The following is a 230,686-nucleotide window of genomic DNA, read 5'->3' on the forward strand; positions in this document are numbered from 1 at the left end:
GGAACGACGCCGCCCAGGACCGGCTCGCGCGGCGCGCCCTGGACAAGCTCGAACCCGCGCTGAGTGCGGAGGTCACGCCCGGGCGGGACGTCCAGCCCACCGTGGCGGTCGCGGACCCCGCGTTCGAGCCGCTGCTCTCGGCGGTGCTCGCGCACCGGACGGTGCGCTTCGACTACGTGGACCGCACGGGCGCCTACTCGCGGCGCACCGTGCAGCCGTGGGGAGTGGGCTCGCGCTACGGCGCGTGGTACCTCGCAGGCTGGGACACGGACCGGGGTGCTCAGCGCACATTCCGTCTCTCACGGATCATCTCCGAGGTCGCGGTGACCCGGGAGGGTTTCGAGCCGCCCCGCGACTTCTCGATGGGAGGGCAGCTGGCCCGGATGGTCAGCCAGCCGCCGCAGCTGCGCGTGGTCGTATTCGTGCGGCAGGGCGCGGGTCAGCTGCTGCGCCGGATCGCGACGCCCGCGGCGGCGTCGTGCTGGCGGGCACCCGAGGGCTTCGACGCCGTGGAGCTGGCCGTCCACGACACCGAGTCCGCCGCCGAGCACGTGTGCGCCGCCGGCCCGGACGCGTGGGTTCCGCGCACCTCGTCCGCGCCCGAGGACGCCTCGTGCACCGTGGACGAGGAGACCCAGGCCGTGGTCGCGGAGGCCGTGGCCCGCAGGCTCGAGGACGCCCGTGCCTTCCAGGCACGCATGGGCGGCGTGTCCGTGCACTGGGGCAAGCAGCGCCGCCAGGGCGCGGCCAAGGCCAGCACGGAGCACCACCTCGCGCGGCTGCTGCACATCGTGCGCCACGTCTACGCCCACCAGGGGGCGGAGCTCGAGGAGACGGCCCGGCACTTCGGCATCACGGACGCCGAGCTGGTCAACGACCTGCAGACCCTGTTCGTGTGCGGCCGTCCCGGGCACCTCCCGGACCAGCTCATCGACGCCTCGTGGGACGACGGCCACATCTACCTGGGCAACGCGCAGGAGCTCTCCGAGCCGGTGCGGCTCACGGTCCCCGAGGCGAGCGCCCTGCTCATGGGTCTGCAGACCCTGCAGGCCGTGCCCGGCGGCGACAGCCGCGTGGTGCGCTCGGCCATGCAGAAGGTCGCCACGGCCGCGGACGCCCTCCCGCTCGCGGACGCCCTCGCCGCACCGGAGGGCGACGCCGCCGCGGAGCCGCGGGACAGCGCCCTGGTCGCCGAGCTGCGCCGCGCGATCGCCGAGGGCCGGCGGGTGCGGCTGCGCTACCTCGTGGCCTCGCGCGACGAGGTCACGGAGCGGCTCGTGGACCCGGTGCGGATGATCTTCTCGGACGGCCACCAGTACCTGCGCGGGTGGTGCCTGCAGGCCAACGGGCCGCGCACCTTCCGGGCGGACCGGATCGTGGGCTGCGAGGACGCGGGGGAGGCCGAGGCGCACCCGCGCATGGAGTCCGAGGTGCGCTCGAGCATCCAGCCCGCCAAACGGCGGCCCGTGCAGGCCGTGGTGGTCACCGACCGCCGGGGCCGGTGGATCGTGGAGCACTACCACGCCAAGCGCTACGTGGAGGTCTCGGTGCCGGAGGCCGCCTCGACCCACGGACCCGCGGCCGCCGGAGCGCCAGGGGAGGAAACCGCACGGGCCGCCACGGCGTCCACGGCGAACTCCCAGGCGGGGGACGCGGCACGGACGCGGGCACCCCGGGGACCGCGTCCGCTGCCGGAGTACGTGGCGGCTGAGGTGGACTTCCCCACGCTCGATGCCCTGTCGTCGCTCGTCACCCGCCACGCCGGCCACGTGGGAGTGGTGTCCCCGCCCGAGGCCGTGGCCGCTGTTGAACAGTGGCTGAACAGCAGTGGTCCGGGCGGCACCGCGCAGCCGAGCTGACGCCCTGGTGCCTATACTGGTGAGCATGCTCTGGTGGATGTGGATCGTGCTGTGGACCGTGGTGGTCCTGGCCAGCGCCGCATTCGTCGCAGGACTGCTCTACCGGCTGCTCACGCGGCACGTGGTGCCCGCGCTGGACGAGCTCGAGCGCAGCGCCACCGAGTTCTCGGAGCGCTGGCACTCCGCCTCCCAGGGGCAGCCCGCGCCGTTGCGCGCACCCGCACCACCCGCCATGTTCACCCCGGTGAACGACACCCGCGCCGCGTACCGCAGCGGCCGGGACCAACGACAGACGGCTCGTCTCATCCGCCGGATGCAGCGCAAGGACGCCCAGGGACTGCCACAGCGCTACCGGGACCTCCTGCGAGCCGAACAGAAAGGACTCCGAAATGGGCCGCTTGTTTGACAGTCCCGTGACCGTCGTGCTGATCCTCGTGGTCATTCTTCTGCTCTTCGGGGCGCCCAAGCTCCCCGGGATGGCCCGCAGCCTGGGCCAGTCCATGCGCATCTTCAAGTCCGAGGTCAAGGAGATGAAGAAGGACGACGACCCGAACGTGACCGTCAACGGCCAGCCCGCCGCGGACGGCCAGCCCGTGGCCGGCACCCCGGCCCAGCAGGCGGCGCCCGCGCAGCCGCAGGCTCCCGCCCAGCCGGCCGCACCGGTCCAGCCGCAGGCCACCCAGCAGGCACCCGTGGTGGACCAGAACCAGCGGCCCACCGCCTGAGGCGCAGCCTCGCAGGTCACGGGGCCGAGCCGCACGGCTCGGCCCCGTGTGCATGACCAGAACGCTCCGGCAGCCCGGGTGGACGGCCCGGCAGAGAAGGCAGGGACCCATGTCCAGCACGGACTCCGAGACCCCGGCACGGGCCGCGCGTCCATCGCGCCGTGACCGCCGCAAGGTCACGTCCCGGCGGCACAACCCCCAGGCCCAGATGGCCCTCAAGGAGCACCTGAGGGAGTTCCGCAACCGGCTGTTCAAGTCCGCGGCGGCCACCGTGGTGGGGGCCGTGCTCGGATTCATGGTGTACGAGCCGTTCATGCGGTACATCACGGAACCGCTGCAGCGCCTCGCCGAGTCCGGGCGCACCGCCACAATCAACTACTCCTCGGTGGGCGGCTCCTTCAACACCATGGTCGAGGTCTCCATCGTGCTGGGGCTCATCATCGCGTCACCCGTGTGGCTCTACCAGCTGTGGGCGTTCATCACCCCGGCGCTGCACAAGAAGGAGCGCCGCTACGCCCTGGGCTTCCTGGCCGCGGCCATCCCCCTGTTCCTGGGCGGCTGCGCGATCGCCATCATCACCCTGCCCACCGCGGTCTACGCCCTCACGGCGTTCACCCCCGAGGGCGGGGCCAACTTCGTGGAGGCCGGAACCTACCTGCGGTTCTTCCTCCAGCTCATCCTCACGTTCGGCATCTCGTGCGTGATCCCGGTCCTGCTGGTGGGGCTCAACATGATGGGCCTGCTCTCCGGGCGCTCCGTGATCAAGTCCTGGCGGATCGTGGTGGTGGTCGTGCTGGTGATCGCGGCCATGGCGGCACCGGGCCCGGACCCCATCACCATGGTCTACCTGGCCGTGCCGCTGCTCGCGCTGTTCTTCGTGGCCGCCGGGCTGTGCCTCTACCTGGACCGGCGCAAGGCCAAGCGCCAAGCGCGGCAGGCCGAGGCCACGGGGGCGAGCGCCGACCGCGGCACCTCCGCTGAGGAGCTGCGCTCCCTGGGCAGCACCGCCGTGGAGGGCTGAGCGCTCCCACGGGACCCGTCGCGGCGTCGAGGGTGTCTGGGCCACCGCGTAGGCTGGGGCCATGTCTTCCCCCGCCGACCGGTACACGGCCGCCAAGGCTCGCGCGGCCCACGCCAGCACCGAACTCTCGGCCTTCGAGCACACCCTGGACTTCGAGCTGGACCCTTTCCAGCTCCAGGGGTGCAGGGCCCTGGAGGAGGGGCGGGGCGTGCTCGTGGCCGCGCCCACGGGTGCGGGCAAGACCGTGGTGGGGGAGTTCGCCATCCACCTGGCCCTGCAGCAGGGGAAGAAGGCGTTCTACACCACGCCCATCAAGGCGCTGAGCAACCAGAAGTTCCACGAGTTCTCCCGCCGCTGGGGCTCCGAGCGCGTGGGCCTGCTCACGGGGGACACGTCCGTGAACTCCGAGGCGGACGTGGTGGTCATGACCACCGAGGTGCTGCGCAACATGCTCTACGGCGGCTCGGCCACGCTCAGCAACCTGGGCTTCGTGGTCATGGACGAGGTCCACTACCTCGCGGACCGCTTCCGCGGCGCCGTGTGGGAAGAGGTCATCATCCACCTCCCGGAGCACGTGCAGCTGGTGTCGCTGTCCGCCACCGTCTCCAACGCGGAAGAGTTCGGCGCGTGGCTGGACGACGTCCGCGGCAGCACGGACGTGGTGGTCTCCGAGCACCGCCCTGTCCCGCTGTGGCAGCACGTTCAGGTGGGGCCGCAGCTGATGGACCTGTTCGTCGACGACACCACGGTGGAGGAGGCAGCCCAGCGCCACTCGGACAAGCACCGGGACGAGCCCGCGGTGAACCCCGAGCTGCTGCGGCTCTTCCGCACCCAGCATCCCCGTGGCGGGCGTTCCGGGGGCCGGGGCCCGGGCCACCGCAACCGCCGCCGCGGCGGCGGGCACCGGCAGGAGCCGCGCACCGGCCGTCAGGACCGGATCTCACGCCCGCACCTGCTGCGCCGGCTGGACGCGGAGGCGCTGCTGCCCGCCATCACCTTCATCTTCTCCCGTGCCGGGTGCGACGCCGCCGTGGGCCAGTGCGTGGCCGCGGACCTGTGGCTCACCACGCCCCAGGAGCAGCGCACCATCAAGGCCTACGCGGCGGAGGCCACCGCCCACATGTCCACCGCGGACCTCGCAGCGCTGAACTACGAGGACTGGTACCACGGGCTGGTCCGCGGTGTCTCCGCCCACCACGCCGGCATGCTGCCGGTGTTCAAGGAAGTGGTGGAGCAGCTGTTCTCGGAGGGGCTGATCAAGGCCGTCTTCGCCACCGAGACCCTGGCGCTGGGGATCAACATGCCCGCCCGCTCCGTGGTGCTCGAGCGGCTGGACAAGTTCAACGGCGAGGCCCGTGTGGACATCACCCCGGGGGAGTACACGCAGCTCACGGGTCGCGCCGGCCGGCGGGGCATCGACGTCGAGGGCCACGCCGTGGTGCTGTGGCGCGACGGCATGAACCCCCAGTCCGTCGCGGGGCTCGCCTCCACCCGGACCTACCCCCTGAACTCGAGCTTCCGTCCCACGTACAACATGTCCACCAACCTGATCGCGCGCTACGGCGCCAAGCGCTCGCGCTCGATCCTGGAGACCTCGTTCGCCCAGTTCCAGGCCGACCGCTCCGTGGTGGGCATCGCCAGACGCGTGCGCTCCCAGGAGAAGACCCTGACGGCCTACCGCGAGGCCATGGACTGTCACCTGGGGGACTTCGGGGAGTACGCCGCGCTGCGCCGCGAGCTCGCCGCCGAGGAGAAGTCCGCGAGCAGGTCCCGCACCGCACGGGAGCGCAACGACGCCGCCGTGGCCCTGCAGGACCTGCTGCCGGGCGACGTGATCGACATCCCCCAGGGCCGCAACGCGGGCTGGGCCGTGGTGCTGCGGGCGGACGCCCACCCGTTCGACCCCCGGCCGCACATCCTCACGGTGGACGGCAAGCTGCGTCGCGTGGGCGTCAACGACCTCGACGGCTCTCTGCAGCCGGAGTCCCGGATCCGGATCCCCAAGAACTTCTCGGGCAAGTCGCCCCAGGAGCGCAAGGACCTGGCCTCCACGGTGCGGGCCGCGCTGCGGGAGCACCGCCCCGCCCGGGCCGGGTCCGGGGGCCACTCCATCCGATTCGACCGCGGCACCTCCGCACGGGACCACCGCATCGAGGACCTGCGGCGCCGGCTGCGGGCGCACCCGTGCCACGGCTGCTCGGACCGGGAGAACCACGCCCGCTGGGCCGAGCGCGCGTGGAAGCTGGAGAAGGAGACCGATGGCCTGCGCCGGCAGATCGCCGGGCGCACGGGCAGCATCGCGGCGACGTTCGACCGCGTGTGCGCGGTGCTCTCGCACTTCGCCTACCTCCGGGAGGACGAGTCCGGGCAGCTGCAGCCCACCGCCGCGGGAGAGCAGCTGCGGCGCCTGTACGGCGAGCGTGACCTGCTGCTCGCGCTCTCCCTGCGGGACGGCTTCCTGGACGGTCTGGACGCCCCCGGACTCGCCGGGGTCATGACGGCCCTGGTGTACCAGCCCCGGCGGGAGGACCAGGGGGCGCGCCCCCAGCTGCCCACCGCCCACATGGACGCCGCCGTCCAGACCCTGCTGCACAACTGGTCCGTGCTCTGCGCCCAGGAGGCCGAGCACCGGCTGCCCGTCACCGCGGCCCCCGAGCTGGGACTCGCGGAGGCCATGCACCGCTGGGCGCGCGGGGCGACCCTCACGCGGACCCTCACGGGCACGGACCTCGCGGCCGGCGACTTCGTCCGCTGGGCCAAGCAGACCATCGACGTCCTGGACCAGCTTCGCGGCGTGCACGGGCTGGACCCCGCGCTGCGGGACACGGCCCACGAGGCCATCGAGTCCGTGCGCCGCGGCGTGGTCGAGTACAGCGTCTTCGAACAGTAACCAGCAACCGGCGCCGGGTCACCCTCCGCGCCGGACCGAAGGGAATCACGTGACCGCACCCCCATCCCGCACCCGTGTCTGGACCAACGGCTCGGTGTACTCGCCGGCGGACCCGTTCGCCACGGCCATCCTCGTCTCCGGTCCGACCGTGGCGTGGGTCGGTTCCGACGACGCCGCCCGGGCCATGGCGGGCCCGGACGTGACCCCGGGGGACCTGCGGGCGGCCGTGGTCACCCCGGCGTTCGTGGGGCACCACCGCGTCCCGCCGATGGAGCGCGGCACATCCGGCGTGGACAACCGGTGCGCGGACACCGCGGGTGCCGCCGCTCAGGGCAGAGCCGATGGTGCTGGCAATGCTGGTGAATCGTCCCGCCCTGCTTCCGAGGGGGGCCCGGCCTGTCCAGCTGCCGAGGGCATTCCGGCCCCGCACGCGCTGCCCCGGGCCTGCCAGGGCTACGGAGCCGTGGAGCTCGTGAGCTGCGATCCCCGCGCACTGGACCAGGCGTCGGCACGCGTCGCGGCCGACGGGGTCCGGCCCCTGCCCATCCTCATCAGGACCGCCTCGTCCCAGGAGGCCCTCGATCCCTCCACGCTGCCCTCGTCCACGCTCGGCTTCGACGCCGCGGCCTTCGACGACACGGACTCGCTGCGCACGGCAGCTCGCGAACACCTCCTGGCCTGCACGCGTGCCGGGCTGCAGGCGGTCCTCCTCCTCCCGCACGCCTCCGAGCCGGTGGAGTTCCCCGCGCAGACGGCGGCGGGCGGGGCGGCGTCGTCGGCCGGGGCACGCGTGGACGCACTGCTGGACGCGGCCGCCGAGGCGCAGGACAGCACGGGACAGCGGGCCTTCCGGGCACGCGGGCACCGCCTCGTGGGGGTGGGAGCCCTTGACGACGCCCAGTGCGAACGGCTCGCGACCCTTGGCCTCGCGGCGTCCTGCCACGCCGGGGTGGCGCCCCTGCGCGAACTTTCTCGAGCGGGGGTGCCCGTGACGCTGATGACGGACGCGGCGAACCCCTGGTCCGCCGTGAAGTCCGCCCTGGAGGCACCTCACGAGCGGCTGCGGACCTCGGCGCGGGCCGCCTTCATGGCCTTGACGCGTGGCGCGTGGCGCGTCCAGCCCGGGGCGGTCCCGCTGGCGGGGCAGCTCGCGCCGGGATCCGAAGCGACCCTCGCGGTCTGGGATGCGGAGTCCGTTATGGTGCAGCAGGCCCAGGGCACCGGGTCCTCGTGGAGCACGGACCCGCGCGCACGGACGCCCGTGCTTCCCGCGCTCGACGATGCCCGGCTGCCCCGCTGCGAGGCCACGGTGGTCGCCGGGACCCTGGTGAGCGGGGACGAGCCGCGCCCCTGAGCACGGGGGCGCCGTGTTGGCCCTGACCTCCCCTGAGGTTAGACTGAGTTCTTACTGCCGGGTGGGTCCATCCGTCCTTAGAAAACAGAGATCGACCTCGTGTCCTCTCTGGTCCGAAGGCGGATGGGCCTGCCCAGTGGTCTGTCCGGGCCCGGTGCCCGGCTACCTGCGGCATGAAAGGACGCCCGGTGCGAGTTCTCACCATCATTCCCACGTACAACGAACGTGAGTCGTTGCCCACGGTCATCACGCGGCTGCGAGCGGCGGTGCCGGACGCCCACGTCCTGATCGCGGACGACAACAGCCCCGACGGCACCGGGGACCTCGCGGACTCCCTCGCAGCACGGGACGCGAACATCCACGTGCTGCACCGTGCCCGCAAGGAGGGCCTGGGCCCGGCGTACCTCGCCGGCTTCGCCTGGGGACTGGAGCACGGCTACGACGTCCTCGTGGAGATGGACGCGGACTGCTCGCACCAGCCCGAGCAGCTCCCGCTGCTGCTGGACGCGGTCGAGCGTGGCGCGGACATGGCCATCGGCTCCCGCTACGTCCCCGGAGGACGCACCGAGAACTGGCCGCTGCAGCGCCAGCTGATCTCCCGCGGCGGAAACCTGTACTCGCGGATCCTGCTGGGAACCGGCATCCACGACATCACGGGAGGCTTCCGCGCCTACCGGGACACCACCCTGCGCGCGCTGGACCTGGATTCCGTCCGCTCGCGCGGCTACTGCTTCCAGATCGACCTCGGCTGGCGTGCCGAGCGCCTGGGCTTCAGGATCGTGGAGGTCCCCATCACGTTCGTGGAACGTGAGGAGGGTGTGTCCAAGATGAGCAACGACGTCACCATCGAGGCGGCCACGAGCGTGGCCAAGTGGGGGCTCACCGCCCGCGCGCAGACGCTCGCCCGCAAGCTCGGCCGCCGCGGCTGACGACTCCCGGTCCGCGCGCCGGTCCCCTGACCGGAGCGCGGACCTCGTCCCTGCCCGGCCTCTCGGCGTCCCGGAACGGGCGTGGACGCGGCCGTGCGGGTATGCCTCGCGCCCCAGCTCTCGTGCCGAGCCGGTCTGCTGCCAATCCGGTCTGCACCGTGGGGTGGCACGGATGACTGTGGCCCCCGTCGGAGGACGGGGGCCACAGTCGTGCACGGGGTCGGATCAGAGCGCGTGCTGCTCCTTGTAGAACTCCAGGCGCTGCTGGAGCGTCTCCTCCAGCTCCTCCACGCTGCGGCGCTCGAGCAGCATGTCCCAGTGCGAGCGCTGGTGCTTCTCGTTGGGGTTCTCCGGCTTCTCACCGTTGACCAGGATGGCCTCCTGGCCGGTCTTGGTGGTCCACACCGGCGGGATCTCGGCCTCCGCGGCGAACATCACGGAGACGGACTCGCCGTCCGCCGTGCGGTACTCCACGCGCTGGCGCGGGGCGGGCTCCACACCGGCTTCGGTCTCCATGGACTGGGAACCCAGGCGCATGCCTCGTAGGCTGCGATCACTCACGCAACGATCCTTCCTGACGAACGGACACTCGACCGGCTGAGACCTCCGCGAGCACGGAGTTCCGGGGCCGGACCGACTTCTTCACGAGCCACAACCGCTCGAACCCGCGATTCATTCCCCGGTGCGCGGACCCTCGGGGGATTCGGGCTGCGGGTGGCGGGCCGTGGAACCCGGCTGCTGGTTCGACGGGGAGTCGGAGGCCGGGGTCTCACCCACGTGCGGGTCCCGTGCCTGCTCGGCAATGGGGGAGGAGTAGCGGGAGTCGGGCATCTCGAACTCACTGGGGTCGGTGAGGGTGAGATCGGGCTCGAGGTCCTCCTCCGTCACCTTCACCGTCTCGTGCGCGACGATCGGCTCGTCCTGCTGCATGCGGCGGGCGGCCGCGTCCTCTTCCTCCCACGCGTCGTCCTCGGGGGAGTCCGAGGCGCCCGGGTTGAGGTAGGAGCCCACGCCCCGCAGTGCGGTGCTGAGCTCGGCGGGGATCATCCAGACCTTGTTGGCCGTGCCCTCCGCCACCTTGGGCAGCGTCTGGATGTACTGGTAGGCCAGAAGCTTCTGCGTGGGCTTGGCGCGGTGGATCGAGTCGAACACCTTGGCGATGGCCTGGGCCTCGCCGTCCGCGCGCAGGATGGCGGCCTTTGCGTCACCCTCGGCGGAGAGGACGGCGGCCTGGCGCTCACCCTCGGCGGTGAGGATCTGGGACTGCTTCTCGCCCTCGGCCGTGAGGATCGCGGCGCGGCGGTCGCGCTCGGCGCGCATCTGCTTCTCCATGGAGTCCTGGATGGACGGTGGGGGAGTGATCTCCTTGATGTCCACGCGGGAGATCCTGATGCCCCAGCGCCCCGTGGTGGAGTCCAGGACCCCGCGCAGCTCGGCGTTGATCTTGTCGCGGGAGGTCAGGGTCTCCTCGAGGTTCAGCCCGCCCACCACGTTGCGCAGGGTGGCGCTGGTGAGCTCGTCCACGGCCTGGATGTAGTTGGTGATCTCGTAGGTGGCGGCCCGTGGATCGGTGACCTGGAAGTACACGACCGTGTCGATCCCCACCACCAGGTTGTCCTCGGTGATCACGGACTGCGCCGGGAACGGCACCACCTGCTCGCGCAGGTCGATCAGGGGCAGAAGCCGGTCGATGAACGGGATCAGGAAGTGCAGTCCCGGGTTGAGGGTGGACTGGTACTTACCCAGCCGCTCCACGATGCCGGCGCGGGACTGCGGAACGATCCGCACCGCCTTGATGAGGGCGATGACCGCGGCGAGCACCACCACGATCAGCAGGATGAGGATGACGATTGACATGACGTCCTTTCGGTGGGGGCTCGAGTGTCTCGGCGGGGGGGGGCGTCCGCGAGTGCTGCGCGCTCACGGTCTGCCGTGGTCGGGGCCTAGCGGTGGGTGCCGCGCCCGCCGTCGGTGCCCGGTGCGTGGGCCGGGGCTACGTCGGAGACCACGGCGGTGGCGCCGTCGATGCGGTGGACGAACACTTCGCGGCCCTCCGGCAGGGCCGCTCCCGCGGACGATCGGGCCGTCCAGACGTCCCCCTCCAGCCGGACCAGCCCGCTGTGCTGGGTCACGGGCTCAAGCACGGTGGCCGGCAGCCCGATGAGCCGGTCCGTGTTGGAGCGCGTGGTGGGCGTGGACCGGTTGAGGCGGCGCAGGGCGATCGGGCGAATGACGAAGATGAGCAGCACCGAGACGACCGCGAAGAGCACCACCTGGACGGTGAAGCTGTCCACCACGAGACTCACACCGGCGGTGACGAGCGCCGCAAGGGACATCATGAGGAACAGGAAGTCCAGGGTGAGCATCTCGATGGCCGCCAGGGCCAGCATGATGATCAGCCAGAAGATCCATGGATTGGTGACCAGTGCATCCCACACGTCGGAGCTCCGTCCTCTGTTGCGCTGCCGTTTCCGTGTGAATCGCCCGAACGGTTCCGGGGAACTCACAGCGGTTGGTCCTGCCCATTGTGCCCCACGCCACCCCCGCGACCCCGCAGGCGACGCCCTTCCGGTGCAACCACCACAGGTGCGCCGCGCGCGCGGTCACCGGCGCGCCGGTTTTTCCGTGAGAGAAATTAGTAGCGCAGTGTGCTGATGGCCGTAATATGTGTCACGAAGCCAGACCGCACACCCACTGCGGGTGCGGCGGCCTCCGGTGCACAACCCGTGCGCCGGCAGCAGAGACTTACTGAGGAGTTAATGCGATGTCCACGTTCGACGTGAATGCAATTCTGTCCAGCACGGCCTACGGCTCCGACGGCGACAAGATCGGCAAGGTCGAGCAGGTGTTCCTGGACGACAACTCCGGCGAGCCCACCTTCCTGACCGTGAACACCGGTCTGTTCGGTGCCAAGGAGAACTTCGTTCCCGTGAAGGGCGCCCGTCAGGACGGCGACCGCGTGGTCCTTCCCTACACCAAGGACGTCATCAAGGACGCTCCGAAGGTCGACGCGGACCAGCACCTGTCCCCCGCCGAGGAGGAGGAGCTGTACCGCTACTACGAGATGAACTACGACGACGGCCGCACCGCGGGCGCCGATCGTGACCGCAACGCCGCCGCTGGCACCGCCGGTGTGGCTGGCGCCGCCGCCGGTGACCGTCACGCGAACGCCGACCGCGACGTCGCCGACCGTGACCGTCTCGCCGCGGACCGTGACCGCGACCTCACCGACCGCGACCGCGCCGGTGTGGACCAGGACCGCCACGTGGCCGCCGGTGAGAACGCCTCCGTGACCCGTCACGAGGAGCGCCTCAACGTGGGCACCCAGGAGCGCGAGGCCGGCCACGCCCGCCTGCGCAAGTACGTCGTGACCGACCACGAGACGGTCGACGTCCCGGTCGAGCGCGAAGAGGTCACCGTGGAGCGCACCCCGCTCAACGGCACCGAGGCCCACGCGGGCACCGGCCGGATCGGCGAGGAAGAGGTGGACGTGACTCTGCACGAGGAGCGCCCCGTCGTCGAGAAGGAAGCCGTGGCCGTCGAGGAGGTCGGGCTGAACAAGCAGACCGTCCGCGAGACCCAGCGCGTGGAGGCCGACGTCCAGAAGGAACAGGTCGACGTGGAGACCGATGTCGATCGTGACGGCCTGGGCCGTGACGACCTCGGCCGCAACGGCGAGGCTCCCCGCCGCTGAAGCCGTCCACGCGAGTGACCTCGCGTGAACACTGAAGGGTGTGCCCCGGGCTCCGGCTCGAGGCACACCCTTCGTCGTGCCCAGGGTGCCAGCGCGTGAGCGGACTCACGATCCGTCCGCAGGGCGCGCCGTCCCGTGCCGTCCGCGGCAGGTGGACGGTAGCATCGGGGAGGTCACGGGCGTGCACGGCACGTCCGCGGAACGCGCGCCCCCGGTACGGGCGGGCACACACAGAACTGACGAGGAGACACACCATGACGGATGCCCCAGCACTGCAGCTCACCGTGGACGGCGAGGCCCGCACCACGGAGCCGGGCACCACGGCCGCCGAGCTCTACGCCGAGCAGCGGGACGTGGTGGTGGCGCACGTCAATGGTGTCCTCAAGGACCTGTCCACGCCCCTGCAGGACGGGGACGTCGTGGAACGGGTGCTCGTGAGTGATCCCGAAGGGCTCGAGGTGCTGCGCCACTCCACGGCGCACGTGATGGCGCAGGCGGTGCAGGAGCTGCGTCCGGACGCCAAGCTGGGCATCGGCCCGTACATCACGGACGGCTTCTACTTCGACTTCGACGTCGCGGAGCCGTTCACTCCCGAGGACCTCAAGCAGCTCGAGAAGTCGATGCTGAAGATCGTCAACAGGAACCAGATCTTCCGCCGCCGCACGGTCACGGAGGACGAGGCGCGCGCGGAGATGGCCGACGAGCCCTACAAGCTCGAGCTCATCGACCTGGCCGGCGGGCCGGGCTCCGGTGCCGTGGAGGAGTCCGCCGAAGGTGCGTCCGTGGAGGTGGGCGGTGGCGAGCTCACGGTCTACGACAACGTGGACCGCAAGAGCGGGGACGTGGTGTGGCGCGACCTCTGCCGCGGCCCGCACCTGCCGGACACCAAGCACATCGGCAACGGCTACGCGCTCATGCGCTCCGCCGCGGCGTACTGGCGCGGCAACCAGGAGAACCAGCAGCTGCAGCGGATCTACGGCACGGCCTGGCCCTCCAAGGACGAGCTGAAGGCCTACAAGGAGCGTCTGGCCGAGGCCGAGCGCCGCGACCACCGCAAGCTGGGCGTGGAGCTGGACCTCTTCTCCTTCCCGGACGAGCTGGGCTCCGGCCTGCCCGTGTTCCACCCCAAGGGCGGGATCATCCGCAAGGAGATGGAGGACTACTCGCGCGAGCGACACGCCCGCGCCGGGTACGAGTTCGTCTACACCCCGCACATCACCAAGGGCCACCTGTACGAGGTCTCCGGACACCTGGACTGGTACCGGGACGGGATGTTCCCCCCGATGCACGTGGACGAGGAGCGGGACCCGGAGACGGGTGAGCTGACCAAGCCGGGTCAGGACTACTACCTCAAGCCCATGAACTGCCCCATGCACAATCTGATCTTCCGCTCCCGCGGGCGGTCCTACCGTGAGCTGCCGTTGCGGCTGTTCGAGTTCGGCGCCGTGTACCGCTACGAGAAGTCCGGGGTGATCCACGGACTCACGCGCGTGCGCGGCATGACCCAGGACGACGCCCACATCTACTGCACCCGCGAGCAGATGAAGGGCGAGCTGACGAACACCCTGAACTTCGTGCTGTCCCTGCTCAAGGACTACGGCATGGAGGACTTCTACCTGGAGCTCTCCACCAAGGACCCGAACAAGTTCGTGGGCTCGGACGAGATCTGGGACGAGGCCACCCGCACGCTGCGGGAGGTGGCGCAGGACTCCGGGCTGGAGCTGGTCCCGGACCCCGCGGGCGCCGCGTTCTACGGACCCAAGATCTCCGTGCAGGCCCGGGACGCGATCGGGCGCACGTGGCAGATGTCCACCATCCAGCTGGACTTCAACCTGCCGGAGCGCTTCGACCTGGAGTACCAGGCCTCGGACGGCACCCGGCAGCGCCCGGTGATGATTCACCGCGCACTGTTCGGCTCCGTGGAGCGCTTCATGGGCGTGCTCACAGAGCACTACGCGGGCGCGTTCCCGGCGTGGCTGGCTCCCGTGCAGGTGCGCGCCATCCCCGTGGCCGAGGCGTTCAACGACTACCTGGACGAGTTCGCCCAGTCCCTGCGCGAGCGCGGGATCCGGGTGGAGGTGGACACCTCCTCCGACCGCTTCCCCAAGAAGATCCGCACGGCGTCCAAGGACAAGATCCCGTTCGTGGTCATCGCCGGCGGCGAGGACGCCGAGGCGGGCACCGTGTCGTTCCGCTTCCGCGACGGCTCCCAGCACAACGGCGTGAGCCGGGCGGAGGCCGTGGAGCTCATTGCCCGCCACGTGGCCTCACGCGCCAACGAGGATCCGACGGCCCCGGCCGAGGAGCTCGAGGTGGGCGCTACCGTGGTCGAGGAGCCGGCGGCGGCGTCGTCGGAGCAGACCCGGACGCCGGAGCAGCCGTGACCGGGCGGGGCGCCGCGGCGCCGGACGGGGACGGTGCGGTCCGGGACGAGTTCGAGGTCCCGGGGGTTCCGGACAGCTTCCAGCGGCTGTGGACCCCGCACCGGCTCGCCTACGTGCGCGGGGAGGACACCTCGGTGGAGCAGCCGCCGGGGTGCCCGTTCTGCACCGCGCCGCAGCGCTCCGACGAGGACTCCCTGATCGTTCACCGCGGCGAGCACTGCTTCGTGGTGCTCAACCTGTTCCCGTACAACCCCGGCCACGTGCTGGTGTGCCCGTACCGGCACGTGGCGGACCTGGACGCGCTCACGGACGACGAGCTGTGGGAGCTCAACACCCTGACCCGCACGGCGGTGCGCGTGATCCGGGAGGTCGCGAGTCCCGCGGCGTTCAACGTGGGGCTCAACCTGGGCTCCGCCGCGGGCGGGTCGCTCGCCGCCCACCTGCACCAGCACGTGGTGCCCCGGTGGACCGGTGACGCCAACTTCATGCCCGTGCTCGCGCAGACCAAACCGCTGATCCAGACCCTGGGGGCCACGCGCGAGGACATCGCCGCGGCCTGGCCCGGGGACTGACGGCCCGCGGGCCCACCGGTCCGCGACCGCGGGTGCCCGCACACGTTCACCACCCGGGTGCCCGCACCCGCTCACTAGGATGGAGACCATGTCCCGACCTCTCGTACGCGTCCTCGGCCAGGGGGTGCGCTGGGCGTCCAGCCTGCGCGGCGGCGGCTCCGCGTTCCCCGGCCTGTTCATGGAGAAGCTGCACCCCGGCTTCGTGGCCGAGGAGCTCGCCAAGCTGCCCCGCGGCGTGGTGGTGATCAGCGGGACCAACGGCAAGACCACCACCACCAAGATGACCGTGCAGCTGCTGCGCTCCCAGGGCCTGCGCGTGTTCACCAACCGCACGGGCTCCAACTTCGTGCGCGGTGTCGCGGCCTCCCTGCTCGCGGAGATGGACGCGTTCGGCCGTCTGCACGCGGACGTCGCGGTGCTCGAGCTGGACGAGGCCCACGCGGTGCACTTCGTGAAGCAGGTGCAGCCGCGGATCAGCCTGCTGCTCAACGTGATGCGCGACCAGCTGGACCGTTTCGGGGAGATCGACACCACGCGCCGGATGCTGCGCCAGGTGGCCCGCGCCACCACGGAGACCGTGGTGCTCAACCGCGAGGACCCGCGGATCGCGGGGCTCGCCGAGGACCTCTCCGCGGGCACCGCCGTGTCCTGGTTCGGGCTCTCGGACGCGCTGCGCCCCATGTTCCCGTCCGACGACGACATGCGCGAGGGCCTGCGACAGGTGGATCCCGGCGAACAGGACTCCGACGTTCCCTCGGCGCGGCGCCCGGACGCGGACGTCGTGCTGGAAGCCGTCAACGCCCGCAGCGTGGAGCTGGACGTGGGCGGCACGAGCCACGAGGCCACGGTGGACCTCTACGGCGTCTACAACCAGTACAACGCGGCGGCCGCCCTGGCCGTGAGCCTGCAGGTGCTGGGGGACGACGCCGATGTCCCCGCTCTGGTGGCCGAGCTCGGCAACGTGACGCCCGCCTTCGGGCGCGGCGAGACCATCACGGTGGACGGCAAGCCCCTGCAGCTGCTCCTGGTGAAGAACCCCGCGGGCTTCCGGCTGTCGCTGGCATCCGCGTCCGCGCAGGACTACGCGACCATGATCGCGATCAACGACCAGTACGCGGACGGCCGGGACGTCTCCTGGCTGTGGGACGTGGACTTCGACAGCCTCCGGGAGGGCGGGGTGGACCTCGTCTCCGGAGTGCGCGCGTGGGACATGGCCCTGCGGCTGGACTACGACCTCGTGCGCGTGGGCGGGGTGGAACCGGACCTGGAGGACGCGCTGAAGCAGTTCATCGCGCAGTCCGGGGACCGTCCCATGCGCATCTTCTGCACCTACACGGCCATGCTGTCCCTGCGCAAGATTCTGGGCGGCATGACGCACGTGGCCGCCATCTAGGAGAACACCGTGGCTGAGAACACCTCCGGGCCGCTGCGCATCGTGCAGCTCTACCCCCGGGACATGAACATCTACGGCGACTGGGGCAACACCCTGACCCTCAGGCGACGCGCCGAGCGCTACGGTCTGGACACCGAGATCGTGGACTACGATCCGGGTGATCCGTGGCCCGAGCACGCCGACCTCTTCGTGGGCGGCGGTGGCCAGGACTCGGGGCAGTTCCGCGTGGCCGAGGACCTCGCGGCCGTGGCGCCCCGGCTGCACGAGGCCGTGGAACGCGGCGTGCCCATGCTCGCGATCTGCGGGCTCTACCAGCTCTTCGGCCGCAGCTTCCGCACCGGGGCGGGGGAAACCCTGTCCGGGATCGGGATCTTCGACCTCGAGACGGTGGCGGGCACCGAGCGGCTGATTGGCAACATCGTCACCGAGTCCCCGGAGCTGGGCCGGATCGTGGGCTACGAGAACCATTCCGGGCTCACCCGTCTGGGCGCGGGGCAGGAGCCCCTGGCCACGGTCGTCTCGGGCGCCGGCAACAACGGCGAGGACGGCACGGAGGGAGCCCGCACCCACAACGTGCTCGGCAGCTACCTGCACGGCTCCCTGCTGCCCAAGAACCCGCGCGTGGCGGACTTCCTGCTCGGCCAGGCCCTCGCCCTGCGCGGGGAGTCCCTGCCGGAGGTCGGCCCCGACGACACGCTGGCGGAGCGCGCCCGCGAGGTCGCGGCCTCCCGGCCCCGCTGACGGACTGGGGGACGACGACGCCGCTCGCGGCCGTACCTGCCGTGGCTCGCCCGGCGGGCCCCGGCCGTTCGGCAGGGGGCGGGCATGCGGCGTCGTCATCCGTGCGTGCCGCGGCGGCCTGCCGAACCGCAGCCACCGGAGGCGCGGCGTCGGCCGCGCGCGGCCCCCACGGGGCGAGCGCGCGGCGTCGTCGACTGAGCCTGTCGCCGCGGCGAACCGTGTCCCCGCACCGGCGGCTCGGCGACCACCGGTGGCGCCGCGAAGTCCCCCTGGACGGTGCGGGTGCGCACCCCGGTGTGACAGGGCACGGGGCGCGCTCGGTATCATGGCAGTCAATCCACCACCGCGTCCGGCCCGAGCACGGCCGGACGCACTCTTTCGAGGAGGTCATCCATGTCAGGTCACTCCAAGTGGGCCACGACCAAGCACAAGAAGGCGGCGATCGACGCCAAGCGCGCCAAGGCGTTCGCCAAGTACATCAAGGGCATCGAGGTCGCGGCGCGCATGGGCGGCGCGGACACCTCCGGCAACCCGGCGCTGGAGCTCGCGGTGTCCAAGGCCAAGAAGAACTCCGTGCCGAACGACAACATCGACCGCGCGATCAAGCGCGGAGCGGGCCTGACCGGCGAGACGATCGACTACACCGAGATCCTCTACGAGGCCCGCGGCCCGCAGGGCACCGCGCTGTACATCGAGTGCCTGACGGACAACAAGAACCGCGCGGCCTCCGAGGTGCGCGTGGCCGTGACCCGTCACGGCGGCACCATGGCGGACTCCGGCTCGGTGGCGTACCTCTTCGAGCGCAAGGGCGTAGTGGAGGTGGCCAAGACGGACGGCCTCACCGAGGACGACGTCCTGATGGCCGTGCTCGACGCCGGCGCGGACGAGGTCCTGGACGAGTCGGACGTGTTCGAGGTGGTCAGTGAGGCCACGGACCTGCCTGCGATCCGCGCGGCGCTGGACGAGGCCGGTCTGGAGTACAACAACGACGACCCCCAGTTCCGGGCCACCATGAGCGTGGACCTGGACGCGGAGGGCGCCCGGAAGTTCCTCAAGCTCGCGGACGCGGTCGAGGAGCTGGACGACGTGCAGAACGTCTACTCCAACGCGAACATCCCCGCGGACGTGATGGCCCAGCTCGAGGACGACGAGTAGGCCCGTGGCCCGTCCGCAGGCGGCAGGCTCCCAGCGCGTGCTCGCGGTGGACCCCGGACTCACCCGGTGCGGATTCGCCGTGGTGGACATGTCCGCCCAGCGCACGGGCACGTTCGTGCACGTTCAGGTGAGCGGCTCGCGCGCCCACGAGGCGCTCGAGCACCGCGTGCTGACCATCATGGAGGCCGCGGACGAGCTCATGGAGCGCTTCCGCCCGGACGTGGTGGCGGTGGAGCGCGTGTTCGCGCAGAACAACGCGCCCACGGTCGTGGGCACCGCCCAGGCCACCGGCGTGGTCATCGCGGCGGCGGCCCGGCGCGGCATCCCGGTCGCGTGGCACACCCCCTCCGAGGTCAAGGCAGCGGTCACCGGGGACGGCTCCGCGGACAAGGAGTCCGTGAACCGGATGGTCGTGCGCATCCTGAAACTGGACGCCCCGCCCCGTCCGGCCGACGCCGCGGACGCGCTCGCGCTGGCCGTGTGCCACGGCTGGCGCGGCGGGGTGGCAGGGATGAACGCGGTGGCGGCCACCTCCACCCACTCCGGGTCCCGTCCGTCACGGTCTACCGGCACCACCGGTACCACCGCGCTGACACCGGCCCAGCAGGCGTGGCGCCGGGCGGAGTCGGCCTCGCGTGCTCCGGGGGCCCGCGGCAGCAGCCCCGCACGGGGCAGACGCGGCTGAGAGGGGCGCGCGGCAGACTCCATCGGTCTATCCGCGGTCGAGCGGGACCGCCGCCGGCTGCACCGTTCTCGCCCGCAACGGTGCCCCACGGGTGGCGGTGGTCCACGCCCCGTTGCACCGTCCCCCCGCTACGGCGCCCCCGTTGGTACAGTGGCCCAGAACCGTTCGCACACGTGTTCGAATCCGACGCGGCACTGGCCGCGCCCGAGCGCCGGGGCAGCCGCCCCCGCACCACCCAGCCCCCGGAACCGGTGGGCGCACGAGACCGGCCCCGGCCGGGAGAGGGGAGCAGCCGTGATTGCCTCGGTGACCGGTGAGGTGGCCTTCGTGGGCGCCACCCTGGCCGTGGTGGAGGTCTCGGGCTTCGGCATCGAGGTCCACGCGAGCCCGCACACCCTGTCCGGTCTGCGGGTGGGAGCCACCACGCGGCTGCACACCGCCTACATCGCCCGCAAGGACGAGGCCCCGCTGCTGTTCGGCTTCGCCCAGGCGGACGAGAAGGAGATCTTCTCGGTCATGCTGGGAGTCTCCGGCGTGGGGCCGCGCACCGCGCTCGCCGCCGTCTCCGTGCTCGGGCCCGACGACGCCCGCCGGGCCATCGCGGCCGGCGACGACAAGGCGTTCACGGCCGTGCCGGGCATCGGGCCGAAGTCCGCGCGGCGGATCGTGCTGGAGCTCGCGGACAAGCTCGTGCTCCCCGAACCTCCCGCCCAGCAGGCCGCCCAGCCGCAGATGCCGGTGTGGCGGGACCAGGTGGTCGATGCCCTCACGGGCTTGGGGTGGAATGAGAAGGACGCCGTCCGCGGCATCGAGGACGCCCTGCAGACCCAGCCCGAGCTCGGTGACTCCGGCAACGTGGCCGAGATCCTGCGCGCCGTCCTGTCCTGGCTCGGCACCTCCAAGGGCACCACGCACGCGCCCACCGGGAGGCGCTGAGCATGGCTGTGGAGGAGCGTGGGGCCGCGGGGCGGCAGCGCCTCGTGGGCGCCGAGGGGGACTACGACGACCAGCAGCTGGAGGCGTCGCTGCGGCCGGGCACGCTGGACAACTTCGTGGGGCAGAAGCGCGTGCGCGCGCAGCTCTCGCTGGTGCTCGAGGCGTCCAAGTTGCGCGGGCGCACCGCGGACCACGTGCTGCTCTCCGGGCCGCCGGGTCTGGGCAAGACCACCCTGGCCATGATCATCGCGGAGGAGCTGGAGGTCCCCCTGCGGATCTCCTCGGGCCCCGCCATCCAGCACGCGGGGGACCTCGCGGCCATCCTCTCCTCCCTGACCCACGGGGAGGTGCTCTTCCTGGACGAGATCCACCGGATGTCCCGCCCGGCGGAGGAGATGCTCTACATGGCCATGGAGGACTTCCGCGTGGACATCGTGGTGGGCAAGGGCGCCGGTGCCACCTCCATTCCCCTGGACCTGCCACCGTTCACCCTCGTGGGCGCCACCACGCGTGCCGGCCTGCTGCCCGGGCCCCTGCGGGACCGCTTCGGTTTCACCGGGCACCTGGAGTTCTACTCGGTCCCGGAGCTCGAGCTCGTGCTGCGCCGCTCCGCGGGTCTGCTGGACCTCACCATGACCTCCGAGGCCTTCACGGAAGTGGCTTCGCGCTCGCGCGGCACCCCCCGCATCGCCAACCGGCTGCTGCGCCGCGTGCGGGACTGGGCACTCGTGCACGGTGTGGAGCGCATCGACGCCCGCGCGGCCGGGGCCGCCCTGGACATGTACGAGGTGGACGCCCGCGGGCTGGACCGGCTGGACCGCAACGTGCTCTCAGCGCTGGTGGGCAAGTTCAACGGCGGCCCGGTGGGCCTGTCCACCCTGGCCATTGCGGTGGGGGAGGAGACCGAGACCGTGGAGACGGTCGCCGAACCCTTCCTGGTCCGTGAGGGCCTGCTCGGCCGCACGCCCCGGGGCAGGATCGCCATGGCCGCGGCGTGGGAGCACCTGGACCTGGAGGTTCCCGAGCACGCCGCGTTCAAGGATCCCTCCCTGCGGTCCGCGCTCGCCGCAGACCCGTCACCGGGAGATGCATCCAGCGGGTGACCAGATCCATCCCCTAAGCTGGGAGGAATTGGTGTGTGGGCCCGGTCGGCACCGGTGTGTCCCGGGGTCCGTGCACCCGAGTCCCTCATCCCTCGACAGATCGGATTCTCCGTGACCATCCTCGCAGAGACCCAGCAGGCAGCCACCGGCGGCGGGAGTGCCTGGTTCCTTCCCGTCATGCTCCTGGCCATGGTGCTGCTGCTGTGGCTGCCCATGCGGCGGCAGAAGAAGGCCCAGGCCGAGATGAAGACCAAGCAGGCCAGCATGGGCCCCGGCACACAGGTGATGACGAGCTTCGGACTGTTCGGCACCCTGCGCGAGATGGACCGCGAGAACAACAAGGCCGTCCTGGAGATTGCCCCGGGCCAGCTCGTCACCGTCCACTCGCAGACCGTCACCACCGTGGTGGACGAGACCCCGGAGACGGACGCCGCAGAGCACCACGCCGCCCAGCTCCCCGCCGACGGCTCCACCGCCGCACACGCCGAGCAGGACGCCGTTTCCACCCACGGCACCGCGGCCGAGCACGACGCCCCGATGCACGACGACCCGACCCGCGGCACCTCCTCCCACGGTGACGTCACGGGCGGCTCCGCACCCTCGGTTGACGGCGTGGACCGCGCCGAGCCCGGGAGCGGGACCGACCCCCGCGGCCGCGGCGAGCACGGCAACCCCACCATCTGACATCCCCCCGATGAGAGACGGGCCGAGGACCTCGGCCCGTTTCTCATGTGGTGACCGGCGTGCGCGTCCGGTCACGGTCTCCTCGAAGGACGGCAATGGCAGCACAGAAGAAGAGCTCGGAGGCCTCGGAGTCTCCGAAGGCCTCGACGTCATCCCGGCGGCGGCGCAAGGGCTCCGCCGAGGACTCCGGCTCCGCCCGGAAGTCCACGTCGTCACCCCGGACCAGGAAGCCTCGCACCGGGGCCGCCGCGGCGGCGGCCAGGGCCCGCGGGTCCCTCGTGGCGCTGGTGGCGGTCATCGCCCTGCTGGCCGGGCTGCTGGTGTACGGCGTCACGACCGACCGCACCGGCTGGGCCCCCAAGCTCGCCCTCGACCTCGAGGGCGGCACGCAGATGGTGCTCACGCCGTCCCTGCAGGGGGAGCAGGCGGGGCAGGAGATCACCCAGGAGCAGCTGGACCAGGCGGTGGAGATCATCCGCCAGCGCGTGGACGGCGCGGGTGTCTCCGAGGCGGAGATCACCACCCAGTCCGGCAACAACATCGTGGTGTCCCTGCCGGGCACGCCGTCCGCGGAGACCCGTGAGCTCATCCAGACCTCGGCGCAGATGGCGTTCCGGCCGGTCATCGTCACGGGCCCGGGGGAGGCCACCCCCAAGGAGCAGCGCACGGACCCCAAGGACGTGCCCAAGGCCAAGTCGGCCCCCGAGAACTCCTCGGACCCCCGCTGGATCACCCCCGAGCTGTTCGCCCAGTACGAAGCCCTCGACTGCAGCGCACCCCAGCCGCAGAAGGACCGGGAGACCCAGCCTCAGGACAAGGCCACCGTGGCGTGCGATCCCCAGGGCAACGCCAAGTACATCCTGGGCCCGGTGGAGATCCCCGGCACGGACATCGAGGACGCCTCCTACGCCCCGGCCACGAACTCGCAGGGCAACGCCACGGGCGGCTACGCGGTGAACCTGCAGTTCAACGAGCAGGGCACCGAGACGTTCAAGCAGCTCTCGGAGCGGCTCTACGGCTACGGTCAGGGCGGCCAGCAGGACCCCCGCTCGCAGTTCGCGATCGTCCTGGACGGTTCGGTGGTCTCCGCACCCACCATGAACTCCGTGATCTCCGACGGCAAGGCCCAGATCACGGGTGACTTCACCGAGGACGAGGCCAAGTTCCTGTCCGAGCAGCTGAAGTACGGCGCGCTGCCCGTCTCCTTCACGATCGAGTCGGAGCAGCAGGTCTCCGCGACCCTGGGCAGCAACCAGCTGCAGATGGGCATCATCGCCGGTCTGATCGGCCTGGCGCTGGTCTGCATCTACTCCCTGTTCCAGTACCGCTGGCTGGGCCTCGTGACCATCGCCTCGCTCGTGGTGGCCGGTGTCATCACCTACCTCGCCATCACCCTGCTGGGCTGGGGCGCCAACTACCGGCTGTCCCTGGCCGGCGTGGCGGGCCTCGTGGTCGCGATCGGTCAGACGGCGGACTCGTTCATCGTGTACTTCGAGCGCATCCGCGACGAGATCCGGGCCGGGCGCACCATTCCCGCGGCCGTGGACCACGGCTGGCAGCGGGCCCGTCAGACGGTCCTCGCCTCCAAGGCCGTGAACCTGCTGGCCGCGGTGGTGCTGTACTTCGTGGCCGTGGGCAACGTGCGCGGCTTCGCGTTCACCCTGGGCCTGACGGCCATCGCGGACCTCATGGTCGTGTTCCTGTTCACCCACCCCGTGATGGTGCTGCTGGCACGCACCCGGTACTTCGGATCGGGCGCCAAGAACTCGGGGCTCGACCCCGAGGCCCTCGACGCCGTGCCGCTGTACCGCGGTGCCGGCAGGATCCGCACGCCGGAGGACTCGGACGGTCTCACCATCGCCGAACGACGCCGCCGCGCTGCCCAGCAGAGCAGCGGCACGGAGACCGCCGCCCACCCCGCCACCGACGGCACGGAACCGCACGACGGCGCCGCGAGCGCGAGTGGTGCGGGCAGCGGCACCGGGGCCGGCGCGCCCACGGCTGACGCGGCGTCGCCCACCGAGGACACCGACCGGGCGGGTTCCTCCGCCGTTCGCACCGACCCCCAGGAGGACCAGCGATGAGCAACCGTCTCGCGCGTTTCGGCAACGACCTGCACAGCGGTCGCACGTCCTACCCCTTCGTGCAGAAGCGTGGTCTCTGGCTGGCTGTGAGCCTCGCCCTGATCGTGGTCTCCATCCTGATTCCCGTGGTCAAGGGCGGCTTCAACCTGGGCATCGACTTCACGGGCGGGTCCGAGTTCACGGTCTCCGGTGTGGAGAACCCGGACGTCTCCGTGGGGGAGCGCGCCGTGGCGGACACGGCGGGCACGCAGGAGGCCACCGTGACCAACATCGCCCCCGGCACCGTCCGGGTGCAGACCCAGCAGCTGGACGACGACCAGACGCTCGCGCTGAAGCACGAGCTGCAGGACGCGTACGGGGTGGGCGAGGACCAGGTCACCTCTACCTTCGTGGGTCCCACGTGGGGCCAGGGCGTCACGCAGCAGGCGCTGTGGGGTCTGCTCGTGTTCGTGGCGCTGGCGCTGGCGCTGATGGCCCTGTACTTCCGCACGTGGAAGATGTCGGTCTCCGCGATCGCGGCAATGCTCACCACGATCGTGATCACGGCGGGGATCTACGCGCTCGTGGACTTCGAGGTGACGCCCTCGGCGATCATCGGCTTCCTCACGGTGCTCTCCTACTCGCTGTACGACTCCGTGGTGGTCTTCGACAAGGTGCGGGAGAACACCTCCGGGCTGCTGGACGGCACCGCGCCGGGGGAGCGGAGGAAGCGCACCTACGCGGAGCAGGTGAACCTGGCCGTGAACCAGACGCTGGTGCGCTCGATCAACACGTCCGTGGTGGGCATCCTGCCCGTGGGCTCCATCCTGTTCATCGGTGCCTACCTGCTGGGTGCGGGAACGCTCAAGGACCTCTCGCTGTCCCTGTTCGTGGGCATCATCGTGGGCACGCTGGCCACCCTGTTCGTGGCCGCGCCGCTGTACTCGTGGCTGCGGGACCGTGAGCCCACCGTGCGGCAGCAGAGCCGGGAGGTGCTCGAGCAGCGCACCACCGACGCGCCCCCGGTCAGCTCGGACCCGGTCTCCGCGTGAGACCGGGTGTCCGCCCCGACCCCTCGACACCGCGAGCGCGGTGACCGTGGCTCCCGTGCACAGTGCACGGGGGCCACGGCCTTAGACTGGACCATCAGCCGCGCAGATCAGGCACACCACGTCCTCGGCCACCGCGGCCACGCTAAGGAGGCGACGGATCATGTCCAGCCAGTCCGATCCCCGGGTCGACCGTGCCGCGGTGGACGAGTCCGCTTCCAGCGACGACCACGCCACCTCGGGCCAGGCGCCTGAGCGCGCGACCGAGCCGCTCCGCGCGCCGGCCCCGTCACGCAGGGCGGGAAGCACCCCCGCGGGCGGCACCCACTATGTGCTGCCGGCATCACGCCCGGTCTTCGGCCGGGCGGTCTTCCCCGGGCGCAGCGAGCGCACACGGTCCACGCTGTCCGTGCTGAGCGGGGAGTCCGTGCCCAGCTCACCCATCCTGGTGCCCCTGCTGCGCACCGTTCAGAGCACGCACCCGGACGAGGACCTCACGGTCCTGGAACGCGCCTTCCAGGTGGCGGACGCCCACCACGAGGGCCAGAAGCGCAAGTCCGGGGACCCCTACATCACCCATCCCGTGGCCGTGACCACGATCCTCGCGGAGCTCGGGATGACCGGGGCCACGCTCGTGGCCGGGCTGCTGCACGACACGGTGGAGGACACCCCCTACACCCTGGACGAGCTGCGCGAGGAGTTCGGCGAGGAGGTCGCCGCGCTCGTGGACGGCGTGACCAAGCTGGACAAGATCCAGTACGGGGAGAACGCCCAGGCGGAGACCGTGCGGAAGATGATCGTGGCTATGGCCAAGGACATCCGCGTGCTGGTCATCAAGCTCGCGGACCGGCTGCACAACGCGCGGACGTGGCGCTTCGTGTCCTCCGAGTCCTCGGGTCGCAAGGCGCGGGAGACCTTGGAGATCTTCGCGCCGCTGGCCCACCGGCTGGGCATGAACACCATCAAGTGGGAGCTCGAGGACCTCTCCTTCGCGGCGCTGTACCCCAAGGTGTACGACGAGATCGTGCGCATGGTGGGGGAGCGCACGCCCGAGCGGGAGCGCCACCTCGCGGAGATCCGGGGCCAGATCGCGGAGGCGCTGGAGGGCTCCGGGATAGAGGCCACCATCACGGGCCGGCCCAAGCACTACTACTCGATCTACCAGAAGATGATCGTGCGCGGGAAGGACTTCGACGAGATCCACGACCTGCAGGCCGCGCGCGTGCTCGTGGACTCGGTGCGCGAGTGCTATGCGGCGCTGGGCGTGCTGCACGCCAAGTGGCGGCCGCTGCCCGGGCGGTTCAAGGACTACATCGCGATGCCCAAGTTCAACATGTACCAGTCGCTGCACACCACGGTGATCGGTCCGAACGGGCGCCCGGTGGAGATCCAGATCCGCACCCACGAGATGCACCGCCGCGCCGAGTACGGCGTGGCCGCGCACTGGAAGTACAAGGACAAGGTCAACCAGGCGAACTCCGCCACTCCCAAGGCCAAGGAGGGCGAGCTGAACTGGCTCAGCTCGCTGGTCTCGTGGCAGGAGGAGGCCAAGGACTCCTCGGACTTCCTGGACTCCCTGCGCTACCAGATCAACACCGCCGAGGTGTACGTGTTCACCCCCAAGGGCGAGGTGATGGCCCTTCCCACGGGCTCCACCCCGGTGGACTTCGCGTACGCGGTGCACACGGAGGTGGGCAACCGCACGATCGGCGCCCGGGTCAACGGCAAGCTCGCCCCGCTGTCCTCGCAGCTGCAGCACGGCGACCGCGTAGAGATCCTCACCTCCAAGTCCGAGCAGGCCGCGCCCTCCCAGGACTGGCTCAAGTTCGTGGGATCGCCGCGCGCGCGGACCAAGATCCGGCAGTGGTTCTCCAAGGAGCGCCGTGAGGAGGCGATCGAGCGCGGCAAGGAGCTGCTGACCAAGGCGCTGCGCAAGCACCACCTGCCGCTGCAGCGCACCGTGACGAGCGAGTCCCTGCTCGCGGTGGCCCAGGACTTCAACCGCGGGGACGTCGCGGCGCTCTACGAGGCCCTCGGCTCGGACGCGGTCAGCGCCCACCAGGTGGTCGAGAAGCTGCTGGAGCACCTGGGCGGTGCGGAGGGGACCGAGGAGGACCTGGCCGAGAACACCCGGGTCACCCAGCCCGTGCGCGCCGGAGCCACGGACGCGGGCGTCGTGGTGCAGGGAGCATCGGACGTTTATGTAAAGATCGCCCGGTGCTGCACCCCGGTGCCGCCGGACGAGATCGTGGGTTTCGTGACGCGCGGTTCCGGGATCTCCGTGCACCGCAGGGACTGCGCGAACATGAAGGTGGTCCCCGAGGGCGACGACCGCGTCAAGGACGTGGCGTGGGCGCCCACCCAGTCCTCCCTGTTCCGTGTGGAGATCCAGGTGGAGGCGCTGGACCGCAAGTCCCTGCTGTACGACGTGACACGGGTGCTGTCCGAGAACCACGTCAACATCCTCTCCGCGCAGGTCCACACCTCCCGGGCGCGCCTGGCGATCTCCCGGTTCTCGTTCGAGATGGGGGACACCCGCTACCTGGACCACGTGCTGAACCAGGTGCGGCGCATCGACGGAGTGTACGACGTGTACCGCGTGTCGGGCCACCGCCCCGTCGCCTCCTGAGGGAACGCGCGGTGGGCGCCCAGCGGTGCCGTGGTGTCCGCGCCAGGTCTTGCTGAGCGCACCCTGCTGACCGCCCCCCCCGGCCTTGGCACCTCGCACGGGCATGCGCCCGCCGAGCGCCGCCGGGGCGCGGCACTTCACGCCGGGGCGCGGCCGCTGCGTGGCACCGCGGTGGTCCCGCCGAGCGCCCGGTCGAGCTTGCGCACCCTGGCCAGGGCGGCGCGGCGCCCGGGGGTCTTGGGCATGGTCTCCAGGTCGCGGATGAGCTGGGCGGACGAGCACGACAGCCGGGCGTGTCCCAGCATGGCCAGCAGGGCGGCGTCGCCGGGAGGACCCGGAACGTGCAGCGCGAGGTCCAGCGCGGTGCGCCGCGGCGTGGTGAGCGTGATGCCGTGGTGGACCACCAGGTCCTCCGGGGCGAAGCTCGTCTGGTGCAGCACGATGCCTGAGGGCACCGTGGTGGTGGTGCGCGCGGACTTGTCCACGAGCACGGGCACGGGATCCGGTTCCGGTGCGCACCGGTAGAACCACGCGGCCCCCATCCGTCCGAGGACGCCACGACGCTGCAGGTGCCCGGGCAGCACCCGTCCCAGGACCGCGGCCCGCAGGGCGTGGGAGACGGGGTGCCACGCGTGCACGTGCGCGCCCAGCAGCTCACGGCGCAGCACACCGTCCACGGTCATGGCATGTAGCTCGGCCCTGCTGAACGGGTGGCCCGGGAGGAAAACGGTGACCGCGGCGTCGTGCCGGGTGCCAGTGGCGGGCGGCGGGGGTGCGAGGGACGTCATGCCCCCATCCCACCGCACGGCGGGCCGTCACGGCAGGCAGCGCGAGCACCTGTGGAGAACGGACGGGCAGCGCCCCCGCACCGTTCGGTGCGGGGGCGCTGGTGCCGCGGGGTCGTGGCTGAGCTCAGCCGAGTTCGGACGCGGAGGCCTGCAGCGTGGCGAGCCACTGCTCGCTCGTGGCGAGGTCCTTCTCGAGGGACGCGGCCTTCTTCTCGTTGCCCGCGGCCCGGGCGGCCTCCACAGCCGCCCGCTGGTCCGCCATCTTGTTCTCCAGCTGGGACAGCATGGAGTTGGAGCGGGCCTTGGTCTCGGGGTCGGTGCGCCGCCACTTCTCGTCCTCGGCCTTCTTGACGGCGTCCTCCACGGAGCGCAGCTCGTTCTCCACGCGGCGCATGTGGGCACGGGGCACCTTGCCCGCCTCCTCCCAGCGTTGCTGGATGGACGCGAGCTGCTTCTTGGCGGCGGCCAGGTCCTTCACGGGCAGGATCTGCCTGGCCTCCGTGAGCAGCTGCTCCTTGACCTCCAGGTTGCCCTCGAACTCCTTGTCGATCTGCTCGTTCGCGGCCGTGCGGGCGTCGAAGAACACGTCCTGGGCGGCGCGGAACCGGGCCCACAGGGCGTCGTCGTCCTTGCGGGACGCGCGCGGGGACTGCTTCCAGCGGTCCATGAGCTCGCGGTACTTCCCGGCGGTCTCGCCCCAGTCCGCGGACGAGGAGAGCGCCTCGGCCTCCGCGATCAGGGCCTCCTTGACGCGCTTGGCCTTGGCGTTGGTCTCGTCCAGGGACGAGAAGAACGCCTTGCGGTGCCGGTCGAACGTGGTGCGCGCCTTGCGGAAGCGCTTCCACAGGGCGTCCTCGTCCGACTTGGACAGCCGGCCACCCGACTTCTGGTGCTCCTGCCACTGCGAGAACAGCTCGGCCATGCGGGAGGACGAGTGCTTCCACTGCGTCTTCTCCGGGTCCTGGCCCGCCACCTTCTCGGCCTCCTCCACGATGGCGGTGCGCCGCGCGAGCTGCTCCGCCTTGTGGGCCTTCGCCTCCTCGCGCTCACGGTCCAGGGCCACGCGGATCGCGTCCTCGAGCGTGTCCAGGCGGGTGGAGAGGTCCACGAGGTCGCCCACCATGGTGTGCGCGTCCACCTGCTCGCGCACGTGCGCCACGGTCTTGCGCATCTCCCCGGCCGGAGCCCTGGCCGCGATGCGCTGCTCGAGCAGCGCGACCTGCGCCTCGGCGTCGTCGAACTTGCGCGCGAAGTAGGCGAGCGCCTCGTCCGGGGTGGCGTCCGGGAACTGGCCGCACTCGTGCTCCGCGTCCCGCACGGTCACGTACACGGTGCCGTTCTCGTCCGCACGGCCGAACTTCCTGGCGCGTGCCACGGACTCGGCCGGGGCGAGGGCGGGGTGTGCGGCGTCCACCGGGTGCGACGCGCCCGCAGCGTGGGGAGCGGGCGGCGCCTTGGGAGCCGCCGGGGGCTTCGGGCCAGCCGGCGGCTTGGGTGCAGAGGGAGCCTTCGGGGCCGGAGGACCCTGGGGCGCGGGCGCTCCCGCGGGGGCCTGTGGGGCCGCTGGTGCCTCGGGGGCGGGGCCCTCGGACGTCGACGACGCCGGGCCCGGGGCGGGTGCGTCAGGGGCACCCGGGTGCGGGGCGGCGTGGTGCGCGGCGGGCTCGGGGGCCGGTGCGTCGGTGCGCTCCTCGGGCGCGTGGGGGGCGGGCGGTCCCGGGAGGGGACGGCGGTCGTCGGATTCAGGACGTTCTGTCACCGCTACAACTCTCTCTGCACGGCCTCGCCGGTGTGGTGCTCGTCACCGGGCGGGGGCTCCATTGGTGGACACGGCCATCCTAGCGATGCCCGGGTCCTAGAATGACCAGCAGACACCCCGCGGCGCACGGCCGCTCCGCCACGCCCCGCCGCCCGGGGAGCACGCGGGCGCCCGTCCCGCCCCGCTCAGCAACCGAGGAGTTCCACCCATGGCCCGCACCACCTCACTGTCCGGTTTCCCCGAGTGGCTCCCCGAGGAGCGGATCGTGGAGCAGCACGTGATGGACTCCCTGCGGCGGACCTTCGAGCTGCACGGCTTCTCCTCGATCGAGACCCGTGCGGTGGAGACCGTGGAGCAGCTGCTGCGCAAGGGGGAGATCGACAAGGAGGTCTACGGCGTCTCGCGCCTGCACCAGGACGCGGACGAGACCAACCCCGAGGGCGCCCTGGCCCTGCACTTCGACCTCACCGTGCCCTTCGCGCGCTACGTGGTGGAGAACGGCGGGCACCTCACGTTCCCGTTCCGCCGCTACCAGATCCAGAAGGTCTGGCGCGGCGAGCGCCCCCAGGAGGGGCGCGCCCGGGAGTTCACGCAGGCGGACATCGACGTGGTGGGGGACGGCACGCTCCCGTTCCGCTACGACGTGGAGCTGGCACTCGTCATCGTGGACGCGCTGTCCCAGCTGCCCATCCCGCCGTTCGTGCTGCGCGTGAACAACCGCAAGCTCGCCGAGGGCTTCTACCGCGCCGTGGGCCTCACCGACGCCCCCGCCGTGCTGCGCGAGATCGATAAGCTCGAGAAGATCGGCGCGGACGCCGTGTCCCGCAACCTCCAGGAGCACGTGGGTGCCACCCCCGAGCAGGCGCAGGCTGCGCTCGCGCTCGCCGCGATCCGTACCGAGGACACCTCCTTCGTGGAGCGCGTGCGCGAGCTGGGCCAGTCCAACGAGCTGCTCGAGGAGGGCCTCGCGGAGCTCGCCGAGGTCGTGGGGGAGGCCGCCCGCCGCGCCCCCGGGAAGGTCGTGGCGGACCTCTCGATCGCCCGCGGTCTGGACTACTACACCGGCACCGTCTACGAGACCGTGCTGGTGGGGCACGAGAAGCTCGGCTCCGTGTGCTCTGGCGGGCGCTACGAGTCCCTCGCGAGCAACGGGAAGAAGACGTATCCGGGGGTGGGGCTGTCCATCGGCGTGACCCGCCTGGTCACCCGCATCCTGTCCCAGTCCATGGCCCGGGCGTCCCGTGCCGTGCCCTCTGCCGTGCTCGTGGCCCTCAACGACGACGCCTCGTGGTCCGCCGCGCAGGACGTCGCCGCCGCGTTGCGCGCCCGCGGGATCGCCACAGAGGTGGCGGCCACCGCCCAGAAGTTCGGCAAGCAGATCCGCTACGCCGAGCGCCGCGGGATCCCCTTCGTGTGGTTCTCCTCGGTGGCCGAGGACGGCACCGTGACCCACGAGGTCAAGGACATCCGCTCGGGCGAGCAGGTGGCCGCGGACCCCGTGAGCTGGCAGCCGCCGGCCGAGGACCTGCACGCCACGGTCCTCACCGGGGAGCAGACCGAGAGCTGAACCTCCGTCCCGCTGTGAGCGGGATCTCCCGCGCGCCCCGTGGACCGGGGGCGCTTGTAGACTCGCGGGGAACGAGAACCCGGCCCAGCGGCGTCGTCCGCCGGGACCGGGGCACCCGCGAGCCGCGGGAACCAGGACTTCCGGGGTGCGCGACCCCGATCCCGAACGAACGAGAAGGTGGATGCACGTGCTGCGAACACACGAGCTCGGCGCCCTGAGTGCCGAGAACATCGGAGAGACCGTCACACTGGCCGGCTGGGTGGGGCGCCGCCGCGACCACGGCGGTGTGGCGTTCGTGGACCTGCGTGACGCCTCCGGCGTGGCGCAGATCGTGGTGCGGGACGAGGAGCAGTTCCACCAGCTGCGCAACGAGTACGTCCTGCAGGTCACCGGCACCGTGGAGCGGCGCCCCGAGGGCAACGAGAACCCCAACCTGCCCTCCGGCGAGGTCGAGGTCATGGTGGACGAGCTCACCGTGCTCAACACCGCCGCGCCCCTGCCGTTCCAGATCGACGAGCACGTGGAGGTGGGGGAGGAAGCCCGCCTGAAGTACCGCTACCTGGACCTGCGCCGTCCCGAGCCCGCCCGCATCATGCGGCTGCGCTCCGAGGTCAACCGCGTGGCCCGCACCCTGCTGCACGAGCAGGGCTTCACCGAGGTGGAGACCCCCACCCTGACCCGTTCCACCCCGGAGGGCGCCCGCGACTTCGTGGTGCCCGCGCGCCTGTCCCCGGGCTCCTGGTACGCGCTGCCGCAGTCCCCGCAGCTGTTCAAGCAGCTGCTGCAGGTGGGGGGGATCGAGAAGTACTTCCAGATCGCCCGCTGCTACCGGGACGAGGACTTCCGCGCGGACCGCCAGCCCGAGTTCACCCAGCTGGACGTCGAGGCCTCCTTCGTGGAGGAGGACGACATCATCGCGCTGGGCGAGCAGATCGTGAAGTCCCTGTGGGCGCTGATCGGCGTGGAGATCACCACCCCCATCCCGCGCATGCCCTACGCCCAGGCCATGGCGGACTACGGCTCCGACAAGCCGGACCTGCGCTTCGACCTGAAGATCACGGAGCTCACCGAGTACTTCAAGGGCACCCCGTTCCGCGTGTTCCAGGCCCCGTACGTGGGTGCCGTGGTCATGCCGGGCGGCGCGTCCCAGCCCCGCCGCCAGCTCGACGCGTGGCAGGAGTGGGCCAAGCAGCGCGGCGCCAAGGGCCTCGCCTACGTGCTGTTCAAGGAGGACGGAGAGATCGCCGGGCCCGTGGCCAAGAACATCTCCGAGGAGGAGAAGGCCGGACTGGCCGAGGCTGTGGGTGCCAAGCCCGGCGACTGCGTGTTCTTCGCCGCGGGCGGTGTGAAGACCTCCCGCGCGCTGCTCGGTGCCGCGCGCGTGGAGATCGGCCACCGCGTGGGTCTGATCGACGAGAACGACTGGGCCTTCGTGTGGATCGTGGACGCGCCCCTGTTCGAGCCGGCCTCCGAGGCCGTGGAGTCCGGTGACGTGGCCGTGGGCTCCGGCGCCTGGACCGCGGTGCACCACGCGTTCACCTCGCCCAAGCCCGAGTTCATGGACACGTTCGACACGGATCCCGGCTCCGCGCTGGCCTATGCGTACGACATCGTGTGCAACGGCAACGAGATCGGCGGCGGCTCCATCCGCATCCACCGCCGGGACGTGCAGGACCGCGTGTTCCGGGTGATGGGACTGAGCGAGGAGGACGCCCGCGAGAAGTTCGGCTTCCTGCTGGACGCCTTCCAGTTCGGCGCACCCCCGCACGGCGGCATCGCGTTCGGCTGGGACCGCGTGGTCGCGCTGCTCGCGGGCACCGAGTCCATCCGGGACGTCATCGCGTTCCCCAAGACGGGCAACGGCTACGACCCCCTGACCGCCGCGCCCGCGCCCATCACGGCGCAGCAGCGCAAGGAGGCCGGGGTGGACGCCAAGCCCGAACCGCGCGCCCAGGCCGCCGCGCCGACCACCGCCACCGACGCTCCGGAAGGGGCATCACACTGAGCTCCGCTGCACCACACGGTCGCACCGGCCAGGGCCTCGTGGCCCTGGCCGGTGTCGTTGTCACCGCCTTCACCCTGCGCCTGGCCGTCTCCGGGGTCTCACCCGTGCTGGGGCGCATCACCCAGGACCTGCACCTGTCAGCCGCCGAGGCGGGTCTGCTCGCGATGATGCCCTCGCTGGGCTTCGCGCTCACCGGGATCCTCACCACCCTGGCCATGAGGCGGGCGGGCCTCGAGGCGCTGCTGATGGTCTCGTGCGGTCTCGCCGCCCTCGGCACCCTCGCGCGCGCCGTGTCCCCCGGGGACGTGGGCTTCGTGGTCCTCACCTTCGTGATCATGTGCGGTCTGGGCATGGGCAACGTGGTCCTGCCGCCCGTGATCAAGAAGTACTTCCCGCACCGCATCGCAGCTCTGTCTGCGATCTACTCGATGCTGCTGGGCATGTCCACGGCCACCGCACCGTTCTTCGCGGTCCCGCTCGCGGACGCCGCCGGGTGGCGCGTGTCCGTGGGGTCGTGGGCCGTGTTCTCCCTCGCCGCCCTCGTGCCGTGGCTCGTGCTGTGGGTGGGAGCCCGCCGCCGCACCCAGCCGCCCGCCGAGCAGACCCCCGACCTGACCGTGCTGCCGGACGCCGTGGTGGCCCCTGCCTCCACCGCACGGGTCAAGCCGTGGCACTCCAGGATCGGGTGGGGCGTGGTGCTGATGTTCACCGGCACGTCCGCCAACACGTTCTCCATGTTCCTGTGGCTGCCGCGCTTCCTCACGGACACCGGGTTCTCGGAGCACGAGGCCGGGTTCATGCTCTCCTACTACGCCATCCTGGCCGTGCCGGTGAGCTTCGCGGTCCCGTTCCTGGTCCGCCGCTTCGGCAACACCGTGGTGCTGGGGCTGTCCACCGTGGTGCTGTACGCCCTGGGCTACCTCGCCGTACTGCTGTGGCCCCACGCCACGTGGGGGGACTTCCGTTTGGTCTGGGTGTGGATCACGGTGTTCGGCCTGGCACAGGCGTCCTTCCCGCTGGCCATCACGCTGATCAACGCCCGCACGCGCACCACCGCGGGCGCCGGCTCGCTCTCTGGCTTCGGCCAGGGCCTCGGCTACCTGGCCGGCTCGCTGGGGCCGCTGGCCTTCGGCCTGCTGTTCGGCGTCACCGGGTCCTGGTGGCCGTCCTTCGGCTACCTGTGGCTCATGCTCGTGGTGCTCAGCGCGGGCATCCTCATGACCGGCCGCCACCGGTTCATGGAGGACGACGCCGCACGGTGACCCTCCGTGCGTCCCCGGCGGTCCCGGCGCTCCCGGGGCGGTCGCCCGCTACGGCTTCGGGCGGCGTCGTCGACCGCCACCCGGGAGGCACGCCGCAGGGCGTGTGTGGTGGACTGGGCGCATGAGAATCGTGCTGCAAGTCGTGTCCCGTGCCGCCGTGACCGTGGCCGGGGAGACCGTGGGGGAGATCGAGGGTCCGGGCGTGCTGGCGCTCGTGGGCGTCACGCACACGGACACCCCGGAGACCGCCGCCCGGCTCGCGGAGAAGGTCGCGGGCCTGCGGATCCTGCCGGGGGAGACCTCGTGCGCGGACGGGCCCTCACCCGTGCTCGTGGTCAGCCAGTTCACGCTGTACGGGGACGTGCGAAAGGGACGCCGGCCCTCGTGGTCCAGGGCCGCCCCCGGGGACGTCAGCGAACCCCTGTTCGAGGAGTTCGTCCGTGCGCTGCGCGGGCGCGGGATCCCCGTGGAGACGGGGCGCTTCGGGGCGCACATGGAGGTCTCGCTCGTCAACGACGGGCCCGTGACCGTCCTCGTGGACAGCGAGGAGCTGGACCGGCCCCGACGCGGGTGAACGCCGCCGGGTCGCCACGGGCCCCCGGGAGCCCCTGACGGGGACGGGCGCCACGCGGGCCCCAGCAGAGTTCTGCCTGTCCGGGGCGAGCAGTACTGTCGGGGCGTGAGCACCTCCTTGTTCGACCTGCCGGACCCGCTCAGCGGTGACGGCTCGGCCACGTCCGATCCCACCACCCACCACTCCGGGCCGCGGGGCCGTACCCGCGCCCCGCTCGCCGTGCGGATGCGCCCACGCACGCTGGACGAGGTGGTGGGGCAGAAGCACCTGCTGCGGGCAGGGTCCCCGCTGCGCGCACTGGTCACCGGTCGGTCGGGGCCGGCCGCGCCGTCCTCGGTGATCCTGTGGGGCCCGCCCGGAACGGGCAAGACCACGATCGCGCAGGTGATCGCGCGCGGGCACGGCACCACGTTCGTGGAGCTCTCCGCCGTCACGGCCGGCGTCAAGGACGTCCGCCGGGTCATGGACGAGGCCCTCACCGCGCGGGACCTGCACGGACGCACCACGGTGCTGTTCCTGGACGAGATCCACCGCTTCACCAAGGCGCAGCAGGACGCCCTGCTGCCCGGGGTGGAGAACGGGTGGGTCATCCTCGTGGCGGCCACCACCGAGAACCCGTCCTTCTCCGTGATCTCACCCCTGCTCTCCCGCTCCCTGCTGCTCACGCTGCAGCCGCTCGAACGCCAGGACATCGGAGAGCTGCTGGACCGGGCGGTCGTGGATCCCCGCGGACTGGACGGCGCGGTGGTCCTCTCCCCGCAGGCCCGGGAGCACCTGCTGGACGTGGCCGGGGGAGACGCCCGCAAGGCCCTCACGTCACTGGAGGCTGCAGCCGGCGTCGCACTGTCCCACGCGGGCGGCGTCGACGCGAGGGACCGGGAGGGCGCGGACGAGGGGAACCGCGCGGCACACGCAGACGGCGGGACAGACCCGGGCGGGCCGGCGGACGAGAACGGCGCGGTGGACAAAGACGGCCCGGTCGCCGGGGGCGTCGCGGCTCACGAGGACGACGCCGCGGAACAGGACCGCGCCGCGGGGCAGGGGGCCACGACAGACGAGGCCCGCGCCGTGGAGCGGACCGGCGCCGGGCAGCCCGGCGCCACCACCGGCGGACCCGCCACGGTGACGCTGGCGCACGCCGAGGAGGCCGTGAACCGCGCGGCCGTGCGCTACGACAAGCAGGGCGACCAGCACTACGACGTGGTGAGCGCGTTCATCAAGTCCATCCGGGGCTCGGACGTGGACGCCGCGATGCACTACCTCGCCCGGATGATCGAGGCGGGGGAGGACCCCCGGTTCATCGCACGCCGGCTCATCATCTCCGCGTCCGAGGACATCGGCATGGCGGACCCCACCGCGCTGCAGACCGCCGTGGCGGCCGCCCAGGCCGTGCAGCTGATCGGCATGCCGGAGGGCCGCCTCCCGCTCGCCCAGGCCGTGGCGCACCTGGCCACCGCCCCCAAGTCCAACGCCGCCTACCTGGCGGTGGACGCCGCGATCGCCGACGTCCGGGCCGGGGGTGCCGGTCCCGTGCCTGCGCACCTCCGGGACTCCCACTACCCGGGAGCGGCGGGGCTCGGCCACGGTGACGGCTACCGCTACGCCCACGACGCCCCCAGTGCCGTGGCCACCCAGCAGTACCCGCCGGACGAGCTCGTGGGCAGGGACTACTACCGGCCCACGCCCTACGGCCACGAGAAGGAGCTGGCGCACCGGCTGGGCATCCTGCGGTCCATGGTGCGGGGCACCCGGCGCGGGGAGTGAGCCGGTCAGGTCAGCCGCCGCGCACCCCTCGCCACGGCCGGTGTTTTCCGTGTCACGGAGTGAGGACTATTGTGACTCTCACCCGAATCGATCGTCAGCTACCCACCGGTAGACAGGAGCGGCAACCGTGCCACTGACCTCTTTGAACGCACAGCAGCGCAACAACGACCTCCGCGCCATGGCGGAGCACCCCGTGGACGTCCTGGTGATCGGTGGCGGCATCACGGGCGCGGGGATCGCCCTGGACGCGGCCACCCGTGGTCTGTCCACCGCCATCATCGACGCGCAGGACTGGGCCCAGGGCACCTCCTCGCGCTCCTCCAAGCTGGTGCACGGCGGGCTGCGCTACCTCATGCAGCTGAACTTCGCGCTCGTGGCGGAGGCCCTCAAGGAGCGCGACCTCCTGATGCACCGGCTGGCCCCGCACCTGGTCAAGCCCATCCAGTTCATGTACCCGCTGACCCACAAGGGCTGGGAACGCCCCTTCGTGGCCACGGGCATCGGCATGTACGACACCCTCGCCCACGTGGGCGCCAAGGCCGAGTCCCTGCCCATCCAGCGCCACCTCAGCGCCGCCGGCGTGCGCAAGACCTTCCCGGCCATGCGCGACGACGCCGCCGTGGGCGCCATCGCCTACTGGGACGGTCGCGTGGACGACGCCCGCCTGACCCTGGACCTCGTGCGCACGGCCCAGCGCTACGGGGCCCTCGCGGCGAACCGCGCCGCGGCCCGCAACCTGATCCGTGACGACTCCGGCCGCGTGGTCGGGGCCCACATCGAGGACCTCACCACGGGGGAGACCCGCGAGGTGCGCGCCAAGGTCGTGATCTCCGCCGCCGGTGTGTGGACCGAGCCGGTCCAGGACCTCGCGGAGTCCGAGACCGGCCTGAAAGTGCTGGCCTCCAAGGGCATCCACATCGTGGTCCCCAAGGAGCGCCTGGACGGCTCCACCGGCATCATCCTGCAGACGGAGAAGTCCGTGCTGTTCATCATCCCGTGGGACAACTACTGGGTCATCGGCACCACGGACACCCCGTACGAGCGGGATCTGGCCACCCCCACGGCCACGCGCGAGGACGCCCAGTACGTGCTGGACCACGCGAACAAGATCCTGCGGGACCCGCTGACCATGGACGACGTGATCGGCACGTGGGCCGGGCTGCGCCCGCTCGTGCAGCCGGGCACCAAGGGCGAGGCCACCCCGTCCACCAAGATCTCCCGTGAGCACTCCGTGGTGGAGGCCGCGCCCGGTCTGTTCACCATCGCAGGCGGCAAGCTCACCACCTACCGCGTGATGGGCAAGGACGCCGTGGACGCCGCGCTCGGCAAGAAGGCCGCCAAGGAGAACCCGTCCATCACCGAGCACGTCGCGCTGCTGGGTGCGCAGGGCTGGTCCGGTCTGATGAACCAGTCGGAGCACCTGGCCGCCCGCGCCGGTATGGAGCAGGTCGTGGTCGAGCGTCTGCTCAACCGCTACGGGGACGAGACGCTGGAGATGATCGACACCATCACGGACCACCCCGAACTGGGGGAGCCCGTCCCCGGCGCCGAGCAGTACCTCAAGATCGAGATCCAGCGCGCGGCCACCCACGAGGGCGCCCTGGACCTCGAGGACGTGATGTGCCGGCGCACCCACCTGAACTACGAGCAGCGCGACGGCGGTTCCGCCGCGGCCCCGGAGATCGCCCGCATCATGGGTGACGTCCTCGGCTGGGACGAGGCCGAGCGCGCACGTCAGGTGGATCTCTACGAGCAGATGCGCCGCGCCGAGCACGCCGCCCTGCAGGAGAACGACGAGGACACCGCCCAGCGGCTGCGCGAGGGCGCGGGCAACCCGTACCCGCAGCAGCGGGGCTGAGACAAGATCTCGGGCCCGGGACAGTCCGGGCCCCCGAACACCCAATGGAGGGTGCTGTGAATGAAGTGACCGAGGTGGCGTTGTCCACCGTTTTCATGTCGGAGGCCTTCGGCACGGCCGTGCTCGTGCTGCTGGGCTGCGGCGTGGTGGCCAACGTGGTGCTCCCGCGCACCAAAGGCAACGGCGCGGACTGGCTGCTCATCAGCTTCGGCTGGGGCTTCGCCGTCTTCGCCGGCGTGTACGTGGGCCACGCCTCCGGAGCGCACCTCAACCCCGCGGTGACGCTGGGCATGCTCGCGGGCCAGGAGCCCGAGTACGCACCCGGGGTGGCCATCAGCGTCGCAAGCACCCTCGTCTACATCGTGGCGCAGATGGTGGGTGCCTTCGTGGGTGCCGTCGTGTGCTGGCTCGCCTACAAGAAGCACTTCGACGCCGCCGGGCGCGAGGGCGTGCCCACGATCGACGTCTTCTCCACCGGGCCCGAGATCCGCAGCCACGGCTGGAACTTCCTCACCGAGGTCATCGCCACCTTCGTGCTCGTGTACGTGATCCTCGTCTTCGGGGAGACACCGAGCGAGCTCGGCCCCCTCGCGGTGGGCGTGCTGGTGGTGGCGATCGGCATGAGCCTCGGCGGCCCCACGGGCTACGCCATCAACCCTGCCCGCGACCTCGGCCCCCGCATCGCGCACGCGGTGCTGCCCATTCCCGGCAAGCCCGGCAGCAACTGGTCCTACAGCTGGGTCCCGGTGCTCGGCCCCGTGGTGGGCGGTGTGCTCGCCGGTGTGGCGGCCCACCTCATCGGCTGAGCGCACCGCACCCGAGCACGACACACAACTGACGAAGGAGTCACCCCATGAGCGAACCCCAGTACGTGATGGCCATCGACCAGGGCACCACGAGCACGCGCGCCATCGTCTTCGACCACTCCGGGAAGATCAAGGGCCTGGGCCAGTACGAGCACGAGCAGATCTTCCCGCGCGCGGGCTGGGTGGAGCACGACGCCCAGGAGATCTGGCGCAACACCCGCCGCTGCGTGGCGGACGCGCTCGCCGAGACCGAGCTGACCCGCGAGGACCTTGCCGCCGTGGGCATCACCAACCAGCGCGAGACCACCGTGGTGTGGGACAAGAACACCGGCGAGCCCGTCTACAACGCGATCGTGTGGCAGGACACCCGCACCCAGGAGATCGTGGACGAGCTGGCCGAGGACGGCGGTGAGGAACGTTTCCGGAACCTCACCGGGCTGCCCCTGGCGAGCTACTTCGCCGGCCCCAAGGTCAAGTGGATCCTGGACAACGTGGAGGGCGCTCGCGAAAAGGCCGAGGCGGGTGACCTGCTGTTCGGCACCACCGACAGCTGGCTCGTGTGGAACCTCACGGGGGGCACCAACGAGGGCGTGCACGTGACGGACGTGACCAACGCGTCCCGCACGCTGCTCATGAACATCGACACCCTGGACTGGAACGAGGACCTCTGCGAGACGCTGGGCATCCCGATGTCCATGCTCCCCGAGATCCGCTGCAGCTCCGAGGTCTACGGCAAGGGCCGCGCCCGAGGCTTTCTCAAGCAGGTCCCGATCGCGGGCATCCTGGGTGACCAGCAGGCCGCGATGTTCGGTCAGACGTGCTTCGAGCCCGGCATGGGCAAGAACACCTACGGCACGGGCAGCTTCCTGCTGATGAACGTGGGGGAGACCCCGGTGCGCTCGGAGCACGGGCTCATCACCACGGTGTGCTACCAGATCGAGGGCGAGAAGCCCGTCTACGCGCTCGAGGGCTCGATCGCCGTCACGGGATCGCTCGTGCAGTGGGTGCGGGACAACCTCGGCATCATCCAGGACGCGAAGGAGATCGAGCCGCTCGCGCGCGCCGTCGAGGACAACGGCGGGGCGTACTTCGTGCCCGCGTTCTCGGGTCTGTTCGCCCCGCACTGGCGCCCGGACGCCCGTGGCGCGCTGGTGGGGTTGACCCGCTACGTGCGCAAGGAGCACATCGCCCGCGCCGTGCTGGAGGCCACCGCCTACCAGTCGCGCGAGGTCGTGGAGGCCATGAACAAGGACTCGCAGCAGGACCTGGTGGAGCTGCGCGTGGACGGCGGCATGACGGCCAACGAGCTGCTCATGCAGTTCCAGGCGGACCAGCTGGGCGTGCCCGTGATCCGCCCCGAGATCACGGAGACGACTGCGCTGGGTGCTGCGTACGCCGCCGGCCTCGCGGTGGGCTTCTGGGCGGACCTGGACGAGATCACCCAGAACTGGGCCGAGGACAAGCGCTGGGAGCCCGAGGGGGACCGTGAGCAGCAGGAGAAGCTGTTCCGCAACTGGGGCAAGGCAGTGACCAAGTCGCTGGACTGGGTGAACGAGGACGTGGACTGAGTCCGCTATAGTGGAACGCTGGCTGGCACGTCCCCGGTGGACCTTCGGCGCCCCTGACACCCTCAAGGGCCCGGTGAGCACACGGTGGACGCTAGGTTCGTCGGATTGCGGCTGATCCGCACCTCTCCCGCGGGAACCGATTCCCCCGCGCAGGAGGCCAGTACCACCCAGAACGGAACGCGGGCTGTGCCCGTACGCCGTCGAACCGCATGAAAGGCATGCTTTGTCCCAGAACAACAGCTCCCGTGCGCGCCGCCAGGTGCGCAAGTCCCGTGCCCTCGGCATTGCACTGACGCCGAAGGCCGAGAAGTACTTCGAGCGCCGCCCGTACGCCCCCGGTGAGCACGGCCGTGCCCGCCGCAAGCAGGACTCCGACTACAAGGTGCGCCTGACCGAGAAGCAGCGGCTGCGCGCGCAGTACAACATCCGCGAGAAGCAGATGCACCGCGCCTACGTGGAGGCCAAGCGCGTCGAGGGTCAGACCGGTGAGAACCTCATCGCCCTGCTCGAGACCCGCTTGGACGCCCTCGTGCTGCGCGCGGGCTTCGTCCGCACGATGGCCGCGGCCCGCCAGGCCGTGGTGCACCGGCACATCATGGTGGACGGCCAGCGCGTGGACCGCCCCTCGTACCGCGTGCGCCCGGGTCAGATGATCCACGTGCACCCGCGCTCCGAGAAGATGGTGCCGTTCCAGATCGCCGCGACCGGTGCGAACCAGGATGTCCTGCCGGACACCCCGCCGTACCTGGACGTGACGATCGACCGGCTGCAGGCCACGCTCTCCCGCAAGCCCGAGCGCTCCGAGGTCCCCGTGACCTGCGAGGAGCAGCTCGTGGTCGAGTACTACGCACGCATGGCCTGATCATTCGTGCGCGGCCGACCGCCCAGCGCTCGGCCACCGGACAGCCCGCGGGTTCACCCCGCGGGCTGTCCGCGTTCCTGAATCCGGACGAGCGGGCAGTGGCCGGCTGCCTGCACCGCCGACCGGCGCCCGCTCACGGGTCCGCACGGTGCCGCGGGGTCGCTCCTCGGTGCTCGGTCGTGTCCGGGTTGTTGGGTAGAGTTGCGCTTCGGTCGGTCCTTCGCGCCGACCTCGACGACGACACACGGACGGAAGTGATGGTCACCCATGGACGGTGGAGATATCGCCGGGCTGCTCGCGGTGCTGGTGTTCGCGGTGCTCGTGGGTCTGCTCGCGCTGCCCATCGTGAAGCTCGGGCGGGTGTTCGACGAGCTGCGCCTGACCATCCGCTCGATCAACGACGGCACCACGCCGCTGATCGACGAGGTGACACGCACGGTCACCACCACGAACACCCAGCTGGAGAAGGTGGACGGGATCACCTCGAACGTCTCCGACGCCTCGGCGAACGTGTCGGCACTGTCCTCGCTCGTGGCCTCCACCGTGGGGCAGCCCCTGATCAAGGTGGCGTCCTTCTCCCACGGGTTGCGCCGCGCCTTCTCGCCCCAGCCCGGGGCGCCGGGCGCAGCGGGCGCCGCCGGGGGAGCCGGGACCCGTCCCGGCCCCGCACCGTCCTCCCAGCCCCGGGGCGCCTCCGGTGGCCCCGCGGACCACACCGGGCACGAGCCATCCGCTGATGGTTCCGGACCCACGGACACCAGGAGCTGACCATGGGAATGTGGTCCAAACTCGCCCTGCTCGCCGCCGGCGCCCTGGTGGGCGGCGCGGCCACCCGCGTCGCCTCCGATCCCGCGGCCCGGCAGTCCCTGTCCCGGGCCATCCAGGGGACTCCCGAGAGCACGGCCGTGGCGCGCGCGCCGCACGGGGACGTGGCGCACCGCGCCCGACCCGCCGCGGTGGACACCCTGCGCACCGCGGCCCGGCGCTTCGGCGAGTTCACGGCACGGGTCCGGGCGGGCATGGAGGAGCGCGAGGCGCAGCTGCAGCAGCAGTTCGGCGTGCGCTCTCCCGTGGACCACACCGCCAACCACCCGGCGGCGCCCGACGACGCCGTGCCCCCCGCCGGTGTCCCGTGGCACCCGGTCACGTCCCACGACTCCTCGACCGACCCGGAGGACCCCCGGGCCCGGGTCATCGAACACACCCCTTCGGAAGGAAACGAGCGGTAATGCTCTCTCACGAGATCACCCAGCGCTGGCTGAGCTACTTCGAGGCCAAGGGCCACCACGTGGTGCCCTCGGCGTCCCTGGTGTCCCAGCAGCCCGGTGCCATGTTCACGATCGCCGGCATGGTGCCGTTCATCCCGTACTTCCTGGGCCAGGAGACCCCTCCCTACCGTCGGGCGACCTCCGTGCAGAAGTGCATCCGCACCCTGGACATCGACGAGGTGGGCAAGACCGCCCGCCACGGCACGTTCTTCCAGATGGCCGGCAACTTCTCCTTCGGCGACTACTTCAAGTCCCAGGCCATCCCCATGGCCTGGGAGCTCCTCACCACTGCCGCGGCCGACGGCGGCTTCGGGCTGGACCCGGAGCGGCTGTGGGTCACCGTGTACGAGGGGGACCAGGAGTCCTACGACCTGTGGCACGACACCGTGGGTCTGCCCGCCCAGCGCATCCAGCGCATGGGCCGTGACGAGAACTACTGGGACACCGGCCAGCCCGGGCCCGCGGGTCCCGACTCCGAGATCTTCTACGACCGCGGCCCGCGCTACGGCAAGGACGGCGGTCCGGCGGTGGACGACGACCGCTACATCGAGATCTGGAACCTCGTGTTCATGCAGTACCAGCGCGGCGAGGGCAACGGCAAGGACTACGAGATCCTGGGCGACCTGCCGCAGCAGAACATCGACACCGGCCTGGGCGTGGAGCGTCTGGCCATGCTGCTGCAGGGCGTGGAGAACTTCTACGAGACGGACCAGGTCCGACCCGTGCTCGACGCCGCGGCCAAGCTCTCCGGGCGCACCTACCACGGAGCCGAGAAGGCCGGCGAGGAGGGCTACGAGGACGACGTCCGCATGCGCGTGGTCGCCGACCACGTCCGCTCCTCGCTCATGCTCATCGCCGACGGCGTGACGCCCGGCAACGAGGGCCGCGGCTACATCCTGCGCCGGCTGCTGCGCCGTGCCGTGCGGGCCATGCGCCTGCTCGGGGTCACCGAGCCCTGCCTGCCCGTGCTGCTGCCGGAGTCACGGGACGCCATGAAGGGCGTCTACCCCGTGGTGGCCGAGGACTTCGAGCGGATCTCGCGGATCGCGTACGCCGAGGAGCGGGCCTTCCTGAAGACCATCGAGTCCGGCACCACCCGCCTGGAGCACGCCGTGGACGTGGCCAAGGGGGAGAAGCGCGCGCTGAGCGGGGCGGACGCCTTCGCCCTGCACGACACCTTCGGCTTCCCGATCGACCTCACCCTGGAGATGGCCGGCGAGGCCGGCGTCGCCGTGGACGAGAAGGCGTTCCGCGAGCTCATGGCCGAGCAGCGCCAGCGCGCCCAGGAGGACGCCCGCGCCAAGAAGGGCGCCATGGCGGACCTCTCCGAGCTGCGCCGCATGCTCGACGACCACGGCAGCGAGTTCACCGGCTACACCGAACTGGTCACACCCACCACGGTGCGCGCCATCCTCTCGGGCGGCGTCTCCGTGCCCGCCGCGAGCGAGGGCGAGCACGTGGAGATCGTGCTCGAGCGCACCCCGTTCTACGCCGAGGCCGGTGGCCAGGCCGCGGACGTGGGCACCATCGACTCCGCGGACGGGCTGCGCCTGAGCGTGGAGGACGTCCAGCAGCCCGTGAAGGGCCTGTCCGTGCACAAGGTCACGGTCGCCTCCGGCCAGGTGGTCGTGGGGGACGAGGTCACCGCCCGCGTGGACTCCCGCCGCCGCCACGACGGCGAGGCAGCCCACTCCGGCACGCACGTGATCCACGCTGCCCTGCACGACGTCCTGGGCCCGGACGCGGTCCAGCGCGGCTCGTTCAACAAGGAGGGCTACCTCCGCTTCGACTTCTCCCACGGGGAGGCCCTGAACGCGGAGCAGATCCAGGAGATCGAGCAGATCGCCAACACCGCCATCCGCGACGACTTCGAGGTGGTCACTCGCGAGATGCCGCTGGCCGAGGCCAAGAAGCTCGGGGCCATGTCCCTGTTCGGCGAGAAGTACGGGGACGAGGTCCGCGTGGTCGAGATGAACGGCCCGTGGTCCCGTGAGCTGTGCGGCGGCACCCACGTGGGCTCCACGTCCCAGCTGGGATCGCTGTCCCTGGTCTCGGAGCAGTCCGTGGGCTCGGGCAACCGTCGCGTGGAGGCGCTCGTGGGCCTGAACTCGTTCAACCACCTGGCCGCCGAGCGCACGCTGGTCAACCAGCTCACCGGAATGCTCAAGGTGCAGTCCAGCGCCGAGCTGCCGGAGCGTCTCGCGGCCACCCTCGACAAGCTCAAGGAGACCGAGCGCCAGCTCGCCGGCCTGCGCCAGCAGCAGCTGCAGGCTCAGGCCGGCCAGCTCGCCCAGGACGCCGAGCGCATCGGGACGGTCACGGCCGTGCTGCACGACGCCGGGGAGATCGCCTCCGCGGACGCGCTGCGCTCCCTCGCCCTGGACCTGCGCACCCGCCTGGGCTCCGATCCCGCGCTCGCGGCCGTGACCGGCGTCGCCAACGACCGTCCGCTGATCGTGGTGGCGGTCAACGACGCCGCCCGGCAGGCAGGTCTCGCGGCCGGCCAGCTCGTGCGCACCGCGGCCACGGTCCTCGGTGGCGGTGGCGGCGGCAAGCCGGACGTCGCCCAGGGCGGCGGCTCCGACGCCGCCCGGATCCCCGATGCGCTGGCGGCGGTGCGGCGGCAGATCCAGGACTGCGCGAGCTGATGTCCGAGTCCTTCGAGCGTGCCGTGCGCATGGGCGTGGACGTGGGGAAGGTCAGGGTGGGCATCGCCCTGACCGACCCCGGGTGCGTTCTGGCCACCCCGCACCAGACGCTCGCGCGGGACTCCAACCCCCGCAAGGCCTTCGACGTGAAGATCATCACCAGGCTCTGCGAGGAGCGGGACGTGCGCACGGTGTACGTGGGCCTGCCGCGCAGCCTGGACGGACGTGAGAACGATTCGACCGTCATGGCCAGGGATTACGCCGCGATGCTCGTTCGTCGGCTAGGCTCACGGGGGTGCACCACGCAGGTGCGCCTGGTGGACGAGCGGCTGTCCACGGTCGCTGCCCACCAGTCGATGCTGGACTCCGGGGTCTCCCGGAGGGACCACATGGACAGGGTCGACCAGGCGGCCGCCGTGACCTTCCTGCAGACTGCGGTGGACCAGGGCCTGCGCACCGGCGTGGAGCCGGGCGAGCGGGTCGGGGCCGTGGAACAGGCGCAGCAGTGCACCGAGGGGCGGGTGACCTCCCCACAGGGGGATGCCCCCAAGACCACCAGAACGGCGGACGGAGAGTATTCGTGAGCGATGAGCCGCGGGACAACGCAACCGGTGACGGGAACACCCCGCACGGGTCTAACGGTGATGGGCTGAGCTCCTCGCACGCCTCTGACGGCGGCTCCCACTCCCAGCTGGCCGGCTCCTTCGAGCACCACGAGGTGACGCCGGAGCAGCGCAAGCGCCGCCAGGCCCGTTCCCGCGCGTCCATGACCACGGCCATCGCCCTGTTCGTCGCGGCACTGATCGTGGTGGTGGCGGTGCTCGGCTCCACCTTCGGGCTCTTCGAGCGCAAGGACTACCACGGCTCGGGGGACCAGGACGTCACGTTCTCCGTGGCGGACGGCAGCACCACGGGGCAGATCGCGCAGGATCTCGAGTCCCAGGACATCGTGGCGGACGCCTCCACGTTCGTGTCCACGTTCCAGAAGAAGTACCCCGAGGACTTCATCCAGCCCGGTGAGTACCAGCTCAAGACCAGGATGAGCTCCGAGGACGTGGTCAACTCCCTGATGGAGAAGGAAGCCGCCACGCACTACGCGGCGATCCCCAAGACCCAGCGGATGGACGACACCTTCACCGCCCTGAGCGAGGCCACCGGCATCGACCGCTCCGAGTTCGAGAAGCTCGCCAAGCAGAAGGAGACGTTCGGGATCCCCGAGCAGTTCCCCAACCTGGAGGGCTGGCTGCACCCGGGCGAGTACCACTTCCCCCTGGACGCCACGGCCGAGCAGATCCTGCAGGAGATGGTGGACCGCACGCGGGCCACCCTGGAGAAGAACAACGTCCCCGAGGACCGCTGGTTCGAGGTGCTCACCGTGGGCTCGATCGTCGAGTTCGAGGGCACCCCGCAGAACTACCCCTCCGTGGCCGGAGCCATCGAGAACCGCATGAACAACCCGGACGGCGAGACCAGCGGGTTCATCCAGTCCGACGCCTCCGTGACCTACGGTCTGGGCAAGAAGACCGTGCACCTCACGGAGGAGGAGAAGAAGGACAAGTCCAACCCGTACAACACCTACGCGAACCCCGGTCTGCCGGTCGGTCCGATCGGGTCCCCGAGCGACGACGCCATTGCGGCGGCGGCCAACCCGGAGAAGAACGACTACTACTACTGGGTGACCGTGAACCTGGACACGGGTGAGACCAAGTTCGCCAAGACGTACGAGGAGCACCAGAAGTACGTGCAGGAGTACCAGCAGTGGTGCGCGGACAACGAGGGCAAGTGCTCCTGACGTGCCCCCGGTGACACCCTCCAGGCTGCGGGCGGCCGTCCTCGGCCACCCGGTGGCTCACTCCCTGTCCCCGGCGCTGCACACCGCGGCCGGGGAGGCCTTGGGGCTGAGCACCGACTACACCCGGGTGGATGTTCCCGAGTCCGGGTGGGAGGCGTTCTGGGCGGGAGCCCGCGAGGACGGCGGGTGGAACGGGTTCTCCGTGACCATGCCCCTCAAGCCCCTGGCCGCGCGGGACGCGGACCGGGTGACCCCGCTGGTGGAAGCCCTCGGGGTGGCCAACACCCTGACCTTCACCCCGCAGGGTTCCGTGGCGGACAACACGGACGTCATGGGGATCATGGCCGCGCTGTGTGCCGCGGGGCCGGTTCCGGAGGCGCCCCGCGCCGTCGTGCTGGGCGGGGGAGCCACCGCGCACGCCGCGGTGGCCGCCCTGCGGGCCCTGGGGGCGCCCGCGGTGGAGGTGGCGGTGCGCACGGCATCCCGCGCCCGCTCCCTCGACGGTGTGGCCGGTGCGCTGGGCGCCACGGTGCACGTCCGGCCGTGGTCCGCGGCCCCCGAGCTGCTCCGGCACGCGGACGTGGTGGTCTCGACCCTGCCGCCGCGTGCCGCCGACGACCTCGCCCGGCTGTGGCGTGCAACCCGGCCCAGCGTGCACGGGGTGCTGCTGGATGTCGCGTATGACCCGTGGCCCTCCGAGCTGGCCGCCGCGTGGCAGCACGCCGGGGGAGCGATCGCACCGGGTGTCGATATGCTGATCTTCCAGGCGGTGGACCAGCTGCGCTGGTTCGTCGGGGGCGGGCCCCACGAGGAGCTGCCCCGGGAAGCATGCGTGACCGCGGCCATGTGCCGCGCGGTCGGCCGCCCGGAGCGCAGGGTGCCGGAACGGGTGCGTCGCGCGCAGGAGCGTCGTCGACCCGGGTGAACGGGGGCGTCGGTCGCACGGCGTGCCCCGAGCCGGAGAGCTGGCCAGCGCCGGAGCCCGGACGAGCGGCTCCACCTGAGCCGCAGAACGCAGAGTTGGGCAGCGCCGGTGCGCGGCAGGTGTCGGACGCGCAGTGCTCGGGACGTCCCGGAGGGTTCCACGGGTTCTCCTCCGATCTTTCGACCGCCGGATTGAAGACCACCGGGGGATCCGCCGGATCCCCCTCGAGGACTGGAGACTTGGATGTTGCGTTGGCTCACGGCCGGGGAGTCCCACGGCGAGGCGCTCGTGGGGATCGTCGAGGGCGTGCCCGCCGGTGTGGAACTGACCACCGGAATGGTCCAGGACGCGCTGGCCCGCCGCCGTCTGGGCTACGGCCGCGGGGCGCGCATGAAGTTCGAGCAGGACCGCGTGCGCATTCTGGGCGGTGTGCGCCACGGCGTCACCCAGGGCGGCCCGGTGGCCATCGAGATCGCCAACACGGAGTGGCCCAAGTGGCAGGACGTGATGAGCTCGGATCCCGTGGACCCGCAGGTCCTGGAGGGCCGCGCCCGCAACGCGCCGCTCACCCGGCCGCGCCCGGGGCACGCGGATCTTACGGGCATGCAGAAGTACGGCTTCGACGAGGCCCGCCCGGTGCTGGAGCGCGCCTCGGCCCGTGAGACCGCCACCCGGGTGGCGCTCGGCGTGGTGGCCTCGCAGGTGCTCGCCGCGCTGGGCATCCGGCTGGTCTCCCACACCACGGCCATTGCGGACGTGCGCGTGCCGGACGGTGCGCCGCTGCCCGGCCCCGGGGACGTCGCCGCGCTGGATGCGGATCCACTGCGCTGCTTCGACGCCGGGACGAGCGAGCGGATGGTCGCCGCGGTGGATTCCGCCCACAAGGCCGGGGAGACCCTGGGCGGCGTCGTCGAGGTGCTGGCCGAGGGCATGCCCCCGGGGCTCGGCTCCTACGTCCACTGGGACCGGCGGCTCGACTCGCGGCTGGCCGGGGCGCTCATGGGCATCCAGGCCATCAAGGGCGTGGAGGTCGGGGACGGCTTCCGGACGGCCGAGCGCCCGGGTTCGCAGGCGCACGACGAAACCCTCCGGGCCGACGGCGCGGTGCACCGCGTGAGCAACCGCGCCGGCGGCATCGAGGGCGGGATGTCCACGGGCGACCTGCTGCGGGTGCGGGCCGCCATGAAGCCGATCGCCACGGTGCCCCGCTCGCTGCACACCGTGGACGTGGCCACGGGCGAACCCGCCCGGGCCCACCACCAGCGCTCGGACGTCTGCGCCGTGCCCGCCGCGGGAGTCGTGGCGGAGGCCATGGTCGCGCTCGTCCTCGCGGAGGCCGCCCTCGAGAAGTTCGGCGGGGACTCCGCCGCCGAGATGGTGCGCAACCGGGACGCCTACCTCGAGGCCATCCCGGAGGCGCTGCGGACCTCGCCCGAGCTCGCGGACCCCGCCGCACTGGCCGCCCTGGACGAGGTGCGCGGGGACCTCTCGTGACGCGGGCGCCCCTGCCCGTGGTGCTGATCGGGCCCATGGCGGCGGGGAAGTCCCGGGTGGCGCGGTGCCTGGCAGGGCGCTACAGCATGGCGCACGCGGACTCGGACCAGGTCGTCGAGGCGCGCCACGGTGCCATTGCGAGGCTGTTCCGAGAGCGGGGCGAGGCGGAGTTCCGCCGCCTCGAGGCGGAGGTCGTGGCGGAGCTGCTGGACGACCCCCGCTACGCCGAGGGCGTGATCTCCCTGGGCGGGGGTGCACCCATGTCCCCGCTCGTGCAGCCGCTGCTCGAGGGCCGGACGGTCGCGTACCTGGACGTGGACCTGGCCACGGTGCGCCCCCGCATGCGGGGTGGCGCGTCACGCCCGCTGCTGCAGCCGGACCCCGAGACCCGCTGGAGCCAGATCATGGCCGAGCGCCGTGAGACGTTCGAGCGGCTCGCCACGATCACCCTGGACGCCCGCGCGCCGCGCTCGGCGTCCCAGATCGCCCACGACCTGCACACCGCCCTGGGCGCCGCCGCGCGCTCCGAGCCAGGAAAGGACCACACCGCATGAACGAGACCGTGATCCCCGTCCGAGGGGACACCCCCGAGAACCAGTACGACGTCCTGGTGGGCCACGGTCTGCTGGGCCGCGTCCCCGAGCTGCTGGGGGAGCGCGTCAAGAAGGTGCTCATCATCCACCCCCGCGCGCTGCGCGCCACCGGCGACGTGGTGCAGGAGGATCTGCGTGCCGCGGGGATCCAGAGCTTCGTGGCCGAGATCCCGGACGCGGAGGAGGGCAAGCGCGTGGAGGTCGCGGCCTTCTGCTGGCAGATCATGGGCCAGTCCGACTTCACGCGCACCGACGCCGTGGTCTCCGTGGGCGGCGGTGCCGTCTCCGACCTCGCGGGCTTCGTGGCCGCCACGTGGCTGCGGGGTGTGCGGGTGGTGCACCTGCCCACCACGCTGCTGGGCATGGTGGACGCGGCGGTGGGCGGCAAGACCGGGATCAACACCGCCGAGGGCAAGAACCTGGTGGGTTCCTTCCACCCGCCGGCCGCGGTGGTGTGCGACCTCGACTCCCTGGCCACCCTGCCCGAGAACGAGCTGCTCACGGGCATGGCCGAGGTGGTCAAGTGCGGGTTCATCGCGGACCCGCGGATCCTCACCCTGATCCAGGAGCACCCCGCCGAGGTCCGCGACAGCTCCTCCGCCGTGGTGCGCGAGCTCGTGGAGCGCAGCGTGCGCGTCAAGGCGGAGGTGGTCTCCACGGACCTGCGCGAGGCCGGGCGGCGCGAGTACCTGAACTACGGCCACACCCTGGGCCACGCGATCGAGCACAACGAGCGCTACCAGTGGCGCCACGGCGCGGCCGTGTCCGTGGGCATGGTCTTCGCGGCGGAGCTCGGCCGGGCCGCGGGCAGCCTGTCCGACGACGCCGTGGCCCTGCACCGCGAGATCCTCACCTCCCTGGGCCTGCCGGTCTCGTACCGCGCCGACCAGTGGCCCCGGCTGCTGGAGGTCATGAAGCGGGACAAGAAGACCCGGGGCAACCTGCTGCGCTTCGTGGTCCTGGACCGGATCGGCGCCCCCCGGACCATGGAGGTCCCGGACCCCGCCATCCTGTTCGCGTGCTACCAGGAGATCGCCGACTGACGCCAGGGGCCCTGCACGGCCCTCGCCCCCGCACCGGGGGATCCGGCCGCACGCGGTAGACTGGTCCGGCTCCACGAGCCGGACCCAGTGCGGCGACGTACCCGACGAGAAAGTGACACCGTGGCAACCAGCAACGACATCAAGAACGGCACCATCCTCAAGCTCGACGGCAACCTCTGGCAGACCATCGAGTTCCAGCACGTCAAGCCCGGCAAGGGTGGCGCGTTCGTGCGCACCAAGCTGCGCAACGTGACCAGCGGCAAGGTGGTGGACAAGACGTTCAATGCCGGTGCCAAGATCGAGACCGCCACGGTGGACCGCAGCGAGTACCAGTACCTGTACCAGGACGGCGACGACTACGTCTTCATGGACAACTCCACCTACGACCAGATCACCGTGCCCGGCGTGGTGGTCGGGGACGCCGCCAACTTCATGCTCGAGAACCAGAACGTGACCGTGGCCATCCACGAGGGCGCGCCGCTGTACATCGAGATGCCGCCGTCGGTGGTGCTGGAGATCACCTACACCGAGCCCGGTCTGCAGGGCGACCGCTCCACGGGCGGCACCAAGCCCGCCACCGTGGAGACCGGCTACCAGATCCAGGTCCCGCTGTTCCTCGAGCAGGGCACCAAGGTCAAGGTGGACACCCGCACCGGTGACTACCTGGGACGCGTCAACGAGTGAGCGGCGCACGGAGCAAGGCGCGGGTGCGCGCCGTCGAGATCCTCTTCGAGGCCGAGCAGCGCAACGAGTCCGTGCGGGACGCCCTGGTGCGCCGCCGCGAGAACTCGTCCTCGCCCATCAACCCGTACACCGTGGAGATCCTCGAGGGTGTGGACGAGCGCCGCGAGGACATCGACGAGTTCCTGGAGACCTACTCCCAGGGCTGGGCACTCGGGCGCATGCCCGCGGTGGACCGCAACGCCCTGCGCGTGGGCGCGTGGGAGCTGCTCTACAACGCGGAGATCCCGGACGGCGTGGCCGTCGCGGAGGCCGTGGCCGTCACCCGAGAGCTCTCCACCGACGACTCTCCCCGGTTCGTCAACGGGCTGCTGGGGCGGCTGCAGAAGGTCAAGCCCTCTCTGCTGGACGACTGAGACGATGCCCCGGTTCGTGGTTCTCACGGGCCGGGGTTTCGCGTGTGGTAGCTTCAGGACCGATCGCACCCTTTAAATTCCGTCCCGTGAGGCGGGGAAGGAGGCGGCACGTGAGCGTGCCCGAACACGCCGAGAGCGCACCGGAGGCCACCACCTCCCGCGTGATCCTCTCGACATCCGACATCGACCGGGCCCTGTCCCGGATCGCCCACGAGATCCTGGAGTCCAACAGGGGCCCCGAGGACCTCGTGCTCCTGGGCATCGCCCGCCGCGGCTACCCGCTCGCGCAGCGCCTGGCGGCGCGGCTGGAGAAGATCGACCCCGGCTTTCACGCCGCCACCTCGACCGGTCAGCTGGACATCACCATGTACCGGGACGACCTCCGCAGGAATCCCGCCCGCACCCCCCAGCCCACGCTGATCCCGGACGCCGGGATCGACGGGCGCACCGTGGTGCTCGTGGACGACGTCCTGTGCTCGGGGCGCACCATCCGCGCGGCCCTCGACGCCCTCGTGGACCTCGGGCGCCCCACGGTGGTGCGACTCGCGGTCCTGGTGGACCGCGGCCACCGCGAGCTGCCCATCCGCGCGGACCACGTGGGCAAGAACCTCCCCACGTCCTCCCGCGAGAAGGTGCGCGTGCTGCTGCGCGAGACCGATCCCGAATCCCGGGACGCGGGCCACGAGGACTGCGTGGTCATCGACGCACCGGTCGCCTCGGATGCCGACGTCGCCCGCGCACCCGGGCGTGCGGCGTCGTCGCCCGTGCCGGGACGGGCGGGTGAGCGCGCGTGAAGCACCTGCTGAGCACCACGGACCTGTCGTACGCGGACGCCGTGCGGATCCTGGACACCGCGGACCAGATGGCCGCCGTGTCCTCCCGCGAGGTCAAGAAGCTGCCCGCTCTGCGCGGGCGCACCGTGGTGAACCTGTTCTTCGAGGACTCCACGCGCACCCGGATCTCGTTCGAGACCGCCGCGAAGCGGCTGAGCGCGGACGTGATCAACTTCTCCGCCAAGGGGTCCTCCGTCTCCAAGGGCGAGTCCCTCAAGGACACGGCCCAGACGCTGATGGCCATGAGCGCGGACGCGGTGGTGATCCGCCACGCGTCCTCGGGAGCGCCGCAGCAGCTCGCGGACTCCGGCTGGATCGACGCCGCGGTGGTCAACGCGGGGGACGGCAAGCACGCGCACCCCACCCAGGCCCTGCTGGACGCCATGACCCTGCGCCGGGTCCGCTCGCGCGCCACGGGTGTGGCGAGCACCGGCATGGACCTGGAGGGCATGCACGTGGCGATCGTGGGGGACGTCCTGCACTCCCGCGTGGCCCGCTCCAACGTGTGGCTGCTGACCACCCTGGGCGCGCGGGTCACGCTGGTGGCCCCGCCCACCCTGGTGCCCGTGGCCACGGACACCTGGCCGTGCGAGATCAGCTACGACCTCGACGCCGTCCTGGAAGAGGCGCCGGACGCCGTGATGATGCTGCGGCTGCAGCGCGAGCGGATGAACGCGTCCTTCTTCCCGAGCGAGGCCGAGTACACGCGCGGCTGGGGGCTGACCGCCCAGCGCGTGCAGCGCCTCGAGGCCGTGGGGGCACCCACGGTGTTCATGCACCCCGGGCCCATGAACCGCGGGCTGGAGATCTCCTCCGAGGCCGCCGACTCCCCGCGCTCCACCGTGCTGGAGCAGGTGGCCAACGGCGTGTCCGTGCGCATGGCCGTCCTCTTCCTGCTGCTCTCCGGTGACGAGAGCGCCCCGAACCCGAGCGAGAACTGAGGTCCTCATGAGCTGCCACCTGATCAGCAACGCCCGCCCCGAGGGCGGTGACCCCGCGGACCTGCTCGTCGTGGACGGGCGGATCGCCGCCGTGGGTGCCCCCGGTTCCTTGGACGTCCCCGCGGACGCCGAGGTCCTCGACGCCTCCGGGCTCATCGCCCTGCCGGGCCTCGTGGACATGCACACCCACCTGCGCGAGCCGGGCCGGGAGGACGCCGAGACCGTGGAGTCCGGCACCCGGGCCGCGGCCCGGGGCGGGTACACGGCGGTCTTCGCGATGGCCAACTCGAACCCCGTGGCGGACACCGCCGGCGTGGTCGAGCAGGTCTGGCAGCTGGGCCGGGACGCCGGTTGGGCGGACGTGCACCCGGTGGGTGCGGTGACCGTGGGGCTGGAGGGCGAGCAGCTGTCCGAGATCCGCGCGATGGCGGAGTCCCGCGCCGGGGTGCGGATGTTCTCCGACGACGGCAAGTGCGTGCACGACCCCGTCCTGATGCGCCGGGCCCTGGAGTACGTCAAGGCCTTCGACGGCATCATCGCCCAGCACGCCCAGGAGCCCCGCCTGACCGAGGGCGCCCAGATGAACGAGGGCACCGTGTCCGCGGACCTCGGGCTCACCGGCTGGCCCGCCGTCGCGGAGGAGGCGGTCATCGCCCGCGACGTCCTGCTGGCCCAGCACGTGGACTCCCGGCTGCACATCTGCCACCTCTCCACGGCCGGGTCCGTGGAGATCGTGCGGTGGGCCAAGGAGCGCGGTGTGACCGTGACCGCCGAGGCCACCCCGCACCACCTGCTGCTCACCGACGAGCTGGTGCGCACGTTCGACCCCGTCTACAAGGTCAACCCGCCGCTGCGCACGGACGAGGACGTCCAGGCCCTGCGCCGCGCGGTGGCCGAGGGGACGATCGACGTGATCGGCACGGACCACGCCCCGCACACCACGGAGGACAAGGAGTGCGAGTGGAGCTGCGCGGCCCACGGCATGACGGGACTGGAGACCGCCCTGGCCGTGGTCCAGCACGCCCTCGTGGACACCGGGATGATCGGGTGGGAGCGGGTCGCGCAGATCATGTCCCGCCGCCCCGCGCAGATCCTCGGCCTCACGGACCAGGGCCAGGATCTCGCCCCCGGTTCCGTGGCCAACATCGTGCTGTGGGACCCCGCCGGCGCCACCCCCGTGGACCCGGCGCACCACGCCTCCAAGGCGCGCAACAGCCCGTACCGGGGGATGACCCTCCCGGGCGGGGTGCGCGCCACCTTCTACCGCGGCCACCCCGTGGTCCGTGACGGTGAGCTGACCACCCCCGTGGCCCGCTGATCCGCACCGTCCTCCCTGAAAGGTTGTCTCCCCATGTCGGACAAGCTCGTCCCCACCCTGCTCACCCTGGTCATCGTGGTGGTGCTCTTCGCCCTGATCTGGTGGGGCTGGCGGGGCCGTGTGCGGCGCCAGTCCGACGTCGCCGAGGTGACGCCCGCACCCCGGGACCTGATGAGCCGGGCCACCACACGGGTGGACGGGATGTACGTGGTCACCACCTACACCGACCAGCCGCTCGAACGCATTGCGCGCCACGGGCTAGGGGTGCGCACGAACGCCGAGGCCGTGGTGGCCCCGGACGGCGTGTTCATCAACCGCCAGGGCGCCCCGGACGTGTTCATCCCGCGCCACGACCTGCGCGCCGTGTCCACCACCTCCGGGATGGTGGGCAAGTTCGTGGAGCGTGACGGGCTCGTGGTGTTCACCTGGGACCTCGGGGACACGCGCGTGGACACCGGCTTCCGCGCCCGCACGGGCGAGGGGTCGCACGAACTCGAGGACGCGGCGTCGGCCCTGCTGAACGCCTGACTCGCGCGCACCGGGCCCGCCGCCCGCACGCTTCACGACACCTGCTCAACGAAAGGAGTTCGCGATGAACTCACCACGCATTCGACCGGCCGTCATGGTCCTCGAGGACGGCACGGTCTTCGACGGCCGCGCCTGGGGCGCCCCCGGCACCGCCTTCGGAGAGGCCGTCTTCGCCACCGGCATGACCGGCTACCAGGAGACCCTCACCGACCCCTCCTACGCGGGACAGATCGTCATCCAGACCGCGCCCCACATCGGCAACACCGGAATCAACACCGAGGACATGGAGTCCCGGCGGATCTGGGTCAACGGCTTCGTGGTGCGCGACCCCGCGCGCCGCCCCTCCAACTGGCGCAGCGAGCGCACGCTGGACGAGGAGCTCGCCGCCCAGGGCGTCACCGGCATCCAGGGCGTGGACACGCGCGCCCTCACGCGCCACCTGCGGGACAAGGGTGCGATGCGCGCCGGGATCTTCGCCGGCGACGACGCCGCACGGCCCGTCCCCGAGCTCGTGCGGCTGGTCTCGGAGCAGCCCGCGATGGCCGGGCGGGCGCTGGCCGAGGAGGTCAGCACGGACGAGTCCTACACGGTGGAGCCCTCGGAGCACGGCTGGGACGGGCCCGTGAAGCACACGGTCGCCGCCGTGGACCTGGGCATCAAGTCCATGACCCCGCAGCGGCTGGCCGAGCGCGGCGTGCGTGTGCACGTGGTGCCCGCGGCCACGACCTTCGAGCAGCTGCACGAGCTGGGCCCGGACGGCGTGTTCTTCTCCAACGGCCCGGGGGACCCGGCCACCGCGGACGACCAGGTCGGGCTGCTGCGCGAGGTCCTGGACGCCCGCATCCCGTTCTTCGGGATCTGCTTCGGCAACCAGCTGCTGGGCCGTGCGCTGGGCTTCGGGACCTACAAGCTCACCTTCGGCCACCGGGGCATCAACCAGCCCGTCAAGGACCTCGCCACCGGCACCGTGGAGATCACCTCCCAGAACCACGGCTTCGCGGTGGACGCGCCCGTGGGGGAGACCGTGACCGCACCCGAGCAGCGCTACGGGCGTGTCTCGGTGTCCCACGTGGGGCTCAACGACAACGTGGTGGAGGGCCTGCGCTGCGAGGACATCCCCGCGTTCTCCGTGCAGTACCACCCAGAGGCCGCCGCGGGACCCCACGACTCCGCGTACCTCTTCGACCGTTTTGTGGACATGATGGACCGGGCCTCCCAGGGATCCGGCTCGGAAGCAGGAGTCAACTGATGCCCCGCAGGAAAGACCTCAACAGCGTCCTGGTGATCGGCTCCGGGCCCATCGTGATCGGGCAGGCCGCCGAGTTCGACTACTCCGGCACCCAGGCCCTGCGCGTGCTCAAGGACGAGGGGCTGCGCGTCATCCTGGTGAACTCCAACCCGGCCACCATCATGACCGACCCCGAGTTCGCGGACGCCACCTACGTGGAGCCCATCACCCCGGAGACGGTCGAGAAGATCATCGCCAAGGAACGGCCCGACGCCGTCCTGCCCACCCTGGGCGGGCAGACCGCCCTGAACACCGCGCTCGCCCTGGACGCCAACGGCGCCCTGGAGAAGTACGGCGTGGAGCTCATCGGCGCGGACGTGGACGCCATCAACCTGGGCGAGGACCGCGAGGCGTTCAAGGGTGTCGTCGAGCGCTGCGGCGCCGAGTCCGCGCGCTCCGTGATCGTGCACTCCATGGACGAGGCGCTCGCCGCCGCGGAGCAGCTGGGCTACCCCATGGTGGTGCGCCCGTCCTTCACCATGGGAGGGCTCGGTTCCGGGCTCGCGTACAACGAGACGGACCTGCACCGCATCGCGGGCGCCGGCATCCAGTACTCGCCCACCTCGGAGGTCCTCCTGGAGGAGTCCATCCTGGGGTGGAAGGAGTACGAGCTGGAGATGATGCGCGACGCCAACGACAACGTGGTGGTCGTGTGCTCGATCGAGAACGTGGACCCCGTGGGCGTGCACACCGGTGACTCCGTGACGGTGGCCCCCGCGCTGACCCTCACCGACCGCGAGTACCAGCGCATGCGCGACATCGCGATCGCCGTGATCCGCGAGGTGGGTGTGGACACCGGCGGGTGCAACATCCAGTTCGCCGTGGAGCCGTCCACCGGGCGCATCGTGGTGATCGAGATGAACCCCCGCGTGTCCCGCTCCTCGGCACTCGCGTCCAAGGCCACGGGCTTCCCGATCGCCAAGATCGCCACCAAGCTGTCCCTGGGCTACACGCTGGACGAGATCCCCAACGACATCACCCGCAAGACCCCGGCGAGCTTCGAGCCCACGCTGGACTACGTGGTGGTCAAGGTCCCGCGCTTCGCGTTCGAGAAGTTCCCGGCGGCGGACCCCACGCTGACCACCACCATGAAGTCGGTGGGCGAGGCCATGGCGATCGGGCGCAACTTCACGGAGGCCCTGCAGAAGGCCATGCGCTCGCTCGAGCAGAAGGGTTCCTCCTTCAGCTTTGCGCGCCCGGCCGTGGAGCCCGGCCCCAACACGGTGGCCCGGCTGGTCTCCAAGACCGAGGAGACCACCACCGAGCGGCTGCGCAACGTGCAGCGCGCGCTGCTGGCCGGCGCCACGGTGGAGCAGGTCTTCGAGGCCACGTCCATCGACCCGTGGTTCCTGGACCAGATCCAGCTGCTCAACGAGACCGCGGACATGATCCGCGAGGATCCTGACCTGCACCCGGAGACTCTGCGCGAGGCCAAGCGCCACGGCTTCTCGGACGCCCAGATCGGGGAGCTCGTGCACCTGGACGAGTCCGTGGTGCGCGGCGTGCGCCACGCCCTGGACATCCGCCCGGTCTACAAGACCGTGGACACGTGCGCCGCGGAGTTCGAGGCGTTCACCCCGTACCACTACTCCTCGTACGACCAGGAGACGGAGGTGGCCCCGCACGAGAAACCCTCGGTGATGATCCTGGGCTCCGGTCCCAACCGGATCGGGCAGGGCATCGAGTTCGACTACTCGTGCGTGCACGCCTCCATGGTGCTGCGCGAGGCCGGGTACGAGACCGTGATGGTCAACTGCAACCCCGAGACCGTGTCCACCGACTACGACATCTCCACGCGGCTGTACTTCGAGCCGCTGACGTTCGAGGACGTCATGGAGGTCGTGGAGGCCGAGCGCCGTTCCGGCGGGCTGCTGGGCGTGTTCGTGCAGCTGGGCGGGCAGACCCCGCTCAAGCTCGCGGCGGACCTCAAGGCCGCGGGGGTGCCGATCCTCGGCACGAGCCCCGAGGCCATCGACCTCGCAGAGGACCGCGGAGAGTTCGCCCGCGTGCTCACGGAAGCCGGTCTGCGCCAGCCCAAGAACGGCACGGCGTACGACTTCGAGCAGGCCAGCCGGGTCGCCCACGAGATCGGCTACCCCGTGCTCGTGCGCCCCTCGTACGTGCTGGGTGGCCGCGGGATGGAGATTGTCTACGACGAGACCTCCCTGAAGACCTACCTGGAGAACGCCACGGAGGTCAGCCCCAGCCGCCCCGCGCTGATCGACAAGTTCCTCGAGGACGCCATCGAGATCGACGTGGACGCGCTGTTCGACGGCCGCGACTGCTACGTGGGCGGGATCATGGAGCACATCGAGGAGGCCGGGATCCACTCCGGCGACTCCGCGTGCGTGCTGCCGCCCATCACGCTCGCCCCGGACGTGGTCGAGCGCGTCCGCGCGGCCACCGAGGCCATTGCCCGCGGCGTGGGCGTGAAGGGTCTGATCAACCTGCAGTTCGCGCTCGCCTCGGACGTGCTGTACGTGATCGAGGCCAACCCGCGCGCCTCGCGCACGGTGCCGTTCGTCTCCAAGGCCACGGGCGTGCAGATGGCCAAGGCCGCCGCGCTGATCGGCACGGGGCGCACGGTGGCGCAGCTGCGCGCCGAGGGTGTGCTGCCCGCGGACCACGACGGCACCACGCTGCCCGAGGGCACGCCCACGGCGGTCAAGGAGGTCGTGCTGCCGTTCGCCCGGTTCCGCACGCCGGAGGGCACCGTGGTGGACTCGCTTCTCGGTCCCGAGATGCGCTCCACGGGCGAGGTCATGGGCGTGGACAAGTACTTCGACACCGCGTTCGCCAAGGCGCAGGCCGCCGCGGGCGGTCCGCTGCCCACCTCGGGATCCCTGTTCGTCTCGGTGGCGAACAAGGACAAGCGCTCCGCGGTGATCCCGGTCAAGATGTTCGCGGACCTGGGCTTCGAGATCGTCTCCACGGGCGGCACCGCGCAGGTGCTGCGCCGCAACGGCATCGAGTCCACGGTGGTGGCCAAGATCGCGGACGCCGAGGGCGACGAGCCCACAGTGGCGGACCTGATCACGGACGGGAAGATCGACCTGATCTTCAACACCCCCTCCGGCGGCCAGGCGGCGCGCGGGGACGGCTACCAGATCCGCGCGGCGGCCACCTCGGTGGGTGTCCCCATGATGACCACGGTCTCGGAGCTCGGTGCCGCGCTGCAGGCCATCACCGCGCAGCGGCAGTACTCGTGGTCCGTGACCTCCCTGCAGGAGCACGAGCAGACCCTGCGTGAGCGTGCCGCCCAGGGGGCCTCCCGTGACTGAGCCCTCCCACGGGCGCCACAGCGCACCCACCCCGCCCGACGCCGCCGTGCCCGCCACGGGCGCCCACCGCCCCACGACGCCGCCCGCGCACCGCGGCGAGCCCGCCGCGGGTTCGGGGCGCGAGCCCTTCGGGGTCCGGCTGCAGCGGGCCATGGCCGAGCGGGGGCCGCTGTGCGTGGGCATCGACCCCCACCCGGGGCTGCTCGACGCCTGGGGTCTGCCGCGCACCGCGCAGGGGCTCGAGACCTTCTCCCTGCGGGTCGTGGAGGCCGCCGCCGGCCGGGCCGCGGCGCTCAAACCGCAGGTGGCGCTGTTCGAGGCCCTCGGCTCGGCGGGCATCGCGGTGCTCGAACGCGTGCTCGCGGAATCCACGGCCGCGGGGGTCCTCAGCATCGCGGACGCCAAGCGCGGTGACATCGGTTCCACGATGGCGGCCTACGCGACGGCGTGGCTCTCCGACGACTCGCCCCTCGCGGCGGACGCCGTGACCCTGAGCCCGTACCTGGGCTTCGAGTCGCTGCGCCCCGCGCTGGACCTGGCGCGCGCCACCGGCCGGGGGACCTTCGTGCTCGCCCTGACCTCCAACCCGGAGGGCGCCAGCGTGCAGCACGTGGGCGGTGAGGACTCCGTGGCCGCGGGCATCCTCTCCGCCGTGGCCCACGAGAACCGGGCGCCGGGCGCGCGGGGCCCCGCGGCGTCGTCGTCCGCCCAGGCATCCGGACAGGGCCCGGCACGTCACACGGACGATCGTGATCAAATCGTGACGTCGGCGGGAACGGGCGGGCTGGGCTCGTGCGGGGTGGTGATCGGAGCCACCGTGGGCGAGGCCATGGGCCGCCTCGGGATCGACCTCCGGGAGCTGAACGGGCCGGTCCTCGCGCCGGGATACGGTGCGCAGGGAGCGGACGCGGCCGCCGTCGCCTCGGTGTTCTCCCAGGTCAGGGGCACGGTGCTGGCCAACTCGTCCCGTGACGTGCTCGCTCACGGCCCGGACGTCCGTGCCCTGGGGGAGGCCGTCACGCGCTCGGCGGAGGAGCTCGCGGAGCACCTGCAGCGCGTCTGACCCCCGGCACGACCGCCCCCTGGAACGCGAGCCCCGGAGCTCGTCAGGGGACGGTCGTGCATTTACCCCCCGCAAAGTCCTCGGGTACTTTCGGTGGGAGACGGCCCCGTTCGCCACCCCCCTCTCGCGCGACCGGTCGGGCCGTCGGGCTACCACGAGGAGAGCTGGGAATGGCACTGCGGCCACTGACGGATGACGAGCGCGCCAGGGCGCGGGAGAAGGCGACGGCGGCCCGGTCCGTGCGCGCCGAGATCAAGAAGGGGCTGCGGGACGGCACCGTCTCCGTGGCCGAGGTGCTGCGCCGCGGCGACGAGGACGAGGCCGTGAGCCGCCTCAAGGTCACCGAGCTGCTGGAGTCCACCCCCGGGATCGGCAGGGTCCGGTCCGCCGCGATCATGGAGCAGATCGGCATTGCCCCCACCCGCCGCGTGCGCGGGCTGGGCCAGCACCAGCGCCGCGCGCTGGTGGAGTACCTGGACCGCTGAGGAACCACCGCGCGGGCGGTGGCTCCCGGTTGGTACAGTGACGGACGAGTTCGACCCGACCGTCACCGCACCCCCGGAGGTATTCGTGCCCGCATCGCCCACCGTGACCGTTCTGGCCGGGCCCACGGCCGTGGGCAAGGGCACCGTGTCCACGTACGTGCGGGACCACTACCCGGACGTGTGGCTCTCCGTCTCGGCCACCACCCGGGCCCCCCGCCCGGGCGAGGTGGACGGCGTGCACTACTTCTTCGTCGGCGACGCCGAGTTCGACCGCATGATCGACGAGGACGACCTGCTCGAGTGGGCCGTGGTGCACAACCTCCACCGGTACGGCACCCCGCGGCACAAGGTCCAGGAGGCACTGGCGGCCGGGCGCAGCGTGCTGCTCGAGATCGACCTGCAGGGTGCGCGCAGCATCCGGCAGGCCATGCCCGAGGCCCAGTTCGTCTTCCTGGCCCCGCCCAGCTGGGACGAGATGGTGCACCGGCTGGTCGGCCGGGGCACCGAGACGCCCGAGCAGCAGCAGCGTCGGCTGGAAACGGCTAAACTGGAACTCGCGGCGCAGTCCGAGTTCGATCACACGGTCGTCAACGACACCGTGGAGCGCGCCGCCGCAGAGCTTGTGGCACTCATGGGGCTGCCGGGTGAGCAGGGGCGCTGAGCGCCTCGCCACCCTGGCCCACCACCGCGGAGCGCCCCGCACGCCACCGACATCTACGTCCACCACAGGAGTCATGAAGCACGTGAGCACGAACAACGAAGGCATCGTCAACCCGCCCGTCGATCGGCTGCTCGACAAGACGGATTCCAAGTACGGACTCGTGATCTTCGGGGCCCGCCGCGCCCGTCAGATCAACGCGTACTACTCGCAGTTGCACGAGGGCCTGTTCGAGTACGTGGGTCCGCTGGTGGACACCCAGCTCAACGAGAAGCCGCTGTCCATCGCGTTCCGCGAGATCGACGAGGGGCTGATCGAGGCCGACCACGTGGCCCACGCCGGGTTCACCCCCAACGGCCAGATGGTCAGCGACGAGCCCACCGCCACGGACATGTTCACCGGTGACTTCTTCGCCCAGGGCGAGGAGCAGGACTCCACCGCCATGTTCTCGGACGGCACCCAGCTGCCGGCCTCGGAGGAGACCCCCGCGCAGGACTCCACGGAGACCGCGGAGACTGCGGTCGAGGAGACCGCCGAGGACTCCGCGGAGCCCACCGAGCAGTGACTGAGCCGCACTCCGGCCACGCCCCCGTCCCCGCCCGGCCCGCGCCCCTGCGCGTGGTGCTGGGTGTGGGCGGGGGCATTGCCGCATACAAGGCCGCGCTCGTCTCCCGGCTGCTGTCCGAGGCGGGGCACCACGTGGTGCCCATGCCCACCCGGGCGGCGCTGGAGTTCGTGGGTGCGCCCACGTGGGAGGCCCTCACGGGGGAGCACGTCTCGGAGTCCGTCTTCGACCGCGTGGACACCGTGAACCACGTGGCCCAGGGCCAGGCCGCGGACCTCGTGGTGATCGCCCCAGCCACCGCGGACCTCATGGCCCGCATCGCGCACGGCCACGCGGACGACCTGCTGAGCACCACCGTGCTCGCCACGTCCGCGCCCGTGCTCCTGGCGCCGGCCATGCACACGGAGATGTGGCTCAACCCGGCCACCCAGCGCAACGTGGCCCTGCTGCGCGAGCACGGCCACACCGTGATGGAGCCCGCCACGGGCCGGCTCACCGGCACCGACAGCGGCCCTGGTCGGCTTCCCGAGCCGCAGGACATCGTCGACGCCGCCCTGGCCCTTGCCGCTCGGACGGCTCCCTCCAGCGCGGGGCGCTCCGATGCCGCCTCCATCGGCTCCGCGAGCACCCCCGACGCCGCATCGTCCACCGTCACGGCTGCGCCTGCCGGGGCCCCCACCACGGACCACGCCGGCTCCGACCCCGGGGTGCTGGCCGGACGTCGCGTGCTGGTCACCGCGGGTGGCACCCGTGAGGCACTGGACCCCGTCCGCTTCCTCGGCAACCGCTCCTCGGGCAAGCAGGGCGTTGCCCTGGCCCGGGCGGCACGCGAAGCGGGCGCGGACGTCCATCTGATTGCGGCCCACGTGGAGACCGATCTTCCGCACGGCATGCGCACCACCCGCGTGTCCTCGGCGCGCGAGCTCGAGGAGGCCACGCTGACGGCGGCGGCCGAGAGCGACGTCGTGGTCATGGCCGCGGCCGTGGCAGACTTTCGCCCGGACACCGTGGGGGAGCACAAGATGAAGAAGTCCGAGGACGGCACGGACCCCGTGATCCGGCTGGTGCGCAACCCGGACATCCTGCGCGCCGTGGTGGCGCAGCGGGACGAGCACGGCCTGGACCAGCTCGTGGTGGGCTTCGCGGCGGAGACCGGGGACGCCGAGCATTCTGTGCTGGACTTCGGCCGCGCCAAGCTGGCCCGCAAGGGCTGCGACCTGCTGGTGCTCAACGAGGTGGGCACCGACAAGGTCTTCGGCCGGGACGAGAACGAGGTGGTCGTGCTCTCCGCCCGGGGTGCCGAGGAGGCGTCCACGCGGGGGAGCAAGGACGAGGTCGCCCGGTTCATCGTGGAGCGCATCGCGCGGGAAGAGGGTGTCGGCGCCGCCGGGTAATGTGGTGGCGTGAGCGCATCGACTGAGCACCTGAGAATCTTCACGTCCGAGTCCGTGACCGAGGGCCATCCGGACAAGATCTGCGACCAGATCTCGGACTCCATCCTGGACGCGCTGCTCAGCGAGGACCCCCAGTCCTCCGTGGCCGTGGAGACCATGGTCACCACCGGTCTCGTGCACGTGGCCGGGGAGGTCAAGACGGACGCGTACGTGGAGATCCCCCACATTGTGCGCAAGACCCTGCTGGACATCGGCTACAACTCCGCGGTGCACGGCTTCGACGGAGAATTCTGCGGCGTGTCCATCAGCGTGGGTGAGCAGTCCAACGAGATCTACGACGGCGTCTTCAACTCCCTGGAGGAGCGCACGGGGATCGCCAAGGACCCGCGGGATGCCCAGGGCGCGGGGGACCAGGGCATCATGTTCGGCTACGCCTCGGACGAGACCGAGGCGCTCATGCCCGCTCCCATCCTCCTGGCGCACCGGCTCTCCGAGCAGCTCACGCGCGTGCGCAAGACCGCCGTGCTGCCCGAGCTGCGCCCGGACGGCAAGACCCAGGTGACCCTGGGCTACGACGGCCACACCCCCGTCTCCGTGGACACCGTGGTGGTCTCCTCCCAGCACGCGGAGAACTACGACCTCGACCAGCTCACCCGGGACATCACCACGTGCGTGATCGAGCCCGTCCTGGGCGACTCCGGCCTGGACCTCTCCGGCACGCGGATCATCGTGAACCCCGCGGGCAACTTCGTGCGCGGCGGGCCCGTGGGGGACGCGGGGCTCACCGGGCGCAAGATCATCGTGGACACCTACGGCGGCATGGCCCGCCACGGCGGTGGCGCGTTCTCCGGCAAGGACCCCTCCAAGGTGGACCGCTCCGCCGCGTACGCGATGCGCTGGGTGGCCAAGAACGTGGTGGCCGCAGGGCTCGCACGCCGCGCGGAGGTCCAGGTGGCCTACGCGATCGGCCAGGCCCACCCGGTGGGTCTCTACGTGGAGACGTTCGGCACCGAGACCGTGGATCCCGTGCGCATCGAGAACGCGATCACCGAGGTCTTCGATCTGCGCCCGCTCGCGATCATCGAGGACCTGGACCTCAAGCGGCCCATCTACGCCAAGACCGCGGCCCACGGGCACTTTGGCCGCACGGACCCCGACTTCACGTGGGAGCGCACCGACCGGGTGCAGGAGCTGCGTTCCGCCGCGGGGCTGTGACCCCCGGGCCGGACACCCCGGAGCCGACGGAGACCCCGGAACGCGAGCACACTCCCGGACCGGGGGCCACCTCGGAACCGGAGAAGACCTCCGGTGAGCAGCTCACGCTCGCGGGCCTGCCCCCGGCGCCGGAGCCCCGCGCCGCGCGCTCGGGTGGTTCCGCCGGCCCGGGAGAGGCGGGGCCCAGCCCCCGGGGTGCCGCCCTGGGCTCCGAGGGTGTGGCCGCCGAGAACCCTGTGGCCCGGGTGCTGCTGGAGGCCTACGTCCCCCACCTGGACCGGGTGTTCGACTACCGGGTGAGCGCCGCCCTGCACGAGCAGGCCGTGGTGGGGGCCAAGGTGTCCGTGATCTTCTCCGGGCGCAAGATGTCCGGGTGGGTTGTGGAGCGGGTGGCGCACACCGACGTTCCGGAAGAACGGCTGCTGCCCATCCGACGGGTGCTCTCACCGCTGCCGGTGGCCGCCCCGGAGATCGTGGACCTCGCGGAGGCCGTGGCTCAGCGCTGTGCGGGAACCGCAGCGGACGTGCTGCGCGTGGCCATCGCGCCCCGGGTCGCACGCGTGGACAAGGAGTTCACCGCGGGGGACGCCACGCCCGCACCAACGGAGGAACCATCACGCGACACCAGGGAGCAGCCGTCACCCGGGGAACAGGACGGGGAGGGCGACGACGCCGTCACCGCGTCGCCCGAGGTCTGGGAGCACTACACGCACGGGCCCGAGTTCATAACCGCCGTGGCGTCCGGGAGGCCGGTGCGCGGCGTCGTCGAGGTGCTGCCGTCCGCCGAGGACCACGACTGGGCGCGCCTGACCGCGAACGCCATGGCCACCGCGTACGCCGCCGGTCGCGGCGCGGTGGGAGTGGTCGCGGACCACAAGGCCCTGGAACGGCTCGAGACCGCGCTGCACGAGCTGGTGGGGGAGGACGCCGTGGTGCGGCTGCACGCCGGGGACGGCCCCACCCCGCGCTACCGCGGATTCCTGGAGCTCGCGCTGGGCCGCAAGCGGCTCGCCGTGGGCACGCGATCCGCGGCCTACGCCCCCGTGCAGGACCTCGCCCTGGTGTGCTGCCACGACGACGGGGACGTGAACTTCGTGGAGCAGCGCGCCCCCTACCAGCACACCCGGGACGTCCTGCTGCTGCGGGCCCAGCAGCAGGGCCTGGCCGCGCTGTTCACCGGCTACGCCGTGAGCCCGGAGGCCCAGCGCCTCGTGAGCACGGGGTGGGCCGTGCGGCTGGCCCCGGGCCGGGCGCTGCTGCGCAGGTGCTCCCCGCGGATTGAAGCGACCTCGGACTCCTACAACACGGCCCGCGATCCGCTCGCGGCCCGCGCGCGCCTGCCGCACGAGGCGTTCCGGGTGGCGCGCGCGGCCCTCGAGAAGGGACCGGTGCTCGTTCAGGTGGCCCGCAAGGGCTACGCGCCGGTCCTCGCCTGCCAACGGTGCCGCACACCGGCGCGCTGCCACGCGTGCGACGGGCCGCTCTCCCTGTCCTCGGCGAACGCCGCGCCGGTGTGCACGTGGTGCGGACGGCAGGCGCACGAGTGGAGCTGCGCGGAGTGCGGCTTCACCAGGGTGCGCCTGAGCTCCGTGGGCGCCGGGCGCACCGCCGAGGAACTCGGGAGGGCCTTCCCGCAGGTGCCCGTGATTTCGTCTTCCGAGCACACGGTCCGGGCGCGCGTGGGATCCGCTCCCGCGCTCGTGGTGGCCACCCCCGGGGCGGAACCGGTGGCCGAGGGAGGGTACGCCGCGGCCCTGCTGCTGGACGGCAACCAGATGCTCGCCCGCCCGTGGTTGCGCGCCGAGGAGCAGACCCTGCGCCGGTGGTTCAACGCGGCCGCGCTCGTGCGCTCGACCGAGCACGGCGGCACGGTGGTGGTCACTGCGGACCAGGACCGCGCCGTGTCCGCGCTCGTGCGCTGGGACCCCGCCGGGCACTCCGAGCGGGAGCTGCACGAGCGCCACGAGCTGGGCCTGCCACCGGCGGTGCGCACCGCGGCGCTCACGGGTCCCCGCGGGGCGCTCGCGGCCACCCTGCGGGACCTCCAGCTGCCCGAGCGGGTGCGCGTGGTGGGGCCCGCCCCGGTCGAGAACACACCCGGCAATGGCGCTGACGTCGCGGAGAACGACACCGGGGAGACGTCCGATGGCATCCTCGACGGGCTCGCGCGTCCGGGTTCCGCGGAGACCGTGCGCCCGGGCCGGGTGGGCGCAGGATCCGGCGAGGACCGGCCGTACCGCGCCCTGCTGTTCTTCGGGTTCGGGATCGGGCCCAAGATCACCGCGGCGTTGCGCGCGGAGAAGGCCCGGGCCTCGGCCCTGCGGGAGCACGCGCCCGTGAACGTGCGCTGCGACGTCGCCGACCTGCTCTGAACCACCCGGCAACGGCTCGGCCTCGCGCGGGCGGCCTCACACGCTCGGGACGACCGTGACCTCCACGCCCGCGTCCTCGAACGGCTCCAGAGCGGATCGGGGAGCGTCCTCGGTGGTCATCAGGTGGGTGAGCTCCGAGATCGCCGCGAAGCGGAACGTCGAGGGGCGGGAGAGCTTGTCCGCAGTGGCCACCAGCACCCGACGCTCGGAGGACTCGATGGCTGCGGCCTTGATCGCCGCGTCCTCGGGCAGGTCGCACACGAGCCCTCGCGTGGGGGAGACCGCGCACGCGCCCATGACGAACACGTCCGCGTTCAGAGAGCGCACGGCGTCGGTGGCCTGGGTGCTCAGCTGCGCGAGGGTGTCCGTGGTGACCACCCCGCCGGGGACGACGACGCGCGCGGCGGGATCGCTCGCGAGCACCGTGGCGCTGTGCAGGGACAGGCACACCGCGGTGAGCGGCCTGCCCACCAGCTGGGTGGCCACGGCGTGGCACGTGGTGCCGTTGTCGATGATCACGGTTTCGTGATCGCTGATCAGGTCGCACACCGCCTGCGCCAGGGCCGTCTTGCGCTCCAGGTCCTCGCCCAGGCGCAGCGCATAGGGCAGCTCCTCCCCGGACCGCACCGCGCGGGCGGCACCTCCGGGCACGCGGCGCAGGGCGCCGTGGGCCTCGAGCGTGGCCAGATCCCGGCGGATGGTCACGGGGGAGGCGCCCGTGAGTCGGCTCAGCTCGTCGACGGTCATCCGGCCGGAGCCGCGCAGGGACTGGACGATCATCTTGGCCCGTACTGATCGGTGCATGTGATCATTCAGCCACCTACCGTGATCAGTAGGCAAGTTCTCCGCTGATCTCGGAAGGATCTCCCATGGCCGTGCTGGACCACGCCGCGCTGCACGTCGAGGACCTCGACGCCGTGTGCGCGTTCTACACCACCCACCTCGGCGCCACCCAGGGCGCCGGCTACCACAACCCGCGCACCGGGCTGCGCACGTACTTCCTGTCCTTCGAGGACGGTGGGCGCCTGGAGGTCATGACGCGCCCGGACCACGACCGGCCGCGGGACGAGTTCGCGCTGGGATACCACCACGTGGCGTTCCACCTGGGGTCGCGGGCCGCCGTGGACGCGTGCGTGCAGCGGCTGCGCGATGCCGGGACCGAACCGGTGGACGGTCCCCGCGTGACCGGCGACGGGTACTACGAGGCCGTCGTGCTGGACCCGGAGGGTCACCGCGTGGAGGTGGTGGGCTGATGGCACGCTCGGCACGATCTCAGGCCGGCGCCGCGAGCGCCGCCCGCACCGCCACGCTCGTGGTGCTCGGCGCCAACGGGTTCGCGTTCGCGTCGTGGATGTCCCGGCTCCCGGACATCCGCGCGCACTTCGCCCTGAGCCCGGGGGAGCTGAGCCTGCTGCTGCTCGCGATCGCCACGGGCTCGCTGATCGGGCTGCCCCTGGCGGGGCGGGTGCTCGAGCGCACGGGCACCACCCGCGGCACCCGGATCGCGGCGACCGTGGCCGCCGCCGGCCTGGTGGGCGCGTCGGTCATGATCGCCACCGCGCCGGACGTGCGGTGGGTGCTGCCGCTGCTCACGGTCTTCGGGCTGGGCAACGGCATGTGGGACGTGGCCCAGAACCTGGAGGGCGCCACGGTCGAGCAGCGGGTGGGCCGGGCCATCATGCCGTGGTTCCACGCCGCGTTCAGCGGTGGCACGGTGCTCGGTGCGCTCACGGGTGCCGCGGCGATCGCGGCGGGCGTTCCCGCGGGGGCGCACATCGGCGTCGTCGTGCTGCTGGCCGCCGCGGCCGCGTGGTTCGCGAGCGCGCGCTTCCTGACCGCCCCCACGACGACGCCGCGGCGCGAGTCCCACGCGTCCCGCACCTCCGGGACGGGCGGGGCGTGGCTCGAACCGCGCACCCTGGCGATCGGGGTGATGGTGATAGCCGCGGCGTTCACCGAGGGCACGGCCAACGACTGGCTGGCCGTGGCGTTCGTGGACGGTCACGGGGTGAGCTCCGGGACGGGGGTGATCGCGGTGAGCGTGTTCCTCAGCGCCATGACCGTGGCCCGGATCCTGGGCACGTCCGCGCTGGACCGCTTCGGGCGGGTCCCGATCCTGCTGGTGCTCTTCGGCACGGCGTTCGCGGGCAGCCTCATGGTGGTCTTCGGCAGCCTGCCCGTGGCGTTCGTGGGGGCCGCAGTGTGGGGGATCGGGGCGAGCCTCGGCTTCCCCGTGGGAATGTCCGCGGCCTCGGACGACCCGGCCCGCGCGGCGGCCCGGCTGTCCGTGGTCTCCACGATGGGCTATACCGCGTTCCTGGGCGGCCCGCCGCTGCTCGGGCTGCTGGGCGACCACGTGGGCCCGCTGCACGCGCTGCTCGCCGTGGGCGTGGCCGCGGTGATCGCCATGGCCTCGGTGCCCGCCGCGCGCCCGCGTGACCGTGCGGCCGCACCGGAGGAGGCTCCGGGCCAGGACCCTGAGCGGTCCCGCGGCACGGACCCCGGTCTCGACCGGGACGCCGGCGCAGGGTTTCACGGCGACCGGTCCGACGCCGCCCGCCCCGGGGACACTCAGCCGGACCGCGCGCCGTGCGACGCGTCCGTCTGAGCCCCCGTCCCTGTCCACCGCACGTGCTTCCTGGGAGGATCTGAGCATGAGCCCTCTGACCGACACCGCCCTGCGCGACGCGCACGCCGTCCTGTTCCCGGCGATCACCGACCTGCGCCCCACCGCGTGGCTCGACGCCGCCCTGGCGGCCGGTACGCGCGCCGTCGTGCTCGGCGAGGACCGCCAGGAGTACGTGGCCCGCCGGATGACCCCCGAGCGGGAGCGGGCCGAGAGCGTGGCGGACGTTACGCGGTTCACCGCCCACGCCCGCGCCACGGCCGGCGCCGAGCTGGTGGTGGCCGTGGATCACGAGCCCTGGGGCACCCGGCGGCTGCAGCACCTCGCTCCGCAGCTGCCCCCGGTGACCGGGGACACCGACCCCGCGCAGCTGCGGGACAGTGCCCGGGACTTTGCGCGGGCCGCCCGCGGCATGGGTGTCACCGCGGTGCTGTCCCCGGTGCTGGACCGGCTCACCGGGCAGAACCCGTGGCTCAGTGGCCGCACGTTCGACGCGGACCCCGAGCGGATCGGGGAGCTGGCCGCCGCCTTCGTGCGCGGTGTCCAGGACAGCGGCGTGCTGGCGGTTCCCAAACACGTTCCGGGGATTCCCGGCCGTCACCGCCGATCCCGCGGAGGCACCCTCCGAGGTCCCCGTCGGGCAGTGGTCCCCGGAGCAGCTCGTGCCCTTCCGTGCCGTCCTCGCGGCCGGAGCCGCCGCCGCCATGCTCGGCCCCGCCCCGGTGGCGCAGCTGGACCCCCAGCCCGCGTCCACGTCACGGGCCGTGGTGCAGCTGCTGCGGGAGGACCTCGGATTCACCGGTCTCGTGGTCTCCGACGACCTCGACGCCCCCGCCACCACCATGGGCCGCAGCGTCCCGGACACGGCGCTCGCCGCGGTCGACGCCGGGGTGGACCTGCTCCTGCTGGGCGGCGGTGACGGCGTGGCCGAGGTGGCGCACGCACTGCACGCGCGAGCGGATGCGGACCCACGGTTCGCACGACGGCTGCACGACGCCGCCCAGCGGGTCCGCGCGACCGCAGACCGCACGCGCCCCTGACCCAGCACCCCGACACGCGAGGGAGGCCGTGGCAGTGACGGTCCGTCGCAGGGCGGTGTGAGGTGCTCGCAGGGGTCCGTGACCCGCGACCGGGCGGGTGACGGTCTACCGGTGCGCTCGCCGCAGATCGACACGGCCGTGATGTCCACGTCCCGTCGCGGTCGTCACGGCCGGGGTCCCGGTGGGGTGTCTCAGCCTCGCTGGTGCAGCTCGCGGGCGAGGCCCAGCAGGTCCCGCGCGGAGTCCGCCCACGTGTGCGCGCGGATACGTTCCAGCCCCGCGAGGACGCGCTGCCGGGCGAGATGCGGGTCCGTGAGCTCGCGCACCCGGGCGGCGAAGGCGGCGTCGTCGTCCACCGGGGCGTAGCCGGCGGCGTCCCCGGCGACCTCGTGGAAGATCGGCAGCTCGGAGCACACCACGGGCGCGCCCTGCGCGAAGGCCTCCACGAGCGGCAGGCCGTAGCCCTCCGCGCGGGACGCGGTGACCAGCGCGGCGCACGAGGACAGCAGCTCGCGGTACTCGTCCTCGTCCACGCCGCCGTGGAAGACCACCCGGGCCCCGGCCGGCACCTGGGCCTGGAGCTCGGCGCGGCGCGCGGGGGAGATGCGCGAGAGCAGGTGCAGGGTGTGTTCCGGGAGGTGGGCCATGGCCCGCAACAGGGTCTCCACGTTCTTGTACGGCAGGAACGAACCCATGTACACCAGGTCCGTGCCGCGGCGCGGAAGCCGGGCGAGCGCCTCGTCTGCAGGGATCCCCGCCGACGGCGCCGCGTTGGCGATCACGCGCACGTCGCGCTTCGTGAGGCGGCGGGCCAAGATCTGCTCCCGGGAGGTCTGCGAGACCGTGGCCACGGCGTCCGCGCGGTTGAGCGTGATCCGCTGGGGCCACCAGGCCTTGTGGTAGGCCCGCCAGCCCCACTGCACCGGCAGCGGCAGGTCGCCCGGGGGCTGGGGGTGCTCGTAGTAGATGAGGTCGTGCAGCGTGAGGATCAGCCGGTACCGGCGCCCCAGCGAGCCCATGGTCTGCATGGGGGAGAAGACCACGTCCGGGTCGAAGCGGTTGACCGCGAGCGCCGTGAGAACCTCCGCGGGCGAGGTGACCGAGGGGCCCGTGATCGTGGCGACGTCCTCGGGCACGAACGCCCGCTGAGCGGGGTCTCTGACCAGCGCGCACAGCCGCACTCGCGGATCCTGCCGCACCTCGCGGGCGGTCGCGGCGAGCAGCTGCGCGCTGTAGCGGCTGATGCCGTCGTGGTGGTCGGTGCGGATGTAGCGGGCGTCGAAGAGCAGCTTCACCGCTCGGACTCCCCGGACAGGCCACGTGCCCGGGTCTCCCGACGGAATTGCGCGGCGCTCGCCGCGGGGTCCACGGCGGGGAGCATCCCGGTGAGCTGGTCCGGGGTGGACACGGTGGTGTCCGCGTGGGGCAGCTGGTCGTAGCCCTCCAGCGGTTCGGGGGCGGGGGACTCCAGGAAGTCCTCGATCATCCGCGCGGCGGTCTGCGGCGCCTCGTAGTGGATCAGGTGCCCCACTCCGGGGATGATCTGCAGGCTGTGGCTGCGGATCCAGGACGCCATGGTGCGCTGGGAGTCCACGGAGCCGAGGTCGTCCAGCTCGCCCACGATCAGCAGGGTGGGCATGGTGAGCTTCATGGCCACCTCGGCCACGGTGCGGGAGATCGAGGCGTCGTAGGCCTGGGTGAGGACGTCCCGGTTGGCGAACGTGTTGAAGTACGCCTGGTGCTGGCGCAGGGCGTAGTGCTTGATCTCGGGGTCCTCGGACTTGATCATCACGTCCGTCATGAGTTTCACCACGGCGTTCGAGGACAGCAGCCGGGTGCCCAGCCGGCGGGGCATGGTGGAACCCGCGCCGTAGTACAGCCGGGTGAGCTTGGTCAGGGACTTCTGCGACCCGCTCAGCGCGGGCTGGGAGATCGGGTTGATGAGCACCAGGCGCTCCACCATCGAGGGGTGCTCGGCGGCGAAGTGCGCCGCCAGGATGGAGCCGAAGGAGTGCCCCGCGAGCACCACGCCCGTGCCGGAGTCCGGGGTCACGGCGCCGTCCGTGAGGGCGGTGATGAAGTCCCGGGTGAACCGCACGTACTCGTCCACCGAGTGCTCGCGTTCCGGGAACGGTTCGGAGCGGCCGAAGCCGGGCAGGTCCGGGACCACCACGTGGTACTTGTCCCGCAGGGCGGTGGCGATCAGCTGCAGCCCGTGGTGGTCACCGCGGAAGCCGTGGAGCATCACCAGCAGGGGCTTGCGCTGCTTGTCCGCGTCGTAGAACCAGTACCGCACGCGGTACCCGTCCAGTACCACGCTGCGGCGTTCTGCGTAGGGGTTGTCCACCGGGCCTCCATCCGTGCGTCATCGGGCGCCCCCATGGTAGCCGGGCCCCCTGCACGCGGGCGGTGACGGCCGCTGGTCTAAACTGGGAGGGATCCCCACACATCCACGCGGGGGACCGCGCTGCCGCCCCGGAACCCCGGCCCCGGCACCCGCCCGGCCCCGTGAACCTGAAGGCGAGGCACGTGAGCGAGCACAGCACCCCGGAGGCGGGCACCGAGTACGACGTCCAGCGCATCGAGGCCACCTGGTCCGGCTACTGGGATGAGAACCGCGTCTACGCGCCCGCCGATGACGGCTCCGCCGAACGGCGCTACGTGCTCGACATGTTCCCCTACCCCTCCGGCGACCTCCACATGGGCCACGCGGAGGCGTTCGCCATGGGTGACGTGGTGGCCCGCTACTGGTGGCACCGCGGCTACGACGTGATGCACCCCGTGGGCTGGGACTCATTCGGGCTGCCCGCGGAGAACGCCGCGATCAAGCGCGACGCCCACCCTGCGGAGTGGACCTACCGCAACATCGACACCCAGCGCGAGTCCTTCAAGCGCTACGCGATCAGCGCGGACTGGGACCGGGAGATCCACACCTCCGACCCCGAGTACTACCGCTGGACCCAGTGGCTGTTCCTGCAGTTCTACTCCCACGGGCTGGCCTACCGGAAGGACTCCCCGGTCAACTGGTGCCCCAAGGACCAGACCGTGCTGGCCAACGAGCAGGTGGTCAACGGGGCCTGCGAGCGCTGCCACACCCCCGTGACCAAGAAGTCCCTGAACCAGTGGTACTTCAAGATCACCGACTACGCCCAGCGCCTGCTGGACGACATGAGCGAGCTGGAGGGCCACTGGCCCGAGCGCGTGCTGGCCATGCAGCGCAACTGGATCGGGCGCTCCGAGGGCGCGCACGTGAGCTTCGTGATCGAGGGCGCCCCCGCGGAGGGCGCCGCCGCCTCGGACACCTCCGGGCGCACCGTCACCGTGTTCACCACCCGCCCGGACACCCTCTACGGCGCCACGTTCTGCGTGGTGGCCGCGGACGCACAGATCGCCCAGGACGTCGTGGCCCCCGAGCAGGCCGCGGCGCTCGCCGAGTACCGCGAGCAGGTCAAGGCGCTGTCGGACATCGAGCGGCAGTCCTCGGACCGGGAGAAGACCGGTGTCTTCCTGGGCCGCTGGGCGGTGAACCCCCTGACGGGCGAGAAGCTGCCGGTGTGGGCCTCGGACTACGTGCTCGCGGACTACGGCACGGGCGTGATCATGGCGGTGCCAGCCCACGACCAGCGTGACCTGGACTTCGCCCGCGCGTTCGACCTGCCGATCCGTACCGTGCTGGACACCGGCGCCGAGGACCCCGCCGAGACGGGCGTGCCCGCCCTGGGCGAGGGCACCATGGTCAACTCCGGGCCCCTGGACGGGCTCACCCAGCCCGAGGCGCTGGCCAAGGCCATCGAGATCGTCACCGAGGCAGGCACCGGCGAGCGCTTCGTGAACTTCCGGCTGCGGGACTGGCTGCTGTCCCGGCAGCGCTTCTGGGGTGCGCCCATCCCGATCATCCACTGTGCCTCGTGCGGCGAGGTGCCGGTGCCCGAGGACCAGCTGCCCGTGCGGCTGCCCGACAACCTGCGCGGTGAGCAGCTCGCGCCCAAGGGTCAGAGCCCGCTCGCGGCGGCGTCGGACTGGGTGAACATCAGCTGCCCCGCGTGCGGTGGGCCCGCGAAGCGTGACACGGACACCATGGACACGTTCGTGGACTCGTCCTGGTACTACCTGCGCTACACGTCCCCGCAGGACGACGCCGCGCCGTTCGACCGCGCCGCGGTGGACCGCTGGCTGCCGGTGGACCAGTACGTGGGCGGCGTGGAGCACGCCATCCTGCACCTGCTGTACTCGCGGTTCTTCACCAAGGCGCTCTACGACTTCGGGCTGGTGGGCTTCACCGAGCCGTTCAAGGCGCTGCTCAACCAGGGCCAGGTGCTCAACGGTGGCAAGGCGATGTCCAAGTCCCTGGGCAACGGCGTGGACCTGGGCGAGCAGCTGGACGCCTTCGGCGTGGACGCCGTGCGCCTGACCATGGTGTTCGCGTCCCCGCCCGAGGACGACGTGGACTGGGCGGACGTCTCCCCGCAGGGTTCCCAGAAGTTCCTGGCCCGCGCGTGGCGCCTGGCCCAGGACTGCACGGCGGACCCGGCGGCGTCGTTCGCGGACGGGGACAAGGCGCTGCGCAGCGCCACGCACCGCACGGTCGCGGACGCCGAGCAGCTGCTGGACTCCGGGAAGTTCAACGTGGTCATCGCCCGCACCATGGAGCTGGTGAACACGGTGCGCAAGGCCATCGACACCGGCTGCGGGCCCGCGGATCCGGCGGTGCGCGAGGCGGTGGAGGCCGTCGCGATCCTGCTGAGCCTCGTGGCGCCGTACACCGCCGAGGACATGTGGCACCTGATCGGCCACGAGGACACCGTGGTGCGCGCCCCGTGGCCCACCGTGGACCCCGCGCTGCTGGTGCAGGACACCGTGACCGCCGTGGTCCAGATCAAGGGCAAGGTCCGCGACCGCCTGGAGGTCCCCGCGGACATCACCGAGGCGGACCTGGAGGCAGCGGCCATGGCCTCGGAGACCGTCCAGCGGCTGCTGGCGGACGCCACGGTGCGCAAGGTGATCGTGCGCGCACCCAAGCTCGTGAACATCGTGGTCTGATGACCGCCCACGGTTCCCGGAGCCCGTCCCCCGACTCGCACGAGCCGGAGGGCGGGCTCCGCCCGTTCCCGGGACTGCGCACGGACGGCAGCGCGCACGCGGGGGACGCACCCGCCCCGCCCGCCGCTTCGGACGCCCCGGACGACGACGCCGCGCCGCACCGCGCTGACGGGGGTCACGGTGCTGCCGCCGGTCCTCGGGAGGACCGCGCGGGACGCGGGGCGGACGCTGCGGCCCGGGGCGGGAGCCCCGCTCACCCGGCCAACCGGAGGGGCCCGCGCGGGGGCGGGCGTCGCAGGGTCGCGGTGGTCACCGACAGTGCCGCCGCCCCGCCGCCGGGCTGGCTCGAGGACTGGGGGGCCACCGGCGGGTTCGCGCTCGTGGACATGCCCGTGCTGATCGGCGGGCAGCTGCACACGGAGGACGAGGCGGACCGGTTCTCGTCCCTGGTGGTCGCGCTGGCCGAGGGCCGCCCGGTCACCACGTCCCGCCCTTCCCCGGGCCGGCTGCGTGCGGCCTACCGGGGTTTCGAGGAGGCGGGCTTCGAGGCCGTCGTGTCCGTGCACCTCTCGGGCGAGCTCTCCGGCACGGTGGGGGCCGCCCGGATCGCGCGGCAGGACATCGGGATCCCGGTGCGCATCGTGGACACCCGCAGCGCCGGTCTGGCCCAGGGACTGGGCGTGCGCGCGGCACTGGAGGCGGCGGCGTCGGGAGCCGGGATCGACGACGTCGCCCGCGCGGCCACCGAGGCGGCCGAACGGGCGCAGGTGCTGATCCGGGTGCGCTCCCTGGACACCCTGCGCCGTGGCGGGCGGGTGAATCCGACCACGGCCATGGTGGGCACGATGCTGCAGATCAAGCCGCTGCTGGGCCTGGCCGAGGGGAAGATCGTGACCGTGGAGCGTCCGGTGTCCCTGCCGCGGGCGAAGCAGCGGTTCATGGCACTTGCGGGGGAGGCCCTGGAGCACTCGGAGGCGGAGCACCCGGTGCTCTGCGTGCACCACGTGGCGGATCCGCACGGGGCGCGGGAGATCGGGGAGGTGCTCGTGGACCGCCACCGCCCGGACGCCGAGCTGGTGGTCAGCGAGCTGCCCCCGGTGCTGAGCGCACACGTGGGGCTGGGGACGAAGGCGGCGATCGTGGAGGGGCCCACCTCCAGCCCGGTCGCGCACGGTGTGAGGGCTCCCCAGCCGGGCGCCTGACCCCCACATCGTGCACCGAGTCCACAATGACGCGGTGACGCCACTGGCCGGGTAGCGGGGCGCGGTGGAGTGGGGGCATGAGTGGCATCGACTTCAGAGGGCGGCGCAGGTTCCGGGACAGCGAGGCCACGGAGCGGTTGACCGCGCTGCTGCGCGAGAACGGTGCGGGCGGGACGTCTCAGGCGGTGCCCGGCCACCAGGATGACGAGGACGCCTCGGGTGGATCGGTCTCGCGGGAAACCAGCATGTCGTCGAGCGTGTTGGCGAGTCACGCGGCGCACGCCTCCACCGGGACTGCGGCCAGCCACTCCAGCCCCGGGTCGCCAACCGCCCCGGAGACCGAATCCGCGGGCGACTCCGGAGACTGGTCCGACATAGGGGGATCCCGGCACCGCGAGGACGTGATCGTGCGCCGCCGGTTGAGCCGCCCCGCACTGGTGCTGCTGTGCGTGGTGCTGCTCGTGGCGCTCGGTGTGGGGTGCGCGAGTCTGCTCACGGGTGGGTCGCGGGAGGACGCGGTGGTGGCCACCGCGTCCTCGGGGGCTGAAGCCTCAGATGATGGACCGGGAGACGCCGGGTCCGTGTCCGGCGGGCCGTCCCGGACGCCCGGCGGACCGGGCACCGGTGCGGACCGTGGCACCGGTACCGCGGGATCCTCGCCCGGCACGGACGGTGGTGTGGTGACCGTCCACGTGGTGGGAGAGGTCAAAGACCCCTCGGTGATCACATTGTCTCCCGGAGCCCGTGTCATGGACGCGGTGCAGGCGGCCGGAGGGTTCACGCCCGGGGCCGTGAAGGACCGGATCAACCTGGCGGAGCCCGTGGTGGACGGCGCCCAGATCGTGATTCCCAACCGGTCCAACGTGGACGAGGTGCTCGCCGCCGGTGGCGCTCCGGGTGCTGGGGTACGGTCTGCCGGGCCCGCTCCCGGTGGATCCGCCGCGGGCGGGACCTCTCCGGGCGGGTCCGCGGGGGCCGGAGCGCCCGGGCAAGGTGGGTCGGCCACGGAACGGACATCCGGTACAGGGGATCAGCGCGCACCGGGCGCCGGTTCTGGGGCCCTGGTGAACCTCAACACCGCCAGCCAGGCCGAGCTCGAGGAGCTGCCCAAGGTGGGACCCGTGCTCGCGCAGCGCATCGTGGAGTTCCGCACCCAGCACGGAGCGTTCACGTCCCCCGAGCAGCTGGACGACGTCAGCGGAGTGGGCCCCGCCATGCTGGAGTCGCTGCTGCCGTTGGTCACGGTGTGAGCGTGACGTGGGACCTGCGGCTGCTGCCCGTGGCGCTCGCGGTGTGGGCCTCGGCCGCCGCAACCCTGGCCGCCGGGTGGACCGGGGGTGCGGCGTGCGCGCTGATCGCCGCGGTGCTGGTCCCGGTGGTGGACCGGGTGCCACAGTGGGCTCGGATGACGCGGGGGTGGGCACAGGGCGTGCGCCGGGTCGGTACCCCCGGGATCCTCGGCCGCGCGATCCGCGGCGGGACTGCACCGAGCCGTGCTCGTCGGCCCCACCGCAGCGATCGGTCCCATTTCAATGCTCAGCGCCCTCTCAGCGCTCAGCCCCCTCACACCGCGCGGTCCCCGCGTTCTGTTCTGTCCCGGGGGAGTGGTGGGGCGTCACGACGCGCTTACCCCGCCCCGAACGTACGTCCCACGCCTCCAGGTCCTGCGATGACGGCGCTCGTGCTCCTCGCGGGGGCGGCGGCAGTCGCGAGCGCGCTCGCCGCCACGGCACCGGCCCGGGCGTTTCTGGACGCTCACCCGCAGGGCTCGGTCGTGCGGGTGGAGGCGAGCGTGTCCGGGACACCGTCCCCCTACACGTCCCGCTCGCTGCACGGGGAGCAGGAGGCCTCCCACGGGGTCGCGGTCACCCTGGACGTGGCCACGGCGGACGGCGCTGCCACAGCCACCGGGATCACCGTGTTCGCAACCCACCCCGGCTGGGAGGCACTGGACGACGGGCAGCGCGTGAGCGCCGTCGTGACCGTGGCGAGCACCGCAACCCCCGCCCGGCTGCTCGCCCGGGCCACGTCCCCGCCCGTGACGGACGCACAGGCCGGACCCGAGCCCGGGCCGGTGGAGGCCGTCCGCGCGGACCTCACCCGCATCGCCGGGGGCTTCGGCGCCGTGAGTGCGGGCCTGGTGCCCGGCATGACGGTGGGGGACACCTCCCAGCTGCCGGACGCACTCGCCCAGAGCATGAAGGACACCGGGCTCACCCACCTCACCGCGGTGTCCGGGTCCAACTGCGCGCTGGTGATGACCCTCAGCGGGTTCACCGCACTGTCCCTCGGGGCGGGCCGGCGCACGTGCGTGGGGGTGGGGCTCGTGGCGCTCGCGGGCTTCGTGGTGCTCGTGGGCCCGGACCCGTCCGTGCTGCGCGCCGGGGTCATGGGGGCCCTGGGTGGGCTCGCCATGCTCAGTGGACGCGCCGGGGTGAGCCTCAACGCCCTGTGCGCGGCGGTGACCGGGCTGGTGCTCGCGCGCCCGGACCTGGCCACGGACATGGGCTTCGTGCTCTCCGTGCTGGCCACCGCGGGCATCGTGGTCAGCGCCCGACCCGTCACCCGTGTGCTCAGCACCCGCCTGCCCACAGTGCTCGCCGTGTGCATCGCGGTGCCGCTCGTCGCCCAGCTGTGGTGTGGCCCCGCGCTGCTGCTGCTCAACCCCGACCTGCCGCTGTACTCCCTGCCCGCCAACGTGGCCGCCTCGCCCCTGGTCCCCGTGGTCACCGTGGCCGGGCTGCTCGCGGTGTGCGTCCTGCTGACCGGGCACCTGCTGAACCCCGTGCTGTCCTGGGCGCTGCCGGGTGCGGCGGACCCCGCCTCGTTCGCGGGGTGGGACCGTGCCGCGAGCCTGCCCGTGGGCATCGCCTCTTACCCGGCGCGCACCCTCGGGTGGATCGCCGACACTTTCGCCTCCCTGCCCGGCGCACACGTCCCCTGGCCGCCCGGTGTGCCGGGGTTCCTGTTGCTCACCGCACTGACTGTCCTCGCGCTCGCCGCCCTGCACACGGTGGACGCGCGCATGCGTCGGCCGCGGCCAACCGCCGGCACCGCGGATCCCACACCCGCCGAACGCCCGGTGCCCGACGCCATCTGGCGCGCTCGCGCACACCGCCTCCGGGCACGACGCCGCCTGCTCGCCGTCACCGCCTCCCTCGCCCTCGTCATGCTCCTGGTCACCGCGGTGCTGTGGTGGTTCCGCCCGCCCCCGCCGTGGGAATCCGTGGTGTGCGACGTGGGGCAGGGGGACGCCGTGCTGCACCGCACGGGTGAGCACAGTGCCGTGCTTGTGGACGGCGGCCCCGACCCCCGGGCACTGACCCAGTGCCTCCGGGACGCCGACGTCACCCACCTGGACGCGGTCATCGCCACCCACGACCACGCGGACCACGTCGCCGGGCTGGACGGGCTCGCCGAGACCGTGGACGTGGACCGCGTCTGGTACTCCGCCGCCGGGGACACCCCACCGGACGAGCTCACCCAGTGGGCGGACATCGCCACGCGCCCCTCACCGGGTGAGCAGCTGCACGTGGGCCCGCTCACCGTGGAGGTCCTGGCACCCGCCCCGCCGACACTCGCCGAGACCGCGGCCCCCGGCGCCACCGGCGGCGCCAGACCACCACGCTCCACGCACCGGAAAGTCACTTCCGAGGACGAGAACAACGCCTCCCTCGTCCTGCTCCTCACCGTCCAGGGCCCCGACGGCCCCACCACCTGGCTGTCCGCAGGAGACCTCGAAACCGACGGGTACCGACGCGAGCTGCCCGCCTTCCCCGATGGCCGCATACCCCGCGTGGACGTCCTCAAGGTCTCCCACCACGGCGCCCGCAACGGCGGCACCGACATCATCCACGACACCCACCCGGCGCTCGCGGTGATCTCCGTGGGGGAGGACAACAGCTACGGCCACCCGCACCCCCAGACGCTCGCCGCGCTGCAGGAGGTGGGCGCGGCAGTGGCCCGCACGGACCAGAACGGCGCCCTGTGGGTGCACCGCGAAGGAGAGCGCATGGTCGTGTCCCGACGCTGAGCGGGGCAGCACCAGCAGAAATATCGCGGGGGGAAGATCTGTTGTGCACCACGAAACACCGGGCATCCGCGCCGGTCACCCCGGGGCCGTACGTCGTCAGGACACCGCTCCGGTGCGGCACGTGCGTGGCGCCCCTCGACGGAAGGACTCCCATGCGCTCCACCCTGTTCGAACCCATCACCCTCCGCGGCCTCACGGTCCGCAACCGGCTGTGGATCCCGCCCATGTGCCAGTACTCCGCGTTCGGGGAGGACGGCGTGCCCACCGACTGGCACCTCGTGCACTACGGATCGCTCACCGCCGGTGGGGCGGGGGCCGTGATGGTGGAGGCGAGCGCCGTCGTGCCCGAGGGCCGCATCAGCCACCGGGACCTGGGACTGTGGAACGACGAGCAGCGGGACGCCCTCGTGCGGATCGTGGACTTCGCCCACCAGCAGGGCGCGGCCATTGGCGTGCAGCTCGCCCACGCGGGACGCAAGGCCAGCACGGAGGCCGCCTGGGGCTCCGAGAACCCCGGCCGGTCCATCGCGCCGCAGGACGGGGGCTGGCAGACCGTGGGCCCCTCCGCTGTCGCCTTCCCTGGCCTCGCCGAGCCCGTCGCACTGGACGAGCAGGGCATCGACGACGTCGTGGCCGCGTTCGCCGCCTCGGCCCGCCGTGCCGTGGAGGCCGGCATGGACTTCGTGGAGCTCCACGGCGCCCACGGGTACCTCCTCCACGAGTTCCTCTCCCCGCTGAGCAACGAGCGCACGGACGAATACGGCGGCACCCTGGAGAACCGCGCCCGGCTGCTGCTGCGCGTCACCGACGCCGTCCGCGACGTGATCCCCAAGGACATGCCCCTGCTCGTGCGCCTCTCCGCCACCGACTGGACCGAGGGCGGGCTCACCGTCGCCGACACCTCCCGCGTCTCCGGGTGGCTCGCCGAGCACGGTGCAGACCTCATCGACGTCTCCTCCGCCGCCAACGTGCCCGCCGAGATCCCCGTGGGACCCGGCTACCAGGTGCCCCTCGCCACCGAGATCAAGACCACCGCCGGGGTGCCCGTGGCCGCGGTCGGCATGATCGACACCGCCTGGCAGGCCGAGCAGATCGTCGCCACCGGACTCGCGGACGTGGTGCTCATGGGCCGCGAAGCGCTGCGTGACCCCCACGTGGCGCTCACCGCCGCCCGTGCCCTGGGCGTGCAGGAGTTCCCGGTCCCGGGCCAGTACGAACGCGCCTACCGCCGCCCGCCCCGCACCCGCTGAGCCCGGGCGCTCGCCGGACAGCGACTTGAGCGTGATTCGGCGGTGGCCGCCGAGCACGAGAGCCAGGGCGCTCGAGGGACACGACCGGATCCGGGATGCGGAGTTGAGCGAGGAGTCCGGGGGATGCGACGTTCGAAGGACGACGGCGCGCTGCCGGGCCCCGTCCGCACCGTCCCGCGGTGTCCCGGCGTCGCCCGCCCTGCACAGGCTCTCCGGGGTGTCTGCGCCCACGGTTAGCATGGGGAGGCAGCGTCGGCGTCCCGACCCCGCACATGCCGGTGCAACGGCGCGCACGTACCCGGCCCCGGGCGGCGACGTCACCCGAGCAGTCGGCCACGATCGAGGAGCACCATGACCCCGGCACGCACGTCTTCCCGCCGCCAGGCGCCCTCGGCCCCGCAGACCTCGTGGCGTGAGGCCACACCTCAACCCCTTGTGCTGGCCTCCGGCTCGGACGAGTACATCCTGCAGCGCATCAAGGAGACGCTCCGGGACACCATCCGCGTGGACCGGGGTGCGTGCGAGGTCACGGACATCGCGGCCGGGGACTACGAGCCGGGCCAGCTCGCCGTGGTCACCAGCCCGTCCCTCTTCGACGACCCCAAGCTCGTGTGCGTCCAAGAACTTGCGGGCATGAACGAGCACCTGCTGGCGGACGCCCTGGCCTACGTGGCCAACCCGGACCCGGACGTCACCGTGCTGTGGCAGCACTCCGGGGGCACCCGCGGCAAGAAGCTGCTGGACGCCCTCAAGGAGAAGGCTCTCGTCCTGGACTGCACCCCGCCCAAGACCGACCGGGACAAGTCCTCGTTCGTCCTCGCGGAGTTCCGCGCGCAGAACAAGCGCATCGAGCCCGACGCCGCCCGCGCTCTCGCCGCTGCCGTCGGCACCTCCACCGCCGAAATGGCCGCCGCGTGCTCCCAGCTGATCGCGGACGGTCCCGTGACCGTGGATCTCGAACTTGTGGAGAAGTACTACGGCGGCCGCGTGGAGGTCACCGCGTTCCGCGTGGCAGACGCCGCCGTGGCGGGCAACGCCGAGCAGGCCCTGAAACTGTGGCGCCAGGCAGTGGACGTGGGGGTGGACCCCGTTCCCATGGTGGCCACGCTGGGCTCGAAGATGCGGCTGATCGCGCTCACGGCCGGTTCCCGCGGGGGAGCGGGGCAGATCGCCCGGGACGTCGGCGCCGCGCCGTGGCAGGTGGAGCGCGCCCAGAACGAGGCGCGCCGGTTCACCGCCCAGGACGTCACCCGGGCGCTGCAGGCCATCGCCGAGGCGGATGCCCAGGTCAAGGGGGCGTCCCGGTCCCCGTACTTCGCGGTGGAGCGCGCCATCACGGTGATCGCCACGTCCGGCCACCGCTGAGCGAGCGGCAGCACACCGCACACGACAACGGGCCCGGCACTCGCGAGGAGTGCCGGGCCCGTGTGCTCCGTCAGTGAGACGGTGTCAGCCGATTCCGATCTTGGCGACCTTCTTGGCCAGACCGGACTTCTTGTTGGCCGCGGTGTTCTTGTGCAGAACGCCCTTGGACACGGCCTTGTCGAGCTTGCGGGACGCGGTGCGCAGGGTCTCCGCAGCGGCGTCCTTGTTGCCGGACTCCACAGCGGCATCCACCTTGCGGATGAGCGTCTTGAGCTCGGACTTGTACGAGTTGTTGCGCAGGCGAGCCTTCTCGTTGGTGAGGATGCGCTTCTTCTGCGACTTGATGTTGGCCACGTGTAACTCCTAGAACGATTGCGGAAGTAGGTCAGTGAGGGCTCACGGATGGTCATCGACTGAGTTGTGAGAGTGGGGATGCTCGGTGGCAACCATCCGCTGTGCCCGACGACCAGCGCGGACACACAGCGGTCTACTTTAGCAGACTGCCGCCACGGATGCCCGGCGCGGCACGTCGGTACCGGGGAGCGCCGCCCGGTCCGTGCTGAGGTGACGTGAGGCCGTGGCGTTCTGGGTCGTGGTTGATGGCGCGCCGGTCCGAGGGCGGGCACCGGGTGCTGTCTCGGTGCTGCGAGGACGCTGGCGGGTTCAGCGCCGCCGCGTCAGCTCCGCCGCCACGGCGTCGAACCGCGACCGGTCCAGCACCGCACCCTCACGCCGCACGTCCTCCGGCCGCACCGGGATGATCCGGTCGATCCGCGCCTCCGAGGGACGCCCGGAACGGTCCCAGCCGCCCACTCCCACGTCCACGTACGAGGGGTCGTCGTGGCGGGCGGTGTCGTGGTCCTTGGAGGTCAGCATGACGCACAGCAGGTGCTCGCCGGCGCGGTCCACGATCAGCACGGGCCGGTCCTTCCCGCGCGAGTGGTCCTCCTGGTAGGGCACCCAGGTCCACACGACCTCCCCGGGATCGGGCCGCCCGTCCGGCTTCGCGGCCCACCGCGGGTTCACGGGCCCCGTCCAGTCCCCGGGGTACGGCGAAGAGGTGCCGGGGGCGCGGGTGCCGGAGGGCGACGTCGCCGTGCCCGGCCGGGTGCTCGAGGTGCCGTTCTCGTGGGCCACGGTGGGCGGCGGCGTCGTGCTCCCGGAGCGTGACGAACGGGAGGCGGGACCGCGGGAACCCGCGTAGCGCTGGTACATGCGGACGAGGCGCAGCCCCTGGTTCAGGAGTCGAGTGATGTCGGCCATGGGGACATCGTAGGGGGACCGGTTCGCCCCCGGCCCGGGATCATGGGAAACTGGGGAGTCATCCTGAGAACGAAAGGACCGCCCGTGTCACCGTTGGCCGTCAATCCACCGGCACCTGCCTCGACCGACCCCTCGGTGATCAGGAACTTCTGCATCATCGCCCACATCGACCACGGCAAGTCCACGCTGGCGGACCGGATGCTGCAGGCCACGGGCGTGGTGACACCCCGGCAGATGAAGGCCCAGTACCTGGACCGCATGGACATCGAGCGCGAGCGCGGGATCACCATCAAGTCCCAGGCGGTGCGCATGCCGTGGAACGTGGACGGCACGGACTACGCGCTGAACATGATCGACACGCCCGGGCACGTGGACTTCACGTACGAGGTCTCCCGCTCCCTGGCCGCGTGCGAGGCCACCATCCTGCTGGTGGACGCCGCCCAGGGCATCGAGGCGCAGACGCTCGCCAACCTGTACCTGGCCATCGAGAACGACCTCACGATCATCCCGGTGCTCAACAAGATCGATCTGCCGGCCGCCCAGCCTGAGAAGTACGCGGCGGAGCTCGCCAACCTGATCGGCGTGGAGCCGGAGGAGGTCCTGAGGGTCTCCGGCAAGACCGGCGAGGGCGTGGAGGAGTTGCTGGACCGCATCGTGCGGGACGTGCCCCCGCCCCAGGGCGTGAAGGACGCGCCGTCGCGCGCCATGATCTTCGACTCCGTGTACGACACCTACCGCGGCGTGGTCACCTACGTGCGCGTGGTGGACGGCACCCTGGTGCCGCGCGAGCGGATCCAGATGATGTCCACGGGTGCCACCCACGAGATGCTCGAGATCGGCGTGATCTCCCCGGAGCCCATCCCGTCCAAGGGGCTGAGCGTGGGGGAGGTGGGCTACCTCATCACGGGTGTGAAGGACGTCCGCCAGTCCCGCGTGGGCGACACCGTGACCAACCAGCAGAAGCCCGCGCAGGAGTCCCTGGGAGGGTACGAGGACCCCAAGCCCATGGTGTTCTCGGGCCTGTTCCCCGTGGAGGGCTCCGACTACCCTGTGCTGCGCGACGCCCTGGAGAAGCTGCAGCTCAACGACGCCGCCCTGGTCTACGACCCCGAGACCTCCGCGGCACTGGGCTTCGGCTTCCGCTGCGGCTTCCTGGGTCTGCTGCACCTGGAGATCACCCGGGACCGCCTGGAGCGCGAGTTCAACCTGGACCTGATCTCCACCGCGCCCTCGGTGTCCTACAACGTGACGCTCGAGGACCACTCCGAGGTGGAGGTCACCAACCCCTCCGAGTTCCCCGAGGGTCGGATCCTGGAGATCCGCGAGCCCATGGTCTCGGCCACCATCCTGGTGCCCTCCGAGTTCATCGGCGCGGTCATGGAGCTCTCCCAGTCCAAGCGCGGCGAGATGAAGGGCATGGACTACCTCTCGGAGGACCGCGTGGAGCTGCGCTACCGGCTGCCGCTCGCGGAGATCGTGTTCGACTTCTTCGACCAGCTCAAGTCCAAGACCCGGGGCTACGCGTCCCTGGACTGGAAGGCGGACGGCGAGCAGGCCGCAGACCTGGTCAAGGTGGACATCCTGCTGCAGGGCGAGCAGGTGGACGCGTTCAGCGCGATCACCCACAAGGACAAGGCCTACTCCTACGGCGTGCTGATGACGGGCAAGCTGCAGAAGCTCATCCCGCGCCAGCAGTACGAGGTCCCCATCCAGGCGGCGATCGGCTCGCGCATCATCGCGCGTGAGAACATCCGCGCGATCCGCAAGGACGTGCTCTCCAAGTGCTACGGCGGCGATATCTCCCGCAAGCGCAAGCTGCTCGAGAAGCAGAAGGAGGGCAAGAAGCGCATGAAGATGGTGGGCCGCGTGGAGGTCCCCCAGGAGGCCTTCGTGGCCGCGCTGTCCTCGGACGAGGACAATGGCAAGGACAAGAAGAAGTAGTGCCCGCACAACCGGAGGGTGATCCGGCTCCGGAGGACGGTGCGCTGCCCGCCGGCTCGGTGGCCCGCGCCTCGGAGCGCACCCTGAGCCTGTACGTGCACGTCCCGTTCTGCGCTGTGCGCTGCGGGTACTGCGACTTCAACACGTACACCATGGAGCAGCTCGGGGACGGCGTCTCCCGCGCGGACTACCACGCCGACGCCGCCGCGGAGGTCCGCTTCGCACGCTCGGTGCTCGACGCCGCCGGGTCACCGCCCCGGGCCCTGCACAGCGTGTTCTTCGGTGGCGGCACCCCCACGCTGCTGCCCGCGCGAGAACTTGGCGCCATGCTGCACCAGGCGCGGGAGAGCTTCGGGCTGGCGCCGGGCGCGGAGGTCACGGTCGAGGCGAATCCGGACTCCGTCACGCAGGAGACCTTCGACGTCCTCGCCGCGGCCGGGGTGACCCGCGTGTCCTTCGGGATGCAGTCCGCGGTCCCGCACGTGCTGGCGGTGCTGGAACGCACGCACACCCCCGCGAACGTGCCGCGCGCCGTGGGCTGGGCCAAGGAGCGCGGGCTGGGCACCAGCGTGGACCTGATCCACGGCACGCCGGGGGAGAGCCTGCGGGACTGGGAGGTCTCCGTGGAGGCGGCCCTGGCCATGGAACCGGACCACGTCTCGGCGTACTCGCTCATCATCGAGGACGGCACCAAGCTGGCCGCCCAGATCCGCCGCGGGGAGGTGCCCGAGCCGGACCCGGACGACCAGGCGGACAAGTACACGCTCGCGGACCGGATGCTGCGGGACGCGGGCTTCGCCTGGTACGAGGTGTCCAACTGGTCGCGGGACGCGCACGGTCGCACGGCGGAGCAGAACCGCAGCGCGCACAACATCGCCTACTGGCGCAACCAGGACTGGTGGGGCATCGGCCCCGGGGCCCACTCCCACGTGGACGGGGTGCGCTGGTGGAACCTCAAGCACCCGCTGCCCTACACGAACAAGGTGCGCGCGGGGGTGTCACCCGCGGCGGGGCGCGAAACGCTGGATGGGCAGACCCAGTACGTGGAGCACGTGATGCTCGGCATCCGGATCAGCGAGGGCATCCCCGTGGCCTCGCTGCGGTCAGAGGGACGCCGCGCCGTGGCGGGGCTCATCGCGGACGGCTGGCTGGACGGCCCCGCCGCACTGGCGGGCACGGCGGTGCTCACCGATGCGGGCCGTCTCATGGCCGACGCCGTGACGCGGCGGCTGCTCGACTGGTGACGTGGGCGGCAGAGTTGCCACGCGGCGCCGGGCACTCGTCGTGCCCACCGCAGCCGGAACGGGCCCCGAGTCAGCCGCGGTGGCCGGTGAAGCGGTCGTAGAGGTGCGTGTTGGCGCGGTACTGGTGGGGCTCACCACGGTTGACCTTGATGCCGGCGCGCACCGACGTCACCGCCAGGAGCACCCAGGTGACGGCCGCGACCACGGAGAACACGCCGCCGACCACGGGGATCAGGGACAGCAGGATGCCGCCAAGCACGATGATGCTGGGGAGCATGGTGTAGTTGGCCGCCTCGCGGGACTCCTGCGCGGTGAACGGCCCGCGGTCCTTGAACACGCGGTGGATCACGTAGCTGGGGATCACACCCACCACGCCGCCGAGGTGGGCCAGGGTGGCCCACTGGCGGTCCTGGTTGACGTCCAGGGGCTGGGCCACCGGGTGCACGGACTCGAACGGCGCGGCGGAGTCCTGGGCGGAGGCAGAGGGCGTGGAGGCAACGTCAGTCACGAGTGGGTGTCCCTTTCAGGGGCGGTAGCCGGACCAGACGGGAGAGCGGGGGTCTGGTTCCCCCGATGATACCGGGGTCGTCTGAGAGCCTGCCACGGTGTGCGTCACACCGCAGGCCCCCTGCAGCCGCCCGAACCCGGGGACGGCTCACCGGGTGGCCGCCTCGTCCGCGGTGAGGAAGTCGATGAGCTCCTCCACGCGGCCCAGCAGCGCAGGCTCAAGATCTGCGTAGGTGTTCACCCGGGTGAGGATCTGCTGCCAGGCCCGTCCCACGTCCTGCGGGGTGCGGTGGGGCAGTCCGAGTGCCTTGGCCATGCCGGTCTTCCAGTCCACGCCGCGCGGGATCACGGGCCACGCGGGGATGCCCAGTGCCGAAGGCTTCACGGCCTGCCAGATGTCCACGTAGGGGTGCCCCAGGATCAGCACGTTGTCCGCGGCACCCGGCACCCGCAGGGCCTGCTCGGCGATGCGGGACTCCTTGGATCCGGCCACCAGGTGGTCCACCAGGATCCCGAGACGTCGTTGCGGGCCCGGGCGGAAGTCGCGGATGGCGGCGGACAGGTCGTCGATGCCGTGCAGGGGCTCCACCACGATGCCCTCCACCGCGAGGTCGTGCCCCCAGACCTTGGCCACGAGCTCGGCGTCGTGGTAGCCCTCGACCCACACGCGGGACTCCTTGGCCACGGACGCCCTGAGGCCCTCCACCGCCACGGAGCCGGAGCGCGTGATGCGCTTGCCGGCGGGGGCGGTCCGCGGTGCCGGGGGTGTGAGCCGCACCGGTTCGCCGTCGAGCAGGAAGCCCGGCCCCAGCGGAAAGGTCTTGACCCGGCCGTGCCGGTCCTCGAGCCCCACCACGCGCATCCCGCCGATCACCTCCACGCTGACGACGGCGCCCACCCACCCGGTCTCGACGTCCTCCAGCACCATGTCACGCGCCACGGCGACCTCGCGCGCACTCGGCCGGGTGCGGGAGACCTCGGGGCTGTCCAGGTCCTGGGGACCCCAGCCCCAGCCGGGTGCGTTCACGGGTTCCTCCTCGGTGCGGCGGGCAGATCAGCCGCGAGCGTACCAAAGCGGCCCCGGGACGCCCGCGCCCTACACTGGGGGATTAGCACTGTGACTCGATGAGTGCCAAAATTGGTGCTCGGCCACGACGGGCGCACGGCCCGTTGCTCGACACGCCACGGGAGGTGAGGACCATGGACCATCCGCGCAGGGTGCAGATCCTGCGGGCCATCGTGGAGGACTACGTCCACTCCCGCGAACCCGTGGGCTCCAAGGCGCTCGTGGAGCGCCACCGGCTTCCCGTGTCCTCGGCAACGGTGCGCAACGACATGGCGGCCCTCGAGGACGCCGGACTCATCGTGGCACCGCACACCAGCTCCGGGCGGATCCCCACCGACCAGGGCTACCGCGTGTTCGTGGACCAGATCGCCGCGGTCCAGCCGCTGAGCCCGGCCCAGCGCCGCGCCATCCAGGTGTTCCTGGAGGACGCGCAGGACATCGACGACGTCATGGAGCGCACGGTGCGCCTGCTCGCGCAGCTGACCCACCAGGCGGCGGTGATCCAGTACCCCGTGCGCACGGGCACCACCGTGCGCCACGTCGAGCTCGTGGACGTGGGCGCGGCAGTGCTGGTCATCCTCATCCCCACCTCGGGCCGCGTGGCGCAGCGGGCCGTGGAGCTGCGCACCGCGCTGGACGAGCCCCAGCTGCTGGAGCTGCGTGCCCGCGTGCTCGCCCGGGTACTGGGACAGGCGCTGGATGCCGTGCCGAGCGCCGTCGCCGGACTGGGGGAAACGCTGCCCGCGGAGCTGCGCGAGGCCGGGGACGCCGTCGGGGAGACCCTCTCCCTGCTCGCCTCGGCCACGGACGAGCACCGCCTGGTGATGGCCGGCACGGCCAACCTCGCGAGGTTCAGCGGCGACTTCCCGCAGAGCATCTCCCCGGTGCTGGAGGCACTGGAGGAACAAGTGACCATGCTGCGGTTGTTGTCCGAGATGCAGCAGGACGAGCGCGGGGTGGCCGTGCGGATCGGCTCCGAGGAGTGCGACGACCCGCTGGCAGAAGCCTCCGTGGTGGCCGCCGGCTACGGACCGCGCGCCGCCTCCAAGGTGGGCGTGGTGGGACCCACCCGCATGGACTACCCGACCACCATGGCCTCCGTGCGCGCGGTGGCCCGATACCTCTCCAGGAACCTGGGGGACTGAGCGCCGCGCCGGCGCCGCCCCGACCGACCACAGACCCGACGAAAGCAGAAGCGACGACATCGTGAGCGACCACTACGAAACCCTCGGCGTGAGCCGTGACGCCAGCGCCGAAGAGATCAAGCGCGCCTACCGCAAGAAGGCGCGCAAGCTGCACCCGGACGTCAACCCGTCACCGGAGGCCGCGGAGGAGTTCAAGCGCGTCTCGCACGCCAACGACGTCCTCTCGGACCCCGACAAGCGCCGGGTCTACGACGCCACGGGCAACGAGAACGGCACGGACACCGGCTTCGGCGGTGGCTTCCCGGGCTCCGGGTTCGGCTTCTCCGACATCTTCGAGACGTTCTTCCAGGGTGCGGGGGCGGGCGGCCAGCGCGGCCCGCAGTCCCGCACCCGGCAGGGCCAGGACGCACTGATCAACGTACGCATCTCCCTCAAGGACGCCGTGTTCGGGGTGGAGAAGGACATCACCGTGGACACCGCCGTGGTGTGCCCCGCGTGCGAGGGCTCCTGCTGCCAGCCCGGCACCAGCCCCACCACGTGCAGCATGTGCCGCGGCTCGGGGCACATGCAGTACCAGCGCCAGTCCATCCTGGGCATGGTCACCACTCAGGGCCCGTGCTCGCAGTGCAACGGCTTCGGCACCGTGATCGAGAGCCCGTGCCACGAGTGCTACGGCGAGGGCCGGGTGCGTGACCGTCGCCCGCTCACTGTGAAGATCCCCGCCGGCATCCAGTCCGGCAACCGCATCCGCCTGGGCGGCCAGGGCGAGGCCGGCACCGCCGGTGGGCCCAACGGCGACCTCTTCGTGGAGCTCAAGGTGGACCCGGACCCCACGTTCCACCGCGAGGGGGACGACCTCCACGTCCGGCTGCGCATCCCCATGACCGCGGCCGCCCTGGGCACCACCGTGACCCTGGAGACCTTCGACGGCACCCGCAGCGTGGCCGTGGAGCCCGGAACCCAGTCAGGTGCCACCGTGACCCTCGACGGGCTCGGCGTGACGCACCTGCGCGGCAAGGGACGCGGAAACCTGCAAGTCCACTTCGAGGTGGAGACCCCCCGCAACCTCACGGGCGAGCAGCGTGAGCTCGTGCAGCGGCTGGCGCAGCTGCGGGACGAGGAGGCCCACGACGGCACCACGGTCAACGCCACCGGCTCGGGCGGATTCTTCTCCCGGCTGCGCGGGCGGTTCAACGACCAGTGACCAACCCCGTCTTCCACCACCCCGGTGAGGGGCTCTCCCGGGCCCGTCCGGGGGAGCTCCTCGACGTGCACGGGCCCGAGGCGCGCCACGCGGTGACCGTGCGCCGGCTTCGCGCCGGCGAGCTCCTCGACCTCGTGGACGGCCACGGCACCCGCGCCACGTGCACCTTCAGGGACGGTGAGAAGGACCGGATGACCGTGGCCGTGAAGTCAGTCGCGCGTGAACCGCAGCCGCGGCCTCTGCTGAGCCTGGTGCAGGCACTGGCCAAGGGGGACCGGGACCTTCAGGCCGTCGAGTCGGCGACCGAGCTCGGGGTCTCCCGGGTGGTGCCCTGGCAGGCAGAGCGCAGCATCGTACGCCTGCGGGCCGAGCGGGCCGCCAAGACCATGGGCAAGTGGGAGTCGCTGCTGGCCACCGCGGCCAAGCAGTCCCGCAGGGCCACGTGGCCGGAACTGGCACCGTGGGTGGACACGGCCGGGCTGGCAGAGCTGATCCGTTCCGAGCCGGGCACGCTGTGGCTCGTGCTCCACGAGAGCGCGAACGTCCCGTGGTCGTCCCGCGAGGTGGCCGCCTGGGGCGAGCAGGAGCACGTGGCGGTGGTCGTGGGTCCCGAGGGCGGGATCAGCGAGCGGGAGCTCGAAGCACTGTGCGCGGCCGGCGCCCGGCCCGTGCGCCTGGGCGCCACGGTGATGCGCTCCTCCACGGCCGGTCCAGCGGCACTCGCGGCGCTGAGCGCGGTGCTGGGGCTGTGGGACTGAGGAGGACGGTTCCGGACCGTGCTCAGTCCGCGGGGGACACCGTGATCTCGTGGTCGTCCGCGATCGTGTGGCCCTGCTCGTCCGTGCCGCTCACCCGGATGGTGTAGGTCCCCGGTTCCAGGTCCACGACGGTGCGCAGCTCCGTTCCTGTGGTGGGATCGGTGCCGGGCGTGGGTCCGTCCACGGTGTCGCCCTTGACGCGCCGCTCGCCCGAGGTGATCTCCCACCGGACGTTGTGCACGGAGGGCAGGATGCGGGCGAAGATCGTGAGCGGGCTGCCGGGATCCGTGCCCGTCTGGGGGTCGATGAGCCAGATGGGCGCCGCGAGCGCGGGGTCCCGCGTGAGCGGGTCGTCCAGGGTCACCGCGCCGAAGGCTCGGTACCCCGTGCGCCCGTCCACGAGGATGCGGACCTCCTTGGCGGTGGAGGAGTCCAGCAGGCCCGCGGTGACCGCGGCGGCGGAGACGGTGTAGACCATCTGCTGCAGCGCCATCCGGGCGTCCTGCTCGGAGAGCTGCGCGGTGAACGCCGCAGCCGGCAGGTCCACCGTGACGGTGCCGTCCGGGGTGACGCTGGTTCCCACGGTGTCGACCGCGGACCACAGTGTGCGGTAGTCGGGGTCGGAGGGCGCGGCCGCGGTGACGGTGAGGGCCGCGCGTGCCACGGGATCTGCGATGTCGCTCGTCACGGGGGTGCGGAACTCCCGGAGGAGGTAGTCCGACTCCTCGCCGGTGCCCACCCAGTACACGGGGGCCTGCTCCGTGGCCACACCGTCCACGGAGTCGTTGGTGCTGCCGGGCGCGGCGCCGATGCCCGGCGCGGCCGCGGACTTGTTGTCCGGGCGGTCTGCCGCATTGCCGCACGAGGAGACGCCGACGGCGAGCACGCCCGCCACCGCGAGCGCGGTGACGCGGTGCAGGATGCGGGTCGTCATGGGTTCCTCTCCGTCGCCTGGGTGCCTGTCGCAGTGGTCGTGACGGGCGGTACGACGCCGCGGGTGGCGTTGTGGACCGAGGAGACGGTGGCTGCCGTCCCCGGCCCGGCGGTGGTCGTGGTGGCGGGCGTCCCGCCGACGACACAACCTACCGGGGGAGAAACGTGCGGTGCCACCGTTGCGCGCGTGCGCACGGGACCGTTACCGGATTGCAACCCGCGGCCCCGGCCGGGCTGTGAGCGGATAGGCTGGGGGCGATGACCGAAGCACTCGAGGGCAACAACACCCTGACCACCGCATCCCGTCCCAGCCGTGAGACCACCCGTGTGAGCGTCCACATGCCGGACCGGGACACCGCCGTCCGCTGCCTGGGCCAGGCGGACACCACTCTGCGCCTGCTGGAGCAGCAGTTCCCGGCCGTGCGGATGACCGTGCGGGACCTGGACGTGGTGCTCGAGGGGCCCGTGACGGACACCCGCCTGGCGGCGTCGCTGCTCGAGGAGCTGCTGGCCATGGCACTGCGCGGCACGGAGATCACCGAGCGCACCGTGATGCGCGTGGCCCGCATGATGCGTGACGCGCAGGACCTGCGGCCCTCGAGCGCGCTGTCCACGAGCATCCTGTCCACGCGCGGGCGCACCATCCGCCCCAAGACGGTGAACCAGAAGACCTACGTGGACGCGATCGACGAGCACACCGTGGTGTTCGGCATCGGCCCCGCGGGCACCGGCAAGACCTACCTGGCCATGGCCAAGGCCGTGCGCGCGCTGCAGGCCAAGGAGGTCAACCGGATCATCCTCACGCGGCCAGCGGTCGAGGCGGGGGAGCGGCTGGGGTTCCTGCCCGGATCGCTCAACGACAAGATCGACCCTTACCTGCGCCCGCTCTACGACGCGCTGCACGACATGATGGACCCCGAGTCCATTCCGCGGCTCATGGAGGCCGGCAGCATCGAGGTGGCACCGCTCGCCTACATGCGCGGGCGCACGCTCAACGACGCCTTCGTGATCCTGGACGAGGCCCAGAACACCACGCCCGAGCAGATGAAGATGTTCCTCACCCGACTGGGTTTCGGCTCCCGGATCGTGGTGACCGGTGACGTCACCCAGGTGGACCTCCCCGGCGCCACCAAGTCCGGGCTGCGCCAGGTCCAGCACGTGCTGGGCGGGATCGACGACATCGCGTTCTGCGAGCTGACCTCCGCGGACGTGGTGCGCCACGAGCTCGTGGGGGAGATCGTGGCCGCGTACGACCAGTTCGACACGACCAACAGGCACCGCGTGGAGCGCGCGCGGCGCAAGGAGGACCGGCGTGCCGCCCGCCCCGCCCACGGGACTGCGGAGGCCGGTCCGGGACAGGGGTCCGCGCGGTGAGCGTCGCGTTCGACCTGCCGTGGGAGACCCCAGAGGACCAGGCCGGCCTGGCGCCGTGCTGGCGCGCGGTGGACACGGCCCAGCTGGGCGCGCTCGTGGAGCTCGCCTTCCGGCGCTGGCACCTGCACCCGGACACCGAGGTCTCGATCGCTGTGGTGGACGAGGAGCAGATGGCCCAGCTGCACGAGCAGTGGCTGGAGCTGCCTGGCGCCACGGACGTGATGTCCTTCCCCATGGACGAGCTGCGGGAGGGCACCCCGGAGGAGCCCTCCCTGGGAGTGCTCGGGGACGTCGTGCTGTGCCCTCCGGTGGCGCAGCGCCAGGCGGAGGCCGCGGGGCACAGCACCGAGGACGAGCTGTGCCTGCTCACCGCCCACTCCCTGCTTCACCTGCTCGGCCACGACCACGCGGAGGAGGACGAGCGCGAGCGCATGTTCCGCGCGCAGCGCGCACTGCTCGAGGAGTTCCTCGGCCGCGACGCGCCCGTGGAGACCATGTCATGACCCCCCGCCCGCCGCACCGCACCACGCACCGAACTTCCGAGGACGTCGCATGAGCCAGGACAGCACCCCCGCCGAGCAGGACTTCCGCGCCGGATTCGCGGTGTTCGTGGGCCGCCCGAACGTGGGCAAGTCCACGCTCACCAACGCCCTGGTGGGACGGAAGGTGGCCATCACCTCCAACCGCCCGCAGACCACCCGGCACACGATCCGCGGCATCGTCCACCGCCAGGACGGACAGCTGGTCCTCGTGGACACCCCCGGCCTGCACCGGCCCCGCACCCTGCTGGGTCAGCGGCTCAACGACGTGGTCGCGGAGACCCTCGGCGAGGTGGACGTGATCGGCTTCTGCGTTCCCGCCGACCAGAAGGTGGGTCCCGGGGACCGCTACATCGCGCAGCAGGTGGTTGCCGCCGTGGGGCGCACACCGGTCGTCGCGATCGTGACCAAGGCCGACCTCGTGCCGCAGGACCGGCTCATGGAGCAGCTGCTCGCGGTGAGCGAGCTGGGCCGCGAGGTCGTCACCGCGGAGCGCGCCCAGCGTGAGGCCCGCCAACGACGCCGCGACGCCGCGTCGTCGGGACGGCCCCCCTCCGCGCCGAGCCGGGATGCGGCGTCGGACGAGGACGCCGGCTGGGCCCACGTGATCCCCGTGAGCGCCGCGCACGGCTACCAGGTGGACGAGCTGGGCGAGCTGCTCGTGTCCCTCATGCCGGTTTCCCCGCCGCTGTACCCGGAGGGTGACCTCACGGACGAGCCGGAGGTCACCATGATGGGCGAGCTCATCCGCGAGGCCGCCCTGGAGGGCGTGCGGGACGAGCTGCCGCACTCCCTGGCCGTGGTGGTGGACGAGGTCTCCGAGCGCGAGGGGCGCTCGCCCGAGAACCCCATGCTGGACGTGCACGCGAGCCTCTACGTGGAGCGTCCGTCCCAGAAGGCGATCGTGATCGGCAAGCGGGGGGCGCGGCTGCGCGAGATCGGCACGCGCTCCCGTGAGCAGATCGAGGCGCTGCTCGGCACCCGCATCTACCTGGACCTCCACGTCAAGGTGGCCAAGGAGTGGCAGCGGGACCCCAGGCAGCTGTCCAAGCTGGGGTTCTGACCCGGTCCGCGCCGTCCCCCGCGGGGCGCGCCGCGCCGGAGCGATCGTCGGCGCCGCGACCCCGCGAGACCAACTTCCCAGGAGTCACCGGTGGAACCCAGTCCCAGTCACCGCAGCCGCCGTGATCCCGGTGCGGCGGCGCCGTGGGCCTCCCAGCCCGCGCAGAGCGCCGCGCCGGCGGAGGAGCCGTTCGAGCTCCGTCAGACGGGACGCCACCACCGGGCCCGGGAGCACCGCTCCTCGACCCGCAGGATCGCCGTGATCCTCGTGGTCCTGGCGCTGATCAGCGTGATCGGACTGGGCGGGGTGGCGGCGCTACGGCTCACGAGCAACCTGACGTCCAGCCCGCTGGACCTCTCGGAGGATTCCGGGGCGGTGGAGGGTGGCCCGCTGGACATCCTGGTGATGGGCTCGGACACGCGCAGCGGCAAGGGCAACAGCGAGTACGGCAGCGCCGAGGACTCCGAGGGACGCACGGACGTGATGATGCTCGTGCACGTCACCGAGGCCCGGGACGCCGTGACCGTGGTGTCCTTCCCACGGGACCTCGTGGTGGACATCCCGCAGTGCACCGACCCCGAGTCCGGGAAAGCCTACCCGGCCGGGACGGACATGCTCAACAGCGCGGTGGAGCGCGGCGGCCCCGGGTGCACGGTCGCGGCCATCAACAAGCTCACCGGTGTGGACGTGGACCACTTCATGCTGGCGGACTTCAACGCCGTCACCGAGCTCTCCACCGCCGTGGGCGGCGTGGAGGTGTGCGTCAACGAGGCCGTGGACGACCCCAAGTCCGGGCTGAAGCTGCCCGCCGGCATCTCCACCGTGGAGGGGGAGCAGGCCCTCGCGTTCCTGCGCTCCCGCGCCGCGTTCGGCAACGGCGGGGACGAGGCCAGAATCCGCTCCCAGCAGGCCTTCCTGGCGTCCCTGACACGCAAGATCCAGGCGGACGGGACGCTCACCAACCTGCCGCAGCTCTACCACATCGCCGAGGTCATGACGCAGAACCTGCACGTGGACCAGGGGCTCACCTCCATTCCCGCGCTCGTGGAGATCGGGGGCACCTTCAACGGCATCGACCCGGGCAGCATCGCATTCGTCACGGCCCCCACGCACCCGCACCCGGAGGACCCCAACCGGCTGCAGCTCGAGGAGCAGCCGGCCCAGAAGCTGTTCGCCACCCTCCAGCAGGACGTCGGGGTCACGGGCGGCACGCAGGGCTCTTCTTCCCCGTCCGCGCCGGCGCCCGCCACACCGGACGACGCCGCACCGGCGGCACCCGGTGCCGCCGCGCCGTCGAGCGCCACGCCCTCCGCGAGCGCCCCCGCGGTGGCCCCGGCCCTGGTGTCCGTGACCGTGATCAACCGCTCGGACGCGGGAGGGCGGGACGCGCAGCTCGTGTCCGTGCTGAAGAAGGCCGGCTACGAGCAGACCCGCAGCGGCCGCTCGGGCGCCCAGCTGTCAGCCACGCAGATCTTCTACCACCCGGACTGGGCGGTGGCCGCGGACGACGTCGCGCGGCTGCTCAACGTCTCCGACAGTCAGCTGGTGGCGTCCTACGAGGTCGAGGGCGTGGAGGTGGCCGTGGGGCAGGACTTCACGAGCGGGGACCGGATGACCCGGGACCAGCAGCTGCCGGACGGGCTCGACGGCCAGACGGCGGAGCAGTTCACGTGCCAGGCCACAGCGGACGGCTGACGTTGTGGTGATGCCCACCCCGGGTGGTACGTTGGATCACATGCGGACCAACGTGCAGCGACTCCTGCTTACGTGCCGCAGCGGGGCCTGACACAACGATCGACGGCCGAGCACCCGCTGCGGAGTCGCCCGGTGCCGGCCACCACGTCACAGCTCGAAAGGCCCCTCCCGTGAAGAACCTGCAGCGCCCCTCCGGCATGCCCGCCCACAAGTACACCCCGTACCAGCAGAACTTCCCGTTCGACATGTCCGACCGCACGTGGCCGGACAAGGTGGCCACCACGGCGCCGCGCTGGTGCGCCGTGGACCTGCGGGACGGCAACCAGGCCCTGATCGACCCCATGGACTCCCACCGCAAACTGAGGATGTTCCAGCTGCTCGTGCGCATGGGCTTCAATGAGATCGAGGTGGGCTTCCCGTCCGCGTCCCAGACCGACTTCGACTTCGTGCGCACTCTGGTGGAGGGCGGTCACATCCCGGACGACGTCTCGATCCAGGTGCTGACCCAGTCCCGGGAGCACCTGATCGAACGCACCTACGAGGCCATCGACGGCGCCAAGAACGCGATCGTGCACCTCTACAACTCCACCTCCACCCTGCAGAGGCGCGTGGTGTTCCAGCAGGACATGGACGGGATCGTGGACATCGCCCTGACCGGGGCCCGCCTGTGCCGCAAGTACGAGGAGCAGCTCAGCGGCACGAACGTCGTCTACGAGTACTCCCCGGAGTCCTACACCGGCACCGAGCTGGAGTTCGCGGCCCGGATCTGCAACGAGGTGGCCGAGACCTTCGAGATCGGCGACGGACGGCAGATGATCGTCAACCTGCCCGCCACCGTGGAGATGGCCACCCCCAACGTGTACGCGGACACCATCGAGTGGATGGGCCGTCACCTGTACCACCGGGAGGACATCATCCTGTCCCTGCACCCCCACAACGACCGCGGCACGGGTGTGGCCGCCGCGGAGCTGGGCTACCTGGCCGGGGCGGACCGGATCGAGGGGTGCCTGTTCGGCAACGGCGAGCGCACCGGCAACGTGGACCTGGTTACCCTGGGTCTGAACCTGCTGACCCAGGGCGTGGACCCGCAGATCGACTTCTCGGACATCGAGGAGATCCGCCGCACCGTGGAGCATTGCAACCAGCTGCCCGTCCCCGAGCGCAGCCCGTACGGCGGGGACCTGGTGTTCACGGCGTTCTCGGGCTCGCACCAGGACGCCATCAAAAAGGGCTTCGAGGCCATGCAGCGCGACGCCGAGCAGCAGGGCGTGGGCGTGGACGACCTCGAGTGGGCGGTGCCGTACCTGCCCATTGACCCCAAGGACGTGGGGCGCAGCTACGAGGCCGTGATCCGCGTGAACTCGCAGTCCGGCAAGGGTGGCGTGGCCTACCTGCTCAAGAGCGAGTACGGGATCGACCTGCCCCGCCGCGCCCAGATCGAGTTCTCGGGTGCCGTGCAGAAGTACACGGAGACGTCCGGTTCCGAGGTCTCGGCGCAGCAGCTGTGGAAGATCTTCTCGGACGAGTACCTGCCCACCACGGACGGCACCTCCCGGTGGGGCCACTACCGCATCACCTCCATCTCCACCCACGCGGAGGACGAGGGCGGCACCGTGCTGGAGATCGGTCTGGACGTGGGCGGTGAGCACCGCGAGCGCACCGCGCAGGGCACCGGTCCCATCGACGCCCTGATCAACCTGTTCAACCAGGAGGGTGTGGACGTGCGCCTGCTCGACTACACCGAGCACACCCTGTCCGCCTCCTCGAACGCCCAGGCGGCCAGCTACGTGGAGCTGGCGGTGGGGGACCGGGTGCTGTGGGGCGCCGGCATGGACAGCAACACCACCCGTGCATCGCTCAAGGCCGTGATCTCGGCCGTCAACCGCGCGGTGAGGGACGCCCAGGGCGCTGAGCAGGACTGAGCCCGACGTCCCCGTCCGGGCTCGCGGGGGCTGCGGTTCCGCCCCCGTCGGGGCCCCGGCCAGCACGGCCGGGCCCCGACGGTGCACCGCAGGGATCGTCGGACCCCGGTGGCTCCGGACCGCGGCGCAGCCACCGGCCCGGCACCGTGCGGTCCCCGGCGGGGCACGGACCGCACCGCCGCGGTCCCGCAGACCGAGGGGCGGCGTCGTCCGTGCGGACCGCGCTCCGGGACCAGCGCGCAGGGCACCGCGCGGGGTGGCACAATGGCGCGCGTGGCCCGTTCAACCTTCGCCTCGCGCAGCTACCGCGACGACGCCGTGGTGCTGCGCACCCACAAGCTGGGTGAGGCGGACCGCATCGTGATCCTGCTGAGCGCCGAGCACGGGCAGGTGCGGGCCGTGGCCAAGGGCGTGCGCCGCACCACGTCCCGTTTCGGGGCCCGCCTCGAACCGTTCAACGTGGCCGAGGTGCAGCTGGTCCACGGGCGGACCCTGGACATCGTGGCCCAGGCCATCGGCAAGCGGTCCTACGGGGAGCGGATCGCCTCCGACTACGAGAGCTACACCGCGGCCGCGGCCATGGCGGAGACGGCAGAGAAACTCACCGCCGACGACCACGACACCTCCTCTCAGCACTACCGGCTGCTCGTCGGAGCGCTCTCGGCGGTGGCCCGGGGGCTGCACGAACCCGGGCGGATCCTCGACTCCTACCTGCTGCGGGCCGTCTCCCTGGCGGGGTGGACGCCGAGTTTCGTGGACTGCGCCCGCTGCGGTGCTCCCGGGCCCCACCGGTCCTTTTCCGCCGCACTCGGCGGGGCCGTGTGCCCGCAGTGCCGTCCCCCGGGCTCGGCCGCACCGAGCGACGCCACGTTCCAGCTGCTGGACGGTCTGCTGCGCGGTCACTGGCCCACCATCGACGCCGCCGATCCCCGGACGGCGCGTGCGGCGGCCGGGTTCGTGGCCACCTACGTCCAGTGGCACATGGAGCGCACCGTGCGAGCCCTGGCTCTCGTCGAGCGAGCGGGAGCCTGGGACGCAGCACCGGAGGCCCCCGCGGACCGCTGACCCGCACGGGGTGGGCCGTGCCAGGTCCTAGGGTGGGGGAGTACCGACCGTCGCTCCGAGAGGACCACCGAGTGAACAGCTTCAGCCCCCCGCCGCCGCACTCCAGCGGGGAGACCGCGCCCGACATCAACCCCGCCCTTCTTCCCCAGCACGTGGCGCTCGTGATGGACGGCAACGGCAGGTGGGCCAATCAGCGGGGGCTCCCGCGCACGGAGGGCCACCGGGCCGGGGAACGGGCTCTGATGGACGTGGTGGCCGGTGCCATCGAGCTGGGCATCCCCACCGTCTCCGCATATGCCTTCTCCACGGAGAACTGGAAGCGCTCACCGTCCGAGGTGGCCTTCCTCATGAACTTCACGGGGGACGTGATGTCCCGCCAGCTGCCCACGTTCCAGGAGTGGGGGATCAGGGTCCGCTGGGCCGGGCGACGCCCGCGGCTGTGGAGCTCGGTGATCAAGCGGCTGGAGACCGCCGAGCGCGAAACGGAGGGCAACGACGTCATCACGCTGACCATGTGCGTGAACTACGGCGGCCGGGCGGAGATTGCAGACGCCGCCGCAGCCATGGCCCGTGACGCCCGTGAGGGTCTGCTCAAGCCGGGGTCCATCACGGAGGACACCGTGCAACGGTACCTGGACGAGCCGCAGCTGCCGGACGTGGACATGTTCCTCCGGTCCTCCGGGGAGCAGCGGCTGTCCAACTTCATGCTCTGGCAGTCCGCCTACGCCGAGCTGGTGTTCCTGGACGTGCTCTGGCCGGACATGGACCGGCGGGTGCTGTGGCGAGCAGTCCAGGACTACGTGGAGCGGGACCGGCGGTACGGGGGAGCGGTGGATCAGGCCGTGAATCCGGAGGGATCCTGACGGGCTCAATGCTGGAAGTCTTCATCAAAACTTGAGCTCCAACCCGTGACAGTCACCTGAAACTTGAAGCACTAGGGCACCGATCACGCCACCCAGTGGCTCCCGCGGCTCCCCGTCCGACGCAGACGGATCTCGGCCCGGAGCCCGTGTGGGAAACTGGACCCATGCGCGTGTATCCCGCCTTCTTCAAGGCCGCCTTCTCCTGGATGGATCCCGAACTTGCCCACACCCTTGGTTTCGCCGGCATCTCGCTGACCCGTCGTTGCGGACTGGGCCGCGTGCTCTCGCGGTTCACCGCCCCGGATGCCGGGAACGAGGTGACCGTGATGGGCCTGACCTTCCCCTCGCCCTTCGGGCTGGCCGCCGGCTTCGACAAGGGGGCCACGGGAGTCCACGCCCTCACCGACCTGGGCTTCGGCCACGTGGAGGTCGGCACGGTCACGGGGCGCGCTCAGCCCGGCAACCCGCGCCCCCGCCTGTTCCGGCTCGTGCGGGACCGCGCCGTGGTCAACCGGATGGGCTTCAACAACGACGGAGCCCAGGCGGTGGCCCCCCGCGTGGCGGCTGCGCTGCAGAGCCTGGCGCAGGAGGCGGCCCGGACCGGGCGGCGTCGTCCCGTGGTGGGGGTAAACATCGGCAAGACCAAGGCGGTGGAGCTGGAGCACGCCACCGAGGACTACGTGCGCAGCACGCGCTTCCTGGCCCCCTACGCGGACTACCTGGTGGTCAACGTGTCCTCGCCCAACACCCCCGGGCTGCGTCAGCTCCAGAAACTGGACTCCCTCCGGCCGTTGCTGCGTGCCGTGCGCGCCGAGGCGGACCGTGTCACCTCCCGGCGGGTGCCGCTGCTGGTGAAGATCGCCCCGGACCTGGCGGACGAGGACGTGCTCGCCGTGGCGGACCTGGCCATGGACCTCGGGCTGGACGGCATCGTGGCCACCAACACCACGATCGCCCGTGACGGGCTGGGACTGACCACGGAGCAGGACGAGGTCGTGCGCTGCGGTGCCGGTGGCCTGTCGGGTGCCCCGCTGCGTCGGCGCTCCCTCGAGGTGCTCCGGCTGCTGAAGTCGCACGTGGGGGACCGTCTGGTGCTCGTCTCGGTGGGCGGTGTCACCACGGCGGAGGACGTCGTGGAGCGCCTGGATGCTGGTGCCTCCCTCGTGCAGGGGTACACCGCGTTCCTCTACGAGGGGCCGTTCTGGGCCGCACGGATCAACAAGGGCCTGCGGCGCGCGGCCCGGCGCACCACCCGCTGATCGTCGCCGCCCCGGCGAAGGACAGGGCCCGGACCACCACCGTGGTCCGGGCCCCTGTCCTTCGAGGTCGGGCGTCACTCGGGACGTTCGCCCCGCCGCACCTGCGGCTTGGGAAGGCGCAGCCGGCGGATCGTGAACGCTCGCATGGACGCGTACCAGCGCGTGCCCCGCTGCACGGTGCCGAACTTGCGCTGCATGGCCTTGTGCATGCGCTGGGACATGATTACGGCGTCGATGATGCTCAGCGCCACGTACCCGTACACGACCCAGATCAGGGTCATGGCCAGGGACTGCACCGGCAGGAAGAGGATGAGGAACACGAGCAGCAGGAAGATCAGCACGTACTCGCCCACGTTGAACCGCGAGTCCACCCAGTCACGCGCGAAACGGCGCTGGGGGCCCGCGTCCCTCGGACCCAGGTAGCGCTCGTCACCGGCGGCCATCCCGGCCTGGGCCTGCGCGCGGCGCTGGCGCTCGGCCTGCTTGGACTCCGCCTTGGCGGCCTTGCGGTCCTCGGGGACCAGGGGGCGGCGACGGGCGGCCTCCTGCTCCTTGCGGGTGGGAGTGGGGCGGCCCTTGCGGACGTCGGCGGGCTGCCCGCCGCGGTCCGGGGTCTCGGCGGGCTCGGTCACGGCCGTGGCGCGCACGGCGGTGGAACCCGTGGATTCTTCTGTCTTCCTGCGTCCAAACACCCGACCAGCCTAACGGAGTCCGGGGTGGGCTCCGCGCGTGCGACCTGCCACCTCGCAGCGGGCGCCGTTAGGCTGGCCCCATGAGCACAGACTTCACACGTCCCAGTTCCGACACCGTCGAGGCCCTCCGGGCGAGCGTGGAGAGCTCCCGCGCCACGCTGCTCGGCGAGCTCGGTGAACTCGTCGCGATTCCCGGCATCGCCTGGGACTCGTTCGACGCCGCCGACCTGGACCGCAGCGCCGAGGCCGTCGCAGCCCTCCTGCGCGGTCTGCCGTTCGACAGCGTGGAGGTGCTGCGCGTGCCGTCGCCGGACGACGCGGGCCACCCGGCCGTCGTCGCGCGCCGGGCCGCGGCTCCGGGACACCCCACGATCCTGCTGTACGCCCACCACGACGTGCAGCCCCCGGGCAGGCGGGAGCTGTGGAACACCGAGCCCTTCGAGGCCGTGGAGAAGGACGGACGTCTGTGGGGTCGCGGCGCGGCCGACGACAAGGCCGGAGTGATGGCCCACGTCGGAGCGCTCCGGGCGTTCTTCGAGCACCACGGCGAAGAGCCCGGACTGGGTATCACCGTGTTCGTCGAGGGTGAGGAGGAGGCCGGCTCGCCCGGTTTCGGGGCCTTCCTGGCGGCCCACAAGGACAAGCTCGCCGCGGACGTCATCGTGATCGCGGACTCCGCCAACTGGGAGGTCGGCGTCCCCGCCCTGACCACCACGCTGCGCGGCGTGGTGGGCGGGATCGTGGAGATCAGCGCGCTGGACCACGCGGTGCACTCCGGCATGTTCGGCGGTCCCGTCCTGGATGCGCCCACGCTGCTGTCCCGACTGATCGCCACGCTGCACGACGACGACGGTGCCGTGGCCGTGGCCGGGCTGCTGAGCGAGGACGCCACGGACGTGGACTACGACGAGGCCCGCTTCCGCGCGGATGCCGGCGTGCTCGACGGCGTGCAGCTGGCCGGGCGCGGCTCCATCTCCTCCCGGATCTGGACCCAGCCAGCCATCTCCGTGACCGGCATCGACGTCACGGACGTGGACCACGCCTCCAACACCATCGCCGCCAGCGCCCGAGCCAAGCTCAGCCTGCGCGTGGCCCCCGGGCAGGACCCCAAGGAGGCCGCCGAGGCGCTGCGCACGCATGTGCTGGAGCACGCCCCGCTCGGTGCGCACGTGACGTTCGAGGTCGAGGAGGCCGGGCCGTCGTTCCGCGCGGACGACACCGCCGTGAGCTCGCAGATCGCGCTGTGGGCCTTCGAGCAGGCCTGGGGACGTCCGGCCGTGACCGCCGGGATGGGCGGGTCGATCCCGTTCACCGCCACGCTCACGGAGGCCTACCCGGACGCGCAGATCCTGATCACCGGCATCGAGGACCCGGACACGCGCGCCCACAGCGCCAACGAGTCCCTGCACATCGGGGACTTCCTGCACGCCGTGACGGCCGAGGCCCTGGTCCTCACCGCCCTCGCCGAACAGGGGCGTGGCGCCGCGGAATGATTCCGCGCACCACCGCGTTCCACCCGCAGAACCGTCGAACCGCACTCAGGGGCAGGCCCCCGGGTCGCACAGAAAGCGAGCACCATGAGCGTCACCACGGACAACGAGACCACCCAGGACCTGCCCGCCCACGAGGTCCTGCTCACCGACAACGCCGCCCAGAAGGTCCGGGACCTCCTCGAGCAGGAGGGCCGCACGGACCTGCGCCTGCGCGTCGCGGTGCAGCCCGGCGGCTGCTCCGGGCTGATCTACCAGCTGTACTTCGACGAGCGGGTCCTGGACGGGGACCACGTCCGCGACTTCGGCGGCGTGGAGGTCATCGTGGACAAGATGAGCGTCCCGTACCTCAGCGGCTCCACCGTGGACTTCGAGGACACCATCTCCAAGCAGGGCTTCTCGATCGACAACCCCAATGCGCAGGGTTCCTGCGCGTGCGGGGACAGCTTCCACTAGGACCACGCCGTCGCGAAGGGGTGCGCAGGGCCTGACGGGCCCGGCGCACCCCTTTTCCGTGCCCGCACACCTCGGCCACGGCACCCCGTGACGCCCCCGCGCCGGCTCCACCGGGCGAGCGGACCCCTGCCCCCGCACGCCCACGACGACGCCGAGTGGCCCGGGGGAGCGGGACACCGCCCCGTGGGCGGGCACGACACGGCGCGCTGACACAGTGTCAGCACATCGAGGGGGTGAGGGGTAAGCTTCCCAGGGAGAACAATTAACGGGCAACGTGTCCTCTGTGCCCACGCGCAGGACCGACGCCGAGCCCACGTACAGAAGAGGAAGGGCCGTCTGTGAGTTCGCAAACTCGAACCGGCAGCCGCCGCGGTCGGAAGCTGAAGCTCTCGGCAGTGGCAGTCCTGGCGACGATCTCGCTCACCGCGTGCTCGGAGCAGGTCGAGGTGGGCTTCCTGCCCACCGAACGGGGCACCACCGACAACGCCGATCTGATCATGGACCTGTGGATCGGCTCGTGGGTCGCGGCCCTCGCCGTCGGTCTCCTGGTGTGGGGCCTCATGCTCTGGTGCATGGTGGCCTACCGCCGGCGCAAGAACGAGACGGGCTACCCTCGCCAGCTCGCGTACAACGCACCGCTGGAGATCTTCTACACCATCGTCCCGATCGCCATGATCGTGACGCTGTTCTTCTTCTCCTTCCGCGCCCAGACCGAGATCACGGACCGCTTCGAGAACCCGGACGCCAAGATCCAGGTCTACGGCAAGCAGTGGGCGTGGGACTTCAACTACGTGGACGACGACGTCCACTACCAGGGCGTCCAGGCACACCTCACCGGTGAGCCGGGCGTCGAGGAGACGCTGCCCACCCTGTACCTCCCCGCCAACAGCGAGGTGGAGCTGGAGATCACGTCCCGTGACGTCATCCACTCGTTCTGGGTTCCGGCATTCCTGGAGAAGATCGACATGATCCCGGGCCGCACCAACTACATGAGCTTCACCACCGGTCACGAAGGCACCTTCGCCGGCAAGTGCGCGGAGCTGTGCGGTGAGTACCACTCGGAGATGCTCTTCAACGTGGCCGTCGTGAGCCAGGAGGAGTACGACGCCCAGATGCAGAAGCTGCGCGACGAGGGCAACACCGGCCTCGTGGGCGACGAGTACAACCGCAATCCCAATCAGAACGCAACCTCCAACAACTAGGGGATAGGCAATGTCTACGCTCGAATATTCGCGGGACGACGCGGCAGCAGCCGCACCCCGCGTTGTCCCACGCTCCAAGGGCCGGGTGATCGTCAACTGGCTCACCTCCACGGACCACAAGACGATCGGGTACATGTACCTGATCTCCTCGTTCATCTTCTTCTGCGCGGGCGGCGTCATGGCGCTGCTCATCCGCGCCGAGCTCTTCCAGCCCGGCATGCAGATCCTGGAGACCAAGGAACAGTACAACCAGCTGTTCACCATGCACGGCACGATCATGCTGCTGATGTTCGGCACCCCGCTGTTCATCGGCTTCGCCAACGTCATCGTGCCCCTGCAGCTGGGCGCACCGGACGTGGCGTTTCCGCGCCTGAATGCGCTGTCGTTCTGGTTCTTCCTGTTCGGCTCGCTGATCGCGGTGTCGGGCTTCCTCTCCCCGCAGGGCGCCGCCTCCTTCGGCTGGTTCGCCTACGCGCCCTTGAACAGCACCACGTTCAGTCCGGGCGTCGGTGGTGACCTCTGGGTCTTCGGCCTCGGTCTGCAGGGCTTCGGCACCATCCTCGGTGCGGTCAACTTCATCACCACCATCGTGTGCATGCGCGCGCCCGGCATGACCATGTGGCGCATGTCCGTGTTCACCTGGACCACGCTGATCACCTCCATGCTGGTCATCATGGTCTTCCCGCCGCTGGCCTCCGCGCTGTTCGCGCTGGGCATGGATCGTCGCCTGGGTGGTCACATCTTCGACCCGGAGAACGGTGGCGCCATCCTGTGGCAGCACCTCTTCTGGTTCTTCGGCCACCCCGAGGTCTACGTGCTCGCCCTGCCGTTCTTCGGCATCGTCTCGGAGATCATTCCGGTGTTCTCCCGTAAGCCGATCTTCGGGTACAAGGGCCTGGTTTTCGCCTCCATCGCCATCGCGGCTCTGTCCGTGACCGTGTGGGCGCACCACATGTACGTCACCGGTGCTGTGGCCCTCGGCTTCTTCTCCTTCATGACCATGATGATCGCGGTCCCCACCGGCGTGAAGTTCTTCAACTGGATCGGCACCATGTGGCAGGGCTCGCTCACTTTCGAGACCCCCATCCTGTGGGTGCTGGGCTTCCTGTTCACGTTCCTGTTCGGTGGTCTGACCGGCATCATCCTGGCCACCCCGCCGCTGGACTTCCACGTGTCGGACACCTACTTCGTGGTCGCGCACTTCCACTACGTGATCTTCGGAACCATCGTGTTCGGCATGTTCGCCGGCTTCTACTTCTGGTGGCCCAAGTTCACCGGCAAGATGCTCAACGAGCGAATCGGCAAGATCCACTTCTGGCTGCTGTTCGTGGGCTTCCACATGACCTTCCTGATCCAGCACTGGCTGGGCGTGGACGGCATGCCCCGCCGGTACGCGGACTACCTGCCCGAGGACGGGTTCACCTGGATGAACCAGTTCTCCACCATTGGCTCCATGCTGCTGGGCGTGTCCATGATCCCGTTCTTCTGGAACGTGTACACCACCCACCGCAACGCCAAGAAGGTGGAGGTGGACGATCCCTGGGGCTTCGGCGGTTCTCTCGAGTGGGCGACCTCCTGCCCGCCCCCGCGCCACAACTTCACCTCCCTGCCTCGGATCCGTTCCGAGCGCCCCGCGCTGGATCTCCACCACCCGGAGCTCTCCGCGTTCTCGAGCCAGCAGTTTGATGCCGAGACCCCCCTGGTCGGCGGCAGCGGAAGGAACGGACGATGAGCACCACTATCAAGACCTTCCTGATGCTCGGTGTCTTCTGCACCGTGGTCGGGTTCGTGTACGGCTACGTCACGGACTTCCAGGAGCTCGCGGGCTTCCCGGCTCTGCTGGCGGTCGCGGCCATGAGCTTCATGCTCGTGGTGTACCTCTGGCTCGTCCAGCGCTCCACCGGGGGCACCCTCCCGGAGGACCGCGAGGACGGCGAGATCGTGGAGATGTCGGGCGAGTACGGCGCCTTCTCCCCGTGGAGCTGGTGGCCGCTGCTTCTCGGTCTCGGCTGCGCGCTGTTCGTGACTGCTCTGGCCATCGGCTGGTGGATCGTGGGGCTCGCTGTTCCCGTGGCGCTGCTCGGTCTGCTCGGCCTCGTGTTCGAGCACAGCCGTGGAGACCACGCCCACTGACGTCACGCGTCTGAGGTTCACTCAAGGAGCCCGCACTGTCCCCGGACGGTGCGGGCTCTTTGATGTCCAGCGGCGGCATCCGAACTTTCGCATCCGAGATGTTTGCAGCCTGATCTCAGGGGCAGGCCCCGTGATGTCAGGACCAGCACCGAGTACGGGCGAGGCGCACCGGTACCGGCACCGACACCGAGCCATCCTCCAAGCCCCACCCGGGGACGAGGCCGTGTGAGCCCCCTGCGCCTGTAACGGGGCCCCGGATGGCAGGGCCCTCACAGAGAAGGCCCGTACAGCGGCCGCGGGCCCGGGTGGAACCTCAGCGGGTCCCCGGGCCTGCACCGGGTGTCCTGCTACGGCCGGCGGTGCTCCGTGGGCCCCAGCCCGCGACGGCGGGCGGTGGTCCCGTCGATAGCCTCCCTGAATCCACGTTCGTAGGAGGTCGGTGCGCCCCGCAACCGCGGGCACCAGATAGCCCGTCGGGCGGTGCACCATCTCCCTCGGCAGGCTCGGCAGGCTCGGCAGGCTCGGCAGGCTCGGCAGGCCCGGCAGGCCCGGAAGACGGGTAACTAGGTATTCCGGCAGACCAGTAGTGACGGATCTGTTCCCTCCGGCATTCAGCGGGGGTGGGCCTGGCACTCTACCGGCTTCCGCTGCCCCTGTAGCTCGATGAAAACGCTGCGCTCCGTCCGCGACCGGTGGTTCTGTGCGACGGCGTGCAGACGACCAAATAACCGCGGAGCAGGAACTTCCACGACCTGCGGCGCCGAGCGGGGGAGGCGCGTCAGCACACGACCGGTGGTGGAACTGCTACGGGAGGCCATGTCCCGGGTGCTCGCGTGTGCCCTCCGCCGACCCCTGAGTGCGTCTGTGGACCCCTGAGGCACGTGAACTCTGCCCGACTGGCGGGGGTGGATCGCCAGGAGCGCGGAGGGAAAGAGGCCGTTGTTGTGCGGGACCGGCCCTGTGGCCGGCAGGTGCAACGTCACGACGTGAGGGCCAGCTGCGGTGAACGGGAATGCCCGCTGTCCTCCTCAACGACGCGAGGGTCAGTAGTAAAGATGCATGGAGGATGCCTGTCATGTGCGCCTTCATACGACAGTACCGCGTGTGCGAGGCATGGCATCGGTGCTGGGGGGCCTTGTTGTGTCCGAGCTGGGTCGGCCGGTTGTGTCGCGAACGGGGCGCGTGGTGGTGTCCGGGCAGGGGCGCGTAGTGGTTTACAGCCCCGGACGCGGTGTCAGAGCGAGGGAAGATGGCACCTGATGATGCCCCCCGCGCTCCGCGGCCCCGGGTTCTTCTGGCCGCGGCAGGAGGCCTCGCCGGCGGACATCCTCGTTGACCAGACCAGCGCCTGGCCTCCGCGGGGCCATCTCAAGGAGTGCAGATGAAAAGTGGGCCCGTGGGGATCCGAAGATCTCCACGGGCCCACGGCCGAACGGCTGCTAACCCGTGCGCGGCTACTTCTCGATCTGCGCCGAGTGCGACCCGGCGCCCACGGCGACAGGCTCCGCACCGTGGTGACCGTGCGCGGCTTCCAGCTCCGCCGGGGTCACGGGGGCCACACGGTCCTCGAAGAAGAACTGGCTCAGTCGGCCGCGCATCTTCTCGGAGGACGTGATCTTGCCCTTGGCGTTCGCCCGAGCGGGCTGCACCTGTCGGTCCTCGAAGTCCACCAGCTTGTAGCGGCGGTACTCGTCAAGCGGCTCGTGGACCTCCACGAATTCACCGTGGGGCAGCGCCTGGATTCGTCCGGACTCGCGGCCGTGCAGGACGATCTCGCGGTCCTTGCGCTGCAACGACAGGCAGAATCGGCGGACGATGATGAACGCCAGGATGGGGCCCAGGAAGTACAGCGCGCGCAACCAGTAGATGACGTCGTTCACGGCCACGTGGAAGTGGGTCGCGATGAGGTCGCCGGAAGCGGCGATCATCTGAACGGCGTAGAAGGTCACGCCAGCGGCGCCCACGGCCGTACGGAACGGCGCGTTGCGGGGGCGGTCCAGAACGTTGTGCACGCGGTCGTCGCGGGTCACCCAACGCTCGATCCAGGGCCAGGCGAACATGGCACCGAACATCGCGGCCATGGGGATCAGCGGCAGCAGGATGGCCAGGGGGAGGACGATCCCGAAGATGTTCACCTCCCACGAGAAGGGCCACGAGCCGGGCATGAGCCGCAGGCCGCCGTCCGAGAAGCCCATGTACCAGTCGGGCTGAGAGCCCGCCTGCACGGGGGATGGATCGTAGGGACCGTAGTTCCAGATCGCGTTGATCGTGGTGGTGCCGGCCATCAGCGCCAGGATGCCGAAGACGATGAAGAAGAACCCACCGGCCTTGGCTGCGTACACGGGGCCCACGGGGAAGCCGACCACGTTGTCCTCGGTGCGGCCCGGGCCAGGGAACTGGGTGTGCTTGTGCACGACCACCATGAAGAGGTGGACCACGATCATCATGAGGATCAGCGCGGGGATGATCAGCACGTGGACGATGTACAGGCGACCGATGATCGCGTCACCCGGGAACTCGCCGCCGAACATGAACATCGAGATGTAGGTGCCCACCACGGGGATGGACTTCGCGATGGCGTCCGCAATGCGCAGGCCGTTGCCGGAGAGCACGTCGTCCGGGAGGGAGTAGCCGGAGAAGCCGGCCACGATCGCCAGGATGAAGAGCACGCAGCCCACGACCCAGTTGAGCTCACGGGGGCGGCGGAACGCGCCGGTGAAGAACACGCGGAGCATGTGCACGGACAGCGCCATCACGAAGAGCAGCGCGGACCAGTGGTGCAGCTGACGCAGGAAGAGCCCACCGCGGATGTCGAAGGAGATGTCCAGGGTGGAGGCGTACGCGCCGGACATCTCCACGCCCTGCATGGGCACGTAGCTTCCGGTGTACTCCGTGGAGGTCATGGTCGGGTCGAACCACAGGGCCAGGAAGGTGCCGGACAGCAGCAGGATCACAAAGCTGTACAGCGCCACCTCGCCGAACATGAAGGACCAGTGGTCGGGGAAAACCTTGCGCCCGAACTCCTTCACGATGGAGGACCCGCCCACGCGAGTGTCCACGAAGTTGGCAATGCGTCCGGTGCGAGTGGTGGGCCGGTATTCGAAGTCGGTAGATGTGGACATCAGTTCGCCTCATCCTGCATGTCTTGGACGGCGAAACCACGCTGGGAGTAGGTGGGTCCCACGGGCTCGTGGAAGTCGCTACGGGCAACGAGGTAGCCGTCGGAATCAACGGAAATGGGCAGCTGCGGCAGGGGGCGGGATGCCGGGCCGAAGATAACCTCACACTCGTTCGTGAGGTCGAACGTGGACTGGTGGCACGGGCACAGCAGGTGGTGCGTGTGCTGCTCGTACAGGGCGATGGGGCAGCCCACGTGCGTGCAGACCTTGGAGTAGGCGAAGATGCCGTCCACGTTCCAGTCCTTGCGGTCCTCGGACACGTTGACCTGGTCCGGGTCCAGACGCATGAGGAGCACCACGGCCTTGGCCTTCTCGTCGAGGTAGCCCTCTTCGTGGCCGAGGCTCGTGAGGTTCTCGGGGATCACGTGGAACGCGGAGCCCAGGGTGACGTCCGAGGCCTTGATGGGGGTCCCGGAGGGGTCACGCACCAGGCGGACGCCCTCGTCCCACATGGTGTGGCGCAGCACCTTGAGGTCGGTCGGGCCGAGGTCCTTGAGCAGCCCCACGAAGGGGAGGGGCATCAGGACGGCGGCACCGATCAGGGTGTTGCGCAGCAGCGGACGACGCTTCACGCCGGACTCGTCGTAGATCGTGTTGAGGATGCTCTGCGCGTCCGCGCGCTGCTCCTCGGTGCGGATGTCGTGACGCATCTCCACGATCTCGTGGTCAGGCATCAGGGTGCGGGCCCAGTGGACCACGCCGATGCCGATGCCGAACATTCCGAGCGCGATGCCCAGGCCCAGCAGGAGGTTCTGCAGGCGAAGCTGGGAAGTGGGCTCCGTGTTGACCGCATCGTAGAGCGGGCCGTCCACGCGGACGCCGAAGTACCCCACGAAGAAGATCACGGATCCGATGATGGAGAGCAGGAACAGCAACACCACCTGGTGCTCTGCCCGCTTGGCCGCCTTGGGGTCGACGTCCGTCACCCGCGGACGGTGCGGCGGAAGCCCCGGGTTGTGAAAGCGGTCCTGGTCCGCGCCGTCCGAGGTGACTACCGCCCCGCTGTCGTGGGGAGTGCCATCACGATGGTCGCCCATGTGGTCCCTCATTCTTCTCTTGGTGCTGTGAATAGTGTCTTGGGTGCCGGCCGGTGGCCGACGGGTGCTCTCAGGCGGAGCGGGAGGTCAGCCAGACGGTGAAGCCGATCACCACGACCAGGCCAATGGTCCAGATGAAGAGGCCCTCGGAGACGGGGCCCAGCGAGCCGAGGCTGAAGCCGCCCACCGTGGTGTTGTTGTCGAGGGTCTTGAGGTACGTGATGACGTCCTGCTTCTCCTCGGGGGTGATGTTGGCGTCGTTGAACACGGGCATGTTCTGCGGGCCGGTCTGCATGGCCTCGTAGATGTGCTTCTCGCTGACGCCCATGAGGGAGGGAGCGTACTTGCCGCGCGTCAGCGCGCCGCCTTGGCCCGCCGCGTTGTGGCACATGGCGCAGTTGGCGAGGAACACCTTGGCCCCGTTGGCGGAGTCGCCCTCGGCGATGTCGAGGTACTCCTCCTCGGGAACCGTGGGGCCCGCACCGAGGGACGCGACGTACGCCGCAAGCTGGTCGGTCTGCTCCTGGCTGAACTGCTCGGGCTTGACCGGGGCCTGGGGGCCCTGCATCTGCATGGGCATGCGCCCGGTGCCCACCTGGAAGTCGACGGCGGCGGCGCCGACGCCGATCAGGGACGGGCCGGTGTCGCTGCCCTGGGCCTGCATGCCGTGGCACGTGGAGCAGTTGGCCTGGAAGAGCTTCTCGCCCTCCTGGACGTCCTGAGCCGAGTAGCTGGTGGTCTCGGCCTTGGCTTCATTGGTGGTAGTGGCAACTGCGTAGAGTCCACCGGTCAGAAGCAAAGCCATGACCAGCAGCGCGAGGGCTGCCAGAGGATGGCGGCGCTTTTGTGAGAGTGCCTTCACGTCAAACGTTCCTTTTACTCGGTTCTAGATCAGGGAGGGGCGGATGGTCCGGTGGTGGACTACTTGATGAAGTAGACCAGGAAGAAGAGGACGATCCAGACCACGTCGACGAAGTGCCAGTAGTAGGACACCACGATGGCCGAGGTGGCCTCGTAGTGGCCGAAGCGCTTGGCGACGAAGGCGCGGCCGATGATGAAGAGGAATGCAATCAGACCGCCGGTCACGTGGAGCGCGTGGAAGCCGGTGGTGATGTAGAAGGCAGAGCCGTAGGCGCTGGCCGAGATGGTGACGCCCTCGGCGACCAGGGAGGCGTACTCGTAGACCTGGACGGACACGAAGACGGCGCCCATGAGGAAGGTCAGCGCGAACCACTCGGTGAGTCCCCACTTGGAGAACTGGAACAGGCCGCCGGTGCGCCGGGGCTGGAGCCGCTCGGCAGCGAACACGCCGAACTGGCACGTCACGGAACTGAGCACGAGGATCAGGGTGTTGACCGACGCCATGGGGACGTTGAGCACTTCGGTGTTCTCCGCCCACACCTCGGGTGAGGTGGCGCGCAGCGTGAAGTACATGGCAAAGAGTCCGGCGAAGAACATCACTTCGGAGGACAACCACACGATGGTGCCCACGGAGGTGAGGTTGGGGCGAGTGATGCTCGCACCCACCGGTTTGGCTGGGGTATGAGTCGCAGTTGTCACAGAGACATTATGTCGCCAAAACTTCCGGCGGACCAACCATCTGGGCCTCGGGGCTCCACCGTGTCGCAGCTTCGGGCCGGCGGGGGAGGACGGTCGGGGGCCCGCGGCACCGCGCCACCGCACCGATTGCGGGTCCCATCCGGGCGGCGGAGCGCGGTCCGCAGAACGGTAGAGTCGAACGCGTGACTACCTCCAGCAGCACCGTGACACCCGCCCAGTGGCCCGATCTCCTCACCATGCTGTCCCAGGGCAGGGACCTCTCCTGGGACCAGGCCTACTGGGCCATGGACCGCATCATGGCGGGGGAGGTCCCCGACGCCGTGATCGCGGGCTTCCTCATGGCGCTGCGGACCAAGGGGGAGAGTGTCGCCGAGCTCAACGGATTGGCGGACGCCATGGTGGCTCGCGCCCACCCCATCTCGGTGCCGGGGCCGTCCCTGGACATCGTGGGAACGGGCGGGGACAGGCTCTCGAGCGTCAACATCTCCACGATGGCGGCCCTGGTGTGCGCCGGCGCGGGCGCGCGTGTGGTCAAGCACGGCAACCGGGCGTCGTCGTCCAAGTCCGGCTCCGCAGACGTCCTGGAGGTGCTGGGCGTGCAGCTGGACATGCCCGTGGACCGGGTGCGCCGCGCGGCCACCGAGGTGGGCATCACCTTCCTCTTCGCCCAGACCTTCCACCCCTCGATGCGCTTCGCGGCCACGGCCCGCAAGTCCCTGGGCGTGGCCACCGCCTTCAACTTCCTGGGCCCCCTCACGAACCCCGCGCGGGTGCGGGCGTCCGCGATCGGGGTGGCCGACGCCGCTCTGGCACCCCTGATGGCCGGCGTGTTCCGCAACCGTGGCGACCGTGCCCTGGTGTTCCGCGGAGGCGACGGGCTCGACGAGCTCACGGTCACCGCGCCGTCGGACGTGTGGGAGGTGCGCGACGGTGAGATCCAGGAGCACTCGCTGGACCCCCTGGACCTGGACATGCCCCGCGCCACCGTGGAGGACCTGCGGGGCCGGGACGCCATCTACAACGCCGGTGTGGTGCGCGATGTGCTGGACGGGGCCCCGGGACACGTGCGGCACGCCGTGCTGCTCAACGCGGCGGCAGGGCTCGTGGCCGCGGAGGAGTCGGCCGAGGGGTCGTTCATGGACCGGTTCGCGAGTGCGCTGCGCCGTGCAGAGGAGGCCGTGGACTCCGGCGCGGCCCGGGACGTCCTGGCGCGCTGGGTGGCGTTTGCCGCCGAGTGACCCGGCCCGGGGGAGTGCGCCGCCTCGGAACGACGACGCCGCCCACCCCTGACACGGGTGGGCGGCGTTTGCGTGCGGGTGAGTCTCAGTCGTCGATGCCGAGAGAGAATGCGGCGTCGAGGTCGTGCGTGCTGTAGGTGCGGAAGGCGATGTTGGTGCTGGTGGAGACCACGCCCGGCACCTTGGAGAGCTCGTCCGCGATGACGTCGGCCAGCTGCTCGTGGCGGTCCACCCGCACCATGGCGATGAGGTCCCACTCACCGGTCACGGAGTAGACCTCGGAGACCCCGCGGATGTCGGAGACCTCCTGCGCGACCTCGGGAATGCGGTCCGAGGAGGTCTTGATCAGGACGATGGCGGTGAACATGGGGTTCCTTTCCACGGGGTCGTCCCAGCCTAGCTGGGCCGTGCGGCCGACACGCGCCCGTGCGGGCACCGCGGATGCCGACGGGACGCATGGAGTGAGGTGTCAGCAGGAGCGCAGGTGGTGGCGCAGCGCCAGCACCAGCCGGTAGCCGATGAGGAGCACCGCCAGCGTCAGCAGGCTCACCACCACGAACGGCAGCGCCGTGCCCTGGCCGGTGAGGGTGCGCAGCACCGTGCCGCCCACCTCGGCGCACAGCCACACCGAGAGGCCCGTGGGGATCACCGCAGCGGGGTGACGGGTTCCTCTGCAGGCCAGCCAGCCGAGGAGCGCGCCCACGAGGAACGGCCACGCGGTCACAAGGATTCCCGAGAGGCTCTCGCCGTGGCTCGTGCGGCCGATCCCGGCGAACACGATGACCAGCAGGAGGTCGGTGGCCAGGTACGCGGGCCACCGTTCGCCCGAGCGGTGCATCTCGGGACCGGAGGAGGTCGGGGACGTGGTGAGGGATCGGTCGGCGGTGCTGTGGGGCGAGTCGGTGTCCATGATGTCGATGCTATCGCCCGCTCACTAAGTCAAGTCTGCAGTGAAACTCAAATCAAAAGGTGCAAGGCTCACGTGAGACACGAAGAAATGGCGTGCCTGTGCAGGACGGGACATTGGGGGAGTCGCACCAACCACCTAGCCCTCGAGGGCCCGGAGCTCCGCGCGCCGTCCGCACGGAGCAGACGCCTGTGCCGCACGCTGCGCGGTGTTGGGTGACGAGTAGACCGCATCGGCGGCCTGGGGGCCCTGGGCGTGGAAGACGGTGATCATGCAATGGGTCACAGTGGAAGCCTCTCAGCCGGTGTGCCGTGGTAATCGGTGTGCTGCGGGGCGGCGCGACGCCGCATCCACGAGACTGTGACGCCGGCCATGTGGTGGGACGCGCAGTGGGACGCAGGGTCCTGGATTCCTCGCCGAGATTCAGTGCCGACCACTGGGTCCATGGTGCGCCACGGTGGCGACTGACGGTTTGTACCAGTCCTGCGGTGATGGGGCACCGCGGGCGGTCGGCAGCGCGCGTGAGTGCGCCGTCGCCTGTGGCTCGCAGGGCCGACGGGCGAAACCGGCGCACGGTTGCGGAATGCTGGGCCGGCGTGGTGCCGCATGCGACGGGCCTCACCACGGGGGCTCCAGGTGGCGTCCAATGGGTCGTCGTTCTGGGCTGTGACCCGAGATCTCACGCTGCACCCGTACAGCCGATAATGTACATTATGTAAAGTAAGCCGGAACGGACGAAGGGGAACCGTCTCCCGACGACTCCCCTTCGTCCCCTCTTGTCATCCTCCGTTCACCCGGGCAGGTCCCGCGGCACGACGTCCGGCGCCTCTTCCTTGCCCGTGAGCGCCGACTCGTTCTTGTGGTGACCGAGGAACGTCAGCACGACCCCCAGCGTCACCCAGGCGATCAGCGCCCACACCTGTGCGGCGATGTTCGCCTCCGGGAAGTACGAGAGATCCCGCAGCAGTGTTCCGGACAGGCCCGGCACCAGCCACTGCCCGATATCCCCGAACGGCGCCAGGATGAACTCCTTGGGTGAGGTCAGCGCCGAGATCGGGTTGCCGATGAACATGGTAAGGATCGCACCCACGGCCAGCCCCGCTCGTCCGATGAGTGAGCTCAACCCCACGATCACCGAGGCGGTGGCGGTGATCCCCAGCCCGATGGCGGCCCAGTTGGCCAGGAAGTTGGCCTGCAGGATCCCGAACAGTCCCTGCAGGATGGCGGCCAGCACGAAGCCTCCGATGACTCCGTACAGCCCCAGTGCCAGCAGGTGCTTGCGCACCCCGGTCACCAGCGTGGAGATCAGGATGCCGCCGATCATCCCACCCATGGTCAGGTGCAGCCCGGCGATGGCCAGCCCACTCCCCTTCGGATCGTCCTCGGACAGCGGGACCACGTCCGTGGTGGTCACCGTGGGCGGAGCGCCGGCCTGCTGCTGCGGTGCCTGCTGGCTCAGGGCCGCCATGCCCGCGGGCCCATTGGCCGCGGCCTCCTTGACCTTCTCGAGCGCCTCCGTGGTCCCCTCGATGACCTTCTGGTCGATGCCGCGCTGCACGGTCGTGGCCATCCCGCTGAGCATCTGTGACGCCACGGGGCTTGCCGCGCTGGCCGTGAGGAACTCGGGCTGCTCCCCCAGCACGATCCCGCCGTACACCTCGCGGGTCCTGATCCCGTTGACGGCGTCCTCCCGGTGGGCCACCGGGTGCAGGTCCAGCATGTTCTCCGGCATCTTCTCGGTCACGGCGTCGATCTGCTCCTGCGTGCCGACGATCGCCACGGGCAGGTTCTCGGTGGTCGAGGTCATCGTGGGCCAGGCGAAGGCGAGCAGCACGACGGCCACCACGCCCGAGGCGACCAGGGCCGCTGTGACGCTCTTGAGCCAGTCGGGGCGCCGCCGTGGCTGCGGAGTCTGGACGTGGGACATGACCCACCCCTTTCAAAAAGAATGATTGTTCTTGGAAAGTGTGAACCCGCTCCGCTAGGCTGTCAAGAACGATCGTTCGTTTTTGGAGGTGGACGTGCCCAAGGTCACGGAAGAGCACAGGGAGCAGATGCGGCGTCGGATCCAGGACGCCGCCCTGGTCTGCATCGGGCGCAAGGGCTTCTCGGCGGTGTCCATGGCGGACATCATCGCGGAGTCGGGCCTCTCGTCCGGCGCCGTGTACGTCTACTACCGGGGCAAGGACGACCTCTTCCTGGACGCGAGCCGCGGCGTCATGCGCGACCGGCTGGGGGCCCTGGACCGCCTGCACTCCCAGAGCCCGCTCCCCCATCCGGCGCGCGCCATGGCCATGGTGGTCACGGACCTGCCGGAGGGTGCCACGTTCCCCGGTCTGCCCCTGCAGGTGTGGGGCGAGTCGGTCCGCCGCCCCGAGCTGCAGGTGGCGGCGCGCGGAATTCTCGCGGAGGCGGGCAGCCATCTGCGCCGCTATCTGAGCGCGTGGCTGCGCAGCGAGCGCGGCCTGGTGGAGGACGACGCCGATCGGCTGGCCGACCGCCTCCGTCCCGCCTTCATCGGGCTGGTCCAGGGCTACATGGTGCAGGTGAGCCTCTCAGAGGATCCGAAGCAGACGCACGAGGCCTACGTGCAGGCGGTCGAACACCTGTTGAGCGGCGTTCTGGCCCAGCCGGGTCAGGATGCCGGGCCCGCCAACGGCTGACCAGGTGGTGGGGCAGCACGTCCTGGCACGGCAGTCCCCAAGCACCGCACTTGCCGTCGGGTGGAGAGCCCCCCGAGCTGCCCGTTGAGCCGCGCGTGCCGGACATGAACGGACCCCGGCGCCCAGGGACCATGCGGTCCGGGGCGCCGGGGTCCGAGCCGAGGGACGCGAGGTGCGGGTCTCCCGTGCCGGGGTGAGCGTCAGAGCACCGAGCGGTAGACCTCCAGGGTCTGCTGGGCGATGGACTCCCACGAGAAGTGCTCCTCCACGCGGCGTCGCCCGGCCTCACCCATGCGGCGAGCGCGCTCGGGGTCGGAGACCATGTCCGTGAGGGCGGCGGCGAAGTCGTCCACGAACTTCTGGGGGTCCAGGGGCGTTCCGGTGCCGTCGGTGACCTGCTCGATGGGGACCAGGGTTCCGGTCTCGCCGTCGGCGACGACCTCGGGGATGCCGCCCGTGGCGGAGGCGACCACGGCCGCGCCGCACGCCATGGCCTCGAGGTTGACGATGCCCAGGGGCTCGTACACGGAGGGGCACGCGAAGGCGGTGGCGTGGGAGAGGATCTGGATGACCTCGCGGCGCGGCAGCATCTTCTCGATGAGCACCACGCCGTCCCGTTCGCTCTTGAGCTGCTCGATGAGGGCGTTGACCTCGGCGCCGAGCTCGGGGGTGTCAGCGGCTCCGGCGCACAGCACGAGCTGCACCTCGGGCGGCAGCTGCAGGGCGGCGCGCAGGAGGTAGGGCACACCCTTCTGGCGGGTCACGCGGCCCACGAACGCCACGGAGGGCCGGGCGGGGTCGATGCCGTACTCCACCAGGACGTCCGTGGCCTCGTCCCGGTTCCACTGGGTGACGTCGATGCCGTTGTGCACGGTGCGCACGCGCTCGGGGTCCACGGCCGGGTAGGAGCGCAGGATGTCCTGGCGCATCCCCTCGGACACGGCGATGATCGCGGCGGCGGCCTCGTAGGAGGTCTGCTCCGCGAAGGAGGACACCCGGTAGCCGCCGCCGAGCTGCTCGGCCTTCCACGGGCGCAGGGGCTCCAGGGAGTGGGCGGAGAGCACGTGCGGGATGTCGTACATCAGGGAGGAGAGGTGCCCGCCCATGTTGGCGTACCACGTGTGGGAGTGCACGAGGTCCGAGCCGGCGACGTCCTGGACCATGGTGAGGTCCACGCCGAGAGTCTGCACGGCGGCGTTCGCGTCACCGAGTTCAGTCGGCACGGGGTAGGCCGTGACGTGGGCGCCGTGGAACTCGGGATCCCGGGGTTCACCGAAGCAGCGGACGTTGAGGTCCACGAGCGGTGCGAGCACGCGGGACAGCTCGGCCACGTGCACCCCCGCTCCCCCGTAAATGGCCGGCGGGAATTCTTTGCTCAGGATGTCTACTCGCACAGTGCGAGCGTACTGCACGGCCTCCGCGCGCCACAGGCGTCCCTCGGGCCGCGCCGCCCGGTCGCCGCGGTACGAAGCGTGCGCTGGCGCTGCGCCCCCCTGGCCCGTGTGACGAGGGTCCGCGTCGCGACGGTCCGGTGGACGACGGTCTGCGTCGTTGGGCCCTGCCCCCACGACGGCAGGAAGCACGCGGAGCCGGTCTGCACGCCCGTCCGCAACCACGCGTCGCTGGTCCTCACCCCTGCAGGGGTGGTGCGTGGGAGGGGCGCGGGCGGCGTCGTCGTGCGGGCCCTGGACGCTGATGCGGTGGAGACGGGCGACTGGTGCCCGGCGGGGGCGAAAAGTTGCCATGAGTTCGGGTCGGTGTTGTGTCAGCCCAGGTGGAGTGGGACACAATGACGGTGAAGACCAGATGACGTCGACGCCGCGTCGCGGCCCGCGGGCCCTGACCGTCTCGGGAAGTGGAGTGCTACGTATGTCACGACAGAAGAAGGTCCTGGCGATCGTGCTGGCCGGCGGTGAGGGCAAGCGCCTGATGCCGCTCACGGAGGACCGCGCCAAGCCCGCCGTGCCGTTCGCGGGAGGCTACCGGCTGATCGACTTCGCCCTGTCCAACCTGGTGAACTCGGGGTACCTGCAGATCGTGGTGCTCACGCAGTACAAGTCCCACTCCCTGGACCGCCACCTGTCCGAGACGTGGCGGCTGTCCACGCAGCTGGGGAACTACGTGACGTCCGTGCCGGCGCAGCAGCGCCGCGGCAAGGACTGGTTCCTGGGCTCGGCCAACGCCATCTACCAGTCCATGAACCTGATCGACGACGCCGATCCGGACATCGTGGTGGTGGTGGGCGCGGACCACGTGTACCGCATGGACTTCGCGGACATGGTGGAGAAGCACATCGAGTCCGGGGCCAAGGCCACGGTGGCCGCCGTGCGCCAGCCCATGGAGATGGTCAAGTCCTTCGGCGTGATCGAGACGGACCCGCACGATCCCGCGAAGATCGCGCGCTTCGTGGAGAAGCCGGACACCACCGCTCCCCTGCCGGACGATCCCGACTCGTTCCTGGCCTCGATGGGCAACTACGTGTTCGACCGGGACGCCCTCGTGGAGGCGCTGCGCACGGACAACGAGAAGGCGGACACCCACCACGACATGGGCGGGGACATCATGCCGTACTTCTCGCAGCGCGGGGAGGCCGTGGTCTACGACTTCACGCACAACGACGTCCCGGGCTCCACGGAGCGGGACCGGCAGTACTGGCGGGACGTGGGCACCCTGGACTCCTACTACGAGTCCCACATGGACCTGATCCGCCCGCTGCCGGTGTTCAACCTCTACAACTACGACTGGCCCATCTACACGCACCAGATCATGGCGCCTCCCGCCAGGACGGTGCGCGGACCCAACGGCCAGGCGGGCGTGGCGTTCGACTCCATCGTCTCCCCCGGCGTGCTGATCACCGGCGGGCACGTGGGCTCCTCCGTGCTCTCCCCCAAGGTCAAGGTGGAGCACGACGCCCGTGTCACCGAGTCCGTGCTGATGCAGAACGTGCAGATCGGTGCCGGTGCCACCGTGCACCGCTGCATCCTGGACAAGAACGTGGTGGTCCCCCCGGGGTTCACCGTGGGCCTGGACCGGGAGCAGGACCTCGCGCGCGGGCTCACGGTCACGGAGTCCGGTCTCACGATCGCTCCCAAGAACTACCGCTTCGAGAAGTAGGCGCACAGGGCGGGCGGTGTAGCCGTGTGACCGGCGACACCGCCCCGTGCCTACACTGGGGGCATGGGAGCCAGCCTGACCAGAGAAGAAGCAGCCACGCGTGCCGAGCAGATCCGGGTGGAGGACTACCGGGTCACGGTGGACCTCTCGGGGGCGCCGAACCCCGAGAGCACGACCTTCGGCTCGGAGGTCACGGTGCGGTTCACCGCCGAGGAGGGCGCGGAGACGTTCATCGACTTCATCCACGACACGGTCACGGAGGTGGAGCTCAACGGTGCGCTCCTGGACGTGGACGACGTGGTGGACGGGGACCGGATCCGGCTGCCCGAGCTGGGCCAGGCCAACGAGCTGCGCGTGGTCGGCCGCGCGCTCTACTCGCGCTCGGGCGAGGGCCTGCACCGCTACATCGACCCGCAGGACAGCGAGGTGTACATCTACACGCAGTACGAGCCCGCGGACTGCCGCCGGGTGTTCGCGGTGTTCGAGCAGCCGGACCTCAAGGCCGCCTTCACCTTCACGGTGCTCACCCCGCGGGACTGGATCGCGGCGTCGAACGGGGAGCTGGTGGCCTCCACCCCCACCGAGGACGGCGACGTCCCGGGTGCCGTGAGCCACGAGTTCGCGCCCACGCTGCGGATCTCCTCCTACATCACCACCATCCTGGCGGGACCGTACGCCACGGTCACGGACGAGTGGCGCGGCACTGATCCCCACGGCGAGCCCGTGACCGTTCCGCTGGCGCTGCACTGCCGGCGGGCGCTCGCCGGGCACATGGACGCCGAGGAGCTGTTCACCCTCACCAAGCAGGGGCTGGACTTCTTCCCGGAGCTGTTCGGCTTTGCGTACCCGTGGGGCAAGTACGAGCAGGCGTTCGTGCCGGAGTACAACCTGGGGGCCATGGAGAACCCGGGAATGGTCACGTTCACGGAGGACTACCTGTTCCCGTCCGGTGCCACGCGCGCCCAGCTCGCGGGCCGCGCGAACACGCTGATGCACGAGATGTCCCACATGTGGTTCGGGGACCTGGTGACCATGCAGTGGTGGGACGACCTGTGGCTGAAGGAGTCCTTCGCGGAGTTCATGGGCGCGTACGCGTGCGTGCACGCCACGCAGTACACGGACGCGTGGGTCACGTTCGCGCTGGCGCGCAAGGAGTGGGCGTACCGCCAGGACCAGCTGCGCACCACGCACCCGATCGTCGCGGACATCGTGGACCTGGAGGCCGCGCGGCAGAACTTCGACGGCATCACGTACGCCAAGGGCGCCTCGGTGCTCAAGCAGCTGGTGGCCTTCGTGGGCGAGGACGCCTTCATGGACGCGTGCCGCGCCTACTTCCGCCGTTTCGCGTTCGGCAACACCAGCCTGGACGACTTCCTCGCGGTCCTGGACGAGGCGTGCGAGCACGACGTCCGCGCGTGGGCGGACCAGTGGCTGCGCACCACGGGTGTTCCCGTGCTGGCGGTCACCGCCGACGCCGCGGCCGCGGGCTCCCCCGCCACGCTCACCCAGCGCGCCGAGCCCCTGCGCCCCCACGTGCTGACCGTGGGCACCTACGCCCGCACCGCCGAGGGGTCGGTGGAGAACACCACCCGCGCGGAGGTGCGCGTGCCCGCCGAGGACCGGCCCACCGAGCTCACCGGTGTGACCGGACCGTCGGCCACCGGCGCCGCTGCCGGGCAGACCGTTGCTGGCGGCGCCGCCACCGCCGCGTCCGCGGTCGAGCCGACCGGCGCCGTCGTGCTGGTCAACGACACGGACCTCACCTACTGCCTGGCCCACCCGGATCCGGCCTCCCTGGCCGGGCTGGTGGAGCTCGTGGGTGAGATCACCGATTCCCTGGCCCGCGCCGTGGCGCACTCGCAGCTGTGGGCCGCGGTGCGGGACGGGCGCCTGTGCCCGCGCGAGTACGTGCTCATGGTGGCCCGCCGGTGCACCACCGAGTCCCACGCGGCGATCCTCACCACGGTCCTGGACCACGCGCGCCAGGCCCTGGGCCAGTACGTGCCCGTGACGCACCGCACCGCCGCGCGCCGGGCTCTGCTCGACGCACTGGGTGAGGCCATGCTGGCCGCGGAGCCCGGTTCGGACGCGCAGCTGATCCTGGCACGCGCCTTCGCCCGGGAGGCGGCACGGGACGGGAAGTACGCCCGGCCCATCCAGGAGTGGCTGGGCGGTGTGCACACCGTCCCCGGTCTGGAGCTCACGCCGCAGCTGCGCTGGAGCATGCTCACCGCGGTGACCGCCACCGGGCACAGCACCGTCTCCGAGCTGGAGTCCGAGCACGCCCAGGACCCCACGCGGGACGGTCACCTGGGCTACCTCGAGGCGGTCGCGGCCATGCGCTCGGACCGTTCCAAACAGCAGGCGTGGGAGCGGATCGTCTCCGGCACGCTGTCCAACGACGAGCTCAGCGCCACCATTGCCGGCTTCCAGCTCGCGGCGCCCACGGTGCTGCGCCGCTACGAGGACGTCTACTTCGAGCAGCTCACCGCGTGGTGGGCCGGGCACTCCATGGAGATCGCCACCCGGATGGTCCGCGGGCTGTTCCCGCGCGCGGTGGACGCCCAGGCGGCGTCGTCGGGCGCGGCGGGGACTCCCGCCGGGGACTCGGCGGGAGCGGCCGCGCAGCATCCCGTGGTCCGCGCGGCCCGCACCTGGCTGGACGCGCACGACGACGCTCCCGCGGCCCTGCGGCGCATCGTCACCGAGCTGCTCGACGACGCCCAGCGCGCGGTGACCCTGCAGCTGATGTGCCTGTCCCGCTGAGCCAGGACCGGTCATGTCCTCCCAGTGGATGAACATCGATGCACCTGGATCAACGGATAGCATGAGGGCAGATGCTGCGGCGGAGGAACCGCCAGTGCTACAGCGAGGGAGACCATGACCGATTACGCGCTCAACGACCGAGGGTCCTTGGACGTCGTCACCGAGAACTTCTACGACACCGAGATCATGCGGGTGTTCGGGGGTCTCTCCGCGGGTCGCGCGCAGACGTGGAACGGCATGGCCGCGCTCGTGCCGGAGCCGGACAACCCCTTCGACCCGCGCACCGTGTCCGTGCGCGTGGGCGAGAACAAGGTGGCCCACCTGTCCTCGCAGGACGCGCACCGGTACTGGCACCCGCTCTCCCGCGTGATCGCCTCCGGCTACACGCCCGTGGTTCCCCTGCACCTGGAGGCCGAGCTGCTGCGCCAGGACGGCGTGGCGGAGGTGGATGCGCGCGCGGTGATCGACATCGCTCCCCCGGACCTGCTGTTCCCCCTGAACACCGCGCCTGCGCAGGCCGCCGTGCTGCCCCAGGGCTCCTCCATCAAAGTGCTTGACGAGCAGGACTTCGCCGAGTACCTGCACTCGATCGTGCCCGCCTCCGGTGAGGGCCGCGTGATCCTCACGCTGGAGGTCAACAAGGTGCGCAACTCCCACGGCGTCACCGTGGACACCGTGGACGTGCTCTACGAGCGCAAGCAGGTGGGGCGGCTCTCCACGCAGATGTCCCAGCAGTTCATCCCGATCATCAACCACGCCTTCGACCACGACCTGCTCACCGCCGTGTGGGGCACCATCCGCGGCTCCTCGTTCGAGGTGTCCATGACGCTGCAGGCCGCGCGCGCCCCCGAGGTGCCCGCGCAGTGGTTCACGGAGCTGCCCAACGACGTCCCCGAGCTGCTGCCCGAGGCCGAGCAGTACGAGGTCCCCGCGGCCTACGTGGCCGTGGAGTCCGATCACGGACGCAACTCCAAGAAGTGGCGCCGCGGCTTCACCGCGGCCCACCCCGAAGCCACCGGTGCGGGCTCCCCCGCCTCGGGGGCCCGGGCGCTGGCCGCGCGGTGGCGCGGGGGCGAGTCGACACGCACGGGCCAGGACACCGCGGGAGCCCTCGTTGCCGAGCACGACGCCGCCGGCACCGCACCCGCGGCCCGCAACACCGCGGGCTCCACCGTGGCCGGCGTGGCCCGCGGGCTCAGGCCCCTGGTGACCGCCCTGCTGGCTCTCACCGTCCTCCTGGTGGTCGTGGGTATCGTGCTGCTCGGCGTGGAGCCCCTGGCCACCACGCTCGTGATGATCGTGGCCCTGGCCACGGGCTTCATGGCCGTCTATCTGCACAGAACGCTGTAAGGGGTTCGTCCAGCCGTATGATTTCCCGCCGCGAACGGTTCCTCCAGATCATCGAGGTCCTCACCAAGCACGGCTTCGGCTTCGCCCTGGGCGGACTCAAGCCCCAGTGGCGGGCTCCGCTCGCGCGGGTGAAGCTCATCGACCCCCAGACCATCCACTCCCAGCCCGAGCACCTGCGCATGGCGCTGGAGGAGCTGGGCCCCACGTTCGTGAAGCTGGGCCAGCTGACCTCCACCCGCCCGGACCTTCTGCCGCCGGGCTACGCGGAAGAGCTGCTCAAGCTCCAGGACAACACCCCGCCCATCCCCGTGGAGCAGATCCGCGCGATGATCGAGGCCGAACCGGACTCGCAGGCCGAGGAGATCCTCACCCACATGGACCCTGAGCCGGTGGCCACGGGATCCATCGGCCAGGCCCACGCGGCCACCTACCAGGGGCACCAGGTCATCGTGAAGGTGCGCCGCCCCGGGGTCACGGACGAGGTCAACCGGGACCTGGAGATCCTGCAGGACATGGCCAAGTGGGTTTCGCGCTACTGGACCGCGGCGCAGGACTACGACCTCGAGGGCATCGTGGAGGAGTTCAGCACCTCCCTGCGCGACGAGCTGGACTTCCTGCAGGAGGCCAAGAACTCGCAGCGCATGGCCGAGAACTTCACGGGCCACCCGCAGATCCACATCCCGGAGATCTTCTGGGAGGCCAGCACCTCCCGGGTGCTCACGATGGAGCGGATGTTCGGCGTCAAGATCAACGACTACGCGGCTCTCGAGGCCGAGGGCGTCGACCGGCACCTGCTGGCCAAGGAGGCCACGGACGCCATCTGCAAAATGGTGTTCGAGGACGGCTTCTTCCACGCGGACCCGCACCCAGGGAACCTGTTCGTGGAACCGGATGGCCGAATCGCGATCATCGACTTCGGCATGGTGGGCAACCTCACCGAGGAGTTCCGCGACCACCTGATCACGCTGCTGCTGGGCGTGGTGCAGGACAACCCGCGGCGCGCGGCCACCGGACTGCTGGGACTCACGGACAGCGGCACCCACGACGTCTCCAAGCGGGAGATCGAGAAGGACGTGGCGGTCATGATGCGCCGCTACGCCAACAAGCCCCTGCAGGAGGTGCGCGTGGGGGCGCTCATGGCGGACCTGATCTCCGTGCTGCGCCACCACAAGCTCCAGCTGCCCCGGCAGTCCGCGCTGCTGCTGCGGATGCTCGTCACCGCGGAGTCCATGGGCACGGGCCTGGACCCGGAGTTCGACCTGGTCTCCTCGGTGCAGCCGTACGCAGAGCGCTTCATCATGCACCGGCTCTCCCCCGAGATGCTGCTCAACCGGCTGCGCTCCACGGTGGAGGACGCCGTGCAGATGGGGGTGGACGTCCCCGAGTACGTGCGCCGGCTGATCGTGGTGCTCGAACGCGGCGGGTTCGACGTCCACCTGCGCACCGACGAGCTGGAACCGCTGTTCAAGAACGGCGCCAAGATCAGCCACCAGGTGGTGGCCGGCGGCGTGATTGCCGCGACCATCAACGGCACCGCGCACATCATCGCCTCGGACCCCGAGCGGTGGAAGAAGTATCACACGCCCCTGATCGTGGGAGGCATGTCCACCGTGGGAGTCCTCAGCGGCTACCTGGCGGTGTCCTCCAACGTGGACCGGGTCCGCCACCTGGCGCGGCTGCTGCGCGGCAACCGCCAGAAGCGCACGGTGCGCTGAGCGCGGGGGTGCCCGTCCGGCGTCGTCCCCGCTCCGCGTGGTGTCCGGTCAGCGGTGTGGTGTCCTCGCTCCGCGGGGTGCGCGCCCGGCGCCGCCCTCCCGGGTGCCGCCCGTCCGGCGGGGCTTCCGCCGGACGTGGCTCAGATCAGGTCCCAGACCGCGTAGGCGTTCTTGGACGAGGGGACGACCTCCCACTGCTCGGCGCGCGCGGGATCCACGCGGGCCCGGGCCGTCTCGAGGTCCTCCGCGGTCAGGTAGAACGGGCCGCCGTTCGCGAAGCGCCGCAGGTGGTCCGAGGACGGAATGACCACGCGCCGCATGTAGTCCACGCCGGCGATCCGTCTCTCCAGCGTGCAGTACGCCACCCCGGGCTGCTTCAGGTTTGCCAGGATGGCACGCATGGACTCCTGCAGCGGGAGCGTGGGCAGGATCTCCACGGCACGGGCCTCCATGGCCCGCACCACGTGGCCGGCCACGAGGAACTCGTAGTACTGCCCGGAGCAGCCGGTCACGTAGCGCACCTCGATGTCCGGGTGGTTGGCAATGAAGCACACCAGTTCCCCCATGCTGATCATCATGTCCGCGAGGCGCTCCAGGATGGCGGCCGTCCTGAGGTGGTTCTTGGCTGCCGTGCGGCCGCGCAGCCGGGCGGACCGGGACACCGAGGCCCGGATCTCGATCTCGAAGGCGGAGGGGCCCATCTGCATGATGGTGAAGTCGTGCTGGTAGCCCTCCAGGGTGATGGCCGAGGGCTCGAACATGTGGTAGGAAAGCATCTGCAGTCCTGTGAAGCTCTCCCGCATGGTCGCCTGGGGCAGCGGCAGCTGGAGGCCTGCGCTGGTGCTGTAGGTGATGAGGACCGGGATCTGCGCATTGGGGGGTATGGATCCCGGGAGTGGTGATGCCACTGGTTCTCTCCTCGAACTCGCCTGTTCAGGTGAAGTGTGTTTTGTGCAATCGAATTGCGTTCTCGGGTATTCTGGGAATCATCCACCGGCGGCGCGGGGGGAAATGCAGACGTTTCCACGTCGAAGGGACATGCATTCGTATGCACAAAAGTGTATTGCAGCGAGGGCTAAGCATCCTTCCTACTCGCGCGTTCATCTGTACCCTCTAAGGGGGACACGTCCATTCCCGCGTTGACGGGGTTGACCGCGCCGCTCCCATAGACTCTCCACACGTAGGGGAAGAACGGGCACCGGCACCTCGCGGCGGGTCCCGGCTCGTCCACGGGTTCCAGCAAAGGATGTACTGCGTGTTCACGATCATGCCGATCTACGGCACCCGCCCGGAGGCGACGAGCCGAACCTTTCCCCACGACACGGCTGGAAGGTCTGCAGATCGAGACCTTGGTCCCCACAACCGCAGAATGCGGCCAGGTTCTGACCAGGTAGACAAGATCTGACTCCCCCCCTCGGGCGGCGCGGCGACACGTGTTTTGCCGGAGGGCAACGGCCAAGGTACCCCACTGCGCGGGGGCCGCGCCTTCGCAGATACCCATAAAGGCAGATGCTCGGAGCAGTACTGCGGATCGCTGAGAGCGATTCCCGGGTTTGAGCCCGCCATCTCTTCAGAAAGGATCATCTTATGCGCATGACAGTGATCGGCACCGGATACCTGGGGGCCACGCACGCCGTGGCCATGGCGGAACTCGGCCACGAGGTGCTGGGCGTGGATCTGGACCAGGCGAAGATTGACTCCTTGGCCGCGGGACGCGTTCCGTTCCACGAGCCGGGTCTGCCGGAACTGCTGCGCAAGCACGTGTCCACGGGGGCCGTGCGGTTCACCACCTCCTACGATGAAGCAGGCCGCTTCGGAGACGTTCACTTCATCGGCGTTGGAACTCCGCAGAAGCGGGACGGACACGCCGCGGACATGACCTACGTCGACGCAGCGGTGGAGCAGATCGCACGCGCGGCCGACCACAACTGTGTGATTGCCGGAAAGTCCACGGTCCCCGTGGGCTCCGCCGAGCGCCTTCAGCACGTGGCGCGCTCGTCCGCTCGTGACGGCGTCACCGTTGACCTCGTCTGGAACCCCGAGTTCCTGCGCGAAGGTCACGCGGTGGAGGACACGCTGCGCCCCGATCGCATGGTCCTGGGGGTCGAGCACAACGACGACGCCCGGCGCACGCCAGGAGCTGAGCGCGCCGAGGCTGTCCTGCGGGAGGTCTATGCCCAGCAGCTAGCCGTGGACACACCGTTCATCGTGACCGACTACCAGACTGCGGAACTCGTGAAGGTGGCGGCCAACAGCTTCCTGGCCACCAAGATCAGCTTCATCAACGCGCTCTCCGAGATCACGGAGACCGTCGGGGGTGACATCCGCACCCTCGCGGACGCCATAGGTCTGGACGATCGCATCGGGAGGAAATTCCTCAACGCGGGGGTTGGATTCGGCGGGGGGTGCCTCCCCAAGGACATTCGCGCCCTGCGCGCGCGGGCCTCGGAGCTGGGCCTGGACCAGTCAGTGCGCTTCCTGGCAGAGGTGGACGACATCAACCTCCGGCGACGCGAGCGCACCACGCAGCTGGTCGCGCAAGAGTGTGGAGGGTCCCTCCACGGCGCGAAGATCGCCGTGCTGGGAGCGGCGTTCAAACCGGAATCCGACGACGTGAGGGACTCCCCCGCACTGGACATCGCCGCCCGTCTGCATTCCCAGGGTGCGGATGTGCGTCTCTACGATCCCCAGGCGAACGCGAACGCCGCCCAGCGATATCCCCGCCTGGACTATGTGGACTCTCTCGAGGACGCCGTGACCGGTGCCCAGATGACGCTGCTGCTCACCGAGTGGCGCGAGTTCAAGGAGATGGACCCAGCAGCGGTGGCCGCGCTCGTCGAGGTGCCCACCATCTTAGACGGCCGCAACGTGCTGGATCCTGCCACCTGGGAGGCAGCCGGATGGCAGTACCTCGCACTCGGGCGACGGAACTGAACCCTCATTACGTGTGACCCCACTCGTGCCGAGCTGGCTGCTCCAGTGGGTCGGTCGAGAGGCGCGGTTCTCTCCGGCAGACCGGGAATGGGTAAGACCTTGTCCCTGCAGGGGTGGATCGGCTTGGCCCGTTGCACGGCCCAAATCGGTTCCGTTGGCGGTACTGAGAGGCTCATGGCAACCGCACCCCCGGAATCGCGTGGTGCGGTTGCCACGTGGAAGCGGTTGCGGGCGAGCTCGCGCCAGGGTTCTCGGGCGATAGCCACTCCTTCGACCGCAGCCTGACTCCAACCGCGCGCACGCCCTTTCGAGAGGGACGGAAGAATCAGGGGCCGGACTGCTCCACCTTTTTTGCGTAGTCGTCCAGGGTGCCGTCCGAGATGGACTTGCCGATCTCCTTCATGGCGGCCTCATCCGCAATGATGATCGACTGCCCGTCCGCGGACGTTCCCACGCCCTGGTTGGGCACGGTGAACATGTGGATGTCGCTGCTGGTCATCCCCACCAGTTTGGGGGCCTGCTGGGCGATCCATCCGGCCGTGATGCCGTCGCTGACCGTCAGGTACGGGGAGATCTGCTTGACCACCTCGTTGAGCTTCACGGGGTTGGTCAGCGTCCCGGCGCTGACGAGCTCGTTGATCAGCCCCTCCAGGTACGCCCGCTGGTTGCGCACGCGCTGGTAGTCACCGTCCGGGAAGGCGTAGCGCTCACGCACGAAGGCGAGTGCCTCCTCGCCGTTCATCTCCTGGGGTCCCTCCTGGAACTGGTGGCCGTCCTGGGAGGTGAAGGACACGGGCACGTCCACGGTCACGCCACCCAGGGCGTCCGTGAGCCCCTCGAAGCCCGCGAAGTCCACCATGGCTACCTCGTCCACGCGGGTGTCGAAGTTCTCCTCGATCGTGCTCACCATGGTGGGCATCCCGCCCACGTCCAGAGCGGAGTTGATCTTGGCCTCGCCGTGGCCGGGGATGGTCACCCAGGTGTCGCGCATGATGGACATCACGTACATCTCGCCGCCGTCCTCCGGGATGTGGAGCAGCATGATGGAGTCCGCGCGGGAGCCCGTGACGGTAGGGTCCTGGCCCTCGGGGCGCTTGTCGGAGCCGAGCAGCAGCACGGTGGTGCCTGCATCCTCGGAGGAGCCCTTGGCGGGGCGGCTGGACTCCTCGGGAAACGCCGACTCGAGGTTCTGCGCGCCGTTGTCGAAGTTGCGGGCGAGGTTCCACACGAAGAAACCCGCCACCACTCCGATCACCAGCACGATGCCAAGCAGCACCAGGAGGATGTTGCGTCCGGTGTGCTTCTTGCGGGGGGTGGGCTGGTCTTCGTTGAACTCGACCGGATTCGTGGACACGATGTGCTCTCCGAGGCTGGGGGGACATGACTCGCGCGAGACCCACCGGGATCCGGTGCAGGGCACCCGTGCTACGGGGTGCGTTCCGGCGGGGGCGCTGGCGGGGCTGTGGGTGCTTTCGCACATCCTAGCTACGGCACCCTGTGGATCCACTCTTGCGTGCCGAACTTGTGCTCGACGAGATTCCGGGCCGCGGCGAGTTCGCTGTCTGAGACCTTACCAACCTGGGCCCCGTAGCGTTCCGTGAACGTGCGGGTCAGGGCCGAGATGACATCCCCGCGGGCCATGCCGGTCTGGCGTCGCAGCGGGTCCACCCGCTTCTTGGCGGATCGGATCCCCTTGTCCGAGATCTTCTCCTTGCCGATCCGCAGCACATCCGTCATCTTGTCCGCGTCGATGTCGTAGCTCATGGTCACGTGGTGGACCATCCCGCCGTTGGCGAAGCGTTTCTGGGCCGCTCCCCCGATCTTTCCCTGCGGCGTGGCGATGTCGTTGAGGGGCACGTAGAACGCCTCCACGCCGAGGTCCGCGAACCCCTGCATGACCCACGCGTCCAGGAACGGGTAGGAGTCCGCGAAGCTCATCCCGTCCACCAGGGTCTGGGGGATGTAGAGCGAGTACGTGATGCAGTTGCCCGCCTCCATGAACATGGCGCCACCGCCGGAGACGCGGCGGACCACCTGCACCCCGTGCCGCCGGGCGCCCTCCAGGTCCACCTCGTTGCGCACGGACTGGAACGAGCCGATCACCACGGCGGGCTCGTCCCAGTCCCAGAACCGCAGCGTGGGGGGACGGTGGCCCGCGCCCACCTCCCGGGCGAGGACCTCGTCCAGGGCCAGGTTCTCCAGAGTGGGGCGCACCTGCGCGGGGATCACCTGCCACTCGTGGTCGCTCCAGCTCGTGGCCTTGGCCAGTGCACGGCGCACGGCAATCACCACGGCTCGGGCGTCGAAGCCGAACAGCACGGCGTCGCGCGGCAACGCCGCCTCGATCCTGGCCGCCATCTCCTGCGGACCGGTGTCCTCGTGCAGACCGGTGAGGGCGGCGTTGATGTCCGCGAGCGCCTCGTCGGGCTCGAGGAAGAAGTCGCCGTTGACGGAGACCTCGGCCAGCCGGTGGTCGTGGACGGTGAAGTCCGCGACCACCAGCTTCCCGCCGAGGACCTTGTACTCTCCGTGTGCTCGTGACGTGCTCATTCACTGACCTCCGCTGCGAGTGGTGGCACGGGGTGTGGTGCCGGGTGTTGCGCCCTGGCGGGGCGCCTCAGCTCGTTGCCCGTGAATTCCTCTCCTGATGGTATGCACTGGTGGGTCGAATCGACCGACGTGGGCCGGAGGCGTACCATAGGCGGTTGGTGTGCTCACTTTCGAGCGCGCCGCGTCCGAGCAACGCCGTGCCTGGCAAAATCCAGGCACCTACAGAAGGTTGACACCATGAAGGCTGACATCCACCCGGATTACCACCCGGTTCTCTTCCGTGACCTCGCTTCCGGCAAGGTCATCCTGACTCGTTCCACCGCCACCTCCTCCAAGACGGAGACGTGGGAGGACGGCAACGAGTACCCGATCATCGAGGTCGAGATCTCCTCCGAGTCCCACCCGTTCTACACGGGCAAGCAGCGCATCATGGACTCCGCCGGCCGCGTGGAGCGCTTCAACCAGCGGTTCGCGAACTTCGGGAAGTCCAAGTAACCAGCGGACACTCCCCCTTCGACGCCCGGTCCACCGCACGGTGGGCCGGGCGTCGTGCTGTACGGACCGCCGCTCGTCCCGGTCCAGCAGATGACGACACTCGCGGACCAATCGTCACCATTTCGTGACCTTCCCCATAGGATGGGCCTGGCTCTTGTCCCCCCAGGCCCCGGCACACCCCCCCTGATCCTGTGCCGCGGTCACCGAAAGGTTTCCCCCACCCATGACGTCACGTCACTCCCGCGTGCGCCCTGAGCGCCGCATTCCCCCCGTCACCTCCCACGGTCCCGGCGCGTCCCGTGCCGCGAAGCACGTTGCCGACGCCGCGCCGTCGCCGTTCGGTGTGCTCGGGGCCGCCGCGCGCCGTACCGTCCTGCCGCTCGCGGTCACGGCCGCCCTGGTGCTCACCGCGCAGCCGGCCAGCGCGGCCCCCGCCGCGCCTGCCGGCGGGCCGGACTCCCCCACCACGACCGTGCCCTCGGATCCCCCCACCGAGTCCGACCGCGTGATCGTGAAGTTCAAGGACACCGCGGCCCCCGACGCCAGCAAGGAGAAGGTCGTGGAGGCCGCCTCCGAGGAGGCCCTGGACGGCGCGAAGGCCCCGGACGTCACCCAGCGGGTCAAGACCACCGTGGCCCAGGCGGACGTGCTGGAGCTGGACCGTGAGCTGGACGAGGCCGAGCAGAAGGAGCTCGTGGCGCAGATCGAGGCGGACCCGGCCGTGGAGTACGCGGAGGCCGACCGTCTGGCGTCCACCTCGTGGGTCCCCAACGACGTGTACACGAACTTCCAGTGGAGCCTGTGGCCCCAGCAGGGCGGAGTGAGCTTCACCCAGGCGTGGGACATGTCCCGCGGCAACGGCCAGACCATCGCGGTGCTGGACACCGGCATCACCTCCCACGGCGACCTCAACGCGAAGGTGGTGCCCGGCCGCGACTTCGTGAGCGACACCTACCTCTCGCGCGACGGCAACGAGCGTGACTCCAACCCGAGGGACGAGGGCGACTGGAGCGGCGCGGGTGAGTGCTCGCCGTCCGCGAGGAACTCGTCCTGGCACGGCACCCACGTGGCCGGCCTCGCCGCCGGGCAGTCCAACAACGGCGCGGGAATCACCGGCGCCGCACCGGGAGCCAAGATCCAGCCGGTGCGTGTCCTGGGCAAGTGCACCAACGGGTATGTCTCGGACATCGCCGATGCCGTGGCCTGGTCGGCCGGGGCCCCTGTGGCCGGAGAGCCCGCCAACCCGAACCCCGCCACGGTCATCAACCTGTCCCTTAACTACCCCGGGCAGTGCGGTGCCACCATGCAGAACGCCATCAACACCGCCGTGAACCGGCGCGTGCCGGTGGTGGCCGCCGCCGGCAACTCCGCGATCAACGCGGGCGGCACCGCCCCGGCGAACTGCGCCAACACGATCGTGGTGGGCGCCGCCGACAACAACGGCAACACCGCCAGCTACTCGAACACGGGCGCCGTGGTGGACGTGCTGGCACCGGGCGGAACCAGCCAGTACCCCATGCTCTCCACGGTCAACTCGGGCACCCGCGGCCCGGCGGGCGCCACGTACGGCAACATGATGGGCACCTCCATGGCCACCCCGCTGGTCTCCGGCACCGTGGCCCTGATGAAGCAGCGCGATCCCTCGATCACGCCCGCCCGCGTGGAGCAGATCCTGAAGTCCACCGCGAGCGGCCGGATGGGATCCCTGAACCTGAACCCGGCCGCCGCCGTGCGCGCGGTCGTTCCCGCCGGCGGCTACACCACGTCCGGTGGCATCGGCGCCAAGTGGCGCTCCACGGGCGGTGCCGCCAAGTGGGGCAACCCGGTCTCGAGCGAGGCGGACGCCGCCAACGGCGGTCGCTACCAGGAGTTCTCCAAGAACGGCCGCAAGACCACCATCTACTGGAGCTCGGCCACGGGCGCCCACATCCTGGAGAACGCCACCCTGGTGGGCAAGAAGTTCGTCTCGGCCGGCCGGGAGCGCGGCTACGGCTACCCCAGCACCGACGAGATGCGTGTCTCCGGCGGCGCCTACCAGGTGCACCGCAAGGGCTCCGCGCAGACCAAGGTGCTGTGGAGCCAGGCCACCGGCGCACACGCGGTGAAGGAGACCGGAGCCATCGGCAAGGCATGGAAGCGAGCCGGGCTCGAACGCGGCTGGGGCTGGCCCGCCACGGACGAGTACACGTCCAACGGGGTGGTCCACCAGCGCTTCTCCAACGGCGTGACCGCCCACTGGACCCCCCAGCGCGGAGTGTGGACCACGCGCTGACGGTCCCCTCGCCGCAGCTGCGCTGACACGAACGACGGGCGGTTCCCCTCTGGGGAGCCGCCCGTCGGCGTCTCGGGAACGGCCTGCCGCTCCAAAAGGCTGGGCACGTGTGGCCCACGCGTTGCGGGGGCCCAGCTGTGACGCATCCTCGGTGAGGTCGTGCAGGTCCACGGCCGACGACGCCGCTCGCACCGGCTCGCAGGCCGGTCACCTCAGCGCGGCCGCGTCTCCCAGAACGCCACCGCGCTCGCGGCCGCCACGTTGAGGGAGTCCACGCCGTGGCTCATGGGAATGACCACGTGGCGGTCCGCGTGGTGCAGGGTCGCAGCACCCAGGCCCTGGCCCTCGGTGCCCAGGACCAGCGCCAGCTTCTCCGGCTGCTCGGCGGCCAGGGCGTCCACCGTGACGGCGTCGTCGCTCAGGGCCAGCGCCGCGGTGAGGAACCCGGCGTCCTTGACCCGCTGCAGGTCCGCGGTCCAGTGCTCCAGGCGCACCCACGGGACCTGGAACACCGTGCCCATGGAGACCCGCACCGCACGCCGGTAGAGCGGGTCGGCGCAGCGCGGGGTGACCAGCACGGCGTCGACGTCCAGGGCCGCGGCCGAGCGGAAGATCGCCCCCACGTTCGTGTGGTCCACGATGTCCTCAAGGATGGCCACGCGCCGCGCGGAGGCCAGTACGGATTCCAGGGGCAGCGGTGCCGGCCGGTGCATCGCGGCCATCGCCCCGCGGTGCAGGTGGAAGCCGGTGATCTGCTCGAGCACCTCGTCCGTGCCCACGTACACGGGCACGTCGTGGGACTCCAGCACGTCGCGGAGCCCGTCCACCCACTTCTCCGCCATGAAGAAGGACCGCGGCCGGTGACCGGCGTCCAGGGCGCGGCGCAGCACCTTGGAGGACTCCGCGAGGTACAACCCGCGCTCGGGTTCGAGCTTGCGGCGCAGGGACACGTCCGTGAGGCTCGTGTAGTCGGCCACGCGGGGATCGGCGGGGTCGCTCAGCTCGACGAGGCGTTCGGACAGGGGCGCGGGTGAGGTCACGGGTCTTCCTGGGGTGTCGAGGTCGGGATTCGTTCCGGTGCGTGCCGTGCGCGCACCTGGGCTGTGCATGGGATCCGGGAGGTCCTGGGACGGGCCGGCCCGGCGCGGCGGGTTCAGGGTGCGGTCGCGCGCGCCCAGGTGGGGGCGCGGGTCAAATCAGGTTGGACACCATGCTCGCCAGGGCCACGAGCCCCAGCACCACGATCACGGTGCGCAGCGCCACCGGGGAGAGCCGCTTGCCGATCTTGGCACCCAGCCACGAGCCCACGGTGGAGCTGACCGCGATGAACAGCACGACCCACCAGTTGATGCGGTCGAACGCGAGCAGCACGTAGGAGATCGCGGCCACGATGTTCACCGCCGCCACGAGCGCGTTCTTCACGGCGTTCGCGGACTGCAGCGGCGCGAGCAGGAACACGCCCAGGATGCCCACGAGCAGCACTCCCTGAGCGGCCACGAAGTACCCGCCGTAGATCCCCGCCAGGAACACCAGCACGTACAGGATCGCGGGCTGCCGGGAGCCGTCCACCTGCGCGGACGACGCCGCCGTGCCCGCCTGGGCGGGGACGGCGCCGTAGGGCTGGGCGGACAATGTCGCCGTGCCCCCCTCGGCGGGGCCAGCGCCGTCGTTCCCCGGGGCGCCCTGAGCGGTGCCCGACGTGCTCGCCTGGCGCTCCTTGCGGGCGCGCACCACCGCCTGCAGCCGCGGCTGGAACACCACGAACAGCAGGGCCACCACGATCAGGACCGGGGCGACCACCTCGAAGACCTCTTCGGGCAGGTGCAGCAGCAGCGCCGCGCCGATCACACCGCCCGCCACCGAGCACGGCAGGAGCTTGAGCAGGGTGCGTTTCAGCCCGCGCAGCTCGCTGCGGTAGCTCCACGCCCCGGTGAGGTTGCCCGCGATCAGGCCCATGGCGTTGGACATGGACGCCGTGACCGGGGGAACCCCCATGGTCACGAGCACCGGGAACGTCACGAGGGTTCCGGAGCCCACGATCGTGTTGATCGTCCCGGCCCACAGACCGGCCACGAGGATGAGCAGGACCTGCCACCACTCGAAGCCCACGGTTCCCCCGGCGCCGAAGACCTCGGCCGGCACGGACGCGGCTGACAGTGCGATCACGAGCGGCTCAGCGGGCGAACGCCGCGTACCGGTCGCCCACCTTGACCAGTTTGAGCGGCATGTCGAACGTCTCGGACAGGTTCTTCTGGGTCATCACGTGGCCCACGGGGCCCGCGGCCACCACCCGGCCCTCGCGCAGCAGCAGCGCGTGCGTGAACCCGTCCGGGACCTCCTCGAGGTGGTGGGTCACCATGACCATGGCCGGCGCGGACTCGTCCCGGGCGAGCTCGTCCAGGCGCTGCACGAGCTTCTCGCGCCCGCCCACGTCCAGCCCGGCGGCGGGCTCGTCCAGCAGCAGCAGCTCCGGGTCCGTCATCAGCGCCCGGGCGATCAGCACGCGCTTGCGCTCACCCTCGGAGAGGGTGCCGTAGCTGCGGTCCCGCAGCTCCGTGAGTCCCCACGTGGCGAGCAGCTCCTCGGCGCGCTGGACGTCGGCGTCGTCGTACTCCTCGCGCCAGCGCCCGGTGACCCCGTAGGCCGCGGTGAGGATGACGTCCCCCACGGTCTCGGCGTGCGGGATCTGGCCGGCCAGCGGGGCGGAGCTCAGGCCGATGCGCGGACGCAGCTCGAACACGTCCACCGCGCCCAGGATCTCGTCCAGGATGTCCACCATGCCGGTGGTGGGGTGCAGCCGGGCCGCGGCGATCGACAGCAGCGTGGACTTGCCCGCCCCGTTGGGGCCCAGGATGACCCAGCGCTCGCCGTCCTGCACGGTCCAGTTCACGGAATCCAGCAGGGTCTTCGCACCGCGGACCACCGAGACGTCCGCCACTTCAAGAACTGAGCTCATGACGGCCACTCTAGTGCCCGTGACGGGCGCGTCCCCAGACCGGCGCACCGGCGCGGGACCACCGGACAGGACGCGCGGGTCACAGGTCCAGGAAGAAGCGCAGGGCGTCCAGGTTGGGGATGTTGATCTGCGTGTCCGCCACGTCCTGCAGGGCCGGCTTGGCGCGGTAGGCCACGGACAGCCCGGCCGCACGGGCCATGTCCACGTCGTTGGCTCCGTCGCCCACCACCAGGACGTCCTCGGGTGCGATCTCGAGATCACGGGCCCACTGCGCCACGATCTCCGCCTTGGCGGCGCGGTCCACGACCGGGCCGCCGACGCGACCCGTCAGCCGCCCGTCCTCCACCTCGAGCCCGTTCGCGGCCCAGCGCGTCAGCTCCAGGGAGGAGGCCAGCGGGGCGAGCACCTGCCGGAAGCCTCCGGACACGGCGGCCACAGCGTGGCCCTCCCGCAGCAGCGTGCGCACGAGCGCCTGCGCGCCCGGGGACAGCCGCACGGCGTCGGCGACGTCGTCGACCACCTCGGCGGACAGGCCCGCCAGGACGACCACCCGTTCCCGCAGGGACTGCTCGAAGTCGATCTCCCCGCGCATCGCGCGTTCGGTGATCTCCGCGACCTCCGCCTCACGCCCGGCGTGGGCGGCCAGCAGCTCGATGACCTCCTGGCGGATCAGCGTGGAGTCCACGTCCAGGACCACGAGCTTGCGGCGGGACTGGTCCGTCCACCGGGCCTCCACCACGTTGAGGTCCACCCCGGGGACGCTCTGGCGCCGGGGGTCCGGCTGCAGGGCACGCCGCAGGGCGGCCGGGTCCTCGGTCTCCACCGGGATGGTCAGGGCGTTGTACCCCTCCACGTCCGCGGCCTGGTCGTCGGACGCGGTGCCGGTGACACGCACCCAGGTGGGCGAGTCCACGGTCACTCCCGCGCGCTGCAGGAGGTCCGCCACGGCCTGCGTGGCTTCATCGTCCGGGGACACGGCAAGGGCGACGACGGCACAGTTCTGGGGCATGGCCGCAGTGTATCGGCCACCCGGCGGGGCGCACAAAGACCGCGGGAGCGCCGCCTAGGCCTCGTGCCCCTCCACGGCCCGGTGCCGGCCGGGGGTTCCCACGCGGGAGGGCCACCAGGACCGGGGCCCGATGTCCAGCACCAGGGCGGGCACCAGCAGGGAGCGCACCACCACGGTGTCCAGCAGCACCCCCACCGTCACGATGACCGCGAGCTGCACCAGGAACAGGATGGGCAGCACCGCCAGGGCGGCGAACGTGGCGGCGAGCACGATGCCCGCCGAGGTGATGACCCCTCCGGTGGTGGTGAGCCCGGCCAGCACACCCGCGCGGTGCCCCGCGGTCACCACCTCCTCGCGCACGCGGCTCATGAGGAAGATGTTGTAGTCGATCCCCAGCGCCACCAGGAACACGAACCCGAACAGCGGCACCGTGGGGTCCGCCTGGTTGAGGTCCAGCAGCTCGAACACCAGCGTGGAGATCCCCAGTGCCGCCAGGAAGGACAGCACCGTGGTGGCGATCAGCAGCACCGGCATCAGCACGCTGCGCAGCAGGACCATGAGGATCAGCAGGATGACCACCAGGATGATCGGGATGATCACCGCGCGGTCCCGTTCCGAGGCCGCGATGGTGTCCACCTGGACCGCGGTGGTTCCGCCCACGGCGGCCTGCGGGGTGATCTCGGCGAGCTCACCCCGCAGCCGCTGCACCGCGGCCTGGGCCTCCTCGGAGTCCGAGGCAGAGGTCAGCGTGGCCTGGATCAGCACGTCCCCCTGGCTCACGGTGGGTTCCACCCCCGCGAACGGACCGCCCTGCGGAGCGGGGTACGGAAGCGTTCCGCTCGGAGACTCGTTCGCTGCGAAGGCCACCGAGGCGACGTCGTCGTCCCCCGCGAGGTGCTGGGCCACCTCGTCGGCCTCGGACTGCGGAGCGATGACGTACACCGGGTCCCCGGAACCGCCCGGGAAGTGCTGCTCCAGGACGGCGGTGCCGTCCCGGGCCTCGGACTCCCCCAGCACGAACTCGGACTCCGGCACACCGCCCGCGTCCAGCTGGGTGGCGCCCAGCGCAGCCACACCGAGCAGCACGGTGCACACGATCCACACCGCGCGCGACTTCCGGTCCACCAGCCGGGCCACGGCGGGCCACAGGCCCTTGTGGGTGTAGGGGTCCATGGCCTGCTCGTGGGCCTCGGGGTGCTCGTCCACGCGCGGCATCCTGGGCCACAGGGCCACGCGGCCGAAGATCGCCAGCAGCGCCGGCAGCAGGGTCAGCCCGGCGAGGATCGCGAACACCACGCCGATGGCGGTGGCGGGTCCCACCCCGCGGTTGGAGGTGAGCTCCGAGAACAGCAGGCACAGCAGGCCGGCGATCACGGTGGTCCCGGAGGCCAGCACCGCGGGGACGGTGCCCTTCCACGCGATCCGCGTGGCGGTCCAGCGGGACGGCGTGGTGTGCAGCGCCTCGCGGAACCGGGCGGTGTAGAGCAGTCCGTAGTCGGTGGCCGCGCCGATCACGATGATCGACATGATGCCCTGCGTCTGCCCGCTCAGGGCGATGACCCCGCGCTCCGCCAGGAAGTAGACCGCGAGGATCGCGCCGCACAGCGCGGCCACGCTCGTGAGCAGCACCAGGAACGGGAGCAGCGGTGAGCGGTAGACGATCACCAGGATCACCAGCACTGCGAGCAGCGCCACCCCCAGCAGCAGCCCGTCGATGCCGGAGAACGCCTCGGACAGGTCTGCCACGAGGCCCGCCGGGCCGGTCACGGCCACGGTGAGTCCCTCCGGGGTGTCCTGCGCCAGCTCGTCGCGCAGCTCGGCGACCACGTCGCCCGTCTCCGCCTCGGCATCCACGAGCACGACCACCTCCACCGCGCGCCCGTCCTCGGACGGGATGGGCGGAGAGACCTCCAGGACGTCCGGCACGCCCGCGAGGTCCTGGGTGGCCGCCCCGATCTCCCCCAGCTGCGCCTGGGTGATCTCACCCTGCGACTCCATGACCACGATGGCGGGGATGCCGTCCGAGTCGCGGAACTCCCCCAGCCGGTCCTGCACCTGTGTGGCCTGCGAGTCCACGGGCAGGAAGTCCGCCTGCGAGTTGGAGGTCACGTCCGAGAGCTTCCCGAACGTGGGGCCGCCCACGCCCATCACGCCCAGCCACACGAGCACGAGCACCACGGGGATCAGCCAGCGCAGCCATCCCGGTACGCCGGTGCCACCGCGTGGGTGGCCGATGCCGCGATCCGGAGCGGCGCGCTCCGCCGCGCTGGCGGCAGGGTCCTGGTTCGCGTTTTGCGGGCCGTCACCACTCACCCGCACGGTCGAGTCCTGCGGTGCGGACGGTGGTTCGCCCGTCCTGCTGCTGTTCGGATCGGGGGACGGCTGGGGGCTGCTCGGCATGTCTCACCTGGGGTCTCGACGCACGGACGACCGTCCGCGCACTGCGCTCCGGCCCTGACGACGACGCGGCGGCGCTGCGTGCCGCGGGTCACTGCCCCTCATGCTACGGGTACGGCCGGGCCCTGTCCGGGTGCGTGAGGCTCCAGCCGCGGGACGGGCCGTGTGGGCCGTAGTGGGGGCATCCACCGGGGCGCCCGGGTGTCACTATGTATGAAAGCAAATACATGCTCATGCATTCGATGTGCCCTCTCGGCACATCCCTTCTCGAAAGGCCAGCCATGGCTCAGCGACCCTCCCCCGTTCTCCTGCTCACCGGTGGCGCCGTGGCGCTCGCACTGCTGTCCGGGTGTGGATCCACCACGACCTCTGCGGAGCCGGCTCCGAAGGAGAGCTCCCCCGCGTCCAGCTCGTCCACCGAGACGGTCAGAGCGCCGTCCTTCGAAGCGCCCCAGCCCACGGACGCGGGCCAGACGCCGGCCGAGGAGAGCACCTCGTACATGGCGGAAGCGGAGACTCCCGCCCCGGAAATGCCCACACCGAGCCCTGCCAAGGACACGACCGGTTCGGGCTCCCAGAGCAGTGACGAAGCGGCGTCCGGCACGAGCGGCGCCACGGCCAAGGGCGGCGTGTCGCAGGACAGCGCCACCCGGAAGGCCTCCGACTACCTCGCGTTCATGGCTTTCTCCCGGAGCGGTCTGATCGAGCAGCTGGAGTACGAGGGCTTCACCACCCAGGAGGCCACAGCCGCGGTGGACAGCCTGGCCACCAACTACAACGAGCAGGCCGCCAAGAAGGCCAAGGACTACCTCCGGACGTCTGCGTTCTCCCGGAGCGGACTGATCGAACAGCTCGAGTTCGAGGGCTTCACCACCGAGCAGGCCGCCTACGGCGTGGACACCACCAACCCGGACTACATGGCGCAGGCGGCCAAGAAGGGCAAGCAGTACCTGGACATGTCCGGCTTCTCGCGCTCCGCGCTGATCGACCAGCTCGTCTTCGAGGGCTTCACCCCCGAGCAGGCGGCCCACGGAGCCACCGCGAACGGGCTCTGAGTCCGGGCACCGGCCTGCAGAGGAGCACCCAGCGAAAGAACCCCGTTCGACCAGTGGTCGAACGGGGTTCTTCTCTGTGCGCGAGGGGGGACTTGAACCCCCACCCTCTAATACGAGGACTAGCACCTCAAGCTAGCGCGTCTGCCTATTCCGCCACCCGCGCAGGTGTCTGGGCCGGTGAGATCCTGCGAACAGAACCTCCGTGGCCCTCGGCAACGACAGAAAACCTACCACAGTTCGCGGGGCCGTTCGAACCGGGCCCGCCCGGAAACGGGACGACGCCGCACGCGGGGTGCGCGTGCGGCGTCGTGGTCCGCAGAGCTCAGCCGACGAGTGCTGCGGTGCGGGTCACTTCCCGGCCTGGGCCAGGAAGTCCTCGGCCCCGCCCACGAGCTCAACGTGCCCGGACTCCACGTCCGCGGTGACCATCTTCGCGATCTCCTGCGCGAACTCGTTGACGGTGTAGAGCTTGCCCGCAGCCGCTCGACGCTCGTCCAGGGCACCCGGGCGGGCGCGGTTGAGCAGGGTGGCGGTGACGGTGCCCTCGATCATGTCCGCGGAGACCACCACGAAGCTCACGCCCTTCTCGGCCATCTCCGGGACGCGCGCGGTGAGAGTGTCCTCGCCGGCCCGCTTGGACTTCGCCACGGCCTCGTACTCCGGCATGGTCTCCACCTCGTTGATGAAGTGGGCCTGGTGGCTCGTCACGAACACCACACGACCGCCCCGGGGCAGCAGCTCCAGCGCCTCGGTGAGGGTGTCGTTCTGGGCGTCCCGGTTGAGCTTCAGCGCGTAGCCCTCGCCGAGCTCCGTCTCCATGCCGCCGGAGGCGTTGAGGATCAGCACGTCCACGCCGCCGAACTCGTCCTGCGCCGCGCGGAAGAGCCCGCCGCGGGACTCGGGGTCCGTGATGTCCGCCTGCACGGCGATCGCGCGGCCGCCCGCCTCGGTGATCTCCTTGACCACCTTGGTGGCGCGCGGAGCCTTCTGGCGGTAGTTGATCACCACGTTGGCGCCCTGGGACGCGAGGATCTTGGCCGTGTCCGCGCCCACCCCTCGCGACGACCCGGTGATGATGATGGTCTTGCCGGCGACTGAGCTCATGCTGTGACTCCTTAGCGGGGTGGATTCGTGGGGCCCGGTGCGGTGGATCAGTGACCCACTCCGAGCCCGCCGTCTACGGGGATGATAGCGCCGGAGATGTAGCGGGCGTCGTCCGAGGCCAGGAATGTCACGGCCTTGGCCACCTCCTCCACCTCTCCGAAGCGGCCGGCGGGGATCATCGAGAGGTAGTTCTCCGTTACTTCGTCGGAGAGCTCGTCCGTCATGGCGGTGTGGATGTACCCGGGAGCCACCACGTTGGCCGTGACCCCGCGGGAGCTGAGCTCCCGGGTGATGGCCCGGGCCATGCCGACGAGCCCGGCCTTGGACGCCGCGTAGTTGGTCTGCCCGGGAGCCCCGGTGTACCCCACCACGGAGGAGATGAAGACCACGCGGCCCCTCTTCAGGCGCATGAAGCCCTTGGTGGCGCGCTGCACCACGCGGAAGGCCCCGGTGAGGTTGGTGTCGATGACGTCCTGGAAGTCGGCTTCCTTCATGCGCACCAGCAGGTTGTCCTTGGTGATGCCGGCGTTCGCCACGAGCACCTCCACGGGTCCGAATTTGGCCTCGACCTCCTTGAAGGCCGCGTCCACGGAGGCGGAGTCCGTCACGTCCGCGGCCACCGTGTAGGCGCCCTCCGGCCCGTCACCGCCGGAGCGGGAGGTGATGACCACGTTGTCCCCGGCCGCCACGAAGGCCTCCGCGATGGCGCGTCCGATGCCGCGGTTGCCTCCCGTGACGAGCACGGTGCGCGCGGTTGAGGGCTTCTCAGACATGGTGGAACCTTCCGTGGAGGGAGGACGCGGCCGGGTCACCGCATCCAGGGGGGATCAGGACGTCACAGCATCCTAACCGTCCCCTGACCTGGTGGGCTCCCCCCACTTGGGACCGTACCGCAACGGTGCCACAATGGTCAGCACGCTCCCAGTCAGAGGTGGAAGCGTGACCCCCGGGGACATCCCCCAGGACATCCGCCGAAGGACCGGTTCCCATCACACGTTCCCAGCACCCCACGCACGGCTCCACCGAGGTCCACTCGATCACCTCGGCGGCGGACGCGCACACCACGGACATGTCGCACCGCATGAAGGTCTACGGCGTGCAGATGGCCCTGCGCGTGGCCTGCATCATCGGGGTCTTCCTGATCGACAACCTCACCGTGCGCGTCCTGCTGATCCTGGGGGCCGCGGTGCTGCCGTGGCTCGCGGTGATGCTCGCGAACCGCGGGGCAGACCGGTCGCAGCGCACCGGCTCCGCGTACCGGCCCCCCACGCGCACGGAGCTGCCGACCGTGGCCGAGACGCGGGACGTCTCCCCCGAGGCCGGGGACGTGGTGGTGGACGGCGAGTACACGGTGCACCACGCACCCCGGCAGCTGCCGGGCCCCGACCCCTCGGCCACGCGGCGCAACTAGGGTGGAGTGCGCCCTGCCCACCACAGGAAACCCGGAGGAACATCTCACCGTGGACTTCGATCTGCTCGGCTCGCTGGCCCCTGGCTCCACGGGGCACGACGCCGCCGCGTCCGGCCCCGCGGACAGCACACCTCACGCGGTGTGCTCCCGTCGCGGCTGCCGTGCCGCCGCACGCTGGAGCCTGGTGTGGAACAACCCCCGGGTGCACACCCCCGAGCGCCGCAAGACCTGGCTCGCGTGCGACGAGCACCGGGAGCACCTCGCGGACTTCCTGGGCCAGCGCGGCTTCCTCAAGGACGTGGAGCCGTTCGAGCAGCAGCCGACCGGCGGCGTCGAGCCCGGCGCGCAGGCCTCCGTGCCAGACGAGGTCCCCCGCGAGACCGCCCCGGAACCCACCGAGGGCGCGGGCGGCGTCGGCCCCGCGGGGGCGGAGCGGCTGGACTGATGCGCAAGTACTCCTTCCTGACCTCCCCCGCCTGGATCGGGTGGTTCGCGCTCACGTGCGTGGCCGCCGTGGTGTGCCTCTACCTGGCGCAGTGGCAGATGTCCCGCAACGACCACCTCGTGGCGGAGAACACCAGGATCACCGAGAACTACGACGCCGCGCCGTACGACGCCGCGCAGGGCACCCCGCTGTTTGCGGACTACGACGAGTCGAAGACGTGGCACCCCGTGACCCTGGAGGGCAGCTACGTGCCCGAGGACACCGTGCTGATCCGCAACCGCCCCCACGACGGCCGGGTGGGCTACGACGTGGTGGTCCCGTTCCGCACCGCCGAGGGCACGGTGGTGGCGGTGGACCGTGGCTGGATCCCCACCGACAACTCCGCGAACGGCATGCCCTCCGCCGTGCCCCCGCCGCCCGGCGGCACGGTGAGCGTCACGGTCCGGCTGCGGCCCTCCGAGGGCACCGTGGACCGCGGGGCGCCCGAGGGCCAGTCCGCGTCCATCGACCTCCCGGTGCTCGGCACCCAGTGGGGCGGGGACGTGGCCACGGAGGGTTACGGAGAGCTCCTCTCCGAGGAGCCCCCCGCCGCGAACACCCCCCAGGCCGCGGAGCGCCCCGAGGTGGACTACGGACCGCACCTGTCCTACTCCATGCAGTGGTACGCCTTCGCCGTCCTGGTGTTCGTGGCCTACGGCTACTCGGCGCGCCAGCACGTGAAGAACGAGGAGTGGGACCGCGCCTACGCGGCGGAGGTCGAGCGGCAGCTGGCCCGCTACTACGACGCCGAGGGCAACTACATCGGGGACGTTGACGAGTCCCTGGTGATCCGCCAGCTGCAGATGGCGGACGACATGCCCGCCCACCTGAAGTCGCTCTACCGACCCAAGCGCACGCGCGCCTCGTCCGTCCCCACCGCGGAGGACGAGGAGGACGCCCTGCTGGACGCGCTCGAGGCGCAGAACCGCCGGTGAGGCGAGCGGGCGGCGTCGTCCGCCCCGTGCCCACCACACCCGCAAAGGAGTTGCCGTGAAGATCACCGCCGCTGTGCTGGACGAGATCGGGCTGTCCCGTCCGTACGCCGAGTCCCGTCCACTGTCCGTGCAGGAGCTGGAGCTGGACGGCCCCGGGCCGGGCGAGCTGCTCGTGCGGATCCGTGCGGCAGGCGTGTGCCACTCGGACCTCTCCGTGGTGGACGGCAACCGGCCCCGCCCCATGCCCATGGTGCTGGGCCACGAGGCCTCGGGCATCGTGGAACAGGTGGGCGAGGGCGTCACGGACGTGTCCCCCGGCGACCAGGTGACCACCGTGTTCCTGCCGCGCTGCGAGCAGTGCGAGAACTGCGCCACGGACGGCAAGCTGCCGTGCACCCCGGGCACCGAGACCAACAGCGCCGGGCTGCTGCCCGGCTCGGCCCTGCGGCTGCACCGGGACGGGCAGGACGTGCACCACCACGTGGGGGTCTCCGGCTTCTCGTCCCACGCCGTGGTGAGCCGCCAGTCGGTCGTCCCCGTGGGGGCGGACGTACCCGCCGAGATCGCCGCCGTGGTGGGCTGCGCCGTGCTCACCGGCGGCGGGGCCGTGCTCAACGCGGGGCGCCCCTCGGACGGGGACACCGTCATGGTCGTGGGCCTGGGAGGCGTGGGCATGGCCGCGCTGCTCACCGCGCTGTCGGTGGAGAAGGGTCCCGTGATCGGCGTGGACGCCAACCCGGAGAAGCTCGCGAGGGCCACCGAACTGGGCGCCACGGCCGTGCACTCCCCGGACGAGCTCGCGGAGAACGGCGTGCGGGCCGAGGTGGTCATCGAGGCCGCAGGGCACCCGCGCGCGTTCGAGACCGCGGTGGCCGCCACGGCACCCGGGGGAATCACCGTGACGGTGGGCCTGCCCTCCCCCGACGCCCGCTCCACCATTGCCCCGCTCGGGCTCACGGCGGAGGCCCGCACGATCGTGGGCTCCTACCTGGGCTCCGCCGTGCCCGCCCGGGACATCCCCGTGTACCTGCAGCTGTGGCGGGAGGGCAAGCTGCCCATCGAGGAGCTGATCTCCGAGCGGGTGGCACTGTCCGCGATCAACGAGAGCTTCGACCGGCTCGCGGACGGCCGTGCCGTGCGCCAGGTCATCCTCTTCGAGGACTGACACCCGCCGCAGCCGTGCCGTGACGGCACGCAACGGCCCTGCGCGCGGCAAACTGGGTCTCAGGTCTGGGTCGGCCCCGAATCGCCCACCCGCACCGCCCGGGTAAATGCGCAGCGCGGTGATGACGGGCACCTGCCCGGCTCTGCAGCGGCGTCGGCCGCGCGCAGGACGGCGCTCAGGCCAGGCTGATGAGGTCCTGGTACTCCTGGCTCCACAGGTCCTCCACGCCGTCCGGGAGCATGACCACGCGCTCGGGCTCGAGCGCCTCCACGGCGCCCTCGTCGTGTGAGACGAGCACCACGGCGCCCTCGTACGTCCGCAGCGCGTTGAGGATCTCGTGGCGCGAAGCCGGGTCCAGATTGTTGGTGGGCTCGTCCAGCAGCAGCACGTTCGCCGACGACGCCACGAGGGTTGCCAGCGCCAGTCGCGTCTTCTCGCCGCCGGAGAGCACCCCGGCGGGCTTGTCCACGTCGTCGCCCTGGAACAGGAACGAGCCCAGGATGGTGCGCACCTGGGTGTCCGCGAGATCGGGCGCGGCGGACTTCATGTTCTCCAGCACCGTACGGTCCGTGTCCAGGGTGTCGTGCTCCTGGGCGAAGTAGCCGAGCTTGAGCCCGTGGCCCGCGACCACCTCACCGGTGTCCGGCTCGGCCTGGCCCGCGAGCATCCGCAGCAGAGTGGTCTTGCCCGCACCGTTGAGCCCGAGCACCACCACGCGGGAGCCCCGGTCGATCGCGAGGTCCACGTCCGTGAAGATCTCCAGCGAGCCGTAGGACTTGGACAGCCCCTGCGCGGTGAGCGGGGTCTTGCCGCAGTCCGCGGGCTTCGGGAAGCGGATGGCCGCGACCTTGTCCTGCACCCGCTCGCCCTCGATGCCCGCCATGAGGCGCTCCGCGCGGCGGATCATCTGCTGGGCGGCGGAGGCCTTGGTGGCCTTGGCGCGCATCTTGTTGGCCTGGTCCATGAGCACCCCGGCCTTTTTCTCCGCGTTCGCGCGCTCGCGCTTGCGGCGGGCCTGGTCCTGCTCGCGCTGCTGCAGGTAGTTCTTCCAGGTCATGTTGTAGACGTCCACCACGCAGCGGTTGGCGTCCAGGTACAGCACCTTGTTGACCACCATCTCCATGAGCTCCACGTCGTGGGAGATCATGAGCAGCCCGCCCTGGTAGGAGCGCAGGAACTCGCGCAGCCACACCACGGAGTCGTGGTCCAGGTGGTTGGTGGGCTCGTCCAGGAGCATGGTGTCCGCGTCCGCGAACAGGATCCGCGCGAGCTCCACGCGCCGGCGCTGACCACCCGAGAGCGTGTGCAGCGGCTGCTCCAGCACGCGCGGCGGGAGGTTGAGGTTGTTGGTGATGGTGGCGGCCTCGGACTCCGCCGCGTAGCCGCCGCCGGCCAGGAACTCGGACTCCAGGCGGTCGTAGCGGCGCATGGCCTTGGCCCGGACGGCGTCGTCCTCCGAGGCCATCTCCTCCTCGGTGCGCCGCAGCTTGGTGATCACCCCGGCGAGGTTGCGCGCGGAGAGGATGCGGTCCCGCGCCAGCTGGTCCATGTCGTCCACCTTGGGGTCCTGCGGCAGGTAGCCGATGGAACCCGAGCGTGTGACCTCACCCGCGGCGGGCAGGGTGAGCCCGGCCAGCACCTTGGTCATGGTGGTCTTCCCGGCGCCGTTGCGGCCCACCAGACCCACCTTGTCGCCCTTGTCCACGCGGAAGTTCACCTCGTCCATGAGCAGACGCGCTCCGGCGCGCAGTTCGAGGTCGGTCACGGTGATCAACGGAGCAAGGCCTTTCGTGGGACGGTGCCGCGCGCGCACGCGAGGTGGCGTGGGCGGACGGTGCGGGGCCCGGAAGAGCTCCGGGCATGCGGTCGCCCCGTGGGAGCGGGGAACCGCACCAGTCTATCCGCTCGCGCAAATCGTGGCCTGGGCCGTTCCCCCGGGACCAGCAACTAGACTGCAGCCCATGACAGAAGCCGCCCGCGCCCCCCGCACCGTGACCTCCTTCGACCTCGCAAACATCGCCGTGTTCGCCGCGCTGACGTGCGTGCTCGCCCTGGTCCCCGCGATCCCCGTGGGTCCTCTGGGAGTGCCCATCACGTTGCAGACGCTCGCGGTGTTCCTCACCGGCATGGTCCTGGGCGGCTGGCGCGGCTTCCTGGCCCTCGCCCTGTACGTGGTGGTCGGTCTGCTGGGCGTCCCGGTGTTCGCCGGGTTCACGGGCGGCCCCGCTGTGCTGGCCGGCCCGTCCGCGGGCTACCTGCTGTCCTTCCCGTTCGTGGCCGGCCTCGTGGGCTGGATGTCGCACTACTTCGTGCGCGTGGAACGCGTGACCCGCCGCGAGGGATCCTCCGCCGTGGACCCCGACCGCCGCAGCGCCCTCGGCCTGAAGCTGTTCCTCGCCGGTCTCGCGGGCCTGGTGCTCTCCCACGTGATGGGCATCGTGGGCATGATGGTCAACGGTGGGCTCGCGCTGCAGGCCGCCGTGGTGGCGGACCTCGCGTACGTCCCCGGTGACGTGCTCAAGGTCGTCGTGGCCGCGCTGATCGCTGTGGCCGTGCACCGCGCGTTCCCCCGCATGGCCGGGGCGGTTCTCTGAGTGGACGGTGAGCCACGCTCCGCGCAGCGCCAGTCCCTGTCCTGCGCGGACGTGACCGTCACGGTGGACGGTCCCCGCGGACCGGTGACCGTCCTGGACCGGGTCTCGTGCGAGTTCACCGCGCGGCGCACCGCCGTGATCGGGCTCAACGGGTCCGGCAAGTCCACCCTGCTGCGCCTGTTCAACGCCCTGGTGACACCGTCCTCGGGCGCGGTGCGCACCCACGGCGTGGACCCTGTGACCTCTCCCAAGGACGCCCGGTCCCGGGTGGGGTTCGTCTTCACGGACCCCGCCTCCCAGATCCTCATGCCCACCCCCGTGGAGGACATCGAACTGTCCCTGCGCCGCCGCGTGCGCGACCGTACCGAGCGCACGGAGCACGCTGTGCAGTGGCTGCGGCGCATGGGCCTGTCGGACCGCGCGCACCACTCGGTGTTCGACCTCTCGGGCGGTGAGCGCCAGCTCGTGGCCCTGGCTGCGGTGCTCGCCGTGGACCCCCGCGTGCTGGTCCTGGACGAGCCCACCACCCTGCTGGACCTTCGCAACCGGCTGCGGCTGCGGGAACTGCTGGACGGACTGCCCCAGCAGCAGCTCATCAGCACGCACGACCTGGAGCTGGCGGCCACCGCCCAGCACGTGGCGGTGGTCCACGGTGCGGGCATCATCGCGCAGGGCCCGCCGGAGGAGGTCATCCCCCGCTACCGCGCGTGGTGCGAGACGGGGTTCCCGGGGGAAGCCGCGTGAGCCCCTGTTCCGGCCGAGGCACCGTGCCGCACGTGGACCGCGCCCGGTGAGCCGCACCGCCGCCCGCCCCGACGACCTGCTGGGCACCTACGTTCCCGGCACCTCGTGGCTGCACCGCTGTCCGCTGGGGCTCAAGGCCGTGCTGGTGCTGGGATCGTGCCTCACCGTGATGCTGCTGCGCTCGTGGCCGGTGTCGCTGACCGCGCTGGCCCTCACCGCGCTGATCTCCGCCACGACCGGTCTGGGTGTGCGCCGCTGGGCGGCCTCGCTGCGCCCCCTGTGGTTCCTGGTGCTGCTGCTGACCGTCTACCACGTGCTGGCCACCGGTCCCGCCCGGGCAGCGGACGTGGTGCTGTCCCTGCTGGCGGTCGTGACCCTGACCCGCCTGCTGCTGACCACCACGGAGCTGCCCCGGCTCATCGACGGGCTCGTCCGGCTGTGCTCCCCCCTGCGCCGCGTGGGCATCGACCCCGAGCGCATCGGGCTGGCGGTCTCCCTCATGATCCGCTCCGTCCCCTGGCTCTTCGGCGTCATCTCCACCCTGCACGACGCCGCCGCGGCGCGCACCGTGCGTCCCCACCCCGTTCAGCTGGTCACCCCGGCGGTGATCGCCACCGTGGACTACGCCCACCGCACGGGCGAGGCCCTCGTGGCGCGCGGACTGGAGTGACGCGCAGACACGAGTGACACCGGGGCTCCCGGGGACCCCCGAGCGTCAGCGTGGTCCTATGATGCGCTCATGAGCTTCAACGACAACTCACAGCTGGACGCCGGACGGGTCCGCACCGGCGGTGGTGGCGGACGCGGCGTCGCCGTGGGAGGCGGGCTGGGCGGCGTCGTCCTGCTGCTGCTCGCGGGACTGTTCTTCGGCCAGGACGGGATCGACGCCGTGACGGGCGGCACCCAGGCGCAGACCACAGGGACGCAGCAGGTCGACTCCGGGCTGGAGGACCGCTGCCGCACCGGAGCGGACGCGAACTCCGACCCCCAGTGCCGCATGGTGGCCACCGTGCAGTCCCTGGACCAGTTCTGGGGCGAGTACTACCCGCAGGCCACGGGTGAGCGGTACGTGCTGCCCGAGGTCATGCTCTTCGCGGGCTCGGCGGGCACGTCCTGCGGGCAGGCGTCCTCCGCCACGGGTCCGTTCTACTGCCCGCCGGACCAGACCGTGTACCTGGACACCGGGTTCTTCGAGCAGCTGCGCACGGACTTCGGTGCGGACGCGGACGCCCTGGCCCAGGAGTACGTGATGGCCCACGAGGTGGGCCACCACGTGCAGAACCTGCAGGGCACCCTGGGGCGCGCCCAGCGCGATCCCCACGGTGCGACGTCCGCGGCCGTGCGGACCGAGCTGCAGGCGGACTGCTACGGCGGACTGTGGGCCCACCACGCCGTGGAGCCGGGCGGAGCCGTGCAGCTGCAGCCCATCACGCGCGCCCAGCTCTCGGACGCGATCGAGGCGGCCGGCGCGATCGGCGACGACAGGATCCAGGAGGCCGCCCAGGGGCGGGCCAACCCGGAGTCCTTCACGCACGGGACGTCCGCCCAGCGCCAGGCCTGGTTCCTGAGCGGCTACCAGACCGGCGACATCCGCGCGTGCAGCACGTTCTCCGCCGAGGACCTGGACCACCCGGGCGCCCTGGCCTGACGCCCGCGGCAGTCAGTGGCGTCGCGCATCCTCCGCGCGCGGCAGCCACGGGGCCCGCATGGCGTGCGGGCCCAGCTCCGCCACCAATTGGGCGCCCATGAGCAGCAAGGTGGTGCGGATCTGCTCCTCGAGCAGCTCGATGACCCGTGAGACCCCCTGCTCTCCCCCGGCCATGAGGCCGTAGAGGTACGCGCGGCCGATCAGCACGAAGTCCGCGCCCGCGCACAGGGCCGTCACCACGTCCGCGCCGGACATCACCCCGGAGTCCAGGATCAGGGGAACGTCCGGGCCCACCTCGTCGCGGATCTCCGGCAGCGCGGTGAGGGAGACCGGTGCGCGGTCCAGCTGGCGCCCGCCGTGGTTGGAGACCACCAGCCCGTCCGCGCCCACGCTCAGGGCGCGCCGGGCATCCTCCCGCGTGAGGATGCCCTTGACGAACAGCTGCCCGTCCCAGTTCTCCCGGATCCACGCGAGGTGCTCCAGGTTCAGTCCGGGGTCGAACATCGTGGAGATCAGCTCCGCCAGGGCGCCAGAGGTGTCCGAGAGCGAGGCGAACTTCAGCGAGTCCGTGGTCAGGAAGTTGAACCACCACTCCGGGCGGTAGGAGGCGTCCAGAACGGTCTTCGGCGTGATCCTGGGCGGGATGGTCATGCCGTTGCGGGTGTCCCGCAGCCGCTGACCGGGCACGGGCGTGTCCACCGTGACCAGCAGCGTGGTCATGCCCGCGGCCTTGGCGCGCCGCAGCAGGTCCAGGGACGCATCGTGCTCACGCCAGAGGTAGAGCTGGAACCACCGCTGCGCATCCGGAGCGGCGTCCCGGACCTCCTCGATGGAGCGGGTGCCCATGGTGGACAGGGAGAATGGGATGCCGGCACGCTGGGCGGCGCGGACTCCCCCGATCTCACCCTCCGAGTGCATGAAGCGGGTGAATCCCGTGGGGGCGATCCCGAACGGCAGGGCGCTGCGGACACCGGCGATCTCCGTGCTCAGGTCTGCGGTGTCCGTGCCGTGCAGGATCCGCGGCAGCAGCTCCACGGACTCGAACGCCTCCCGGTTGCGCCGGTGGGTGATCTCCTGCCCGGCAGCGCCATCCACGTAGTCGAAGGCCGGGCGGGGCGTACGACGCCGCGCGATCCGCCGCAGTGCCTCCACGTCCGTGGCCTTCGCGAGCCTCGCGGCGCGCCGGTCCGGATTGAAGGAGCCGAACTTCATGAGCGGTGTGAGTTCGGACAGTTGCGGCAGATGGCGTTCCATGGGGTCCTCCCGGTCGCGGATTCTCGCTCGAAACTACCAGGGCACCCAGACCAGGTTCCGCAGGGCCACCGCGTCCGCCCCCACGGTCGGCCCGCGTGCCGTCACGTCCGGTGCGCACGGACGCCGCCGCACGCTCCGGCGTCTGCAGGGGGCGTCTGTCCCCTCGGCGAACGGCACGAAGGGCACGATCCCTGTGGATCGTGCCCTTCCCGTGCCCCGTGTCCAGAACGGCGGCCACCGTGGCCCGCGCGTGGCGGACCCGGTGGGATCAGATGTTGAAGCCCAGGGCCCTCATCTGGTCCCGGCCGTCCTCCGTGATCCGCTCCGGACCCCACGGGGGCATCCAGATCCAGTTCACGTGCCACTCGTCCACGGCGGGCGAGAGGTTCTGGGAGACCTGCTCCTCAATGACGTCCTGCAGCGGGCACGCCGCCGTGGTGAGCGTCATGTCCAGGCGCAGGGAGGCGTCGTCCTGGTACTCCAGGCCGTAGAGCAGGCCCAGGTCCACGATGTTCACGCCCAGCTCGGGGTCGATCACGTTCTTCAGCAGGTCCGTGATCTCCTCGACCGAGGCCTGGCCGTTGGGCCCGGTGGTCTCCGCCGCGGCGGTGCCGGTGGATTCGCTCATGGCGACCTCCTCAGGAAGTGGTGCGCCGGTGCCTACTTGGCAGCGGCCTGGACGTAGCGGTCGTAGCCCTCGTTCTCCAGCTGCTCCGCGAGCTCCGGACCGCCCTGGTCCACCACGCGGCCGTCGGAGAACACGTGCACGAACTGCGGCTTGATGTAGCGCAGGATGCGCGTGTAGTGCGTGATCAGCATGATGCCCGTGTTGTCCTCGGACAGCGCGCGGTTCACACCCTCGGACACGATCTTCAGCGCGTCCACGTCCAGGCCGGAGTCCGTCTCGTCCAGCAGGGCGATCTTCGGCTTGAGGATCTCCAGCTGCAGGATCTCGTGGCGCTTCTTCTCGCCGCCGGAGAAGCCCTCGTTGACGTTGCGCATGAGCATGTCGTTGTCGATCTTCAGCTTGTCCATGGCGGTGCGGACGTCCTTGGTCCACGTGCGCAGGGAGGGTGCCTCGCCGTCGATCGCGGTCTTCGCGGAGCGCAGGAAGTTGGAGGTGGTCACGCCGGGGATCTCCACCGGGTACTGCATGGCCAGGAAGAGACCGGCGCGGGCGCGCTCGTCCACGGACATCTCCAGCACGTCCTGCCCGTCCAGGGTCACGGAGCCGGAGTCCACCTGGTACTTGGGGTGGCCGGCGATCGTGGACGCCAGCGTGGACTTGCCCGAGCCGTTGGGGCCCATGATCGCGTGCACCTCACCGGAGTTGATGGTCAGGTTCACGCCCTTGAGGATGGGCTTGGTGCTCTCGTCGTCCAGGATGACGGACGCGTGGAGGTCCTTGATCTCCAGAGTTGACATGCGGTGTTTCTCCTTGGGTCTCGTGGGCACCGGCCCGCTCTCGGGCGCGGTGCGGAATTCTCGGGTCTGACGACGGCGCTGGGCCAGGGTCTCAGTTCTCGGTGCGGGCGAGCTCGTCCTCCAGGGACGCGCGCAGCTGCTCCTCGAGGGCTTCCACGCCCACCTGCTGGATGATCTCGAAGAGGAATCCGCGGACCACCAGGCGGCGTGCCTGGTCCTCCGGGATGCCGCGGGACATCAGGTAGTAGAGGTGCTCGTCGTCCAGCTGCCCCGTGGTGGAGGCGTGACCTGCACCGGCGATCAGGCCGGTCTCGATCTCCAGGTTCGGCACGGAGTCCATGCGCGGGCCGTCGTTGAGGATCAGGTTGCGGTTGAGCTCGTAGGTGTCCGTGCCCTCGGCCTCGGCGCGGATCAGGACGTCGCCCACCCACACGCCGTGGGCGTTCTCGCCCTGCAGCGCGGACTTGTAGTTCACGCGCGACCGGCAGCGCGGCACGGAGTGGTCCACGAACAGCCGGGACTCCAGGTGCTGGCCGTCGTCCACGAACGTGAGGCCGTACATCTCCACGTCGCCGCCGGGAGCGGTGAAGCGGGTGGACGGGGTGACGCGCACCAGGTCACCGCCCAGGCTCACGAGCACGTGCTTGAACGTGGCATCGCGGTCCAGCTTGGCCTGCTGTGAGGACGCGTGCACGGAGTCGTCCGTCCACTCCTGCAGCGAGACCACGGTGAGGTTGGCGCCGTCCGCCACCGAGAACTCGATGTTCTGGGCCAGCACGGCGGTGCCCACGTGGCGCAGCACCACGAGCGCCTTGGAGTTCGCCCCGGCGTCCACCACGATGTGCTGGGCCGCGGGTTCCTCGGACTCACCGGTGAGCGTCACGATCACGGGCTCCGCCACCTGGGCGTCGCGCGGGACCGAGATCACGGTGGCCTCGCGGAACGAGGACCACGCGTTCGCGGAGACCCGGTCCTCCGGGATGCCGGCCGAGCCCACGCGGGAGTCGTCGCGGCCCACGGAGGTGATCTGCACGGCGTCGTCCCCCGAGACGGAGACGGCGGGCGCGGGGCCCTGCAGGGCGGCGTCGTCGAGCCCGCGGAGCCGCTTGATGGGCGTGAAGCGCCAGTCCTCGAGCTTGCTGCTCAGCGGCGGGAAGTCGGCCACGTCGTAGGACGTGGTGCGGCCCGCGCGGGAGGAGTCCGGCACGCCGGAGATGTCCCCGTGCTGGGTGTGGCGGATCTCGGGCTCACCGGCCTGGTTGCGGCCCTCCTGCAGGGTCTCGCCCTCCTGGCTCATGCCCGGGATGGCGACGCGGTCCTCGCCGGTGGGCACTCCGTTCACCTGCTCGTCGGCGTCCTGTGCGGCACGGGCGGTCTGATCAGTGGTGGACATATCAGCCAACGGATCCTTCCATTTGCAGTTCGATGAGACGGTTGAGCTCGAGCGCGTACTCCATGGGCAGCTCACGCGCGATCGGCTCCACGAAGCCGCGCACGATCATGGCCATGGCCTCCTCCTCGGGCATGCCGCGCTGCATGAGGTAGAACAGCTGCTCCTCGGACACGCGGGAAACAGTGGCCTCATGGCCCATGGTGACGTCGTCCTCACGGATGTCCACGTAGGGGTACGTGTCCGAGCGGGAGATCGTGTCCACCAGCAGGGCGTCGCACACCACGTTGGACTTGGAGTGCGTGGCGCCCTCGCGCACCTGCACGAGGCCACGGTAGGCGGAGCGGCCGCCGTTGCGGGCCACCGACTTCGACACGATCGACGAGGACGTGTTCGGGGCGATGTGCACCATCTTGGAACCGGTGTCCTGGTGCTGGCCCTCGCCCGCGAAGGCGATAGACAGGGTCTCACCGCGTGCGTGCTCGCCGGTCATGTAGACCGCGGGGTACTTCTGGGTGACCTTGGAGCCGATGTTGCCGTCCACCCACTCCATGGTGGCGCCCTCGTGGGCGATGGCGCGCTTGGTCACCAGGTTGTACACGTTGTTGGACCAGTTCTGGATGGTCGTGTAGCGCACCCGGGCGTTCTTCTTGCAGATGATCTCCACCACGGCGGAGTGCAGCGAGTCCGTCTTGTAGATCGGCGCGGTGCAGCCCTCGATGTAGTGGACGTAGGAGTCCTCGTCCGCGATGATCAGCGTGCGCTCGAACTGGCCCATGTTCTCGGTGTTGATGCGGAAGTACGCCTGCAGCGGGATGTCCACGTGCACGCCCTTGGGGACGTACACGAACGAGCCACCGGACCACACGGCCGTGTTCAGCGCGGCGAACTTGTTGTCGCCCACGGGGATCACGGTGCCGAAGTACTCCTCGAAGAACTCGGGGTGCTCCTTCAGGGCGGTGTCCGTGTCCATGAAGATCACGCCCTGGGCCTCGAGGTCCTCGCGGATCTGGTGGTAGACCACCTCGGACTCGTACTGCGCGGCCACGCCGGCCACCAGGCGGTTGCGCTCCGCCTCGGGGATGCCAAGCTTCTCGTACGTGTTGCGGATGTCCTCGGGCAGCTCCTCCCAGGAGCCCGCCTGCTGCTCCGTGGAGCGCACGAAGTACTTGATGTTGTCGAAGTCGATGCCCGACAGGTCCGCGCCCCACGTGGGCATGGGCTTGCGGTCGAAGAACTTCAGGCCCTTCAGACGCAGCTGCGTCATCCAGTCCGGCTCGCTCTTCTTGGCCGAGATGTCACGGACCACTTCCTCGTTCACGCCTCGGCGCGCCGAGGCGCCGGCGTCGTTCTTGTCGGCCCAGCCGTACTGGTACTGGCCGATCCCCTCGAGCTCTGGGTTCATCTCCAGGATCTCGGAAATCGTGGTGTCGCCTGTCATGGTGCCCGCGGTGTCCGCGGGTTCGATGCGCTCGGTCATGACAACCCTCCCTGTCGTGCGGTTGTGTGGTTGGTGGAGTTTTTGGTGCCCGCAGCACGCAGCTGCAGCGGGACGTGTGTGGTGCAGACGTGGGCGCCCGCGGCCATGGTGGAGAGCCTGCGGACGTCGACGTCCAGCAACTCGGCGATCATGGCGGTCTCCTGCTCGCAGAACTCGGGGTACTCGTTCGCGATGTCCTGGATGGGGCAGTGGCCCTGGCACAGCTGGGCGGAGCGTAGAGTCACGCCCTTGGGACCACGGGGGGTGACCGTGGTGTGGGACGCCACGAAGCCGTCGTGGCTCATGGCGGCGGTCAGCGCGTTGAGGCGGTCCTCCACGTCCGGACCCGCGGCCTCCACGCTGGGGCGGTAGCGTTCACGCCAGCGCTCGACCTCCTCGGTCACGAACCCGTGCACGAGATCCTCACCACCCACCCGGGCCATGGTGGCCAGCGCACGGCTGGCAAGCCCCCGGTAGTCCTGCGCCAGCTGCTCGTGCCCGCCCGGTGCCACCACGTAGCGACGCGCCGGCCGGCCGGCTCCAGAGGCGGTGCTGCGCACCATGGAAACCTCCACGAACTGCTCGGACTCCAGGGCGTCCAGGTGACGCCGGACGGCGGCGGGCGTGAGGCCGAGGTCCTTGGCGATCTGCGCGGCGGAGATGGGCCCGTGGGCGAGCACCAGCGAGAGCACCCGCGAGCGGGTGGTGTCATCCTGGTCCGTGCGCACCGCGCTCGTGCGGTCCGTGGCCGGTGAACTCATGCTGGGTGCAACATCCTTCGCGGCGAGTCGGGGAGGTGGCCGAGCCGGTGCAGCTCCGTGCGGCCCGGGCCCCACGGGAACTGGGTTCACCAGTGAGGCACGCAATACATAACGAGGGTATGCGGTAATCCATTCCCCGACAAACGCCCGGAACACGCCCCGGGGAGGCGCCCACGGAGGCGCGGGCGGGAGTCCCCCACCGGGCGTCACGGCACGGGCCGTCCTAGACTGTCCGGGTGCAGACGCCCCCAGAATTTTCCTCAGTCCCCGCTGCCGCCCCCGATCCGGGGACCGCGGCCCTGCACATCAGCGACCTGGTCAAGACGTTCCCCGGGCGCGGTGAGCCCGTCCGCGCGGTCCGCGGTCTCAGCATGGCGGCCGACGCCGGGCGCGTCACGGCCCTGCTCGGGGCCAACGGCGCGGGCAAGACCACCACGCTGCAGTGCGCCCAGGGCCTCCAGCAGCCCACCTCGGGCACGGTCCGCCTGCTCGGCCAGGACCCCTGGCGGGCCTCCCCTGAGCTGCGCGCCCGCGTGGGCGTCATGCTCCAGGACGGCGGGCTCCCGCAGGCCGTGCGACCCGCAGAGCTGCTGCGCCACCTCAGCAACCTCTACGCGGACCCGGTCCCCGTGACCGAGCTGGTGGAGCGCCTCGGCATCCGGTCCTTCCTCCACACGCCCGTCCGTCGGCTCTCCGGCGGCCAGCGCCAGCGCGTGGCGCTCGCGGCGGCGCTCGTGGGCCGCCCGGACGTGCTGTTCCTGGACGAGCCGTCCGCCGGGCTGGACCCGCGCTCGCGCCAGCTCGTGTTCGACGTGGTCCAGCGCCTGCGGGACCAGGGAACCTGCATCATCCTCACCACGCACCTCATGGACGACGCCGCCCGGCTCGCCGACTACGTGTACATCGTGGACCACGGCACGGTGGCCGCCCAGGGCACCGTGGCCGACCTCGTGCGCACCGGCCGGGACTCGTCCCTGGTCATGACCATCACCGTCACGCCGGAGCAGCGTCCCGTGCTGCGCGCGGACCCGCCCTGGCGCCGCCCCGACTACGACGACGTCCGCTGGGTCGTCAAGGACCGCACCGTCACCCTCACCGGCCCGCTCGACGCCACCCGCGTCCGTGAGCTGACCGCGTGGGCCACCCGCAACGACACCCTGCCGGAGGCGCTGAGCGTGCAACCCCGTTCCCTCGAAGACGTGTTCCTGGACGTGGCCGGGAGGGATGCCCGGTGACCCCCGCAGACGCCGTCACCTCGGCACCCCACCCGGACGAGCGGCGTCGTGCCGCGTCCCTGCCCCGGCGCGTGGTGTCCCAGGCGCGCTTCGAGGCCACCACGATGCTGCGCAACGGGGAGCAGCTGCTGCTGCTCGTGATCCTGCCCGTCATGGCACTCGTGGCCCTGACCATGACCGACCTGCTGGACCCCTACCGCGTGGACGGGGCCTCCCGTGCGGACGTGGCCGTGCCCGGCATCCTGGTGCTGTGCGTGCTCTCCAGCGCCTTCTCGGGGCAGGGCATCCAGACCGGCTTCGACCGCCGCTACGGGGTGCTGCGCCAGCTCTCGACCACTCCCCTGGGACGCTCCGGTCTGATCGCGGGCAAGCTGCTCGCCGTGCTGGCCGTGCTCGCCGTGCAGTACGTGATCGTGGCGGCCGTGGCCCTCTGGCTGGGCTGGCACCCCACCGTGGCCTCCGTGCTCGGCTCCCTCCCCCTGCTCGTGCTGGTCGCCGTGGCGTTCACCGGGCTGGGCCTGCTGATCGCCGGAACCCTGCGCGCCGAGGCCACCCTGGCGGTGCTCAACGTGGTGTGGGTGGCGCTCGCCGCGGGCGGTGGTGTGCTCTTCCCCGCGTCCGCGCTGCCCGGCTGGCTCGCCGGGATCGTGTCCTGGCTGCCCTCCTCGGCCGCGGGTGAGGTGCTGCGGGAGTGCTTCCTGCACGGCCGGGTGAGTGCCGCTCCCCTGCTGGTCCTCGCCGCATGGGCGGTGGCGAGCTGGGCGGCCACCGCGCGGTGGTTCAAGTGGGTCTGACCCCCTGAGCGCGCGGTCCCGTCCAGGATGCTCCCACGGCGGGATCGCTACACTGAGGGGGACCCGTCCCCTCTGCCCCTGGATGCCCCGCCATGTCTGACACCGCTCCCCGCACCGCCGTCGATTCGTTCTGGTGGCCCAGCACCGTGACCCCCTGGGTGCGCTTCCTCGCGGTGGCGTCCCTGGTGGCCAACGCGCTGCTGATCTTCACGGGCGGTCTCGTCCGGCTGACCGGTTCCGGCCTGGGGTGCCCCACGTGGCCCCGCTGTACGCCCGACTCCTGGACGAACACGGCGGAGATGGGTGTGCACGGGATCATCGAGTTCGGCAACCGCCTGCTCACGTTCGTACTCACCGTGGTGGCGGTCCTGACGTTCCTGTCCGTGCTGAAGCTGCGCGAGGAGCACCCCAAGCTGTTCCGGCTGGCGCTGCTCCTGCTGCTCGGGATCCCCGTGCAGGCCGTGGTGGGCGGCGTGCTGGTGCACCTGGAGCTGCACCCGCTGCTCGTGGGTGCGCACTACTTCCTCTCAGCCATCATGATCGCGCTGTCCACGCTGCTGGTGCTCAACACCCGGCGCGAGGGCCTCTCGCGAGTGGCCCACGACCAGCGCCCCGGCCAGCTGCACGGCCACACCACCCTGGTGCGCGGCCTCGCGGTCGCCACGGGCGTTATCGCGGCCGTGGTGCTCTACCTCGGCACCCTGGTGACCGGCACCGGCCCCCACGCCGGGGACCAGGACAGCGCGCGGCTGGCCTTCGACTCCGTGGTCATCGCCCGCGCCCACGCGGTCCCCGTCTACCTGCTCACCCTCACGGCCGTGACGGGCATCGTGGTGACCACGGTGAAGTCCCTGCCCCGTGTGCTGCGCAACGCGTACGCCATCATGATCCTGGTGATCATGGCCCAGGGCGCCGTGGGCTACTACCAGTACTTCAACGGCGTTCCGGAGGCCGCCGTGTCCCTGCACATGGTGCTCTCGGCAGTGCTGATCTGGGCGGCCACCCGCGTGGTCTCCATCAGCTTCTACCTCGCGGACGACCACCACGAGCACGCGGCGCCCGTGGACCTGGGCGAGGCTTCACCCGCCTCCGCGCCCGCACAGCCGGTGCGCTGACCGCGCGCCTCCCCGTACGCCGTCTGCCCCCGGTCATCCCGGGGGCAGACGTTTTTCCGTCCTGTGCCGCTGGTGCACGGGCTCCCGACGCCGCCCGGCGCAGCTGGACCTCAGGCTCGCGGCCACGCGGGTGCTCATCCCGCCGACGACACGCCCAGTCGCTGGTGCTCACACCCCCAATAACGACCCGTGCCGCAGATGGTCAGGATTCCGACGACGTCCCGTGGCGCAGTCGCTCAGGCATCCGACGGCGCCGCGGGCCGGCCGCGCAGCTGTGCCACGGCGTCCGCGAGTGCGCGTTTGCCGCTCGAGGGAATGGGCAGCAGCGGACGCCGCGGTGCGCTCGTGCGCACGCCGCAGACCTCCGCGAGGGCGTACAGCACGGACAGGGGACGTTCGTGCCCCATGAGCTGCATGAGGGGGCGCAGCGCGGAGCTCCAGGCCGCCGCATCCTCCGCGCGGCCCTCTCTCACCGCTCGGTGGAACTCCACGAACTCCGGAGCCAGCAGGGCGGCCATCCCGCTGTGCCACGCCGCCGGTGGGTACTCCTCCACGATCAGCTGGTCCCGGCTCACACCGTGGACCGTGCCGGGTTCCGCCTGCTGGGCGAACAGCAGCTGGCGTGAGTGGAACAGCCGCCCGGAGCTCGCCGTGTCCTTGAACGCCACCACGGTGTCCAGCCAGGACAGCTCCGCCGCGAGCTCCACCGGGTACGTGAACCCGGTGGTGGAGGGGTTGTTGTAGAGGCACACGGGCAGCGACACCGCCGAGGACACCGTCTCCACCTGGTCCGCGATCTCCTGCGACACGAGCGGGATGTAGCTCACGGGGCTCAGCACGAGCCCGTCCGCGCCGTTGTTCTCCGCGGCGTAGGCGTGCTGGAGGACCTCACGCGTGGTGATGGCCGAGATGCCGACTCCCACGGGGGTTCCCGAGCCGGAGGCCGCGCGGACGGCGGTGCGCACCACCTCGGACCGCTCGGCGGCGTCGAGGTAGGCGAACAGTCCCGAGGTGCCGAGCACCACGATCCCGTCCACACCGCTGCGTGCCAGCCGGGCGATGCTGCTCTCCAAGGAGTCCAGGTCCAGGGCTCCGCCGGGATGCAGCGGAGTCACGGGGTAGGCGATCACACCGGAGAAGTCCATCGAGAGCATGGGCCCAGTTTAGGCGAGCACCGCGACCGAGCCGGCCGAGCGGCGTCGTCCCCGGGCACGGCGAGACGGCCGGTGGACGGGATGCCCAGGATGGGACGGACCGGACACGCCGGTCAGAGAATGGGACCGCCGAGGAACGGATCCAGGGCCACGCCCACGAACACGAACGTGATGTAGGCGATCGAGCCGTGGAAGACGTACATGGCCTGCTTGAGCGTGGGCCGCCCGGCCCGGGCCAGACCGTAGAGCTTGTGGCAGTGGTAGGTGAACCACGCGCCGGAGAGCAGCGCGATGATCCCGTAGACCCAGCCCGCACCGCCCACGGGGATCAGCAGCAGCGAGCAGATCACGGTGGCCCACGCGTACAGCACCACCTGCGCACCCACGGTCCGCGCGGAGTCCACCGCGCCGAGCATGGGAACCCCCGCGCGGGAGTAGTCCTCCGCGTACTTCATGGACAGCGGCCAGTAGTGCGGCGGGGTCCACAGGAAGATGAACGCGAAGAGCACGAACGCGGGCCACTCGAGCGTGCCGCGCACCGCGGCCCAGCCGATCAGCACGGGCATGCACCCGGCGATCCCGCCCCACACGATGTTCTGCGCGGTGCGGCGCTTGAGGATGATCGAGTAGAAGACGGCGTAGAGGGCGATGGCCACCACGCCCAGCACACCGCACAGCACGCTCACCCCGAGGGTCAGCCAGGCCACGGCCACCGCGGACAGCAGCCACGCGAACACCAGGGCCTCACGGTCGCTGACCTCTCCGGTGACCAGGGGGCGCTTGGCCGTGCGCCGCATGAGACGGTCCTCGTTGCGGTCGATGTAGCAGTTGAAGGCTCCCGCGGCGCCCGCCGCGAGGGTGCCACCCACCAGGGTGTTGAGCACGAGCCAGAAATCAGGGACGCCCTGCTGGGCGAAGAACATGGTGGGCACGGTGGCCACGAGGAGCAGCTCGATGATCCGGGGCTTGGTAAGCGCCACGTACGCCTTGAGCTTGCGGCGCGCGGTCATCGGGCCCTGGTACCCCACCGGGGCGACCTCCCCGATGCGGGTCCCGGTCACTCCGTGTCCTTGCGTCGCGGGGGATCCCGAGGAATCCGGGTGCGTCGCGGTATCGAGGTGATTCACGGAATCGATGCTCCAAAGAACGTGTGCGGCCCGCACGGGCGGGAGTCCTGCGGTGCCCGGCGCGGCACTGCGCGCGGGGACACCCGGTCAACAGTATAGCCGCCGGGATTGACACCCGGATGGCGCCCGACCCGGTGCCCGGTGGCCGTTCGCGCTCACAGCGTACGTCCCTGACGGGCACGGCCTCTCGGGACTAAGGTTGAGCGCGGAACTCGCGTTCCGCGGCACCCGGAGGCCTTGCGGCCGGTCGGGCGGCGGTTCGCATCGCACATCCCCACAGGAAAGGGGCGCGCCACCGTGCCGAACCTCGATCAACCGCTGAACTGGACCGAACAGGATGCCCGCGCCGTGGACACCGCGCGTGTCCTCGCGGCGGACGCCGTGCAGAAGGTCGGCAACGGCCACCCCGGCACGGCCATGTCCCTGGCACCCGTGGCCTACCTGCTGTTCCAGAAGGTCATGCGCCACGACCCCTCGGACGACCGCTGGACCGGGCGCGACCGGTTCATCCTCTCCCCCGGGCACACCTCGCTGACGCTCTACCTGCAGCTCTTCTTCTCGGGCTACGGCCTGGAGATGTCGGACCTGGAGTCGCTGCGCACGTGGGGCTCCAAGGTCCCGGGCCACCCCGAGTACCGGCACACCACGGGCGTGGAGATCACCACCGGACCGCTGGGCCAGGGGCTCGCCTCCTCCGTGGGCTTCGCGTACGCCCAGCGCTACACGCGCGGGCTCTTCGACGCCGACGCCGCCCAGGGCACCTCCCCGTTCGACCACCACGTGTTCGTGATCGCCTCGGACGGGGACCTCCAGGAGGGCATCACCTCCGAGGCCTCGTCCCTGGCCGGCACCCAGGAGCTGGGCAACCTGGTGGTGATCTACGACGACAACAAGATCTCCATCGAGGACGACACCAACGTGGCGTTCAACGAGGACGTGCTGGCCCGCTACGAGGCCTACGGCTGGGACACCACCCGCGTGGACTGGCGCAACGGCGGGCAGTACCAGGAGGACGTCCAGGGCCTCTACGACGCGATCGTGGCCGCCACCAAGGTCACGGACAAGCCGTCCCTAATCGCGCTCAGCACCATCATCGGCTGGCCCTCCCCCACCAAGCAGAACACCGGCGGCATCCACGGCTCCGCGCTCGGCGCGGACGAGGTCGCCGCCACCAAGGAGATCCTGGGCTTCGATCCCGAGAAGTCCTTCCAGATCGAGCCCGAGATCATGGACCACGTGCGCGAGGTCGCCCAGCGCGGCAAGGCCGAGCGCGCCGAGTGGGAGAAGTCCTTCGAGCAGTGGCGCAGCGCCCACCCGGACAAGGCGGCCCTCTACGACCGCATCAAGAACCAGGAGCTGCCCGAGGACTACCGCGCGGCGTTCCCCACGTTCCCAGCGGGCAAGGCCATGGCCACCCGCAAGGCCTCCGGGCAGGTCATCAACGCGATCGCGGACACCTTCCCCGAGCTGTGGGGCGGCTCCGCGGACCTCGCGGGCTCCAACAACACCACGATCGACTCCGCCCCGTCCTTCATCCCGGAGAAGCGCTCCACCGAGAAATGGACGGGCTCCCCGTACGGCCGGGTGCTGCACTTCGGCATCCGTGAGCACGCGGCGGCGGCGATCGTCAACGGCATCGTGATGAGCAGCCAGACCCGCGCCTTCTCGGGGACGTTCCTCATCTTCTCCGACTACCAGCGCCCGGCCGTGCGCCTGGGTGCGCTCATGAAGGTGCCCTCCATCTACGTCTGGACCCACGACTCCATCGGTCTGGGCGAGGACGGACCCACGCACCAGCCCGTGGAGCAGCTGTCCTCGCTGCGCGCGATCCCGGGACTCGACGTCGTGCGCCCCGCGGACGCCAACGAGACCGCTGTGGCGTGGCGGACCATCCTGGAGAGCCACGAGCACCCGGCGGGCATCGCTCTCACGCGCCAGGACCTGCCCACGCTGGCCCGTGAGGACCTGCACCCGGACGCGGAGGGCGAGAAGTTCGCCTCCGCCGAGGGCGTGGCGCGCGGCGGCTACGTGCTGGCTGACAGCGAGGGCACGCCGGACGTGGTGCTGATCGGCACCGGCTCGGAGGTTCAGCTCGCGCTGAAGGCCCGCGAGCAGCTCAAGGCCCGGGGCGTGTCCGCCCGCGTGGTCTCGATGCCGTGCCGCGAGTGGTTCGACGCCCAGGACGCGCAGTACCGCGAGTCCGTGGTCCCCGCGGGCGTCAAGGCCCGGGTCACGGTCGAGGCCGGCATCCGGATGTCCTGGAACGACCTCCTCGGCGATGCCGGGCGGGCCGTCTCCCTGGAGCACTTCGGCGAGTCCGCGGACTACGAGACGCTCTACCGCGAGTTCGGCATCACCGCAGAGGCCGTGACGGAGGCCGCCCTGAACTCCATCGCCGCCGCGCGCTGAGCCCCACACCCCTGCACCCGTTGCGGGCGGCGGACCCGCCGCCCGCAACGGCCCCAGATTTCCCACGCGACCGGAGGACACAGACATGACCACTCCCACTCAGAAGCTCTCGGACGCCGGCGTCTCCATCTGGCTGGACGACCTCTCCCGCCAGCGGCTCACGAGCGGCAACCTGCAAGAGCTGATCGACACCAAGAACGTGGTGGGCGTGACCACCAACCCCACGATCTTCGCGGCGGCCCTCGCCGACGGCGAGTCCTACCGCGAGCAGGTGGCCGAGCTCGCCGCGGCCGGCACCTCGGTGGACGACGCCGTGTTCCGCATCACCACCGACGACGTCCGTGACGCGTGCGACCTCTTCGCCCCGATCGCCGAGGCCACGCAGGGCCAGGACGGGCGCGTGTCCATCGAGGTGGACCCGCGGCTCGCCCAGGACGCCGACGCGACCTCGACCATGGCCCAGAAGCTCTCGCAGACGATCGACCGGCCGAACGCGCTCATCAAGATCCCGGCCACGGAGAAGGGCCTGCCCTCGATCGCGGCCACGATCGCCGAGGGCATCTCGGTCAACGTGACCCTGATCTTCTCGCTCGAGCGCTACCGCAACGTCATCAACGCCTACATGGAGGGGCTGGAGAAGGCTCTCGAGAACGGCAAGGACCTCTCCACCATCCACTCCGTGGCGTCCTTCTTCGTGTCCCGCGTGGACACGGAGATCGACAAGCGCCTGGACGCCGTTGGCTCGAGTGAAGCTGCGGCACTGAAGGGGAAGGCGGGGCTCGCCAACGCCCGTCTCGCCTACCAGGTCTACGAGCAGTCCCTGGACACGGAGCGCTGGAAGCGTCTCGCGGCCGCGGGCGCCAACCCGCAGCGCCCGCTGTGGGCCTCCACGGGAGTCAAGGACCCTGAGCTGCCCGACACCCTCTACGTGACCGAGCTGGTGGCGCCGAACACCGTGAACACCATGCCGGAGAAGACCCTGGACGCCACGTTCGACCACGCGGAGGTCACCGCGGACACCGTGACCGCCACGTACGAGGAGTCGTCCCGGATCCTCGACGAGATCGGCGCGCTGGGCGTCTCCTACCAGGAGGTCGTGGAGCAGCTGGAGACCGAGGGCCTCCAGAAGTTCGACGCGTCCTGGGACGAGCTGCTCGCCACCGTGCGCACCGCGCTCGAAGACGCCCGCTGACTCCCCGCCCGGCAACGGCCGGGCCTGCCCGTGCGCCGCGTCCCGTCGGGTTCCCCGGCAGGACGCGGCGGACGGTCCCACGATCCACCACACCGCCAGCTCGACCAGTCCGAGGAGGCTCCCCGTGAGCTCATTGTCATTGCAGGCCGCAGGATCCGCGCGCGACGCCGTGGACACCCACGTGCCCCGTCTCGTCGCCGACAACTTCGCCTCCAAGCTCTTCGCGCAGGATCCCACGCTGTGGGGTGCCGCGGCAGAGCAGGAGGCTGCAGTCCGGCTTGGATGGACGGACGCCGCAACCGTCTCCCGTCCCCTGATCCCGGAGATCATGGAGCTGCGCGACGACTTCGCCCGCGAGGGCGTCACCCGCTTCGTGCTCGCCGGCATGGGCGGCTCCTCGCTGGCCCCCGAGGTCATCACGCGCAGCGCCGGTGTGGAGCTGTTCGTGCTGGACTCCACCGATCCCGAGATGGTCTCCACGGCCCTCCAGGACCTCGAGCACACCGCCCTGGTGGTCTCCTCGAAGTCAGGTTCCACCGTGGAGACGGACTCCGCCCGCCGCGTGTTCCTCGAGGCGTTCGAACGGGCCGGCATCGACGGCCCGTCGCGCGTCGTGGTGGTCACCGACCCGGGCTCCCCCATGGACTCGGCCTCGCGCGAGGCCGGCTACCGCAAGACCTTCAACGCCGATCCGAACGTGGGCGGCCGCTTCTCCGCGCTCACCGCCTTCGGGCTGGTTCCCTCGGGGCTCGCCGGGGTGGACGTCGCCGCGCTGCTCGACGACGCCGAGGAGGCCGCGGAGATGCTGCGCGAGGACGACGAGAACAACATCGGCCTGCAGCTGGGCGCGGCGCTCGGCGGAACCGATCCGCTGCGCGACAAGATCGTCCTGGTGAACCAGGGCGCACCGTTCGTGGGATTCGCGGACTGGGCCGAGCAGCTGATCGCGGAGTCCACCGGCAAGTCGGGCACCGGTGTCCTGCCCGTGGTGGTGGACGAGGCCGCACCCGAACTGACCTCCGGTGCGCAGGACGTGCTGGTGGTGTCCCTCGTGGACGAGGAGTCCGTGGAGACCGGCTCCGGTGACGGCGTGCGCGTGGCCGGTTCTCTCAGCGGGCTCATGCTGACCTTCGAGGTGGCCACCGCCGTGGCCGGGCGCCTGCTCGGCATCGACCCCTACAACCAGCCGGACGTGGAGTCCGCCAAGGCCGCCACGCGCGAGCTGCTGGCCTCCTCCCCCGAGCCCTCCCCGGCCGTGGCCACGGACGGGAACGTGGAGATCCGGGGCGACGAGTCCCTGCTCCACGGCGCCACCACCGTGCAGGACGCGCTCACGGCTCTGCTCGAGCAGCTCCCCGAGGACGGCTACGTGAGCGTGCAGGCCTACTTCGACCGCCTGCAGTGGACGCAGCTCGAGGCTATCCGTGAACAGCTGGCGCGGCACACCGGCCGTCCCGTGACGTTCGGCTGGGGTCCGCGCTTCCTGCACTCCACCGGGCAGTACCACAAGGGTGGGCCCGCCCAGGGCGTGTACCTGCAGATCACGGCGGCCACCGACACGGACGTGGACATCCCCGGGATCCCCTTCACGTTCGGAGAGCTCATCAGCGCCCAGGCGGACGGGGACGCGGCCGTGCTGGGCGAGCACGACCGCCCTGTCCTGCGGCTGCGTCTCACCGACCGCGCGGCGGGAGTGGCCCAGCTGCTCGAGGCGGCGTCGGCTCTCTGACACCCGCCACCCACCAGCGACCGGACAGGAAGTCCCGTGCCTGACACCAAGAATCCCAACCCCCTGCGGGACCCGCGCGACCGGCGGCTCACGCGCGTGGCGGCGCCGTCGGCCCTCGTGCTGTTCGGCGTGACCGGCGATCTCGCCAAGAAGAAGCTGCTGCCCGCGATGTACGACCTCGCGAACCGCAGCCTGCTGCCCCCGGCGTTCTCGCTCGTGGGCTTCGGGCGGCGGGACTGGGACGACGCACAGTTCGCGGAGTACGTCAAGGAGAACGTCACGCAGCACGCGCGCACGCCCTACAACGAGGACCTGTGGAACCAGTTCGCCTCGGGCCTGCGGTTCGTGCAGGGTGAGTTCGACGACGACGACGCCTACGACCGTCTCGCGCAGACCCTCGAGGAGCTGGACCGGGACCGGGGCACCCGCGGCAACCACGCGTTCTACCTCTCGATCCCCCCCAAGGCCTTCGAGACGGTGTGCCAGCAGCTCGCGGACCGCGACCTCGCGGACAGCGAGAACAGCACGGGCTGGCGCCGTGTGGTCATCGAGAAGCCGTTCGGTCACGACCTCGAGTCCGCGCGCGAGCTCAACGCGATCGTGGAACGCGTGTTCCGCGCGGACAGCGTCTTCCGCATCGACCACTACCTGGGCAAGGAGACGGTGCAGAACATCCTGGCGCTGCGCTTCGCCAACCAGATGTTCGAGCCGCTGTGGGACGCCCGTTCCGTGGACCACGTGCAGATCACCATGGCCGAGGAGATCGGGATCGGTTCCCGTGCGGGGTACTACGACGGCGTGGGCGCGGCCCGGGACGTGATCCAGAACCACCTGCTCCAGCTGCTCGCCCTGACCGCCATGGAGGAGCCCGCCTCGTTCAGCGCCAGCCACCTGAGGCGGGAGAAGGCCAAGGTGCTGGAGTCGGTGGTGCTGCCCGAGGACCTCGGCGAGCACTCGGCCCTGGGCCAGTACACCTCGGGGCTGCAGGGCGGGGAGTTCGTCAAGGGCTTCCACGAGGAGTCGGACATCCCGGCGGACTCGCGGACGGAGACGTTCGCTGCCCTGCGCGTGGACATCAACAATCGCCGCTGGGCCGGGGTGCCCTTCTACCTGCGGGCCGGCAAACGGCTGGGCCGCCGGGTCACGGAGATCGCCGTGGCGTTCAAGAAGTCCCCCAACCTGCTGTTCCGGGACACGGACCACGAGGAGTTCGGCCAGAACGCCATCGTGATCAGGATCCAGCCGGACGAGGGTGTGACCATCCGCTTCGGCTCCAAGGTCCCCGGCACGCAGTCGGAGATCCGAGACGTGACCATGGACTTCGGCTACGGCCACGCGTTCACGGAGTCGAGCCCCGAGGCCTACGAACGGCTGATCTTCGACGTCCTGCTCGGGGAGCCGCCGCTGTTCCCCGACCACTCGGAGGTGGAGCAGTCCTGGAAGATCCTGGACCCCTTCGAGCAGTACTGGAGCGAGCACCGGGTGATCCCTGAGCCCTACGAACCGGGCTCCTGGGGCCCCGCATCGGCGCACGAGCTCATGGCTCGTGACGGACGCGTCTGGAGGCGACCGTGATAGTTGACATGGAGAACACCACCGCCGCGAGCATCGAGAAGAAGCTCAACGAGCTGCGGGACGAGAACGGCGTGGTGACCCTCGGGCGCGTGCTCACCCTCGTGATCCTGGCGCAGGCGGGGCACTCGGAGATGGCCATCGAGGCGGCCAACTACGCGAGCCACGAGCACCCGTGCCGGATCATCGTGCACGTGGCGCACTCCTCCTCGGACGAGACCCGGCTGGACGCCCAGCTGCGCATGGGCGGTGACGCCGGTGCCTCGGAGGTCATCCTCATGCACGGCTACGGCGAGCTCGCGGAGCCCACGGAGACCCTGGTCTCCGCCCTGCTGCTGCCCGACGCCCCGATCGTCGCGTGGTGGCCGCACGACTTCCCGGCGAACCCGAGCGGCAGCTCGATCGGGCGGATCGCCCACCGCCGCATCACGGACTCGTCCCGGGCCGATGAGCCGTTCGAGTCGCTCGAGCAGCTGTCCCGGCAGTACACCCCCGGGGACACGGATCTCGCGTGGACGCGCATCACCAACTGGCGCGTCCAGCTCGCCGCCGTGCTCGACCAGGTGGGCCCCGTGGACGTGCGGGAGATCATCCTCGAGGGCGCCGCGGTGGCCCCGTCCATGGTGCTGCTCGGTGTGTGGCTCTCGTGCCGGCTGGACGCGCCCGCCACGATCGTGAGCGACGACTCCCGCCGTGCCCTCGACCGGGTGTGCCTGGTCACCGAGCACGGGCCCGTGGAGCTCGACCGCCCGGGGCGCACCGTGGCCGTCCTGACCCAGCCGGGGCAGCCGCAGCAGCAGATCGCCATGCCCGTCCGCGACCTGAACGCGTGCCTGGCCGAGGAGCTGCGCCGCCTGGACGCGGACGAGATCTACGGAGAGGTCATCACCCAGAGCCTGTCCAGGGCACGGATCACCACGCGCTCGTCGGACGAGCCCGGCGCGGAGGATCCGCTCGACGAGGCCATGGCGGAGGCGGACGACACCGGCGAATCTGCCACGGTTCCGGACGAGACCGAGGGCGCGCCGGCGTCGTCGCAGGAGGGGGCCACCACCGCCGGGGGCCCCGGGGACGAGACACCGGGCACCGGCGCATCCCCTGAGGAGAAGCCGTGAGCGCGCACGACCGGCCAGTCCCCCGGCTCGTGCCCCACGCGGACGACGACCGTCTGGCCGAGGACACCGCCCGTCGGATCCTGGAGGTGCTGGAACGGGCCCAGGACGAACGGGGTGAGGCAACGATCGCCCTGACGGGCGGAGGCATGGGCACCCGGGTGATCCGGGAGGTTGCCACGCACCCGGACGCCCAGCTCGTCGACTGGTCGCGCGTGAACGTGTGGTGGTCGGACGAGCGTTTCCTGCCGGGCGCCGATCCCGAGCGCAACGGCGTGCAGGCCGCCGACGCGTGGAACGAGTCCCTCGCGCTGACGTGGGACCGTGTCCACCCGGTGGCCGGTGCGGACGAGATCGACACGGTGGACGCCGCGGCCGCAGACTACCGGGACGAGCTGGCGGCGGCAGCCGCCGCGGAGGACTCGCTCACCGGGTTGCCGCACGTCGACATCGCGCTGCTGAGCCTGGGTCCGGACACCCACGTGGCATCCCTGTTCCCCGGGCGGCAGGACGTGCTGCGCCACGACGAACCGGTGTTCGCCGTGAGGGACTCCCCCAAGCCCCCGCCCGAGCGGGTGACCATGTCGTTGGCCACCATCAACTCGGCGGACCGTGTGTGGCTCCTCGTCTCCGGTGCCGCCAAGGCGGACGCGCTCGCGCACATCCGCCGTGAGACCTCGCCGGTGGCCGCGCCCGGGAGCGCCGTGCGGGGCATGCACGAGACCCTGTGGCTGGTGACGGAGGACGCGCTGCCAGGTGTCCCGCAGGATCCTGCGGAGGACATCGGCTGACGGTGCAGGCGGCTCCGACGACGGGCGGCGGCCGCCAGGCCGGTGCACCGCCGCAGCTCGTCACCCGCAGTCCGTGTCCCCCCACGTCCTCACTCCCCGGCCGTGCGGAACACAGCGCGGTGCAGTCCGTGCTGCGCCAGTCCTGACACCCGGGCCGTGTGGGGCAGAACCCCCGAGCACGACGAAGGCCCGGACCTCAGGTCCGGACCTTCGTCACGAGTGCGTCCATCTCGACCGCGTTGCCGGGTCGTTCCACCCCGGGGCGCCGTGCCGGGCGTGGCCGGTTGCCGGCCCGCGTGCGGTGCGCCGGGGTCAGGCGGCCGGAGGGCCGAAGCGCAGCACGAGCGCGTAGCACACGATCGACAGGGCCCACACGATGGCGAGCACCGTGGTGATGCGCACCACGTTCTTCTGGGCGGCGCCCGAGGTGTTCAGGGACTGCGTCATGCCGCCACCGAACATGTCGGAGAGCCCGCCTCCCTTGCCCTTGTTGAGCAGGACGAACATGATGCACAGGATGCTGGTCACCACGATGACGACCTGCAGGGCGATCTGGAGGATCTCCACGAATTGCCTCACTTCACGATGGCTGGGACTGCTGCGCGGGTGCCCCCGCGGCCGCGTGAGCGGCCTCCGGCCCGGGGCACAGACGCGGATTCTCGGGACAGTTTACAGGCGGACACTGGGAAACCCCTCGCGCAAGCGCGAGGGGTCCCGAATCGGACCTGGGAAGAGCTTCCTCCCTGGTCCGCCCGCGCGCCGGTCAGCCGGTGACCAGGTGCTGCTCGAAGCGCGCGATCTTGGCGAACTCCTCCGCGTCGAGGCTCGCGCCGCCCACCAGGGCACCGTCCACGTCCGCGCCGGAGAGGATGGACGCCACGTTGGAGGACTTGACCGACCCCCCGTACAGGATGCGCGTGGCGTCGGAAAAGCCCTTGCTGTGCAGCGAGCTCAGCTCGTCACGGATGGCGTGGCACATCTCCTGCGCGTCCTCCGGCCCGGCCACCTCCCCGGTACCGATGGCCCACACGGGCTCGTACGCCACCACGAGACCCTCGAGCTCACCCTCCGAGAGCTCGGCAAGGCTCCCGCGCAGCTGCTCGAGGGTGTAGGACACGTGGTTACCGGCCTGGCGCTCCTCGAGGCCCTCCCCCACGCACAGCACCGGGGTCAGCCCGTGGCGGATGGCCGCGCGGACCTTGTCCCGGCACGTCTCGTCCGACTCCTCGTGGATGGCCCGGCGCTCCGAGTGGCCCACGAGGGCGTAGGTGCACCCGAGCTTGGCCAGGAACTGCCCGGACACGTCACCCGTGTAGGCGCCGGAGTCCTGGTCCGAGAGGTCCTGGGCACCGTAGCGGACCTGCAGCCCGTCCCCCTCCACCACGGACTGCACCGAGCGCAGGTCCGTGAAGGGCGGGAACACCGCCACCTCCACGCGCGAGAAGTCGTGCTTGGCGTCCTTGAGCGTCCAGGCGAGCTTCTGCAGCAGGGCGATGCCCTGCGTGTGGTCCATGTTCATCTTCCAGTTGCCCGCGATCAGGGGCGTGCGGTCGAAAGCACCGTTGGTCTGCGTGGTCATGCTGGTTCTCCTTCGCTGTGGGACGGACCGCCGAGGGGTGCTCAGGCTCCGAGCGCGACGACGCCCGGCAGCTCCTTGCCCTCGATAAACTCCAGGGAGGCGCCGCCCCCGGTGGAGATGTGACCGAACTGCTCGTCTCGGTACCCCAGGTTGCGCACGGCGGAGGCGGAGTCGCCGCCGCCGATCACGCTCATGGCGTCCGAGGTGGCCAGCGCCTCGGCCACGGCCTTGGTGCCTCCGGCGAACGCCGCCATCTCGAACACGCCCACGGGACCGTTCCAGAACACGGTCCTGGCCTGCCCGATCCGCTCTGCGAAGAGCTTGGCGGACTCGGGCCCGATGTCCAGACCCAGTCCGGAGTCGCCGATCGAGCCACCCTCGATGTCCGCCACGGGGCGCACCTCGTGCTCGGCGTCCTCGGCGAAGCGGGAGGCGTAGACGACGTCGACCGGCAGCACGATCTCGGTGCCCGCGCTCTCGGCCCGGTCCAGGTAGCCCTTGACCGTCTCGATCTGGTCCTTCTCCAGCAGGGAGGACCCCACGGCGTGGCCCTGGGCGGCGAGGAACGTGAACACCATGCCGCCGCCGATCAGCAGGGAGTCCGCCTTGCCGATCAGGTTGTCGATCACCGCGAGCTTGTCGGAGACCTTGGAACCGCCCATTACCACCACGAACGGGCGCTCGGGATCGGAGATCACCTTGCTCAGCACGTCCACCTCGGTCTTGACGAGGTCACCCAGGTAGCCCGGGAGCTTCTGCGCGATGTCGTACACGGAGGCGTGCTTGCGGTGAACCGCCCCGAAGGCGTCGTCCACGTAGGCGCCGTTTTCACCGGTCAGGGCCGCGAGCTCGGCCGCGAACTCGCCCCGTTCGGCGTCGTCCTTGGAGGTCTCGCGGGGATCGTAGCGGACGTTCTCCAACACGAGGATCTGACCGTCCTGCAGCGCTTCCGCCTTGGCCCGGGCGTCCTCGCCCACCACGTCGGCGGCCACCAGAACCGGCGCCTCGGAGAGCTCAGCGAGACGGTCCGCGGCCGGCTTGATCGAGTACTTGGGGTCCACGGTGCCCTTGGGGCGGCCGAGGTGGGCCATGACGATGACCCGCGCCCCGGCGTCGGCGAGCTTCTCCAGCACCGGCAGCGAGGCCCGCACGCGACCGTCGTCCGTCACGGTGGAGCCGTCCAGCGGGACGTTGAGGTCCGAACGCACCAGGACGCGGCGACCCGCGACCCCCTCCGCAATGAGATCGTCCAAAGACTTGGCCATGTCTGTCATCCCTTTCCCTGTGGTGAACGCTTGCTGACGACAATGGCGCCGGCACCCTCGGGGCACCGGCGCCACTGAGCGGTCTGTCTCAGAGCTTATCGGCCACGTAGGACACGAAGTCCACGAGGCGGATGGTGTAGCCCCACTCGTTGTCGTACCACGCGATGACCTTGACCTGGTTGTCGATCACCTTGGTCAGCGGCGCGTCGAACACGGTGGAGACGTCGTAGCCCTCGATGTCCTTGGACACCAGCGCTTCCTCGGAGTACTCGATGATGCCCTGGAAGGGGCCCTCCGCGGCCTTCTTGACGGCGGCGTTCACGGACTCGACCGTGACGTCCTCGCGGACGTCCACGGTGAGGTCCACGAGCGAGCCCGTGGGGACCGGGACGCGCACGGCGAAGCCGTCCAGCTTGCCCTTGAGCTCCGGGAGCACGAGGCCCACGGCCGCGGCGGCACCGGTGGTGGTGGGAATCATGCTCAGGGCCGCGGCGCGGGCGCGGCGCAGGTCCTTGTGCGGGGCGTCGTGCAGGCGCTGGTCGCCGGTGTACGCGTGAATGGTGGTCATCAGGCCGCGCTCGATGCCGAACTCGTCGTTGATGACCTTGGCCAGCGGGGCCAGGCAGTTGGTGGTGCAGGACGCCGCGGACACCAGGTTCATGGTGGCGGGATCGTAGCTCTCGTGGTTCACGCCGTACACGAAGGTGCCGTCCACCTCCTTGCCCGGGGCGGAGAGGACGACCTTCTTGGCGCCGGCGTCCAGGTGGGCCTGCATCTTGGGGCCGGTGGTGAACTTGCCCGTGGACTCGACCACGATGTCCACCCCGAGCTCGCCCCACGGCAGCTTGGAGGGATCGGCCTCGGCGAAGAACTTCACCTGGTGGCCGTCCACCGACATCACGTCACCGTCCAGGGTGACCTTGGAGCCCAGCCGACCCATGACGGAGTCGAACTCGAACAGGTGCTTCAAGGTCTCCGGGGCGGTGAGGTCGTTCACGGCCACCAGCTCGATGTCGTGGCCGTGGTGGGTGTACAGGGCCCGCGCGAAGCAACGGCCGATGCGTCCGAATCCGTTGATGGCAACCTTGACTGTCACTGCGTTCTCCTCTGCGTGTGGGTGTGCGGCGGACGGTGATCGCCTGGATGTGGGATCAAAACCATTCGGTATGATTCCCACACCCGGAGTGCTCGGCGACCAACGGGCCCACCTGCTCTTCCGTGTCCATTCTAGCGCGTCCGGCGTCGCGAGGACAGTGCTGCGGGGACCGACGCGCCACTTGTTCGCAAACCCCACATGAACCAACATTCACTGCGGGGTCACGGGCGGCTGGTACTATCCGCGCCGCCGCTCCCCGCCCGCCTGGGCCGCGAACTCCGTGGTGGTGGCCACGCCGAGCTCCTCCGCGCGGCGGTCGGCCATGGCCAGCAGCCGGCGGATCCGGCCCGCGATCGCGTCCTTGGTCAGCGGCGGGTCTGAAAGCCGGCCCAGCTCGTCCAGGCTCGCCTGCTTGTTGGCCACGCGCAGCCGCCCGGCCGCGCGCAGGTGCTCGGGGGCGTCCTCGCCCAGGATGTCGAGGGCGCGCTCCACCTTGGCTCCCGCCGTGACGGCGGCCTGCGCGGAACGCCGCAGGTTGGCGTCGTCGAAGTTCGCGAGCCGGTTGGCCGTGGCCCGCACCTCCTTTCGCATGCGCCGGTCCTCCCACTGGAGCAGGGCGCGGTGGGCGCCCAGGCGCGTGAGCAGCGCGGCGATCGTGTCGCCGTCGCGCACGACGACGCGGTCCACGCCGCGCACCTGCCGCGCCTTGGCGAGGACGTCCAGACGGCGCGCGGAGCCCACGAGCGCGAGGGCCGCCTCCGGTCCCGGGCACGTGAACTCCATGGCGGCCGCGCGACCGGGCTCCGTGAGGGAGCCGTGCGCCAGGAACGCGCCGCGGATCACGGCCGCGGACTCCTCCACGCTGCCGTTGACCACCGTGGGGGGCAGCCCGCGCACGGGCCGGCCGTGGGCGTCCAGCAGTCCCGTGCGCCGGGCGAGGGCCTCGCCGTCGCGGGCGACCCGCACCACCCAGGTGCGGTCCCGGCGCAGACCGCCGCCGCTGATCACCCCGAGCTCGCAGTCGTGGCCGAAGACCTCCCCCACCGTGCGTGCTGCGCGGCGTGCCACGGACTCCGTGTCCAGCTCCGCCTCCACCACGATTCGCCCGCCCACGATGTGCAGCCCGCCCGCGAAGCGCAGCAGGGCCGACAGCTCCGCCGCGCGCACCGCGGACTTGCGCACCTGCAGGTGGGCGAGTTCTTCCTTGACCGAGGCGGTCAATGCCATAGACGTCGATCTCCTTGTCGTGCTCGGGCGGGGCCGGGGCTGCCCCGGTCAGTGCTCCGCGTTCATGATCTGCTGGTAGGCCGCGGCCAGTTTGAAGGGGTTGTGCACCGAGCCGCCGTCCTTGTCCCGGAGGGAGTCCCAGTGCACCACCGCGCCGAGCTGCGCCGCGGCGGCCTCCACGTCCTTGGGGGACTCGGCCGCGGACGGGTCCGCGAGCACCACGTCCAGGCGCAGCTCCGGGGCGTAGCGTTTGAGGACCCGCAGCTGGTCCCCCGAGCCCATGCTGAGGGTCTCCGAGTCGCGGGAGAGGTTGAGCGTGACCAGCCGTTTGGCGGGAGAAGCACAGATGGCATCCCGCAGCTGAGGCAGCAGCAGGTGCGGAAGCACGGACGTGTGCCACGAGCCGGGGCCGAGCACCACCCAGGCCGCCTCCTCGATCGCGGTGACGGCCTCCGGGCACGCCTCGGCGTCCGCCGGGCAGAGACGCACGTTGCACACGTCCGCCTCCTTGGCGAGGCGCGCCTGCCCCGTGACCGTGCGCGTGACGGCCTCGGGCGGGCAGGCAACCGTGGGGCTGCTGCCCGGGGAGACGTCCCCCTCGATCACGAGCGGAGTGCAGCTCATGGGCAGCACCTGACCGCGTGCCCCGAGCAGGGCCCCCGCCCAGCGCAGTCCCTCCACGGGGTCTCCCAGCAGCTCCCACAGGGTCACGATAAGCAGGTTGCCCAGGGCGTGGTTGTCCAGTCCCTCGTCCGGGTGCCCCTCGATGCTGAAGCGGTGCTGCATCACGTCGCTCCAGGTGCGGCCCCACTGGGAGTCGTCGCACAGGGCCGCCAGCGCCATCCGCAGATCGCCCGGCGGCAGCACGCCGAGGTCGTTGCGCAGCCGACCGGACGACCCGCCGTCGTCCGCGACCGTGACCACGGCGGTCAGGGCGGGGGCCAGCAGCCGCAGCGCGGAGAGGCTCGCGGAGAGCCCGTGGCCGCCGCCGAGGGCCACCACCGAGTCCGCGTCGGTCAGGGCGTCCCGGGCGGAGGGGTCCAGGGAGTGGTAGGGGTCCACGTCACGCCGGCTGCTCAGCGGCAGCCGGGGCAGGGCACCCGTGGTGGGAAGTGAACTCATCGATTCCGTCATGTCTGGGGGCAGGCTACTCGCGGCCCATGTCCCGGTGCTGGATGTTGACGGTCACCCGGGGCGACTTGCTGAGCCGCCGGGCGACCTCCTCGGTGATGGCCACGGAGCGGTGCTTGCCGCCCGTGCACCCGATGGCGATGGTGGCGTAGTGCTTGCTCTCGTTGCGGTAGCCGGCGAAGACCGGTTCGAGCATGGACACGAAGCGGTCCACGAACGTCCGCGCGCCGTCGTTGCCGAAGACGTAGTCCCGCACCTCGGGGTCCTTGCCCGTGCGTGGGCGCAGGGCGGGCACCCAGTGCGGGTTGGGGATGAAGCGGACGTCCGCCACGTAGTTGGCGTCCGCCGGCACTCCGTACTTGAAGCCGAAGCTCATCACGGTGAGGCGCAGCACCACGGGCCCGCTCGTGGAGAACATGTCCGCCACGGCCTTGGTCAGGGCGTGGACGTTGAAGGACGTGGTGTCCAGCACGGAGTCCGCGGTCTCGCGCAGATCACGCAGCAGCTCCCGCTCCGCCTTGATGCCGTCCAGGATCCGCCCGCCGGCCTGCAGCGGGTGCGGGCGGCGCTGGAGCTCGTAGCGGGACACCAGGACCTCGTCCGAGGCCTCCAGGAACAGCACCGAGAAGTCCACGCCCGAGGTCTCCAGGGCGGCCAGCGTCTCGCGCATGTCGTTGAACAGGGCCTTGCCTCGCACGTCGATCACCACGGCGAGCTTGGGCAGCGTCTGCGGGGTGCGGGAGGCCAGGTCCGCGAGGGTCCCCAGCATCTGCGGCGGCAGGTTGTCCACCACGTACCACCCGAGGTCTTCCAGGGCATGGGCCGCGGTGGAGCGGCCGGCACCGGACATCCCCGTGACGATCAGCAGCTCGGCCGTGGGGGGCTTCACCGGCTCCAGCGCGGGGGCCGAGGCATCCGGGGGTGGGGTGCTCATGGGGTGACGGACCGCCTGATCTGCCGACTGCAAGGTTCCCCTCCAGGGTAGACCAGATCAGTCGAGCAGTTCGCCCGTCTCCGTGTCGACCGCGGGCCCGGACGACGCCGCCGCCTGCCCTCCCAGGGCCTGCGCCACCTTGACGGCCAGTGCCGGTCCCACGCCCTTGACCGCGAGCATGTCCTCCGGTGCGGCGGCCCGCAGCTTCTTGACGGAGCCGAAGTGCTTGAGCAGCGCCCTCTGCTTGGCGGGGCCCAGTCCGGGAATCTCGTCCAGCGCGGAGACGGTCATGGCCTTGGAGCGCTTCTGCCGGTGGAAAGTGATGGCGAAGCGGTGGGCCTCGTCCCGGATGCGCTGCATGAGGAACAGGCCCTCGGAGGCGCGGGGCAGGATCACGGGGAACTCGTCGTCCGGGATCCAGACCTCCTCGAGGCGCTTCGCCAGGCCCACCACGTGGACGTCCGTGACGCCTAGGTCGTCCAGCGCACGCTGCGCCGCGGCCACCTGAGGAGGGCCGCCGTCCACCACCACCAGGTTGGGCGGGTACGCGAACGCGCGGGACGTGGGCTCCTCCTCCTGGGCGTCCACCTCCCCCGTGCTCACGCCCTTCTCCGCCGCACGCTTCTGCTGCTCCACGTGGCGCGAGAAGCGCCGGTGGATCACGTCGTACATGGAGGCCGTGTCGTCCCGGGCGGCGTCCCCGGTGATCGAGAACTTGCGGTACTCGGACTTGCGCGGCAGCCCGTCCTCGAACACCACCATGGACGCCACCACGTTGGTGCCCTGCACGTGGGAGATGTCGTAGCACTCGATGCGCATGAGGGCGTCCGGGAGGTCCAGGGCCTCCTGCAGCTGCTGCAGGGACGCCGAGCGCGTGGTCAGGTCCCCGGCCCGGCGTGACTTGTGCAGGGTCAACGCCTGCCGGGCGTTCTCCGCGACCGTCTCGAGCAGCTGCGCCTTGTCCCCGCGCTGCGGTCGCTGCACCGTGACCTGGGAGCCGCGCAGCTCGCTGAGCCACCCGGCGATCTCGTCCGCCTCGTCCGGCTCCACGCTCACGTGGACAGCGCGCGGGACGGTGTCCTGGCGGTACGCGAGCTCCGAGGTGCGCCGGTGCTGACCCACCACGTCCTCGCTGCCCTGCCGCGCGCCCCGTCTGCGGCCCGACGCCGCCGGGGCCAGTTCCGAGTGCACCTCGCCGTAGACCTGCCGCAGCAGGTGGGTCATCAGCTGGGGGGTGGTGACGTCCTCCACCTTCTCCGTGATCCAGCCGCGCTGGCCCCGGATGCGTCCCCCGCGGACGTGGAACACCTGCACGGCGGCCTCCAGCTCGTCCTCCGCGATCGCGAAGAAGTCCGCGTCCGTGGAGTCGGGCAGCACCACCGTGTTGCGCTCGAACACCCGCTCGAGCGCCCCGATGTCGTCCCGGCGCGCCGCCGCGGTCTCAAAGTCCATGGCCTCGGCGGCCTCGTTCATCTGACGGGTGAGCTCCCGGATGTACGGCTTGGCGTGCCCGGCCATGAAGCGGCAGAGGTCGTCCGCGAGGGCCCGGTGGTCCTCCTGGGAGATCTCGCCCACGCACGGCGCGGAGCACTTGTCGATGTAGCCCAGCAGGCACGGCCGGCCGCTGCGCTCGGCACGCTGGTACACGCCCTTGGTGCACGTGCGCACGGGGAACACCCGCAGCAGGGCGTCCAGGGAGTCCCGGATGGCCCACGCCTGGGAGTACGGGCCGAAGTAGCGGTTGCCGGGCTTCTTCTCACCGCGCGTCACCATGGCGCGCGGCACGTCCTCGGACATGGTGACCGCAAGGTACGGATAGGACTTGTCGTCCCGGTAGGCGATGTTGAACCGCGGGGCGAACTCCTTGATCCACGTGTACTCGAGCTGCAGGGACTCGAACTCGGAGCCCACCACGGTCCACTGCACCGCGGCGGCCGTGGTGACCATGGCGCGGGTCTTGGGGGCGAGCTGGTTCAGCGGCGCGAAGTAGGAGGACAGCCTGTTGCGCAGGTTCTTGGCCTTGCCCACGTAGATCACGCGGCCGTGCTCGTCGCGGAAGCGGTACACCCCCGGGTTGGTGGGGATGTCCTGGCGCGCCGGCCGGTAGCTGGCCGGGTCAGCCACGCCCCAGGTCCCTCCCCGCGGACGGCGAGACGTTGTACACGTCCTTGCGAGGCTGGCCGGAGAGCTCCGCGATCGTGTCCATGACCTGCGCCACGAGCTCCTTGCGCATCCTGCCCGTCTGCTGCTCCCCCGCGTGGGCCACCGTGATGGGTTCGCCCACGTGCATCTCAAACTTGGCGGGGCGGATCATCGTGGCGCCCGGCGGCTGCAGCCGCTGGGTCCCGATCATCCCCACGGGGACCACGGGGGCGCCCGTGAGGTAGGCCAGGTACGCCACCCCGGAGTGGCCGCGGTACAGGTAGCCGTCCCGCGAGCGGGTGCCCTCGGGGTAGATGCCGAAGACCTTGCCCTCCCGCAGGTGCTCCACGGCGGGCTGCAGGGCCGCCACGGACTCGCTCTGCTGGCCGCGGGCCACGGGGATGATGTCGATGAACTCGAAGGCCTCGCGCATCAACTTCCCCTTGATCCCGGGGCTGTTGACGTACTCCGCCTTGGCGATGAACTTCACGCGCCGCGGCATGAACGCCGAGATGATGACCGAGTCCAGGAAGGTGAGGTGGTTGGACGCGATGATCACGGGGCCGGTCTCGGGCAGCCGGTCCAGACCGGTGACCACGGGGCGGCACAGGACACGCAGGGCCCGCGCCACCGTGGCCTTGGTCAGGTCGTACTTGGTGATCATTGCCCGTGCTCCCTAGAGGTCCGTGTACCGACTGAGCAAGTGTGCCAAATCACCGGGCTCACGGGCGAGCGCGGCACACCCCGTGTCCAGCTCGCCGGGCTGTGCGAAACCCCACCCCGCGCCCAGGCAGTCGATGCCGTGGCTGCGCGCGCCGTCGGCGTCGTAGCTGCGGTCACCGATCATGACCGTGCGCGCCGGATCCGGCGGCAGGGCACCCAGCCGACGCAGGGCCTCACCCACGATGGCGGGCTTGTCGTGCATCTGCCCGGCACCGCTCGTGGGCGGGGCGAGGTCGTCCGAGGCGCCGCTCACGGTCTCGAAGTACTCCCCCAGCCCGAACCTGGACACGACCTCCACCGCGATGTGCTCCGGCTTCTGGGTGGCCACGGCCTGGCGCACCCCGCTCGCGTGCAGCAACTGCAGGATCTCCCCGATCCCCGGATAGATGCGTGTCCGTTCGAGCCCCTCCGTGAGGTAGCCGGAACGGTAGACGGAGACCACCTGGGGGATCTGCTCCTCGGGGACGTCCGTGAAGCGCCGCAGCGACTCTCCGATGGGCGGGCCCACGAACCGCTCCAGGTTCTCGGGCGCCTCGAAGCCGCACGCCCACAGCGCCTCGGCGATGCCCTCCGTGATGGCGCCGGCCGGGTCCAGGACCGTTCCGTCCAGGTCCCACAGCACCACGGGACGCTGACCGCTCACGACGACGCCCCGTGGGCCCCGCCCTGCCCCGTGGCGGCCGCCACGGGTTCCGGGGAGCCGGCCCGGTGGGCGCTCTCACGGGCCGCCGAGTTCTCCAGCACCTCGCGCAGGAACTGCCCGGTGAAGCTGTCCTCGTTCTCGGCCACCTCCTCCGGGGTGCCCTGCGCCACCACGGTGCCGCCCCCGGAACCGCCGTTCGGCCCGAGGTCCACGATCCAGTCCGCAGACTTCACCACGTCCAGGTTGTGCTCGATGGTCATCACGCTGTTGCCCTTGTCCACCAGGCTCTGCAGCACCTTCAGCAGCTTGCGGATGTCCTCGAAGTGCAGCCCCGTGGTGGGCTCGTCCAGCACGTAGATGGTGCGGCCGTTGGAGCGCTTCTGCAGCTCGGCGGCGAGCTTCACTCGCTGCGCCTCACCGCCGGAGAGCGTGGTGGCGGGCTGGCCGAGGCGCACGTAGCCCAGACCCACCTCCACGAGGGTGTTGAGGTAGCGCGCGATCGCGGTGAAGGGCGCGAAGAACTCCGCGGCCTCCTCGATGGGCATGTCGAGCACCTCGGCGATGTTCTTGCCCTTGTAGTGCACCTCCAGGGTCTCCCGGTTGTACCGGGCGCCCTTGCACACCTCGCAGGGCACGTAGACGTCCGGGAGGAAGTTCATCTCGATCTTCAGGGTGCCGTCCCCGGAGCACGCCTCGCAGCGCCCGCCCTTGACGTTGAAGGAGAAGCGGCCCTGCTGGTAGCCGCGCACCTTGGCCTCCTGGGTCTCCGCGAACAGCTTGCGGATCCGGTCGAACACCCCGGTGTAGGTGGCGGGGTTGGAGCGCGGGGTGCGCCCGATCGGGCTCTGGTCCACGTGCACCACCTTGTCCAGGTGCTCCAGGCCGTCGATGCGCCGGTGCCGCCCGGGCACCTGCTTGGCGCCGTTGAGCTGGTTGGCCAGGCTGGTGTAGAGGATGTCGTTGACCAGCGTGGACTTGCCGGACCCGGAGACTCCGGTGACCGCCACGAAGACGCCCAGGGGGAAGTCCACCGTGAGGTTCTGGAGGTTGTTCTCCTTGGCCCCCACCACGGTGAGCTGCCGCTTGCGGTCCACCGGACGACGCCGCGCGGGCACCTCGATCAGCGACCGGCCGGTGAGGTAGTCCGCGGTGATCGACTTCCGGTTCTCGAGCAGCTGCTCGTAGGTCCCGGAGTGCACCACGTCGCCGCCGTGGATGCCCGCACCCGGACCCACGTCCACGATCCAGTCGGCCTCGCGCATGGTGTCCTCGTCGTGCTCGACCACGATGAGCGTGTTCCCCATGTCCCGCAGCCGCAGGAGGGTGTCGATGAGGCGGCGGTTGTCACGCTGGTGCAGACCGATCGAGGGCTCGTCCAGGACGTAGAGCACCCCGACGAGTCCCGCACCGATCTGCGTGGCCAGGCGGATGCGCTGCGCCTCGCCGCCGGACAGCGTGGCCGCGGCGCGCTCGAGGTTGAGGTAGTCGAGACCCACGTCGATCAGGAACGTCAGGCGCGCGACGATCTCCTTGAGCACCTGGTCGCCGATCTGCGCGTCACGGTCGCTGAGCTCGAGCTCCTCGAAGAACGTGAGCGACTCCCGCATGGGCAGCCGGGTGGCCTCCGCAATGTTCTTCCCGCCCACGGTCACGCCCAGAATGGTGGGGTTCAGCCGGGCACCGCCGCACGCGGGGCACGCCACCTGGCGCATGTACTGCTCGTAGCGGTCCTTGGCGTGGTCCGACTCGGTCTCCTCGTGCTTGCGCTTGATGTAGCCGTACACGCCCTCGAAGCCCTGCGAGTACTTGCGCTCGCGGCCCCACCGGTTGCGGTAGGCCACGGTGACCTTGTGGTCCTTGCCCTCGAGCACGGCCCTGCGCGCCTTGGCGGGGAGGTCCTTCCACGGTGTGACCATGTCGAAGCCCACCTCCTTGCCGAGGCCCGCGAGCAGCCGGTTCCAGTACTCGCTCGTGGCCTTGCCGAGGGACCACGGGGCGATGGCGCCCTCCACGAGGGAGAGATCCGGGTTGGGCACCACGAGGTCCTCGTCCACCTCGAGCCGCGAGCCGATGCCGTCGCACTCGGGGCACGCGCCGAAGGGCGCGTTGAAGGAGAACGAGCGGGGCTCGATCTCGTCCGTCTGCAGCTCGTGCTCGTTGGGGCACGCGAGGTTCTCGGAGAACGTGCGCCGCACGTCCTGCCACGGGGACTCCTCCCCCTCGCGGGTCACGAGCTCCACGACCACGCGGCCGTCCGCGAGGTTCAGCGCGGTCTCCACGGAGTCCGTGAGCCGCTGGCGGGCATCCGGCTTGGCGGTGAGGCGGTCCACCACCACGTCGATGGTGTGCTTGTACTGCTTCTTGAGCTTCGGGGCGTCCTCGAGCTGCACGGTCTCGCCGTCCACGACGGCCCGCGCGTAGCCCTGCTGGCTCAGCTGCTGGAAGAGGTCCTGGAACTCGCCCTTGCGGCCCTTGACCACGGGCGCCAGCACCATGAAGCGGGTGCGCTCCGGCAGCTCGAGCAGCTGGTCCACGATCTGCTGGGGGGTCTGCCGGGTGATGGGCTCGCCGCACACCGGGCAGTGGGCCCGGCCGATGCGGGCCCAGAGCAGGCGCATGTAGTCGTAGATCTCGGTGATGGTGCCCACCGTGGAGCGCGGGTTGCGAGACGTGGACTTCTGGTCGATCGACACCGCCGGGGACAGCCCCTCGATGAAGTCGACGTCCGGCTTGTCCACCCGGCCCAGGAACATGCGGGCGTAGGAGGACAGGGACTCCACGTAGCGCCGCTGGCCCTCCGCGAAGATGGTGTCGAACGCGAGGGAGGACTTCCCGGATCCGGACAGACCCGTGAACACCACCATGGAGTCCCGCGGAATGGTGAGGTCCACGTTCTTGAGGTTGTGCTCGCGGGCACCCTGGACCACGATCTCCGTGAGGTCGGAGACCCCTGAGGCGCGGGTGGCGGGGGCGTGCTCCTGCGCGGTCCGTTCCGCGAGAACGGACGTGGAGGGGCGTTCGCTGGACGTTTCGTGGGTTCGCTCTGACACGGCTGCAACTCTAGTACCCGGCCCCGACACGGCAGCAGCCGCCCGGCCCCGGTGCGGGTTCACGCGCGGTGGCGAGCCCGGCCCGTGGGACGACCGGCGGCGTCGTCGGCCACCCCGCCCTGCGCGTGACGCCCGGGGCCCGAGTGCTCCGGCGCCGGGTTCTCAACGGCCACCTCCTCCGCGGCCGACGCCGCCCGGGGCGCCCGCGCGGGGCCCACGTGCTGCTCGCCGCGGCCGCGGCGCAGACCCGTGGCGTCCGGGTCGATCACGGGGATCTGCCCCGTCTCCGCACGCTGCATGCGCAGCCCGGCGGCCTCCACCGGGTCCACCTGCCGGGTCACCACGGTGATCTCGCCCGTGTCCGGGTCCACCTCCGCCACGTCCACGGTGGTGCGCAGCGGGACCTCCTTCATGAGGAGCACGCACAGCAGGGTCACGAGCGAGGCGATGCCCGCCACCAGGAACAGCAGCCCGGTGCCCGTGCCGTACGCCTCGCGCACGGCCTCGAGGGCGGAAGGGGGCAGACCCGCGAAGTCGATCGACGCGGCGTCGGGCGCGGCCGAGGCGTCGATGCCGTGCTCGGCGGCGAAGCCGGCCATCTCCGTGGTGAGGTGGCGCGTGAGCAGCGCACCGAACAGCGAGACGGCCACGGCGCCGCCCACGGTGCGGAAGAAGGCCACGGCGGAGGACGCGGAGCCCATGTCCTTGAGGCCCACGGTGTTCTGGACGGCGAGCACGAGGTTCTGGTTGAGCGTGCCCACACCCAGGCCCACCAGGCAGATGTAGACGCCCACGAGCCACGCGGGGGTGGTGTGGGTCAGCTGCGAGCCGAGGAACAGGCCCACGGCCAGGACCACGGCGCCGACCACGAGGATCCGCTTCCACCGCCCGAAGCGGGAGATCAGCTGCCCGGCGACCATCGAGCCCAGGAAGGACCCCACGACCTGCGGGAGCATGAGCAGACCCGACTCGGTGGGGCTGTACCCCTGGCCGAGCTGGAAGTACTGGCCCAGGTACGTGGTGGAGGCGAACATCGCGGCACCCGTGGCGATCGCCGCGATGATCGCGAGCACCGTGGTGCGCTCCGTGATCACGTGCAGAGGCATGGTGGGTTCGCTCGCGCGGCGCTCGACCGCCACGAACGCGACAGCGCCCAGCACCGCCACGACAGCCAGGAGGACGGACTCCCACGAGCCCCAGTCGAAGAGCTTCCCGGCGAACGAGACCCACAGCAGCAGCGCGGACGTGGCCACGGCGAGCAGCCCCATGCCCAGGAAGTCCACCTGGGGCGTGCGGTCCCGGGTGACCTCGGGCAGGTGCAGGGTCTTCACGATCAGGATGGCCGCGAGGATGGACAGGGGAACCGGGATGAGGAAGCACCACCGCCACCCGAAGGCGTCCACGATGAGCCCGCCCAGCAGCGGACCCACGGACGTGGCCACGGCCATGACGGCGCCCATGTACCCGGCGTAGCGACCGCGCTCACGCGGCGGGATGATGGTGCCCAGGATGGTCTGGGCCAGAGCCATCAGCCCACCCATCCCCACACCCTGGATCACACGGGCCACCACGAGCATGCCGATGCTCGGTGCCAGACCCGCCGCGCCGGAGCCGATCACGAAGATCACGATGGCCATCAGCAGGAGCTTCTTCTTGTCGAAGAGATCCGCGAGCTTGCCCCACATGGGCGTGGTGACCGCGTTGGCCAGCAGGGTTCCGGTCACCGTCCAGGACAGCGCCGTCTGGTCCCCGCCCAGGTCCGCCATGATCACGGGCAGGGCGGTGCCGATGATCGTCAGCGTGACCATGGCCATGAAGAAGGCGGACAGGATGCCGGTCAGCGCCCGCAGGACGTCTCGGTGCTCCTGCTGGCTCGTGCGTGCCGGGCGCGTGCTGCGCGCGGTGTCGTGGGGTGGCGTCACGGGGTGGGCTCCTCTCCGCACCCGGTGCCGCGGGGCGCGCTGGTCTGTGGGGTTCGGGGGCGGTCGGACCACGGCGGCGAGGTCATCCGGGACATCCCGAGCGAGTCGAGGAACAGCTCGGTGATCCGGTTCAGGGACGCGCTCGCGCGCGCCGCCTCCCCCTCGCTGAGGTCCCCGAGGCGCGACACGAGGTTCTCCGCGTCCGCCCGCAGGTTGGTGTCCAGCGCGTGCCGGCCCGCGTCCGTGATGGACACGATCTGCGCGCGTCCGTCCTCGGGGTCCGGAGCGCGGGTCACGAGGCCGAGCTGCTCGAGGGTGGCGAGGTGTCGGCTCAGCCCCGAGGCGCCGAGCGTGGACTCCGCCACGATGTCCTTGGCGCGCCGTCCGGGCACGCAGCTGAGCAGCGTGAGGATGTTGGTCTGCACCACGCTCAGCGCCCGGTGGGCCTCGGTGGCCTTGACCACCCTTCGGGTGGCCCGCTGCAGCTCCAGCAGGTCGCGGACCAGGTCCTCGGCGGTTTCGTGCGAGACGCCCATGCCTGTCCCCTCCGGGAGTTGGCCGGTGGGCGCACCACTCCCCGTCAATTATTTGCTTCACGCAACTATATATATTCCGCCGCATGCTGTCCACCGCGTTCCCCATCTCCCCCGGGTGGCCTCCCAGGCCCCCGTGGTATTCGCCCACACCGCTCCCGGCGCCTACACTCGTGGGCATGATCGCCACGCAGACCGAGGTCATCGAACTCGCCCGGATCACCATCCGCCGCATCTCGGTGAGCGAGATGGACAACAACGTCTACCTGCTCACCTCCAAGTCCGAGGGCACCCAGGTGCTCATCGACGCCGCCGACGACGCCCGTGCAATCGCGGGCATGGTCGCCGCCGGCTCCGGGGACTGCTCGGACTGGGGCAACCTGCAGCTGATCGTCACCACGCACTCGCACTGGGACCACGTGCGCGCGCTGGAGGCCGTGGCCACCCACGCCGAGGCCATGACCGCGTGCGGCGCCTCGGACGAGGCCGACATCGCCGTGCCCATGGACCTCACCTTCGAGAACGGTGACACCGCCGAGCTGGACGGCATCGAGCTGGAGGTTCTCGAGCTGCGCGGGCACACCCCCGGCTCGATCGCCCTGGTCTACCGGGATCCCGAGGGTCCCGCCCACATCTTCACCGGGGACTCCCTGTTCCCCGGCGGGCTGGGGAAGACGAACTCCCCCGAGGACTTCCGCCAGCTCTTCCGGGACGTCACCGAGCGCATCTTCGACCGGTTCGACGACGACACCGTGATCCACCCGGGCCACGGCGAGCCCACCACCCTGGGCGCCGAGCGGCCGCACCTGCGGGAGTGGGAGGAGCGCGGCTGGTGAGCTCACCCGCCTCGCCCGCGGATGCCACCGGCCACGACGCCGCCGCGCAGTCCTCCGCGGACCGCGCCGCCTACGTGGCGGTCCTGGTGTTCCCACTGCTCGTGCTCGCGGGCGGACTGGGCGGGTACCTGTTCGCACCGACCGTCCACCAGGCCGCGAGCTGGACCAACCCCCTGCTCGGACTCGTGATGTTCGGGATGGGGCTCACCCTGCGCCCCGCGGACTTCGCGCTGGTGGCCAGGCGGCCGGTGCCGATCGTGCTGGGGGTCCTGGCGCAGTACGTGCTCATGCCCGGGATCGCCGTGCTCGTCACGTGGGCCCTGCAGCTGCCGCCCGAGATCGCGGCCGGGGTCATCCTGGTGGGCTGCGCGCCCGGGGGCACCGCCTCCAACGTGGTGTCCTACCTGGCCCGCGGGGACGTGGCGGTGTCCGTGACCATGACCTCGATCTCCACCCTGCTGGCGCCCCTGCTCACTCCCCTGCTGACGCTGTGGCTCGCCGGCGCGTACATGCCGTTGAACGGGGCGGCCATGGCCCGCTCCATCGCCGTGGTGGTGCTGCTGCCCGTGCTCGCCGGCCTGGTGGTGCGTCTCCTGCTGCCCCGGATGATCACCCGGCTGCTGCCCGTGCTGCCGTGGCTCTCGGTGCTCGCGATCTCGGTGATCGTGGCCATCGTGGTCTCCGGGTCCGCGGAGAAGATTCTGCAGGCGGGACTGATTGTCCTGGTGGCCGTGGCGGTGCACAACGCGCTGGGCATGGCACTCGGCTGGCTCGTGGGGCGTCTGACCGGACAGCCCGCGGCCGTCCGACGCACCACCGCGATCGAGGTGGGCATGCAGAACTCGGGGCTCGCCGCCGGGCTGGCCGCCCAGTACATGTCCCCGCTCGCCGCCCTGCCCGGTGCGGTGTTCTCGGTCTGGCACAACCTCTCCGGGGCCGTGTTCGCGCTGCTGTGCCGCCGCGCGGACGCGAAGGCCGCGCGCGGCGTCGTCGTGGACTGACGCGTCCCGTGTGGGTGTCCCCGGCGGCGGATAGGCTGGCGGGGATGAAACTCCTCGACTCCCTGGCACCAGACCTCTCCGCCCCCGGTCACCAGTACCTGCGCGGCGACTTCGCGTCCAACCCGCTGAGCGAGGACGAGATCTACGAGGGGTTCCTCGGCTGGATCGCCTCCCGGGACATGGAGCTGTACCCGGCGCAGGACGAGGCCGTGCTGGAGGTGGCCAACGGGTCCAACGTGATCCTCGCAACGCCCACGGGCTCCGGGAAGTCCACCGTGGCCGTGGCCGCGCACTTCGCCGGGCTTGCCCGGGGGCAGCGCTCCTACTACACCGCCCCCATCAAGGCGCTCGTGTCCGAGAAGTTCTTCGACCTCTGCGAGATCTTCGGGGCGGAGAACGTGGGCATGGTCACCGGGGACTCCGCCGTGAACGCGGAGGCGCCCATCGTGTGCTGCACCGCGGAGATCCTCGCGAACGTGGCGCTGCGTGAAGGCCCGGACGCGGACCTCGGCCTGGTGGTCATGGACGAGTTCCACTTCTACTCCGACCCCCAGCGCGGCTGGGCGTGGCAGGCGCCGCTCATCGAGCTGCCGCAGGCGCAGTTCCTCCTCATGAGCGCCACCCTGGGGGACGTCACCCGCATCGAGCAGCGGCTCACCGACACCACGGGCCGGGCCACGTCCCTGGTCTCTTCGGGCGAGCGGCCCATCCCGCTGCACTTCTACTACTCCGAACGGCCCATCCACGAGGAGCTGGAGGAGCTGCTCACCACACACCAGGCTCCCGTGTACGTGGTGCACTTCTCCCAGCTGGCGGCCGCGGAGCAGGCGCAGAGCCTCATGTCCGTGGACGTGCTCAGCAAGGCGGAGAAGGAACAGGTCGCGGAGCTGATCAAAGACTTCCGCTTCTCGGCGGGCTTCGGCAAGACCCTCAACCGGCTCGTGCGCCACGGGATCGGCGTGCACCACGCGGGCATGCTGCCCAAGTACCGCCGGCTCGTGGAGCAGCTGGCGCAGACCGGGCTGCTCAAGGTCATCTGCGGCACGGACACCCTGGGCGTGGGCATCAACGTGCCCATCCGCACGGTGCTGATCACCGCGCTGTCCAAGTACGACGGCCGCCGCACCCGCCGGCTCAGCGCGCGCGAGTTCCACCAGATCGCCGGCCGCGCCGGGCGGGCCGGCTACGACACCGCCGGGACCGTGGTGGTCCAGGCCCCCGAGCACGTGATCGAGAACGAGCGCGCCATGGCCAAGGCACGTGCCAAGCACGGCGACGACCAGAAGAAGCTGCGCCAGGTCCCCAGAAAAAAGGCGCCCGAGGGCTTCGTGTCGTGGAGCCGCAAGACCTTCGACCACCTCGTGGAGGCCACCCCGGAGCAGCTGAGCTCGTCCTTCGCCATCACGCACTCCATGGTGCTCAACATGCTGCAGCGCCCCGGGGACAACATTGCCGCGGGGTACCGGCTGCTCACCTCGGTGGACGAGCCCCGCGCCCGGCAGCGCGCCCTGCTGCGCCACGCCCTGTCCATCCTCAAGGAGCTGCTGCGCGCCGGGGTGGTCGTACGCCTGCCCGAACCGGACGAGACCGGGCGCCGCTACCGCCTCACCGTGGAGCTGCAGGAGAACTTCGCGCTCAACCAGCCCCTCTCCCCCTTTGCGCTCGCGGCCCTGGGCCTGCTGGACCCCGAGTCCGAGACCTATGCACTGGACGTGGTCTCGGTCATGGAGGCCACCCTGGAGAAGCCCCGCCAGGTGCTGAACATGCAGGAGAAGAAGGTCAAGGGCGAGGCGCTGGCCACCATGAAGGCCGAGGGCCTCGAGTACATGGAGCGCATGCGCGAACTGGACGAGATCACCTACCCGCAGCCGTTGAAGGAGCTGCTGGACCAGGCCTTCGAGACCTACCGGGGTTCCGCCCCGTGGGTGTCCCAGTTCGAGCTGTCCCCCAAGTCGATCGTGCGGGACATGTACGAGCGCGCCATGACTTTCGGGGACTACGTGCAGTACTACGGGCTGGCGCGCTCCGAGGGGATCCTGCTGCGCTACCTCTCGGACGCCTACAAGGCCCTGCGCCAGACGGTGCCCGTGGATGCCACCACCGAGACCCTCACGGACCTCGTGGAGTGGCTCGGCGAGAGCATCCGCCAGACCGACAACTCCCTGCTGGACGAGTGGGAGAAGCTCGCCTCCGGCGAGGAGTCCCCTTCCGGGACCAGCGCCGACTCCCTCGCGGAGCTTGTCGCGGAGCAGCCCGAGGGCGTGACCTCCAACCCGCGGGCGTTCCGTGTGATGGTGCGCAACGCGCTCTTCCAGCGCGTGGAGCTCTTCGCGCAGGAGAAGGACAAGGTGCTCGGAGCCCTGGACGAGAAGTCCGGCTGGGACCGCGACCGCTGGGCGGACGCCATGGACGCGTACTTCGACGAGTACGAGGACATCTACACCGACGCCCAGTCCCGCGGCCCCTCCCTGATCCGCATCACCGAGCATCCCGAGGGTCTGCCGGGCTTCTGGACCGTGGTGCAGGTCTTCGACGACCCCGACGGCCACCACGACTGGGGCATCAACGCGCGCATCGACCTGGCCGCCTCCGACGAGGACGGCTTTCCCGCCGTACTCGTGGACAACGTGGGTCCGGTGACGGACACGGGCCGCTGACACCCCAACCATGCAGTCAGAGATGCATCATCACCTACTATGCATGTGGGACCGCATGACCGAGAGGAGCGGCTCGTGTTTGCACTGACCGTGGACCGTCGCGACTCCCGCGCGGACGCCGAGCGGCTGGCCATGCGTGAGCACCTCGACGCGTGCCGCCGGGACCTGCCCCGCCCGCTGGTGGCGTGGGACATCACCGCCGGGGACGAGCTCCAAGCCCTATACGACGATGCCGCGGCCGCCCTGCAGGCCGCCGTCACCCTGGCCGACGACGGCTCGTGGCACGTGGGACTCGGCGTCGGAGAGGTGGACCGTCCGCTCGCCGACGCGGCGCGGGAGAACACCGGGGCGGCCTTCGTGGCGGCCCGCGAGGCGGTCCAGGCCGCAAAGGACGCCGGTGGCCCCGCCGTGCGCGGCGGCGAGTGGGCCGAACGCGCGGGCGCCCTGCTGGGTCTGCTGTGTGCCGTGCGTGCGCGCCGCACGGACTCCGGTGCCGCGGCCGTGGCCCTGGCCGAGACCGGGATGACCCAGCAGCAGATGGCCGAGCACCTGGGCATCACGCAGTCCTCCGTGTCCCGGCGCCTGGACGCCGCCCTGTGGCACCAGGAGCACGCGGCCCGTGAGGCCCTCACCGCCGTGCTGGCACTCGCGGACGGCACCGCGGCACCGCCCCGAGGTTCCCCCACCCGGACCGCCTCCCCGCGTGCCACCGCCGCCTCCGGCGGGCACGGGCGGTCCGCGCGACAGGACGCCCCCGACGAGGGCACCAACGCATCGTCCGCCCAGGGAGGCACGCGCCCATGACCCACATCCGCCCGCTCACCACCGTGGTGCTGCCCCTCGCACTGGTGCTCGTCACCGCCGCGTGGACGCTCGCGGCCGGAACCGTGCCCAGTGCGTGGGCCTTCCCCGCCCTGCTCGTGGCGGGGACCCTGTCCGGGGACCCCGTGGTCCGTGCCGTCTTCCGCTTCGCGGACCTCTCCGCCGTGCGCGCCCAGCCCTCCGAGAGTCCCTGGGCGGATTCCGAGGCCGCCGCGGAACCCGTGGATCCGCCTCTGCGCGGCGGCCTCGTGATCGGTGCGCTGGAGCGCGCCGCCGCCATCGCCTCGCTGCTCACCGGGATGGTCGCGGGCATCGGGGTGGTCGTGGCCGTGAAGGGCCTCGCCCGCTACGGCGAGTTCACCAACGCGCAGCAGCGGGAGCAGTTCATCATCGGCACGCTCGTGTCGCTCCTGTGGGCCGCGCTGTTCGCCGGTGCCGCCCTGTGGTGCACCACGCCACCGGGCCCGTTCCCCGGGTAGGGAACGGGCCCGGTCAGGTCTCCGTGCGGCGTCGAGCCCGGCGGGTCAGGCCGGGGCCCACGAACTAGGCGGGTGAGGAGCCGGTCCCGTTCCCGCGATCGGCAGGTGATGCCTCGTGGCCCCGGTCCCGCCGCTCGCCGTCCGGAGTGAAGTCCGGGGAAGGTGTCTGCACCGCCCCGGTCTCCGCGAACTCCCGGTGCTGGCCGCGGGCGGTCTCGAGCATGGTCCGGAACCGGGCCCGGTGCTCGATGAGCTCGTTCTTGTGCTTCTCGGACATCTTGGGGAAGTGGGCCTGCAGCTCGGCGAGCTCGGCGTCGATCCGGTTGCGCTGCTCCGCAGGGGCGTCCGCCGGAAGAGCCAGGTACTGCTCGGTGAGGTCCTGGGTCTTCTGGATCGTGCGCAGTGCCCGGCCCTTGGGGCTGTAGAGGGACGCCAGGACCGTGACCACGAGGACCGTGATGATCACCGCGAGGGACAGGCCGATGCCGATCTCCACCACGGCCACGTGCTCACCGTTGTTGATGAACGGCAGCGTGTTCTCGTGCAGCGCGTGCAGGATGAGCTTCACGCCGATGAACGCGAGGATGATCGACAGACCCCACGACAGGTAGATCAGGCGGTCCAGCAGACCGTCGATCAGGAAGTACAGCTGGCGCAGACCCATGAGGGAGAACGCGGTGGCCGTGAACACGATGTACGGCTCCTGCGTGAGCCCGAAGATCGCGGGGATCGAGTCCAGGGCGAAGAGGATGTCCGTCCCGCCGATCGCCACCATGACCAGGAGCATGGGGGTCAGGGCGCGCTTGCCGTTGTGCACGGTGAAGAGCTTGTCGCCGTCGTAGTAGTCCGTGGTGTGGAACATCTTCCGCGCCAGTCGCACCACGATGTTGTCCGCCTCGTTGGAGGCGTTCTCCGACATCTCCCCCTTGATGAGGTTGCCCGCGGTGAAGACCAGGATGAAGCCGAAGATGTAGAACACCCACGAGAACGCGTTGATGGCCGCGGCGCCCGCGAAGATGAACACGGTGCGGGCCACGAGCGCGAAGATGATGCCGAACAGCAGCACCTTCTGCTGGTCCGCCCGGGGCACCGCGAACGAGCCCATGATGATCAGGAACACGAAGAGGTTGTCCACGGACAGCGCCTTCTCCGTGACGTAGCCCCCGTAGTACTCGGCCATCATGGTGGGGCCGTCCAGCCACAGGATCACGAGGCCGAACAGCAGGGCGATGCCCACGTACACGGCGGACCAGACGGCCGCTTCTTTGATGGTGGGCTCGTGCGCCTTGCGCACGTGGAAGATGAAGTCGTAGGCCAGCAGGCCCAGGATGAAAGCAATGGTGACAGACCACTGCAGCGTGGTGATTTCCACGGTGGGAACTCCTTGTGGGTGGGGTGAACCGCACAAGTCTCTCCCCCACGCTCTGCAACCCGGGGGCGGCAGGAACGTGGTCCGTGCCCGGCCCAGCGACGGCGCTGGACGTACTGACGTGCACGGAGGTGAGGGATACTCCCTTGATCGTCACTCATCATACCGGTGACCGGCCCGTTGGCACAGGGGAAGACGGAAGACGACGACGCCCCTCCGGCACGGTACCGGAGGGGCGTCGAGGCAGACGGGTCAGTGCTGGCGGTGAGCCTCGGCCAGCCGCTCTTCCCGCAGACCGTGGGCACGCTCCAGCAGGTCGTGGTAGCGGGCCTCGGACTCGATGAGCTCGTCCCGGTACTTGGCCTTCACGGTGGGCAGCTGCTCGCGGTACTTCTTCATCTTCTCGGCCGCCTTGGTGCGCTCCTCCACGGGCGCCGACTCCGGCATCTCGAGGTAGCGCTCCGACCAGTCGCGTGCACCGTTGATGATCCGCACCGCGCGACCCTTGGGGCTGAGCAGGGACGCCAGGACCGTGAGGACCAGCACGCCCACGATCACGGCCAGGGAGAACCCGGTGGTCACCTCGACCACGTGCACCGGCTCACCGTCGTTGATGAACGACAGTGTGTTCTCGTGCAGTGCGTGCAGGATGAGCTTCACGCCGATGAAGCCCAAGATGATGGCCAGACCCCACGAGAGGTAGATGAGCCGGTCCAGCAGACCGTCGATGAGGAAGTACAGCTGGCGCAGGCCCATGAGGGAGAACGCCGTGGCCGTGAAGACAATGTAGGTCTCCTGGGTCAGACCGAAGATCGCCGGGATCGAGTCCAGCGCGAACATGATGTCCGTGAGACCGATCGCGACCATGACCAGCAGCATGGGCGTCATCACGCGCTTGCCGTCGACCTGGGTGAAGAGCTTGTCGCCGTCGTACTCGTCCGTGGTCTTGAGGAAGCGCTTGGCCAGCCGGACCATGATGTTGTTGGCGTCGTCGTCCTCCGCGGAGTCCGTGACCTCACCCTTGACCAGGTTGCCCGCGGTGTAGATGAGGAAGAGGCCGAACACGTAGAACAGTGCGGACCAGCGGTTGATGGCGGCCGCGCCCACGAAGATGAACACCGTGCGGGCGATCAGCGCCACCACGATGCCGAACAGCAGGACCTTCTGCTGGTCCGCGCGGGGCACCTTGAAGGACGCCATGATGATGAGGAACACGAAGAGGTTGTCCACGGACAGCGCCTGCTCCGTGACAAAGCCGGCGTAGTACTCCGCCGCGTAGGTGGGCCCGTCCCAGAAGAGGATCAGCAGACCGAACAGCAGCGCGAGGGACACGTACAACCCCGTCCACATGGCCGCTTCCTTGACGGTCGGCTCGTGCGGCTTGCGGGCGTGGAAGATGAAGTCGTAGGCCAGCAGCCCCACGATCAGTGCAATGGTGAGACCCCACTGCAGACTGGAGATGTCCACGGGTACCCCTTAGGTGAGAAGACGACAGGGAACAACCCGGGTGCGGGCCGTACAGGACCGCCAGTTTACCCGACCCCCTGGTGTGGCCAGGAGGGACGTGGCCCCGCTCACGCGTGCCCGGCGTCCTTCATGCGCCGCAGCTCCTTCTTGAGGTCCGCGATCTCGTCCCGGAGCCGCCCGGCCAGCTCGAACTTCAGCTCCGCGGCGGCATTGCGCATCTGCTCGCTGAGGTCCTCGATGAGCTGGACGAGGTCCTCTGCGGGCGCCGCGGCCACCCCGTCCCGCAGCAGCTTGGACTCCGCAGCGGCCGCCGCCTGGTCCTTCTCCGAGTTCTTCCCCTTGCCACCCTTGACGGGGGCGGTGTGGTTGTTGGCCGCAGAGCGCTGGGCCAGCAGGGTCCTGGTGTCCTCGTCCTCGCGGGCCAGCTGGTCCGTGATGTCCGCGATCTTCTTGCGCAGGGGCTGAGGGTCGATCCCGTGCTCCGTGTTGTAGGCGACCTGGATCTCGCGGCGGCGGTTGGTCTCCTCGATGGCCACGTCCATGGAGCGCGTGATCTTGTCCGCGTACATGTGGACCTCGCCGGACACGTTGCGGGCGGCACGGCCGATCGTCTGGATCAGGGACGTGGTGGAGCGCAGGAAACCCTCCTTGTCCGCGTCCAGGATGGCCACCAGGGACACCTCGGGGAGGTCCAGGCCCTCACGCAGCAGGTTGATGCCCACGAGGACGTCGAACGTGCCCATGCGCAGCTCGCGCAGCAGCTCCACACGACGCAGGGTGTCCACGTCCGAGTGCAGGTACTGCACCTTGACCCCGTGCTCCATGAGGTACTCGGTGAGGTCCTCGGCCATGCGCTTGGTCAGGGTGGTCACCAGGACACGCTCGTCCCGCTCCACGCGCAGCTCGATCTGCTCCAGGAGGTCGTCGATCTGGCCCTTGGTGGACTTCACGACCACCTGCGGGTCCACCAGCCCCGTGGGGCGGATGATCTGCTCCACCACCGAGTCCACCTTGGACATCTCGTACGGACCGGGGGTGGCGGACATGTACATGGTCTGCCCGATCCGCTCCAGGAACTCGTCCCACTTCAGCGGGCGGTTGTCCATGGCGGAGGGCAGCCGGAAGCCGTGGTCCACCAGGGTGCGCTTGCGGGACATGTCCCCCTCGTACATGCCGCCGATCTGCGGGACGGTCACGTGGGACTCGTCGATGATCAGCAGGAAGTCGTCCGGGAAGTAGTCCAGCAGACAGTGGGGGGCGGACCCGCGCGGACGGCCGTCGATGTGCAGCGAGTAGTTCTCGATGCCGTTGCAGTACCCCATCTGCTCCATCATCTCGAGGTCGTACTGGGTGCGCATGCGCAGCCGCTGGGCCTCCACGAGCTTGTTCTGGGACTCGAGCTCCTGCAGCCGCTCCTGCAGCTCGTTCTGGATGGACTCGATGGCCGTGGCCATCCGTTCCGCACCGGCCACGTAGTGGGAGGCCGGGAACACGTACATCTCCTGCTCCTCGTTGATGACCTCCCCGGTGAGCGGGTGCAGGGTGTAGATGGCCTCGATCTCGTCCCCGAAGAACTCGATGCGCAGGGCGTTCTCCTCGTACATGGGGATGATCTCCACGGTGTCCCCCCGCACACGGAACGTGCCGCGGTGGAAGTCGACGTCGTTGCGCACGTACTGCATGTTCACGAACTGGCGCAGCAGGGCGTCCCGGTCCATCTCCTGGCCCACGGCCAGGGTGACCATCTGCTTGACGTACTCCTCGGGCGTGCCCAGGCCGTAGATGCAGGACACGGTGGAGACCACCACGGTGTCCCGGCGGGTCAGCAGCGCGTTGGTGGCGGAGTGCCGCAGCCGCTCCACCTCCTCGTTGATGGAGGAGTCCTTCTCGATGAAGGTGTCCGTCTGCGGGACGTAGGCCTCGGGCTGGTAGTAGTCGTAGTAGGAGACGAAGTACTCCACGGCGTTGTTCGGCAGCAGCTCCCGCAGCTCGTTGGCCAGCTGCGCCGCGAGCGTCTTGTTCTGCACGAGCAGCAGCGTGGGCCGCTGCACGGCCTCGATCAGCCAGGCCGCCGTGGCGGACTTGCCGGTGCCCGTGGCGCCCATGAGCACCACGTCCTTCTCCCCGCCCTGGATCCGCTCCGAGAGCTCCGCAATGGCCTTGGGCTGGTCCCCGGCGGGCTGGAACTCGGACACGACCTCGAACGGCGCGACCACACGGTTGATCTTCTGGGCGAGCGACATGGCACCAGGCTACGCGGGCCCTCCGACACGCACGACGACGCCGCAGGGCCGCCCGGGTGCCCCACCGCACCCGGGCGTGCACCACAGGTCGGGCTCCACCGGTCGGGCCCACCACGTTGGCCCGGCTTACCCCTGGCCACGGCGGGACAGCGGCGACCGCGGTGCGGACCCCGGCTCAGCCCGTCTGCTCCGACCACCACTCGTGCACCTGGCGCACGAGGTCCTCACGCGTACCGGAGTTGTCGAACACCGTGGTGGCCACGGCGCGGCGTTGCGCGTCCGAGGCCTGGGCGGCGATGCGGCGTCGTGCGTCGTCCGGGTCCATGCCGCGGTCGGCGACCATGCGCCGGACCCGCTCGGCCTCGGGGGCCTCAACCACCAGCACGCGGTCCATGTCCGCGTGCTGGCCGGTCTCCACGAGCAGCGGGATGTCCTGCACGAGCACGCCCCCCGGCGGGACGGCGTCCGCGAGCCGCGCGGCCTCGGCCCGCACCAGGGGGTGCATGATGGCGTTGAGCTCCGCGAGCCGAGCCTCGTCCGCGAACACGATCCCGGCCAGCGCCGCGCGGTCCAGGCGCCCGGTGGCCTTATCCACCACGGTGTCCCCGAAGTGCCCGACCACGGCCTCGTAGCCGGCTTCTCCCGGTTCCTGCAGCCGGCGCGCGATCGCGTCCGCGTCCACGACCACGGCCCCGAGGTCGGCCAGGCAGCGGGACACGGTCGACTTCCCGGAGGCGATGCCTCCCGTGAGGCCCACGCGCAGCACGTCAGTGCGTCCCGGGCGTGCGAACGGTGTCGTCATCGTCAGCGGCCTCCTTCGGTTCGTCCTCGTCGAGGACCGGGCGTACGGCGTCCTCCCAGATCTCCCGCACCTGCTCGCGGACCCGCTCGACGCCGTCGTCGTTGACGATCACACGGTCGGCGACCTCACGGGTCTCGTCGTCCGACGGGGCCTGGTCCACGATCTCCCACGCGACGTCCGCGGGCACGCCCTCGTCACGGCGCAGGCGCTGCACGCGCTCCTCCGCGGGGGCCGCGACCGCGACCACGAGGTCGAAGCGGTCCCGCTGCTCGGTCTCCAGGGGGTCCCGCAGCACCTGGACCACCACGCGGTCGGGCCCGGCCTCCCGGGCACGACGCCGCGCGGACTCCCGCATGTGCGGCAGCAGCAGCTCGTGGGCGCGGGCCCGGACGGTGTCGTTGCCCGCCATCAGCTCGTCCAGTGCCTCCATGGTGTCCGCGGCGCCCGCCCCGGGCCCCGTGGGCAGCTGCTCCCCGAAGATCCGGTCCACCTCCGCCCGCGTCTGCGTACCGGGTTCGAGCAGCTCCTGCCACATCTGCACGCTGTCGAGCATGGCCGCTCCGAGCTCCTCGAACGCGTGCGCGGCGGTGCGCTTGCCCGCCGAGGCGCCGCCCGTGAGGGCGAGCTGGAAGACCGGGCGCCCCTCCTGCTCGCGCTGCCAGTGCCACGTGCGAGGCTGGTGGGTGTCGTTCTCCGGTTCCGTGCCCACCTCGTACTCGGGACGGATCACGTACTCGGACACCGCCGACGTGTCCTCCTGCGCCCGGCGGTGGTACTCCTCCGCGGGCAGGACGCGCTTCCACTGCCGGGTTCGCAGCGGCCGGGCGGTCCCCGCGTCCTGGCGCAGGGCCTGCAGCAGCATCACGGCCTGCAGCACTTCCAGAACCATCACGGGAGCGCCGATCACGATGATGACCTCCTGCAGGGCGTTGAGCCCGTTCTCGCCCGAGGTGACCACGATGGCCATGCACACCGCACCCACCGCGAGCGTCCAGAAGATCCGCTGCCGCCGCGGCGCCTCGTCCTCGTGCCCGTTGGCCATGGCGTCCATGACCAGGGCCCCGGAGTCGATCGAGGTGATGAAGAAGATCGTGATCACGATCAGGGCCACGAGTGCGGTGACCCCGAAGAACGGCATGGACTGCAGGAACTGGAAGAGCGCCGCCTCCGCGTTGCCCTGCGTGACGATGGTGTCCGTGAGGCTGCCCCCGGTTCCGGGGGCCCGGTCCACGCGGATCGCGTTGTAGCCGTAGATGCCCATCCAGACGACCACGAACGCGGACGGCACGCCCAGCACACCCACCACGAACTGGCGGATGGTGCGCCCCCGGGAGATCTTGGCCACGAACATTCCCACGAACGGCGCCCACGTGACGGTCCACGCCCAGTAGAACACCGTCCAGTCACCGGACCACTGTCCGCCTCCGAAGGTGTCGTTGAAGAACGCCAGCGTGGGCAGCTGGTTGACGTAGCTTCCCGCGGACTCCACGATCGCGCGCATCGTGTCCATGCTGGCACCGGCCATGAGCACGAACAGCATGAGCGCGACCGCCAGGATGATGTTGCCGTACGAGAGCCGCTTCACGCCCTTCTCCATGCCCGCGAGCACGGAGGCCAGCCCCACCGCGGTGATGACCGCGATGATCGCCGCCTGGATCCAGCCGGCCACGGGAATCCCGTACACGTAGCTCAGCCCGCTGTTGATCTGCAGGGCACCCAGGCCCACGGACACCGCCAGGCCGAACACGGTGGCCACGATGGAGAGGACGTCGATGGCCTTGCCCCACGGGCCGTGGATGCCGTCCCCGAGCAGGGGGTGGAACGCGGAGGAGACCCGCGGCGGCAGCTTGCGCTTGTACGTGAAGTAGCCGAACGCCAGACCGGGCACGGCCAGAATCGCCCACATGTGGAGACCGAAGTGGAAGTTGGCGATGTTCAGGGCCTCCACGGCGGCCTGGTCGGACCCGGGCTCCGTGCCGTACATGGGCGGGTTGGCGTAGTGGTTGATGGGCTCGGCCACGCCCCAGAACATGAGCACGGCACCCACCCCCGCGGCGAACAGCATGCCGAACCAGGTAAGTCCCGAGTACGCGGGTGCGGAGTCGTCGTCGCCCAGCCGGACCCTGCCGTAGCGGCTGACGGCCAGGCCCAGGGCGAAGATCACCAGGGAGGTCACGCTGAACGTGTAGAACCAGCCCGTCTCGTAGCGCAGCACGTGGGCCACCGCCCCGAAGACGCCGTGCACGGGCTCCGGGAAGAGCCCCATGGCCACCGTGAAGACGACGACGAGTGCGGCTGAGGCGAAGAAGATGGAGGGCGTGGTGCGCAGCCCGAGACGGTCGTGGAGGCGGTTGAGCACGGAGCGGCACTTTCAGTCGGTGGTCGGAACTCACTGGGCCACCGCGTCGGCGGCCCAGCCCACTGTAGCGGCCCTCGGCTCCCGGGCACGGGAGCACTCTGCCCCGATTCCGCGCGGGACCGCCCACCGAGAGGGATGCGATCGCGGCGACCACCCCGGACACGCACGCGACACGACCACCCCCGGCAGTCACGCGACACGACCCGGTTCAAGAGCCCGTGCCCGGTCTCCCTAGACTGGGAGGATGTCCTCCCGTCCGATCCCGGAGCGCCCCGGGGCCGAGCAGTCCACCCAGGTCTCCTACACGATCCTGCGGTCCGGAGCGGCGCACACCGCGGAGCTCGAGATCAGGAAGTCACGGTTCCTGGCCGTGCTCGCCCGCGTGGACTCGGAGGACGCGGCCCGTGCGGCCATAGCCGAGGTCACGGCGCAGCACAGGGACGCCCGCCACCACTGCACCGCGTTCGTGCTGGGGCCCACGCGGGACACCACACGTTCCTCGGACGACGGGGAGCCCGCAGGCACCGCGGGCATCCCCATGCTGCAGACCCTCACGCAGTTCGCGACCCCGCAGCAGCGGATTGCGCAGGAGGCGGGAGACCTCTCGGACGTGTGCGCCGTGGTGGTCCGCTGGTTCGGCGGCGTGAAGCTCGGCGCGGGAGGTCTGGTGCGCACCTACTCCGGGGCCGTCACGGCCGCGCTGGAGACCGCTCCCCTGGCCCGCAGGCTCCGCTGCCGGGAACTGAGCGTGACCGCACCGCACGCCGAGGCCGGGCGGATCGAGGCCGAGCTGCGGTCCCAGGACTACACCATGCTCCCCACCGGCTACGACGCCGCCCGCGCCACCCTGCACCTGCTCGTGCCAGACCACCCTGCCCAGATCGCACGGGCCCACGAGGACCTGGCCGCGGCGACCTCCGGTCACGCGGAGGTCGCGGAGGGAGCCCTCCGGTGGCAGGACGTGCCCCTGGCCTGACCGGGCGGACATGCGAGAGGTCCCGCACCCCGGATGGGGTGCGGGACCTCTCTCACGGGCGGGTTTCCCTCACGGGATCACCCACACGCTCGACTCAGTGGCCGGTGAGCTTCTCGCGCAGAGCGGCGAGGGCCTCGTCGGACGCCAGCGTGCCGGAGTCCTCGGCCGGGGCCTCGGACGAGTAGCTCGTGGGGCCGGAGGAGTGGCTCTGCGACGGGCTGGACGAGGAGGAGGAGGACGAGGACGACGTGGTCGCGGCCTCGGCATCGTCCTGGATGTGCTTGCGCACCTGCTCCTTGTGCGCCTCCCACCGGGACTGGGCCTGAGCGTACTGCTCCTCCCACGCGGCGCGCTGCTCCTCGTAGCCCTCGATCCACTCGTTGGTCTCGGGATCGAAGCCCTCGGGGTACTTGTAGTTGCCCTGCTCGTCGTACTCCGCGGCCATGCCGTACTGGGCGGGATCGAACTCGGTGGACTCCGGGTCCACGCCCTCGTTCGCCTGCTTCAGGGACAGCGAGATGCGGCGGCGCTCCAGGTCGATGTCGATGACCTTGACGAACAGCTCCTCGTTGACGGAGACGACCTGCTCGGCCATGTCCACGTGGCGCTGGGCCAGCTCGGAGATGTGCACCAGGCCCTCGATGCCGTCCTCGACGCGCACGAACGCACCGAACGGAACCAGCTTGGTGACCTTGCCCGGCACGACCTGACCCAGGGCGTGGGTGCGGGCGAACAGCTGCCAGGGATCCTCCTGGGTGGCCTTGAGCGACAGGGACACGCGCTCGCGGTCCATGTCCACGTCCAGGACCTCCACGGTGACTTCCTGACCGACCTCGACGACCTCGGAGGGGTGGTCGATGTGCTTCCAGGACAGCTCGGAGACGTGCACGAGGCCGTCCACGCCACCCAGGTCCACGAACGCACCGAAGTTGACGATCGAGGACACGGTGCCCGTGCGGACCTGGCCCTTCTGCAGCTGCTGCAGGAAGTTGGCGCGGACCTCGGACTGGGTCTGCTCGAGCCATGCACGGCGGGACAGCACCACGTTGTTGCGGTTCTTGTCCAGCTCGATGATCTTGGCCTCGAGCTGCTGGCCGATGTACGGCGCGAGGTCGCGGACGCGACGCATCTCCACGAGGGAGGCCGGCAGGAAGCCGCGCAGGCCGATGTCCAGGATGAGACCACCCTTGACGACCTCGATGACGGTACCGGTGACGACGCCGTCGTCCTCCTTGACCTTCTCGATGTCGCCCCAGGCGCGCTCGTACTGGGCGCGCTTCTTGGACAGGATCAGGCGACCTTCCTTGTCCTCCTTGGTGAGGACCAGAGCCTCCACCTCGTCACCCACGGCCACGACATCGTCGGGGTTGATGTCGTGCTTGATGGACAGCTCGCGAGAGGGGATGACACCTTCGGTCTTGTACCCGATGTCCAGGAGGACCTCGTCGCGGTCGACCTTGACGACGGTGCCTTCCACGAGGTCGCCGTCGTTGAAGTACTTGATGGTCGCGTCGACAGCGGCGAGGAAGTCCTCTTCGGTTCCGATGTCGTTGACGGCGACCTGCTGGGTGGTGGTGGTCATGTAGTAGGGACTCCGATGGAATTGGTGTGATGGATTGTCACTTCCGCACCCGCGCCGCGAGGGCACGGCGGAGCGGAAGAGTAGAACTTGGTGTGGGCGTGCGAAAACACGCACCGTACCAGTCTAGTGCCCGGCAGGTGCGTGTTCAAGCGGCTGAGAGTCAGAACGGGGAGATGCAGTACGGGTCCGCCGTGGTGGTCATCAGGTCCTGGAGGTCCCGCAGCGCGTCGTCGTCCCGCACCCGCAGCAGACCCGCCTGGTGCAGCGTGGACGCCTTGACCGCGCCCAGGTAGAGGGAGCCCAGCAGGTCCACGGTCAGCGCGGCGTCGACCCCCTCCGGCAGCTCGACCTCCGGCATGGACGCGCCCGCCCGGTCGCTCTCGGTCCGGGGCCGGTCCCCCACCCGCGCCACGCGGGTCTCCCCGTCCGTGGTGTCGATCTCGTAGATCCCGTCCGCGAATCCCAGCGAGTCCACGATGGACAGAGTCATCTTGCGGTGCGCGGTGTAGTGACGGGCGGACAGCGCGGCCACGGGGTCCAGGACCCGCAGCCACACCCGGTCCGCGCGCTTGTGCACGGTGTACGCGGACATGTCCACCATGCCCCACATCAGGGGGTCCTCGATGGGTGCCGACTTGTAGCGCACCTCGGTGACGAGGTCCAGGTTGCACAGGAACTCCCACAGGGCGATCTGCGCCTGGGAGTCCGCGCCCACCAGGTCAACGACCTCAAGGGTTCCCTCGTAGCCCTGGGTGGGCAGGAACTTGTAGCTCACGTAGCCGTCCGGCCGGCCCTGCTCGTCGTAGTGCACGGCGGTGCGCAGCTCGGGCTCGACGGCGCCGCGGTGCCAGTTCCACTGCCCCGAGACGTAGTCCCACCACTTCACAGTGCGCCGCAGCGAACCGGCGGTGGAACGGTGGAAGCGCTCGAAGATCTGCGGGGCCAGCTCGGCAACGGCCAGGTTGTCGGCCATCTCCACCGTCCCCACGGTGGGGGCCTTGAGCTGGAGCCGGGAGTGCGCGTCCACCGTGACCTCGGCGTTGAACGTGGCGGCACCGAATCCGAACCGGCCGTAGATCGTGGCCTCGGAGGCGGTCAGCGCCGCCACCGGGAACCCGGCCTCGTGCGCCTCGGTGAGGTCCTGCGTCATGAGGCGGCGCAGCAGACCCCGCCGGGCGTGGGTGGGTCGCACGGTGACCTCGGAAATCAGCCACGCCGGGATGCTGCGGCCCTCGCCCAGCGTCAGCTCGGAGTCCCACGAGCAGAACGTGGCCACGGGACGCTCCGCACCCAGGGCCGCGGGGGGCACGGGATCCGCCGTGTACACGGAGCGCAGCCGGGTGCCCGCCTCCCGCAGGGAGCGCAGGATCCGCCGGGTGGCCTCGTCGGTGGGCTCGGCGTCGTGGAACCCCTGGTACACCGCGCGGTTCCACTGCACGGCCTCGGGGTTGTCCGCGAGCGAGCCCTCGGTCACGGAGAACCGCCGCAGCCGGTAGGTGTTGCCCCGTGCGGTGTGGGTGATCTCGGCGGGCTGGTCCTGAGGGGGTGTCGTGCTCATCGTGCTCCTTCGTTCCGTGCACCGGCCCCGGGCTCCTCCCACAACGGGGAGGAACCGTTCGGGGCCGCAGGGGGTGGGGGTGCTGTGCCCGGCAGCCGGTCCGGGCTGCCGGGCCGTTCGCGGGGGCGGGGTCAGTGCGCCGCCTGGTGCCACGTGGGCCCGGTGCCCACGTTCACATCCAGCGGCACCGTGAGATCGGCCGCGCCGGCCATCTCGGTGCGCAAGATTTTCTCCACGGCGTCCTTCTCGCCGGGGGCCACCTCCACGATGAGCTCGTCGTGGACCTGCAGCAGAACGCGGGAGCGGAGCTCACCGTCTCGCAGCGCCCGGTCCACACCGATCATCGCCTTCTTGATGATGTCCGCAGCGGACCCCTGGATGGGAGCGTTCAGGGCCATGCGCTCCGCGGCCTGGCGGGCCTGCCGGTTGTCGCTCGTGAGGTCCGGGAGGTAGCGCCGGCGGCCGTCGATGGTCTCGGTGTAGCCCTTGGAACGGGCCTCTTCCACGACGCCGCGCAGGAAGTCCCGCACGCCCCCGAAGCGCTCGAAGTAGCCGCTCATCATGGTCCGGGCCTCGTCCACACCGATGTTCAGCTGCTGGGAGAGTCCGTAGGAGCTCAGTCCGTAGACCAACCCGTAGCTCATGGCCTTGACCTTGGATCGCATCTGCGGGGTGACGTCCCCGGGGGCCACGTCGAAGACGCGGGAGCCCACGAACCGGTGCAGGTCCTCACCGCCCCGGAAGGCCTCGATCAGCCCCTCGTCCCCGGACAGGTGCGCCATGATGCGCATCTCGATCTGGGAGTAGTCCGCGGTCATCAGGCACTCGAAAGGACCCGTGGCGTCCTCCCCCACCACGAAGACGTCTCGGATGCGCTGGCCCTGCTCGGTGCGCACCGGGATGTTCTGCAGGTTGGGGCCCGTGGAGGAGAGCCGCCCGGTGGCCGCCACGGTCTGCTGGTAGGTGGTGTGGATGCGGCCGTCGTTCGCGATCGCGTCCCGAAGCCCCGCCACGATCTGCTTGAGCTTGGAGTACTCGCGCCAGTGCATCAGGGCCACCAGGAACCGGGAGCCGGGGGTGTCCGGGGAGACCTTGCCGATCAGGTCCGCCACGGCGGCGGCGTCCGTGGTGTAGCCGGTCTTGGTCTTCTTGGTCTTGGGCAGTCCCAGCTCGTCGAACATCACGGCCTGCAGCTGCTTGGTGGAGCCCAGGTTGACCTCGTGGTCGAGCTGCGCCTGGGCCTGCTCGAACGCCTGGTCGATGGGGTGCTGGAGGTCCTCGAACAGGGCGTCGATCCCCGGCCGGTCCATCGCGATCCCGGTGGCCTCCATGCGCGCGAGGATCACCGCGAGCGGCATCTCGAGCTCGGTGAGCAGCCCGAGCTGCCCGTCCGCCTCCAGCAGCCCGCGCAGGTGCGCGCTGAGGTCGCGGCACGCGCGACCGAGGGTGGCCTCGCGCACCAGCACCGCCTCGCTCACGCCAACGAGCTCGTCCTCCTCGTCCAGGGCGAGCTCGGTCTGCCCGTGCGCATCCCCGGCGGTGTCCTCCGCCGCGGGCACCTCGACCTCGAGGTGCTGGGCCAGCTGGGCCTCCAGCTCGTAGGAGCGCAGCGCCGGCCGGACCAGGTAGCCCGAGAGCTGGACGTCGTCCACGGCCCCCGCGAGGTCGATGCCGCGCTGGATCAGCCCGTGGTAAAGGTCCTTGAGGCCGTCCACGACCTTGGGGGCCGCGGCGTCCCCGAGCCAGGACTCCACGACGTGCGTGAGGTCCTCGTCCGCCGCTACGAGATCGACCGCGGCGCCCGTGTCCCCGGTGAGCACGAGCGTGGTGACCTCTTCCCCGCTGAGCGCCTTGGGGTCCGGGGACAGCCGGCGCACGACCACGGGCACACCGTCCTCCTGCACGGCCAGCCAGTCGGCGAACTCCTGGGCGGTGCGCACCACCGTGATGTCCGTGACGGGGGCGAGAACGGCGGCGTCGTCCGCGGGAACGTCCCCGCCGAAGGCATCCAGCAGGCGTCCGCGCAGCTGGGAACCGAACTCGAGCTCGTCGAAGACCTCGCCCACGCGCTCGGCGTCGGCCCGCGGCAGCACTGCGGTGGACAGGTCGATGTCCAGGGGCAGGTCCGTGACCAGCCGGTTGAGCTTGCGGTTGCGCCGCACGAGCTCCTCGTTCTCGCGCAGGGCCTCCCCCTTCTTGCCGGTGATCTGCCCGGCGTGCTCCAGCAGGGACTCCACGGGGCCGTAGGCGGTGATCCACTTGGCAGCGAAGCCGGGGCCCACCCCCGGGACACCCGGGAGGTTGTCCGCGGTCTCCCCCGTGAGCGCGGCGAGATCGGGGTAGTTCTGGGGTGCCACCTTGTACTTCTCGAAGACGGCGGCCGCGTCCATGCGCCGCAGGTCCGAGGGTGTGCGGCCGGGGTAGACCACGTTCACGTGGTCCGTGATCATCTGGAACGCGTCCCGGTCCCCGGAGAACACGAGGACCTCGAAGTCGTCCGCAGCGGCGCGGGAGGCCAGCGTGGCCAGGACGTCGTCCGCCTCGTAGCCCTCCATGGTGACGATCGGAACGCCCAGCGCCTCCAGGACGCGCTGGATGTTGGGAACCTGGCCGTGGAACTCCTCGGGGGTCTCGTCGCGGCCGCCCTTGTACTCCCCGTACTCCTGGGAGCGCAGCGTGGGGCCCTCGAGGTCGAAGGAGACCACCAGGTGCGTGGGCTTCTCCTCGCGCACCAGCTTGACCATGGTGTTCACGAAGCCGTAGACGCCCTCCGTGTGCACCCCCTCGGAGGTCACGAATCCGGGACCGCCGCCGTACTCGGCGGCGCGCGACAGCGCGAAGAAGGCGCGGAACGCCAGGGAGTGCCCGTCGATGAGCAGCAGCCTCCTGTCCGGGCGGGACACCGGTTCGGGCAGGGGCACCTGCTGCGGGGCGTCGGTCTTCTCGCCGATCACCACCGTGCGGGGCGTGCTCGGATCCTGGCTGGGCTGCTGGCTCGTCTCGGTCACGCACCCATCCTAGGGGCACCCCCGGACAGGGAGCTGGGGGACGCTCAGGCCACCTGGTTGATGATGGCCTCCGCGACCTCGCGCATGGACAGTCTGCGGTCCATGGAGGTCTTCTGGATCCAGCGGAACGCCTCGGGCTCGGACAGCCCCATCTTGGACTGCAGCAGGGACTTGGCGCGCTCCACGAGCTTGCGGGTGGCGAACTGCTCCTTCATGTCCGCGACCTCGTTCTCGAGCGCCTCGATCTCCTCGAAGCGGGACATGGCGATCTCGATCGCGGGGACCACGTCGTCCACGGTGAACGGCTTGACCACGTAGGCCATGGCCCCGGCCTCGCGGGCGCGCTCCACGAGCTCGCGCTGGCTGAAGGCGGTCAGCAGGACCACGGGGGCGATCCGGTCCGCGGCGATCTGCTCCGCGGCCGTGATGCCGTCCATCACGGGCATCTTGACGTCCATCAGCACGAGGTCCGGGCGGTGCTCGGTGGCCAGGGCCACCGCCTGCTCGCCGTTCTCGGCCTGGGCCACCACGCGGTAGCCGGCGTCCTCGAGCATCTCCACGACGTCCATGCGGATCAGGGCCTCGTCCTCGGCCACGACCACCGTCCGGGGGGCGGAACCCGTGGCACCCGCGGTCGAGGCGGTCTCCTGCTCGCCCTGCTCCTGCGCCGTGGCGGGGTCAGGGTCGGGGGTGGTCGGCATATCCGTCACGGGCACTCCTGGTCTCGAGGTGGTCACGATGTTCTCGACACCGCATCCAACCACGGGAGCGGCCCCGGCGCCCCGTGAGACACAGCACACCGCCGCGCCGGGCGGGGTCACCGGCGGAGCGCCCGGTGTCCCTGTCATGCTAGTCCCATCATGTAGGCTGTGAGCCGCACCGGCGCCGGAGCCCCCGGATCCCTCGGCGATCCGCAGCGGCAGACGCACGGTCCGGGCCCAAGTGGCGGAATTGGCAGACGCGCCGCACTCAAAATGCGGTATGGAGACATGTGTGGGTTCGAGTCCCACCTTGGGCACCACGAATCACCTGGTCAGAGCACCACGACGAACGGCCCCGTTGACGCGGGGCCGTTCGTCGTTTCCGGGCGGCCGTCCGCACAGGACCCGCTCCGCCCTCCGGACCGGCACCTGCCCCCGGGCGGGCCCGGTGGGCGGTCACCACGACGACGACGCGGGGTGCCGATCCCTCGGATCCGCACCCCGCGTCGTCGTCCACGGCGCCCCGTCAGACCGGGAGCGCGCCGGTCAGCCGGTCACCGGCTCACGGCTCGCGCCAGGAACCGGACCCGCGCAGCGTCTCCCGCCACGGGCCCACACCCTCGTGCGGCTCGCGCTGCGGGGCCTCCCCCGCGTCCTGGAGGTCCCCCACCCGGTGCACCTTCACCAGGTTGGTGGACCCGGCGTGCCCCGGGGGCGAGCCGGCGCAGATCACGACCATGTCCTGCGTGTCCGCGAGGTCGTACTGCAGCAGGTGGTGGTCCACCTGTCGGGTCATCTCGTCCGTGTGCTCCACGCGGTCCACGCGGATGGGCTGCACACCCCAGAGCAGCTGCAACCAGGACTGCACGCTCTTCTCGGGCGTGAAGGCCAGGATGGGACGGTCGGGCCGCAGCCGGGAGAGCCGGCGTGCGGAGTCCCCGGACTGCGTGAAGGTGCAGATGTAGGGGACGTCCAGCTGCCGGGCGATGGTCACCGCCGCGCGGGTGACCGCGCCCCCGCGGGTCCGCGGCTCGGTGCCGAGCGGCGGCATCCGGTCCATGCCCTCGGTCTCCGTGGCCTCGATGATGCTCGCCATGGTCTCGAGCGTCTTGATGGGGTACTTGCCCACGGAGGTCTCGCCCGAGAGCATGACCGCGTCCGCGCCGTCGAGCACGGCGTTGGCGCAGTCCGAGGCCTCGGCGCGCGTGGGGCGCGGGTTGTCGATCATGGACTCCAGCACCTGGGTGGCCACAATGACCGGCTTGGCCCAGCGGCGTGCCAGCTCGATCGCACGCTTCTGGACGATCGGGACGGCCTCGAGGGGAAGCTCCACACCGAGGTCGCCGCGGGCCACCATGATGCCGTCGAACGCGTCGATGATCTCGTGCAGCGCGTCCACCGCCTGGGGCTTCTCGATCTTGGCGATCACGGGGATCTTGCGACCCTCCTCCGCCATGATCTCGTGCACCCGGGTGATGTCCTTGGCGTCCCGCACGAAGGACAGCGCGATGATGTCCACGCCGCGCTGCAGCGCCCAGCGCAGGTCCGCCTCGTCCTTGTCGCTGAGGGCAGGGACGTTGACGGCCACGCCCGGCAGGTTGATGCCCTTGTGGTCGGAGACCGGTCCGGCCACCACCACCTCGGTGGTGACGTCCGTGTCCGTGACCCCGGTGGCGCGCAGGGCCACCTTGCCGTCGTCGATCAGCAGCGGGTCCCCCACGGAGACGTCCCCGGGCAGGCCCTTGTGGGTGGTGGAGCAGATCTCCCGGGTCCCGGGCACGTCCCGGACGGTGATCGTGAAGGTGTCACCGACCTCCAGCTCGTGCGGGCCGTCCGAGAAGTTGCCCAGGCGGATCTTGGGGCCCTGCAGGTCCGCGAGGATCGCCACCGTGGTGTCGAGCTCCTCGCTGGCCCGGCGGATGTTCTCGTAGGAGGCGCTGTGCACGGAGTGGTCCCCGTGGCTCATGTTCAGGCGGGCCACGTTCATGCCGGCCCGGATCGCCTGGGTGATGTTCTCGTACGAGGAGATGGCGGGGCCGATGGTGGCCACGATCTTCGCTCGACGCATGGGGTGACTCCTTCTCGAAGAACGGATGGTTGTCACACACAGCGGAAGCGGCCGGGTCACGCTGCCGATGCTGCGTGGCCGCGGCCGCTCCGCCGATGTTGCCTCCAGCCTAACAATCCCGGGCGCTCGAAGAACATGAGCCCGCTTACCAGGCGCCGCACGCTGCGTCACACCCGCCGCGCGGGGCACGACGCCGCCGGGCCGGCGTCCGCGGCTGTGGGCCGGGGACCGCCGCGGCGGGCCTCACAGGCTCAGGTCGATCGCGCGCTCCGAGGGTGCCACGGGCTCCGGCAGCCGGGTCTGGCCCGTGAGGTGGCGCTCCACGTTCGCGGCGCACGCGCGACCCTCCGCGATGGCCCAGACCACGAGCGACTGACCGCGCCCGGCGTCTCCGCACGAGAACACGCCGTCCACCTCGGTCATGTAGCTCTCGTCCCGTGCCACGTTGCCGCGACCGTCCAGCGCCACGGGCAGCTGCTCCGTGAGCTGCTCCGACTCGTTGCCCGTGAACCCGAGGGCCAGCAGCACGAGGTCAGCGGGCAGCACCTCCTCGGTCCCGGGACGGGGGCCGCGGGAGCCGTCCTCGCGGTACTCGGTCTCGGCCACGCGCAGTCCGGTGACGTGCCCGTCCTCCCCCACGAACTCCACGGTGGAGGCCAGGAAGGTGCGCTCCCCGCCCTCCTCGTGGGACGTGGAGACCTCGAAGACCTTGGGCATCATGGGCCACGGCTCCTCGTCCGCCCGGTCCACGGGCGGCTTGCGGCCGATGGCCAGCGACGTCACGGACGCGGCCCCCTGTCGCAGGGCAGTGCCGATGCAGTCGGAGCCGGTGTCCCCGCCTCCCAGCACGATCACGTGCTTGCCGCGCGCGTCCACCAGGTCCGGGACCTCGTCCCCCGCCACGTGCCTGTTGGAGCGCACCAGGTAGTCCATCGCGGGGTGGATCCCGTCGAGGTCCCGCCCGGGGATCTCCAGCTCACGGGGCCGTGTGGCACCCGTGGCCACGACCACGGCGTCGTACCGCCGGCGCAGCACGTCCCACGTGATGTCCCGGCCGATCTCCACGCCCGGTCGGAAGCGCGTACCCTCCTGGCGCATGACGTCCAGTCGGCGTTCCAGCACCGACTTCTCCAGCTTGAAGTCGGGGATGCCGTAGCGCAGCAGCCCGCCGATGCGGTCGTCGCGCTCGTACACGGCCACCGTGAACCCCGCCTGCGTGAGCTGCTGGGCCGCCGCGAGCCCGGCGGGACCGGAGCCGACCACCGCGACGGTCCGGCCCACGAGCCGCTGCGGGATGCACGGCTCGATCAGGCCGTCCTCGAACGCCTTCTCCCCGATCGCGTACTCCACCTGCTTGATGGTCACGGGATCCTGGTTGATGCCCAGCACGCACGAGGACTCGCACGGCGCCGGGCAGACCCGGCCGGTGAACTCGGGGAAGTTGTTGGTGGCGTGCATCCGCTCGGACGCCTCGCCCCACTGCTCCCGCCACACCAGGTCGTTCCACTCCGGGATCAGGTTGCCCAGCGGGCACCCCTGGTGGCAGAAGGGCACGCCGCAGTCCATGCAGCGCCCGGCCTGCTGGTGGAGCACACCGGCCTCCTGGCGCTGCTGGACCTCCTGCCAGTCCATCAGGCGCACCGGGACGGGACGCTTGGGACGGTCCGCGCGCTCGCGGACGGTCAGGAAACCACGGGGATCAGCCACGTCGGGTCGCCTCCAGGATCTTGTGCCAGGTGCCGTCGCCGTCCGGGTCCTCGCCCTCGGCCTCGGCCTCGTTGCGCAGTGCCAGCACCGCGGAGTAGTCCCGCGGCAGCACCTTGGTGAAGCGGGTCAGGCTGTGCTGCGGGTCCGCGAGCAGCGTGGCGGCGAAATCGGAGCCCGTCTCCTCGCCGTGGCGCTTGAGCAGCTCCAGCACCAGCTCGCGGTCGTTGCCGTCCAGGTGCCCGAGCTGCAGGTCGCCGTTGGCACGGGCCTGCCGGTTCACATCCGTCTCGTCCAGGTCCAGCACGTAGGCCACTCCCCCGGACATGCCGGCGCCGAAGTTGCGTCCGGTCTCACCGAGCACGAGCGCGACGCCGCCGGTCATGTACTCGCAGCCGTGGTCCCCGATGCCCTCGACCACCGCGGTGGCGCCCGAGTTGCGGACCAGGAACCTCTCGCCCACCACGCCGTTGAAGAACATCTCACCGCTCGTGGCGCCGTAGCCGATCACGTTGCCCGCGATCACGTTCTCGTGGGCCGTGAAGCCCGCGTCCCGCGGTGGCCGCACCACGATCCGCCCGCCGGAGAGCCCCTTGCCGGTGTAGTCGTTGGCGTCCCCCTCGAGACGCAGCGTGATGCCGCGCGGGATGAAGGCGCCGAGCGACTGGCCCGCCTCACCGGTGAGGGTCACGTCGATCGTGTCGTCCGGCAGCTCGCGCGTGCCCAGGGCGTTCGTGACCGTGTAGCCGAGCATGGTCCCCACCGCACGGTCCGTGTTGACCACGCGTTCCTGGACCCGCACGGGCTCCGCGCGCTCGATGGCCGGTGCCGCGAGCGGGATGAGCCGGTTGTCGAAGTGCTTCTCCAGCTCGTGGTCCTGCGACGTGGTGTTGCGCAGCCCGTCCGTGACGCCCTCCGCGCGGAAGGAGTCCAGCACGGGGCTCAGGTCCAGTCCTTTGGCCTTCCAGTGCTCGACGGCCTCCCGGGTGCGCAGCACCTCCGCGTGGCCCACGGCCTCCGCGATGCTGCGGAAGCCGAGCTCCGCAAGGTGCTCGCGCACCTCCTGGGCGATGAACTCGAAGAAGTTCACCACGTGCTCCGCCTTGCCCGTGAACCGCGAGCGCAGCTCGGGGTTCTGGGTGGCCACGCCCACGGGGCACGTGTCCAGGTGGCACTTGCGCATCATGATGCAGCCCTCCACCACGAGCGGGGCGGTGGCGAAGCCGAACTCCTCGGCCCCGAGCAGCGCGGCCACGACCACGTCCCGCCCGGTCTTGAGCTGCCCGTCCGCCTGCACCACCACGCGTTCGCGCAGGCCGTTGAGGCGCAGGGTCTGCTGGGTCTCGGCGAGCCCCAGCTCCCACGGCATGCCCGCGTGCTTGAGCGAGTTCAGCGGCGCGGCGCCCGTGCCGCCGTCGTGGCCGGACACCAGCACGACGTCGGCCTTGGCCTTGGTCACGCCCGCCGCCACGGTGCCGATGCCCCGTTCCGAGACGAGCTTGACGTGCACGCGCGCCCTGGGGTTGGCGCGCTTGAGGTCGTAGACGAGCTGCGCCAGGTCCTCGATCGAGTAGATGTCGTGGTGCGGCGGCGGAGAGATCAGGGACACCCCGGGGGTGGAGTGCCGGGTGCGGGCGATCCACGGGTAGACCTTCTGGGCCATGAGCTGGCCGCCCTCACCGGGCTTGGCGCCCTGGGCCATCTTGATCTGCAGGTCGTCGGCGGAGGCCAGGTAGAGGCTCGTGACGCCGAAGCGTCCCGAGGCCACCTGCTTGATGGCGGAGCGGCGCTCGGGGTCCACGAGCCGCTCCACGTCCTCGCCGCCCTCGCCCGTGTTGGACTTCCCGCCCAGCCGGTTCATGGCGATCGCGAGGGTCTCGTGCGCCTCCATGGAGATGGAGCCGTAGCTCATGGCACCGGTGGAGAAGCGCTTGACGATCTCGCTGACGGGCTCGACCTCGTCGATGTCCACCGGCTCCCGGGTGGAGGCGAAGCTCATCAGCCCGCGCAGGGACGCGATCTCCCGGGCCTGGCTGTCCACCCGCTGCGTGTAGGACTTGAAGATGTCGTAGCGACCCGTGCGCGTGGCGTGCTGCAGCCGGAACACCGTGTGGGGGTCGAAGAGGTGGCGGGGCCCCTCGCGGCGCCAGTCGTACTCTCCGCCGGTCGCGAGGTCCCGGTGGGGCTCGGTGACGCCGTCCTCCGGGTACGCGAGCCGGTGCCGCGCCTCGGTCTCCGCGGCAATGACGTCCAGGCCCACGCCCTCGATCTGCGTGCGGGTTCCGGAGAAGTAGTCCGCCACGAGCTCGCTGGACAGCCCGAGCGCCTCGAAGGTCTGAGCACCGCAGTAGGACTGCACGGTGGAGATGCCCATCTTGGACATGATCTTCTGCACGCCCTTGCCGAGCGCCGTGATGAGGTTCGCCACGGCCTGCTCCTCGGTGACACCGGTGACCTCACCGCGCCGCACGAGCTCCTCGGCGGACTCCATGGCCAGGTACGGGTTCACGGCGGAGGCGCCGTAGCCCAGCAGCAGCGCCACGTGGTGGACCTCCCGCACGTCCCCGGACTCCACGATCAGCGCCACCCTGGTGCGGGTGGCCGAGCGCAGCAGGTGGTGGTGCACCGCGGAGGTCAGCAGCAGGGACGGGATCGGAGCCCACGCCCCGTTGGAGTCCCGGTCCGAGATGATCACGAACTGCACACCGCGGTTGACCGCGGCGGAGACCTTCTCGCAGATCTCCGCGATCCGGTCGCGCAGCGAGCGCGCGCCGTCCACGGGCCGGTAGAGCCCGCGCACGCGCAGACTCAGCGACGCGCCGTCGTCGTCCTCCAGGTGGGCGAACTGGTCCAGCTGATCGTTGTCGATGACCGGGAAGTCCAGGCGGATCTGCCGCGTGCGGGTCTGGGCCGTGGAGAGCATGTTGGCCATGGGCCCCACGGCGCCCGCCATGGAGGTCACGAGCTCCTCGCGGATGGCGTCCAGCGGGGGGTTGGTCACCTGCGCGAAGGACTGCACGAAGTAGTCGTAGAGCAGCCGCGACCGGTTGGAGAGCACGGCCACAGGGGTGTCGGTGCCCATCGCGTAGATGGGCTCGGCGCCCGCCGCGGCCATGGGGCCCACGATCATCTTGAGCTCTTCCTCGGTGTAGCCGAAGGTCTTCTGCCGCAGCCGCACGGAGTGGGCCGGGTGGCTCATGTGCTCACGCTCGGGGAGCTCGGAGACCGGCCGGACCGACTCCCGCACCCAGTCCTCCCAGGGTTTCGCGGCGGCGAGCTCCTCCTTGATCTCGGCGTCCTCCACGATCCGCCCGGCCCGGGTGTCCACGAGGAACATGGTGCCGGGGGCCACCCGGCCCTTGCGGACCACACGGCGGTCCCCCACGTCCACCACGCCCACCTCGGACGCGAAGACCACGAGGCCGTCCTCGGTCTGCCAGAAGCGCCCCGGGCGCAGCCCGTTGCGGTCCAGCACGGACCCCACGCGCACGCCGTCCGTGAACGACACGCACGCCGGCCCGTCCCACGGCTCCATGAGGGTTGAGTGGTACTCGTAGAACGCCTTGAGCCGGGGGTCCATGCTCTCGTGGTTCTGCCAGGCCTCCGGGATCAGCATCAGCATGGTCTCGGTGATCGGGCGTCCCGCGAGCTGCAGCAGCTCCGCGACCTCGTCGAGGGACTGGGAGTCGGAGGCGCCCTCGGAGCAGATCGGGTAGAGGTCCTCGGGCTGGCGGCCCAGCACGGCGCCGGACATCGAGGACTGCCGGGCGCGCATCCAGTTGCGGTTGCCCACCACGGTGTTGATCTCCCCGTTGTGCGCCAGGGTGCGCATGGGCTGGGCCAGGGGCCAGGACGGGAAGGTGTTGGTGGAGAACCGGGAGTGCACCACGGCCAGCTCGGTGGTGAAGCGGGGGTCGGAGAGGTCCGGGTAGAACGGCTCCAGCTGCGCCGTGCTCAGCATGCCCTTGTACACGAGCGTGTGGGAGGAGAAGGACGGGAAGTAGATCCCGAACTTGTTCTGGGCCCGCTTGCGCACGCGGAAGACCCGCTGGTCCAGCTCCAGCTGCGCGGCGTCCCGCTCCGACGACGCCGCACCGTCGGCGGACGGGGACGCGGCAGCGTCCGCCGCGCCCGCGGCCGCGACGAAGACCTGCACGAACGTGGGCATCACCGCGCGGGCGGAGGCCCCCACGGCATCCTCGACCACCGGGACGTCCCGCCAGCCCAGCACCGTGAGCTGCTCGGCGCGCGCGAGGTCCTCGAGAGCTGCCTTGAGCTCGGACAGGTGGGCTCCGCCGGTGGGCATGAACGCCGTGCCCACGGCGTAGGAACCGCGCGGCGGCAGTCGGAAGTCCACGCTCTGCCGCAGGAAGTCGTGCGGGATTTGGGTGAGGATGCCGGCGCCGTCGCCCGTGCCCTCGTCCCCGCCCACCGCGCCGCGGTGCTCGAGGTTGCGCAGCGCGGTCAGGGCGGCGTCCACGATGTCGTGGGACGCCGTGCCGTTCAGGGTGGCGACCACCGCGAGGCCGCACGCGTCCTTCTCGTCCTCCGCGCGGTACAGCCCCTGGTCCTGGGGCACGGCGGAGAACTGCTCGAAGGGAGAGACGACCTCCGGGCCGGGCCCGGTGGGCGCGTGGGCTGCGGGCTCGTGCTCGCGGGGCGCCGAGTGGGGCGCGTGCTGCTGACTCATGACGGAGCTCCTCACCAAGGGGTGGGCTGGTCTGGTGCGTCGACGATGCCCGGGAACACTCGGTGGGTGCGCGGCGGACGTCGTGGGATCCAGGTGACGCCTGTGTCCGCCCCGTTGCGGAAAGGATGCGGCTTCGTGGGAAGCCGTGGATCGGCACCGGTGGGAGCCCGGGGTGGCGGTTCCCACGCGGTGCTCCGGTAACGTAGCACGTTGCTCAGATCACAACCCGGCCCCACCGGGTTATCCCAGCATGTGGACACGGTCCACATGCTGGACACGGCAACGCCCCGGGTCACAGGTCGACGGATCCGGTGCCCGGGGCGGTGGCCGCGCGGGTGGGCGGTGCGCTCAGTCCGCGCTCGGCGCGGCTCCCGCCACCGTGGCGGCCGGCGTGGTGGGCCCCGTCCGCCGGGCCCGGCGCCCCAGGACGAGGAACAGCACCAGACCCCCGAGCACGATCAGCAGGGACGTCCACACGTGCACACGCACCCCGAGCACCATGAGGGCGGGGTCCACGCGCAGGAACATCTCGATGAACAGCCGCCCGACGCCGTAGTACACCATGTAGAGCGCGAAGACCCGGCCGTGGGTCACGCGCATCCGGCGCTCGGCGAGGAGCAGGAGCACCACACCCAGCAGGTCCCACAGGCTCTCGTAGAGGAACGTGGGGTGGAACAGGGTGTCCGGGGGCAGCCCCGGCGGGAAGTTGGCAGAGCTCGGGGAGATCTCCAGGCCCCAGGGCAGCGTGGTGGGTTTGCCGAAGAGCTCCTGGTTGAACCAGTTGCCCCAGCGGCCGATGGCCTGGGCGAGCAGCAGCCCCGGGGCCACGCAGTCCGCGAAGACGTGCAGCGGCAGACCGTAGCGGCGGCACACCAGCCACGCGGCGCCGGCACCGGCGGTGACCGCGCCCATGATGCCGATCCCGCCCTCCCAGATCCGCAAGACGTCCCACGGATCGGCACCCGGGCCGAAGTAGCCCATGGGGTCGGTGATGAGCACGTGGTAAGCACGGGCGCCCACGATCCCGGCGAGCACCGCCCAGAAGACGATGTCCCACAGCACGTCCGGGTCCTGCCCGCGCCGGGTCCAGCGCCGCATGGTCAGCCACACGGCCAGCGCCATGCCCAGCAGGATGCACAGCGCGTAGAAGTGGATGGTGAGGAACCCGATGTGGATGCTGCTGATCGCCGGCGAGGGGATGGACGCCGGCACCACGAGGCCCCTCACGCTCGTCCCGCGAGCTCGGCGGCCAGGCGTCCCACGGCCTCGGGACCGCCGCCCCGCAGTGCGCGCACGAGCGCCGTGCCCACGATGACACCGTCCGCGTACTCTCCGATCTCCAGCACGTGCTCGCGCGTGGAGACCCCCAGGCCCACGCACACCCGCTCCGCACCGGCCGCACGGGCACGCGCCACCACGTCCTCCGCGGCGGAGGACACGCTGTCCCGCGCACCCGTCACGCCCATCACGGACACCGCGTACACGAAGCCCGACGACGCGTGCACGGTCATGTCCATGCGCTCGCGCGTGGTGGACGGGGCCACCAGGAAGATCCGGTCCAGCCCGTGCTCCTCGGAGGCCGCGAACCACTCACCGGCCTCGTCCGGGATCAGGTCCGGGGTGATGATCCCCGCTCCCCCGGCCTCGCTCAGCCGGCGGGCGAACTCGTCCACACCGGTCTGCAGCACGGGGTTCCAGTAGGTCATGACCACGGGAACGGCATCCGTCTGCTCGGCCACGGCGCGCACCACGGTGAACACGTCCGAGACGCGGAAGCCGTTGGCCAGGGACTCGGTGGTGGCGGCCTGGATCACGGGCCCGTCCATGACGGGGTCAGAGTAGGGGATCCCGATCTCGATGACGTCCGCGCCGTTGCGCCCGAGGGCCACGGCTGCCTCGACAGACTCCGCCACCGTGGGGTACCCCGCGGGGAGGTAGCCCACGAGTGCGGGTCGGCCCTGCTCCCGGCACTGCTCGATCCTGCGGGACAGGGCGGAGTCGCCCGCCCGGGACAGGTTCTGCGGCACGATCCGCCCGGTCAGGCTCCCGGCGGTGCTCTCAGACCTCTCGGAGTTCAAGGGGTGTGCGGTGGTGCTCACAGCTGCTCGCCTTTCTGCGCGACGCGTTCCTCGTGGCTGTCGTCCGGGAGCATGTCGAACCACTCCGCGGCCGTGGCCACGTCCTTGTCGCCGCGCCCGGAGAGGGACACCACGATGATCTTCTGGGCGGCGGCCTCGGGCCCGAGCTCACCGACCCACCGGGAGGCAACCTCACGGGCGCCCGCCAGCGCGTGGCAGGACTCGATCGCGGGGATGATCCCCTCGGTGCGGCACAGCAGCCGGAACGCGTCCATGGCCTGCTGGTCCGTGACGGCCTCGTACGCCACCCGGCCGATCGAGTGCAGGTAGGAGTGCTCCGGGCCCACGGCCGGGTAGTCCAGGCCCGCGGAGATGGAGTGGGACTCCACGGTCTGGCCGTCCGTGTCCTGCATCAGGAACGTCTTCGCCCCGTGCAGCACACCCGGGCGGCCCAGGGAGATGGTCGCGGCGTGGCGGCCGGTGGACACGCCGTCGCCCCCGGCCTCGTTGCCGTAGAGCTGCACCGAGGCGTCGTCCAGGAAACCGTGGAAGATGCCGATCGCGTTGGAGCCGCCGCCCACGCACGCGGTCACGGCGTCCGGAAGGCGCCCGGCCTGCTCGAGGATCTGCGCCCGGGCCTCCTCACCGATCTGCTCGTGGAAGTAGCGCACCATGGCCGGGAACGGGTGCGGGCCGGCGGCGGTTCCCAGCAGGTAGTGGGTGGTGTCCACGGAAGCCACCCAGTCCCGCAGGGCCTCGTTGATGGCGTCCTTGAGGGTGCGCGAGCCGTTGGTCACGGCCACCACCTCGGCGCCCAGCAGGCGCATGCGCGCGACGTTCAGCGCCTGGCGCCGGGTGTCCTCCTCCCCCATGTACACCGTGCACTCCATGCCGAACAGCGCGGCGGCGGTCGCGGTGGCCACGCCGTGCTGGCCCGCGCCGGTCTCCGCGATCAGGCGGGTCTTGCCCATGCGGCGGGCCAGCAGCGCCTGCCCGAGCACGTTGTTGATCTTGTGGGAGCCGGTGTGGTTGAGGTCCTCGCGCTTGAGGAACACCCGCACGCCCAGCTCGGCGCCGAAGCGCTCGGCCTCGGTGAGCAGGGAGGGGCGGCCCGCGTAGTCCCGGCAGAGCCGCTGGAACTCCGCCTGGAACTCGTCGTCCGTGCGGGCCTTCTCGAACGTCTCCGTGAGCTCGTCGAGGGCCGCCACGAGGGACTCGGGCATCCAGCGCCCGCCGAAGTCCCCGAAGTAGGGACCCGGCGCGTTGCGCAGCGAACCGGTGTTCTCGGCGGAGTCGGCGCCGGCGGCCTGCGAGGCGGCGTGCTCCGCCTGGGCCGCGGGAGGGGTGGCCCCCTCCAGGAACTCGCCCCGTGCCAGGGCGCCCACCTCGCGGAACCGCGAGATCCGCTGGGACGGGTCCTCGGCGGTCACGAGCGCCTCCCCCGTGAGCACGGCGTTGGCCCCGTGCCCGGCGTACAGCCGCACCTGGTCCTCGCCCACGATTCCCGACTCCGCCACGAGCACCGCGTCCTGGGGCAGCCGGCGGGCCAGGCGGCCGAACGTGTCCACGTCCACCTCGAGGGTCTTGAGGTTGCGGGTGTTGACACCGATGATGCGGGCGCCGGCCGCGACCGCGCGGTCGATCTCCGCCTCCGTGTGCGTCTCCACGAGGGCGTGCATCCCCAGGTGGTGGGTGAGCTCGAGCAGCCTGGTCAGGGTGTGGTCGTCCAGCGCGGCCACGATGAGCAGCACGATGTCCGCCCCGTGGGCCCGGGCCTCCCACACCTGGTAGTCCTCCACCACGAAGTCCTTGCGCAGCACCGGGATCCCCACCGCGCGGCGCACGGCGTCGAGGTCCTCGAGGGAGCCGCCGAAGCGGCGCTGCTCGGTCAGCACGGAGATGGCGGAGGCGCCACCCCGCTCGTAGGCGGCCGCGAGGGCGGCGGGGTCCGTGATCTCGGCCAGGGCCCCCTTGGAGGGGCTGGAGCGCTTGACCTCGGCGATGACCTGCACGGCGGCGGGGTCCGAGCCCCGCAGCGCCGCCTCGGCGTCCAGCGCCGGCGTCTGCTCTGCCGCCGCGCGCTGCACCTCCTGCAGGCTCACCGCGGACCTGCGCGTCTCGAGGTCCTCCCGCACCCCCTCGATGATCTGGTCCAGCACCGTGCCGGTATCCTGCTGCGTCATGAGACTCCCTTGCCTGTCGACGGATGGGGGCGGCGCCGCCCACCCGCCACGCTGATGACGATGGCCAGCTCCCCGTGTCCAGGAGCCGGCCATCATCCGGTGACGTTCAACCTGACCGCGCCCGCGAGCGGGCGCGGGGGTCAGTGCGCGGTGGTCTTCGCCCCGCCCTTGCCGTAGCCCATGGCCTTGAGCACGCCGCCCACGACGAGGCCCACGACGATGAACCCGATGCCCACCACGGTCACGGGCACGGAGGCGTTGATGAACCCGACGCAGCCGACGATGACGCCCACGGTCATCACGGCCACGCAGGCCCACGCGGCCACGGTGTTGCCGTGCCCCACCGCGGCGGTGTGGTCCAGGATGATCTGATCGGTGTTCGACATGCGTGTCCACTCTCCCGTGCAGGTTGAGCCCAAGGCTCTCGTTGTGACGTACTCGCGTGCGGTGCGAGGCCGAGTCTTCTCCGTGCCCATTGTGCCACTACCCGGGCTCGCTCAGCGGCAGCGTCTCACGTGTTCCGCGTGGGATCCTCGCCGCGGGTCAGGGCGTCCCACGTGTCGATGTCGTCCGCGTGGTCGGCCGCCTGGGTCTCACCGGGCGGGGTGCTCGACGCGCCCGCCGCGCTCGTCGACCCCTCGTCCGTCACGTCCTGCCCGGTCGCCGCGGTGTCCTGCGGACCCGCGGCACCCGTGAGCGGCGCGCGGTCGTAGCGCTGGGTCGCACGAGCCCGCACCCGCTGGGCCACGAGCACGAGCCAGATCCCGCACAGGCCCAGCAGGACCGCCGCCGCCACGGCGGCCCAAGGCCACGCGGTCATGGCGTACTCGCCGCCGCCGCTGATCACGCCGGTCTGGGCGCCCACGGCGGGCTGGGCCGCCGCCCGCGGGTCCGCCGTGACGGCGAGCACCGCGGCCACCGCGCCCGCACCGGCGAGGACCACGACGACGCCCACGACCGTCCGCAGGATCCGCCCCCCCAGGGCGGAGGCCACCGCGGCCACGGCGGCCACGAGACCCAGGGCCGTGACGGCAGGCGCGGCGTCGGCACCCGTGACGTCCACCGTGACCGGCTGGAGGGACGTGGTGACGGCGGCGTGGATCCAGGCCTGGGTGGTGGTGCCGAACAGCGCGAGCGCGCACAGCAGCGTGCTCAGGACGGCGGGGGCGGTGCGACGCGGCAAGGTCGGCTCCTCTGGGGGTGCGGTGCGGGTGCGCTCAGGGTGCGAGCGGTCGCAGGGACTGGGCGATCAGGGCGGCGCGCAGCGGGGCGGTGGCCTTGTTGAGCGACTCCTGGGCCTCGGACTCGGGGTCGGAGTCCGCCACGATACCCCCGCCGGCCTGCACGTAGGCCCGGCCCTCGAGGAGCAGCGCGGTGCGGATGGCGATGGCCATGTCCATGTTCCCGGCGAAGTCCATGTAGCCCACCACGCCGCCGTAGACCGCGCGGCGCAGGGGCTCGTACTCGTCCAGCAGCTGCAGCGCCCGGGGCTTGGGGGCTCCGGAGAGGGTTCCCGCCGGGAAGGTGGCGGCCAGCACGTCGTAGGCCGTCACGTCCTCGCGCATCCGCGCGACCACGGTGGAGCACAGGTGCATGACGTGGCTGAAGCGCTCGATCTCCATGAACTCGCTGACGTCCACGCTGCCGGGCTCGGCCACCCTGGAGAGGTCGTTGCGCGCGAGGTCCACGAGCATGAGGTGCTCCGCGCGCTCCTTCTCGTCCGCGAGCAGGTCCTCCCCGAGCGCGAGATCCTCGTCCACGGTGGCCCCCCGTGGGCGCGATCCCGCGATCGGGTGGGTCACGGCCTGGCGCCCCGTGACCGTGACGAGGGCCTCCGGCGAGGAGCCCACGATCGAGTAGGGCCTGCCGTGGGCGTCCTCGAACGAGTAGAGGTACATGTACGGGCTCGGGTTGATCCGGCGCAGGGTGCGGTACACGTCCAGGGAGTCCGCGCCGCACGCCGTCTCGAAGCGGCGCGAGACCACCACCTGGAAGATCTCGCCGTCCACGATGGCCTGCTTGCCGCGGTCGATCGCGGACATGAACAGCTCCCGGTCCCAGGACTGCTCCACGGCGGCCTCCAGGTCCACCGGGCCGGGCGGCGCCACGGACACCGTGGTGCGCTCCAGGGGAGTGGCGAGCCGGCTCAGCATCGACTCCAGGCGCGCCACGGCGTCGTGGTAGGC

General features: G+C 70.8%; 185 protein-coding genes, 2 tRNA genes and 1 pseudogene (2 of these 188 running past the window's edge). 115 read left to right on the forward strand and 73 right to left on the reverse strand.

The window, feature by feature from the left end:
* From P8S73_RS00775 to P8S73_RS00805, 7 genes are all read left to right on the forward strand, one after another.
* Positions 1–1,859, forward strand: the 3' portion of a protein-coding gene (locus P8S73_RS00775) for a WYL domain-containing protein (RefSeq protein ID WP_019310640.1). It extends 361 nt beyond the left edge of the window; the window shows 1,859 of its 2,220 coding nt (coding positions 362–2,220); its start codon lies beyond the left edge, outside the window; it ends in the stop codon at positions 1,857–1,859.
* Positions 1,860–1,884: 25 nt separating this feature from the next.
* On the forward strand, positions 1,885–2,265 hold the full coding sequence (locus P8S73_RS00780; RefSeq protein ID WP_019310639.1) for a hypothetical protein: 381 nt from the start codon (positions 1,885–1,887) through the stop codon (positions 2,263–2,265).
* On the forward strand, positions 2,249–2,584 hold the full coding sequence (gene tatA / locus P8S73_RS00785; RefSeq protein WP_029603420.1) for a Sec-independent protein translocase subunit TatA: 336 nt from the start codon (positions 2,249–2,251) through the stop codon (positions 2,582–2,584). The genes P8S73_RS00780 and tatA overlap by 17 nt, the downstream gene beginning before the upstream one ends.
* Before the next feature lie 109 nt (positions 2,585–2,693).
* The gene (tatC, locus tag P8S73_RS00790) at positions 2,694–3,605 is read left to right on the forward strand and encodes a twin-arginine translocase subunit TatC (RefSeq protein WP_019310637.1); all 912 of its coding nucleotides are present in this window, start codon (positions 2,694–2,696) and stop codon (positions 3,603–3,605) included.
* A gap of 61 nt (positions 3,606–3,666) precedes the next feature.
* Entirely contained in the window at positions 3,667–6,495 is a 2,829-nt protein-coding gene (locus P8S73_RS00795; protein WP_019310636.1) for an RNA helicase, read from the forward strand.
* Positions 6,496–6,544: 49 nt separating this feature from the next.
* Positions 6,545–7,849, forward strand: coding sequence for a hypothetical protein (locus tag P8S73_RS00800; protein ID WP_019310635.1), 1,305 nt, complete (start codon positions 6,545–6,547; stop codon positions 7,847–7,849).
* A gap of 188 nt (positions 7,850–8,037) precedes the next feature.
* On the forward strand, positions 8,038–8,778 hold the full coding sequence (locus tag P8S73_RS00805; RefSeq protein ID WP_029603418.1) for a polyprenol monophosphomannose synthase: 741 nt from the start codon (positions 8,038–8,040) through the stop codon (positions 8,776–8,778).
* A 225-nt stretch (positions 8,779–9,003) separates the two neighbouring features.
* Here the strand turns inward: P8S73_RS00805 and P8S73_RS00810 are convergent, their stop codons facing one another.
* The 3 genes from P8S73_RS00810 to P8S73_RS00820 all read right to left on the reverse strand — a co-directional run bounded on the left by P8S73_RS00810 (position 9,004) and on the right by P8S73_RS00820 (position 11,216).
* On the reverse strand, positions 9,004–9,339 hold the full coding sequence (locus P8S73_RS00810) for an RNA polymerase-binding protein RbpA (RefSeq protein WP_019310634.1): 336 nt from the start codon (positions 9,337–9,339) through the stop codon (positions 9,004–9,006).
* A 111-nt stretch (positions 9,340–9,450) separates the two neighbouring features.
* A complete protein-coding gene (locus tag P8S73_RS00815; protein ID WP_081477467.1) occupies positions 9,451–10,635 on the reverse strand; it encodes an SPFH domain-containing protein in 1,185 nt (394 codons plus the stop codon).
* A gap of 86 nt (positions 10,636–10,721) precedes the next feature.
* Positions 10,722–11,216, reverse strand: coding sequence for an NfeD family protein (locus P8S73_RS00820; protein ID WP_039101119.1), 495 nt, complete (start codon positions 11,214–11,216; stop codon positions 10,722–10,724).
* 326 nt (positions 11,217–11,542) lie between these two features.
* Between P8S73_RS00820 and P8S73_RS00825 the strand changes: the two genes are divergently transcribed.
* The 13 genes from P8S73_RS00825 to P8S73_RS00885 all read left to right on the forward strand — a co-directional run bounded on the left by P8S73_RS00825 (position 11,543) and on the right by P8S73_RS00885 (position 27,866).
* Positions 11,543–12,472, forward strand: a complete 930-nt coding sequence (locus P8S73_RS00825; RefSeq protein ID WP_039101120.1) for a PRC and DUF2382 domain-containing protein — start codon at positions 11,543–11,545, stop codon at positions 12,470–12,472.
* Between the two features lie 254 nt (positions 12,473–12,726).
* A complete protein-coding gene (gene thrS / locus P8S73_RS00830) occupies positions 12,727–14,856 on the forward strand; it encodes a threonine--tRNA ligase (protein WP_039101121.1) in 2,130 nt (709 codons plus the stop codon).
* Positions 14,853–15,428 carry an HIT domain-containing protein gene (locus tag P8S73_RS00835; protein WP_039101122.1) on the forward strand — a complete coding sequence of 192 codons (576 nt, stop codon included), beginning with the start codon at positions 14,853–14,855 and terminating at the stop codon, positions 15,426–15,428. The genes thrS and P8S73_RS00835 overlap by 4 nt, the downstream gene beginning before the upstream one ends.
* Before the next feature lie 79 nt (positions 15,429–15,507).
* On the forward strand, positions 15,508–16,821 hold the full coding sequence (locus P8S73_RS00840) for a Mur ligase family protein (protein ID WP_019309311.1): 1,314 nt from the start codon (positions 15,508–15,510) through the stop codon (positions 16,819–16,821).
* Between the two features lie 9 nt (positions 16,822–16,830).
* On the forward strand, positions 16,831–17,562 hold the full coding sequence (locus P8S73_RS00845) for a type 1 glutamine amidotransferase (RefSeq protein WP_039101124.1): 732 nt from the start codon (positions 16,831–16,833) through the stop codon (positions 17,560–17,562).
* Between the two features lie 393 nt (positions 17,563–17,955).
* A complete protein-coding gene (locus P8S73_RS00850) occupies positions 17,956–18,717 on the forward strand; it encodes a YebC/PmpR family DNA-binding transcriptional regulator (protein ID WP_039101125.1) in 762 nt (253 codons plus the stop codon).
* Between the two features lie 4 nt (positions 18,718–18,721).
* On the forward strand, positions 18,722–19,402 hold the full coding sequence (ruvC, locus tag P8S73_RS00855) for a crossover junction endodeoxyribonuclease RuvC (protein ID WP_039101127.1): 681 nt from the start codon (positions 18,722–18,724) through the stop codon (positions 19,400–19,402).
* Positions 19,403–19,696: 294 nt separating this feature from the next.
* Positions 19,697–20,338: a Holliday junction branch migration protein RuvA gene (gene ruvA, locus P8S73_RS00860; protein ID WP_019309307.1), complete on the forward strand. Its 642-nt coding sequence runs from the start codon at positions 19,697–19,699 to the stop codon at positions 20,336–20,338.
* Positions 20,339–20,340: 2 nt separating this feature from the next.
* Entirely contained in the window at positions 20,341–21,441 is a 1,101-nt protein-coding gene (gene ruvB / locus P8S73_RS00865) for a Holliday junction branch migration DNA helicase RuvB (protein ID WP_039101128.1), read from the forward strand.
* A gap of 111 nt (positions 21,442–21,552) precedes the next feature.
* A complete protein-coding gene (gene yajC, locus P8S73_RS00870; RefSeq protein WP_235005084.1) occupies positions 21,553–22,125 on the forward strand; it encodes a preprotein translocase subunit YajC in 573 nt (190 codons plus the stop codon).
* Positions 22,126–22,220: 95 nt separating this feature from the next.
* Positions 22,221–24,209 carry a protein translocase subunit SecD gene (gene secD, locus P8S73_RS00875; RefSeq protein WP_019309304.1) on the forward strand — a complete coding sequence of 663 codons (1,989 nt, stop codon included), beginning with the start codon at positions 22,221–22,223 and terminating at the stop codon, positions 24,207–24,209.
* Entirely contained in the window at positions 24,206–25,240 is a 1,035-nt protein-coding gene (gene secF / locus P8S73_RS00880) for a protein translocase subunit SecF (RefSeq protein WP_135010447.1), read from the forward strand. The genes secD and secF overlap by 4 nt, the downstream gene beginning before the upstream one ends.
* Before the next feature lie 160 nt (positions 25,241–25,400).
* The gene (locus P8S73_RS00885; RefSeq protein WP_135010445.1) at positions 25,401–27,866 is read left to right on the forward strand and encodes a bifunctional (p)ppGpp synthetase/guanosine-3',5'-bis(diphosphate) 3'-pyrophosphohydrolase; all 2,466 of its coding nucleotides are present in this window, start codon (positions 25,401–25,403) and stop codon (positions 27,864–27,866) included.
* 137 nt (positions 27,867–28,003) lie between these two features.
* Here the strand turns inward: P8S73_RS00885 and P8S73_RS00890 are convergent, their stop codons facing one another.
* Positions 28,004–28,654 carry a type IV toxin-antitoxin system AbiEi family antitoxin gene (locus P8S73_RS00890; RefSeq protein WP_039101131.1) on the reverse strand — a complete coding sequence of 217 codons (651 nt, stop codon included), beginning with the start codon at positions 28,652–28,654 and terminating at the stop codon, positions 28,004–28,006.
* Positions 28,655–28,778: 124 nt separating this feature from the next.
* Entirely contained in the window at positions 28,779–30,068 is a 1,290-nt protein-coding gene (locus P8S73_RS00895; RefSeq protein ID WP_039101132.1) for a DUF349 domain-containing protein, read from the reverse strand.
* 553 nt (positions 30,069–30,621) lie between these two features.
* Between P8S73_RS00895 and hisS the strand changes: the two genes are divergently transcribed.
* The 33 genes from hisS to P8S73_RS01060 all read left to right on the forward strand — a co-directional run bounded on the left by hisS (position 30,622) and on the right by P8S73_RS01060 (position 69,480).
* On the forward strand, positions 30,622–31,980 hold the full coding sequence (gene hisS, locus P8S73_RS00900; protein ID WP_039101133.1) for a histidine--tRNA ligase: 1,359 nt from the start codon (positions 30,622–30,624) through the stop codon (positions 31,978–31,980).
* A gap of 181 nt (positions 31,981–32,161) precedes the next feature.
* Positions 32,162–33,985: an aspartate--tRNA ligase gene (gene aspS / locus P8S73_RS00905; protein ID WP_224764870.1), complete on the forward strand. Its 1,824-nt coding sequence runs from the start codon at positions 32,162–32,164 to the stop codon at positions 33,983–33,985.
* A gap of 38 nt (positions 33,986–34,023) precedes the next feature.
* Complete coding sequence (locus P8S73_RS00910) at positions 34,024–35,247, forward strand: MFS transporter (protein WP_039101134.1); 1,224 nt, start codon at positions 34,024–34,026, stop codon at positions 35,245–35,247.
* A 121-nt stretch (positions 35,248–35,368) separates the two neighbouring features.
* Positions 35,369–35,821, forward strand: a complete 453-nt coding sequence (gene dtd / locus P8S73_RS00915) for a D-aminoacyl-tRNA deacylase (RefSeq protein WP_039101135.1) — start codon at positions 35,369–35,371, stop codon at positions 35,819–35,821.
* 105 nt (positions 35,822–35,926) lie between these two features.
* The gene (locus P8S73_RS00920) at positions 35,927–37,585 is read left to right on the forward strand and encodes a replication-associated recombination protein A (RefSeq protein ID WP_062946286.1); all 1,659 of its coding nucleotides are present in this window, start codon (positions 35,927–35,929) and stop codon (positions 37,583–37,585) included.
* Positions 37,586–37,712: 127 nt separating this feature from the next.
* The gene (locus P8S73_RS00925) at positions 37,713–39,443 is read left to right on the forward strand and encodes a glycerol-3-phosphate dehydrogenase/oxidase (protein WP_039101136.1); all 1,731 of its coding nucleotides are present in this window, start codon (positions 37,713–37,715) and stop codon (positions 39,441–39,443) included.
* Between the two features lie 56 nt (positions 39,444–39,499).
* Positions 39,500–40,249 carry an MIP/aquaporin family protein gene (locus P8S73_RS00930; RefSeq protein ID WP_039101137.1) on the forward strand — a complete coding sequence of 250 codons (750 nt, stop codon included), beginning with the start codon at positions 39,500–39,502 and terminating at the stop codon, positions 40,247–40,249.
* A gap of 47 nt (positions 40,250–40,296) precedes the next feature.
* Complete coding sequence (gene glpK / locus P8S73_RS00935; RefSeq protein ID WP_039101138.1) at positions 40,297–41,817, forward strand: glycerol kinase GlpK; 1,521 nt, start codon at positions 40,297–40,299, stop codon at positions 41,815–41,817.
* A gap of 223 nt (positions 41,818–42,040) precedes the next feature.
* The gene (rpsD, locus tag P8S73_RS00940) at positions 42,041–42,679 is read left to right on the forward strand and encodes a 30S ribosomal protein S4 (protein ID WP_012398417.1); all 639 of its coding nucleotides are present in this window, start codon (positions 42,041–42,043) and stop codon (positions 42,677–42,679) included.
* A 267-nt stretch (positions 42,680–42,946) separates the two neighbouring features.
* Positions 42,947–43,447 carry a DUF948 domain-containing protein gene (locus P8S73_RS00945; RefSeq protein WP_019309290.1) on the forward strand — a complete coding sequence of 167 codons (501 nt, stop codon included), beginning with the start codon at positions 42,947–42,949 and terminating at the stop codon, positions 43,445–43,447.
* A 2-nt stretch (positions 43,448–43,449) separates the two neighbouring features.
* Entirely contained in the window at positions 43,450–43,908 is a 459-nt protein-coding gene (locus P8S73_RS00950; protein ID WP_019309289.1) for a hypothetical protein, read from the forward strand.
* On the forward strand, positions 43,908–46,595 hold the full coding sequence (gene alaS / locus P8S73_RS00955; RefSeq protein ID WP_019309288.1) for an alanine--tRNA ligase: 2,688 nt from the start codon (positions 43,908–43,910) through the stop codon (positions 46,593–46,595). Before P8S73_RS00950 ends, alaS begins: the two co-directional genes overlap by 1 nt.
* Complete coding sequence (gene ruvX, locus P8S73_RS00960) at positions 46,595–47,179, forward strand: Holliday junction resolvase RuvX (RefSeq protein WP_019309287.1); 585 nt, start codon at positions 46,595–46,597, stop codon at positions 47,177–47,179. The genes alaS and ruvX overlap by 1 nt, the downstream gene beginning before the upstream one ends.
* Positions 47,176–48,387 carry an endolytic transglycosylase MltG gene (gene mltG, locus P8S73_RS00965; RefSeq protein ID WP_019309286.1) on the forward strand — a complete coding sequence of 404 codons (1,212 nt, stop codon included), beginning with the start codon at positions 47,176–47,178 and terminating at the stop codon, positions 48,385–48,387. Before ruvX ends, mltG begins: the two co-directional genes overlap by 4 nt.
* Before the next feature lie 10 nt (positions 48,388–48,397).
* Positions 48,398–49,312: a shikimate dehydrogenase gene (locus P8S73_RS00970; protein WP_019309285.1), complete on the forward strand. Its 915-nt coding sequence runs from the start codon at positions 48,398–48,400 to the stop codon at positions 49,310–49,312.
* Positions 49,313–49,555: 243 nt separating this feature from the next.
* Positions 49,556–50,806, forward strand: coding sequence for a chorismate synthase (gene aroC, locus P8S73_RS00975; protein ID WP_019309284.1), 1,251 nt, complete (start codon positions 49,556–49,558; stop codon positions 50,804–50,806).
* Positions 50,803–51,360: a shikimate kinase gene (locus P8S73_RS00980; protein ID WP_039101139.1), complete on the forward strand. Its 558-nt coding sequence runs from the start codon at positions 50,803–50,805 to the stop codon at positions 51,358–51,360. Before aroC ends, P8S73_RS00980 begins: the two co-directional genes overlap by 4 nt.
* Positions 51,357–52,442: a 3-dehydroquinate synthase gene (gene aroB / locus P8S73_RS00985; RefSeq protein ID WP_019309282.1), complete on the forward strand. Its 1,086-nt coding sequence runs from the start codon at positions 51,357–51,359 to the stop codon at positions 52,440–52,442. Before P8S73_RS00980 ends, aroB begins: the two co-directional genes overlap by 4 nt.
* A 120-nt stretch (positions 52,443–52,562) precedes the next feature.
* Positions 52,563–53,126 (forward strand): elongation factor P, encoded by a 564-nt coding sequence (gene efp / locus P8S73_RS00990; RefSeq protein ID WP_012398407.1) that lies wholly within the window; start codon positions 52,563–52,565, stop codon positions 53,124–53,126.
* The gene (nusB, locus tag P8S73_RS00995) at positions 53,123–53,539 is read left to right on the forward strand and encodes a transcription antitermination factor NusB (protein ID WP_019309281.1); all 417 of its coding nucleotides are present in this window, start codon (positions 53,123–53,125) and stop codon (positions 53,537–53,539) included. The genes efp and nusB overlap by 4 nt, the downstream gene beginning before the upstream one ends.
* A 110-nt stretch (positions 53,540–53,649) precedes the next feature.
* On the forward strand, positions 53,650–54,333 hold the full coding sequence (pyrR, locus tag P8S73_RS01000) for a bifunctional pyr operon transcriptional regulator/uracil phosphoribosyltransferase PyrR (RefSeq protein WP_019309280.1): 684 nt from the start codon (positions 53,650–53,652) through the stop codon (positions 54,331–54,333).
* Complete coding sequence (locus P8S73_RS01005; RefSeq protein ID WP_019309279.1) at positions 54,330–55,313, forward strand: aspartate carbamoyltransferase catalytic subunit; 984 nt, start codon at positions 54,330–54,332, stop codon at positions 55,311–55,313. The genes pyrR and P8S73_RS01005 overlap by 4 nt, the downstream gene beginning before the upstream one ends.
* A 7-nt stretch (positions 55,314–55,320) precedes the next feature.
* Positions 55,321–56,631 (forward strand): dihydroorotase, encoded by a 1,311-nt coding sequence (locus P8S73_RS01010; RefSeq protein WP_019309278.1) that lies wholly within the window; start codon positions 55,321–55,323, stop codon positions 56,629–56,631.
* Between the two features lie 33 nt (positions 56,632–56,664).
* Positions 56,665–57,159 (forward strand): hypothetical protein, encoded by a 495-nt coding sequence (locus tag P8S73_RS01015; protein ID WP_019309277.1) that lies wholly within the window; start codon positions 56,665–56,667, stop codon positions 57,157–57,159.
* Positions 57,160–57,223: 64 nt separating this feature from the next.
* Complete coding sequence (gene carA, locus P8S73_RS01020; RefSeq protein WP_019309276.1) at positions 57,224–58,408, forward strand: glutamine-hydrolyzing carbamoyl-phosphate synthase small subunit; 1,185 nt, start codon at positions 57,224–57,226, stop codon at positions 58,406–58,408.
* Positions 58,408–61,728: a carbamoyl-phosphate synthase large subunit gene (gene carB, locus P8S73_RS01025; protein ID WP_059281861.1), complete on the forward strand. Its 3,321-nt coding sequence runs from the start codon at positions 58,408–58,410 to the stop codon at positions 61,726–61,728. The genes carA and carB overlap by 1 nt, the downstream gene beginning before the upstream one ends.
* Positions 61,729–61,879: 151 nt before the next feature.
* Complete coding sequence (gene pyrF, locus P8S73_RS01030; protein WP_059281775.1) at positions 61,880–62,791, forward strand: orotidine-5'-phosphate decarboxylase; 912 nt, start codon at positions 61,880–61,882, stop codon at positions 62,789–62,791.
* A 170-nt stretch (positions 62,792–62,961) separates the two neighbouring features.
* Entirely contained in the window at positions 62,962–63,276 is a 315-nt protein-coding gene (gene mihF / locus P8S73_RS01035) for an integration host factor, actinobacterial type (RefSeq protein WP_039101143.1), read from the forward strand.
* A gap of 37 nt (positions 63,277–63,313) precedes the next feature.
* Positions 63,314–63,937, forward strand: coding sequence for a guanylate kinase (gene gmk / locus P8S73_RS01040; protein ID WP_059281771.1), 624 nt, complete (start codon positions 63,314–63,316; stop codon positions 63,935–63,937).
* 73 nt (positions 63,938–64,010) lie between these two features.
* Positions 64,011–64,499 (forward strand): DNA-directed RNA polymerase subunit omega, encoded by a 489-nt coding sequence (rpoZ, locus tag P8S73_RS01045; protein ID WP_121240680.1) that lies wholly within the window; start codon positions 64,011–64,013, stop codon positions 64,497–64,499.
* Positions 64,496–65,893, forward strand: coding sequence for a phosphopantothenate--cysteine ligase family flavoprotein (locus P8S73_RS01050; RefSeq protein ID WP_224764869.1), 1,398 nt, complete (start codon positions 64,496–64,498; stop codon positions 65,891–65,893). The genes rpoZ and P8S73_RS01050 overlap by 4 nt, the downstream gene beginning before the upstream one ends.
* A 9-nt stretch (positions 65,894–65,902) precedes the next feature.
* Positions 65,903–67,108, forward strand: a complete 1,206-nt coding sequence (metK, locus tag P8S73_RS01055; RefSeq protein ID WP_019309269.1) for a methionine adenosyltransferase — start codon at positions 65,903–65,905, stop codon at positions 67,106–67,108.
* Positions 67,105–69,480: a primosomal protein N' gene (locus P8S73_RS01060; RefSeq protein WP_396350435.1), complete on the forward strand. Its 2,376-nt coding sequence runs from the start codon at positions 67,105–67,107 to the stop codon at positions 69,478–69,480. Before metK ends, P8S73_RS01060 begins: the two co-directional genes overlap by 4 nt.
* Positions 69,481–69,516: 36 nt before the next feature.
* On the opposite strand, the gene P8S73_RS01065 is transcribed toward P8S73_RS01060, so the two are convergent.
* Entirely contained in the window at positions 69,517–70,284 is a 768-nt protein-coding gene (locus P8S73_RS01065) for a DeoR/GlpR family DNA-binding transcription regulator (RefSeq protein ID WP_047978457.1), read from the reverse strand.
* Positions 70,285–70,349: 65 nt separating this feature from the next.
* Between P8S73_RS01065 and P8S73_RS01070 the strand changes: the two genes are divergently transcribed.
* The 4 genes and pseudogenes from P8S73_RS01070 (at position 70,350) to P8S73_RS01085 (ending at position 73,146) form a co-directional block, all read left to right on the forward strand.
* Entirely contained in the window at positions 70,350–70,733 is a 384-nt protein-coding gene (locus P8S73_RS01070) for a VOC family protein (RefSeq protein ID WP_059281769.1), read from the forward strand.
* Positions 70,733–72,088: a sugar MFS transporter gene (locus tag P8S73_RS01075; protein ID WP_082698397.1), complete on the forward strand. Its 1,356-nt coding sequence runs from the start codon at positions 70,733–70,735 to the stop codon at positions 72,086–72,088. Before P8S73_RS01070 ends, P8S73_RS01075 begins: the two co-directional genes overlap by 1 nt.
* A gap of 205 nt (positions 72,089–72,293) precedes the next feature.
* A pseudogene (locus P8S73_RS01080) lies at positions 72,294–72,632 on the forward strand (hypothetical protein); the annotation flags it as partial.
* A 136-nt stretch (positions 72,633–72,768) separates the two neighbouring features.
* Positions 72,769–73,146, forward strand: coding sequence for a glycoside hydrolase family 3 N-terminal domain-containing protein (locus P8S73_RS01085; protein ID WP_161936988.1), 378 nt, complete (start codon positions 72,769–72,771; stop codon positions 73,144–73,146).
* Positions 73,147–73,337: 191 nt separating this feature from the next.
* Here the strand turns inward: P8S73_RS01085 and P8S73_RS01090 are convergent, their stop codons facing one another.
* Entirely contained in the window at positions 73,338–74,441 is a 1,104-nt protein-coding gene (locus P8S73_RS01090) for a glycosyltransferase family 1 protein (RefSeq protein ID WP_059281767.1), read from the reverse strand.
* Positions 74,438–75,493 (reverse strand): alpha/beta fold hydrolase, encoded by a 1,056-nt coding sequence (locus P8S73_RS01095; RefSeq protein ID WP_059281766.1) that lies wholly within the window; start codon positions 75,491–75,493, stop codon positions 74,438–74,440. Before P8S73_RS01095 ends, P8S73_RS01090 begins: the two co-directional genes overlap by 4 nt.
* Positions 75,494–75,675: 182 nt before the next feature.
* Here P8S73_RS01095 and leuS point away from each other — a divergent pair, with 182 nt between their 5' ends.
* From leuS to holA, 6 genes are all read left to right on the forward strand, one after another.
* Positions 75,676–78,186, forward strand: coding sequence for a leucine--tRNA ligase (leuS, locus tag P8S73_RS01100; protein WP_059281772.1), 2,511 nt, complete (start codon positions 75,676–75,678; stop codon positions 78,184–78,186).
* A 305-nt stretch (positions 78,187–78,491) separates the two neighbouring features.
* Positions 78,492–79,388, forward strand: a complete 897-nt coding sequence (locus P8S73_RS01105) for a DegV family protein (RefSeq protein WP_191550720.1) — start codon at positions 78,492–78,494, stop codon at positions 79,386–79,388.
* A gap of 77 nt (positions 79,389–79,465) precedes the next feature.
* Positions 79,466–80,638: a ComEA family DNA-binding protein gene (locus P8S73_RS01110; RefSeq protein ID WP_059281546.1), complete on the forward strand. Its 1,173-nt coding sequence runs from the start codon at positions 79,466–79,468 to the stop codon at positions 80,636–80,638.
* 419 nt (positions 80,639–81,057) lie between these two features.
* Positions 81,058–83,421, forward strand: coding sequence for a ComEC/Rec2 family competence protein (locus P8S73_RS01115; protein ID WP_059281547.1), 2,364 nt, complete (start codon positions 81,058–81,060; stop codon positions 83,419–83,421).
* Between the two features lie 152 nt (positions 83,422–83,573).
* Positions 83,574–84,671 carry an NADH:flavin oxidoreductase/NADH oxidase gene (locus P8S73_RS01120; protein ID WP_121566181.1) on the forward strand — a complete coding sequence of 366 codons (1,098 nt, stop codon included), beginning with the start codon at positions 83,574–83,576 and terminating at the stop codon, positions 84,669–84,671.
* A 351-nt stretch (positions 84,672–85,022) separates the two neighbouring features.
* A complete protein-coding gene (gene holA / locus P8S73_RS01125; RefSeq protein WP_121240692.1) occupies positions 85,023–86,036 on the forward strand; it encodes a DNA polymerase III subunit delta in 1,014 nt (337 codons plus the stop codon).
* Between the two features lie 84 nt (positions 86,037–86,120).
* Here the strand turns inward: holA and rpsT are convergent, their stop codons facing one another.
* Positions 86,121–86,390 carry a 30S ribosomal protein S20 gene (gene rpsT / locus P8S73_RS01130; protein WP_019309243.1) on the reverse strand — a complete coding sequence of 90 codons (270 nt, stop codon included), beginning with the start codon at positions 86,388–86,390 and terminating at the stop codon, positions 86,121–86,123.
* Between the two features lie 309 nt (positions 86,391–86,699).
* Positions 86,700–87,299 (reverse strand): type II toxin-antitoxin system PemK/MazF family toxin, encoded by a 600-nt coding sequence (locus tag P8S73_RS01135; RefSeq protein ID WP_121240695.1) that lies wholly within the window; start codon positions 87,297–87,299, stop codon positions 86,700–86,702.
* An 84-nt stretch (positions 87,300–87,383) separates the two neighbouring features.
* Between P8S73_RS01135 and lepA the strand changes: the two genes are divergently transcribed.
* The gene (gene lepA / locus P8S73_RS01140) at positions 87,384–89,240 is read left to right on the forward strand and encodes a translation elongation factor 4 (protein WP_121240697.1); all 1,857 of its coding nucleotides are present in this window, start codon (positions 87,384–87,386) and stop codon (positions 89,238–89,240) included.
* Positions 89,240–90,484, forward strand: coding sequence for a radical SAM family heme chaperone HemW (hemW, locus tag P8S73_RS01145; protein ID WP_121240699.1), 1,245 nt, complete (start codon positions 89,240–89,242; stop codon positions 90,482–90,484). The genes lepA and hemW overlap by 1 nt, the downstream gene beginning before the upstream one ends.
* A gap of 70 nt (positions 90,485–90,554) precedes the next feature.
* On the opposite strand, the gene P8S73_RS01150 is transcribed toward hemW, so the two are convergent.
* Positions 90,555–90,992 (reverse strand): DUF4870 domain-containing protein, encoded by a 438-nt coding sequence (locus tag P8S73_RS01150; protein WP_019309239.1) that lies wholly within the window; start codon positions 90,990–90,992, stop codon positions 90,555–90,557.
* 147 nt (positions 90,993–91,139) lie between these two features.
* Positions 91,140–92,018 (reverse strand): DUF3097 family protein, encoded by an 879-nt coding sequence (locus tag P8S73_RS01155; protein WP_239358065.1) that lies wholly within the window; start codon positions 92,016–92,018, stop codon positions 91,140–91,142.
* A 173-nt stretch (positions 92,019–92,191) separates the two neighbouring features.
* Between P8S73_RS01155 and hrcA the strand changes: the two genes are divergently transcribed.
* From hrcA to P8S73_RS01170, 3 genes are all read left to right on the forward strand, one after another.
* On the forward strand, positions 92,192–93,202 hold the full coding sequence (gene hrcA / locus P8S73_RS01160) for a heat-inducible transcriptional repressor HrcA (protein ID WP_396350436.1): 1,011 nt from the start codon (positions 92,192–92,194) through the stop codon (positions 93,200–93,202).
* 61 nt (positions 93,203–93,263) lie between these two features.
* Positions 93,264–94,406, forward strand: a complete 1,143-nt coding sequence (gene dnaJ / locus P8S73_RS01165; protein WP_059281551.1) for a molecular chaperone DnaJ — start codon at positions 93,264–93,266, stop codon at positions 94,404–94,406.
* Positions 94,403–95,164, forward strand: coding sequence for a 16S rRNA (uracil(1498)-N(3))-methyltransferase (locus P8S73_RS01170; protein WP_059281552.1), 762 nt, complete (start codon positions 94,403–94,405; stop codon positions 95,162–95,164). The genes dnaJ and P8S73_RS01170 overlap by 4 nt, the downstream gene beginning before the upstream one ends.
* A 22-nt stretch (positions 95,165–95,186) precedes the next feature.
* Here the strand turns inward: P8S73_RS01170 and P8S73_RS01175 are convergent, their stop codons facing one another.
* Positions 95,187–96,098, reverse strand: a complete 912-nt coding sequence (locus P8S73_RS01175; RefSeq protein ID WP_121240701.1) for a GerMN domain-containing protein — start codon at positions 96,096–96,098, stop codon at positions 95,187–95,189.
* A 257-nt stretch (positions 96,099–96,355) separates the two neighbouring features.
* Here P8S73_RS01175 and P8S73_RS01180 point away from each other — a divergent pair, with 257 nt between their 5' ends.
* From P8S73_RS01180 to P8S73_RS01215, 8 genes are all read left to right on the forward strand, one after another.
* On the forward strand, positions 96,356–97,471 hold the full coding sequence (locus P8S73_RS01180; RefSeq protein WP_039101160.1) for a PhoH family protein: 1,116 nt from the start codon (positions 96,356–96,358) through the stop codon (positions 97,469–97,471).
* 47 nt (positions 97,472–97,518) lie between these two features.
* Positions 97,519–97,974 (forward strand): rRNA maturation RNase YbeY, encoded by a 456-nt coding sequence (gene ybeY / locus P8S73_RS01185; RefSeq protein ID WP_192807211.1) that lies wholly within the window; start codon positions 97,519–97,521, stop codon positions 97,972–97,974.
* Between the two features lie 49 nt (positions 97,975–98,023).
* A complete protein-coding gene (locus tag P8S73_RS01190; RefSeq protein ID WP_312964618.1) occupies positions 98,024–99,073 on the forward strand; it encodes a GTPase Era in 1,050 nt (349 codons plus the stop codon).
* A 90-nt stretch (positions 99,074–99,163) separates the two neighbouring features.
* Positions 99,164–100,768: an LCP family protein gene (locus tag P8S73_RS01195; protein ID WP_396350437.1), complete on the forward strand. Its 1,605-nt coding sequence runs from the start codon at positions 99,164–99,166 to the stop codon at positions 100,766–100,768.
* Positions 100,769–100,938: 170 nt separating this feature from the next.
* Positions 100,939–102,690, forward strand: coding sequence for a 2-isopropylmalate synthase (gene leuA, locus P8S73_RS01200; RefSeq protein WP_396350438.1), 1,752 nt, complete (start codon positions 100,939–100,941; stop codon positions 102,688–102,690).
* 273 nt (positions 102,691–102,963) lie between these two features.
* Positions 102,964–103,755: a DNA repair protein RecO gene (gene recO / locus P8S73_RS01205; RefSeq protein WP_259897377.1), complete on the forward strand. Its 792-nt coding sequence runs from the start codon at positions 102,964–102,966 to the stop codon at positions 103,753–103,755.
* 71 nt (positions 103,756–103,826) lie between these two features.
* The gene (locus P8S73_RS01210; protein ID WP_396350439.1) at positions 103,827–104,618 is read left to right on the forward strand and encodes an isoprenyl transferase; all 792 of its coding nucleotides are present in this window, start codon (positions 103,827–103,829) and stop codon (positions 104,616–104,618) included.
* A gap of 164 nt (positions 104,619–104,782) precedes the next feature.
* Positions 104,783–105,877 (forward strand): quinone-dependent dihydroorotate dehydrogenase, encoded by a 1,095-nt coding sequence (locus tag P8S73_RS01215; protein ID WP_396350440.1) that lies wholly within the window; start codon positions 104,783–104,785, stop codon positions 105,875–105,877.
* 74 nt (positions 105,878–105,951) lie between these two features.
* Here P8S73_RS01215 and P8S73_RS01220 read toward each other — a convergent pair whose 3' ends face one another.
* Positions 105,952–106,569 carry a DUF3043 domain-containing protein gene (locus P8S73_RS01220; RefSeq protein ID WP_259897831.1) on the reverse strand — a complete coding sequence of 206 codons (618 nt, stop codon included), beginning with the start codon at positions 106,567–106,569 and terminating at the stop codon, positions 105,952–105,954.
* 80 nt (positions 106,570–106,649) lie between these two features.
* On the opposite strand from P8S73_RS01220, the gene P8S73_RS01225 reads away from it, so the two are divergent.
* The 5 genes from P8S73_RS01225 (at position 106,650) to P8S73_RS01245 (ending at position 111,850) form a co-directional block, all read left to right on the forward strand.
* Entirely contained in the window at positions 106,650–108,062 is a 1,413-nt protein-coding gene (locus P8S73_RS01225; protein WP_310264673.1) for a dipeptidase, read from the forward strand.
* 84 nt (positions 108,063–108,146) lie between these two features.
* Positions 108,147–108,515 carry an iron-sulfur cluster assembly accessory protein gene (locus P8S73_RS01230; RefSeq protein WP_019309223.1) on the forward strand — a complete coding sequence of 123 codons (369 nt, stop codon included), beginning with the start codon at positions 108,147–108,149 and terminating at the stop codon, positions 108,513–108,515.
* Between the two features lie 395 nt (positions 108,516–108,910).
* On the forward strand, positions 108,911–109,717 hold the full coding sequence (gene coxB, locus P8S73_RS01235; RefSeq protein WP_396350441.1) for a cytochrome c oxidase subunit II: 807 nt from the start codon (positions 108,911–108,913) through the stop codon (positions 109,715–109,717).
* Between the two features lie 10 nt (positions 109,718–109,727).
* Entirely contained in the window at positions 109,728–111,449 is a 1,722-nt protein-coding gene (gene ctaD / locus P8S73_RS01240) for a cytochrome c oxidase subunit I (RefSeq protein WP_102613296.1), read from the forward strand.
* Positions 111,446–111,850, forward strand: a complete 405-nt coding sequence (locus P8S73_RS01245) for a cytochrome c oxidase subunit 4 (protein ID WP_102613295.1) — start codon at positions 111,446–111,448, stop codon at positions 111,848–111,850. Before ctaD ends, P8S73_RS01245 begins: the two co-directional genes overlap by 4 nt.
* Before the next feature lie 1,454 nt (positions 111,851–113,304).
* On the opposite strand, the gene P8S73_RS01250 is transcribed toward P8S73_RS01245, so the two are convergent.
* From P8S73_RS01250 to P8S73_RS01265, 4 genes are all read right to left on the reverse strand, one after another.
* Complete coding sequence (locus P8S73_RS01250) at positions 113,305–114,972, reverse strand: ubiquinol-cytochrome c reductase cytochrome b subunit (protein ID WP_102613294.1); 1,668 nt, start codon at positions 114,970–114,972, stop codon at positions 113,305–113,307.
* On the reverse strand, positions 114,972–116,066 hold the full coding sequence (locus P8S73_RS01255; protein WP_039101167.1) for a ubiquinol-cytochrome c reductase iron-sulfur subunit: 1,095 nt from the start codon (positions 116,064–116,066) through the stop codon (positions 114,972–114,974). Before P8S73_RS01255 ends, P8S73_RS01250 begins: the two co-directional genes overlap by 1 nt.
* 70 nt (positions 116,067–116,136) lie before the next feature.
* Positions 116,137–116,928 (reverse strand): c-type cytochrome, encoded by a 792-nt coding sequence (locus tag P8S73_RS01260; RefSeq protein ID WP_039101168.1) that lies wholly within the window; start codon positions 116,926–116,928, stop codon positions 116,137–116,139.
* A 59-nt stretch (positions 116,929–116,987) separates the two neighbouring features.
* Positions 116,988–117,626 carry a heme-copper oxidase subunit III gene (locus P8S73_RS01265; RefSeq protein WP_019309216.1) on the reverse strand — a complete coding sequence of 213 codons (639 nt, stop codon included), beginning with the start codon at positions 117,624–117,626 and terminating at the stop codon, positions 116,988–116,990.
* 236 nt (positions 117,627–117,862) lie between these two features.
* Here P8S73_RS01265 and trpD point away from each other — a divergent pair, with 236 nt between their 5' ends.
* On the forward strand, positions 117,863–118,864 hold the full coding sequence (gene trpD, locus P8S73_RS01270; RefSeq protein WP_183085931.1) for an anthranilate phosphoribosyltransferase: 1,002 nt from the start codon (positions 117,863–117,865) through the stop codon (positions 118,862–118,864).
* 85 nt (positions 118,865–118,949) lie between these two features.
* On the opposite strand, the gene P8S73_RS01275 is transcribed toward trpD, so the two are convergent.
* The 3 genes from P8S73_RS01275 to P8S73_RS01285 all read right to left on the reverse strand — a co-directional run bounded on the left by P8S73_RS01275 (position 118,950) and on the right by P8S73_RS01285 (position 121,698).
* Positions 118,950–119,231, reverse strand: coding sequence for an Lrp/AsnC family transcriptional regulator (locus P8S73_RS01275; RefSeq protein WP_029603117.1), 282 nt, complete (start codon positions 119,229–119,231; stop codon positions 118,950–118,952).
* A gap of 102 nt (positions 119,232–119,333) precedes the next feature.
* A complete protein-coding gene (locus P8S73_RS01280; protein WP_396350442.1) occupies positions 119,334–119,774 on the reverse strand; it encodes a DUF3054 domain-containing protein in 441 nt (146 codons plus the stop codon).
* 787 nt (positions 119,775–120,561) lie between these two features.
* On the reverse strand, positions 120,562–121,698 hold the full coding sequence (locus P8S73_RS01285; protein ID WP_396350443.1) for an ABC transporter permease: 1,137 nt from the start codon (positions 121,696–121,698) through the stop codon (positions 120,562–120,564).
* A gap of 94 nt (positions 121,699–121,792) precedes the next feature.
* Here P8S73_RS01285 and P8S73_RS01290 point away from each other — a divergent pair, with 94 nt between their 5' ends.
* Positions 121,793–122,434, forward strand: coding sequence for a TetR/AcrR family transcriptional regulator (locus tag P8S73_RS01290; RefSeq protein WP_257744121.1), 642 nt, complete (start codon positions 121,793–121,795; stop codon positions 122,432–122,434).
* 200 nt (positions 122,435–122,634) lie between these two features.
* On the opposite strand, the gene glgA is transcribed toward P8S73_RS01290, so the two are convergent.
* Positions 122,635–123,828, reverse strand: coding sequence for a glycogen synthase (glgA, locus tag P8S73_RS01295; protein ID WP_144801578.1), 1,194 nt, complete (start codon positions 123,826–123,828; stop codon positions 122,635–122,637).
* Positions 123,829–124,303: 475 nt separating this feature from the next.
* On the opposite strand from glgA, the gene glgC reads away from it, so the two are divergent.
* The 4 genes from glgC (at position 124,304) to P8S73_RS01315 (ending at position 131,379) form a co-directional block, all read left to right on the forward strand.
* Complete coding sequence (gene glgC / locus P8S73_RS01300; RefSeq protein ID WP_047978853.1) at positions 124,304–125,548, forward strand: glucose-1-phosphate adenylyltransferase; 1,245 nt, start codon at positions 124,304–124,306, stop codon at positions 125,546–125,548.
* A gap of 63 nt (positions 125,549–125,611) precedes the next feature.
* Positions 125,612–128,314 carry an aminopeptidase N gene (gene pepN, locus P8S73_RS01305; protein ID WP_396350444.1) on the forward strand — a complete coding sequence of 901 codons (2,703 nt, stop codon included), beginning with the start codon at positions 125,612–125,614 and terminating at the stop codon, positions 128,312–128,314.
* A gap of 114 nt (positions 128,315–128,428) precedes the next feature.
* On the forward strand, positions 128,429–129,664 hold the full coding sequence (locus tag P8S73_RS01310) for a hypothetical protein (protein WP_121240707.1): 1,236 nt from the start codon (positions 128,429–128,431) through the stop codon (positions 129,662–129,664).
* A 17-nt stretch (positions 129,665–129,681) separates the two neighbouring features.
* The gene (locus tag P8S73_RS01315; RefSeq protein WP_039101175.1) at positions 129,682–131,379 is read left to right on the forward strand and encodes an AarF/ABC1/UbiB kinase family protein; all 1,698 of its coding nucleotides are present in this window, start codon (positions 129,682–129,684) and stop codon (positions 131,377–131,379) included.
* A gap of 140 nt (positions 131,380–131,519) precedes the next feature.
* Here P8S73_RS01315 and P8S73_RS01320 read toward each other — a convergent pair whose 3' ends face one another.
* Positions 131,520–132,287, reverse strand: coding sequence for a hypothetical protein (locus tag P8S73_RS01320; protein WP_396350445.1), 768 nt, complete (start codon positions 132,285–132,287; stop codon positions 131,520–131,522).
* A gap of 679 nt (positions 132,288–132,966) precedes the next feature.
* On the opposite strand from P8S73_RS01320, the gene P8S73_RS01325 reads away from it, so the two are divergent.
* The gene (locus tag P8S73_RS01325; RefSeq protein ID WP_019309204.1) at positions 132,967–134,313 is read left to right on the forward strand and encodes a UDP-glucose/GDP-mannose dehydrogenase family protein; all 1,347 of its coding nucleotides are present in this window, start codon (positions 132,967–132,969) and stop codon (positions 134,311–134,313) included.
* A gap of 325 nt (positions 134,314–134,638) precedes the next feature.
* Here P8S73_RS01325 and P8S73_RS01330 read toward each other — a convergent pair whose 3' ends face one another.
* Positions 134,639–135,667 carry an LCP family protein gene (locus P8S73_RS01330; protein ID WP_019309203.1) on the reverse strand — a complete coding sequence of 343 codons (1,029 nt, stop codon included), beginning with the start codon at positions 135,665–135,667 and terminating at the stop codon, positions 134,639–134,641.
* A gap of 131 nt (positions 135,668–135,798) precedes the next feature.
* Positions 135,799–136,863, reverse strand: coding sequence for a biotin/lipoate A/B protein ligase family protein (locus P8S73_RS01335; protein ID WP_019309202.1), 1,065 nt, complete (start codon positions 136,861–136,863; stop codon positions 135,799–135,801).
* A gap of 237 nt (positions 136,864–137,100) precedes the next feature.
* Here P8S73_RS01335 and P8S73_RS01340 point away from each other — a divergent pair, with 237 nt between their 5' ends.
* Positions 137,101–137,358, forward strand: a complete 258-nt coding sequence (locus P8S73_RS01340; RefSeq protein WP_019309201.1) for a type B 50S ribosomal protein L31 — start codon at positions 137,101–137,103, stop codon at positions 137,356–137,358.
* A gap of 223 nt (positions 137,359–137,581) precedes the next feature.
* Positions 137,582–139,630, forward strand: a complete 2,049-nt coding sequence (locus P8S73_RS01345; protein ID WP_019309200.1) for a S8 family serine peptidase — start codon at positions 137,582–137,584, stop codon at positions 139,628–139,630.
* Positions 139,631–139,842: 212 nt separating this feature from the next.
* On the opposite strand, the gene P8S73_RS01350 is transcribed toward P8S73_RS01345, so the two are convergent.
* The 5 genes from P8S73_RS01350 to P8S73_RS01370 form a co-directional block, all read right to left on the reverse strand.
* Positions 139,843–140,670 carry an RNA methyltransferase gene (locus tag P8S73_RS01350; RefSeq protein WP_019309199.1) on the reverse strand — a complete coding sequence of 276 codons (828 nt, stop codon included), beginning with the start codon at positions 140,668–140,670 and terminating at the stop codon, positions 139,843–139,845.
* A gap of 151 nt (positions 140,671–140,821) precedes the next feature.
* Positions 140,822–141,796 (reverse strand): sulfite exporter TauE/SafE family protein, encoded by a 975-nt coding sequence (locus tag P8S73_RS01355; protein ID WP_019309198.1) that lies wholly within the window; start codon positions 141,794–141,796, stop codon positions 140,822–140,824.
* Between the two features lie 7 nt (positions 141,797–141,803).
* The gene (locus P8S73_RS01360) at positions 141,804–142,586 is read right to left on the reverse strand and encodes an ABC transporter ATP-binding protein (protein ID WP_019309197.1); all 783 of its coding nucleotides are present in this window, start codon (positions 142,584–142,586) and stop codon (positions 141,804–141,806) included.
* A gap of 79 nt (positions 142,587–142,665) precedes the next feature.
* Complete coding sequence (gene serB / locus P8S73_RS01365; protein ID WP_019309196.1) at positions 142,666–143,595, reverse strand: phosphoserine phosphatase SerB; 930 nt, start codon at positions 143,593–143,595, stop codon at positions 142,666–142,668.
* Between the two features lie 54 nt (positions 143,596–143,649).
* On the reverse strand, positions 143,650–145,995 hold the full coding sequence (locus P8S73_RS01370; protein WP_396350446.1) for an MMPL family transporter: 2,346 nt from the start codon (positions 145,993–145,995) through the stop codon (positions 143,650–143,652).
* A gap of 278 nt (positions 145,996–146,273) precedes the next feature.
* Here P8S73_RS01370 and P8S73_RS01375 point away from each other — a divergent pair, with 278 nt between their 5' ends.
* On the forward strand, positions 146,274–147,047 hold the full coding sequence (locus P8S73_RS01375; protein WP_257744140.1) for an Ltp family lipoprotein: 774 nt from the start codon (positions 146,274–146,276) through the stop codon (positions 147,045–147,047).
* Positions 147,048–147,124: 77 nt separating this feature from the next.
* Here P8S73_RS01375 and P8S73_RS01380 read toward each other — a convergent pair.
* From P8S73_RS01380 to P8S73_RS01390, 3 genes are all read right to left on the reverse strand, one after another.
* A tRNA-Leu gene (locus P8S73_RS01380) sits at positions 147,125–147,210 on the reverse strand.
* A 185-nt stretch (positions 147,211–147,395) separates the two neighbouring features.
* The gene (locus P8S73_RS01385) at positions 147,396–148,151 is read right to left on the reverse strand and encodes an SDR family oxidoreductase (RefSeq protein ID WP_047978238.1); all 756 of its coding nucleotides are present in this window, start codon (positions 148,149–148,151) and stop codon (positions 147,396–147,398) included.
* A gap of 47 nt (positions 148,152–148,198) precedes the next feature.
* The gene (locus tag P8S73_RS01390) at positions 148,199–148,924 is read right to left on the reverse strand and encodes a beta-ketoacyl-ACP reductase (RefSeq protein WP_070637833.1); all 726 of its coding nucleotides are present in this window, start codon (positions 148,922–148,924) and stop codon (positions 148,199–148,201) included.
* 296 nt (positions 148,925–149,220) lie between these two features.
* Here P8S73_RS01390 and P8S73_RS01395 point away from each other — a divergent pair, with 296 nt between their 5' ends.
* From P8S73_RS01395 to P8S73_RS01410, 4 genes are read left to right on the forward strand one after another with little or no spacing between them, the layout of a single operon-like run.
* Positions 149,221–149,562 carry a DUF3099 domain-containing protein gene (locus tag P8S73_RS01395; protein WP_235586625.1) on the forward strand — a complete coding sequence of 114 codons (342 nt, stop codon included), beginning with the start codon at positions 149,221–149,223 and terminating at the stop codon, positions 149,560–149,562.
* Positions 149,563–149,611: 49 nt separating this feature from the next.
* Entirely contained in the window at positions 149,612–150,007 is a 396-nt protein-coding gene (locus P8S73_RS01400) for a hypothetical protein (RefSeq protein WP_396350447.1), read from the forward strand.
* Positions 150,007–150,981: an SURF1 family protein gene (locus P8S73_RS01405; RefSeq protein ID WP_396350448.1), complete on the forward strand. Its 975-nt coding sequence runs from the start codon at positions 150,007–150,009 to the stop codon at positions 150,979–150,981. The genes P8S73_RS01400 and P8S73_RS01405 overlap by 1 nt, the downstream gene beginning before the upstream one ends.
* Before the next feature lie 55 nt (positions 150,982–151,036).
* Positions 151,037–152,146 carry an alcohol dehydrogenase catalytic domain-containing protein gene (locus tag P8S73_RS01410; RefSeq protein WP_396350449.1) on the forward strand — a complete coding sequence of 370 codons (1,110 nt, stop codon included), beginning with the start codon at positions 151,037–151,039 and terminating at the stop codon, positions 152,144–152,146.
* 175 nt (positions 152,147–152,321) lie between these two features.
* Here P8S73_RS01410 and P8S73_RS01415 read toward each other — a convergent pair whose 3' ends face one another.
* The gene (locus P8S73_RS01415; protein ID WP_102613276.1) at positions 152,322–153,920 is read right to left on the reverse strand and encodes an ABC-F family ATP-binding cassette domain-containing protein; all 1,599 of its coding nucleotides are present in this window, start codon (positions 153,918–153,920) and stop codon (positions 152,322–152,324) included.
* Between the two features lie 187 nt (positions 153,921–154,107).
* Between P8S73_RS01415 and P8S73_RS01420 the strand changes: the two genes are divergently transcribed.
* From P8S73_RS01420 to P8S73_RS01435, 4 genes are all read left to right on the forward strand, one after another.
* Complete coding sequence (locus P8S73_RS01420) at positions 154,108–154,740, forward strand: biotin transporter BioY (RefSeq protein ID WP_047978244.1); 633 nt, start codon at positions 154,108–154,110, stop codon at positions 154,738–154,740.
* Positions 154,741–155,484, forward strand: a complete 744-nt coding sequence (locus P8S73_RS01425) for an energy-coupling factor ABC transporter ATP-binding protein (protein WP_052239257.1) — start codon at positions 154,741–154,743, stop codon at positions 155,482–155,484. It abuts the gene before it with no gap.
* A gap of 46 nt (positions 155,485–155,530) precedes the next feature.
* Positions 155,531–156,154, forward strand: coding sequence for an energy-coupling factor transporter transmembrane protein EcfT (locus P8S73_RS01430; protein ID WP_039101187.1), 624 nt, complete (start codon positions 155,531–155,533; stop codon positions 156,152–156,154).
* A gap of 69 nt (positions 156,155–156,223) precedes the next feature.
* A complete protein-coding gene (locus P8S73_RS01435; RefSeq protein ID WP_249493886.1) occupies positions 156,224–157,132 on the forward strand; it encodes a neutral zinc metallopeptidase in 909 nt (302 codons plus the stop codon).
* A gap of 12 nt (positions 157,133–157,144) precedes the next feature.
* On the opposite strand, the gene P8S73_RS01440 is transcribed toward P8S73_RS01435, so the two are convergent.
* From P8S73_RS01440 to P8S73_RS01465, 6 genes are all read right to left on the reverse strand, one after another.
* Entirely contained in the window at positions 157,145–158,386 is a 1,242-nt protein-coding gene (locus P8S73_RS01440) for an alpha-hydroxy acid oxidase (protein WP_396350450.1), read from the reverse strand.
* A gap of 268 nt (positions 158,387–158,654) precedes the next feature.
* Positions 158,655–159,014, reverse strand: coding sequence for a metal-sulfur cluster assembly factor (locus P8S73_RS01445; protein WP_019309181.1), 360 nt, complete (start codon positions 159,012–159,014; stop codon positions 158,655–158,657).
* A 32-nt stretch (positions 159,015–159,046) separates the two neighbouring features.
* The gene (sufC, locus tag P8S73_RS01450; RefSeq protein WP_019309180.1) at positions 159,047–159,811 is read right to left on the reverse strand and encodes a Fe-S cluster assembly ATPase SufC; all 765 of its coding nucleotides are present in this window, start codon (positions 159,809–159,811) and stop codon (positions 159,047–159,049) included.
* A 91-nt stretch (positions 159,812–159,902) separates the two neighbouring features.
* Complete coding sequence (gene sufD, locus P8S73_RS01455) at positions 159,903–161,204, reverse strand: Fe-S cluster assembly protein SufD (protein ID WP_396350451.1); 1,302 nt, start codon at positions 161,202–161,204, stop codon at positions 159,903–159,905.
* A gap of 1 nt (position 161,205) precedes the next feature.
* Complete coding sequence (gene sufB, locus P8S73_RS01460; protein ID WP_039101192.1) at positions 161,206–162,681, reverse strand: Fe-S cluster assembly protein SufB; 1,476 nt, start codon at positions 162,679–162,681, stop codon at positions 161,206–161,208.
* Positions 162,678–163,442, reverse strand: a complete 765-nt coding sequence (locus P8S73_RS01465; protein ID WP_019309177.1) for a metalloregulator ArsR/SmtB family transcription factor — start codon at positions 163,440–163,442, stop codon at positions 162,678–162,680. The genes sufB and P8S73_RS01465 overlap by 4 nt, the downstream gene beginning before the upstream one ends.
* A gap of 236 nt (positions 163,443–163,678) precedes the next feature.
* On the opposite strand from P8S73_RS01465, the gene P8S73_RS01470 reads away from it, so the two are divergent.
* The 3 genes from P8S73_RS01470 to P8S73_RS01480 all read left to right on the forward strand — a co-directional run bounded on the left by P8S73_RS01470 (position 163,679) and on the right by P8S73_RS01480 (position 166,586).
* The gene (locus tag P8S73_RS01470) at positions 163,679–164,677 is read left to right on the forward strand and encodes an ABC transporter ATP-binding protein (protein WP_396350452.1); all 999 of its coding nucleotides are present in this window, start codon (positions 163,679–163,681) and stop codon (positions 164,675–164,677) included.
* Positions 164,674–165,471, forward strand: a complete 798-nt coding sequence (locus P8S73_RS01475; RefSeq protein WP_239358242.1) for an ABC transporter permease — start codon at positions 164,674–164,676, stop codon at positions 165,469–165,471. The genes P8S73_RS01470 and P8S73_RS01475 overlap by 4 nt, the downstream gene beginning before the upstream one ends.
* A gap of 92 nt (positions 165,472–165,563) precedes the next feature.
* Positions 165,564–166,586: a heme A synthase gene (locus P8S73_RS01480; protein ID WP_047978249.1), complete on the forward strand. Its 1,023-nt coding sequence runs from the start codon at positions 165,564–165,566 to the stop codon at positions 166,584–166,586.
* A 236-nt stretch (positions 166,587–166,822) separates the two neighbouring features.
* Here P8S73_RS01480 and P8S73_RS01485 read toward each other — a convergent pair whose 3' ends face one another.
* Entirely contained in the window at positions 166,823–167,740 is a 918-nt protein-coding gene (locus P8S73_RS01485; RefSeq protein WP_039101197.1) for a dihydrodipicolinate synthase family protein, read from the reverse strand.
* Between the two features lie 113 nt (positions 167,741–167,853).
* Positions 167,854–168,750, reverse strand: coding sequence for a heme o synthase (locus P8S73_RS01490; protein ID WP_047978267.1), 897 nt, complete (start codon positions 168,748–168,750; stop codon positions 167,854–167,856).
* A 414-nt stretch (positions 168,751–169,164) separates the two neighbouring features.
* Here P8S73_RS01490 and tkt point away from each other — a divergent pair, with 414 nt between their 5' ends.
* The 6 genes from tkt (at position 169,165) to pgl (ending at position 177,672) form a co-directional block, all read left to right on the forward strand.
* Positions 169,165–171,276, forward strand: a complete 2,112-nt coding sequence (tkt, locus tag P8S73_RS01495; protein ID WP_396350453.1) for a transketolase — start codon at positions 169,165–169,167, stop codon at positions 171,274–171,276.
* An 85-nt stretch (positions 171,277–171,361) separates the two neighbouring features.
* On the forward strand, positions 171,362–172,468 hold the full coding sequence (gene tal / locus P8S73_RS01500; protein ID WP_239358247.1) for a transaldolase: 1,107 nt from the start codon (positions 171,362–171,364) through the stop codon (positions 172,466–172,468).
* Between the two features lie 124 nt (positions 172,469–172,592).
* Entirely contained in the window at positions 172,593–174,197 is a 1,605-nt protein-coding gene (locus P8S73_RS01505; protein WP_396350454.1) for a glucose-6-phosphate isomerase, read from the forward strand.
* A 36-nt stretch (positions 174,198–174,233) separates the two neighbouring features.
* Positions 174,234–175,772, forward strand: a complete 1,539-nt coding sequence (gene zwf / locus P8S73_RS01510; protein WP_396350455.1) for a glucose-6-phosphate dehydrogenase — start codon at positions 174,234–174,236, stop codon at positions 175,770–175,772.
* On the forward strand, positions 175,769–176,884 hold the full coding sequence (locus P8S73_RS01515) for a glucose-6-phosphate dehydrogenase assembly protein OpcA (RefSeq protein ID WP_396350456.1): 1,116 nt from the start codon (positions 175,769–175,771) through the stop codon (positions 176,882–176,884). Before zwf ends, P8S73_RS01515 begins: the two co-directional genes overlap by 4 nt.
* On the forward strand, positions 176,881–177,672 hold the full coding sequence (gene pgl / locus P8S73_RS01520) for a 6-phosphogluconolactonase (RefSeq protein WP_053069376.1): 792 nt from the start codon (positions 176,881–176,883) through the stop codon (positions 177,670–177,672). The genes P8S73_RS01515 and pgl overlap by 4 nt, the downstream gene beginning before the upstream one ends.
* Positions 177,673–177,984: 312 nt before the next feature.
* Here the strand turns inward: pgl and secG are convergent, their stop codons facing one another.
* The 13 genes from secG to P8S73_RS01585 form a co-directional block, all read right to left on the reverse strand.
* Complete coding sequence (gene secG, locus P8S73_RS01525) at positions 177,985–178,239, reverse strand: preprotein translocase subunit SecG (protein ID WP_039101201.1); 255 nt, start codon at positions 178,237–178,239, stop codon at positions 177,985–177,987.
* Positions 178,240–178,435: 196 nt separating this feature from the next.
* Positions 178,436–179,251, reverse strand: coding sequence for a triose-phosphate isomerase (gene tpiA, locus P8S73_RS01530; protein ID WP_047978252.1), 816 nt, complete (start codon positions 179,249–179,251; stop codon positions 178,436–178,438).
* A 41-nt stretch (positions 179,252–179,292) separates the two neighbouring features.
* Positions 179,293–180,516, reverse strand: a complete 1,224-nt coding sequence (locus P8S73_RS01535; protein WP_082141990.1) for a phosphoglycerate kinase — start codon at positions 180,514–180,516, stop codon at positions 179,293–179,295.
* Between the two features lie 88 nt (positions 180,517–180,604).
* Entirely contained in the window at positions 180,605–181,612 is a 1,008-nt protein-coding gene (gene gap / locus P8S73_RS01540) for a type I glyceraldehyde-3-phosphate dehydrogenase (protein WP_019309162.1), read from the reverse strand.
* A 237-nt stretch (positions 181,613–181,849) separates the two neighbouring features.
* Positions 181,850–182,839 carry a DNA-binding protein WhiA gene (gene whiA / locus P8S73_RS01545; protein ID WP_047978254.1) on the reverse strand — a complete coding sequence of 330 codons (990 nt, stop codon included), beginning with the start codon at positions 182,837–182,839 and terminating at the stop codon, positions 181,850–181,852.
* A gap of 48 nt (positions 182,840–182,887) precedes the next feature.
* Positions 182,888–183,961 (reverse strand): uridine diphosphate-N-acetylglucosamine-binding protein YvcK, encoded by a 1,074-nt coding sequence (gene yvcK, locus P8S73_RS01550; RefSeq protein ID WP_019309160.1) that lies wholly within the window; start codon positions 183,959–183,961, stop codon positions 182,888–182,890.
* A gap of 25 nt (positions 183,962–183,986) precedes the next feature.
* The gene (gene rapZ, locus P8S73_RS01555) at positions 183,987–184,904 is read right to left on the reverse strand and encodes an RNase adapter RapZ (protein WP_019309159.1); all 918 of its coding nucleotides are present in this window, start codon (positions 184,902–184,904) and stop codon (positions 183,987–183,989) included.
* A gap of 57 nt (positions 184,905–184,961) precedes the next feature.
* A complete protein-coding gene (gene uvrC, locus P8S73_RS01560) occupies positions 184,962–187,028 on the reverse strand; it encodes an excinuclease ABC subunit UvrC (protein ID WP_019309158.1) in 2,067 nt (688 codons plus the stop codon).
* Positions 187,021–187,710 (reverse strand): 1-acyl-sn-glycerol-3-phosphate acyltransferase, encoded by a 690-nt coding sequence (locus P8S73_RS01565; RefSeq protein WP_019309157.1) that lies wholly within the window; start codon positions 187,708–187,710, stop codon positions 187,021–187,023. Before P8S73_RS01565 ends, uvrC begins: the two co-directional genes overlap by 8 nt.
* Positions 187,711–187,722: 12 nt before the next feature.
* Positions 187,723–188,412, reverse strand: a complete 690-nt coding sequence (locus P8S73_RS01570; protein WP_029603107.1) for an HAD hydrolase-like protein — start codon at positions 188,410–188,412, stop codon at positions 187,723–187,725.
* Complete coding sequence (gene uvrA / locus P8S73_RS01575; protein WP_396350555.1) at positions 188,409–191,339, reverse strand: excinuclease ABC subunit UvrA; 2,931 nt, start codon at positions 191,337–191,339, stop codon at positions 188,409–188,411. The genes P8S73_RS01570 and uvrA overlap by 4 nt, the downstream gene beginning before the upstream one ends.
* Positions 191,340–191,521: 182 nt before the next feature.
* Positions 191,522–193,384 (reverse strand): MDR family MFS transporter, encoded by a 1,863-nt coding sequence (locus P8S73_RS01580; RefSeq protein WP_239358251.1) that lies wholly within the window; start codon positions 193,382–193,384, stop codon positions 191,522–191,524.
* Positions 193,381–193,920, reverse strand: a complete 540-nt coding sequence (locus P8S73_RS01585; protein WP_047978257.1) for a MarR family winged helix-turn-helix transcriptional regulator — start codon at positions 193,918–193,920, stop codon at positions 193,381–193,383. Before P8S73_RS01585 ends, P8S73_RS01580 begins: the two co-directional genes overlap by 4 nt.
* Before the next feature lie 176 nt (positions 193,921–194,096).
* Here P8S73_RS01585 and P8S73_RS01590 point away from each other — a divergent pair, with 176 nt between their 5' ends.
* The 5 genes from P8S73_RS01590 to P8S73_RS01610 all read left to right on the forward strand — a co-directional run bounded on the left by P8S73_RS01590 (position 194,097) and on the right by P8S73_RS01610 (position 199,712).
* Entirely contained in the window at positions 194,097–194,753 is a 657-nt protein-coding gene (locus tag P8S73_RS01590) for an MBL fold metallo-hydrolase (RefSeq protein WP_070638537.1), read from the forward strand.
* Positions 194,750–195,754, forward strand: a complete 1,005-nt coding sequence (locus P8S73_RS01595; RefSeq protein ID WP_059281203.1) for a bile acid:sodium symporter family protein — start codon at positions 194,750–194,752, stop codon at positions 195,752–195,754. The genes P8S73_RS01590 and P8S73_RS01595 overlap by 4 nt, the downstream gene beginning before the upstream one ends.
* 44 nt (positions 195,755–195,798) lie before the next feature.
* Complete coding sequence (locus P8S73_RS01600) at positions 195,799–198,411, forward strand: RNA helicase (RefSeq protein WP_070637874.1); 2,613 nt, start codon at positions 195,799–195,801, stop codon at positions 198,409–198,411.
* A 75-nt stretch (positions 198,412–198,486) separates the two neighbouring features.
* Complete coding sequence (locus P8S73_RS01605; RefSeq protein ID WP_124109553.1) at positions 198,487–199,215, forward strand: transcriptional regulator; 729 nt, start codon at positions 198,487–198,489, stop codon at positions 199,213–199,215.
* Positions 199,212–199,712 (forward strand): hypothetical protein, encoded by a 501-nt coding sequence (locus P8S73_RS01610; RefSeq protein ID WP_396350457.1) that lies wholly within the window; start codon positions 199,212–199,214, stop codon positions 199,710–199,712. Before P8S73_RS01605 ends, P8S73_RS01610 begins: the two co-directional genes overlap by 4 nt.
* A gap of 64 nt (positions 199,713–199,776) precedes the next feature.
* Here the strand turns inward: P8S73_RS01610 and P8S73_RS01615 are convergent, their stop codons facing one another.
* The 5 genes from P8S73_RS01615 to P8S73_RS01635 all read right to left on the reverse strand — a co-directional run bounded on the left by P8S73_RS01615 (position 199,777) and on the right by P8S73_RS01635 (position 207,952).
* Entirely contained in the window at positions 199,777–201,084 is a 1,308-nt protein-coding gene (locus tag P8S73_RS01615) for a TerC family protein (protein WP_070637879.1), read from the reverse strand.
* Between the two features lie 249 nt (positions 201,085–201,333).
* Entirely contained in the window at positions 201,334–202,548 is a 1,215-nt protein-coding gene (locus P8S73_RS01620; protein ID WP_070637881.1) for a TerC family protein, read from the reverse strand.
* 107 nt (positions 202,549–202,655) lie between these two features.
* Positions 202,656–204,791, reverse strand: coding sequence for an excinuclease ABC subunit UvrB (uvrB, locus tag P8S73_RS01625; RefSeq protein WP_396350458.1), 2,136 nt, complete (start codon positions 204,789–204,791; stop codon positions 202,656–202,658).
* Between the two features lie 175 nt (positions 204,792–204,966).
* Positions 204,967–205,593, reverse strand: a complete 627-nt coding sequence (gene coaE, locus P8S73_RS01630) for a dephospho-CoA kinase (protein ID WP_052239262.1) — start codon at positions 205,591–205,593, stop codon at positions 204,967–204,969.
* Positions 205,559–207,952 carry a dephospho-CoA kinase gene (locus tag P8S73_RS01635; RefSeq protein WP_259897523.1) on the reverse strand — a complete coding sequence of 798 codons (2,394 nt, stop codon included), beginning with the start codon at positions 207,950–207,952 and terminating at the stop codon, positions 205,559–205,561. The genes coaE and P8S73_RS01635 overlap by 35 nt, the downstream gene beginning before the upstream one ends.
* 244 nt (positions 207,953–208,196) lie before the next feature.
* Between P8S73_RS01635 and P8S73_RS01640 the strand changes: the two genes are divergently transcribed.
* On the forward strand, positions 208,197–208,928 hold the full coding sequence (locus tag P8S73_RS01640) for a YigZ family protein (RefSeq protein ID WP_135010102.1): 732 nt from the start codon (positions 208,197–208,199) through the stop codon (positions 208,926–208,928).
* A 94-nt stretch (positions 208,929–209,022) separates the two neighbouring features.
* Here P8S73_RS01640 and rpsA read toward each other — a convergent pair whose 3' ends face one another.
* The 4 genes from rpsA to P8S73_RS01660 form a co-directional block, all read right to left on the reverse strand.
* On the reverse strand, positions 209,023–210,510 hold the full coding sequence (gene rpsA, locus P8S73_RS01645; RefSeq protein ID WP_059281255.1) for a 30S ribosomal protein S1: 1,488 nt from the start codon (positions 210,508–210,510) through the stop codon (positions 209,023–209,025).
* 160 nt (positions 210,511–210,670) lie between these two features.
* Positions 210,671–212,068 carry a GNAT family N-acetyltransferase gene (locus P8S73_RS01650; RefSeq protein ID WP_396350459.1) on the reverse strand — a complete coding sequence of 466 codons (1,398 nt, stop codon included), beginning with the start codon at positions 212,066–212,068 and terminating at the stop codon, positions 210,671–210,673.
* Between the two features lie 131 nt (positions 212,069–212,199).
* Positions 212,200–215,076 carry a DNA polymerase I gene (polA, locus tag P8S73_RS01655; RefSeq protein WP_059281253.1) on the reverse strand — a complete coding sequence of 959 codons (2,877 nt, stop codon included), beginning with the start codon at positions 215,074–215,076 and terminating at the stop codon, positions 212,200–212,202.
* 44 nt (positions 215,077–215,120) lie between these two features.
* Positions 215,121–215,777, reverse strand: coding sequence for an ANTAR domain-containing response regulator (locus tag P8S73_RS01660; protein ID WP_224764872.1), 657 nt, complete (start codon positions 215,775–215,777; stop codon positions 215,121–215,123).
* A 235-nt stretch (positions 215,778–216,012) separates the two neighbouring features.
* On the opposite strand from P8S73_RS01660, the gene P8S73_RS01665 reads away from it, so the two are divergent.
* Positions 216,013–216,097, forward strand: a tRNA-Leu gene (locus P8S73_RS01665).
* Positions 216,098–216,339: 242 nt separating this feature from the next.
* Here P8S73_RS01665 and pyk read toward each other — a convergent pair.
* The 9 genes from pyk to P8S73_RS01710 form a co-directional block, all read right to left on the reverse strand.
* A complete protein-coding gene (gene pyk / locus P8S73_RS01670) occupies positions 216,340–217,845 on the reverse strand; it encodes a pyruvate kinase (RefSeq protein WP_019309084.1) in 1,506 nt (501 codons plus the stop codon).
* 243 nt (positions 217,846–218,088) lie between these two features.
* A complete protein-coding gene (locus P8S73_RS01675; protein WP_259897940.1) occupies positions 218,089–219,552 on the reverse strand; it encodes a glutamate synthase subunit beta in 1,464 nt (487 codons plus the stop codon).
* Positions 219,545–224,239: a glutamate synthase large subunit gene (gene gltB, locus P8S73_RS01680; RefSeq protein WP_396350460.1), complete on the reverse strand. Its 4,695-nt coding sequence runs from the start codon at positions 224,237–224,239 to the stop codon at positions 219,545–219,547. The genes P8S73_RS01675 and gltB overlap by 8 nt, the downstream gene beginning before the upstream one ends.
* A gap of 348 nt (positions 224,240–224,587) precedes the next feature.
* Positions 224,588–225,466, reverse strand: coding sequence for a prolipoprotein diacylglyceryl transferase (gene lgt / locus P8S73_RS01685; RefSeq protein WP_039101229.1), 879 nt, complete (start codon positions 225,464–225,466; stop codon positions 224,588–224,590).
* Positions 225,463–226,254, reverse strand: coding sequence for a tryptophan synthase subunit alpha (gene trpA / locus P8S73_RS01690; protein WP_052239271.1), 792 nt, complete (start codon positions 226,252–226,254; stop codon positions 225,463–225,465). The genes lgt and trpA overlap by 4 nt, the downstream gene beginning before the upstream one ends.
* 80 nt (positions 226,255–226,334) lie before the next feature.
* Positions 226,335–228,596: a bifunctional phosphoribosylanthranilate isomerase/tryptophan synthase subunit beta gene (locus tag P8S73_RS01695; RefSeq protein ID WP_336884772.1), complete on the reverse strand. Its 2,262-nt coding sequence runs from the start codon at positions 228,594–228,596 to the stop codon at positions 226,335–226,337.
* Positions 228,597–228,640: 44 nt separating this feature from the next.
* Positions 228,641–228,886 (reverse strand): HGxxPAAW family protein, encoded by a 246-nt coding sequence (locus P8S73_RS01700; protein ID WP_019309078.1) that lies wholly within the window; start codon positions 228,884–228,886, stop codon positions 228,641–228,643.
* A gap of 125 nt (positions 228,887–229,011) precedes the next feature.
* A complete protein-coding gene (locus P8S73_RS01705) occupies positions 229,012–229,683 on the reverse strand; it encodes a Trp biosynthesis-associated membrane protein (RefSeq protein WP_019309077.1) in 672 nt (223 codons plus the stop codon).
* A gap of 34 nt (positions 229,684–229,717) precedes the next feature.
* A protein-coding gene (locus P8S73_RS01710) for an anthranilate synthase component I (RefSeq protein ID WP_039101231.1) crosses the window boundary here: on the reverse strand, positions 229,718–230,686 show its 3' portion. Its footprint extends 582 nt past the window's final position; 969 of the gene's 1,551 nt are visible here — the last part of the coding sequence; its start codon lies off the right edge, out of view — the gene reads right to left on this strand; its stop codon occupies positions 229,718–229,720.

The sequence above is a fragment of the Kocuria sp. ChxB genome (genome assembly GCF_044359605.1).
Lineage (GTDB): Bacteria > Actinomycetota > Actinomycetes > Actinomycetales > Micrococcaceae > Kocuria > Kocuria rhizophila.

Excerpts from the sequence above, each read along its gene's own strand:
- P8S73_RS00780 (WP_019310639.1), top strand. The coding sequence starts at position 1,885 with ATGCTCTGGTGGATGTGGATCGTGCTGTGGACCGTGGTGGTCCTGGCC.
- tatA (WP_029603420.1), top strand. The coding sequence starts at position 2,249 with ATGGGCCGCTTGTTTGACAGTCCCGTGACCGTCGTGCTGATCCTCGTG.
- tatC (WP_019310637.1), top strand. The coding sequence starts at position 2,694 with ATGTCCAGCACGGACTCCGAGACCCCGGCACGGGCCGCGCGTCCATCG.
- P8S73_RS00795 (WP_019310636.1), top strand. The coding sequence starts at position 3,667 with ATGTCTTCCCCCGCCGACCGGTACACGGCCGCCAAGGCTCGCGCGGCC.
- P8S73_RS00815 (WP_081477467.1), bottom strand. The coding sequence starts at position 10,635 with ATGTCAATCGTCATCCTCATCCTGCTGATCGTGGTGGTGCTCGCCGCG.
- P8S73_RS00825 (WP_039101120.1), top strand. The coding sequence starts at position 11,543 with ATGTCCACGTTCGACGTGAATGCAATTCTGTCCAGCACGGCCTACGGC.
- thrS (WP_039101121.1), top strand. The coding sequence starts at position 12,727 with ATGACGGATGCCCCAGCACTGCAGCTCACCGTGGACGGCGAGGCCCGC.
- P8S73_RS00840 (WP_019309311.1), top strand. The coding sequence starts at position 15,508 with ATGGAGACCATGTCCCGACCTCTCGTACGCGTCCTCGGCCAGGGGGTG.
- P8S73_RS00850 (WP_039101125.1), top strand. The coding sequence starts at position 17,956 with ATGTCAGGTCACTCCAAGTGGGCCACGACCAAGCACAAGAAGGCGGCG.
- ruvB (WP_039101128.1), top strand. The coding sequence starts at position 20,341 with ATGGCTGTGGAGGAGCGTGGGGCCGCGGGGCGGCAGCGCCTCGTGGGC.
- secD (WP_019309304.1), top strand. The coding sequence starts at position 22,221 with ATGGCAGCACAGAAGAAGAGCTCGGAGGCCTCGGAGTCTCCGAAGGCC.
- secF (WP_135010447.1), top strand. The coding sequence starts at position 24,206 with ATGAGCAACCGTCTCGCGCGTTTCGGCAACGACCTGCACAGCGGTCGC.
- P8S73_RS00885 (WP_135010445.1), top strand. The coding sequence starts at position 25,401 with ATGTCCAGCCAGTCCGATCCCCGGGTCGACCGTGCCGCGGTGGACGAG.
- P8S73_RS00890 (WP_039101131.1), bottom strand. The coding sequence starts at position 28,654 with ATGACGTCCCTCGCACCCCCGCCGCCCGCCACTGGCACCCGGCACGAC.
- hisS (WP_039101133.1), top strand. The coding sequence starts at position 30,622 with ATGGCCCGCACCACCTCACTGTCCGGTTTCCCCGAGTGGCTCCCCGAG.
- aspS (WP_224764870.1), top strand. The coding sequence starts at position 32,162 with ATGCACGTGCTGCGAACACACGAGCTCGGCGCCCTGAGTGCCGAGAAC.
- dtd (WP_039101135.1), top strand. The coding sequence starts at position 35,369 with ATGAGAATCGTGCTGCAAGTCGTGTCCCGTGCCGCCGTGACCGTGGCC.
- glpK (WP_039101138.1), top strand. The coding sequence starts at position 40,297 with ATGAGCGAACCCCAGTACGTGATGGCCATCGACCAGGGCACCACGAGC.
- P8S73_RS00945 (WP_019309290.1), top strand. The coding sequence starts at position 42,947 with ATGGACGGTGGAGATATCGCCGGGCTGCTCGCGGTGCTGGTGTTCGCG.
- P8S73_RS00950 (WP_019309289.1), top strand. The coding sequence starts at position 43,450 with ATGGGAATGTGGTCCAAACTCGCCCTGCTCGCCGCCGGCGCCCTGGTG.
- alaS (WP_019309288.1), top strand. The coding sequence starts at position 43,908 with ATGCTCTCTCACGAGATCACCCAGCGCTGGCTGAGCTACTTCGAGGCC.
- ruvX (WP_019309287.1), top strand. The coding sequence starts at position 46,595 with ATGTCCGAGTCCTTCGAGCGTGCCGTGCGCATGGGCGTGGACGTGGGG.
- aroC (WP_019309284.1), top strand. The coding sequence starts at position 49,556 with ATGTTGCGTTGGCTCACGGCCGGGGAGTCCCACGGCGAGGCGCTCGTG.
- aroB (WP_019309282.1), top strand. The coding sequence starts at position 51,357 with ATGAACGAGACCGTGATCCCCGTCCGAGGGGACACCCCCGAGAACCAG.
- P8S73_RS01010 (WP_019309278.1), top strand. The coding sequence starts at position 55,321 with ATGAGCTGCCACCTGATCAGCAACGCCCGCCCCGAGGGCGGTGACCCC.
- P8S73_RS01015 (WP_019309277.1), top strand. The coding sequence starts at position 56,665 with ATGTCGGACAAGCTCGTCCCCACCCTGCTCACCCTGGTCATCGTGGTG.
- carA (WP_019309276.1), top strand. The coding sequence starts at position 57,224 with ATGAACTCACCACGCATTCGACCGGCCGTCATGGTCCTCGAGGACGGC.
- carB (WP_059281861.1), top strand. The coding sequence starts at position 58,408 with ATGCCCCGCAGGAAAGACCTCAACAGCGTCCTGGTGATCGGCTCCGGG.
- pyrF (WP_059281775.1), top strand. The coding sequence starts at position 61,880 with ATGGCCGAGCGGGGGCCGCTGTGCGTGGGCATCGACCCCCACCCGGGG.
- mihF (WP_039101143.1), top strand. The coding sequence starts at position 62,962 with ATGGCACTGCGGCCACTGACGGATGACGAGCGCGCCAGGGCGCGGGAG.
- rpoZ (WP_121240680.1), top strand. The coding sequence starts at position 64,011 with ATGAAGCACGTGAGCACGAACAACGAAGGCATCGTCAACCCGCCCGTC.
- P8S73_RS01065 (WP_047978457.1), bottom strand. The coding sequence starts at position 70,284 with ATGCACCGATCAGTACGGGCCAAGATGATCGTCCAGTCCCTGCGCGGC.
- P8S73_RS01070 (WP_059281769.1), top strand. The coding sequence starts at position 70,350 with ATGGCCGTGCTGGACCACGCCGCGCTGCACGTCGAGGACCTCGACGCC.
- P8S73_RS01075 (WP_082698397.1), top strand. The coding sequence starts at position 70,733 with ATGGCACGCTCGGCACGATCTCAGGCCGGCGCCGCGAGCGCCGCCCGC.
- P8S73_RS01110 (WP_059281546.1), top strand. The coding sequence starts at position 79,466 with ATGAGTGGCATCGACTTCAGAGGGCGGCGCAGGTTCCGGGACAGCGAG.
- P8S73_RS01115 (WP_059281547.1), top strand. The coding sequence starts at position 81,058 with ATGACGGCGCTCGTGCTCCTCGCGGGGGCGGCGGCAGTCGCGAGCGCG.
- P8S73_RS01120 (WP_121566181.1), top strand. The coding sequence starts at position 83,574 with ATGCGCTCCACCCTGTTCGAACCCATCACCCTCCGCGGCCTCACGGTC.
- holA (WP_121240692.1), top strand. The coding sequence starts at position 85,023 with ATGACCCCGGCACGCACGTCTTCCCGCCGCCAGGCGCCCTCGGCCCCG.
- P8S73_RS01135 (WP_121240695.1), bottom strand. The coding sequence starts at position 87,299 with ATGGCCGACATCACTCGACTCCTGAACCAGGGGCTGCGCCTCGTCCGC.
- hrcA (WP_396350436.1), top strand. The coding sequence starts at position 92,192 with ATGGACCATCCGCGCAGGGTGCAGATCCTGCGGGCCATCGTGGAGGAC.
- P8S73_RS01175 (WP_121240701.1), bottom strand. The coding sequence starts at position 96,098 with ATGACGACCCGCATCCTGCACCGCGTCACCGCGCTCGCGGTGGCGGGC.
- P8S73_RS01180 (WP_039101160.1), top strand. The coding sequence starts at position 96,356 with ATGACCGAAGCACTCGAGGGCAACAACACCCTGACCACCGCATCCCGT.
- P8S73_RS01190 (WP_312964618.1), top strand. The coding sequence starts at position 98,024 with ATGAGCCAGGACAGCACCCCCGCCGAGCAGGACTTCCGCGCCGGATTC.
- P8S73_RS01215 (WP_396350440.1), top strand. The coding sequence starts at position 104,783 with ATGCGCGTGTATCCCGCCTTCTTCAAGGCCGCCTTCTCCTGGATGGAT.
- P8S73_RS01225 (WP_310264673.1), top strand. The coding sequence starts at position 106,650 with ATGAGCACAGACTTCACACGTCCCAGTTCCGACACCGTCGAGGCCCTC.
- P8S73_RS01230 (WP_019309223.1), top strand. The coding sequence starts at position 108,147 with ATGAGCGTCACCACGGACAACGAGACCACCCAGGACCTGCCCGCCCAC.
- ctaD (WP_102613296.1), top strand. The coding sequence starts at position 109,728 with ATGTCTACGCTCGAATATTCGCGGGACGACGCGGCAGCAGCCGCACCC.
- P8S73_RS01245 (WP_102613295.1), top strand. The coding sequence starts at position 111,446 with ATGAGCACCACTATCAAGACCTTCCTGATGCTCGGTGTCTTCTGCACC.
- P8S73_RS01250 (WP_102613294.1), bottom strand. The coding sequence starts at position 114,972 with ATGTCCACATCTACCGACTTCGAATACCGGCCCACCACTCGCACCGGA.
- P8S73_RS01255 (WP_039101167.1), bottom strand. The coding sequence starts at position 116,066 with ATGGGCGACCATCGTGATGGCACTCCCCACGACAGCGGGGCGGTAGTC.
- trpD (WP_183085931.1), top strand. The coding sequence starts at position 117,863 with ATGCTGTCCCAGGGCAGGGACCTCTCCTGGGACCAGGCCTACTGGGCC.
- P8S73_RS01275 (WP_029603117.1), bottom strand. The coding sequence starts at position 119,231 with ATGTTCACCGCCATCGTCCTGATCAAGACCTCCTCGGACCGCATTCCC.
- P8S73_RS01280 (WP_396350442.1), bottom strand. The coding sequence starts at position 119,774 with ATGGACACCGACTCGCCCCACAGCACCGCCGACCGATCCCTCACCACG.
- P8S73_RS01285 (WP_396350443.1), bottom strand. The coding sequence starts at position 121,698 with ATGTCCCACGTCCAGACTCCGCAGCCACGGCGGCGCCCCGACTGGCTC.
- glgC (WP_047978853.1), top strand. The coding sequence starts at position 124,304 with ATGTCACGACAGAAGAAGGTCCTGGCGATCGTGCTGGCCGGCGGTGAG.
- pepN (WP_396350444.1), top strand. The coding sequence starts at position 125,612 with ATGGGAGCCAGCCTGACCAGAGAAGAAGCAGCCACGCGTGCCGAGCAG.
- P8S73_RS01310 (WP_121240707.1), top strand. The coding sequence starts at position 128,429 with ATGACCGATTACGCGCTCAACGACCGAGGGTCCTTGGACGTCGTCACC.
- P8S73_RS01315 (WP_039101175.1), top strand. The coding sequence starts at position 129,682 with ATGATTTCCCGCCGCGAACGGTTCCTCCAGATCATCGAGGTCCTCACC.
- P8S73_RS01325 (WP_019309204.1), top strand. The coding sequence starts at position 132,967 with ATGCGCATGACAGTGATCGGCACCGGATACCTGGGGGCCACGCACGCC.
- P8S73_RS01335 (WP_019309202.1), bottom strand. The coding sequence starts at position 136,863 with ATGAGCACGTCACGAGCACACGGAGAGTACAAGGTCCTCGGCGGGAAG.
- P8S73_RS01340 (WP_019309201.1), top strand. The coding sequence starts at position 137,101 with ATGAAGGCTGACATCCACCCGGATTACCACCCGGTTCTCTTCCGTGAC.
- P8S73_RS01345 (WP_019309200.1), top strand. The coding sequence starts at position 137,582 with ATGACGTCACGTCACTCCCGCGTGCGCCCTGAGCGCCGCATTCCCCCC.
- P8S73_RS01360 (WP_019309197.1), bottom strand. The coding sequence starts at position 142,586 with ATGAGCTCAGTTCTTGAAGTGGCGGACGTCTCGGTGGTCCGCGGTGCG.
- serB (WP_019309196.1), bottom strand. The coding sequence starts at position 143,595 with ATGCCCCAGAACTGTGCCGTCGTCGCCCTTGCCGTGTCCCCGGACGAT.
- P8S73_RS01370 (WP_396350446.1), bottom strand. The coding sequence starts at position 145,995 with ATGCCGAGCAGCCCCCAGCCGTCCCCCGATCCGAACAGCAGCAGGACG.
- P8S73_RS01375 (WP_257744140.1), top strand. The coding sequence starts at position 146,274 with ATGGCTCAGCGACCCTCCCCCGTTCTCCTGCTCACCGGTGGCGCCGTG.
- P8S73_RS01385 (WP_047978238.1), bottom strand. The coding sequence starts at position 148,151 with ATGAGCTCAGTCGCCGGCAAGACCATCATCATCACCGGGTCGTCGCGA.
- P8S73_RS01390 (WP_070637833.1), bottom strand. The coding sequence starts at position 148,924 with ATGTCTGAGAAGCCCTCAACCGCGCGCACCGTGCTCGTCACGGGAGGC.
- P8S73_RS01395 (WP_235586625.1), top strand. The coding sequence starts at position 149,221 with ATGTCGCACCGCATGAAGGTCTACGGCGTGCAGATGGCCCTGCGCGTG.
- P8S73_RS01405 (WP_396350448.1), top strand. The coding sequence starts at position 150,007 with ATGCGCAAGTACTCCTTCCTGACCTCCCCCGCCTGGATCGGGTGGTTC.
- P8S73_RS01420 (WP_047978244.1), top strand. The coding sequence starts at position 154,108 with ATGACAGAAGCCGCCCGCGCCCCCCGCACCGTGACCTCCTTCGACCTC.
- P8S73_RS01435 (WP_249493886.1), top strand. The coding sequence starts at position 156,224 with ATGAGCTTCAACGACAACTCACAGCTGGACGCCGGACGGGTCCGCACC.
- P8S73_RS01440 (WP_396350450.1), bottom strand. The coding sequence starts at position 158,386 with ATGGAACGCCATCTGCCGCAACTGTCCGAACTCACACCGCTCATGAAG.
- P8S73_RS01445 (WP_019309181.1), bottom strand. The coding sequence starts at position 159,014 with ATGAGCGAATCCACCGGCACCGCCGCGGCGGAGACCACCGGGCCCAAC.
- sufC (WP_019309180.1), bottom strand. The coding sequence starts at position 159,811 with ATGTCAACTCTGGAGATCAAGGACCTCCACGCGTCCGTCATCCTGGAC.
- sufD (WP_396350451.1), bottom strand. The coding sequence starts at position 161,204 with ATGTCCACCACTGATCAGACCGCCCGTGCCGCACAGGACGCCGACGAG.
- sufB (WP_039101192.1), bottom strand. The coding sequence starts at position 162,681 with ATGACCGAGCGCATCGAACCCGCGGACACCGCGGGCACCATGACAGGC.
- P8S73_RS01465 (WP_019309177.1), bottom strand. The coding sequence starts at position 163,442 with ATGAGTTCACCGGCCACGGACCGCACGAGCGCGGTGCGCACGGACCAG.
- P8S73_RS01480 (WP_047978249.1), top strand. The coding sequence starts at position 165,564 with ATGTCTGACACCGCTCCCCGCACCGCCGTCGATTCGTTCTGGTGGCCC.
- P8S73_RS01485 (WP_039101197.1), bottom strand. The coding sequence starts at position 167,740 with ATGCTCTCGATGGACTTCTCCGGTGTGATCGCCTACCCCGTGACTCCG.
- P8S73_RS01490 (WP_047978267.1), bottom strand. The coding sequence starts at position 168,750 with ATGACCGCGCGCCGCAAGCTCAAGGCGTACGTGGCGCTTACCAAGCCC.
- tal (WP_239358247.1), top strand. The coding sequence starts at position 171,362 with ATGACCACTCCCACTCAGAAGCTCTCGGACGCCGGCGTCTCCATCTGG.
- tpiA (WP_047978252.1), bottom strand. The coding sequence starts at position 179,251 with ATGACCACGCAGACCAACGGTGCTTTCGACCGCACGCCCCTGATCGCG.
- P8S73_RS01535 (WP_082141990.1), bottom strand. The coding sequence starts at position 180,516 with ATGGCCAAGTCTTTGGACGATCTCATTGCGGAGGGGGTCGCGGGTCGC.
- whiA (WP_047978254.1), bottom strand. The coding sequence starts at position 182,839 with ATGGCATTGACCGCCTCGGTCAAGGAAGAACTCGCCCACCTGCAGGTG.
- yvcK (WP_019309160.1), bottom strand. The coding sequence starts at position 183,961 with ATGAGTTCACTTCCCACCACGGGTGCCCTGCCCCGGCTGCCGCTGAGC.
- rapZ (WP_019309159.1), bottom strand. The coding sequence starts at position 184,904 with ATGAGCACCCCACCCCCGGATGCCTCGGCCCCCGCGCTGGAGCCGGTG.
- P8S73_RS01565 (WP_019309157.1), bottom strand. The coding sequence starts at position 187,710 with ATGATCACCAAGTACGACCTGACCAAGGCCACGGTGGCGCGGGCCCTG.
- P8S73_RS01585 (WP_047978257.1), bottom strand. The coding sequence starts at position 193,920 with ATGGGCGTCTCGCACGAAACCGCCGAGGACCTGGTCCGCGACCTGCTG.
- P8S73_RS01590 (WP_070638537.1), top strand. The coding sequence starts at position 194,097 with ATGATCGCCACGCAGACCGAGGTCATCGAACTCGCCCGGATCACCATC.
- P8S73_RS01600 (WP_070637874.1), top strand. The coding sequence starts at position 195,799 with ATGAAACTCCTCGACTCCCTGGCACCAGACCTCTCCGCCCCCGGTCAC.
- P8S73_RS01610 (WP_396350457.1), top strand. The coding sequence starts at position 199,212 with ATGACCCACATCCGCCCGCTCACCACCGTGGTGCTGCCCCTCGCACTG.
- uvrB (WP_396350458.1), bottom strand. The coding sequence starts at position 204,791 with ATGTCGCTCGCCCAGAAGATCAACCGTGTGGTCGCGCCGTTCGAGGTC.
- coaE (WP_052239262.1), bottom strand. The coding sequence starts at position 205,593 with ATGACGACACCGTTCGCACGCCCGGGACGCACTGACGTGCTGCGCGTG.
- P8S73_RS01640 (WP_135010102.1), top strand. The coding sequence starts at position 208,197 with ATGTCCTCCCGTCCGATCCCGGAGCGCCCCGGGGCCGAGCAGTCCACC.
- rpsA (WP_059281255.1), bottom strand. The coding sequence starts at position 210,510 with ATGACCACCACCACCCAGCAGGTCGCCGTCAACGACATCGGAACCGAA.
- P8S73_RS01650 (WP_396350459.1), bottom strand. The coding sequence starts at position 212,068 with ATGAGCACGACACCCCCTCAGGACCAGCCCGCCGAGATCACCCACACC.
- P8S73_RS01660 (WP_224764872.1), bottom strand. The coding sequence starts at position 215,777 with ATGCCGACCACCCCCGACCCTGACCCCGCCACGGCGCAGGAGCAGGGC.
- pyk (WP_019309084.1), bottom strand. The coding sequence starts at position 217,845 with ATGCGTCGAGCGAAGATCGTGGCCACCATCGGCCCCGCCATCTCCTCG.
- gltB (WP_396350460.1), bottom strand. The coding sequence starts at position 224,239 with ATGAGTCAGCAGCACGCGCCCCACTCGGCGCCCCGCGAGCACGAGCCC.
- P8S73_RS01695 (WP_336884772.1), bottom strand. The coding sequence starts at position 228,596 with ATGATGGCCGGCTCCTGGACACGGGGAGCTGGCCATCGTCATCAGCGT.
- P8S73_RS01700 (WP_019309078.1), bottom strand. The coding sequence starts at position 228,886 with ATGTCGAACACCGATCAGATCATCCTGGACCACACCGCCGCGGTGGGG.